The sequence below is a fragment of the Curtobacterium sp. 9128 genome (assembly GCF_007673775.1).
In the GTDB taxonomy this organism is placed as follows: domain Bacteria; phylum Actinomycetota; class Actinomycetes; order Actinomycetales; family Microbacteriaceae; genus Curtobacterium.
Genome location: NZ_VEAF01000006.1, coordinates 55,555 through 278,746, shown reverse-complemented (window position 1 = coordinate 278,746; position 223,192 = coordinate 55,555). Strand labels below are relative to the sequence as shown.

Sequence of the window (223,192 nt, the reverse complement as noted above, 5' to 3'; positions counted from 1 at the left end):
GACGACGATCTGGATGTCGTCACGGGCGAGGAGCTCCTCGACCGTGCCGGACGCCGCGACGCCGTACTTCTCGGCCTGCGACGCCGCGCGCTCGAGGATGAGGTCGGCGACCATCAGGACCTCGACGTCGGCGAACTGCGTGAGGTTGGTCAGGTACTGGTCCGAGATGTTCCCGGCACCGATGATGCCGACTCCGACGCGGCTCACGCGGCGCTCCCGGCGGTGTCGTTCGCCTTCAGCCAGGTGAGCGACTCGGTGATGCCCTCGAACACGTCGCCCGAGTAGGCGTCGAACTCGACCACGCGGATCGCCTGCGGTGCGGCGGCGAGGATCGCGGGGACGTCGACGTCGCCCTGGCCGGCCGGCGTCTGGTTCTCGAAGGCGCGCTGGAGCGCCTCCGGGACGATGAGCGCGCTCTCCGACGAGGGCAGGGCGGTGCGGATGTCACCGTCGACCTTGCCGTCCTTCACGTGGATCGCGACGACGCGGTCGCCGAGCGACTTCAGGACGGCGGGGGCGTCGGCGCCACCGACGGTCGCCCAGAAGGTGTCGACCTCGAGCACGGTCTCGGGGGAGAGCTGCGACACGAAGTGCTCGTAGACGGTCTTGCCGTCGACCTTGTTCGTGAACTCCCACTGGTGGTTGTGGTAGCCGAACTTCAGCCCGCGCGACGCGGCCTCGGCGGTGAGGACGTTGACGCGCTCGGCGATCTTCGCGACGTCGTCGGCGGTCTGCCAGCGGTCGGTCGGGATGAACGGGTCGATGACGGTCTGGATCCCGAGGCGCTCGGCAGCGTCCCAGATCGGCGTCGTGTCCTCGGCGTCGATCACGGCGACGTGGCCCGACGGAGCCTTCAGACCGGTGGCGGCGAAGGCCTTCTCGAGGTCGGCGGCACGCTCGACGAACGCGTAGGGCTCGACGTTCTCGTAGCCGATCTCGGCGACGCGGGCGATGGCCTGGTCGAGGTCGGCCGCGATGGCGTCGCGCAGCGAGTACAGCTGCACAGAGGTGGTGGGCATTGCAGGGGGCTCCTTCGGTCCTGACTGGAGACTCTCGACCTGCCGGAACACGATGCTCCGCGGCGAGATCGAGTACGACGCTACCCGAAAAACCATCCGGTGTGCAGTTTCTCCGGACACCCCCCGACACGTCGTGTCGACGTGATGTACGCTCGCTCATGTCAAAACCTTGTACAGCAAGGTTTTCATCGACTCAAGGAGGCGTCATGAGCACACCCGAACCCGCGGAGACACCGGTCCTGCTGCACCCCGAAGAGGGCATCACCCAGCCGGTCAGCACGATGCGTGTGGGTGTCGGCTACCAGGTCGCCCTGTTCCTCGGCCAGTTCGGGCTGTTCGTGGCGCTCATGGCCCCGGTCTACGTGAGCATGCAGCTCAAGGCGCAGGCGCTCGTCGGGAACGACGCCGCCGACGTCATCGGCTCGGTGCTGCCCATCGGCGCGTTCGGCGCGATGATCATGAACCCGCTCGCCGGCGCACTGTCCGACCGGACCCGCACCCGCTGGGGCCGCCGCCGTCCGTGGATGCTGACCGGCGTCGTGGTCTTCGCGATCGCCCTCGCGTGGATCGCATACGCACCGGACACCCTGCAGCTCACCTTCGGGTGGCTGCTCGCCCAACTCGCCGCGAACACCGTGCTCTCCACCCTCACGGCGAGCTTCGCCGACAACGTGCCGGAGTTCCAGCGCGGGAAGGCGTCGAGCATCATCGCGCTCGCGCAGAACATCGCCGTCCTCGCCGGCACCTACCTGTCGGTGTTCTTCGTCGCGAACCTGCCCGTGCTGTTCATCGCGCCGGGCATCCTGGCGATCGTCCTCGTGGTGGTCTACGCCCTCGTCGCGCGGGACGACCTGCCGACCTACACGCTCAAGAAGTTCACCTTCCTCAACCTCATCGCGTCGTTCTGGACGAACCCGATCAAGAACCCGGACTTCGCCTTCGCGTGGTGGTCGCGCTTCCTGATCATCTTCGCGACGTTCATGTTCACGACCTACCGCCTGCTCTACATGCAGCAGCACATCGGCATCGACGACGCGGCCGACGCCACCGCGGCCGTCGCGTTCGGCGTCCTGCTCTACACGATCGCACTCCTGGTCAGCGCGGCACTGAGCGGCTGGGCCTCCGACCGGCTCGGGCGGCGCAAGGTCTTCGTCGCCGGCTCCACGGCGCTGTTCGCGGTCGGGCTCGTCGTGCTCGCCCACGCCGAGACGGTCGGCGGGTTCTACGTCGCCGAGGTGATCATGGGCTTCGCGTACGGCATCTACTCGGCGATCGACACCGCGCTCGTGGTGGACGTCCTGCCGAACGCCGACCGCCCCGGCAAGGACCTCGGCGTGATCAACATCGCGAACGCGCTCCCGCAGTCGCTCGCACCGGCCGCCGCCCTGTTCTTCCTGAAGATCGGGACCGACGGCACCGCCGACAACTACCAGCTGATGTGCTGGGCCGCCGGTGTCGTCGCGATCCTCGGAGCGCTCGTGGTGCTCCCGATCAAGCGGGTCCGCTGACCCGGACGGGAGGCTCGGCTCGCGTCCGCAGGCGACGCCCGGCCCGGTACGCGCCGGGCCGCAGCCGCCCTGCCGGGCCCGCGCCGAGCCTCCCGGCTAGCGTGGACGGGTGCTCGACGACGGAACCCTGACCTTCGACACCCCTGCCGGACGCATCCGCGGCTCCCGGGACGGCGACGTGGTCCGCGTGCTCGGCGTGCCGTACGCGCGGGCCGAGCGGTTCCGGCCGCCGGAGCCGATGCCCGTCTTCGCCGACGTGTTCGTCGCTGACACGCCGGCCCCGGTCGCACCACAGCCGCCGGCGACGGTGGTGGACCAGCTGCTGCACCCGATCGAGGCGCGGGTGGACGAGCACTGCCAGGCGCTCTCGATCACCGTGCCGGCCGACCTCCGTCCGGACGAGCGGCTGCCCGTGATGGTGTGGATCCACGGCGGGTCCTACGTCATCGGCGGCGGGGACGTCCCGATCAACGACCCGTACGACCTGGTGCGCGAGCAGCGGGTCGTCGTGGTGACGGTGACCTACCGGTTGGGCGTCCTCGGCTTCCTCGGTGACGGGGAGCGGGTCCCGCCGAACCTCGGACTCCTCGACCTGGTCGCGGCGCTGCGCTGGGTGCACGGCACCATCGCTGCTTTCGGTGGTGACCCCGACGGCATCACCCTGTTCGGGCAGTCGGCCGGTGCGGACGCGATCGCGCACCTGATGATCAGCGACGGGACCGCCGGACTGTTCCGGCGCGCGATCGTCCAGAGTGCGCCACTCGGGCTCTCGCGGGGCCGTGCACGGATGAACCGGGCGATGGTCCGGGCGGTGGGCCCCGTCTCGGCGGACACCCCGCTCGACGACCTGTACGAGCGCCAGGACCGTGCGACCCGGATCGGCGGGCGCCACGGGCTGCGTGGCGGGATGCCCTACGGCACGCAGTACGGCTTCGCCCCGCTGCCCGCCGAGCGTGACCTCGACCGAGCGTGGCGTCGCGTCGCGCGGGACGTGGACGTGCTCATCGGGTCGACGTCCGACGAGGCCGGCATGTACGTCGCCGTGCTCCCGGCGCTGTCGAGGCTCGCACGGAACCCGTGGGCGCGGGCGCTCCTGCGCTGGTGGGTGGTCCGTCCGCTGACCGAGGTGATCTACGGCCGCGACGCCCGCGCGTTCGCCCGACGACACCGGGCCGCCGGGGGCCGGGCGGTCGTGTACCGGCTGCTCCGCGGAGCCACCGCCGGTCCGACCGGCGCCGTGCACATGCACGACCTGCCGCTGCTGCTCGGTCGGCGCGGGGCCTGGGCCGGGAGCCGGTTCGTGCCGGAGCGGGACTGGCCCGAGGTGGAGCGACGCGGCCCCCGTGTCCGCGCGATCTGGGCCGAGTTCGCGAGGACTGGTCGGGTCACCGCGGCCGACGACGAGACGCTGGTGTTCGACCGGGGCTGAGCGATCGTGTGCGGCGGTCCGGCTCAGCCGACGCCGGGACTGTCGATCGTGCCGTCGGGTGGGGGAAGGATGTCGGCGGCGATCCAGGGGAAGACCCAGGTGAAGAGGACGGACGTGATCGCGGCGAGGAGGACGACGAGTTCGAGGACCTTGAGGGCGGTGGGTCCGGGGAGGGCGCGCCAGACGAGGGGGAAGATCACGAGGGGGTCTCCGAGAGTTCCTTGGGGGTGCCGTCGGCAGCCTGCATCCAGTAGTCGAGCTTCGCGTGCGTGACGTAGCGTTCCTTGGCGGACCACATCGGGTGGCAGGCGGTGAGGGTGAGCCAGCGGTCGTTCGTGGTGGGGGCGACGCCGGGCTGGTTGGGGACGGGGGCGATGGTCTCGATGTGGTCGGGGGTGACGATCTGGCTGTCGGTGACCTTGTAGACGTACCAGACGTCGAAGTCCTTGGCGGTGTCGGTGACGCGGACGACGATGCTGTCGTCGGTCTTGAGTTCGGCGATCTGGTTGAGGGGTTTGCCGTAGGTGACGCGGTGTCCGGCGACGGCGAAGTTGCCTTCGGAGCCGGGCATCGCGGTGTCCTGGTAGTGGCCGAGGCCGATGGTGTTGAGCACCTCCTCGCGGTTCGTGCCCTCGCCGATCGGGCGGATGTAGTCCTTGCCGAACCGGGGGATCTGCATGGTCCCGAACACGTCGCCGACGGACCCGGGCTCGGCGAGCACGGGAGCCGCTCCGCGTCGTTCGGTCCCTGCGGAGGCCTTCGTGCGGTGCTGCCCGAGGTCCCGCACCAGGGCGGTCTGCTCGTGGACGGCGACGACGTCGGTCCACCACGCCGTCCACGTCACGTAGAGCCCGGTGCCCACCCCCGCGATGATCAGGAGCTCCGCGAGCAGTGCCATCAGGACGGCACGGGCGCTCGGACGTCGTCGGGCTGCGGCCCGGTGCGGTGCGCGGACGTCCCGCCGCCGGGTCGTGGCGGGTCTGGTCCAGGCGTTCGACGGCGCACGATCCGTCTCGCGGTCGATCACGCGACGACGAAGAACTGGTCGCCGACGTCGACCCGGGCACCCCGGCGCGCCGGTACGGCGATGCCCGGGGAGCACACCTGCCGCACGCCGTCGTGGGTGACCGTCGTCCCGTTCGCCGAACCGAGGTCCTCGACGACCAGGCCTGCGCGGTCGACGGTGAACCGGAGGTGCGCGTTCGAGACGCTCCGGGTCGGGTCGACGAAGCGGACGCCGTTGTCGTGACCGACCGGGCGTCGTCCGAGGACCCCCGTCCCGGCGACGTCGAGCGTGGTGCCCGTGCTCGTGAAGAGTCGCGCGCTGCTGACCGGCTCGATCCGACGTCGGTTCGTGACGACGGTGTGCTCGAGCTCGCCGAGGTCCATCGGCCCGGTCGTTGACAGATCCGCCACCGCAGTCGTCGTCAGGTCCGTCGGTCCGGCGGTGTCGGTCAGGCTCGGGCTGGCGGGGACCGGCGCCTCGGGCAGCGTCGTCTCCGTCGCGGTGCTCGGCGGCACCTCCGCGGCGCGGGTCGGCGTCGTCTCGAGGGCAGGCCCGGGAGCGACGAGGGGTTCCACGGGAGCGACGGCGGGGTCTACGGGAGCGACGGCGGCGGCTACGGCAGCAGCGTGGGGAGACGGCATCGGGGGGATCGGCGGGACCACCGGTCCGTCCGGTGTCGTCCCGAGGCCGGTGGGCGTCGCGACCTCCTCCGGCGTCGCCGGTGGCGTGTGCGCGGCGGTGGCGCCCGTGTCCGTCGGGAGACGCACGGGGATCACGGTGTCCGTCGTGATCGGGGCCACGGGGCGGCCCGGGGCGGCACCACGGTCGGTGTCTCCGGAGCCCGGTTCGATGGGCGCCGGGGGCGCCGGGGGCGTCCGCGGTGCCTCGGGCTCGACGACTGCGGCTGCGGGCTCCGGGGTGTCGTCGAGGTCGACGGACCCGTCCGACCGGACCACCAGGTGCCAGTCGCCCTCGACGCCGGTCGTGTGCAGGCGCACCGGACTGCCGACCTCCTCGGCGATCTGGACGACGGCGTCGAGCGCTGCCTCGCGGGCGAGGTCGGCGGTGCCGTGCGACGAGGTCTCCGTCCGACCCTCGAAGGTCAGTGCGAGGGTGCCGGTTGCGGACACGTGGACGTGGACGGACGGGGTGGTGGTGGTGACGTGCATCGCTGGTCCTTGTGGGTGTTCGGGAGGAGTGGTCACGGAGTGGGCAGGGCAGCGCTCGCGGCACGGACGCGCCACCCCGCGTCGTCGGTGGAGACCTCGACGCGGTAGTCCTGGTCGAGCGACGCACCGGACGCGGTCGTCCAGCGGACGGTGGCGAACCCGACCCGCCGGTCGCCGCCACCGCGCTCCACCCGCCAGTCGATGAGCTCGGTGTAGCGCAGGGTGCCGTCGAGTCCGGTGGAGGTGTTCCCGCTGTCCGAGAGCGTGACGTTCCCCTGGCCGAGCGCGGCGAAGTACTGGGCGACGGCGCCCCTGGTGCGCTTCGAGGCGTCGGCGTCGAGCGCGAAGGACGAGTCCGCCGGGGTCGGGGCACTCGCCGGGACGCCGACGGATGCCGGCAGTCCGGACACCCAGACCCGCGACCCCACGACCATGACCGGGACCTGGAGCGACATCGTCGACGTCGTCGGGCTGCGCCCGTCCGGAGCACTCGTCACCGGGAGCACGACCGTCACGATGGCGTCAGCAGCGTCCACGTAGGTGAAACCGGCGGCGCGTGCCTGGCCGGCCGTCGACGTGCCGGTCCCGTCCCACCCGGCCCGCCCGGGGATCCCGCCGACCATCAGCGTCGACAGTGCCTCGGAGCGTGCGGCGGGGTCGGCGGCGTCCCACGTGAAGTACGCCTCGGCGAACCGTTCGGCGGTCGAGGCGGCGACGGCCTGCGGGAAGGTCGCCGAGGCCGGGGTGCTGCTGGCGCTGACCGGCGCGAACATCGCCCGGAGCCCGACGGCGAGCGTCAGGAGGGCAGCAGCCGCGACGAGGACCTGGATGCCGCGCGTCCAGGAACGTCGTCCGCCACGGGAGCCGAGGCCGACGACGTCGCGGAGGACCTCGAGGACTGCGCCGCGCGGTGTCGGCACCACGGGGTCCGCTGCCGTCGGTGCAGCGACCCGGCGTGGGCGCCGCGTCGGTGCCGTGCCGTCCGGCGCCGGCTCCGTGGGGTGTCCGGCGGGCGGCGGGACGGGCACCGGTGCCGGTGCCGGTGCCGGTACCGTCGCGGGTGCGGGTGCGGGTGCGGGTGCGGGTGCGGGTGCGGGTGCCGGGGTCGGTGCGGCCGAGGCGACCGGGATCACGTCGGCGGCGACGGCGGCAGGGACGACGTCGGCAGGGACGACATCGGCGGCGACGGTCGGGTCGAGGTGCCGCTCGTCCTCGGGCACGCGCCACGGTGGCACGGTCGGCGAGGTCGGCACGGTCGGCGCAGTAGCGCAGACGTGAGAGGCGCCCTGCTCACGTCCGTCATGCAGGGTCGCACCGCGGACCCACCCCGGTGTCCGGCGTGTGGCGTCGGGCTCGTTCCGGTCTGTGGGTGGGGTGGGGGTCACCGCGGGAGTCGGGGTGACCGAGGCTCGCGACGTGGCGGGGCGGGCCCAGCCCCCGGCGCCGGAGTCGGGCACCGGGTGCTGGAGACGCGCGCGTCGCTCGCGCAGTTCTCTGCGCGAGAGAAGGACCTCTGCCATCGCCTGCTCCTCGTTCGGGTTCTCCTATTCTACAGCATGAATACAAAATATCATATGGCGACCAGCCCCCCGAACTGGCGTCGCGGCCACCGCCGTCCGACTCGGACAATCGACCACGTGCCCACGACCGCCGACAGCGACCTCCGCGCCAGCATCGTGTCCGCGGGGGTCTTCGCCTACCGTGCAGCCGACTTCCACCAGGTGGGCCCGGCCGAGGTCGCCGTGCACGCGGGCATCGCGATCGCGGACCTCGAGCGGGCGTTCCCGGTGTGGGAGCTCTTCGTCGTCGCCGTGATGGACCGGTGGAACGCCGCACAGCGGGTCGCACTCCGGTCCGTGGCCGAGCAGGACGGAGCCGTTGCGTACGTGCGTGCGCGCCTCGAGACGGGGCTCGGCGACCCGGCACTCGTCCGGCTGCGTCTCGCCCTGCTGAGCGCGGCGTCGAACCCCGCCCACGCCGCCGCCGGGTGGTTCCGTGCGCAGTACACGAGGTCGTTCGAGGACCTCGCGCTGACCCTCACGCGCGACGTCATCGCCGGCCGCGAGGCCCCCGGCACGTCCGTCCGGCACGGCGCCGAGCAGCTCCTCGCCCTTTACGAGGGGCTCCAGCTCCAGTCGATCCTCCGCGACGACGTCGACCTGCTGGCGGGCTTCGACCGAGCCGTCACCCGGATGCGCGTCGGTTGGGATGCGGTCCTGCTCGACTGACGGCGCACGGTCCCAGGCCGGGAGGCTCGGCGCGGCATGCGCGTAGTCCCGCACCGTGCTGCGATGGTCGGGAGATGGAGTACACGGACTACGACACCCGACTCGCCGCCTACGGCGTGGTCGTCCGCGACGGCCGGGTCCTGCTCGCCATGCAGCGCTTCCCGGAGGCCGGGACCTGGGCGCTGCCCGGCGGCGGCGTGGAGTTCAACGAGACCGTCGAGGACGCGGTCGTCCGGGAGTTCATGGAGGAGACCGGCTACGAAGTCGCCGTCGACGGCCTGCTCGGCATCCGACACCACGTCGTCCCCGCCGAGCGCCGGATGCACGAGAACGGCCGGCCGATGAAGGCCGTGCAGGTGGTGTTCCGCGTGCGGGTCACCGGCGGCGAGCTCCGCGACGAGGTCGACGGGTCGACGGAACGGGCTGCGTGGATCCGGGTCGCGGACCTGCCGCACCACCGGCACGGCCTCGTCGTCCCCGTCGCCCTGGGCTGGGCGGGCGAACTCGGCGCCTGAGGACCGCCTACTCGGCGACGGCCTCGGCGACGACGCTGAAGACGTTGCCGGACGGGTCGGTGAACCAGGCGATGAGCGGACCACCCCGGCGGTTCACGCCCTTGTCGTCGGTCATCCCGTCGTAGCGCAGGAACGTCACGCCCGCGGCGGTGAGCTCGTCGACGGCGGCGTCGACGTCCGGCACGGGGAAGTTCAGCACCGTGAACGAGGCCGGTTCGTGCGCGTCGCCCTTCGGGTAGGCCAGCACGTGCCGACCGTCGCCGAGCTGGATCGCCAGCATGCCGTGGTCCTCGGTGACCTCGAGCCCGAGGACGCCCTCGTAGAACGCCCTCGCCTCGGCCGTGTCCCTGACCGAGAACCCGCTGAACGCCTTCGTGGCATCGATGCCCATGCCGACAGTGAACCACTCTGCGAGGATGGTGGCGTGCCCGACCCCGGATCGATCGACGCCGCCGTCACCCACGCCGTCGCACTGGCGTCGGCAGGAGGGCGCTCCGTGATCGGCGTCGCCGGGGCCCCCGGTGCGGGCAAGTCGACCCTGGCCCGCCGTGTCGTCGCAGCGGTGGACGATCGACTCGGAGCCGGGACCGCCGTCCAGGTCCCGATGGACGGGTTCCACCTGGCGAACGCGGCCCTCGACGCGCTCGGCCGACACGACCGCAAGGGCGCGATCGACACCTTCGACGCGCACGGCTACGTGGCGCTGGTGCGGCGGCTGGTCGCCGCTGACGAGCCTGTCGTGTGGGCGCCGGACTTCGACCGCCGGGTCGACGAGCCCGTCGCCGGCAGCATCGCCGTGCAGCAGACCGCGGCGCTCGTGGTCACCGAGGGCAACTACCTGCTCGACGAGACGGAGCCGTGGGCGGTCCTCCCCGACCTCCTCACCGAGACGTGGTGGTGCCAGGTGGACGACGGGATCCGCCTCGACCGCCTGGTCGGACGGCACATGCGGCACGGCCGCGACCACGAGGCGGCGATGCGCTGGGCGACGGAGGTCGACGGCGTGAACGCCGCACGCGTCGCCGCCACGGCGAGCCGAGCCTCCCGGATCGTCCTGACCTGACCCGCCCACCGAACCGAGGGAACCGACATGACCATCGCCATCACCGGTGCGACCGGCAACATCGGCGGCGCCGTCGCCCGCGCGCTCGCCGCGGACGGCGTGCCGTTCCGGATGATCGTCCGGGACGCCGCGCGGGCGCCCCGGCTCCCCGGCACGGACGTGGCCGTCGCGACCTACGAGGACGTCGAGGCCTCGCGTGCGGCGCTCGAGGGCGTCGATCTCCTGCTCATGGTGTCCGGCGCGGAGGCCGAGGACCGGCTCGTACAGCACCGTGCCTTCGTCGGCGCGGCCGCGACGGCCGGTGTCCGGCACGTCGTCTACACGTCCTTCTCCGGAGCGGCCGCGGACGCGACCTTCACGCTCGGCCGCGACCACTGGGCGACCGAGGAGGCGATCCGAGCCACGGACATGGCGCACACGTTCCTGCGGGACAGCTTCTACCTGGACTTCGTCGAGGACCTCGTCGGCGAGGACGGCGTGATCCGCGGCCCCGGCGGGGACGGCGCGATGGCGGCGGTCGCCCGGGCGGACGTCGCCCGGGTCGCCACGACGGTGCTGCGCGACCCCGCGGCGCACCTGGACCGGACCTACGAGCTGACCGGGCCGGTGGCGATCACGCTCGAGCAGGCGGCCGCGATCGTCAGCGCCGAGCGCGGGCGGACGGTGACGTACCACCGGGAGACGCTCGACGAGGCTTACGCGTCGCGCGCGCGGTGGAACCCGGAGCCCTGGCTCGCGGACGCCTGGGTGAGCACGTACACGGCGATCGCGGAGGGCGTGCTCGCGCGGGTCTCCGGCGACGTCGAGCGGATCACCGGACGTGCGCCGATGACGCTGCAGGACGTGCTCCGCGCGGGCTGAGCCTCGGCGCCGACCTATCGGGCGGCCGCGGCGGGGCACCCGGCAGCTCCGTCAGGGCACCCGGCGTGCGGCCAGCGTCCCCACGACACCGAGGGTCAGCACGGCCACGAGCACGACGAGCAGCGGCGCGGTCCAGCCGCCCGTCGCCCCGTGCAGGGCCCCGGCGACGAGCGGCCCCGCCGACCCGATGAGGTACCCGCCGCCCTGCACGAAGGCGGACATCCGGCGGGCGTCGACGTCGTTCGAGACGAGCCGCACGATCACGATGAAGATGATCGTGATCCCACCGCCCTGCGCGGCCCCGCCGAGGATCGACCACAGCAGCCAGAGCTGCGGTGCGACGAGCAGACCCAGCGGCATCGCGAGCCAGAGGAACGCGACCAGGGAGATGATGACGCGCGGGCGCCAGCGGGACGCGAGCACCGGGACGCCGAGTGCGCCGACGACGGCGAGGATCTGGAACACCGACGAGCTCGCCCCGGACGACGCCTTCGAGAAGCCGATCTCGTCGTGCAGCAGCGTCGGGATCCACGCAGTGAGCGCGTAGTACGAGAACGCCTGACCGCCGAACGCGAGCGTCAGGCCGATCGTCACCCACCGGTTCGGACGGACGGCCTCGCGCGTCGCGGCATCCGGGAGCCGGATCGCTCCCGTGCCGAGCACCTGGTCGATCGGTCCGGTCGCGGGCGTCGGTCCGTCCGCCGCACCCGGGCGTGGTCCGAGCCAGGCCGCGCGGGCACCGACCGTCCACGTCCAGGCGAGCCCGGCGATGACGGCCAGCGCGCCCCAGACCGCGATCGCCGCTGGCCATCCCCACACGGCGGCGAGCGGGGCGGTGGCGAGGGAGGTCAGCATCGAACCGACGTTGAGCGCCGACGTGTAGACGCCGGTGACGATCCCGACGCGCTCCGCCGAGGTGTCCCGGCGGATGACGACGGGGATCACCACGTTGCCGATGGTGATGCCGACGCCGATCACCGCGGTGCCGACGAGCAGCGCACCCGCGCTCGGGAGCGAGCGGACGACGGTGCCGGCGAGCACGACCAGCAGCGACAGGCTCACGGCCCGCTCGGGCGTCGCCTTGGCGATGACCCAGCTGGCCAGGGGCGTCGCGAGCGCGAAGCACAGGACGGGGATCGTCGTCAGCAGGCCGGCGACGGTGGCGCTCAGGCCGAGGTCGAGTCGCACGTCCCCGATGACGGGGGCCGGCGCGACGATCGGCCCGCGGAAGTTCAGCGCGACCAGGACGATCGCGACCGGCAGGACCCACGCGGCGCGACGGGCGACGGCGCCGGTGCTCACGGCAGGCGGGACGCGCTGGTCGCCGCGTCACCGGACGTCGCGGCGGACTCCGGCAGCAGGATCGGCAGCAGGTCGAGCGGGGTCGCCGCCTGCGCGATCGTGCCCTCGGCCTCGGCGGGGGAGCCGTAGCCCCACTCCGCGAAGACCACGGGGACGCCGTGCGCCGCTGCACCCTCGACGTCGTGCAGCCGGTCCCCGACGAGCACCGGTCGGGTGACGTCGAAGCCGCGGGCGTCGAGGCGACGCAGGGCCTCCTCGACCACGTCCGCCTTCGACGAGCGCACCTCGTCGTCGCTCGCGCCGGTGATGACGTCGATGTCCCCGACGAGGCCGTAGTGGTCGAGGATGTACGTCGCCGGGGTCTCCGGCTTGCTCGTCGCGGTGGAGATCGGCAGACCCGCCTCGTGCAGGGTGCGGAGCACGACGTCGATGCCCGGGAACATCGCCGAGTCGAGGGCGCCGTGCGAGAGGTAGTGCTCGCGGTACACGGCGAGGGTCCGGTCGGCCATGGCCTCGTCCATCCCCATCGCGACGCGGAAGGTGTCGAGGATGGGCGGCCCCACGAACGACATCAGCGTCGCGTGGTCGGGGACGGGCACGCCGACCGTGCGGAACGTGTGCGTGAGGCTCTCGAGGATGCCCGGCGCCGAGTCGCTGATGGTGCCGTCGAGGTCGAAGAGGATGGCGCTGAACGGGCGTGTCATGACCGGTCCAGCCTAACCGGGGCGGTGGAGCCGGCCGTCAGCGAGCGCGGCCGGCGTCGCGGAGCCGCGCCGAGCCTCCAGGCGGGTGCCGTCAGAACCGGCGGGCGCCCCTCAGAACAGGCGGGTGTGGCCGCCCTCGATGCCGCGCATCGCGTCGTAGTCGAGGACGAGGACGCGGATGCCGCGGTCCTCCGCCAGGGTGCGCGCCTGCGGTGCCACCGTCTGCGCGGCGAGCACGCCCTGCACCGGACGGAGCATCGGGTCGCGGTTCATCAGCTCGAGGTAGCGGGTGAGCTGCTCGACGGCGTCGATGTTCGCGTTGCGCTTCATCTCCACCGCCACGCTCGTACCGGCGTCGTCCCTGGCCAGGATGTCCACCGGACCGATCGCCGTCATGTACTCCCGACGGACGAGCGTGTGACCGTCGCCGAGGAGCTCGATCTGCTCGGCGAGGAGCTGCTGCAGGTGTGCCTCGACGCCGTCCTTGACCAGGCCCGGGTCGATCCCGAGGTCGTGGCTCTCGTCGGCGATCACCTCGTGGATGCTGACGATGAGCCGGTCCTGCGTCTTCTTCTGCGTGACGGTCCACACCTGCTCGATGCCGGCCTCTGCCTGCTCGTCGGACGGCTCGCCGATCTCGACGGAGCACGGCGGGCTCATCCAGTTGAGCGGCTTGTAGCTGCCGCCGTCCGAGTGGACGAGCAGTGAGCCGTCGGCCTTGAGCATGAGCAGCCGGGTCGCGAGGGGCAGGTGGGCCGACAGACGACCGGCGTAGTCGACGGAGCAGCGGGCGATGACGAGACGCACCCGGGAAGCCTAACGGCCCTGGAGGCTCGGCTCGCTCCCGGCGGGTCGGCCCGCCTCCGCCGTCCGCTCGCGGGCCGCACCCGACGCCAGACCGGCCGCGACGATGAAGACGAACACGATGAGGAGCCCGTGCAGCAGGCCGAAGTGCTCGCCGACGAGGCCGATGATCGGCGGTCCGGCGAGGAACGCCACGTAGCCGATGGTGGCCACGGCGCTGACCCTGGCCGCCGCGGTGCGGGGGTCGTCGGCGGCGGCGGACATCCCCATCGGGAAGCCGAGGCTCGCACCGAGTCCCCAGAGCACCACGCCCACGATCGCCAGCGGCACGTTCGGCACGAAGATGAGCATGCCGAGGCCGACGACCGCGACGGCGGCGCTGGTCCGGAGCACCGGGACCCGGCCGAACCGGTCGATGAGCGGGCTGCCGGCCAGGCGACCGATCGTCATCGCGGCGAGGAACACCGTGAGCACCGCCGACCCGGCGTCGTTCTCGAGGCCGTGGCCGTCGATCATCGCGAGCGGGAGCCAGTCGTTCGCCGAGCCCTCGGCCAGCGCCATGCCGAGCACGATGACGCCGATGAGCAGGGTCGACGGCTGCTTCCAGACCGCCCAGCGGGACACGGGCAGGGCGACGGGGGAGGTGTCCGTGGGCTCGGGTTCGGTGACCCGCTCGTCGCCGAACCAGCGGACGGCGACGGTCATCGCGATGCCGACGAGCACGCCGAGCACGATGAAGTGGAGCGCGACCGGGACCTCGAGCCGCTCGGCCAGGGCGCCGAGTCCCGCGCCGGCGAGGGTGCCGAGGCTGAACGCGGCGTGGAACATCGGCATGATCGTCCGCCCGCCGAGGCGCTCCGCGGTGGCCCCGGACACGTTCATGGACACGTCGGCGAGCCCGTTGCCGAAGCCGAACGCGATGAGGCTGGCCCAGATCGCCGCGAAGCCCCAGCCCATGCTGACCGAGAGCCCGGCCATCACCATCCCGAGCACCATGCTCGCGGCGGCGATCTGGACGCTGTGCTTGGCGCCGGCCCGCGCGACGATGTGCCCGGCGACGGTCAGGCCCGCGATCGAGCCGACGCTCATGCCGACGACGAGCAGGCCCATCTCGAGCGTGGTCGCGTCGAGGGCGTCCCGGACGCTCGGGATGCGGCCGAGCCAGGTCGCGATGGCGAGTCCGGAGAGGGTGAACACCACGAACACGGCCGTGATCCACGCTCGGGTGCTGGGGGCGGTGCTGGTCCTGCTGGCAGACGCCGTCGTCATGTGCTCGTCCTGTCGGTGGTACTCGGCGGTCGAATCGATTCGACCGTGGTTGTCGGATACGCTAACGCCCGATGGACGAACCGGCAACAACCCCTGGCGCGTCGGCGGGACCCAGCCGCCCGACGCTCGCCGCCGTCGCGCGCGCGGCTGGGGTGGCCGCCTCGACGGCGTCCCTGGCGTTCAGCGGCAGCGGTCCGGTGTCCGAGGAGACCCGGACGCGGGTGCTCGCGGCGGCCGCTGCCCTCGGGTACGACGGACCCGATCCCCGTGCTCGCTCCCTGCGGCGCGGACGCTCCGGCGTGATCGGAGTCGTGATGGACGACCGGCTCAGCGACGCGTTCCGCGACCCGGTGAACGTGCTGACGCTCGACGGCATCGCCGAGGTCGCCGGCGAGGCCGGGGCGTCCCTGCTCCTGGTCCGCAGCCCGCTCGACGACGAGCGTGGGATGGGCCCGCTGGTCGACGCCCCGATGGACGCGGTGGTGCTCGTCGGGTGCAACGTCCGGGTCGACCGCGCGGTGGCCGTGCTCCGCCGCCGCGGGATCCCCGTCGTGGCGATCGAGGCCGACGACATCGAGGGAGCGGTCCCCATCCAGCTCGACAACCGCGAGGCCTCCCGCCGCGCCGCCGCGTTCCTCCGCGACCTCGGGCACACCGCCGTCACGGTCGTGACGCTGCCCCTGGACGCCTCCCGCCGCCAGGGACCGATCTCCGAGGAGCGCTTCGCCGAGGGCGCTGCCTTCACCGCGATGGAGCGGCTGCGCGGGGTGCGCGGGGTGTACCCGGACGCCCCCGCCATCGAGGCCGCCGGCAGCTCGGTCGAGGACGGCCGGACCGCGGGGCAGGCGCTCTTCGCCCCCGGTGGCAGCCGACCGACCGCGGTGATCGCGCAGAGCGACCTGCTCGCCGTCGGGGTGATCTCGGCCGCCCTCGAGCACGGGCTCCGGGTGCCGGAGGACGTCAGCGTGGTGGGCTTCGACGGCATCCACGTCGACGACAGCCTGCTGCACCGCTCACCCATGCGGCACCTGACGACGCTCGTGCAGCCCTTCGTGCAGAAGGGACAGGCGGCGGCCCGCGCTGCCCTGGCCATGCTCGAGGGCGGATCAGGCGAGCCGGCGTCCTTCCGCTCCGAGCTCCGCATCGGCGACACGACGGGCGCCCCGCGGACGTAGCGCGTCGCCCGCCGCGCCGCCCCGTCCGCCGAGCGCCCGCCGGATGTTCGCGCTCACCGACACTCCACGGGCTCGCGGGTGCGTGAACTGTCGGTGAGCGCGAGGAGTCGTGCCGCCGCGCGCCTGCCCGCCGCGCCCGCCCGCGCTCAGCGCGCCATCGCCACCGCGATCCACCCCGGCCGGTGCGCCCGTAGGCCGAGCGTCACCGCGCGCACCCCGATGTACCCGAACGAGAACACCGCCCACATCGCCGCGAGGTCGTTCCCGAACACCCACAGCAGCGGCAGGTACACGACGAGGTTCACTCCGCCCGCCAGCGCCAGGTACCGGGCGTCCCCGGCACCGATGAGCACGCCGTCGAGCACGAAGACGTAACCAGCGATCGGCATCCCCACCGCGATGAGGACGAGCACGACCGGCAGCGCCGACCGCACCGCGCCCGAGTCCGAGAACACGGGGCCGAGCACCCCGCTGAGCGCGAGGGTGAGCCCGCCGAGCAGCACACCGCCGACGATGCCGAGCACCACGAGCCGGCCGGTCACGAGCCGCACCCGGTCCGCGTCCCCGGCGCCGAGGGCGTGTCCGACCAGGGCCTGCCCGGCGATCGCCAGGGCGTCCAGCGCGAATGCGAGCGTCCCGAACACCGTCAGCCCGACCTGCGTCGTCGCGAGGCCGGTCGTCCCCAGCCCTGCGGCGACGGCGATCGTCGCGAGCATCGCCACGCGGAGCGACGCCGTCCGGAGGAACAGCCACGCGCCGGAGCGCAGCGCCCGCGCGACACCGGACGCCCCCGGCCGGAGCGGTGCCCCGACGGCCCGGGCCGCCCGCACCGCGATCACGACGTACACGGCCGCCATCGCCCACTGCACGATCACGGTGCCGGCGGCCGAGCCCACGACGCCCCATCCGAGCCCGTAGATGAGCAGCGCGTTCAGCAGCCCGTTCGCCACGAACCCGACCGACGCGACGACGAGCGGTGTCCTGGTGTCCTGCAGGCCACGCAACAGCCCGGTCGACGCGGTCACGACGAGGATCCCGGGCAGCCCGACCAGCGAGACGAGCAGGTACGCGGTCGCGGCCTCCGACACGGCGGCGTCCGCCCCGAAGAGCCCGACGAGCCCTGCGGCGAGCGGCCACCCGACGAGCGCGAGCACCACGCCGAGCCCCAGCGCGAGCCACATGCCGTCGATCCCCGCGTGCACCGCGCCACGCCGGTCACCCCGGCCGAGCGCGCGGGCGACCGCCGGGGTCGTCGAGTAGGCCAGGAACACCAGGAGCCCCGTGACCGTCTGCAGCACCGCACTCGCGAGCCCGACGGCCGCGAGCGGGGTGGCGCCGAGGTGGCCGACGAGCGCCGTGTCCGTCATCAGGAACAGCGGCTCGACGACGAGGGCACCGAGCGCCGGCAGCGCCAACCGGACGATGTCGCGGTCGACGGCACGACGGGACGGAGGCATCAGGACATCATGCCGGACGCCGGAGCCGGACTGGAGGCTCGTGGCGGGGCCGGTCCGGGCCTCCTGTCCGGCGCCGGGTCACCGACCGTCGGCGCGCGGCTCCGCGGGGACCGCCCCGGTCGCGGCGTGTGCCGCGTCCGACGCCTCCGGCGTCGCCTGGTCGGTGCCCCGGGCACGACCGACCAGGTCCATCACGTGGTAGACGACGATCGCGGCGACGGTGCCGAGGATGATGCCGCCGAAGCTCGCCTGCCCGAAGGAGAACGTGAAGTCGGCGATGCCGATGATGAGCGCGATCCCGGCCGTCAGCTGGTTCTTCGGCTTGGCGAAGTCCACCCGGTTCTCGACCCAGATCCGGATGCCGATCACGCCGATCAGGCCGTACAGCGCAGTCGTCGCGCCGCCGAGGACACCGGCCGGGACGGAGGAGATGACGGCACCGATCTTCGGCGACAGGCCGAGCACCACCGCGGCGATCGCCGCGACCCAGTAGGCGGCGGTCGAGAAGACGCGGGTGGCGGCCATCACGCCGATGTTCTCGCCGTAGGTGGTCGTCGCGGAGCCGCCGCCGACACCGGCGAGCACGGTGGAGATGCCGTCGGCGAAGAGCGCCCGCCCGGTGAGCGGCGTGAGGTCGCGGCCGGTGAGCTGCCCGACGCCCTTGACGTGCCCGACGTTCTCGGCGATGAGCGCGAGGACGACCGGCACGAACGCCAGGTAGATCGCGAGCTGCGCGGGGTCGAACGCCGGGGCGGTGAACTCGGGCAGGCCGATCCAGGCGGCGTCCCCGACCGCGGAGAAGTCGACCTGCCCGGCGACCAGTGCCGCGACGTACCCGACGACGACGCCGATCACGATCGAGAGGCGGCCGATGAGGCCCTTGAACAGGACGGTGACGAGGATGATCGTGGCGAGCGTGATCACGGCGACGAGGGGCGCCTTCGTGAAGTTGTCGCGGGCCGCCGGGGCGAGGTTGAAGCCGATGAGCGCCACGATCGCGCCGGAGACCACCGGCGGCATCAGCCGGTCGATCCACCCGGCGCCGGCGAGGTGCACGACGAGGCCGACGACCGCCAGCAGCGCACCGACGACGATGATGCCGGAGAGGGCGAGCGGGATGCCGCCGATCTTCGTCGCGGCGCCGATCGGAGCGATGAACGCGAACGACGACCCGAGGTAGCTCGGCAGCCGGTTGCCGGTGATCAGCAGGAACAGGATCGTCCCGATGCCGCTGAACAGCAGTGTGGTCGACGGTGGGAAGCCCGTGAGCAGCGGTACGAGGAACGTCGCACCGAACATCGCGACGACGTGCTGTACGCCGAGTCCGATGGTGCGTGGCCACGTCAGTCGTTCGTCCGGTGCCACGATCGTCGTCGCGGACACCGTCGCGCCGTCCCCGTGCAGCTTCCATCCCAGTCCCATGCTCATGACGGTAGTGGGTGGCTATCGTGGTGCGCATGACCGACGTGCACGGCGCCACCGGAATCCAGACGGACCAACTCGACTCGACGGTGCAGGCCAAGGACGACCTGTACCGGCACGTCAACGGGAAGTGGGTGCAGTCGACGCCGATCCCGGACGACAAGGCGCGCTACGGCTCGTTCGTCGTCCTCGCCGAGGCCGCCGAGGCCGCCGTCCGCACGATCATCGAGCGCTCGCAGCAGGCCCCGGCCGGCTCCGAGGAGCGCAAGGTCGGCGACCTCTACGCGTCGTTCATGGACGAGGAACACCTCGAGGCGCTCGGCACCGCCCCGATCGAGCTGCTGCTGGCCGAGATCGAGGCGATCGCGACGACGGCCGACGTGATCCGCATGGTCGGGCGCTTCGAGCGGCTCGGGCTCCCGAGCTTCCTGCAGCTCTTCGTCGACAACGACCCGGGTGACCCGGAGTCCTACGTCGTCTTCCTCGAGCAGTCCGGCCTCGGGCTCCCCGACGAGTCGTACTACCGCGAGGAGCGCTTCGCCGACGTCCGCGACAAGTACCGCGAGTTCGTCGCCGCGATGTTCCCGCTCGCCGGCTTCGACGACGGCGCCGACCGCACCGAGCACGTCATCGCGCTCGAGACCGCGCTCGCGGGCAAGCACTGGGACAACGTCGCCACGCGGGACAGCCAGAAGACGTACAACAAGCTGCCGTGGGCCGAGGTCGCGGCGCTCGCCCCGGGGATCGACCTGCAGCAGTGGTGGGAGGCGATCGACGCACCGGCCGGCGCCTTCGAGACCGTCGTCGTCCGCGAACCGTCGTTCCTCACCGGGCTGGCCGAGCTGCTCGGCTCCGTGTCCCTGCCGGCCTGGAAGGACTGGCTGCGCTGGCAGGTCGTCCGTGGGTCGGCCCCGTACCTGACCAGTGCGTTCTCGGCCACGAGCTTCTCGTTCTACGGCACCGCGCTCACCGGCGCCCCGAAGCAGCGCGACCGCTGGAAGCGCGGCGTCTCCCTGGTCGAGGGCGGGATGGGCGAGGCCGTCGGTCGGATCTACGTGCAGGAGCACTTCGACGAGACCTCGAAGGCGACGATGGACGACCTCGTCGCGCACCTGGTCGAGGCCTACCGCCAGAGCATCACGGCGCTCGACTGGATGACCGACGAGACCCGTGGTCGCGCGCTGGAGAAGCTCGACAAGTTCACGCCCAAGATCGGGTACCCGGTGCGGTGGCGCGACTACTCGGCGCTCCCGGTCAGCGCGGACGACCTGCTCGGCAACGTCCGAGCGGTGGCGAACTTCCAGGTGGACCGCGAGCTCGGCAAGATCGGCAAGCCCATCGACCGCGACGAGTGGTTCATGACGCCGCAGACGATCAACGCCTACTACAACCCCGGGTTCAACGAGATCGTGTTCCCTGCGGCGATCCTGCAGTTCCCGTTCTTCGACGCCGGCCGTGACGCGGCCGCCAACTACGGGGCGATCGGTGCCGTCATCGGCCACGAGATCGGGCACGGCTTCGACGACCAGGGCTCCCAGTACGACGGCGACGGCCGGCTGCAGAACTGGTGGACCGAGGCGGACCGCACCGCGTTCGAGGAGCGCACGAAGGCCCTCATCGCCCAGTACGACGCGCTCGTCCCGACCGAGGTGCCCGACGGTCACGTCAACGGCGCGCTGACGATCGGCGAGAACATCGGTGACCTCGGCGGCCTGTCCATCGCGTGGAAGGCGTACCTGCTGTCGCTCGACGGGCAGGAGCCGCCCGTGATCGACGGCCTCACCGGTGCCGAGCGGTTCTTCCTCAGCTGGGCGCAGGCGTGGCGGATGGCGATCCGACCGGAGGAGGCCGAACGCCTGCTCACGATCGACCCGCACTCGCCGAACGAGTTCCGCTGCAACCAGGTCGTCAAGAACATCGACGTGTTCTACGACACGTTCGGCGTGACCGAGCAGGACGCGATGTACCTCGACCCTGCCGAGCGCGTCGCGATCTGGTGATGGTCGAGCCCGACGCGGCACCGTCCTCGCGGCGGCGGCGCCAGCAGGACGACCGCGCCGGTGCCGGCTCGCGGGCGCGGGCCCGCGGTCGGCACCGGGGTGGCTCCGACGAGCGCTTCCCGGCGACGGTGGAGGCACTCGGTGCGCTCGCCGTCGCGGGCGCGGGCGTCAGCGCGTCGGTCATCGACACGTCGACCGGACGAGCGCTGGTGGCCGTGGACGACCGGCTCGCACAGCCCGTCGGTAGTCTCGGGCGCATCCTGCTGCTCATCGAGGTCGCCGCGCGGCTCGAGGACGGGCGGCTCCACGGCGACCGACTCCAGCGCATGGCCCGCGATGCCGCGACGGGGCCCGGACTGTGGCAGTTCCTGCAGGAGCCGACCATGCAGGTCCCCGACCTCGCCACGCTGGTCGCGGCGACCGCTGACGCCTGGGCGACGAACGCCCTGCTCTCCACCGTGGGGATCGACGCGGTCCGCGAGCGGGCCGAGGCGCTCGGCGTCGAGCGGTCGGCGTTCATCGACCGGGTCCGGGACCGCCGCGGGCCCGACGACGCGCCGGACGCGGCCGTGGCGGCGTCCGGGGAGCTCAGCTGGGTGATGCGCGGCCTGGCGCTCGGCGAGGTCGTCGACGAGGGCGTGTCGAACCGGGTGCTCGGCTGGCTGTCCCTGGCGAGTGACCTCAGTCTCGTCGCCGGCTCGTTCGGCCTCGACCCGCTCGCGCACCGCGCGCTCGACCACGGGCTGCAGGCCGTCGCGGTGACGGGCTCCGGACCAGGTGTCCGGTCCGAGGCCGGCATCCTGCGCGGCCCCGGCTCGAGCGTGAGCTACGCCGTCACCGTGACGTTCGACGACGACACGCTCGACCGGCGTCTGGCGGTGGTCGAGGCCCTGCGCACCATGGGCACCGAGGTGCTCGAGGCCGCGCACGTGCCCGCGACCCGCTGACCGACCGACTCACCGGGTACGGAGAACGGCCCGGCCGGTCTCCCGGTCGGGCCGTCGTGGCGGAGGCGGGTCGCGCCTCCAGGCCGGGTCAGCCGCGCTTCTTCGCGGCCTTCTCCAGCTTCTTGCGGAGCTTCTTGCGGGACTTCCGCGCGTGCGGGTCGTTCCACATCTTGCGGACGGTCTCGCCCTTGGACTGCTTGACGACGGTCCGGTTGGCGCGAGCGCCGAACCAGAAGCCGACGAGCACGATGGCGGCGATGACGAGGAGGCGGTTGCGCATTGTCGAGTCCCTTCAGTGTCGGATCCCAGCCGGTCAGCCGGTGATCCGTCGTACGAGGTCGGTGATGATCGGCCAGACGTCGCCGGCCCGGTCGGCCGATCCGATCGCGACGGTGACGAGCGGGTAGGCGGTGACGGCGAGGGTGACGACGATCGCGAGGACGGCGGGCACCCACGCCGCCAGGCTACGACGTCGCGTCGCGGCGAGGACCAGCAAGCCGAGGACGACGATCCCCCCGAGCACCGTGACGAGCGTGACCCGGACGAACGGGAACGGCACGAGGCCCGCGGTGGTCGCGGTGACGCCGGCGAGGAAGCCCGTCAGCGGCAGGAACGCCCCGACGAACACCAGGACGACGGCGAGCACGCCGACGACCGTGGCGATCCAGACGCCGCGGGCGCGCGGCGGACGCTCGCGCCCGAAGCGTCGGCCGCGGCGGCCGGACCACACGGTCACGCGCGGGCGTCCGGCTCGGACGACGTCGTGCCGTGGGCAGCGAGGTCCCGGGCGGCGAGGTCACCGGCGGCGGCGTCCTCGGCAGCAGCGGCCTCGGCAGCCGCCTGGCGCGCGCGTCCCGCAGCGTCCTGTGCGGCGTCGGCCGCGTCCTCGGCGGCGTCCGCCGCGACGGCTGCCGCATCGGCGGCGTCGGAGGCGCCGTGCAGTCCGGCCGGGTCGGTGGCGGCTGCATCGGCGGTGCCCGACGCACGGGGCCCGTCGACCGAGTTGACGCGCCCGGCGTCGGGCAGGGCGTCTTCGGCACGGTCGGCCGCGGCGTGCGCACGGTCGGCGGTGTCGGCGGCGGACTCCCGCAGCCGGTCGAGCGAGTCGGCCGCGGCGGCGCCCGTCCGATCGGCCGTGTCGGCGGCCGCGTCGCGGACGTCGATCGCCGCGTCACGGGCGCGGTCAGCGGTCTCCGCCGCGGTCGCGCGCACCTGGTCGAGGGCGTCCGCGGTCACGGCACCCGTCCGCTCGGCAGCGATCCGGCCGCGTTCGGCGACGTCCGCGCCGACCGCCTGCGCCGTCGCCGCGACGTTCGACGACGTCTCCCGGACGGCCGCGGCGGCGTCGCTCGACGCGTCTCGGACCCGGTCGGCGGCCTGGGACGCGGCGTCCCGCGCGGAGTCGACCGCCTCGGAGAGCTTCGAGGGTTCGTCGTCGAAGGGTCCGTGCACGTCCGTCACGCGGACGTCGACCCGGGCGGGCTGCCCGGTGACCTCTGCCACGGCGTGGGCGACCTGCGCGCGGACCTCCTCGGCGACGCGGGTCACGGGCTCGGGGTAGGTGACCACCAGGGACACCTGCACGTCGAGACTGCCGTCGGCATCGTCGACCTTGACACCCAGGGCACTCGCGGTCCGGCCGAGGCGGGAGCGGAACTGGTCTGCGGCCCGCTCGAGGACACCGCCCAGGTGGTGCACACCGTCGACGCCGATGGCGGTCACCGCCGCGGTCCGCGCAGCGACGGTGAGGACGCCGGCGTCCTCGGGCAGTGGTTCGGTCAGCGACGCCGGAAGTGCGACGTCGACGACCTGCGTTCGGGCGTGGGTCTCGTTCTCCATCAAGTCCTCCTCGGTCCGGACAGGAGACGACGGGGCAACCGAGATCGGGTGCCCCGTCGTCGTCACTGCGCTTGCCTAGTTCTTGAAGACGTCCTTGACGTCCTCGCCCGTCTGCTTCACGTTCGCGGCGGCCTGGTCCTTCTTGCCCTCCGCGACCTTCGAGTCGTCGTCCGTGGCGTGGCCGAAGGCCTCCTTCGCCTTGCCGGCGACTTCCTGGGCGGCGTTCTTGATCTTGTCGTCGAGACCCATGGTGGGTTCCTTCCGTCGGACGGGCTGCTGCCCGTCATGTTTGTGGGGGAGTCGAGCCGGGAGGCTCGGGGTGCGTCCGCAGACAGCGGTCAGTGGACGCGGACCGACTTCGCGAGTGCGGAGCGGGTGCCACCGGTCAGGTGCACGAGCACCGGGACCGGACGGCCGAGGGTGCGGTCCAGCACGCCGACCGCGTGGTCGACGGCGTCGAGGACGGCGACGGCGTCGCCGCCGCGGCGGACCGCGACACGGACACGGGCGGCGCGCTCCTTGCGGACCTGGTAGACGTCGACCTTCGTGTTCACGACGTCACCGACACCGTGGAGTTCGTGCTCCATGACGTCACGGACGAGTGCCACGTTGATCGTGACCGCGTCGTCGCCGGAACGTTCGCGGACCGCGACCGAGGTCCCGCCGCCGCCCCGGGTGAAGACCCAGACGAGCGACAGGACGATGACCACGGCGCAGACGACCGCGATGATCCACAGGGACGCCGCTGGCACGTCGACGCTGCGGGGGAACGTGACGTACGGCCGGAGCACGTCCCGGACGGCCGGCAGGACGCCGGCGCCGATCGCGAGTCCGACGACCACGGCGACGAGACCGAGGACGAACAGGATGATGCGGTTCACGGTGCGGTTGCTCTTGGTCATGACAGCGTCCCCTGTTCTGCGACCCGGACCGTGACCCGGCGGCCGAAGCGGTCGTCGAGTCGGCCGAGCCGTTCCTCGACGGCGGCGCGGACCGCGGACTCGTCGACGGCGATGCCGGAGACCGGGACGACCCGGACCTCGGTGCTGGTGCCGCGCGAGCTGGCGGAGGTGTTGTCCTCCGGCACCCCGGCGGCCGCGCTCGCGGCGTTCGCGGCGGTGGCGGCGATGATGCGCGTGTCGACGACGACGGCTCCCCGGTCGTGCGGGACGACCGAGCGGTGCTGCCGTCCAGGCTTCAGGGCCAGGACGACGAGGACGACACCGAAGACGACGAGGACCACGGCGATCACCTCGGCGATCGTCAGGAACGCGGCGTCCGGACGGAGCGCGGCGTCGACGGCCGTCTGCGGGTCGGCGAGGAGCGGACGCGCCCCGACGGCCTTGAGGACGGACTCGGTGCCGATCCAGGCGGCCACCAGGACGAGGACGACGAGTGCGACCGACACGGCAGTGGACCGCGAGCGGTGCATGCTGCGGCGTCGGATGCGACGCTCGATGCTGTTGCTGCTCATGACGTCTCCTACCGGACTCGGGTGTCGCGCTCGCGCACGATCCCGGTCAACTCGATGTGGGCACTGCCGACCTGGCGGCCGGTGAGGCTCCCCAGTCGGTCCTTGACCTCGGACGCCACGGCCGTCGCGCGGCCGACGATGTCGTCGGCCGCCGCGATCGGACCCGTGATGTCGAGGGCGATGCGTCCCTGGTGGTCACCGACGGCGACGCGGACCTTCTTCGCCGGAGCGCCGAGACGCTCGGCAGCGACGGCGCGGGCGCACGAGGTCAGGGCCCGCGCCGTGATCTCGACGCGACCCGGGACGTCCGAACCACCGATCTCGACGCGGCCCGGGACGTCCGGGCCGCCGGTCACCGGGAGCTCCGGCGTCCGGTCAGCACGTCGGTGAGGGCACCGCGGTCGATCTTGCCGGAGACCAGCGCGGCGACGAGTGCGCCGACGGCTCCGAAGACGACGACCAGGACGAAGCCCCAGAACCCGAACTGCAGTGCGACGACTGCCAGGATGGCGCCGATCAGGGCGCCGATGAAGGTGCTGCTCATGCGACTCGCGACTCCTTCTTGTCGTCCTCGTCGTCGTCGTCGCCCGGGATGAAGACGTCCTGCACGGTCACGTTGACCTCGGCGACCTCCATGCCGACGATCTGCTCGAGCGCGCGGGCCACGGCGGAGCGGACGCCCTGGGCGACCTGCTGCAGCGGCACCGGGTACTCGGCGACGATCACGATGTCCGCGGCGACCTGCTTCTCGCCGACCTCGACCTTGACGCCCTGACCCAGGTCGCGCTGGCCGATGGCGTCGCGGATCGCGCCGATGGCACGCGCGGCGCCGCCGCCGAGGCCGTGCACGCCGTTGACCTCACGAGCGGCGATGCCGGCGACCTTCGAGACGACGGTGTCGTCGATGACGGTCTTGCCGGTCGTGGTGCCGGTGGCGTTCTGCGATCGCGATGCGACGCTCGACGTGGTGCTCGTGGTGGGGGTGCTGGTGGTGGTGTCAGCCATGGTGATCTCCTTCCGATGGTCCCGCCAGGTGTTCCCAGCGGTTGCTGTTCACGGATGAGACGGGGTGACCCCGAGGAAAGTCACACGGCCGTCACGCTTCCCAGCGAGATGCCAGGGAACGGCGTGATCGCGGCCGTGGTGTACCCCGATGCGTGTCCGGAGGTCAGTCGCCGGCGCGCATTCCGTCCGGGGTGTTGCGCGCTGTGCTCTCGGCACGGACCCGGCGGACCACGGCCATCGGGGTGGATCCGCACTCGGTCTGGAACAGCTGCTGCAGGCGGCGCGGGCGTACCCCGACGGCGTCGGCGATGCGGTGCACGGTCAGGGGTTCGTGCGCGTGGTCCCGGATGAACGTCAGGGCTGAACGGACCCGGGTCGAGAGCGTCCCGGTCTCGGGTCGACCCCCGCGGACGGCACGGACCGTCGCAGCGGGTTGCTCGCCGAACCGTGCGCGGTACGCCGTCGCGAACCGGCCGGGGTTCGAGAACCCCCACTGCTGGGCGACCTCGGTGACCCCGCCCTCGTGCGAGCCGCCGAGCAGCGCGCGCCGTGCCTCGTCCAGTCGGTGGTCGCGGAGGAACCGGCTCGGCGTCACCCCGAGCGTGCGGAGGAACACGTCCTGCAGGCCGCGCTCGGACAGTCCTGCGGCCTCCGCGATCGACCGCACTGCCGGACGGTCGCGGGCGTGCTCCTCGATGTACCGGATGGCGTCGCGGAGCCGGTTTGCCACCGGGACGTCGTCGCCGCGGTCACGCACGGGGAACGTGTCGAGGACGACGACCGCGAGCCGCCGGTTGAGCGCCGTCCGCATCGCTCCCCGCACGCGGTCGTCGAGCAGCGCCGGGCTCAGCTCGTGGACGAGTCGACGGAGGGGTTCGCGGCGGGCGACGAGTTCGTCCTGCTGGTCGAACAGCAGCGGTCCGTCCACCTGCCGGTAGCCGAGCTCACGGCTGACCCTGCGGAGGAACCGGTCGGCGACGTGCACACCGTTGTAGACCGTCGCCTCCGACTCGAAGCGGTAGCTCTCACTCGCGGACGCGATGTACGGCGCACCCGGTCGGACCACGCGGGTGTGGTCCGCGAACTGCATCTCCAGGTGTCCCTGCGCGAGCCAGAAGACGACGTGGTCGTCGCGCGGGCCGATCACCCCCGACCGTCGGCCCCCCGACGCGCGCATCGTCCGGAGCGAGAGGTCGTCGTCCCCGATCACCAGGTACTCGTACCGGGCGCCGGCGGCGGCGTCGAGCTCGGAGGCGAACGTCGACCCGTGGTACTCGGATGCGAAGATCGCGCCGTAGCCCGAGCCGTCGTCGTCCGTGAACCGCTGCTTGCGGAACCCGTTGTCGGACGACGTGTGCACATCGACATCTTCACATCCCGGGCCTCGCCGGGCCGTGTCGGCATCCGAGGTGCTGTACAGGAAGCGCGAGCACACTCGCGTCCAGGGCGACGCAGGAGCCGTCCCACCGACCTGGAGGATGCACCCATGGCAGGCAAGCACGAGCAGATCCGCGGCGAGTCCGACCGGTCCGACGGCGTGGAGACCCGCGCGGGGGCGTTCACCGACAGCGACATCCCCGGCGAGCCGACGGTGCCGTCCGACGAGCCGGTCGGCGAGTTCGTCGGTAGCGACATCCCCGGCGAGGACGTCCCGACGACGACCCAGCCCGACGGCGAGTACGTCGACTCCGACATCCCCGGCGAGGACGAGCCCCGCCCCTCCGCCGAGGTGGGCCACTACGTCGACACCGGCAGCGGCACGGACGACACCGAGAACGGCTGAGCGACCGGCCGGACCCGGCTAGTCGATGAGGTCTGCCTGCGTCAGCAGGCGGACCGTCTCGATGCCGGCGGGCGGGAACCGGTCGGCATCGTCGGAGGTGACCCACACGACCTCGTCCACCTCGGCGGACGCGACGGGCGTGACGGCGTCGAGCGGGCCTCCCGGCCGGACCAGGAACAGGGTCATCGTGACCATCGTGTCCGGACCGTGGCCGTGCGCCGCCTCCGTGACGACGGCGAACTCGTCGACGTCGTCCGCGGTGAGCCGGAGGCCCGTCTCCTCCAGGGCCTCCCGCACGACGGCCTCGACGTCGGTCTCGTGCGGCTCCGCCTTGCCACCGGGCAGGTAGAGCACGTCGCGGCCACGCGCCCGCACCATGAGCACGCGTCGGTCACGGACCAGCAGCAGTGCGCTGACGCGGAGCGTCGGTCGCGGTCGGGGGAGGCTCAGCTCGCGTCCGCAGCGTCGTCGCGGATCGGCGCGGTCCGGTCCGCCAGCGGCACGACGGGGGTGGGCACGTCCAGCTCCGCCTCGGGTTCGGCACGGACGCCGAACAGGGCGTCCAGCGCGCCCACGAACTCGTCGCCGCGGCCGGCCCGGCCGAGCTCCCGGGCACGGACCGACGGACGGTGCAGCAGGACGCCGACCAGGTGCCGGAGTGCGCGCTCGGTCTGCTCCGCGGTCTCCGGCGTGCTGTCCCCGCGGCGGTGCACGCGGTCGATCTCGTCGTCCAGGATGGCGAAGACGTGCTTCCGGAAGGCCACGAGCGCCGGCGTCGTCGACTGCTCCATCGCCTGAGCGCGGAACCGGGACACGGCGTCGTCGACCATGGCGCGGGCCTCGGACTCGGCGTTCAGCTCGGCGATCGGCGCGTGGATGCCGATGGTCTCGAGGTCGAGCAGTTCGACACCGTCCACACCGGCCGCGGCCGGGTCGACGTTCCGGGGGAGTCCGAGGTCGATCACGATGCGCCGGACGCCGTCGTCGAGGTCGGCCGGCCCGATGACCGGGACCTCGCTCGACGTGCACGTGATCACGACGTCGCTCGTGGCGATGGCCTGGCGGAGGTCGGTCGCCGCGACGAGGTCGTGCTTGGCGGCGAACCACGGTGCGCGACCCGACGGCGAGTGGACCTGGATGCGCTCGGCACCGCGGTCACGCAGCGCGGCGATCGTGGTCGCGGCGTAGCTGCCGGTCCCCACCAGGAGCACGTCGGTGTGCGCCCAGTCGGTCACGCGCGACGACGCGAGCTCGAGCCCGAGGCGGACGAGCGAGCGGCCCGCCGCACCGATCCGGGTCCGGGTCTTCACGCCGCGGGAGGTGTGCGCGGCCTCCTGGAAGAGCCGCTCGAGGTCCGAGGTGGTGGTGCCGTTCGCGCGGGCCTCCTCGAGCGAGCGGCGGACCTGCCCGGAGATCTCGGTCTCGCCGATCACGACGGACTCCAGCCCGCTCGAGACGGCGAACAGGTGCTGCACGACGTCCTTGCCGCCGAGGACGGACACGGAGTCGAGGACCTCGTCGCCCTGCAGACCGCTGGCCGAGGCGACGGCCTGCACGGTGGCGGACACCGCGGAGTCGCGGTCGTCGCCGGCGATGTCGAGGTAGGCCTCGAAGCGGTTGCAGGTCGCGAGGACCACCGCACCGTCGAGGACGTCCGAGTCGGTGACGAGTCGGGAGGCGGCCGCGGGGGCGCCGATGCTCAGTCGCTCCAGGAGGTCGAAGCTGGCGTTGCGATGCGACGCCGTGAGACAGATGAGCACGTACTCCATGGTACCGCGCATGTCCGACAGTCGCTGCTGCGACAATCGACAGGTGACCGATGCACCCACCTCCGTCCTGCCGGCAACGCACCCGATCGTCGACGGCCGCACCGCCGGGTCCCCGCTGGTCCGTGCGCTCCGTGGCGACCGGCCGGAGACGCTGCCGGTGTGGTTCATGCGGCAGGCCGGCCGTTCGCTGCCGGAGTACCGCGAACTCCGCGTGGGGACCGCCATGCTCGACGCCTGCCTCGACCCGGCGATGGCGTCGGAGATCACACTGCAGCCCGTCCGACGGCACGGGGTCGACGCCGGCATCTTCTTCAGCGACATCGTCGTGCCGATCAAGCTCGCGGGCGTCGACGTGGAGATCGTCCCCGGGCGCGGGCCGGTGCTCGGCTCCCCGATCCGCACCCCCGCGGACGTCGACGCGCTCGCGGCGCTCGACCCGGCTGCCCTCGCCCCGATCACGCAGGCCGTGGAGCGCACCGTCGCCGGCCTCGGCACCACGCCGCTCATCGGCTTCGCCGGCGCCCCGTTCACCCTCGCCGCGTACCTGGTCGAGGGCGGCCCGTCGAAGGACCACATCCGTGCCCGCACGATGATGCACGCCGACCCGGAGACGTGGTCGCGCCTGCTCGGCTGGGCCGCCGACGTCTCCGGGGCCTTCCTCCGCGCCCAGGTGCTCGCCGGGGCCTCGGCCGCGCAGCTGTTCGACTCGTGGGTCGGCTCGCTCTCCCGCGCCGACTACCTGGCGCACGTCGCACCGCACTCGGCCGCGGCGCTCGCCCACGTCGCCGACCTCGGCGTCCCGCGCATCCACTTCGGCGTCGGCAGCGGCGAGGTCCTGCGGGACATGACCACCCTCGGCACCGACGGCGTGCAGGTGGACGCCGTCGGCGTGGACTGGCGCCTGCCGCTCGACCAGGCCGTCGAGCGCGTCGGCTCGGGGGTCACGGTGCAGGGGAACGTCGACCCCGCGATGCTCGCTGCGCCGTGGGAGGTGCTCGAGGCCCACGTGCGCGACGTCGTGCGCCGCGGTGGCTCCGCCCGCGCCCACGTGGTGAACCTCGGGCACGGGGTCCCGCCGGAGACCGACCCCGCCGTGCTCACCCGGCTGGTCGAGCTGGTCCACACCCTGGGCGACGGGACCATCGGGGCCGTCGCATGACGGACGCCGTCGTCGTCGGGGGCGGGTTCGCCGGGCTCGTCGCCGCCCGCGACCTCGCGAAGGCCGGTGTGCACGTGGTGCTCGTCGAGGCGTCGGGGACCCTCGGCGGCATGACCCGCCGCCACACCGTCGCCGGGATCGACCTCGACATGGCGGCGGACTCGTTCGCCACCCGGACGGACGCCGTCGGGTCGCTCGCGATCGAGCTCGGGCTCGGGAACGACATCGTCGACCCCGACCCCCGCGGCGCGTGGCTGATGACCCGCGACGGTCGCGTCGCCCCGATCCCGAAGACGGGGATGCTCGGCATCCCGGGCAGCCCGATGGCCGCCGACGTCATCGCCGTGGTCGGGCAGGGCGCCGCGTTCCGGGCCCAGTTCGACGCACTCATCCCCGGTCCGGTCGGTGCGGGGGCCGCGTCCCTCGGCGAGCTCGTCCGGCGACGGATGGGGGCCAGGGTCCTCGACGACCTCGTCGTGCCGATCGTCGCCGGCGTGCACTCCACGCACCCGGACGACCTCGACCCGGACCGGGTCGCCCCGGGCCTCCGGGCAGCGCTGCAGCGCGAGGGATCGCTCGCCCGCGCCGTGCTGGCGCTCCGGGAACGCGCGACGGCCGGGTCCGCCGTGCAGGGCATCCGCGGTGGGATCGTGCGACTCGTCGACGAGCTCGTCGCGGACATGGAGACCTACCGGGTCGACGTCCGGCTGCACACCCGTGCGTCCCGGATCGAACGCGCCGCCGTCGAGGTCCTCGGTGCCGACGGCGTCGCGGAGCGGCTGGTGGCCGACCACGTCCTGGCCGCGGTGCCGGACCCGCACCGTGCCGCGAGCCCACGGCGCGCGGGCATCGAGCTGCTCACGCTCGTCGTGGACCAGCCCGAGCTCGACGCCGCGCCGCGCGGCACCGGGATGCTCGTGCACCCCGACGCCGTGGGCGTCCGCGCGAAGGCACTCACGCACGCCACGGCGAAGTGGCGGTGGCTCGCCGACGCGGCGGACGGACGTCACGTCCTGCGGCTCAGCTACGCGACGACCGCAGCGGACGCGCACGACGTGGGCACGAGCCTCCCGGTCGACCCCGGCGGCGAGGCGGGCGTCCGCGCGACGACCGACGCGACCGCGCTCCTGGGCGTCGCCGTGGACGCGCGGAACGTGGTCGGCGCCGCCCGCGTCCGCTGGCACGGCCCGGACACCGCGCCGGCCAGCCTCGCCACGGGCGTCGTCGGCATCGGCGAGGCGACGCGGGGGCGCGGCCTGGCCGGGATCGTCGACGGCGTCCGGGGCACCGTGCGGGACCTCCTCAGTTCCTGAGCGGACCACAGACCCCCCGAGGGCTACTGTTGGTGGAACGCCGAGACATTCCGTTCGGCGCATGACCACGCACTCAAGACCACAACGGAGGAACCATGCGAGGCAGGCTCCTGTTCGTCGCCGGCGCAGCACTCGGGTACGTCCTGGGATCGCGAGCCGGGCGGGCGCGGTACGAACAGATCAAGACCGTCACCGGCAAGATCTGGAACAGCAACGGCGTCCAGCAGGGCGTCCACACCGTCGAGGACTTCGTCGCGGACAAGACCCCCGACGTCGCCGAGTTCGTCGGTGAGCAGACCAAGAAGGTCGTCCGCAAGGTCGGTCAGAAGAAGGACGCCCAGGCCTCATGACCGACACCCGTGACCGGAAACCGCGATCGCTGTTCGGTCTCGTCGGGGACGTCCCACAGCTCGTCAAGAACCTCGTCAAGGGTGAGATCGCGCTCCTCAAGGCGGAACTCGTCGGCAAGGCGAAGGTCTTCGCGATCGCCGCGGCCATCCTGGTCGTGGCCCTCGTCATCGTGCTCTACGCGATCGGCGTCCTGCTGACCGCTGCCGTGATGGGCCTCGCGACGGTCATGCCGGCCTGGCTGGCCGCCCTCGTCCTGGCGTTCGTGATGCTCGTCGTCGCTGGCATCCTCGGGTTCGTCGGCTGGAAGCGGTTCAAGAAGGGGCTGCCGATCACGCCGAAGCGCACGATCGACAGCGTCAAGAACGACATCAACGCGGTGAAGGGCATGGGCAAGAAGCCGACGCCCCCGACCCAGCACGCGTCCCGCAAGCCGGACGTGAGCGGTCGGTTCTGAACCACCCACTCCCGGAGGACCCCGTGACCGACCAGCACCCCCACGACCAGCTCGCCGACGACGTCGCCGCGACTCGGGCACAGCTCTTCGACACGCTCGACGCGATCGAGGACAAGCTCAACGTGCCGAAGCAGATCGGCATCGCGGCGTCGAAGGTCAAGCGCGGTGCCCAGGCGAACCCGGTGCCGTACCTGGCCGGGCTCGGAGCCGGCGTGGCGGTGGTCGGGGGTATCGTCGTAGCGGTGCTCCGACGGCGGTAGCGCTCGCCGCCGGACGGGGAGCGGCGTTTCCCCTCGCAACGACAGGACATTGGACGCATGAGTTCCACCGTGCCCGCGCACGACCCGTCCCACGACTCCGGGATCGACCCGAACCTCCTCACCGCGTACGCGCTGTGGGCCGTGTTCCGCCGGCCCCTCGGACCGATCCACACGGTCGGGCCCGACGCGGTCGCCGAGCTCGACGGCGTCGTCGCCGCGGCGGCCGAGCGTGGTGTGACCATCCGCGGCTTCTACGACGTCTCCGGCTTCCGGGCCGACGCGGACGTCATGGTCTGGCTGCACGGCGACGACGCCCAGGCGATCCAGGCCGTGCTCCGGGCGATCCGGCGGACCGCGCTCTTCCAGGACGCCGAACCCGTGTGGCACGCCATGGCGATGCACCGCGAGGCCGAGTTCAACAAGCGGCACACGCCGGCGTTCCTCCGTGGCAAGGACCCGGAGGCCTGGATCACGGTCTACCCGTTCGTCCGGTCCTACGAGTGGTACCTCCTGCCCGAGGAGGAGCGGTCGACCATGCTCCGCGACCACGGCATCGCCGGTGCGAAGTACCGCCGCGTCCTGACGAACACGATCGCCACCTTCGCGCTGAGCGACTACGAGTGGATCCTGCCGCTCGAGAGCCCGGACCTGGTGGACCTCGTGGACCTGATGCGCGACCTGCGCTACACCGAAGCACGCATGCACGTGCGTGAAGAGGTGCCGTTCTTCACCGGTCGTCGCGTGACGACCACCGAGCTGCCGGAGGTGCTCTCGTGAGCGACACGTCGACCAACATCACGAACGGACGGGGCACGGTCCTCGCCGCGACCCCCGCGGCGGCGGACGGCCCGGAGCACGTCGAGGTCCCGACCGCGTACGACGCGATCCTGCTCGCCGGCTTCGGCGGTCCCGAGGGCCAGGACGACGTCATCCCGTTCCTGCGCAACGTCACGCGTGGCCGCGGCATCCCGGACGAGCGGCTCGAAGAGGTCGCCCATCACTACCGGCACTTCGGCGGCGTCAGCCCGATCAACGCGCAGAACCGCGCGCTCAAGGCGGCGCTCGAGGCCGAGCTCGCGCAGCGCGGCATCGACATGCCGGTGCTCTGGGGCAACCGCAACTGGGAGCCCTACCTCGAGGACGCCTTCACCGAGGCAGCCGACCGCGGTCTGACGAAGCTCATCGCCATCGCGACGAGCGCCTACTCGTCCTTCTCGAGTTGCCGCCAGTACCGCGAGGACTACGCCCGCGTGCTCGACAGCACCGGGCTCGTCGACACGATCCAGATCGACAAGATCCGGCAGTTCTTCGACCACCCCGGCTTCGTCCGGCCGTTCGTCGACGGCGTCCGTGACGGCCTGGCGAAGGCGATCGCCGAGAACGAGGGCCTGGACGTGGCGACCGAGCTGCGGGTCCTGTTCTCGACGCACTCGATCCCCTCCGCCGACGCGGCACGGTCCGGCCCCGACTTCCGCGGGTTCGGCGAGCACGGCGCGTACGAGGCGCAGCACCTCGCCGTCGCCGAGGTCGTCCTCGAGCAGGCCTGGAACGAACTGCTCGCGCAGCCCGAGCACGCCCACCTGGCCGGGACGACGAAGCCGGGCTGGAAGCTCGTCTACCAGTCGCGCTCGGGCCCACCGACGCAGCCGTGGCTCGAGCCGGACATCAACGACTTCATGAACGAGGAGCTCAAGGGCGGTCCGACCCGTGCCGTGCTCATCGTCCCGCTCGGCTTCGTGAGCGACCACATGGAGGTCATGTGGGACCTCGACGAAGAGGCGACGGAGACCGCCCAGGAGCTCGGCTTCTGGTCGCTCCGGACGCAGACGCCCGGCGTCGACCCGGCGTACGTCTCCGGTCTCGTCGACCTCGTGCTCGAGCGCGTCCAGGGCACGCCGACCGCCGACCGCCCGCACCTGACCGACATCGGTCCCTGGTACGACGTGTGCCGTCCGGGGTGCTGTGAGAACGTCCGCGCCGGGTTCAAGCCGGCGGCCGCCGGGCTCGCACCGTGACCGACGGCGCCACCACCGCCTCCACGGGCAGCACCGGTCCCGCACCGATCCGGCTCGGCACTCGGGCCAGCCGACTCGCGGTCGCGCAGTCGCAGGACGTCGCGGACCGCCTGGCGAAGGCCTCGGGACGTCCGGTCGAACTCGTCACGGTGACGAGCGAGGGCGACACGAACCGTGCCTCCCTGGCGTCGCTCGGCGGGACGGGTGTCTTCGCGAGCGCGCTCCGCGAGGCGCTCGTCGCGAACGAGGTCGACGTGCTCGTGCACTCGCTCAAGGACCTGCCGACCGCGCCGTACGAGGGGCTCACGATCGGCGCGGTGCCGAAGCGCGCCGATGCCCGTGACGTCCTCGTCGCGCGGAACGCCGCCACGATCGAGTCGCTGCCCGAGGGCGCGAAGGTCGGCACCGGGTCGCCGCGACGCGTGGCGCAGCTCCTGGCGAAGCGTCCGGACCTCGACGTCGTGGACATCCGCGGCAACATCGACACCCGGCTCGGACGCGTCGAGGACGACCTCGACGCGGTCGTGCTCGCCGCCGCCGGTCTGGCACGCATCGACCGCCTCGGCGAGGCGACCGAGCTGCTCGACCTCGGCTTCTGGCCGAGCGCTCCCGGACAGGGCGCGCTCGCGGTCGAGATCCGCTCCTCCGAGACTGACCGGAGCCTGCTCGCGGGGCTGCGGAAGCTCGAGCACGCGCCGACGCGGCTGACCGTGTCCGCCGAGCGCCGCGTCCTCGAACGGCTCGAGGCCGGCTGCTCCGCACCGATCGGCGCGACCGCCATCGTCGACGCCGAGATGCTGCTCGTCTCCGCCACGGTCTACCGTCCCGACGGGTCGGAGTACCGCACCGCGTCGCACGCCGCGGTGCTGGAGGGCTCGGCCGAGACCCGTCTCGCCGACGCGCTCGAGGTCGGCGACCGCGTCGCTGCCGAGCTCCTCGAGAACGGCGCGGCCGACCTCGCGGACATCGCACCCTCGTCGAGGTAGGCGCCACGGACACGCGTGCTCCGGTCGTCGTCGTCCCGCGGGGCGGGGGCTGGGGCGACCGCGTCGCACGGGCCGCGCGCGAGCGCGGCCTGGACCCGGTCGTCATCCCGCTGATCACGTCGGCACCGCCGTCCGACCCCGGTCCGCTGGACCGGGCGGCCTGGAGGCTCGGCGCGGCACCGCGCGCCGGTGACGCATCCGACCCGGCCGGGTACGCGTGGGTCGTGGTGACCAGTGCGACGGCCGTCGCCGTCCTCGCGGAGCGCGTGTCGCGTCTGGCGACAGGCGTCCGCGTCGCCGCGGTCGGTGACCGCACCGCTGCCGCCGCCCGACGGGCGGGCTGGCGGGTCGACCTCGTCCCGGAGGACACGTCGGCCCGGGGCATCGTGGCCGCCTTCCCCGACGTCGTCGGCAACGTGCTCGTCGCCCGGTCCGACATCGCCGCACCCACCGTCGTCGACGGTCTCCGAGCTCGCGGCATCGACGTGGACGACGTGGAGGCGTACCGTACCGTGGGGACCGGCGACGAGCCGGTCCGACTCGACACGGCTCCGGATGCGGTCCTCGTGACGAGCGGCAGTGTCGCCCGCGAGATCGCCCGCAGGATGACCCCGCTCGACCCGCGCACCCTGGTGGCCTGCATCGGGCCGGGGACCGCGGCGGAGACGAGCGCCGCCGGACTGCCCGTGCACGTCGTGGCGCCGTCCCGCTCCGCCGAGTCCCTCCTCGACGCCCTCGTCGAGTCCATGAACACCCCGCCCCCGAACAGGAAGGCACCGAAGTGACCGGCCGTTTCCCCCAGGTCCGCCCCCGCCGACTGCGCGCCACCCCGGCGATGCGTCGTCTGGTGGCGGAGACCCGTCTCCACCCGTCCGACCTCGTCCTGCCGATGTTCATCCGCGAGGGTGCCTCCGAGGCCGTCCCGATCTCGAGCATGCCCGGCGTCGAACAGCACTCGCTCGACTCGTTCCGGCGGGCGCTCGTCGACGCGGCGGAGGCCGGGGTCGGCGGCGTCAACCTGTTCGGTGTGCCGCTGACGAAGGACGCCGAGGGCTCCGGTGCGACCGACCCGGACGGGATCCTCAACGTTGCGATCCGGATCGCGAAGCAGGAGGTCGGCGACGCCCTCGTGGTGCAGTCCGACCTGTGCCTCGACGAGTTCACCGACCACGGGCACTGCGGTGTCCTCGCCGCGGACGGCTCCGTCGACAACGACGCCACGCTGCTGCGCTACCGCGACATGGCGGTCGTCCAGGCCGAGGCGGGCGCCGAGCTCGTCTGCATGAGCGGCATGATGGACGGCCAGATCGCCGCGGCGCGGGACGCCCTCGACGTCGCCGGGCACAGCGGCACCGCGCTGCTCGCCTACGCGGCCAAGTACGCGTCGGCGTTCTACGGGCCCTTCCGCGAGGCCGTGTCGTCCTCGCTCGTCGGAGACCGCCGGACGTACCAGATCGACGCCGCGAACGGTCGGCAGGGTCGCCACGAGGTCGCGCTCGACATCGAGGAGGGTGCGGACATCGTGATGGTGAAGCCCGCGATGAGCTACCTCGACGTCCTCGCCGAGACCGCCGCGACGTCCCCGGTGCCGGTGTGGGCGTACCAGATCTCCGGCGAGTACGCGATGATCACGGCGGCGGCCCAGAACGGCTGGATCGACCGCGACGCCGCCGCGATGGAGTCGCTCGTCGGCATCAAGCGCGCCGGCGCCGACGCGATCCTGACCTACTTCGCGGTCGAGATCGCCCGCACGCTCCGCATGGGAGGCACCCGATGACCACGACCAACGACCAGCTCTTCGGCCGGGCCAAGAACAGCATCCCCGGCGGCGTCAACTCGCCCGTGCGGGCCTACGGCTCCGTGGGCGGGACACCGCGCTTCCTGGTCTCCGCGTCGGGCGCGTACGTCACCGACGCCGAGGGTCGCGAGTACGTCGACCTGGTCGCCTCGTGGGGTCCGGCGATCCTCGGGCACGCCCACCACGGCACCGTGGAGGCCGTGCAGCAGGCCGCCGCACGGGGGCTGTCCTTCGGGGCGTCGACCCCCGGGGAGACCGAGCTCGCCGAACTCGTCAAGCAGCGGGTGTCCGTCGACGGCGACGGTCCGATCGAGAAGCTCCGCATGGTCTCCACCGGGACCGAGGCCACGATGACGGCGATCCGCCTGGCCCGCGGCTACACCGGCCGTGACCTGCTCGTGAAGTTCGCCGGGCACTACCACGGCCACTCGGACTCCCTGCTCGCCGAGGCGGGCTCCGGTGTCGCGACGCTGGCGCTGCCCGGGAGCGCGGGCATCACCGCCGAGACCGCCGCACAGACGCTCGTGCTGCCGTACAACGACCTCGACGCCGTGCGCCGCGCCTTCGACGAGCACTCCGAGCGCATCGCCGGGGTCATCGTCGAGGCGGCCGCCGCGAACATGGGCGTGCTCGCGCCCGAGCGGGGCTTCAACCGCGCCCTCGCCCGGATCGTGCAGTCCCACGGTGCGCTGCTCATCGTCGACGAGGTGCTCACCGGGTTCCGCGTCGGATCCGCCGGCTGGTGGGGTCTCGAGGCGTCGAAGGTCGTCCCGGACGGCGCCGGGTGGAAGCCCGACCTGGTCACGTTCGGCAAGGTCATCGGCGGTGGCATGCCCCTGGCCGCCCTCGGCGGTCGCCGTGAGGTGATGGACCACCTGGCCCCGCTCGGCCCCGTCTACCAGGCGGGCACGCTCTCCGGGAACCCGCTCGCCGTGGCCGCGGGCATCGCCACGCTCCGTGCGGCGACGCCGGACGTCTACGAGTCGCTGAACCGCACCGCGTCGGTGATCTCCGCGGCGACGTCCGAGGCCCTGGCCGCCGAGGGTGTCGCGCACACCGTGCAGCGGGCCGGGAACCTGTTCTCGTTCGCGTTCACCGAGCAGGCGCCGCGGAACTACGACGACGTCCGCGCGCAGGAGACCTGGCGGTACGCGCCGTTCTTCCACAGCATGCTGGACGCCGGTGTCACGCTGCCGCCGAGCGTCTTCGAGGCGTGGTTCGTCACCGCGGCCCACGACGACCGAGCCGTCGGTCGGGTGCTCGACGCCCTGCCTGCGGCGGCGAAGGCGGCTGCGCGCGCGACGGCGTAGGCGGCTGCCCGCGCGGCGCGGGCGGCTGCGCGCGCGACGGCGTCGGCGGCTGCCCGGGCGGCGGCGTCGGCGTCGTCGCGCGCGGCTACCGGGTCGCGCGGCGGGCGTGCCAGCGTCCGTCGGTCCGTTCGATCGTGAGCGGGAAGTCGAACGCGTCGGACACCGCTGCCGACGTGATCACCGCATCCGCGCTTCCCTGCGCCACCGCCGCACCGTCGCGCAGCAGCATCGCGTGCGAGGTCGACGCCGGCAGGTCCTCGAGGTGGTGGGTGACCATGACGCTGCCGAGGTCCGGGTGCCGCTCGCGGAGGGCGTCCACCGTCTCGAGCAGGTGTTCACGGGCGGCGACGTCGAGTCCCGTCGCCGGTTCGTCGAGCAGCAGCAGGCGCGGCTCGGACATCAGCGCCCGGGCGATCAGCGCACGCCCCCGTTCGCCCTGCGACAGCACCGGCCAGCGGGCGTCGCGGCGGGCGGTCAACGCGACGGCGGCGATGTGCTCGTCGGCCCGGGCGACCTCGGCCGCGGTCGGCTCCCACCGCATCATGAGGTCGGTGGTGCCGGTGAGCCCGGTCAGCACGGTCTCGGCCACGGTCAGCGGGGAGAGCATCCGGTGACGCGGGTCGACGTGCCCGATACGCTCGCGGAGCGCCCGGACGTCGACCCTCCCGAGCCGTTCGCCGAGGACCTCGACGGTGCCGGCGCTCGGGTGCCCGGTCGCACCGAGGACGGCCAGCAGGGTCGACTTGCCCGCGCCGTTCGGTCCGAGCAGCGCCCAGTGCTCGCCGCTCCGCACGGTCAGGTCGACGTCGTGCAGCAGGTCGCGACCGGACCGGGTCACGCGGACGCCGGTGGCGCGGATGAGGACGTCGGTCACGCGTCCATCGTGCCGTACCGCGCTGCGTCGTTGCGCATCGCGGTGGCGAACTGCCGGTCCGCGTGCCGGCGGAGCGCGTGCGAGGCCTCGGTCGCGAGCATCGGGTCCGCGTCCGCCGCGGCCTGTTCGAGCGGCGCGAGGTAGTCCTCGATGAACCACTGCTCGAAGTCCGGCGGGTGGTCGACGACGTAGGCCACCCGGGCGAGGGCGATCCTGGTCGCGTTCCGGAGTCGCGGGGACCCGCAGCGCTCCGCGAAGAACCGGGCGGTCTGCAGGACGCTCGCGGTGAAGGCCTGGTCGTGCACCGTGCTCTGGTACCGCAGCAGCTCCACGAGGTCGGCCAGGGCCCGTCGGTCCGCCGGCGTGAGCAGGGGGACGACCAGGGCGGTGCACCGCTCGGAAGCGGCGTCGAGGAGCTGCCCGGCGTCGCGCCAGTCCGCGAGCGTCGGGTCGGTCAGCCGCACGGCGCCGTCGGCCGTCGGTTCTGCGAGGCCGATCTGCTGGAGCCGACGGAGCTGCGGCATCAGGACCGGCAGGTCCATCCCGAAGCGCTGCGCCAGCTGTCCCACGGTGTGCTCCGTCCCGCGCGGGAGGACACCGCTGCGGACCGCGCCGAGCACCGTGCGCCAGGCGGGGTCACGGCGCCACGGTGGCTCGAGGTCCTCTGGGTCGACCCGTTCCCACGCCGGCGCCGGCTCGCTCGGCAGGCCGAACGCCGCACGGACGGAGTCGAGGTGGGGACCGGTGGCGAGGTCGGCGTAGGCGTGGACCGCGTCGACCATCAGCTCGGGGTCCCGGGAGCGCGCCGCACGCGCCGCCACGAGGAGGAACGCGTCGGAGTCCCAGACGGCCCAGGCGGGGACGGACTCCTGCGCGGACAGCAGCTCGTCGAGCACGAAGCCGGCCTCCCGCCGCGCGAGGGCGTTCGGGGAGCGGTCGACCAGGAAGCGCAGACAGTCGGTGAACAGCGGCGCGAAGGTGTCGCTCCGCAGTGCTCCCTGCCGCGCGGTGGCGGTGACGAGGGTCTCGAACGCCTCGACGTCCTCGTCGGTGAGCACCGGCACCGCCGTCCTGGCGGTGAGCTCGAAGACCGCGAGCCACCAGACCTGGGCGGCGTGCCACGACGCGAACCCGGTCACGTGCAGGACGACGGTGCCCTGGTCGTCCATGGTCGCGAGCCCGGCGTCCGCCAACCGCGCGAGACCCCCGCGGACCAGCAGGCGCGGCACGCCGATCGTCCGGGCGACCTCGACGTCCCGGAGCGGCACGCCGCGCTCGAGCGTCCCGTCACGGTGCGCCTCGAGCAGGCGGCGGTACGGCTCGTCGAAGGCGCCGGCGCTCGTACCGCCCCAGGCCCCGACGAACGACATCTCAGCCCCTCGCGGCGCGCACTGCCTCGATGTGCTGCTCGAAGTTCCGCGTCAGCGCACGGCCGGCCTCCGCCGCGGTCTCGCCGTCCCGCTCGTCGAGGGCGTCGCGCAGGATGGAGAAGAACGCCTCGGACCCGTACTGCTCGAACGGCGGGGTCGGGTTGAGGGTGAAGCGGACGCGCTCGAGGGCGCCGACGCCCGCGGTCTGCACGAGCGGGTTGCCGGAGTGCGCGATCGCGAACTCGATGATCTCGGTGACGGCGCCGCTGAACCCGTAGTCGCGGACCTTCCGCAGCCCGTCGGCCTTGTCGAGCAGTCCGGCGAGCTCGTCGGCCTCGTCGTCGGAGTACGTCGGGACGCCCCAGCGCAGGCTGAGCTCGGAGAAACCGGCCATCGCCCGGGTCGCGGTCACCCAGTCGTCGAACGTCGGGGTCGCGACGCGGGTGTAGCGGTTCGCCTCCATCTCGACGAGGCCGATGTCGACGAGCTTCGCGATCGCCTCGCGGATGGGGGTGCGACTGACCCCGAGCCACTGGACCAGCTCGTCGTCGTTGAGACGTTCGCCGTGCTGGAGCGTGCCGTCGCGGAGGGCCGCGAGCATCTTCTCGTAGACGACGTCGCGGAGGAGCTTCCGTGGCGAGTTCTCGACGGTTGACTTCGGGACCGGCATCGGTGCTCCTCACATGACACGTGTACGGAATTCAAATCCTAACGTGTCAAATGGCAAGCGCTTGTAGAATACTACGACACCAGTACGTCACCGCGACGGGTCGACGATCGTCCGGCCGTGGACCCGACCCGCGACGATCTCCGGGCCCAGCGCGACCGCCTCGTCCAGCGACACCGTCCGGGTCACCGCGGCGAGGCGGGCCGGGTCGAGCTCGTCGGCGAGCATCGCCCATGCCCGGACGCGCAGCGCGTGGGGAGCGTCGACCGAGTTGATGCCGAGCAGGGACACCCCGCGCAGGATGAACGGGAGCACCGTGGTGGGCAGCTGCACGTCCTGCGCCAGACCGCACGCCGTGACGGCCCCGCCCCACCGTGTCGCGGCGAGCAGGTTCGCCAGCGTCGCACCGCCGACGCTGTCCACCGCGCCGGCCCATACCGCCTTCTGCATCGGCTTCCCGCGCTCGCCGAGGGTCTTCCGGTCCACGACGTCACTCGCGCCGAGCGCCCGCAGCGCGTCGGTGTGCTCGAGACGTCCGGTGGACGCCGTCACCTCGTACCCGCGGCCGGCGAGGAGGGGGATCGCCACCGAGCCCACGCCGCCGGAGGCCCCCGTGACGAGGACCGGGCCGTCCGACGGCTCGACGAAGCGGGCGAGCGCCAGCACGCTGAGCGCCGCGGTGAACCCGGCGGTACCGATCGCCGCGGCGAAGTCCTCGGGCACGCCGTCGGGGAGCACCACGAGCGACGCCGCCGGCACCACCGCCTGCGTCGCCCAGCCGCCGTGCCGGGTCTCACCCGCGCCGGCGCCGTTGAGCACCACGCGGTCGCCGATCGCGACGTCGTGGACGCCGGGCCCGAGCGCCGCCACGGTGCCCACCACATCGATCCCCGGCACGAGCGGGTCGACGCGGGCGACGCCGGGGTCGCCGGCCAGTGCGAGTCCGTCCTTGTAGTTCACGCTCGAGTACGCGACGTCGACGAGCGCCTCGCCGGGGCCCGGGTCGGGGACGTCGATCGACGTGACGGCGGGTGCGGTGGAACGGGAGGCGAGGACGGCGCGGGTCACGCGCCGAACGCTACCCCGAGCCTCCAGGCCGTGCCGGGCGCTGCCGGGCGGACCTGCGCCGCCCCGCGGCCCGCGTCGACCCGGAACGACAGGGTCGATGTCGCACGACAGCGACGATGTCGTTCCGAGTCGACCCCCCCCGCCCTCGGAACCCGCTCGGCTCACCCGAACAGGATCGCCGCCTCGTCGAACCGCGCCTGCGGCACCGTCTTCAGCTCGCCCAGGGCGTCCTCGAACGACACGTGCAGGATGTCGGTCCCGCGCAGCGCGACCATCCGGCCCCAGCGTTCCTCGACCACCGAGTCGATCGCGGCGAGCCCGAGCCGCGTCGAGAGCACCCGGTCGTAGGCGGTCGGGGTGCCACCGCGCTGGATGTGCCCGAGGGTCGTCGCACGCGTCTCGATGCCCGTCATCTCCTCGATGAGCGGCGCGAGGCGCTCGCCGATGCCCCCGAGCCGCGGGCGACCGAACGCGTCGAGGCCGCGCTCGGAGTGCGCGTTGTCCTCGTGGTCGGGCACGAAGCCCTCCGCGACGACCACCAGCGGCGCGCGGCCACGGTCGTACGCGGACTGCACCCACCCCGCGATCTGCTCCATGCTCGTCTTCTGCTCCGGGATGAGGATCGCGTGCGCGCCTGCGGCCATGCCCGAGTGCAGCGCGATCCACCCGACGTGGCGCCCCATCACCTCGGCGACCATGCAGCGCGAGTGCGACTCGCCGGTGGTGCGCAGGCGGTCCATCGCCTCGGTCGCGATCTCCACGGCCGTGTCGAACCCGAACGTGTAGTCGGTGGCGCCGAGGTCGTTGTCGACCGTCTTCGGCACGCCGACGATCTTCAGTCCCGCGTCGGTCAGGCGCTTCGCCGCCGCCAGGGTCCCCTCGCCGCCGATCGCGATCATCGCGTCGATGCCGAGCCGCGCGAGGTTGGCCTGGATGTTCTCCACCCCGCCCTTCTCGCCCTCGAACGGGTTCGTGCGGCTCGTCCCGAGGATCGTGCCGCCCTGCTTCGCGATGCCCTGGATCTCCTTGCGTCCGAGCGGGACGACGTCGGCCTCGACGACACCGCGCCAACCGTCGCGGAACCCCACGAACTCGTGGCCGTGGATCGCGATGCCCTTGAGGACGGCCGCCCGGATGACCGCGTTGAGTCCGGGGCAGTCGCCGCCGGAGGTGAGGATGCCGATGCGCATGGGTGACTCCGATGTCGGGTGAGAGGATCAGGTCCCATCTTGGCCGACGGTGGTCTGGCTTACCATCCCAGTCATGCGCCTCGCCCGTCTCGACCCGGCTCCGGCGCGCGGCGTGCGGCGGTTCGACACCCACTGGCGGCCGGGAGGCCCGGTGCACGTCGCCGCGACCCTCCGGCCCCTGCAGCGCGGCTCCGGTGACCCCGCGTTCCGGGTGGTCGGGTCCGACGTGTGGCTCGGGCTCCGCACGCCGGAGGGGCCCGCCTCGGTGGTGATCCGGCAGGCCGGGGACACGATCGCGATCTCCGCGTGGGGCGACGGCGCCGAGTGGGCGGTCGACCACGGCCCGGACCTGGTCGGGCGCGGGGACGACTGGTCCGACCTCGACGTCTCCGCACACGCGTTCCTCGCCGACGCCCGGCACCGGCAGCCGGGCCTGCGGCTGTGCCGCACGAACACCGTCGTCGCGATGCTCGTGCCGGCGATCATGGAGCAGAAGGTCACATCGCGGCAGGCCTGGGGCGCCTGGCGGTACCTCCTCCGCCGCTACGGCACCCCCGCGCCGGGGCCGGCCCCGGTCGGCATGGTCGTGCCCCCGTCGGCGGCAGAGTGGGCGAAGGTGCCGAGCTGGGAGTGGCACCGGGCCGGGATCGAACCCGGGCGCTCCGCCACCGTGATGCGGGCGGTGAAGGTCGCGCCCGCACTCGAGCGGACGCTGGCGCTCGGGCGCGGGGGCTCCGTCGTCGCCGCGCGGCTGCAGTCGGTCCCCGGCATCGGGAAGTGGACCGCTGCCGAGACCGCGCAGCGCTCCCACGGCGACCCGGACTCGCCGAGCGTCGGGGACTACCACGTGCCGGCGCTCGTCGGGTGGGCGCTGACGGGCGGCCCGGTCGACGACGACGGGATGCTCGAGCTCCTCGAGCCGTGGCGCGGACACCGCGAGCGCATCGTGCGGCTCATCGGCGGCAGCGGGTTCCGGAAGCCGGCGTTCGGGCCGCGGATGACGATCCAGGACCACCGCCACCACTGAGCCGGCGCCCGGCGTACCCGCTTCGCACCCCGCCACGAACATCGCGCCCCGACACGACGGGGCGCGATGTTCGTGCTGGGGCGCGACAGGATTTCGCCCGCCGGTTATGCTCCGAGTATCGGGTGGTGGATCGGAGCCGCGGTCGTGTTCGTCGCCCTCGTCGTGTTCTCAGTGTGGGTGGCGAAGTTCACCGACTTCGGTGCTCGCTCGTGGGCCGTCGAGCAGAGTGACCAGGAGCTCGCTGATGCGTTGCGCGAGGCACAGGCAAACTTCTACCATCACCGCTGACTGAGCCTGCCGCCCCTCAGGAACTGCGGCCCGGAATGCTGCCTCCCGGGTCATGGGTCTGGCCAGAAGCCCGCTCGTCAGCTACTTCTGCTCGGTGCCGTCGGGGTTGACAACGTGCCAGACCCCGCCGATACCCTGCCCGGTCACGTCGCCCGGCTTCGCGTCCGCCGCGTAGGTGTAGATCGGTCGGCCGTCGACCGTGACCTGCAGCTTCCCGTCGATGCCCGTGATCGTGCCGATCTCGCCCGTCACCCCGGACACGGCGGGCTTCGCCGTGTCGGACTCGATCGCCGGCCAGGCTGCGGCGCACCCGCCTGAGCATGTGCTCGTTCCGGAGCCCTTGACGTCCTCGTCATAGAAGTACGCGGTCATGCCCCTGCCGTCGACGACGACGGTGCCGAGCGTGGTCGACGCGGTCGCGATGCCGTCGTCGGCACCGTGGCCGCCGCCGCTGTGGCCGCCGTCGGCGGACCCGTACGCGCCGCCGGAGGACGTCGGTGCCGAGGACGACGCCGAAGCGTCCGACGACGACGAGCTCCCGGATGCTGCCGACGAGCTGCCGGACGACGCCGGCCCCGTCGAGCAGCCCGCGAGCGCGAGGGCGGCGAACGCGACGCCGGCGGTGAACAGCACGGAACGGATGGAACGTGTGGTGCGCATGGGTGGCCCCTGTCCTGCGGGACCGAGCCGGGCCTCCCGGCAGGAGCGGTCCCGCTCACCGGTGACACGGGTCAGCCCGCCGGATCTTTCGATCCCGACCCGGATTGAACGATCCGGGTCGCTGCGTCGTTGACCGGGCATGAGGACTCGGACCAAGGTGCTGCTCGGGATCGCCACCGGCGTGGTCGTCGTGGGGGCGGCCGCCGTGATCGGCGGGCCCGTCGTGTACGCGGGCCTGGTGAACGGATCGGCCGACGCCGCGCCGTCGCTCGCCCCGACCGGCGGCGCGACGCTCGACGCGGCCGACGCCGACGGCAGGTGGACCGCCACCGGCGGGAGCTACGCCGGGTACCGGGTGCACGAGGTCCTCCGGGGCCAGGATGTGACCGTGACCGGACGCACCGAGGACGTCGACGCGAGCGCCACCGTGGCCGACGGGACGCTCCGAGGGGCGACCGTCACGGTGCGGGTGGCGTCGATCACGACGCCCGAGTCCGCCCGCGACGCGTACTTCCGGACGCAGGCACTCGACACCGACCGGTTCCCGACCGCGACCTTCCGGGTGACCGAGCCCGTGGACGTGCGAGCGGCGCTCGCCGGCACCGACCGGGACGTCACGCTGCGCGGCGAGCTCACCGTGCACGGTGTCACGAAGGCCGTGTCCACGGACGCCCAGCTCGGCGTCGACCGGTCCGGCCACGTCCAGGTCGCCGGCTCGGTCCCGGTCACGTTCGCCGACTACGGCGTCGACGCGCCCGACCTCGGCTTCGTGAAGGTCGACGGCTCCGGCGCGGTCGAGTTCTCCCTCGAGCTGGCCAGGTGACCGTGGGGGAGCGACCGGCCGACGAGCTGCTCGTCGCACTGCACGCCGAGCACGCGGACGCACTGCTGCGGTACGTGTGTCACCTCACCCCGGACCGGGCGCTCGCCGACGACGTCGTCCAGGAGACCCTGGTGCGCGCCTGGCAGCGGCCGGCGGTGCTCGAACGGGAACCGGACGCGGCGCGCGCGTGGCTGTTCACGGTGGCGCGGAACCTGGTGGTCGACGACGCCCGTTCGGCTCGGCACCGCCGTGAGCTGGGCAGCGACGACCCCGTCGAGGACGTCCAGCCCGACCGGACCGACGCCGTGCTCGACGGCATCGTGGTCGCGGACGCCCTCGCCTCCCTCTCACCCGAGCACCGTCGTGTCGTCGTGGACGCGTACTGGCTCGGCCACACCGTGCCCGAGATCGCCCGGCGGCACGGCATCCCCGAGGGCACCGCGAAGTCCCGCCTGCACTACGGCCTCCGCGCACTCCGACTCGCACTGCAGGAACGAGGGGTGACCCGATGACCGAGGACCGCTACCGCGACTGGGACGCCGCCTACGTGCTCGGTTCGCTGCCGAGCGACGAGCGGCTCGAGTACGAACGGCACCTCGAGACGTGCGCCGCGTGCCGCGCCGCCGTCGGCGAGCTGGCCGGCATGCCGGGACTGCTCGGTCGACTCCCCGCCGAGGAAGCGGTCGCGGTCGCCGAGGCGGACGGGAGGCCCGACACGCCCCCGGCACGACCGCTCGCGACCGTCGCGCACCGCGTCCGCAGCCGGCGTCGCCGTCGGCGGGTCCTGCTCGCCGTGACCGCCGGGGCCGCCGTCGTCGTCGCCGTGCTCGGCGGGGTGGCCGTCGGCACCGCTCGTGACGGCGTCGCGCCGACCGCGGTGTCCGCGGCGGCCGAGCAGTACGCGATGGCGCCGGCCGCGGGCACCGGACTCCGCGTCGACCTCGACGTCACCCGGAAGGCCTGGGGGACCCGGTTCGACTGGGGCTGCACCTACGGCGGCCGCGACTGGGGGGACGGCGGAAGCACCATGTACGACCTCGTGGTGGTGCGGAAGGACGGCGCCGACGAGACGGTGGCCTCGTGGGCGGCGTCCGGGCGCTCGGCCGCCGGGCTCGCCGCGTCGACGGACGTGCCGCTCGACGCGATCGCCTCCGTCGAGGTGCGGCTGCACGGCGACGCCAGGACCCTGGCGAGCGTGCGGATCTGACGGCGGTCAGTCGCCGTCGGCGTCGACCGGACCGAGCGCCTCGCGGATCCTCGCGCTGACGGACCGCAGCGTGTCCGTGTCGCCGGCCACGGGCCTCCAGAACAGCTGCTCCAGCGCCGCCGTGTGCGCCCGGATGCCGGCGAGCACCGCACGACGGCCGTCCGGGGTCATCACGACCCAGCTGCCACGGCCGTCGGTCGGGCAGTCCGCACGCTCGACGAGGCCGCGGGACACCATCCGCGTGACCTGGTGGCTGACACGGGACTTCTCCCACCCGATCCCGGCGGCGACGTCCCGCACGCGGAGGCGGTGGTCGGCCTGCCGGTGCAGCCCGATGAGGATCTCGAACTCCGGGACCGAGATCCCGGCGCCCTGCTGCACGGCGTGGTCGAGGGCCCGGTCGAGGTGCCGCCAGACGTCGTGGTACGCGTCCCACGTGGCCCAGTCGTGGCCGCCGTCGCCCTCGTTCGACATGCCGGCAAGCGTATCCCGCTGACACATCGCTGACACTTGGTCGGCGCCCGGCGTGCTCCGCGGTGGCGTCGGTGCCGCGGCATACGATCGGAGCATGCCGAGCGCCCGCCTCCAGGACTGCACCGACGACGCAGTCGCCCTCGTGCGTCGGTGGCTCGCCGCGTCCGCCGGCGTCAAGCCCGACCCCGGTGCCGTGCGGCTGGCCGGCGTCCTCCGCGACGAGCAGGGCCTCGACTTCACGCTCGGGTTCGTCGACGAGGTGATCCGGCCGGAGGACCCCAGGGTGGCGGCACGCAACCTCGAGAAGCTCAGCCAGGACGTCCCGGACTTCCTGGCCTGGTACCTCCGCGGCGCGGTCACGTTCGGCGGCGGCTTCGCGATGATGGCACCGTGGGCGGTCATCCCGACCGCGCGGAAGATCCTCCGTCGGATGACCGGACACCTCGTGATCGACGCGGCCCCGGCCAAGCTCGGGCCCGCGCTCGCGAAGGTCGCGGGGGACGGCATCCGGCTCGACGTCACGCTGCTCGGCGAGACCGTCCTCGGCAGTGCTGCGAGCGATCGGCGGCTCCAGGGCACGATGGACCTCCTCGCCCGTGACGACGTCGACGCCGTCTCGATCGCGGTCGGCGACGTCGTGCCGCAGATGTCGACGTGGGCGTTCGACGAGACGGTGGCCCGCGTGGTCGACCGGCTCGTGCCGCTCTACCGGTTGGCCGCGACGAGCCCCACGCCGAAGCGCATCACCCTCGCCACCGAGGGGCACCGCGACCTCGACGTCACGCTCGCGGTCTTCCAGGAGCTCCTCGGGCGCGAGGAGTTCCTCGGTCTGTCGGCGGGGATCGCCCTGCAGGCGTACCTGCCCGACGCCGCAGGAGCGCTCGAGTCGCTGACCTCGTGGGCCCAGGCCCGTCGTGCCCGCGGGGGAGCCCCCGTCACGGCCCGACTGGTCAAGGGTGCGTACCTGGCCACCGAGCGCGTCGAGTCGATCCTGCACGACTGGCCGCTCGCCACGTGGGGCAGCAAGCGGGAGACCGACACCGCGTACCTCCGCATGCTTGACGCCGCCCTCACGCCGGAACGCACCGACGCGGTCCGGATCGGCGTCGCCGGGCACAACCTGTTCGACCTCGCCACCGCGTGGGTGCTCGCCGAGCGCCGCGGGGTGACGGACGCCGTCGACGTCGAGATGCTCCTCGGCATGACCGCGACCCACGCCGAGGCCGTCCGTGCCGACGTCGGGCAGATCGTGCTCGCCACGCCGGTCGTCCACCCGGACGAGTTCGACTCGGCGATCGGGTACCTGGTCCGACGACTGCAGGAGCACGCCGGACCCGAGAACTCCATGCCGTCGGCGTTCGAGATCGACCACGACGACGCCGTCTTCGAGCGCGAGCGCGCCCGCTGGCAGGAGTCGATCGCGGCGCTCGACGAGCCCGTGCCGGCGACGCACCGCACGCAGGACCGCCGCCGTCGGCCCGCCGAGCCCGGCGTCCGCGACCGCTTCGCCAACGCCCCGCGCACCGACCCCTCGGTCCCGGCGAACCGCGCCTGGGCGGCGGACGTCCTGCGGCGGGTGCCGCGGTCGCAGCTCGGCGCGCAGACGATCCGCGGCGCCAGGGTCCTCGACCGCACGAAGCTCGAGCGGGTCGTGAGCAGCACAGCGCAGGCCGGCGTGAACTGGGGGCGACAGGACCCCGCCGACCGTGCGGAGCTCCTCGACCTCGTCGGCCACGAGCTCGAGGTGCGCCGTGCCGACCTCGTCGAGGTGATGGCCGCCGAGACCGGCATGACCATCAGCGAGGCGGACGCCGAGGTCAGCGATGCCGTCGACGCCGCCCACCACCACGCCGACCAGGCACGTGCCCTCGTGACGGTCACCGGGGCGCGCTTCGTGCCGCCGCGCCTGACCGTGGTCGTCCCGCCGTGGAGCTCCCCGGTCGCGGTCCCCGCCGGCGGGGTGCTCGCCGCGCTCGCCGCGGGCAGCGGTGTCGTCCTGAAGCCCGCTCGCGAGGCGAAGCGCTGCGGTGCCGTCCTCGCCGACGTGCTCTGGGACGCCGGGGTGCCGCACTCCCTGCTGCAGCTCGTCGACCTCGACGAGGACATCCTCGGACGACAGCTCATCGCGCACCCCGCCGTCGACCGGATCCTCCTCACCGGCGCTGCCGAGACCGCCAGGTCCTTCGCCTGGTGGCGTGCCGGACTCCCGCTCACCGCGGCGACGGGCGGCAAGAACGCGATCGTCGTCACGCCGTCGGCCGACCTCGACCTCGCGGTGCAGGACGTCGTGCAGTCGGCGTTCGGGCACGCCGGCCAGACGTGCTCGGCAGCGTCGCTCGTCGTGCTCGTCGGTTCCGTCGCCGAGAGCGAGCGCTTCCGGCGGCGGCTCGTCGACGCCACCCGGACACTGCGGGTCGCCTGGCCCGACGACCCGACCGCGCAGATGGGGCCGCTCATCGCCGAGCCGTCCGGCAAGCTCCGCGCCGGCCTGAGCGAGCTCGGCCCGGGGGAGTCCTGGCTCGTCCAGCCGGTGCCCCTCGACGACTCCGGTCGGCTCTGGTCGCCCGGCATCAGGGACGGCGTCCGCCCCGGCAGCGACTTCCACCAGGTCGCGTACCCGGGCCCGGTGCTCGGGATCATGCACGCCGAGACGCTCGAGGACGCGATCGCGATCCAGAACGGCACGGACTCCGGCCTGACGGCGGGCATCCACTCCCTCGACGTCGACGAGGTCGCGCTCTGGGTGCAGCGCGTCCGCGCGGGCAACCTGTCCGTCAACCGCGGCGTCACCGGAGCGAGGATCGGACGACAGCCCTTCGGCGGGTGGAAGCAGTCGTCCGTGGGTATCGGCACGAAGGCCGGCGGACCGATGTACGTCGCGACGCTCGGCCGGTGGGAACCGACCCCGCGCAAGGTCCACCGGAGCATCCAGCTGCACGGGCTCCCGCCCCGGGTCACCGCGCTCATCGAGGCGGCCCGGAGCGGTCTGGCGTTCGAGGAGTTCGACCGGGTCCGCGCCGGCGCCCTCAGCGACGTGCAGGCCCGCGAGACCCAGTACGGCGTCCCGCACGACCCCGCGCAGCTCGTCGTCGAACGCAACGTCCTCCGGTGGCGGCCCCAGTCGGTCATCGTGCGCCAGTCCGAGGACGCCTCGAACGGCGACCTCGTCCGGGCACTCGTCGCGGCGACCTCGGCGCGGGCGCACGTCCTGCTGAGCACCGCGCGGCCGCTCCCTGGGCCCCTCACGCAGCTGTTCGCGTCGAACCGCTCCCCGCTCGACGTCGTCGACCACCTGGTCGAGTCCGACGACGAGTTCCTCCGTCGCGCCGCGTCCGGCGACGTCTTCCGCGACACCTGGTCGAGCCCGTCCGACGAGCCGGAGGACGCACTCGACGTCGTCCTCACCCAGGGTCGGGAGCGCCGCGACCACAGCGCGTTCGGCGGACCGGGAGCCCGGGTCCGGCTGCTCGGCGGCGACCCGCTCGCGCTCGAGGAAGCGCTCGGTGCGAGCATCGACGTCGCGATCCACAGCGCGCCGGTGGTCGAGTCCGGCCTGATCGAGATGCTCCCGTACCTGCGGGAGCAGACGGTGTCGATCACCACGCACCGCTTCGGCGAGGTCGACCGCGAGTTCGCCGAGCTCCGGGTCTGAGCGGGCGCGGCCCTGGTCGCAGACCGGAGGACGCTCAGGTGGCGCGCGCGAGGCCGAGCAGCGCGACGAGACCTGACGCATCCGGCGCGTACCCGGGCTCCCGGACCGCACGACGTTCTCCGTAGAGCGTGTACGCCCGGAGAGCCGTCGCGGGCCCCAGTGACCCGCTCGCGAGTGCCGCGACGGCGACGGCGTCGGCGTCGGACGGGGTGGGGAGCGGGTGGTGGTCCGTCCCCGCCGCGGCGTCGGCGATGCGCATCGACTCGACGAGGGTCGCCCTGCCGATCCCGAGCACCAGGTGCAGGCCGATGAGCAGGTTGCCCCGACCGAGTCGTACCGCGGCGAGGGCGGCGTCGAACCGGACAGTGTCGTCAGCGGGTCGATCGGGGAGGACGAGCGCCGGCCCCGTGACGGTCAGGTCGACGCGCCGCCCGTCGCGCGCGACCACGCGGAGCACCTGCCTGCCCTCGGACACCGACTCCTGCCACGCCCACAGCTCGGCACCGAGCAGGAGCTGAGCATCCAGCGCCGAGGTCGTCGTGAGCACGACGTCGAGGTCGCTCCAGACGTCGAGCTCACGCGAGACCACGGACCCGTACGGGCGCACGGCGTCGCCCGGCAGCGCCGTGCGCAACCGGTCGACGAGTTCGTCCTGCCACGTCGTCACCACGCCAGCATGCCGCGTCCCGCGCCGCGCCGACCGGGGCGCCTCCCCTAGGGTGGCGGGATGGCCGGGACGGACCGCACCCTCGTCGCCGACGGGCTGCACAACGCCAGGGACCTCGGCGGCCTGCCCACGCGTGACGGCGGCAGGACGCCCACGGGGCGGTTCTTCCGGTCCGAGTCGCCCGACCGGCTGACGACGGGCGGGTGGGGAGCCGTCCGGCACGCCGGGATCCGTACCGTCGTCGACCTCCGTGGCGCGGCCGAGCGTGCGGACGACACCGGCGACCGTCCGGACTGGCTCACCACCGTGGCCGTCGACCTTGACGACCTCGACGACGTCGCCTTCTGGGCGGACTTCACCGACGACGGGCGGATCGGCACACCGCTGTACTACGGCCCGTTCCTCGCACGGAAGCCCGACCGGGTCGTCGCGGCGCTGCGGGCGATCGTCCACGCTGCCCCCGGTGGCGTCCTCTTCCACTGCGCGGCCGGTCGCGACCGCACCGGCATCGTCGCGCTCGTGCTGCTGTCGCTCGCCGGCGTCGGTCCGGAGGACGTCGTCGACGACTACCTGGTGACGATCGCGACGGGGCCCGCACGGTTCGCTGCGCTCGGCGTCCCGTCCCCGGAGGACGCCATCGCGGCGCTCTGCGCCGAGCACGGCACCACCGTCACCGATGCGGTCCGCGCAACGGTCGACGGGTTCGACGTGGCGGCGTTCGTCCGGCACTCCGGCCTGGACGCACCCGAACTGGAGGCGCTGCGGACGTTCCGCGCGCAGGGCGCGTGAGCGGGGCCTCCAGTCCGGACGCCGGGGCGCGCCCGGGTGGGCCGATGCGGCACCTGATCCGTCTCGACGACTGGACCGCTGCCGACGCGGCGGCGGTGTTCGCGCTCGCCGACGCCTACCGAGCGGGGACCGGGCCGCGGACCGACGGCGCCGCGGTGATGTTCTTCCCGGCGTCGAGCCTGCGGACGCGGGTGTCGTTCGAGCGCGGTGCCCAGCAGATGGGACTGCAGCCGATCGTCTTCCCGCCGGAGACCCTCGACAAGCCCGAGGCGCTCGCCGACGTCGCCACCTACCTGGCGCAGTGGGCGGACGTCGTCGTCGCGCGGCACCCGGACATCGCGGTGCTCGACGGCCTCGCTGCGGCCTCGGCGCTGCCGGTGGTCAACGCGATGACCGACGTGAACCACCCGTGTGAGGTGCTCGCGGACGTCTACGCCCTGTCACACGAGGTCGACGTCCGGCGTACCCGGTTCCTGTTCGTCGGCGCCGAAGGGAACATCGCGCGGGCGTGGCACGAGGCCGCCGCGCTGTTCGGACTGGACCTCGTCCAGTGCGCTCCAGCAGGGCTCGCCGCCCCCGGTGCCCGGTGGACCGAGGACCTGGCGACCGCCGTCCGGAGCGCGGACGTCATCGTGACGGACGGTCCGGGGCGGCACGCTGAGGCGCTCGCCGGCCACCGGATCACCGAGGAACTCCTCGCGACCGCGCCGGAGGGCGTCCGGTTCGCGCCGTGCCCGCCGTTCGTCCGCGGACGCGAGGCGACGGCGGGAGCGCTCGCGGGTCCGGCCTTCGTCGGGCACGCGTTCAAACGCTCGCTCCTGCCGGTGCAGCAGGCCGTGCTGGCCCACTGCCTCGGCCTGGGCTGATCCGCTCCGAGGTCAGTCCTCGACGTCGCCGTCGTCCTCGGGCTCGACGCCGGTCTCGTCCATGCGGTCGCGGAGGTGGTCGGCCATCGCGGCAGCGCCCTCGCCGCCGTGGTCGTGGTTGACCTGCTCGATGAGGCCGGACAGCTTCTCGTGGTTGGTGGCTTCGCCAGCGCCGTCCATGACGGGCTCGGTCTGTTCCTCGTTGCTCATGGTCCGGACGCTACGCCGCCTGCCCGTGAGCGGAGCTGCGTGCGTCAGCGCCCGCGGCCGGCGCGGAGCTGACGGTGCGGCGTCGGCGTCGGCGTCAGCGTCGGCGTCAGCGCCTGCGGCCGGTGCCGCGCCGACCGCCGGTGCCGACGAGGGCCACCTCGGCAACCGCGAGCGCCGTGGCGATGAGGAACTGCCGGACGGCGATCCGACCCCAGCGTCCACCGACGAACATCATCGGGACCATCGTGACGGCGTGGGTGGCGTCGACCGCTGCTCCGAGCACGTGAGCGTTGCCCGACCCGGCGCGGAGCAACAGGACCGCCTGCACGAGCTGACGGACGCCGAGGACACGGTTGAACACGGCGACGTGACGATCGTGCCCCGGCCGGAGGAGGTGTCCGGCGCCGAGGGCACCGCGGCCGCTCTCCACGATCGTCGCCGCCTGGCGGCGCTCCCGGCGGACGCGGCTCACTTGCGGCGTCCTGCCGCGACGGCGACGGCACCGGCGACGCCGAGCGCGGCGCCGATCAGGCCGTTGCCCACCCGACGGTGCTCCAGCCACCAGGTCTGCGGCGACCACGCGTGCGACTTGTCGTCGAACACACCGTGCGCCCCGTGGTCGCCGGGGACGGCGTCGTAGAGGTTGGTCGGCAGGGACTCGCCGTCCTTCTCGGCCGTCTGCTGTCCGGAGACCAGGGTCTTCGCCGCGTACCAGTCGGCGAAGCGCGCGCTGATCCGGTTGCCGAGGATCGTGTAGACCGTGGACTCACCGACCCAGGTCCGGCGGCGCGGACGTTCCGCGGTCACGGCGATCGCACGGGCGCCGACCTCCGGCTGGTAGATCGGGGCGACGGGCTGCGGGTGGTGGGGCAGCTTCGACTTCACCCAGTTGAACTGGATGGTGTTGAGCGCCGGCATGTCCACACGGGAGACCTTGACGTTGCTGCCCTGCGCGATGAGCTCGGAGACGACGGACTCGGTGAACCCGACGATGGCGTGCTTCGCGCCGCAGTACGCGGCCTGCAGCGGGATGCCGCGGAAACCGAGCGCCGACCCGACCTGGATGACGTGCCCGCGGTCGCGCGGCACCATCCGCTTGAGCGCCGAGCGGGTGCCGTTCACGAAGCCGAGGTAGGTGACGTGCAGCGCCCGCTCGAAGTCGTCGGGGTCGGTGTCGAGGAAGCGGCTGAAGACGCCGACCATCACGCCGTTCACCCACAGGTCGATCGGTCCGAGTTCGGCCTCGACCCGGTCGGCCGCTGCCTCCACGGCGTCGCGGTCGCTCACGTCCACGCTCACCGCGAGCGAGCGCTGCCCGGCTGCCTGGACCTCGGCCGCCGCGGCGTCGATGCCCTCCTGCCCACGGGCGAGGACCGCGACGTCCCATCCCCGGGCGGCGAGTTCGCGCACCGTCGCCCGTCCGAGTCCTGCCGAACCACCGGTCACCACTGCCACACGCGTCATGGTCCCCTTGTACCGGTCACGACCTGTGCTCCCTCAGACTCCCGGCGCGGCCGTGCGCGCTCAGACCCGATCGGTCCCGTCCCGGCCGCGCGTGCTCGGACCCGGTCGGTCGCGTCCCGGCCGTGCGCGCTCAGATTCCGGCCGAGCCCCGCGCGTACGGTCGCGATCGTGACGAAGCACAGCGCGACGACGACAGCACACCACGACGTCCGGCGCCGCGCCGGGTGGCTCCCCGCGGACCAGGACGGGCTCGAGGGCTGGCTCCGCGGCCGACTCGACCAGGTCCGCAGCCGCGAGGGTGCGCACATCGAACACCGCTCCGTCGCCGCGTTCCGGGACCTCGTCGAGAGCGACCCGATCCTCCGGATGCATGCACACCAGATGATCGACCAGGTCCCTACGGGCCGGGAGTACCGCGAGCGGCACCTGCAGAGCCTCGACGAGATGTTCCGGCTCATCGACGACGTCCTCGGCACCGCGCCCGAGTACGGCCAGCAGATGGTGATGACGCCCGTCGACGGCGTGCTGGACTGGGCGAAGGCGACCCCGGCCGGGTTCTCGTTCTTCCGCGACCGCCGGGTGAACGACGCGATCCGAGCCGTCCTCGACGAGTGGTCCGCGTTCCTGTCGAGCCCGGCCTCCCTCGGCGTGCTGAACGACTCCGACACCGGGTGGAAGAGCGAATCCGCTCAGGAAGCCGTGGGCATGGACCAGTACCGCCACGACCCGGCCGACGAACACTGGGGTTTCTCGTCGTGGAACGACTTCTTCACCCGGCGCTTCCGCGACGGCGAACGACCCGTGGCCTCGCCCGAGGACGACGGTGTCGTCATCAGTCCCGTCGAGGCGACGCCGTACCGCATCGCGCACTCGGTCCGACGGCAGGACGAGTTCTGGATCAAGGGCGAGCCGTACTCCCTCGACGACATGCTCGCGGGCGACCCGGCCGCGGCGACGTTCGAGGGCGGCACCGTGTTCCAGGCCTTCCTGAGCGCGTTGAACTACCACCGCTGGCACAGCCCCGTCTCGGGGACCGTCGTCCGCGCGGAGGTCGTGCCGGGGACCTACTACTCGGAGTCCGACGCGCAGGGTGTCGGGAGCGGTGCCGCCCAGCCGACGCACTCGCAGGGGTACATGGCGCACGTCGCCACCCGGGCGATCCTGCACATCGAGGCGGACGACCCCGCGCTCGGCCTCGTCGCGGTGCTCTTCATCGGCATGTCCGACGTGTCCTCGTGCATCATCGGCGACGAGACCACGGTGGGCGCGCACGTGGCGAAGGGCCAGGAGCTCGGGTACTTCCAGTACGGGGGTTCGACCTCGTGCACCGTCTTCCGTCCCGGCGCGATCGAGTCCTTCGCGCTCGACGCCCTGCCCCAGGCCCCCGACGAGCAGCCGACGCTGCTGCACGTGCGGTCGCATCTGGCCACCGCGCGGCGCTCCTCGGACGCCTGACCCGGCGGGCGCGGGCGGCCGCGGGCGCGGGTCCTTGCCGCGCTGCAGAACGACACCGCCGTTGTCGTGCGACATCGACCGTGTCGCTGTCCCGCGTCCGCAACAGTTGCGGGGCGCAAGGGACGACATCGCCGTTGTCGTGCGACATCGACGCTGTCGTTCCGAGTCAACCGGGGGCGTTCCGAGTCGGCCGGGGGGCGGCGCTCCTCGGACGCCTGACCCGGCGCGCGCGGGTCCTCGCCGGCGCTGTCGAACGACACCGCCGTTGTCGTACGACGTCGACTGTGTCGTCGACCCGCGTCCGCAACAGTTGCGGGGCGCAAGGGACGACATCGCCGTTGTCGTGCGACATCGACGCTGTCGTTCCGAGTCGGCAGGAGGGTGCTCCGAGTCGGCAGGGGGGCGCTCCGAGTCGGCAGGAGGGGCCCCGCCCGCCCCCGCGCTACCGTCGCCCGGCGCCGAACCGAGTCGTCACGCCGGGGGAGTACAGCACCGAGTCCGGCGGCAGCGACGTCAGCGACCGCGGGAGTCCCGCGGCACCGACCAGGTCGTCCCGGAGCACCTCCACCGACGCACGGTGCAGCGGCCACGCCTCGTGCTCGTTCGGCCAGAACCGGGTCACGCCGCCGCGCCGCACGTGCATGCCCCACCGTGCCGTGAGGAACGTGTCGAGCGCCCCGGGCTCCTCCACGGCCTCCCCGACCCGGACGTCGAGCACCGACCGCAGCTGCGTGCCGTGCCGCCGCATCGCGTACGCCACCCGGTCGTCGCCGACCCGCCGTTCCGCCCGCGCCCAGTGGTACGGCAGCCCGGTCAGGACACGGGCGCCGACGGTCGGAGCCAGGCGCCCGGCGTCGAGCGACAGGAACACGACCCCGCGCCGACCCCGCTCGTCCACCGTGTAGACCCGGACGTTCAGCTCGACGAAGGTGCCGAGGGCGTCCGGCACGGCGAGGGGCGGGAAGCGGGTGTCCTCGAACGAGAACGCGATGAGGCCGACCCACGTGGTGACGCCGTCGTCGGTGCCGTCGAGTCCGAGGGTGTCCGGACGCGTCCCCGCCGGCAGGAGCGGTGCGACCGCGGAGACGTCGACCCGCCAGTGCACGAAGACGACGTCACGCCAGTCCTGCGCGATCCACGGCCGACCCGGCAGCGCCGGCGCCACGGACTCCAGGCGCGGCTCCACCCCGCCGGGACGGACCCCGCTCACGAGACCGCCGCATCGTCGATGTGCCCGGCGACCGGAGCGTCGTCCCACCCCTGCTGCGGCGTCGCGCACGTCCCGCGGAACACGTACTGCGACGGCCGTTTCCGCTCGCTCGAGGTCCAGTCGATCGCGGGCCGCCGCCGCTCCGGAGGGAGGTACCCGATCCGGTACACCGCCATGAGCTCGAGTTCCGGCGGCACCTGCAGCAGCCCCTCGATCTCCTCCCACGCCCCCGGCGTCTCCATCGGGAACGAGACGAACTGGATGCCGAGCCCCAGCTCGGTCGTGGCCAGCCAGATGTTCTCCATCGCCGCGCCCATGCTGAACACCGAGTAGAAGCCGGAGAGCTCCTCCTTCCGGTACTCGTGCCGGTCGAGCATCACGCCGAGCAGCAGCGGCGACCCGGCGACGAGCTTCCGGTTCTCCTCGCCGAGGGTCTGCGGCACGCGGAGGGTGTTCATGAGGACCTGCCCACGCTTGGTGAACACCTGCTTCGTGAACGGCTTGAGCGGTCCGGGGAGCTTGTCGAACAGCATCCCGTCCCGCCGCTCGTCCATCTCGGCCTGGCTGAAGCGGAAGTAGGGCCTGTACCGCTGGAAGAACGTCCCCTCGGCCATCGTGCGGGTCATCGCCCGTCCGCTGATCTCGGCGATCCGGTCGATCGTCGGACGCTTCTCGACCAGGACGAACCGCCACGGCTGACTGTTGAGCTGCGACGGTGCCCGGCCCGCGAGCTCGACGAGGAGTCGCTGGTGCTCCTCGGAGACCGGATCGGGCAGGAACGCCCCGTTGGTCGTGCGTCGACGTCGGATGGCCTCGAAGAGCTCCACTGCTTTCCCTTCCAGCGGTCAGCGCCGAGCCAGCAACGCCCCCAGGTAGGACGGTGCGGCGGCGACCGCGACTCTCCAGTGTGCTCTGCTCCGCGGGTCGGTGCGCGGTGCCGTCGCCAACGGAACGAGCGCCGGCAGCAGGAACAGCGCCGCCCGCGACCGCGTCCAGAGCGGCGTGGTCGCCGCGGCGGTCGTCAGCGTCGCCGTCACGACGAACAGGCCGTGGTGCACGACACGGAGCTTCTTCGTCCGGATGAGCCGCACCGCCACGGCGGTGCCCCACAGGCAGTTCGCGACGTACGCGGCAGCCGCAGCGGTGACCATCCGCCGGGCCGCCGGTGAACCGCCGGGAGGCGCGGCGAGCCTCCCGGCCGTGTCCTTGCGTCCCATGGACGCGAACCTACCCGCGATCCCGGAGCAGATCCTCCGATCGGACGATGTCCTGGAACATCAGATACCGGAGCATGAGACCATGACCACCGTGACCGCCGCACCTGCTGCTCCCGTGACGGCGCAGCGCCACCGCTTCGTCGACGTGCTCCGCGGCTTCGCCCTGCTCGGGATCCTCTTCGTCAACGCGATCGACATCACGCACGTCGGCGGTGCGTGGATCCTCGCGAACCGGACCGCACCGCCGGACGACGCGGTGCGCGACGTCCTGTACGCGACGACCCAGACGCGCTTCGTCCCGATCTTCACCACGCTCTTCGGGATGAGCCTGTCCTTCGTGCTCACCGGTGCGCGGACCCGCGCAGCCCGTCCCTGGCTCGTGATGGTCCGGCGGCTGACCGGGCTGGTCGTCATCGGGGCACTGCTGATGCTCGTCTACCCGGGCAACGTGCTCACCGAGTACGGCGTCGCCGGACTCGTCGTGCTGCCCGTCGTGATGCTGGCACCCCGGTGGGCGACGCTCGCGACGGGGGTCGTGCTCACCGTCGTCGCGTACGGGGTGGCCGGCGGCGGACTCGCGGCCACCCCGGGCCTGATGCTGCTCGGCGCCGGTCTCGCGGCGTACGGGGCCCGCCGCACTCGGAGCAGCGGGGCGCGGCGTCGCGGCGGTGTTCGCCGTGGCGACGACCGCGAGCGTCCCCCTGCTCTGGGCACAGCTCGCGGAGGGCAGCGGCGACCCGCGGTTCTCGGTGGTCGGAGGGATCGCCGGTATCGTCATGGCGGTGGCCTACACGACCGGACTCGCACTGCTCTGGCGGACCCCGCTGCGGTCGGCGCTCGCCGCGTTCGCCGAACCGCTCGGCCGCATGGCGCTCACGAACTACGTCGTCGCGGCCGTCGTGTTCGCCGTGCTCGGCGCCGCGGTCGACTTCGTGTCGGCCACCGCGGTCTGGCCCGTCGTGCTGATCGGCGCCGTGCTCATCGTGCTGCAGTCGATCGGGAGCGCCGCCTGGCTCCGCCGCTTCGCCTACGGGCCCGTCGAGTGGCTGTGGCGGACCGCGACATGGCTGCGACCGGCGCCGTGGCGCCGGCGATGACCGCGTCGGTCCTGCCCTACCTCGTCGCGGCCGGGTTCTTCGCGCTCTACGCCGTCGGCCGTGTCCGCGACCCCCGAATGCTCCGGAACGGGGTGTTCCTGACCATCGCGGCCTTCCTGGCGGTCACGACGACGGCGGGGATGCTCGCAAGGACCGTCCCCGGTGCCGCCGTCGTCCTCGGCGCCGTCGTGGCGCTCCTCCCGCTCGCCGTCCTGGTGCTCGGCGTGGCCCTGATCGCGAACGGCGTGCTCATGCTCCGGCGGGAGGGTCGCTCGCTCGGCAACCTCCTGTCGCTCGTTGCGGGCGTGGTCGTCCTCGCGCTCCCGGTGGCGCTCGTCCTCGGGTACGCGTGGCTCTCCAGCGTCCGCGAACGCCCGGTGTGGCTCCTCGTCCTCGCCAGCGTCGGGTTCCTGGCCGTCCTGCTCTCGCTCTACGTCGCCGGCACGTTCGTCGCCTTCGCGCTGTACTCGGTCGTGTACGCCCGGATGCGGCGCACCGACCATCCCGCAGCGGTCGTCGTGCTCGGCTCCGGACTCGTCCACGGCGACGTCCCGCCGCTCCTGCGCAGCCGACTCGACCGCGCGCTCGCGGTGTACCGGTCCGCCCCGGCCGGACGCCGACCGCTGCTCGTGCCGTCCGGCGGGCAGGGCCGCGACGAGCCGCGGTCCGAGGGCACCGCGATGGCCGAGTACCTCGTCGCGCAGGGCGTCCCCGCCGAGGACGTCGTCCCCGAGACCGCGTCGCGGAACACCCGGCAGAACCTCGAGTACTCGATGGCGCTGCTCACCGAGCGGGGTCGGGCGGAGCGGGTGCTCGTCGCGACGAACGAGTACCACGTGCTCCGCGCGGCCGTGCTCGCGCGGCAGGTCGGACTCGACGCCCAGGTGGTCGGTGCCCGGACGGCCCGGTACTACGTGCCGAGTGCGTTCATCCGCGAGTACGTCGCCGTCGTGCTCGAGTACCGCTGGCTGAACGCCCTCGCGTGCGTGCCGCTCGTGGTCCTCGCCGCGTACGCCCTGTGGTCGGGACTGTCGGGACCAGCGGGCTGACCCGTCAGACCGTTTCGCGCGAGACCAGGCGGGAGAGCACGATCGCACTCCGTGTGTGGTCCACCTGGGGAGCCAGCCGGACTCGGTCGAGTGCCTCCTCGAGCGCCGGGAGGTCGCGCGAGCGCATGTGCACGACGGCGTCCGCGCTGCCCGTGACCGTGCCGGCGTCGACGACCTCGGGCACGGAGTCGAGGAGCGTGCGGAGCTCGTCGGGGGAGACGGTCCCGCGGCAGTACAGCTCGACCCACGCCTCGGTGCCACGGTCCTCGACCGCGGGGTCGACCTTGATCGTGAAGCCGCGGATGACGCCGTCGGCGACGAGGCGGTCGACGCGACGCTTCACGGCCGAGGCGGAGAGCCCGACGACCGATCCGATGTCGCCGTAGCCGGCGCGGGCGTTGTCCCGGAGTTGATCCAGGATGCGGTGGTCGAGCGAATCCATCAAGTCCATCGTACGCGGAGTTCTTGCGAGGACGCCGGGCTGGACGCACGAAACGTGCGCGCGTTCGCAGCTTCGGCGTCCGCACCGATCCCTAGACTGATCCCGGGCGTCGACCTGGTCCGCCCCGGTACACGACGAGTGAGCCTGCATCTCGTCGGATCTCCCCGGAAGCGTGGTTCCTGGCAGGCTCGGGCCCGAAGTCCCTCAGGAGGACTCCAGTGTCGAACCCCGCACCCTCGAGCACCACGAACCCGGACCGCACCACGAACCCGACCCGCACGGCGACGAAGCGCACGATCCTCATGTGCAAGCCGGACTTCTACACGGTGAGCTACCGGATCAACCCCTGGATGCACCCGGAGGACCCGACCGACACGTCGAAGGCCGTCGCCCAGTGGCAGGACCTGTACGACGTGTACGAGGGCCTCGGGTTCGAGATCCACCTCATCGACCCGATCGACGGACTCCCCGACATGGTCTACGCGGCGAACGGCGGCTTCGTCCTCGACGGCATCGCGTACGGCGCGAAGTTCCAGTACCCGGAGCGGCAGCCCGAGGGACCGGCGTACATGGACTGGTTCCGGCAGGCCGGGCTCGAGGTCGCCGAGCCCGTCGAGACGAACGAGGGCGAGGGGGACTTCCTGCTCGTCGGCGACGTCATCCTCGCCGGCACCGGGTTCCGGTCGGACAGCTCCTCGCACGAGGAGATCGCCCGCGTGTACGGCCGTGACGTGATCACGCTCAAGCTCATCAACCCGAGCTTCTACCACCTCGACACCGCCATCGCCGTGCTCGACCCCGAGCCCGACGCGTCCGGCCGCTCGAACATCGCGTACCTCGAGTCGGCGTTCGACGAGCCCTCGCTGGCGATCCTCCGCGAGCGCTTCCCCGACGCGATCATCGCCACCGAGGAGGACGCCGCGATCCTCGGGCTGAACTCCTACTCCGACGGGTACAACGTCGTGATCGCCTCCCGCGCCACCACGTTCGCGGAGCAGCTCCGGGCGAAGGGCTACAACCCGATCGGCGTGGACCTGTCCGAGCTCCTCCTCGGCGGCGGCGGCGTCAAGTGCTGCACGCTCGACCTGCACCCGGTCGGCACCGGGACCTCGGTGGCGCGGTCCTGATGCGCACCGCGCCCGGCACGGCGACGGCGGCGGCGCTCGCCGTCGAGGACCGTGCCCTCGCCCACAACTACAGCCCGCTGCCGGTCGTCATCGCCTCCGGTGACGGCGCCTGGGTGACCGACGTCGACGGCAAGCGCTACCTGGACGGCCTGGCCGCGTACTCCGCCGTGAACTTCGGCCACGGGAACCCCCGGCTGCTCGACGCGGCACGTCGGCAGCTCGACCGCGTCACGCTCACCAGCCGCGCGTTCGTGAACGACCAGCTCGGGCCCTTCGCGGCGTCGCTCGCGGCGCTCACCGGGACGGAGCTGGTCCTCCCGATGAACACCGGCGCCGAGGCCGTCGAGTCCGCGATCAAGGTGTCCCGCGCCTGGGGCTACCGCGTCAAGGGCGTCCCGGCCGACCGCGCGACGATCGTCGTCGCGAGCGGCAACTTCCACGGCCGGACGACGACGATTATCTCGTTCTCGGACGACCCCGACGCCCGCAACGACTTCGGCCCGTACACGCCCGGGTTCCGCACGGTGCCGTACGGCGACGCGTCGGCGCTCCGCGAGGCCATGGACGAGACCGTCGTCGCCGTGCTGCTCGAGCCGATCCAGGGCGAGGGCGGCGTCGTGATCCCCCCGGAGTCCTACCTGCCGGCCGTGCGTGAGATCTGCGACGAGTTCGGCGCGCTGTTCATCGCCGACGAGATCCAGTCGGGTCTCGGGCGCACGGGGCACACCCTCGCCGTCTCGCGGGTCGGCGTGCGGCCTGACCTCGTGACGCTCGGCAAGGCACTCGGTGGCGGCATCGTCCCGGTGTCCGCCGTCGTCGGCTCCCGCGCAGTGCTCGGGGTGCTCCGCCCGGGTGAACACGGCTCGACGTTCGGCGGCAACCCGCTCGCCGCCGCCGTCGGCTCCGAGGTCGTCGCGATGCTCGACGAGGGCACGTTCCAGCAGCGCGCGCTCGACGGCGAACCGGTCCTGCGCGGATTGCTCGACGACCTCGTCGGACACGGCGTCGTGGCGCACCGTGTCGCCGGGCTCTGGGCTGGGATCGACATCGACCCGGCGATCGGCACCGGCAAGGAGATCGCGCACGACCTCGCCGACCGCGGCGTGCTCGTCAAGGACACGCACGGATCGACGATCCGCTTCGCGCCGCCGCTCGTCGTCACCGACGACGAGGTCGCCATGGCGATCGGGGCCCTGGGCGACGTGCTCCGCGACCGCAGCTGACCCGCCGGGCCCGAGCCGAGCCTCCAGTCCGGACCGCGTTCCGGACACAGCATCGCGAAGTCTCGCGGTGTGGTGTCCGGAACGCGGTTCTCCGCGCCCGCTTCAGACCGCCCAGCGCTCCGCGAGCTCGTCCATCAGCGCGTCGAGCCGCTCGTCGACCACCTGCTCCTCCGGGTGCGCCTCGTACCAGGCGATGACCTCGCGCACCCCCTGTCGGTAGGGGATCGCCGGGCGGTACCACGGCACGAGCGCGCGGATCTTGCTGTTGTCGAACACCGAGCTGTTCGCCTTGTCGCCGAGCAGGGACGCACCCCAGTCGGCGTCCACCGCGGCGATCGCGTCCGCCGGCACGTGCACGATCCGGAGGTCCTCCACACCCGCAGCAGCCGCGATCTCGTGCGCGATCGCGTTCCAGGTCGGCGCCTCGTCGCTCGTGATGGTGTAGGCCTCGCCGATCGCCTCCGCCCGGTCGAGCAGCCCCGTGAACCCGACCGCGAAGTCCCGGCTGTGCGTCAGCGTCCAGAGGCTCGACCCGTCGCCGGTGATGATCACCGGCTTGCCGGCGCGCATGCGGGCGACGGCCGTCCACCCTCCCGACAGCGGCAGCTTCGTCTCGTCGTAGGTGTGCGACGGCCGGACGATCGTCACCGGGAAGTCCTGCTCGCGGTACGCCTGCATGAGCAGGTCCTCGCAGGCGATCTTGTCCCGCGAGTACTGCCAGAACGGGTTCTTCAGCGGCGTCGACTCCGTGATCGGCAGGTGCGTCGCCGGGGTCTGGTACGCCGAGGCCGAGCTGATGAAGACGTACTGCCGGGTGCGTCCGGCGAAGAAGTCGATGTCCGCCTGCACCTGGTCCGGCGTGAAGGCGATCCAGTTCACCACGGTGTCGAAGTGGCGGTCGCCGAGTGCGTCCGCCAGCGCGCTGCGGTCCGACACGTCGGCCTGGAGGCGCTCCACACCGTCCGGCAGCGGCCTCCCTCCGGTGGTCCCACGGTTCAGGACCGTGACGGCGATCCCCTGTCGGGTCGCCTCCGCCACACACGCGGCGCTGATGACGCCACTGCCGCCGATGAACAAGACACGCGCTCCGTTGCTGGTCATGGTCCCCACGAAACCACGTTGCGGACGTGGCACCGCGCAGTTTCGGGGTTCGGTGTCCGGAGTGCGGTGTCGATCCCGCTACCATCGACCACGAAGACCCCGGAACGATCACTGGCGCACGCCACATCGCCGGGGTTTCGTCTTGTCCAGCACGGGTCTGATACATCAGCGTACCGGTGGCCTGATCGGGCAGCTGGCGAGGGGGACTACCGTCACGAACCGAGCCGCATCGACGCGGCCACGACAGGAGTGACACGCACATGGAGTACCGCTACCTCGGCAACTCGGGCCTCAAGGTCTCCGAGATCACCTACGGCAACTGGCTGACCCACGCCTCTCAGGTCGAGAACGACGCGGCGATCGCCTGCGTCCGGGCAGCGCTCGACGTCGGCATCTCGACGTTCGACACCGCTGACGTCTACGCGAACACCGGCGCCGAGACCGTCCTCGGCGAAGCGCTCAAGGGCGAGCGGCGGCAGTCGCTCGAGATCGCGACGAAGGTCTTCGGGCCGACCGGTCCGAAGGGCCACAACGACACCGGGCTGTCGCGCAAGCACATCCTCGAGTCCATCGACGGGTCGCTCGGTCGTCTGCAGACCGACTACGTCGACCTGTACCAGGCGCACCGGTACGACCACGAGACGCCGCTCGAGGAGACCATGCAGGCCTTCGCCGACGTCGTGCGCGCGGGCAAGGTCCTGTACGTCGGCGTCTCCGAGTGGACCGCCGACCAGCTCCGCGACGGCGCAGCACTGGCGAAGGAGCTCGGCTTCCAGCTCATCTCGAACCAGCCGCAGTACTCGGCGCTGTGGCGGGTCATCGAGGGCGAGGTCGTCCCCACCTCGAAGGAACTCGGCATCTCGCAGATCGTCTGGTCGCCCATCGCCCAGGGCGTGCTCACCGGCAAGTACCAGCCCGGTCAGCCGCTGCCCGAGGGGTCGCGTGCGACCGACGACAAGGGCGGCGCGGACATGATCAAGCGCTTCATGAACGACGAGGTACTCACCGCCGTCCAGCGGCTGCAGCCCATCGCGAAGGAGCTCGATCTGTCCATGGCGCAGCTCGCCGTGGCGTGGGTGCTGCAGAACGACAACGTCGCCAGCGCGATCATCGGGGCGTCGCGACCGGAGCAGGTGCACGACAACGCCGGCGCCGCGGGCGTCACCATCCCGGCCGAGTTGCTGTCACAGATCGACGACGCCCTCGGCGCTGTCGTGGAGCGCGACCCGGCGAAGACGAACGACAGCAGCCCGAAGACCCGGGAGGCCTGAGCCGGGGGCGGCCGCGGCCGCCCCGCAACGCAAAAAGGCCCCTCACTCTCGTGAGGGGCCTTTCACCGTGGCTGGACACGGCATCGATCCGTGGACCTTTCGATTTTCAGTCGAACGCTCTACCAACTGAGCTATCCAGCCGTGGCGACCCTGACGGGACTTGAACCCGCGACCTCCGCCGTGACAGGGCGGCACGCTAACCAACTGCGCTACAGGGCCATGTTGTGTTGTGACTTGCTGTGGTGGTGCTCTGTCCTGCTGTGCTTGCTCACTCCGGAGAGTGACCCCAACGGGATTCGAACCCGTGCTGCCGCCGTGAAAGGGCGGTGTCCTAGGCCACTAAACGATAGGGCCGCAAGCAGTGCATCGCGCTACCGATGGACAAGCATACGGATGCCCCGCCCCGATGACAAATCGAGGCCCGGCGAGCGTGTCCCCTCGGCGTGTCGCGGTGTCCGCGGACCCGCTCGCACCTTCACTCATGGTGGAGCGATGTGCTCCGATTCTGCGCCGTCGATGGTCGAGTGGGACCATCGTCGTCGGTCCGCGTCCCTCGTCTGAGGGGTGGAGTGGGCCGGCACCTGTTGTTACTGTTGCGTCTGTTAACAGTGTTACGTGCGTGAGCCTTGCCGCGCTGTTACGAAATCGAGACACATGTCGACCTCATCCCCGCACTTCCTCAGCCACCGTCGCCGCCTCGTCGCGGCCGCGGTCGCCGTCGTGCTCACCGCCGGTGCCCTCGCTGCCGTAGCGCCCGTCGACCGGGCGTCGGCGGCGAGCTACCCGAGCTGGAGTGACGTCCAGGCGGCGAAGGCCTCGCAGGCTGCCCAGCAGGAGAAGGTCACCGAGATCAAGGGCCTGATCGCGGACCTCACGGCGCAGGCGGCCGAGAAGCAGAAGTCGGCCGAGGCTGCCGGCACGGCGTACCAGACGGCGCAGACGAAGTACGACGCGGCGGCACTCCAGCAGCAGACCCTGCAGGGTCAGGCGGACGACGCGGAGAAGACCGCCGCGGCGTCGGAGCAGCAGGCCGGTCAGCTCGCCGCGCAGCTCGGTCGTGCCAGCGCGAACAACGTCACGACGGACCTCCTGACGCACCCGTCCGGTTCGCAGGACTACCTCTACGAGCTCGGCGCGATGTCGAAGCTGACGGAGCAGGCCGACGGCATCTACTCCCAGGCGACGCAGGACCGCGGGACCGCGCAGGCCCTGGCGGACAAGGCGGACGTCGCGAAGAAGGCACTCGGCGCCCTCGCCGACGAGGCCCAGCAGAAGATGCAGGCCGCCCAGGAGGCTGCCGACGCGGCCGACAAGGCGGTCGACGCCCAGAACGACAACCAGACGCGACTCGAGGCACAGCTCACCCTGCTGACCACGAACGCCACCGACGTCGAGGCCCAGTACGAGAAGGGCGTCGCGGAGGAGAAGGCACGGCAGGCGGCCCTCGCGAAGGCCCGCGCCGAGGCGGCAGCACAGGCCGCGGCAGCGCAGCAGGCACAGGCGCGCAGCCAGGGCGCCGGGAGCGGCAGCAGCGGCCCCGGCGGCGGCTCGCCGAACTCCTCCGGATGGGTCCGTCCCAGCGCGGGCTACCAGACGAGTGCCTACGGCTACCGCATCGACCCGTACACGCACGCGCACGCGCTGCATGCGGGTGTCGACCTCGCGCCGGCCTGCTACTCCCCGATCTACGCGGCCCACGACGGCACCGTGACCTTCGCGGGCAACGGCGGGGGCTACGGCAACGAGGTCGTGCTCGACAACGGTGGTGGCATCTCCACCGCCTACGGGCACATCGTGAACGGCGGGATCATGGTCGCGCGCGGCCAGCACGTCTCCGCCGGGCAGCAGATCGCCCAGGTCGGTTCCACCGGCTGGTCGACCGGGTGCCACCTCCACTTCGAGACCCGGGTGGGCGGCGCCGCCGTCGACCCGGTCCCCTTCATGGCAGCGCGGGGGATCTCGGTATGACCGTGTGCGCGCCCGAGAGGCCCTGACACCCCATGAAGAAGCCTGCACGTTCCCTCGCCTGTGGGATCGCCACCGTCTCGTTGCTCGGCATCGGGCTCTCGGTGACGATCTCCGGACCGGCGGAAGCCGCACCGAGTGCCCCGTCGTGGGCCGACGTGCAGGCGGCGAAGGCCGACCAGGCCGCGACGCAGCAGACGGTCGACGAGCTCGCCTCGCGCCTGTCCTCGCTGCAGGACTCCGCGGACCAGGCGGGCATCGTCGTGCAGGAGGCCGGGCAGAAGTACTCGCTGGCCGCGTCCGAGCAGCAGGAGGCGCAGTCGACGCTCGACGACCTCAACGCCCAGGCGAAGCGGGCGAAGGCCAAGGCGGACGCCTCCGCCGGTCAGGTCGCCGCCCTCGTCGTCGAGCTCTCCCGCTCGGGAGGCGGTGACCTCTCCACGAGCATGCTCGTCGACGCCTCCAGCGCGAAGGACCTGCTCTACCAGGTCGGCACGATGTCCCACCTGTCCGAGCGGTCGGCGACGGTGCTCGCCCAGGCGCAGGCCGACCAGAAGACCGTCGACTCGCTCGCCGCGCAGAAGTCGGACGCGACGAAGGCGCTCGCCAAGGCCACCGACGCGACGAAGTCGGCGCTCGACGCCGCCAACGCCACCGCGGCGTCGGCGAACGCGCAGCTCGACGACGCGCAGAGCCAGCAGAACCAGGTGCTCGAGCAGCTCGCGTTCCTCAAGAACTCCACCGTCGCTGCCGAGAGCGCGTACTACACCGACCAGCGCGCGCAGCAGGCGGAGATCCAGCTCGCGGCCCAGGCGACGAAGGACGCCGCTGCGGGTGCTCCCGCACAGACGTCCTCGAACCAGGGCGGCGGATCGGCTGCCGGCGGCTCCACCGCACCGAGCGGCAACACCGGCGGCACCGGCACCGGCACCGCGCCGAGCTCCGGCGGTGGCAACACCGGCGGCAACACCGGCGGCGGCTCGAGCAGCAACAACCCCGCTCCCGCTCCCGCACCCGCGCCTGCCCCGGCGAAGCCGAGCACGCCGACCCCCGCGAAGCCGAGCACCCCGGCGCCCGCCCCGGCCCCGGCGCCCGCCCCGTCCTCGCCGTCGAAGGCCGCTGGCGCCATCGCCTACGCCCGGGCCCAGCTCGGCAAGGCCTACGTCCTCGGCGGTGCCGGCCCGAACACCTGGGACTGCTCCGGCCTCGTGATGATGGCCTACAGCTCGCAGGGCATCTCCACGGGCGGCCACAACGTCGTCTGGCAGTACAACTACTTCGCCTCGATCGGCCGCCTGGTCCCGCTGTCCCAACGCCAGCCGGGCGACATCCTGTTCTACTCGAGCAACGGGTCCGCGAGCGGCGGCTACCACGACTCGATCTACACGGGCGGTGGCCGCATGGTCGAGGCCGCCCGCCCCGGCGTCGGCGTCGTCGAGCGCGCGATCTGGACCCCGAGCCAGCTGCTGCCCTACGTGGCGCGGCCCAGCGGCTCGCTGTAACTGCTCCCGGAAACGACGAATGCGCACGCGGGAGCGTGCGCATTCGTCGTCACGGGGTGCGGCGGCCCGACGAGGGCGGCGGGAGCTGCCCGGAGGCCGGGGCGCAGCGCCCCGACGGGGGCGGCCGGAGCCGCCCCGGAGGCCTCAGTGCGAGCCGGGGACGTACGCGGCCTGGCCGGCCGTGACGATGGCCTCGGCCTCGGCGGCGTCGCCCCAGCCCTCGGCCTTGACCCACTTGTTCGGCTCGAGGTCCTTGTAGCGCTCGAAGAAGTGCGCGATCTCGGCCTTCGTCTGCTCGTCGACGTCCGCGATGTCCTGGATGTGCGCCCAGCGCGGGTCCTTCGCGGGGACCACGAGGACCTTCGCGTCGTTGCCGGCCTCGTCGCTCATCTTGAAGACGCCGACCGGGCGGACCTTGACGCCGACGCCCGGGAAGGTGGGGTACTCGAGCAGCAGGAGCGCGTCCACGGGGTCGCCGTCGTCCGCGAGGGTCTTCTCGAAGAAGCCGTAGTCCGTCGGGTAGACGAAGGAGGTGAACAGCACGCGGTCGAGGTACACGCGACCCGTCTCGTGGTCCACCTCGTACTTGTTGCGGCTGCCCTTGGGGATCTCGACGACGACGTCGTACGCTGCCATGTCTGCACTCCTGGTGTGTCGTTGGGGCTGTCGGAGGTTCCGAGAGCGCGGCTAACGTTACCGGGTGATCTCTCCGCGTCCCCGGCTGGACCCCGCGGTCGCCGACACCCGTCGCGCGGTCCGCACGCTCCTCACGCAGGCCCGCGAGGCATCGGTCCTGCACGACGGCGACCTGGTCCTCGTCGCCCTCAGCGGCGGCCCCGACTCCCTGGCACTCGCGGCGGCCACCGCGTTCGAGGCGCCGAAGCAGGACCTCCGCGCCGGCGCGGTGGTCGTCGACCACGCGCTCCAGGCGGGCTCCGAGGCGGTGGCGAGCCGAGCCTCCCGGCAGGCCGCCGAGCTGGGACTCGACCCGGTGACGGTCCGCAGGGTCACGGTCGGCTCCGCGGGCGGTCCGGAGGGCGCCGCACGGGAGGCTCGGCATGCGGCGATCGCCGAGGTCGCGGCCGACACGGGGTCGCCGCTCGTGGTGTTCGGGCACAGCCTGGACGACCAGGCCGAGACCGTGCTGCTCGGCCTGCTGCGCGGCAGCGGTCCGGACAGCCTGTCCGGAATGGCGCCGCTCGCGGTGCGCGCGTCCGGGCCGGCCTACGGCCGCCCCCTGCTGGGGCTCCGGCGTCACGTGATGCGACAGGCGTGCGCCGCGGCGGGGATCGCGCCGTGGCACGACCCGCAGAACGAGGACCCCGCCTACACCCGGGTGCGGGTCCGGACCTCGCTGATGCCCACGCTCGAACGCGAGCTCGGCGCCGACGTCGCCGAGTCGCTGGCGCGGACGGCCGACCAGCTCCGCGAGGACTCCGCGGCGCTCGACCACTTCGCCGAGGAGATGGCCGAGGACCTCGCCGAGCACTCCGAGGCCGGCATCGCCCTCTCCGTCCGGCAGCTCGAGGCGAACCCGCCGGCGCTCCGGCAGCGGCTCGTGCGGCTCGCCGTCGCGAGCGAGTTCGGCGTGACGCTGACCCGCGTGCAGACCCTCGAGGTCTGCCGACTCGTGACCGACTGGCGCGGGCAGGGGCCGATCGACCTGCCGGGCGTCCGGGCGTCCCGGGAGGGCGACCGCCTGTCGTTCGCGGCGCATTAGGCTGGAGCGGTGGAACTCTCCGACGTGCAGGACGACCTCTCCGAAGTGCTCTTCACCCCCGAGCAGATCGACGACAAGATCGCCGAACTCGCCGCCGCGGTCGACCGGGACTACGGCGACAAGGACCCGCTGCTCGTCGGCGTGCTGAAGGGCGCGGTCATGGTGATGGCCGACTTCTCCCGCCACCTGACCCTCCAGGCGAAGATGGACTGGATGGCGGTGTCGTCGTACGGCTCCGGCACGAAGTCGTCCGGTGTCGTGCGGATCCTCAAGGACCTCGACACCGACCTGCACGGCCGCGACGTCATCATCGTCGAGGACATCATCGACTCCGGCCTGACGCTGTCCTGGCTCAAGCAGAACCTGGCGTCCCGCGGTGCTGCGAGCGTCGAGATCGTCGCCCTGCTGCGCAAGCCCGAGGCGGCCAAGGTCGAGGTGGACGTCAAGTACGTCGGCTTCGACATCCCCGACGCCTTCGTGGTCGGCTTCGGCCTGGACTACGACGAGCGCTACCGCAACCTGCGCGGCATCGGCGTCCTCGCGCCGCACGTCTACTCCTGACGCCGGGCCCGCTGTCCACGGGCGGAACGTGGAGTTCGCCCGCAGAGGACACCCATTCTCGCCACAGAATCGCCGCCGTATGCTGATCAGCACGCAACTTCGGCAGAGAAAGGTGTCGGGTCTCGGGACCCGGGTCACATGAACTTCAAGCGCATCCTCCGCGGGCCGTACATCTACCTGCTCATCGCCCTCGTGGGGATCTGGATCGGCTGGGCGTTCATCTCCCAGTCCGGCACCCAGCAGATCGACACCCAGAAGGGCCTCGAGCAGCTCTCCGACGGCAAGGTCTCGTCCGCCGTGGTCAACTCGACCGACCAGCGCGTCGACCTCGTCCTCAAGGACGGCGGCGCCACCGAGCAGTTCTACTACTCGACGCCGCGTGGCACCGAGGTCGTCGAGGCCGTCGCCAAGGCCGACCTGCCCAAGGGCTACAACGACACCGTCCAGCAGTCGAACTGGTTCTTCACGCTCATCCTGACGCTGCTGCCGTTCCTGCTCATCGGTGGTCTGTTCTGGTTCCTGCTCTCGAGCGCCCAGAGCGGCGGCTCGAAGGTCATGCAGTTCGGCAAGTCCCGGGCGAAGATGAACAACAAGGAGAACCCGCAGGTCTCCTTCGCGGACGTCGCCGGGTCGGACGAGGCGATCGAGGAGCTCCACGAGATCAAGGAGTTCCTCAAGGAGCCGGCCAAGTTCCAGGCCGTCGGCGCGAAGATCCCGAAGGGCGTGCTGCTCTACGGCCCTCCCGGAACCGGCAAGACCCTGCTCGCACGTGCCGTCGCCGGCGAGGCTGGTGTGCCGTTCTACTCGATCTCCGGTTCGGACTTCGTCGAGATGTTCGTCGGTGTCGGCGCGAGCCGCGTCCGTGACCTCTTCGAGCAGGCCAAGGCGAACTCCCCGGCCATCGTCTTCATCGACGAGATCGACGCCGTTGGCCGGCACCGCGGCGCCGGCATCGGCGGTGGCAACGACGAGCGCGAGCAGACGCTGAACCAGCTCCTCGTCGAGATGGACGGGTTCGACGGCAAGACGAACGTCATCCTCATCGCCGCGACGAACCGCCCCGACGTGCTCGACCCCGCGCTCCTGCGTCCGGGCCGCTTCGACCGCCAGATCGGTGTCGACGCCCCCGGCCTGCAGGGCCGCAAGCAGATCCTCGAGGTGCACGCGAAGGGCAAGCCGCTCGCCGCGAGCGTCGACCTGGAGCTCCTCGCCCGCAAGACGCCCGGGTTCACCGGCGCCGACCTGGCGAACGTCCTGAACGAGGCCGCGCTGCTGACGGCCCGCTCGAACGCGCAGCTCATCGACAACCGTGCCCTCGACGAGGCGGTCGACCGCGTGATGGCCGGCCCGCAGCGCCGCACCCGCATCATGAGCGACCAGGAGCGCCTGATCACGGCGTACCACGAGGGTGGTCACGCGCTCGCAGCGGCGGCCATGCGGCACACCGACCCGGTGACGAAGATCACGATCCTGCCCCGCGGCCGTGCCCTCGGGTACACGATGGTGCTCCCGCTCGAGGACAAGTACTCGGTCACCCGGAACGAGCTCCTCGATCAGCTGACGTACGCCATGGGCGGCCGCGTCGCCGAGGAGATCGTCTTCCACGACCCGACCACGGGTGCGTCGAACGACATCGAGAAGGCGACGGGCACCGCACGCAAGATGGTCACCGAGTACGGCATGAGCCGTGCCGTCGGTTCCGTCAAGCTCGGCTCCGGCTCGACCGAACCGTTCGTCGGACGCGACATGAGCGGCGGCACCGGCCGCGACTACTCGGAGAACATCGCCGAGACCGTCGACGCCGAGACCCGTGCCCTGCTCGAGGCCGCGCACGACGAGGCCTACCGCGTGATCAACGACAACCGCGACATCCTCGACCGCCTGGCGGGTGAGCTCCTCGAGAAGGAGACGCTGGACGCTCCCGAGCTCCTCGAGATCTTCAAGGATGTCCGGAAGCTCCCGGAGCGCCCGCAGTGGCTCTCGAGCGACAAGCGTCCGGTGAGCGACCTGCCGGCGATCAACGTCCCCGGCAAGGCCGCGAACACCGCCGCGGAGCCGACCGACGAGCCGTCGAAGACCCGTCGTCACCGTCCGTTCGGCAACCCGGGTATCGCGCCCGCGTAGCCCGCTATGTCCGACCTGCCGACGCGACGCACGCGCCGACGAGCCGCGATCGACCTCCGAGCACCGGAACCGGTGCCGGAGGTCGTCGCGCGCCGTCCGCGTGACCGCTCCACCCCGGCGTCCGAGCGGACGCGCGTGATGGGCATCCTCAACGTCACGCCGGACTCCTTCTCGGACGGCGGCCTCCACCTCGGCATCGACGCCGCGCTCACCCACGCGCGGGACCTCGTGGCGACCGGAGCCGACATCGTCGACGTCGGCGGCGAGTCCACGCGTCCCGGCGCCGAGCGCGTGCCGGTCGCCGTCGAGCAGGAGCGCGTGCTGCCCGTCGTGCGCCAGCTCGTCGCCGAGGGCATTGCGGTGAGCGTCGACACGATGAACGCCGCCACCGCCGAGCGCGCGGTGGAGCTCGGCGCCGCCATCGTCAACGACGTCTCCGGGGGCCTCGCGGACCCGGACATGGCCCGCGTGGTGGCGTCCACGGGCACCGGCTTCGTGGTGATGCACTGGCGTGGCCACAGCGACCGGATGTACCGCGACGCCGTGTACGAGCACGCGGTGGACGAGGTCCGGCGCGAGGTCGAGATGCGCGTCGCCGAGCTCATCGTGCTCGGTGTCCGCCAGGAGCAGGTCGTCATCGACCCCGGGCTCGGCTTCGCCAAGCAGGGCGTGCAGAACTGGGAGATCCTGGCCGGGTACGAGCGCTTCGCGTCGATCGGCCTGCCCGTGCTCGTCGCGGCGTCGCGCAAGCGGTTCCTCGACGGTGTCGGCAGCCCGGCCGGTGCGCCACCGGCGGAGCGCGACCTGGCGACGGCAGCGATCAGCCTCCTCGCCGCCGAGCGCGGGGCCTGGGGCGTCCGCGTGCACGACCCCGCACCGACCCGTGCGGTGCTCGACGTCTGGGAAGCCTGGAGGGCAGCTCGATCGTGAACGACACCATCCGTCTGACCGGGGTCCGCGCCCGCGGGCACCACGGGGTCTTCGACCACGAACGCGCCGACGGGCAGGACTTCGTCGTCGACGTCGCCGTCGAGGTGGACGCCCGTGCCGCCGCCGGCACCGACGACCTCGACCGCACCGTGCACTACGGGGTGCTCGCCGAGCAGGTCGTCGCCGAGATCGAACGCGACCCGGTGGACCTCATCGAGACCCTCGCCGAGCGCATCGCCGCCGCGGTGCTGGCCTTCCCGGCCGCGCTCGCGACGGAGGTCACGGTGCACAAGCCGCAGGCGCCGATCACGGTGCCCTTCAGCGACGTCTCGATCACGATCCGGCGTGCGCTGGCCGACAGGCCGACGGACCGGCAGCCGGGGGCGGCGTGATCCGCGCCGTCGTCGCCCTCGGCGCCAACCTCGGCGACCGGGGGAGCACGCTCCGCGCCGCGGCCGCCGAGATCGCGGCGCTCCCGGATGTCGAGCCGGTGTCGTCGAGCCACGAGGTGGAGTCGGTCGCGCTGACGGTCGACGGCCTCGACACGGACAAGCCCCGCTACCGGAACGCCGTCGTCGTGGTCGACACCGCGCTGACCCCCGAGCAGCTCCTCGACGCCCTGCACCGCGTGGAGGACGCCCACGGCCGTACCCGCGAGGTCCGCTGGGGCGACCGCACGCTCGACCTCGACGTCGTGGCCCTCACGGACGCCGACGGCACGCACGTGCTGGTCGACACCGCCACCCTCACCGTGCCGCACCCCCGCGCCCACGAGCGGGCCTTCGTGCTCGCGCCCTGGCTCGACGCGGACCCGGACGCCACGCTGCCGGGAGTCGGACGCGTCGCCGACCTGCTGACCGCACTCGGCGACGACACCGAGCGCGTCGACGAGCCGCGCCTGTTCGACGGGCCGACCCGTGCCTCCAGGCCGTCCCCCACCTCGTCGACCGGAAGGACCCCGTGAAGCCGACCCGCGCCTCCACCCTGATCAGCGTCGCCGTCGTGGCGGCGGTCGGCGGGTTCGCCCTCGACGCCGCACTGGCGTCACGGCAGTCCCCGACGCTCATCCTCGGCGCCCCGCTCGGCCTCACCCTGGCGTTCATCGGCATCGCCCTCGTGGTGATGGCCGTCCCGGTCCGCCGGCACGTCAAGGGGAAGGCCGACCGCCGCGTCGACCCGCTCTACGCGACCCGGGTCGTGGTGCTCGCGAAGGCGTCGAGCATCATCGGGGCGCTCCTCGGCGGCTTCGCACTCGGGCTCATCGTGTACCTCCTGACCCGTTCGGTGGTGCCTTCGCTAGGCTCGACCCTGCCGAACGCCGTGGCGGTCGGAGGCGGGATCGTGCTCACCGTGTGTGCACTCGTCGCCGAGCGCATGTGCATCGTCCCGCCGGACGACGATCGTGACGACCAGCAGGGCGGCACCACGGCGAACTGAGACACCAGGAGGGGCCCAGATGCCGCGCGAACGACTCGACGAGCCGGGTCTCGGTCTGACCGGCGTCACGTGGACCCGGGTGTCCGCCAAGCTCGTGTGGACGGAGCTCGTGCAGACCGTCCTCGCCGGTGTCGTCGTGACCGCGGGGTGCGTGCTCATCGGCGTCGTCACCGGTGGCTTCGGGCAGGTCGCCGGGATCGTCTGGACCCTGGTCGGCATCGCGGTCGGCATCGCCACGCTCATCACCGCGGTCCTCACGCCCCGTCGGGTCCGCGCCATCGGGTACGCCCTCCGCGAGGACGACTTCGTCCTCCGCCGGGGCCTGATGTGGCAGCGCTTCACGGCGGTGCCGTACGGCCGTCTGCAGCTCGTCGACGTCGCACGCGGGCCCCTCGACCGGGCGCTCGGCATGAGCGAGCTGAAGTTCGTCACCGCAGCGGCGTCGACGAACGTCCGCGTCCCCGGCATCCCCGCCGAGGACGCCGACGACCTCCGTGACCGGCTCGTCGAACTCGCCGAGTCCCGTCGCGCCGGGCTGTAGGGGGACCGGTGACGTTCCGACCAGCTCCACCGCCCCCGGCACCGCCGCGTCGCGGGAACGCCGCCGCGGCAGCGCCCCTCACCGACGGCGAGTGGCACCGCCTGCACCCGCTCACGCCGCTGCTCCGCGGTGGGCTCTTCCTCATCCTGGTGCTCGGCTTCGTGCTGAACAACCTCCGCGACACCGTCGTGAACATGTTCATCCCCGGCGCGGACGGTCCCGCGGAGGAGGGCGACCCGGTCCGCTACGTGTACGAGCACGGCGCCGTCGGGTGGGTGCTGCTCGGCATCGCGGGGTTCGTGGTCGTGCTGATCGGCCTGTTCTACGTCTCCTGGCGCATGCACGAGTTCCGGGTCACGGGCGAGATCGTCGAGGTGCGCTCCGGCGTGGTCTTCCGGAACCACCGCAAGGCCCGGCTCGACCGGATCCAGGGCATCAACGTGACCCGGCCCCTCGTGCCGCGGATCTTCGGCACCGCCCGACTCGAGATCGCGCAGTCCGGCAACGACGCCAACGTGCAGCTCGCGTACCTCGGGGCGAAGGCCGCTGACGACCTCCGGCAGCGCATCCTCGTGCTCGCGTCCGGCGCGCAGGACGACGATGGCGGGCCGGGCGAGCGGCGGAGCGCGGGGCTCGTCGCCGACCGGGTGAACGAGTTCTTCTCCCCGGAGCTCGACGAGTCGGCCGTGCACGCGACCCGGGTGGTCCGCGTGCAGCCAGGACGCCTCATCGCGTCGATGCTGCTGTCCAGCACGACGGTCGTCCTCGTCGTCGTCATCGTCGCGATCATCATGAGCATCGCCCTCACCGGGCAGTACTTCCTGCTCGTCACGCTGTTCCCGGCCGTGGTCGGCGCCGGCGGCTACTACGTCCGGAAGTTCTCGCGGTCGCTGCAGTACACGATCGCCGACACCCGGGACGGCATCCGGATCGGGTTCGGGCTCGTCTCGACGACGAACGAGACCCTCCCACCCGGGCGCATCCACGCCGTGAGCGTCGCGCAGCCGCTGCTCTGGCGGCCGTTCGGCTGGTGGGACGTGCGCATCAACCGGGCCACGAACGCGGGCAACGGGGCGTCGAACAACCAGCAGGCGTCGTCGATCGTGCTGCCCGTCGGCACCGCCGCCGACGTCCGGCAGGTGCTCGAGATCATCCTGCCGACGCTCGTCGGGTCCGCGGTCGTCGGGCCGGCCGCCTCGATGGACCGGATGCGCCAGGGTTCCGCCGAGGCCGTGAGCGTCGTCGACGACAGCCTCACCACGACGGGCGACCAGGGCGGCTTCACGCACTCGCCGCGTCGGGGCCGGTGGCTGCGACCGCTCTCCGCCCGGCGCAACGGGTTCCGGTTCGTGCAGGGTGCCGTCCTGCTCCGCCTCGGTGCCGTCTGGCGCTCGCTCGTCGTGGTGCCGCTGCCGCGGGTGCAGAGCGTCAAGGTGTCGCAGGGGCCGCTCGAGCGGGTGCTGCGGCTCGCGTCGGTGCACGTGCAGACCGTCTCGGGTCCGGTGAACGCCACCGTCGGAGCGATCGACGCGCGGGACGCGCAGGGGCTGTGGGCCGAGGCCGCCCGGTTGGCCGTCGAGGCGGCGGCGACCGACACGTCGCACCGGTGGCGGTCGGGGTCCGGTGCCCCCTGGGCCGGTACCCCCTCGGGACCTGCCGGTTCCCCCTGGGCCGGTACCCCCTCGCGACCGACGGACGCGCGCCCGACCGAGCAGGTGTCGTGGACGCGCGCACCCGGCGGGCGTGACGCTCCCGGGGCGGGCCGCGCCGAGCCTCCCGTCGGGTGGCGCGCCGTGCCGCCGGTCGGAGCGGTGCGATGAGGGCCGGGCGACTCGGCGTCGGGATCGTCGGCGCCGGACGCGTCGGACCGGTCCTCGGCGCGGCCCTGGCGAACGCCGAACACGCGATCGTCGGGATCACCGCCGTGTCCGCGTCGAGCGTCGACCGGGCCGAGGCGCTGCTGCCCGGCGTCCCCGTCCTCGAGACACCCGCGCTCGTGGAGCGCAGCGAACTCGTGGTGCTCGCGGTGCCGGACGACCAGCTCGCCGACCTCGTGCAGGGGCTCGCCGACGCCGGGATCTGGCAGCCCGGGCAGCTCGTCGTGCACACGAGCCCCGACCACGGCGTCGAGGTCCTCCGTCCGGCGCTCGCCGCTGGCGCGATCCCGCTCGCGATCCACCCCGCGATGGCCTTCACCGGGACGAGCGTCGACCTCGCGCGGCTCCGCGACGCGTACTGCGCCGTCACCGCACCGTCGCCGGTGCTCCCCATCGCCCAGGCGCTCGTCGTCGAGATGGGGGCGGAACCGTTCGTCGTCACCGAGCAGGACCGGCCCGCGTACGCCGACGCCGTGCGCGCCGCCGTCAGCTTCTCGACCGCGATCGTGGACCAGTCCGCCGGGACGCTCTCCGGCATCGGCGTGGAGCACCCCGGCCGCGTGCTCGGGGCGCTCGTGCGGTCCGCCGTCGACAACGCGCTCGCCGCCGCCGACGGGCAGTCGACGCTGTGACGACGTCGGGCATCCGGATCACGACCGTGCCGGCGAAGATCGGGTACGTCGTCGGCGCCACCGTCGTGGACTCCTCGCCCTGCTCCTGTGGGCCGTGGGGCTCCCGGACCGTGCGGTGCCGTTCCTGTCCGCGCTCGGGCTCGCCGCGATGGTCCTGGTCGGTGTGCGCCTGTTCCGTGGCGACGCCGAGCCGGTGGGTGCGCCGCGGGCGTGGTGGCGGATGACGGCGCGGCCGCTCGCCGGGTTCCTGCTGGCGGCGTACTTCGTCGCGGACGGTCTGTTCGCGCGGGCGAGCACGAGCGGTGTGTTCGACGTCCTCGGCAGCGCCGTCGTGCTGCTCGTCGCTGCGGCGTACGTCGGGTCATCGGTGACGATGCTCGTGTTGCGGTCGCGGGGGCGGCCGCCGGTCGGGGCCTTCGGGGGCTTCGGGGCATCGGCGAGTTCCGGGGCATCGGGGAGCTCCGGCGGCTGAGTGACGGAGCGGCAGCCTCGGTCATGGCTGTTCGTCGGTGCCGAGGACGTGTCGGAACCCACGCCGTGCATGGTCGGTGACGTCGAACTGAACCTCGCTCAGTTCATCGCGACGTCGTAACACCTTGCTCACACCGCCGGTCAGCTTCCGGACCTGTGCGAGCGGGTCGTCGCCGGGCTGGGCTGTCGGCGACCAGAGTGCGATGAGGAGGAGTGGGACGGCGACCGGGATGAGTACGTTGTGGTTCACGACCTTGCTATGCGCGGAGCACATCGTCAGCCGCGATGTCCGGAGGGATCCGCCGTGCACGGTCGGTGTCCTCGTCGGGCCGCTGCCGTCTTCGGTTCCGGTCGAGCACACGACGGCGGGTAGCATCGACGCGATCCCCCACGACCTCCGGAGCCGCACCGCATGACCGACGAGACCGCCACCACCGACACCGCGACCGCCGACGCCGCCGCACTGGCGGAGCAGGAGACGAGCGAGCAGCGGCAGGTCCGGCTCGACAAGCGGGCGCGACTGCTCGCGGCGGGGATCGAGGCCTACCCCGCCGAACTCCCGATCAACACGACCATCGCGGCCGTCCGCGCGCAGTACGAGCACCTCGAGACGGGTACGGAGACGGACGACGTGGTGGGCGTCGCCGGCCGCATCGTGTTCTCGCGGAACACCGGCAAGCTCTGCTTCGCGACGCTGCAGTCCGGCGACGGCGCTCGGATCCAGGCGATGGTGTCCCTGGCCGAGGTCGGCGACGAGTCACTGGCGCGCTGGAAGGAGTTCGTCGACCTCGGCGACCACGTGTTCGTCCACGGGCGCGTGATCTCCTCGCGCCGCGGGGAGCTGTCGATCATGGTCGACGAGTGGGCCATCGCGGCGAAGGCGATCCTGCCGCTGCCGAACCTGCACAACGAACTCGGCGAGGAGACGCGGGTCCGCCAGCGCTACCTCGACCTCATCGTCCGCGACCAGGCCCGTGCGACCGTCCGGGCCCGCGCCGCCGTGATGGCGTCGCTCCGCCAGACGTTCACGGGGCACGAGTACCTCGAGGTCGAGACGCCGATGCTGCAGACCCAGCACGGCGGTGCCTCGGCCCGGCCCTTCGTCACGCACTCGAACGCGTTCGACACCGAGCTCTACCTGCGCATCGCGCCGGAGCTCTTCCTCAAGCGGGCCGTCGTCGGCGGGATCGACCGTGTCTTCGAGATCAACCGCAACTTCCGCAACGAGGGTGCCGACTCGTCGCACTCGCCCGAGTTCGCGATGGTCGAGGCGTACCAGGCGTACGGCGACTACGAGCAGATGGCCGACCTGACGCAGGAGCTCGTGCAGAACGCGACCCGCGCCGTGACCGGTGGGTCGCTCGAGGTCACGCTGCCCGACGGGTCGACGTACGACCTCGGCGGCGAGTGGGCCCGTCTGGACATGTACGAGTCGCTGTCCGAACGAGCCGGGCGCACCATCACGCCGGAGACCCCGCTCGCCGAGCTGCAGGCGCTGGCCGAGGCCGAGGGCGTCGAGGTCGCGCACGCCACGCACGGCAAGTACGTCGAGGAGCTGTGGGAGCACTTCAACGCCGACCGGCTCTGGGCGCCGACGTTCGTCATGAACTTCCCGGTGGACACGTCGCCGCTGACACGGGAACACCGCACCCGACGTGGCGTGGTCGAGAAGTGGGACCTGTACGTCCGGGGCTTCGAGCTCGGCACGGCCTACTCGGAGCTCGTGGACCCCGTCGTGCAGCGCGAGCGGTTCATCGAGCAGGCGAAGCTCGCAGCCGGCGGGGACCTCGAGGCGATGCGGGTCGACGAGGAGTTCCTCCGGGCGCTCGAGCACGCGATGCCGCCGTCGGGTGGCATGGGCATGGGCGTCGACCGTCTGCTCATGGCGATCACCGGACTCGGGATCCGCGAGACGATCCTGTTCCCGCTCGTCAAGTAGCCGCAGACCGCGGGGTTAGGATGCTCGGGTGCCGCATGGAGTCGTGACCGGGATCATCTTCGCCCTGACGCCGACCGTCGTCGTCGGCCTGGTCTTCTGGTTCGTGATGCGTGCGATCCTCCGGGCCGACCGCACGGAGCGCTCCGCCTACGCCAAGGTCGAGGCCGAGGAGCGCGCCCGGTTCGAGCGCGAGCACGGCGTCCCGGCCCCCGCGCCGACGTCCGCCGAGTAGCCGAGCTCGAGGGTCGCCGTCGCCCGGCGCCGGCGCCGGCGCTGGCGCTCGGTGTGGCGCGGGCCTGGCGTCCACCGTCACCCGGTGTTCACCCCGCGGTGTGACCATGCCCGCCATGCCCGCCATGCCCGCCTTGCCCCCGACGCCTCCTGACGACGACCCGGCGGAGACGGACCCCGAGGACGCCTTCGGACACCCCGCCGTGCCCGATCCCGCTCGCGACGACTCCGCGTGGGACGACGAGGACGACGATGACATCGACGTCTGAGCGGCCCTCGTGCCCGCGGCGGACGCCCTTCACCACATCGACGCCCACCGTCACCGTGCGTTCACGTGGCCGTTGCCCGCCGGTGTGAGCATCGTCCGCATGTCCATCACGCATCTGTTCCGCTCGCGCAGCCTGGTCGGCGACATCGAGAGCGAGTACGACGAGTACGACCGCGACGCCGACCACGAGACGGCGAAGCAGCGGGGGTGGCTCGAACCCTCCTGGTGACGCCGTTCGCGTCGTTTCGGGGTACGGAGATCGGATCTTTCAGATCCTGGTCGACGTACCCCTTTCTGCGTTGTCCGCGAAGCGCAGGGGTACGGGGTACAACCTCGGCAACACGCGGGAAACATCGATGAACCGCCGGAAAACCGGGGCGATCCGCGTCATGCCGCGGTTCTGACGGAGTCAGGACGGCCGCGCGCTGTACCCCTCGGAGTGCATTCCCCATGACGAAGCACGGAGAAGCCTGGGAATCGATCCACCGGGTTTGTGGGGTACACCCCCGGACCGCTTCACTAGTGACCACCCCACCACCGCCATCACCGTCGAATGCAGGGAGAGTCACATGACGATCGCAACGGCAGCACCGAGCACCGCCTCGCGCCGGACGAAGAAGGCAACCGCGAAGACCGAGTCGGTCAAGGTCGAGAGCACCACGCTCGACGCCGCGACGACCGAGGTCGAAGCAGACGAGCAGCTCGCCGGAGTCCGCGGCGCATCGGTCGACCAGGTCGGCGACTATCTCCGCCACATCGGCCGCCTCGCCCTCCTCACCGCCGAGGAAGAGGCAGACATCGCCCGACGCATCGAGGTCGGGCTCTTCGCCGGCGAGAAGCTCGCCACCGAGCAGGGCCTGGCGAAGTCCCTGCAGCGTGAGCTGAAGTGGCTCGTCCGGGATGGCGAGCGCGCCAAGGAGCGCATGATCACCTCGAACCTCCGCCTCGTCGTGAGCATCGCCAAGCGGTACTCGCAGCGTGGGCTCCCCTTCATGGACGTGATCCAGGAGGGCAACCTCGGTCTGGTCCGTGCTGTCGAGAAGTTCGACTTCACGCAGGGCTACAAGTTCTCGACCTACGCCACCTGGTGGATCCGCCAGGCCATCTCGCGTGGTCTCGCCGACAAGGCCCGGACGATCCGCATCCCGGTGCACACCGTCGAGCTCATCAACAAGATCTCGCGCACCGAGCGTGACCTCACCGTCGACCTCGGCCGCGCGCCGATGCCGGAGGAAGTGGCCGCCGAGCTGAGCATGTCGGTCGAGGAACTCGTCGACCTCAAGGGCCGCTCGCACGAGCCGGTCTCGATCCACACCGTCGTCGGCGACTCGGACGACAGCGAACTCGGTGACTTCATCGAGGACGAGGACGCGGCGTCGCCGAACGAGCTCACGGAGACGACCCTGCTGCACCGCGACATCCGCTCGATCGTCGCCGAACTGCCGAGCGACGAGGCGAACGTGATCCGCATGCGCTACGGCCTCGACGACGACAAGCCGATGACCCTCGACGAGATCTCGAAGATCGTGCACACGACGCGCCAGGCGGTCAGCCGGGTCGAGTCGCGCGCCAAGCTGCGCCTGTTCGCCAAGGCCGTGTCGCAGGACATGCAGCTCTACCTGACCGAGTAGGTCGGCAACGCTTCGGCCGTCGCCCGCACGGGTGCCGGCTGGGGGAACCGGGTCGTTCTGTGGGAAGACGATCTGGTGGGGTGATGGGATGGCCCGTCCGAGCGATGCTCGGGCGGGCCGCTCGCATGTCGGGGACCGCGTGGCAGCCCGCGCCGCACCTGGCCGGGGTCACTCCTCCGTGTCGCGTCGGGCCTTCTGGTCCTCGACGTCGCGTCGGAGCTTCTGCCGGAGGTCGCTCGGGATGAGTTCCACGAGCTGGTCCGGTCGGACCGGCAGGTCCAGGAGGCTCAGCTTGAGTCGACCGGTGCGTCCGTGCCGTTCGGCGTCGAGCCGCACGACGCTGCCGGCGTCCTTCCGGAGCCGCAGGTCGATCTGTGCACCCGTGGCGACCTCGCCGACGACGAGCCCGTCGACCTCCATCGCCGCGCTCCTGGTCCCCTCGGCGATCTCGAACCGGTAGCGCTCCCGTGCGGCGAGGACCACGGCGCGGTCGATCCCCGCCATCGGGGCGACCGGGGTCACGACGGAGCCGGAGAGCGCGGGGGAGAGGACCGGGCCGCCTGCCGCGTAGTTGTACGCGGTGGAGCCGGCGGGCGTCGCCGCGACGATGGCGTCTGCCCGGTAGTACCCGTAGCCGAACCCGCCGACGCTGAGGTCCGCGGAGACCTGCCCGGCACCGGGGCGACGGATGACGGTCAGGTCGTTGAACGCCAGGTACTCGGTCTTCGCCCCGCTCCACGACAGGACGGCCTCGAGTGCGTGGTGCGGCTCCAGCTGGTACTCGCCGGCGGAGAGGCGTTCGAGCGCGGCCTCGAGCTCCGGCGGCTCGATCTCGACGAGGAACCCGACGTTGCCGTAGTTGACGCCGAGCACCGGGACCGGGCGCTTGGCGACGAGGCGCATGGCCCCGAGCATCGTCCCGTCGCCGCCGAGCGCGACGACCAGGTCGACCGTGGCGGTGAACTCGTCGTCCTCGACCACGTCGATGGACCCATCGATGCGTGCGGCGTCGATCCGGCGGGCGATGAGCCGCCCGGCGCCGGAGGAGTTCCAGCGCTGCAGGGTCGTCACCGACTCCTGGACGTTCTTGCTCGGGTGGACGACGAGGCCGACGACGGGCTGCTCCATGTCCCGGATGCTACCGGTCCGACCTCCGGGACACGTCGGTCGCGCGCTGTGCCGCCCGCGGACATCGAGGTCACGCCCACGGCGAACAGGGGCAGCCCTCCGGGGGTGCGCTGGTTAGTCTCGATGTACGTCACCGAGCTCCCACGAGCCCGGCAAGGGAGAGCACATGTTCGAGAGATTCACCGACCGAGCCCGTCGTGTTGTCGTCCTCGCTCAAGAAGAAGCGAAGATGCTCAACCACAACTACATCGGCACCGAGCACATCCTCCTCGGCCTCATCCACGAGGGCGAGGGCGTCGCCGCCAAGGCGCTGGAGTCGCTGGGCATCTCGCTCGACGCAGTCCGCGAGCAGGTCCAGGACATCATCGGGCAGGGCCAGCAGCAGCCGACCGGGCACATCCCGTTCACGCCGCGCGCCAAGAAGGTCCTCGAGCTGTCCCTGCGCGAAGCGCTCCAGCTCGGCCACAACTACATCGGGACCGAGCACATCCTCCTCGGTCTCATCCGCGAGGGCGAGGGTGTCGCAGCCCAGGTCCTCGTCAAGCTCGGCGCGGACCTCAACCGCGTCCGTCAGCAGGTCATCCAGCTCCTGTCCGGGTACCAGGGCAAGGAAGCGGTCGCCGTCGGCGGCGAGCAGCAGCAGAACGCCCAGCAGGGTTCGCAGGTCCTCGACCAGTTCGGTCGGAACCTCACCCAGGCCGCGCGCGACGCCAAGCTCGACCCGGTCATCGGGCGCGAGAAGGAGATGGAGCGGGTCATGCAGATCCTCTCCCGCCGCTCCAAGAACAACCCCGTCCTGATCGGTGAGCCCGGCGTCGGCAAGACCGCCGTCGTCGAGGGCCTCGCCCAGGCGATCGTCAAGGGCGACGTGCCCGAGACGCTCAAGGACAAGCAGCTGTACTCGCTCGACCTCGGGTCGCTCATCGCCGGGTCCCGCTACCGCGGTGACTTCGAGGAGCGCCTGAAGAAGGTCACCAAGGAGATCCGCACCCGCGGCGACATCATCGTCTTCATCGACGAGATCCACACCCTCGTGGGTGCCGGTGCCGCCGAGGGCGCGATCGACGCCGCGTCGATCCTCAAGCCCCTCCTCGCCCGCGGTGAGCTCCAGACCATCGGTGCCACCACGCTCGACGAGTACCGCAAGCACTTCGAGAAGGACGCCGCACTCGAGCGCCGCTTCCAGCCGGTGCAGGTCAACGAGCCGTCGCTGCCGCACGCGATCAACATCCTCAAGGGCCTCCGCGACAAGTACGAGGCGTTCCACAAGGTGTCCATCACCGACGGCGCCATCGTCGCCGCGGCGAACCTGGCGGACCGCTACGTGCAGGACCGCTTCCTGCCCGACAAGGCCATCGACCTGATCGACGAGGCCGGCGCTCGCCTGCGCCTGTCGATCCTGTCGGCGCCGCCGGAGCTCCGCGAGTTCGACGAGAAGATCTCGACGGTCCGCGGGTCGAAGGAAGCCGCCATCGAGGAGCAGGACTTCGAGAAGGCCGCGAGCCTGCGTGACGAGGAGAAGAAGCTCCTCGGTGAGCGACTCCGCCTCGAGAAGCAGTGGCGTGCGGGTGACGTCGCCGCGTCCGGCACCGTCGACGAGGGCATCATCGCCGAGGTCCTGGCCCAGGCCACCGGCATCCCGGTGTTCAAGCTCACGGAGGAGGAGACCTCGCGCCTCGTCTTCATGGAGAAGGCCCTCCACGAGCGCGTCATCGGTCAGGAGGAGGCCATCTCGGCCCTGTCCAAGACCATCCGTCGCACCCGTGCCGGCCTGAAGGACCCGAACCGTCCCTCCGGCTCGTTCATCTTCGCCGGCCCCACCGGCGTCGGGAAGACCGAGCTCGCGAAGGCACTGGCCGAGTTCCTCTTCGACGACGAGGGTGCGCTGATCTCCCTCGACATGTCAGAGTTCGGTGAGAAGCACACCGTCTCGCGTCTGTTCGGTGCCCCTCCCGGGTTCGTCGGGTTCGAGGAGGGCGGCCAGCTCACCGAGAAGGTGCGCCGCAAGCCGTTCTCCGTGGTCCTGTTCGACGAGATCGAGAAGGCCCACCCGGACATCTTCAACTCGCTGCTGCAGGTCCTCGAAGAGGGTCGCCTGACCGACGGTCAGGGCCGCGTGGTCGACTTCAAGAACACCGTCATCATCATGACCACGAACCTCGGTTCGCAGGGCATCGCCGGTGGCCCGGTGGGCTTCCAGGTCGAGGGTGACTCCGGTGTCGGCTACGACCGGATGCGCGCCAAGGTGAACGAGGAGCTGAAGAAGCACTTCAAGCCCGAGTTCCTGAACCGCGTCGACGACACGATCGTGTTCCCGCAGCTGTCGCAGTCCGAACTGCTGCAGATCGTGGACCTGTTCGTGAAGCGCCTGTCCGACCGCATGCTCGACCGCGACATGACCGTCGAGCTGACCCTGCCGGCGAAGGAGCAGCTCATCAAGGTCGGGTTCGACCCCGCCCTCGGTGCTCGTCCGCTCCGCCGTGCCATGCAGCACGAGGTCGAGGACCAGCTGTCCGAGCACATCCTGCAGGGCGAGCTCACCGCGGGCGACCACGTGAAGGTGGACTTCCGCGAGGGCAAGTTCGAGTTCGAGACCGGGCGTCAGCCGGGCCGCGAAGAGGTCCTGGCCGGTGCGCCGTCGCTCGAGAAGGCGCCGGAGGCGCCGCAGGGCGAGATCGAGTCCTAGGACGCGACCACAGACAGACGGGAGGCTCGGTGCCAGCTGGCACCGAGCCTCCCGTCTGTTCCGGGGTCACCAGCTCAGAGCTGGTCACCTCGTTCGGCGTCGCTCGCGACGTCGCTGTCGGCGGTGCCGTCGGAGTCACCGGTCAGTCCGTCCGCCAGACCGTTGGTCTGGTCGAAGGGGCGCCCGATCGACTCGTCATTGAGATCAGCGAGGGACCCGTTGTCCTCGCGGTGTTCCGGGTTGGTTTCCTTGTCCATGTGCCGGACGGTACGCCGAAGCCCCCGTGCCGTTCCCAGCACGGGGGCTTCGTCGTGGACCGTCCGGATCAGGCCTGGACGTCGCCGCGCCAGCCGGCGTCGGTGGGTGCCGACTCGACGCGCTCCTTGTAGTTCTGCAGGTCCTTCTTGACGGCGTGACCGCCGACGCCGACCGCGGAGCCGAGCTTCTCGAGGAAGCCGGAGGGCTGCCAGTCGATCTGGGCGGTGACACGCGTCTCGTTGTCGGAGAGCTTGTGGAAGGTGACGACGCCGGCGTGGTCGGTCTCGCCGTCCTTGACCGTCCAGGCGACCCGCTCGTCGGGGTGCTGCTCGGTGATCACGGCGCGGAACTGGCGCTCCTGTCCGGCGACCTTCACGGTCCAGTCGGTGGTGGTGTCGTCGACCTGGACGATCTTCTCCACCTCGTCGAGGAAGTGCGGGAACTCCTCGAACCGGGTCCACTGGCCGTAGGCGGCGCTGACGGGGACGTTGACGTCGATGGTCTCGATGATCTGGGGCATGTACCCGACGGTAGGCCGGTGATGCTGGGCGCGACACAGGGTGGCGTCCCCCTGCCGGGCCGGTGGTGCCGCGCGCGGGCTAGTGTTGGTGCGATGACTGAGCACGGGAAGCACGCGTTCCACGAACGGGACGACCACGGCATCCTGGTGCGACCCGCACTGGCGTCGGACGTCCCGCACATCCAGCGGCTCATCGCCCCGTACGTCGACCGGCGCATCCTGCTCGGCAAGGAGAACGTCGCGCTCTACGGCTCGATCCAGCAGTTCCGGATCGCCGAAGGGCCTGACGGCGTGCCGATCGGATGCGGGGCCCTCGCCGTGTTCTGGGACGACATCGCCGAAGTGCGCACGCTGGCGCTCGACCAGGCCTGGATCCACAAGCGGGTCGGGCACCGGATCCTCGAGGCGCTCGAGCACGACGCCCGCGAGCTCGGGGTCGCGCGCATCTTCTGCCTGACGTTCGAGGTCGACTTCTTCACGAAGCACGGGTACCTCGAGATCGGCGAGAGCGTCGTCTCGCCCGAGGTGTACGCCGAGCTGGTCCGGTCGTCGGACGAGGGGGTCGCGGAGTTCCTCGACCTCGCCCGGGTCAAGCCGAACACCCTCGGCAACACCCGCATGCTGAAGATCCTCTGACGCTTTCGGGTGCTCCTCGGCGGGGTTCCGCCGGGGCCCGCCGGGCGTTGTCTACCCTGTGCGCATGTCCTCGTTCCGTCACCCCGTCGGCCCGCAGAAGCCGGGCGTCTACTGGCGGCGCCGTGCGACCGTGGCCGGCGTGATCGTGGTCGTCGTCCTCGTCATCGTGCTCATCGTCGTGGGGCGCGGGAGCGGAGCGCCGTCGGCGGCGACCACGCCGTCAGCGTCGCCGTCTGCGTCCTCGTCTGCTGGTGCTGGTGCTGGTGCTGGCTCTGGGTCCGCTGCTGCTGACGACCCCTCGGCGGCACCGTCGGCGTCGGCGTCGGCTTCCGCTGCCGGGGACGACTCGACGTGCTCGAAGGACCAGATCACGCTGAAGCCCGTGCTCGACAAGAGCTCCTACGGACCCACCGAGGACCCGAAGATCGCGATGTCGATCGAGAACACCGGCAAGAACTCCTGCCACATGGACCTCGGGTCGTCGCAGCAGGTGTTGACGATCAGCTCCGGTGCGGAGCAGTACTGGTCCTCGAAGGACTGCCAGACCGGCGGGACGAACCAGGACGTCACGATCAAGGCGGGGCAGACGCTCACCACCCCGGCGATCGCCTGGGACCGGACGCGCTCGTCGACGACGACGTGCGACTCCTCGCGGCCGTCGGTGACCGGTGGGGGCGCGAGCTACCACCTGCAGGTCGCAGTGGGGAACATCACGTCGGCGGACACGGCGCAGTTCATCCTGAACTGACGCAGAGCCGGACCTGGGGTCCGGTCAGACCCCGCTCCAGCGGACCCATGCCTGCACCTGTGCGACGGCACCCTCCAGCGAGGAGTGGCCGCCCTCGATGGTGTGGTCAGGGGAGGACACGACGAACTGGCCGGAGCAGGTCACCTCGCACACACGCTCGGACCCCATCCAGACGTTCCAGTGTCGATCGGAGTCCTGGTCCCACCGCAGGCGGTTCGGCATCAGATCGTCCTGAGCGGTGCGATGGTCATGGCGGTGACGGTAGACCTGTTGCCTGGACGTCGTCCGGCTTGGGGCCGGGCCCGCGTGCCGTGGCAGCGGGTTCAGCCGAACTTCGGCGTCGTCGCCGCGCAGCGCACCGTCTGTCCGAGGCCGCCGTGCTCCTCGATGAGGACCTTCTTGCCGTCGAGCAGGACGCGGCACGACGCTGTCACGTCCGCGGGAGGCGTGGCGCGGACGGAGGCGTCGTCCTCGGCGAGCACGATCGACTCGTGGGTCCACGTCGTGTTCGCGCCCGAGGTCGCCTTCGTCGACGTCGACGCGACGGTGTGCGTTTCGGGGGCGGCCCCGCGGGTCTCGGCGCCGACGTAGCGGACGTCGTGGAGCGGTGTCGCGTCCGGCGAGTCGACGGTGACCTCGTAGGTGACGGACCAAGCGTCCCCGACCTGCTGGTGGATCTGTGCGCACCCGGTCAGGCCGATGGCTGCGACGGCGAGGGTGATTGCTGTTGCTGTGCGCTTCTTGGTCATGAAAACACGATCGCGGCCGGCCGATCGAACTTCGTCATGACGAAGGCTCGATCGAGTCCGACCGCGGTCGTGTTCGGGGTCAGCCGACCGGATGACGGTCAGCGTTCCCCAGGGGTTCAGCCGATGACGGAGATGTTCTCCGCCTGCGGGCCCTTGCGGCCCTCAGTGATCTCGAACTCCACCTTCTGGTTCTCCTCGAGGCCGCGGTAACCGCTGCCCGAGATCGCCGAGAAGTGGGCGAAGACGTCGGCGCTGCCGTCGTCCGGGGCGATGAACCCGAAGCCCTTTTCGTTGTTGAACCACTTGACGGTTCCAGTTGCCATGATGGCGTTTCCTTAACTGTTCTTGCTTTCCATCGCGGTATGACACGCAGACGGAGCCTCGACGTATGTCGACGAGGGTGATGCGCCACGCGGGCAGGTGCCGGCGGGACGGGTTCGGGGTCAGGCCTGAGCCAGTGACCCTGTGCAGTCCGGTCGGGGGAGTGTGACCACCCCGCCCGGACGTTGGGCGCCGCAGAAGCGGTGTCACCAACCTACAGGGTCGAGGCCTCCACGCCTAGACAGTTCGTCCGCTCGGAGGGAAATCTGGTGAACTTGATGGTGATGGCAGACAAGGAACAGCGCTTCCGGAGCGAACAGCTCGAGGAAGCCCTCGCGAAGCAGGACGTGGCAGCGGTGGCGTTCGCGCTCCGGAACGACATCGTGATCGTGCCGCGGCTCGTCACCGGCAAGAAGGACATGCAGGTCCGGGTGTTCGGACGGGAGGGGTCCGACAAGCGCATCTTGCTGCTGTTCTCGTCGGCGGACGCCTACACGGCGATGGTGCCGGACGAGAAGATCCGCCAGGTCATGGTCTACGACGCCGCTCGGCTCGAGGAGTTCCTGGCGGCGCACCTCGAGTCGCTCGAGGGTGTGTTCTTCGACATCGCGGGGCCGCACACGATGCAGGCCGAACCCGCCGACCTGCTGGCGGCCCTGCGCGCGTGATCCGGACAGGGGGCTGACGCCGGCTGCTCGCTGCCGTGGTGGTGCTGGTTCGGCTTCGGCGATCGTTCTGGCTTCTGCGGTGGCGCTGGTGCCCGTGTCCGGGGTGGGGGTCAGAAGGCGGCGTCGAGTTCGCGTTCCCGGACGGACTTCGTGAGGTCGAAGGCGACGCGCAGCGCTTCGCGCAGGTGCTCGGCGTCCGCGCCGAGGACGGTCGTGAACCCGAGCCGACGAGCTTCGCTCGCGCGCTGCTTGGCACCGGTCGCCTGCCGGATCTCGCCCGCGAGGCTGATCTCGCCGATCGCCGCGAGCGTGTGCGGGTACGGGCGGTCCCGCGCGGCGCTCGCCAGGGCGAGGACGATCGCGAGGTCGGCCCCCGGCTCCGTGAGCTTCATCCCGCCGACCGTCGAGACGTACACGTCGGCGTCCGAGAGCTTGATGCCCGCTCGTCGTTCGAGGACGGCGAGCAACATGGCGACACGCGACGAGTCGACGCCGTTCACGACGCGGCGGGGCTGCGGCGCGGAGCTCGGGACGACGAGGGCCTGGATCTCGACGGGGAGCGCCCGACGACCCTCCATCGCGACGGTGATGCACGTGCCGGAGACCGGGGCGCCGTTGCGGGACATGAACAGGCCGCTCGGGTCGGGGACCTCGTGGATGCCGTCGCCCGCCATGTCGAAGCAGCCGACCTCGTCCGTGGGGCCGAAGCGGTTCTTCAGCGCTCGGACGAACCGGAGGGCCGTCTGCCGGTCACCCTCGAAGTGGCACACCACGTCGACCAGGTGCTCGAGGAGCCGTGGGCCGGCGATCGAGCCGTCCTTCGTCACGTGGCCGACGATGAGGACCGGGAGATTGCGCTGCTTGGCTTCGCGGATCAGGGTCGACGCGACCTCACGCACCTGCGAGGTACCGCCCGCGATGCCGTCGATCGTCGCCGAGGAGATCGTCTGCACGGAGTCGGCGATGAGCAGGTCGGGCTGGACCTGGTCGATCTGCCCGAGGATGACGCCGAGGTCGACCTCGCTCGCCAGGTAGAGGTCGTCGTGCATGGCGCCGGTGCGCTCGGCACGGAGGCGGACCTGGTCGACTGACTCCTCGGCGCTGACGTAGAGGACGCGTTTGCCCGACGCTGCGGCACGTGATGCCACCTCGAGCAGCAGCGTCGACTTCCCCACGCCGGGCTCTCCGCTCAGCAGGACGGCTGCGCCGGGGACGATGCCGCCGCCGAGCACGCGGTCGAACTCGCCGATCCCGGAGCGCCAGCGCGGGACTGCGCCGACCCGGGCCTGGGTGATGGGCTGCGCGACGCGAGTCCCCGTGACGGCGACCGCGCTCGTGCCACGGACGCTCGCCGTGGCCGCGGTGGTGTCCTCGACCGTGCCCCAGGACTGGCATTCGCCGCAACGGCCGACCCACTTGATGGTGGTCCAGCCGCACTCGGAGCAGCGGTAGGAGGACTGGGGGCGGGCCATGGGACGAGGTTAGGCGTCGCCGCCGACATCACCCGCGCGGCCGGACGGTGCGTCCGGGGTGGTGTGGGTGCTGTCGGCACTGGTGCTGGAGCTGGTGCCGTCGGCGGGGCTGGTGCTGTCGTCGGTGCTGGTGCTGGTGCTGGTGCTGGTGCTGGTGCTGTCGTCGGGTCCGGTGCTGTCGCCGGCTGCTGTCTGTCCGGTCGGTCGAGCGTCGTCGTCGTGCTGCGGCACCGGGACCGGTACCGACCCCGTCATCCGCTGGCGGAGTCGCTCCACCCGGCTCGGGCGGTCCGCTTGGTCCAGCGCTTCCGCGCCAACCGTGTCCTGCTCAGCGCGGCGGTTGGCGACGGCTCCCGCCTCTCGCCCGAGGTCTTCGGCCTCGCGCGCGGACAGGTAGTGCCGGATCGCCGCGACGGTGTCGACCCGCGCGTCGATCGCCGGCTCGAACGCGCTCGCCCAGATCTCGTACCCGCGGTCGTTCGGGTGGAACAGGTCGCCGTAGGTGTTGAAGAAGGTCCGGCGGAGGCCGACCCGCTTCGTGATCGCGTGCAACGGAGCCACGGTCAGCCCGAGCTCGTCGGCGACACGGTGCACGATCTCGTTCGCGACCGCCACCTTGCGCTCCCGATCCGGCACGAACATGCACGGCAGTTCGGCCACGATCGCGTGCGACGGCACGGCGGCGTAGATCGCACGGAGGTTCCGTTCGAACTTGTCGGGATGGAAGTCGGCGATGTCGTTCGCGCCGATCGACACCGTGCAGACGTCGGGCGTGAACTTCCCGAGCTTCGGGAGCTGCTCCTGCTTCGCGCCCCAGGTCGTCGCGCCGGAGACGCTGAGGTTCACCACGCGCACCGTCATCCGCGAGCGGTGCTTGATCCGTCGAGCCAGCAGGCCGACGTAGCCGCGGGACGGCACCGTGGCGCCGACGCCCTGTGCGGCGGAGTCGCCGATCGCCAGGTAGGTGATCTGTCCCTCGTGGTGGAGTCGTTCGCGCCACCACTCCGCGTGGGTCGGCAGCATCTCGACGACGCGTTGTGAGGCGGCGCGCTGCCCCTTCACTCCCGCCCGTGCACCGAGCGCGGCTCCACCGGTCACAGCGAGGCCGCCGGCGATCGAGGAGACGAGAGCGATGAGGGTGCGGGTCTTCATGTCGAGGACGGTACGCCCGCTGGCCAGGACGGATCAGAGGGGAGTCTGAGGGTGTGGAGGGGACCTGGAAGTGACCGCCTGTGGAGGGTGAGCCGACCTGCGGTGTCGCGAGCAGCCTCCCGGATCGTGTAAACTCTTCCCCGGTACCGTGTCCGAGCGGCCGAAGGATCATGTCTCGAAAACATGTGTGGGGGCAACTCCACCGTGGGTTCAAATCCCACCGGTACCGCCACAGAAAACCCCCGTTCACGCGGGGGTTTTCTTGTTCCTGGGAGGGCCCGCGCTGCGTCTCTGAGGCTCGTGCTGCGGAGGGCTTCGACGCGGCCACTGCGGCGGCGCCGGCGACGGGCCCGGGGTCACCATTGAGCCGGAGCCCGAATCAATCATCTCAAGGGCATCCGCCGCACCCGGTCCGTTCCGGCCCGACGGGCGAAGCCGATGACGCTCAAAGCGCTGCAGGCGACCCTCCTGAAGATCGACATCGCCGACCTGCAGACCGTTGGCCGTCCTGGAGGCATGGGTGGTGTTGGTCGAGATCCTCCGGTGAGCGGCTGGCGTGGTCAGGAGGTGGAGCCTTCGATCCCATCGATGAGCACCCGGATCGCAAATCCGCGCCGAGCCTGCTCGTCGGGGGCCGTCAGGAGTGCGGCGTGCTGGCGGATGCGGGGGAATCGCCCCGGGTCGGCGTTCGCGTAGGTAGTGTGCACCTGCTCCCGCTCCCCGTCACCCCCGCGGCTGCTCGAGCGGACGGTTCGCTCGATCGCGGATGAGGCGGCAAACTGTGCGATGAGATCCACCGCCAACGCGGCACGATCGGCCGAGACATCTCCCGCGTCCATGAGGGCGAGTTCGTGCTCGGCGAGCCGGAGCGCGCCGGGCAGGACAGGGATTGTCCCGAGCGCAATGGAACCCAGACCCGGGTACTGCTCCAAGGTCTCGACCGTGTTGACGATCGTTGCAGCGAGAGCCCCACGCCAGCCATCCGCATGGTCATGAGCGTCAACGAGCTGCACCTGCCCGTATGCGGCATCCAGCACGTGCTCAAGGAGCACATCGCGGCCAGCGAAGTACGCGTAAAGCGACGCCGGACCGGTTTCCACCTGCTCGGCTACCTGCCGAAGCGCCACCGCATCCACTCCGTGCTGCCGGATGAGGCCCAGCGCGGCTTCCAGGATCGATTCCGCCGTCAGCGGGGCCTTCGCCGCGCGGCCACGTCGCACCGCGACAGCTGCTCTCCGTTCAGACATGGCGCAAGTCTACCATTTGACACGAACGGCGTTCGTTACGAATACTGTTCGCGAACGTTGTTCGTAAGTGTAGGAGGATGTCATGTCAGTGCTGGTTGTTGGTGCAAGTGGTGCAGTCGGCGGGGCGGTGGTTGCCGGGCTGTCGGAACGGGGCGAGGAAGTGCGTGCCTCGAGCCGTACCCCGGAGAAGCTGACGTGGCCGGCCGAGGTGCAGGTGTTCGCGGCGGATCTGAATGATCCGGCGTCGTTCACTGCGGCGTTGGAGTCCGTGGACCGGGTGTTTCTTTACGCGGATCTGGCGGAGCCAGAAGTGCTGATCGCAGCGTTCGCTGCGGCCGGTGTGCAGCACGTGGTGCTGCTGTCTTCGTCATCGGTGACGTTCCCGGGTGCGGCTTCGGACTTCAACGGCTCGCGCTTCATCCGTGTCGAGCGCGCCATTGAAGCGTCCGGGATCGCGTACACGTTCCTCCGCCCGGGCGGGTTCGCAAGCAACGCCGCCCGGTGGAGCTGGGGTGTGCAAGGGGAGAGCGCGGTGCCGCTGCCCTACCCGGATGCGGTACAGGCGCCCGTGCACGAGCAGGACATCGCTGATGTTGCCGTGATCGCGCTCAGCGGGGACGAACTGATCGGGCAGGCGCCGGTGTTGACCGGTCCGGAGCAGCTGACGCTGCGGCAGCAGGTAGACACGATCGGTGCGGTGATCGGCCGCCCCGTGGCAGTGATCGAGCAGACCGAGGCGGAGTCCACCGCAATGCTCTCCCAGTACGTCCCCGAGGTGTGGGTGCGGCAGATCGTGAAGGACTGGCGCGAAGCCGTCGGGACCAACCCCGAGATCTCAACCGAGTACGAACGCATCACCGGGAAGCCGTCGCGCTCGTTCCGGACCTGGGTTGAGGACAACGCCGACCTGTTCCGCTGAACCACGACCTTCGGACCGAGAACGGAAGACACAGTGATGTCAGCTTCAACCTTCACCCAGCAGACGCGCCCGTGGGTGGCGGTGGAGGCAGCGCGCCGAGGTCGCGAAGGGCTGAGGTGGCGTCACCGGACGGCCGCGCCGGAGGTCCCGGTAGCGTCCCTGCTGTGCTCGAGTTCCCCATCCGGGAGGTGATCCTCATCCAGGGGATGTTGTAGCGGTCGAGGAGATCGAGGATAGGGGGCGGTCAAGGCCAGGAGAGCTTGCGGGCGAGCCCCACAAGGGCAGAACCTCCGGGGTGAGCAGTCGAACCGGAGGAGCTACCGTGCCACTGCGGGCAGAGCTGACCTCCACCGGCCCGTCGACCGAGTGAAGGACGCCCTCCCCGTACTGGTCGTGGTGACGGTCTCCCTGCCGATCGAACGTCCAGCTCTCGTCGAGCAGGGCGCCGGAGCGCGGCAACCTCCGCCCGGCGGGACGGGGCGTCGGCGGCGGCCAAACCGGTGTCGAAACGCACAACCTCAATCTTGCGCTCACAGGCACTGACGCAGCGAGAACAGGGTCTCGATAGCCGATCGGTTATCGAGACGGTCGTGCCTCTGCATGGGGCGGGGCAACGCTCGATGCTCGGGGCTCTGCGGACTGTTGAGTAGCTCGTATTGCGGCTTCGACGAATGCGAGGACGCTCGTTCGTTGTTCGTCTGTTCGCCATGCGAGCACGATGCTGCTGGTTTCGGCGTCGCGGACCGGGACGCACGTGATCCCGGGAGGCGTCGGGGTCACGAGGGAGCGCGGTAGGACCGCGACGACCCGGCCGATGTGCACCAGCGGGATCAGCTCCGCCACGTCGGTGATTTCCGGCGCGTCCAGGCGGTCGTCCGGCACTCCTACCCATCGCGGGAACAGTTCGCCGTCGAGTTCGGCGGCATCGATCTCGGCACGTTCGCTGAGCGGATGCGTCTCGGGGAGGATCGCGACGCGGTCCTCGGCGAGGAGGGTGCTGGTGCGGAGCCCGGTGGTGTCGTCGAACGGAACGTACAGCAGCCCGACATCGGCTTTCCCTTCCTGGATGAGTCGTGTGCGTTCCGCGCCGCCGGCGAAGACGACTTCCACCCGGTCGGCGGCTGCGTTCGCACTGTGAGCGGTGAGGAGCACCGAGAGCATGCCCGCGTCGCCGCCGGCCTTCATCACCAGGCGGATACGGCAGCCTTCGGCTGCCCGACGTACCCGGTCGACGGCGGCGTCGACGGCGTTGAGTGCGTGCCTTCCGTGCTCCTTGAGCGCACGGCCCGCTGCTGTCAGTGTGACGCTTCGCGTCGACCGGATGAACAGTGCCGTCCCGAGCCGTTCCTCCATCCGTCGGATCGTCTTCGACAGCGCAGGCTGCGCGACCCGCAGCCGGGCCGCAGCGCGTCCGAAGTGCAGCAGCTCGGCGACGGCCATGAACGCGCGAATCTCGCGGATCTCGAGCAATTCCATGCCATCAGGTTATCGGGTGTGATCCAGGAGGTATTGGATTACCAGTGATGAAGAGGGTGGACTGATGCCCATGATCAATCACACCATGCTTGTCTCATTCACTGAACCGGTCTCCGACGACGACCTGGCCGAGTTCGTCGCTGACGTCGAGGCGGCGATGCGTGCCAGCGGAATCGTCCGGGGCTTCCAGTCCCGGCGGCACATCCCCGTCGCCGGTGAGGAGAACATCCCGGCGTTCATCGCCACGGCGGTGCTGCAGTTCCTGGTGGCCGACGAGGCGGATCTCGCCGCGTTGTTCGCTGCTCCGGGCGCGGGAGACGTGATTCACCGGTGGCAGGCGCTTCACCCGTACCGGGTTGCGTGGGTGAACCACGAGGTGAACGCGTGAGCGCGCTCACCGGACGCGTGGCGCTCGTCACCGGTGCCGGATTGGGCATCGGTCAGGCAGTCGCGACCGGCCTTGCCGATCGGGGAGCGCACGTCGCGGTCGTGGACGTCGATCGGGACGCCGCGTCGGCGACCGCGGACATGATCACCATGTTTGGGGGTCGGGCGATCGCGGTCGTCGCGGACATCGCCGACGAGGCAGCCGTGCAAGACGCGGTGCGGCGGACGATCGAGGAGTTCGGCCGACTCGACATCGCCATCAACAACGCCGGCGTGGCGTCCACCGGGGTTGACCTGACCGAGATGCCAGCCGATGCGTGGGAGCGCGTTCTCCGGATCAATCTGACCGGGACGTTCTTCTGCCTGAAGCATGAGATCCCCGCACTGGCGCGCGCGGGGGGCGGCGCGATCGTGAACGTCGTATCAGGCGGTGGACTGTTCGCCATCCCGGCGGCGCCAGCATATGTCGCCAGCAAACACGGCGTTGTCGGGCTCACAAAGGTTGCGGCAGTCGATTTCGCACGCCACGGCGTCAGAGTCAACGCCGTGGCTCCGTCGATGACCCGCACGCGCATGTTCGACCACGTCGCCGGCAGCCGAGACGCGCCGGACATTGGCGACGCCTCGGTCCCGCTCGGTCGGCTTGCCACACCGGAGGAGGTGGCTGCCGCCGTCATCTGGCTGGCATCGGACGAGGCTTCCTACGTCACCGGTACGACGCTCTCGGTCGACGGAGGGCGCCGCGCATGAGCCTGCAGACCGCACGTCTCGGCACGGGCCGCATCATCGCTGCGGAAGAGCACATCGCCACCGAGACGTTCCTATCCGCGTCCCGCGCCTTCAAACCGTTTCCGGCCGATCGGAGGGAAGTCGAACTCACCCGTGTCGTGCAGGATTGCGACCCATACCGGTCGGCACTGACGGACATCGATTCGCGGCTGGCCGACATGGACGCTGCCGGACAGGCGATGGCGGTGCTGAGCATCAACCCGCCCGGCGTGCAACCGTTCCAAGCCGAAGACGCCGTACCGCTTGCTCGAACGGTCAACGATGAGCTCGCGGCGATCGTCGCGGACCACCCGACACGCTTCGCCGCGCTCGGCACCCTCGCACCGCAGGACCCTCAAGCCGCCGCGGACGAGATCGCCCGGATCATGGGTCCCCTCGGCTTGAACGGGATCATGATCAACTCCCACACGCACGGCCAATACCTCGACGAGCCGCGCTTCGAACCCCTCCTCGCCGCTGCCGAGGCCCACCAGGCACCGATATCCCTTCACCCTCGCTTCCCGAGCGTGCTTGCACCGTACGACGCGTATGGCCTCCAAGCGGCGATCTGGGGTTACCAGGCCGAAGCGGGACTGCATGCGATGCGGCTCATCATGAGCGGGACCTTCGACCGGCACCCGAACCTCACCGTCGTCCTCGGTCACCTGGGCGAGGGCATCCCGTACTGGCTGCGTCGTATCGACAGTCGACGAGCATTCGCCGCCCAGGTTCCCGGAGCCGCTGGCGCGATGCCGTATCTCGAGCTGACCCCGAGCGAGTACTTCCGTAGGAACTTCGTCATCACCACAAGCGGCATCGACGACCCTGCCGTTCTCGAGTTCGCCCTCGCTGCTGCAGGCGAAGACAACGTCATGTTCGCCATCGACGCGCCCTACGAGGACCCGGGTACCGCGATCGCGCTGTTGCGCGAGGCGCGACTCGACGACGACCAACTGGCCTATGTCAGTCACCGCACTGCCGAGCGGGTGTTCAACATCCACTGATGGCGCGCCAGTTGAGTCCGGAGGGCCGCGACCATCCGGACGACAAGTGAGCTACTGCGCAGGGTGCGACAAGCGTCCGGTTGACGATCGGCTATTGGGACTAAGTAGGAGGTGCGGATGAGGGGAGGGGGCTGATAGGGCGAGGAGGGTCTCTGTCAGGTGCTGAACGAGGAAGGACATCTTTGCTTCGCTACGTTCCCGCGCCGACCCCATCGGCTGCGTCCCCGCGTGCAGCCGGGCGCCGTCGCGGCGTCGGAGGAGTGCGCGACGGAAGCTCTTGGTGTTGCTGACGAACCAGGTCTGCCAGTCGTCGCCAACTTTGGGGAGAGGCATCGCGGCATGGGGTGCCATGGCGGCGGCCGCCATAGCGGAGTAGAGGCCGTCCTTGTTCTTGAAGTGCCAGTACAGCGATGGCTGCTCACCGTCGCCTCACCGCTCGTCATCGGAGCAGCACAACCGCCGGGTTCGTCATCGTGCCGCTGGTCGGCCTCGTGCTCGGGGCGATCGACCTCGGTCGGCGCCCGCGGAAGGCCGCCATCGCCGGAGTCGTCATCAACAGCCTGGTCTTGGCCGGGGGCGTGCTGTTCGTCCTGCTGGTGTTCGCCTCCGGATCGACCGCGCCGACCCCGAGTTCGACCCCGCCGTCGTGATGTGGCTCCGCGCTGCCCGGTCCGCACTGGCGGAGCGGGGTGAACCATGAGCCACCGATGCGGGACCACGCGGAGGTCCTGACTGACGACACCGTGACGGTTTCCCTGTGGCTTCCGACAGACAGCTCGCACGGAGCTCGCAGGCCATGCAATGATCGCGATCACCACGTTGACTGCCTGGGTGTTGCCCGGACAACGGTGTTCCGGTGGCCTCCATCCGGCCTTCGAAGCCGTTCGGAACGGGCAACCTCGCGGCATCAGGGAATACTCGAGGGGACGAAGATGATCACCAGGAAAGTGCGGAACCGTCTTGTTGCCGCAGCTGCTGCAGGCGCACTCACGCTCGGTGGGGTGCTTCTCGGAGCATCGCCAGCCTCCGCGTTGTCCAACTGCACCGGGACGACGTTCGGGTGGGGGTGGAACACCACGAACCACGGATGTATCGAAGACATCCAGGGCATGCTGAACAACGTCGACGACCAAGACGGCGGGCGAACCATCGCCATCGACGGTGTCTGGGGAACGAACACCGTGTGGGCGGTGGAGAACTTCCAGAACTACGACCACGTGTCCTCGGACGGTGTCGTCGGTCCGCGCACGTGGCGCGATCTGTGCAATGACGCCGGCCCGACCGGATGGGCAGTGGACGCTGGTTGCAGGTTCTGATCCCGTCGCGTCGCGGGGAGGCCACCGCTGCTCGGGCTCGAGTCTGACCCCGCCGTCGTGACGTGGCTCCGCGCTGCCCGGTCCGTACCGGCGGGGACCCGCTCCCGCACCGGCGCCGGCGTCCTCCCCGTGCGGGCTCGGAGGACTGCAGGCGCGCTGGCGATCGGCGTCGTCCTGCTCGGGGCCGTCTCCGGGTGCAGCGTCACGGGCTGTAGCGGTGCGCGGCAGTCGACGGCGACCATCGCCGTCCATGCGACCGCGTGGTCGTCCGCCCACCCGGGGCACACCCTGTCCGTCTGTCTCGACAGCACGTGCGAGGACGTCACCGCAGACGACTCGATCACGGCTCCGTCGTCCGACCCGTCCGGGCATGCCTTCCGGATCACGGCGACCGACACGATCAGCGAGCAGCAGGTCGGCCGCGTGACGTCGCGTCTGGCCGTCGGCCAGGAGTCGTCCGCGTGCGGGAACGTGTCCTTCCCGACGGGTACGGTCACGATCGGCGGCGACGGAGGCCTGCGCGTCTCGTGACGCGCGACGAGCCGGCCGCGCAGGGTGCTGAGCGCCGGGCCGCTCACGCCCTACCGCACCCGCCGCCGCGCGGTCCCCGCCGGCTTCGGCCGCCGCCCCGCCCGCCGCTTCGCGACCGTGCGCCGGATGTCGATCGGCAGGCAGACGGCGAGCACGACGAGCATCGACCCGCCGAGGACGATCCGGCCGCGGACCCGGCCCACGAGTCGGTCGCGCGCCTCGTCGCTCGCGAGCGCGACGGTGCGGTGGTGGTGGGTGTCGTAGAGCACCGTGACGTGCTCGCCCCGGCGGTAGGTGTCGTCGTGCACCGCGTAGCGCCGGAGCGAGGCCTCGAAGGTCTCGCCGTCGACGGTCTGGCGCGTGACGGGCCAGTACTCGTTCCAGCTCCCGCCGCGGTAGCCGGTGTGGTGGACCCGTTCGACCCGCACGACGACGGCGTCCGTGCGTCCGCCGTGCGCGCGCAGCTCGGTGTTCTGCTGCAGGGAGCTGCCGGCTCCCAGGAGCCCGACGACGGCGACCAGCAGGAACAACGAGCCGAACAGGCTCCCGTACCGCGGGCCGGCATCGTGGACGACGCCGCCGAGGCCGCGCCAGAAGCCCGACCACGTGAGCTTCGGACGCCTGCGTCCGCGTCGGCGCGTGCGCCCGCGCCCGCCCCGCTTCGTGCTGCTCATGCCACCCCGACGTGCGTCACGCCGAACGGCGCACACGTCTCCCCGTCCCCCACACGCCGAACCTACCAACCGTCCACGGCGGACCGGGCGCGGCGCCCCGGGTCAGCGCTGCGGATCGTCCTCCGCCGGCGCTGCAGGTCGGGCCCCGGGGTCCGGGACGGTGACGACGTGGTTCACGACGTCCCGAGCGACGTCCGCGAGGCGCAGCTGGTGCGCGCGGGCGTAGGACCGGAGCAGCGTGAACGCCGTGTCCAGGTCGACGCGGTGGGTGTGCGCCAGGAAGCCCTTGGCCTGCTCGATGGCGATCCGGCTCGACAGGGCGTGCTGCAGCTGCGTCTGCACGAGGTCCGCGTGTTCGACGGTGCGGTGCTGCAGGATGCTGATCGTCGCGACGTCGGTGAGAGCCCGGACAGCGATCGCGTCCTCGTCGTTCAGCGCCCCGGTGGTCAGCCGGAACAGGTTCATCGAGCCGATCGTCGCGTCCCGCAGGCGCAGGGGGACGGAGTGCACCGACGCGAAGCCGAGCTCCGCGGAGGCGGCGGCGAAGCGGGGCCAGCGATCCTGCATCTGGTCCGGGCTCTCGACCGACACGGTCTGGCCCGTCGCGAAGGCCTCGACGCAGGGGCCTTCGCCGGTCTCGAGCTGCAGGAGTCCCATGAAGCTGCTGCCTTCGCTGGTGGACGCGAGGACCTCGAGTTCCTTCCGCTGGTTCGTCAGGAGGATGCCGGCCGCGGCAGCGTCGAACAGTTCAGCTGCGTTGTCGACCAGCGACTGGAGGAGGTCGACGAGGTCGTAGTCGGACACGAGCGTGTCGGTGATGGTGACGAAGGTCTCGACGAGCTGTTGTTCTCGGGTTCGTGCCATGGCGTGTGTCCTCACGGAGCGGTGTCGGTGCGGTCGGTGAAGTCCACCGTGCCCGCGATGACCTCGTGGGCGAGGTCGCGGACGGAACGGCCGTCGGTGAACGCGTAGGCGCGGAGGAGCAGGAGCGCGTCGGTTGCACCGACTCCAGTCTGAGCCGCGATCATGCCAGACGCCTGGTACACCTCACGTCGAGACTGGTGGCCGATGTCGGTGCGTCCGTCGTTGCGCTCGTCGGCGCTGTCGAGTGCTCGGCGCAGCACCTGCCCGGCGGCAGCGTCGGTCAGCGCGATCGCGTCCTGCACCGTCCGGGCCGCGAGGGGTCCGGCGGTCGTGTCGTAGAGGTCGACGGAACCGATCCAGAAGGTGCCGACCCGGAGCGGGAACGCGAACACCGAACCGACCTCGATCTCGCTCATCGCCAGCAGCGCGATCGGCCAGCGCTCCGACGTCGCGGTCTGGACGTCCGGCTCGGAGACCGGTCGCTGGGTGCGCATCGCTTCCCAGGCGGGCCCCTCGCCCAGGTCGATCTGGATGTCGGCCAGACGTGTGGCGACGGGGTCGCTCGCGCAGACGATCTCCGGTGCGAAGGGCGTGCTCAACGTGGTGATCGCGGCGCCGGTCACCGGCAGTGCCAGCAGGAACGGCGCGCACAGGTCGTCGTCGTCGGCGGCCCCGTACAGCGCCGCGATCGCCGTCACGAAGTCGTCGTTGCTCATCGTCCACGCCGTGTCTCGGCGGGAGCGCCCGGGGACGGGTGAGGAGCATCCACGACAGACCTCCCGTTCCGTGCCGCGTCGTGCACGTTCGGATGAACGTCTGGACCGGACGCTACACGCGGACGGACGAAGTGCGCAGTTCGGCCCGTCCCGAGCGGTGGGCTTGCCGGGTCCGTGCGCCTGCTCTAGCGTTGCATCCAGCTGCCCCAGCCCCCGGCCGCCGAGACGACCTCCGTCGTCACGATGTCGACCAGGGAGTCCTGAGCACGTTGCAGCCTCGAGAGCACCGCACCGAGCTGGCCCAGACCAGCCTCGAGTCGCCTCCGACCAGCCTCGAGCTGCCCCAGACCACCGGTCGGGCGGTGACCCGAACGCCTGCCCGACCGGTGCCCACGCCGGTGGTCCGCACACGACCCCGCGACGGCACCCCGACCTCGACGTCGACCTACTCCGCACTGCTGCAGCAGGTGAAGGCCGCCGGGCTCCTGCGTCGCCGCACCGGCTACTACTGGACCGTGTTCGCGGTGCTCGTCGTCGTGCTCGTCGGCGCCGGCGGAGCGTTCGCACTGCTGGGAGCGTCCTGGTTCCAGCTCGTCGTCGCCGGGGTCCTCGGTGTGGTGTTCACGCAGTTCGCGTTCCTCTCGCACGAGGCGGCGCACCGGCAGGTCTTCGCGTCGCACGTCTGGAACGACCGCGCGGCGCGGTACGGCGGGACGTTCTTCGCCGGGGTCAGCTACGCGTGGTGGATGCACAAGCACACACGCCACCACGGCAACCCGAACACGGTGGGCAAGGACCCGGACATCTCCTTCGACGCGATCTCCTTCCGACCGGAGGACGCCGTGGCGAAGCGGGGCGTCATGCGGGGGCTCGTGCGGATCCAGGGGTACGTGTTCTTCCCGATGCTGTTGCTGGAGGGCGCAAACCTGCACTGGCAGTCGATGCGGACCTACTGCAGCCGGACCGCCGTCAAGGGCCGGTGGAGCGAGGGGGGCGTCTTCCTCGCCCGGTTCGTGCTCTACATCGGCGCACTGTTCTGGTTCCTCCCCGTGGGGATGGCGTTCGCGTTCCTCGGCGTGCAGCTCGCCGTCTTCGGGTTCTCCATGGGCATCGCGTTCGCCCCGAACCACAAGGGCATGCCGATCATCGAGCCGGGGCAGCGGGTGGACTTCTTCAGCCGGCAGGTGCTCACCTCCCGCAACATCCGCGGCGGTCGCTGGCTGGAGTACGGCATGGGCGGTCTCAACTACCAGGTCGAGCACCACCTGTTCCCGAACATGGCGCGGCCGAACCTGCGCGCGGCGCGCGTCCTCGTCCGCCGGTTCTGTGCCGAGCACGACGTGCCGTACACCGAGACGGGACTCATCCGTTCCTACGTGATCGTCGTGCAGTACCTCAACCGGGTCGGTTCGGCCGCACGGGACCCGTTCGCCTGCCCGATGGTCGAGCAGTACCGCACCCGCTGAGCCGGCGGGGCGCAGGACGCGACCACCCCCGGACTGGAGGCTCGGTGCCGGCCCGCCCCGCGCCTCCCGTCCGTCGTCCCGTCCGGGACCGCTCGTCAGGGCGCGGAGCGCCGGTACGCCAGGACCGTGAGGAGCAGCACCACCCCCGCGGCGACGGCCTCGACGGCGGCGTCGAGGGCGACCGTCGGCAGGAGCGTCGCCGGATCCGGCGACGACAGCGCTGCCAACGCGTGGTTGCAGGGGGAGCGGGGCACCGCGATCAGCAGGACACAGCTGAGGACGCCGATGAGCCACGAGTACCCGATGCGTCGGACGACCGGCCGGGCGCAGAGGTGGCCGAGCGCAACCCCGCAGAGGACGGAGCCGACGACGGTGACCTCGAGCGCGGCGGCCGTCCGCCAGACACCGACCTCGCCGCCGTGCTCCGGGTCGACGGCGATGGCGGCGGCGACGGCGACGGTGCCGAGCACCAGTCCGAGGAGCGCGCTCGCGACGAGCACCGCGACCCGGGCCCGCACGACGCCGCCGACGCTCACGGCGAGGATCGCCACCTGGCTCCGGTCGTCGTTGTGCAGCGCAGTCACCGTCGTCCACGTGACGATCGGGACGAGCAGCAGCGCCGGCAGGGCACCCGTCCCCGCAGCGTCCCCGCCGGCCGCGTAGGTGGCGGCCGACAGCAGGACGAAGCACACGATGGGCGGCACCCACCGTTGCGAGGTCAGGCTGCGGGCGACGACGTACCGGATCACCGCGCCCATCCGGTCGCCTCCTCGCCGCGTTCCGGGTCCACACGGACCTCGAGGACCGACCACCCGCTCGCGAGCAACGCCCGGAGTGCGTCGTCGACGTGCTCGCGGCCGAGTCGTGCGCTGACGGGGTCGTACCCGTCCGCCTCGACCGGACCGCACCCGGGCACGTCGACGCGGCGGTCGGCCGACGCCGTCGGGCGGCGCGCCGTGATGACCGCCGTCGTGGTCTGGTCAGCGGTGTCGTCGACAGCGCGCAGCGTCCCGCCGTGCAGGCGGTAGGTGACGTCCGGTCGGGCGGTCCGCGAGTGCTCGTGCTCGCAGAGGACGACCGCGCAGCCGCGCCGCTGCGCATCCTGCACGAGGCGGTTCAGGGTGGCTGCGGCGGCGTCGTCGAGTCCGGTGTTCGGCTCGTCGAGGAAGAGGAGCCCGGTCGGCGGCTCGAGGAATGCCTGCGCGACGGCGACCTTCTGCGCGTTGCCCTTCGAGAGCGCACCGATCCGTGTCTGCGCGTGTGCGTCGAGACCGAGTGCCGCGACGAGCTCGGTGGTGCTCTGCCGGGTCGCCGTCGGGTCGAGGCCTCGGATGCGGCCCATGTGCGTCAGGTACTCGACGGGTGTGAACCGCTCGGGTCCGACGAAGCGTTCCGGCAGGATCGCCCGTGGAACCGGGTCCGTCAGGACCCGTCCGTGGGTGGGGACGGAGACGCCCGCGAGGACGCGGATGAGCGTCGACTTGCCGGATCCGTTCCCACCGGCGATGCGGACGAGCGCACCGGACGGGACCTCGAGGTCCACGTCCCGGAACACCGTCGCCCGCCCGATCCGCTTGCCGAGGCCGATGGCGCGGAGTGCGGTGCTCACCCGTGCACCTCCGCGGCGTCCCGGCGGACGGTGTCTCCGGCGAGCACCGTCGGGACGGTCCCCGGTGCCGACGCAGCGAGGAGTCCGAGACCGAGGCCGGCGAGCCCGGTGAAGAGATCGACCGTCCGGAGCCCGGCAGGGGCCCCGCACCCCCAACCCCGCCGCCGGACCGAGTCCCGGACGTCGTGGAGCAGGCGGTCGCGGACCGGGACGAGCTCGGGGTCGTGGGCGGTGACGGTGTCGATGATCATGAGCTCACCGAGCATGCCGTGACAGAGTGACAGATCGCTCGCGGTCGCCGGAGGGCCGTCGACCCCGTGCCGCCGCCGGAGCACGGCGGATGCCTTCCGGAGGTCGACCACGACGATGCCGCGGTGGTGGCGGTCGGGCATCGACGCCCGCGCGAGTGCGACTCCGGGCGTCCCGTGGCACCAGGCGGACATCGGGGTCTCGTCGCCGGGACGGGCGTCGGGCCAACCGAACCGCCGGTCGTCGAAGCGGTCCGACTCGGCCCGCAGCGCGGACTCGATGACGGCATCGAAGCGCTCCGTGCCGAGCAGGAGTGCTCCCCGTGCGAGCGCCAGCGTGATGCCGGCGCTGCCGTGCGAGAACCCGGACAGGGGCGCGCCGGACCCGATGGCCGACGGCCACCCCGCGCCGGTGCCGAAACGACGAGCGGCCGCCGCCAGGTGGTCGCATCCGTGCTCGACGAGGGCGAGGAGCGCCGGACTCGGCGGCAGGTGTGCGGTCGTCGCCGTGAGGGTCAGGAGGGTCCCCGCGGTCCCGCCGATCACGTCGTGGACGGTGTCCGCCGCGACGGCGTCGCGGTACGCCTCGTGGAGTCCGTCGAGGAGCGCGGCGAGCGGCGCGGTGTCGCCCGTCACGTCGGCGAGCGTCGCGGCCAGGGTGACCGCACCGTCGGCGGCACTGGCGAACCCGAGCGGAGCGGAGCCGCGGCCGGCGTCCCCGCGTGGCCGTGCCAGGGTGCCGTCGAGGATCCGCCACGCGACGTCGACGAAGGCGTCGTCGCCGACTGCGTGTCCGAGACGCGCCAGGAACACCCCGATCCCCGGCCGGCCCGCGTAGAGGTCGTCGCCCGCGGGCCGGGGCGTCCAGTACGCACCGCCCTGGAGCTCGTGGTCGAGCCAGTGCGGCTGGTCGTCGACCCAGGCGGCGGACCGCAGCAGGGAACGACCGATGGCGACGGACTCCCGGAGCGCCCAGGCGCCGTCGTCGCCGTGGGTGTCGTCTGCCCTGCCGCGCGGTGGCGGTGCTGGCCATCGGTCGCTGCCGTGGCGGACGACCGAGCGGAGCGACCCCTGGAGGACCGCGCGCTGGTGGTCGCAGTCCTGTTCGGAGAGCGACTCGAGCCGGGAACGGAGGACCTCCGTCGGACTCGACCGGAGCACGTCAGGGACGACGGTGCCGTCCCCGCCGGTGAGGGCGTGGGAGTCGCCGACGGCGTGGAACACCGGGATGTCGCCGTCGACGAGTTGTCGGTGCTCACTCGCTGCGAGCAGGTCGCCGTTCGCCAGGTCGCCGTGGCGCGTGCGGACCCGGGCCAGGAACGACTCCCGCGCGCCCGGTTCCCGCAGGAAGTCCGGGTGGTGGCTGTTCCACAGCAGGCGCGCGAACATCTCGCTCGCGCCGGTGATGTGCCGGACGGGCGTGCTGTCGGACGACGCGAGGGGGCCGGTGGCCGCGAGCAGGTCCGCCCGATGCCGATGGCAGAGCCGGTACATCCGCTCGAAGCCGTCGAGGAGGTCCGGCTCGAACGCGAGCGGGTCCAGCTGGACGCCGTCGAGGACCGGGACGTTCTGCGCCGCTCCGAGCGCGGTCTTGCGGACCGAGACCCGCATCGTGTCCGCCCCGACGTCGTCGAACCAGGGCTCGCCGAGGGCGGTCGGCCCGGTGGCGTCGCCGGAGAGCCCGCTGACGTCGCTCGCCAGGACGTCGTCACCGACGCGGTGCAGCCGCGGGCTGGGGAGGAGCCCGGTGAGGAGCACGCTCGACATGGTCAGCGCGCGGACGGTCCGCTCCGGGTCGTCCGCCGAACCCTCGGTCCGCAGGGACGTGTGGAGGAGCGTCTCGAGGTCGATGACGACCGGGTCCGGGCCGGCGGCGACGAGGTTCTCGCGGTGGACGTCGGTCAGGGAGAGCACGTACGACAGGGCCAGGAGGCCGCCGACGCGCTGGTGGAACCGGTGCGCGTCCTCGCGGGACGTGAGCGGAGCCGGTTCGCTGGCCCTGACCCAGCTGTGGGAGCCGAGGTCGAGCGCGGCCGTGGCGGAGAGGGCGGGCGCGAAGCCGGATCGGTTCGCCCAGGCGACCGCCTCGGCGAACAGGACCTCCGGCGCTCCGCTCCGGGGCTTGTGGACGAGGCGCCCGCCGCCGCGGAGGCCGATGACCGCGACGCTCTTGCCTCCGCGGTGGCTGTCGCCACTGGCGAGTGTCAGGGTCTCCGGGACGGGGTCCTCGGTCGTCGCGAGCAGATCGCGGAGCCGGGGGAGATCGGCGTCGAACTGCTCGACGAGCTCCAGCACGTTCGCGTTCCACGTCCTGAGGTGCTGGACCAACGCCGTCCGGGCGACCGGGTACTTCGCCCAGAGGGCTTCCCGGAACGACTCGTCGGCCAGCTGCTCCACGAACCAGTCGAACCGCGCGGTCGACGTGTCACCGACGAGCAGCTGCTGCGCACGCATGACGTTGAGTTCGAGCACGAGCGGGCGATGGAGGAGACGGACCAGCAGGCGGTGTGGGAGCTCGGCCAGGGCGAGCTCGGCGAGTCGGCGGGCGGAGTGCCCCAGCTCGGACGTCTCCATCCGGCGTCGGAGTTCGTTCCGCGCAGCAGCCAGTTCCGGTCCGGCCCAGTGGAGCAGCTGCGGCGCGGGGATCGGCAGTCGGCGCAGCGAGTCGTCGTCGATGATGCTGATCATCCGCCTCTTCCTCGTGCACGGGGCGGACGCGCGGTCGCGTCCGCCCCGTGGGTGGTCGGACCCTGCGTCAGTAGGCGCAGCAGGAGTCGGTCTTCTCCAGGCTGAAGAAGCAGGGGACCCAGGAGTTGTAGACGCCGGGCAGTTCCGGGTCGGTGACCTCGAGGTCGTCGAGGAGTTCCCCGGCCGGGTTCGCGGGCACCAGCGCGAGGTCGTCCTCGCTCAGGGTCGCTCGGAAGTCGGAGTCCACCCAGGCGCGGGTCAGTTCGGCAGTAGGCATGATGTTGCTCCCTTTCGTGTGGTGTTCGGACGAGCCGGAAGAGCAGAAACCCGTTGTCCGACATCACCATGCCGATGCCCCCGCATCCCCCAACCCGCCTCGATGCTATGCCCGACCGTGTCCCTCGTCCAGGGGGTGGGCCCGTTCGGTCATGCCCGGCTCCGCGGGGGTCGAGCCACCGGCCTCGTGCCGCAGCAGCCGCGTGAGCACCCGCTCGAGCGTGTGTCGCTCGGACTCGTCGAGCGGTGCGAAGAGGTCCTCCAGCACCCCGCGGGCGATCGCCTGACCGGACCGGAGCGCCGCCGCGCCCTCCTCGGTGAGCGCGTGCTCGATGCGCCGCCCACGCCCGGCCGACCTCGTGATGAGCCCGCGGTCCACCAGCCGGTTCGCGAGCGTCCCGAACGCCTGGTCGCTCTGGAACGTGGCGACGGCCAGGTCGTGTCCGGACGCGTGCGGCATCCGGTCGACCGCGCGCAGGGCGTCCCACTGCACGAGGGTGACCCCGGCCGGCCGGAGGGCCGTGTCCATCGTCCGGTGATTGCGGTACTGCGCCCGCTTGATGGTCTGCCCGAGTGCTTCCAGGTCCGTCGTCACGGTGCTACCGTATCAACACCCGTAGATAAACATGTTGAGACAGGTGTCCCGATGAACCCCGCACTCCCCGCACTCCCCACACTCCCCACCGACCTGCACGTCGTCGACGCCGGCGACCCCGCGGCACGCACCGCCGTCGTCCTGCACGGCGGCGGCGGCCCGCTGACCGTCGCGCCGATCGTCGCGCACCTGGCCCCGTCGTTCCACGTCCTCGCGCCGACGCACCCCGGCTGGAGCGGGACGAGCCGCCCGGACACGATCGACTCCGTCGCGGCGCTCGCCGCCGCCTACCTGGAGTGGCTGCTGGAGCGCGGCGCCCACGACGTGGTCGTGGTCGGGTCGTCGATCGGGGGATGGATCGCCCTCGAGATGGCGGTCCGGGCGGCGGCCGACGACCGGTACGCCGGGGTGCTCGGCGCCGTGGTCGACGTCGACGGGGTCGGTGCCGTCGTGGCGGGCGAGCCCATCGCGGACTTCTTCACCCTCGACGCCCGCGGGCTCGCCGAGGTCGCCTGGCACGACCCGGACCGCGGCTACCGGGACCCGGCGGCCCTGTCCGCCGAGGAGCAGACGATGCGGCGTGCCGACGCGGCCACGATGGCGGCGGTGGCCGGGCCTGCGATGAGCGACCCGAGCCTCCTGGGCCGACTCGCGACCGTCGCGACGCCGACGCTCGTGCTCGCCGGAGCGAGCGACCGCGTGGTGACGCCCGCGTACGGACGCCGTGTCGCGGCGGCCGTCCCCGGTGCGCGCTTCGCCGAGGTGCCGGAGGCGGGGCACCTGCCGCACCTGGAGAACCCGGCCGCCACGTGGCCGCTCCTCGACGGGTTCCTCCAGGCGCTCTGAGCACCCGTCGTCGTCATGTCCGGTCGCGGACGGGTGATCGACGCTCACCGGTGCGCTCCTGCTTGACGTGGCGCTGCCGGACCTGCTTTGCTGTTTCGACAGACGCAATTACGTTGCATCTGATGAAACAAGACCCCTCAATGGAGAGTGAGTCGCACATGGGTTTGGCCGTCTGGGCGCTCATCGCGTACATCGGCACGATCGTCGTCTGGAGTGTGCTGCTCCGCCGCGGCATCGGCGAGGGGATGGTCGTCGGCTTCGTCGTCGTCTGCGCCTTCGGCGGGACGCGCTTCCTCGAGCTGCTGCTCGTCGGGATGCAGGACGCGTTCAACGAGGAGATCGTCTTCGCCGCACTGGCGTTCACCTTCATCGGGTTCCTGTTGGCCTCGACGGGGGTGATCGGGCACCAGGTGGAGATCCTCAACTCGCTGCTCGGTCGGCTCCCGGGCGGGGCCGGCTACGTCGCGACCGTCGGATCGGCGCTGTTCGGCTCCGTGGCGCACTCCGGCTCGGCGAACGCCGCGACGCTCGGCACGGTGACGATCCCGTGGATGAAGCGGTCGCAGTGGCCGGCCCCGGTGGCGGCGACCGTCGTGGCGGGCAACGCCGGCAACGGCACCGTGATCCCGCCGAGCGCGTCGTTCTTCATCCTCATCGGCACGGCCACCGTGGCGCCGCTCGTCACCGTCGGCGAGCTCCTGCCGGCGATGTTCGTCGCCGCGGCCTGGTGCGTCCTCTGGCGGCTCGTCGTCATCGCCTACTTCGTCCGGAAGCACCGCATCCAGCGCGTCCCGGCCGAGGACATCACGCCGTTCCGGCAGTCCTTCCGGCACGGCTGGACGTCGCTGCTGGTGTTCCTCGGGATCCTCATCCCGGTCTTCGTCACGCTCGGCCCGACCGGGACCGCGATCACCGGAGCGCTCGGCGAGGACGCGGCGGACACGATCAGCATCGTCGTCTGGATCCCGGTCCTCCTGGGCCTGTTCGCCCTGGTGCTCGGCCGGAAGCGCCTGCCGCGGGGCAGTCGTGCCTGGTACGACTTCGTCGCGAAGACCGCACCGCGCTACCGGGACATCGGCGCGACCCTGGTGTTCGCGTTCGCCGGCGGTGCCGTGCTGACCGAGCTCGGGCTCGCCGACCAGCTCGCCGCCGTGCTGAACGGGCTGGACGCCTCCCCGGTCGTGATGAGCGTCATCGTCGCGGTGATGGTGGTGCTCGTCGCCGGGCCGCTCAGCTCGACCGCGACCATCGCGACGATCGGCGGCATCGGCTTCAGCGTCCTCGTGGTGGCCGGGGTGGACCCGGTCCTCGCCGCCTGCGTCGTGCTCGTCGCCGCGTCGACGGAGGGCGCGTCCCCTCCGGGCGCCTCGGCGATCTACATCGCCTCGGGCATCGCCGGCGTCAACCCGGTGAAGACGTTCGTCCCGCTCGTGGTCCTCTACGTCGTCCCCATCCTGCTCATCGCCGCACTCATCGGGCCGGGCTGGCTGCCCGTCCCCCACTGACCGGAGGCTGCACGACCATGTCCGACACCACCGGGCCCACGATGGGCCCCACCCGCAGGCGCGTCGCCGCGGCCATGACGACGGTGTTCGTCGTCCTCCTCGTCTCGATGCTCGCGCTCGGCACCGTCATGGTGCTGCTGCAGCTCGTCGGGGTCGTGGTCCTCGACGCCGCACTCGTCTCCAGCACCGTCGCCGTCCTGGCACCGTGGACGTTCGGCCTCGGCGGCGCCCTCGGCATCTGGACCCTGCTCCTCGCCTACGTACACGGATGGAAGTCGAACGAATGACCGAGAACCCGCAGCCCACCACCGTCCCCCAGGACGTCGTCGACCGTCTCGGCGCGCTCCCCGTCGCGAACGTCGGTGACGCGATGCAGCGGCTCGGTGTCGTCGAGGCCGAGATCGGGAGCGTCTGGCGCGGCGCCCGTGCTGCCGGTCCCGCCTGCACCGTCGAGGTGGCCGGTGGCGACAACGCCGGCGTCCACGAGGCGCTCGCCACCCTGCAGCCCGGACAGGTCCTGGTGGTCAACGGCCACGGCGTCCGCGACCGCGCGCTCGTCGGGGAGCTCATCGCCGAACGCCTCCGCGCCCGCGGGTGCGTCGGGCTCGTCGTCGACGGGGCGGTGCGTGACGTCGCCGACCTCGAGGAGATCGGCTTCCCGGTGTTCGCCCGCGCCGTCACACCGGCCGGCCCCTACCGGCACGGGCCGTTCCGGGTCGGCGTGCCCGTCGCCATCGGCGGGGTCGTCGTCCACCCGGGGGACGTGGTCGTCGCCGACGGGGACGGCGTCGCGGTGGTCCCGGCGGCCGAGGCGTCGGAGGTGCTCGCGCGCGCTGAGGCCAAGCACGCGGACGAGACCCGCATCCGCGAGGGGATCGTGGCGTCCGTCGCGGCCGGTCCCGCGCCCGCGTGACGATCCGCCGCGGCCGTCCGACACAATGGCGGTATGGCAACCGACGGGCAGACCAGCCAGCCGACGGTCCGCAGCGTCGAGCGGGCGCTCGACGTGCTGGAGCTCCTGGAGCGGAGCGACCGTCCGCTGCGGCTCGTCGACCTGAGTCGGGGGACGGGCCTCCACGCGGCGACCGCGCTCCGGATCGTCGGTGTGCTCCAGCGTCGCGGGCTCGTCCAGCAGGACGGTGGGGAGTACCGGCTCGGACCCGGCGCACTGGGCCTGGCGCACGGCTTCCTGGTCGGGGACCCCTTGACGACCAGGGCCCGGGGTGTGCTCCAGCAGCTCGCGGACTCCACCCACCTGACCTCGTCGCTCTACGTGCGCACCGGCCGGGAGCGCATCCTGACCGCCCGCGTGGACGGTCGCGACCCGCTCCGGTACCAGCTGCCGGTGGGACGTCGACTCCCGCTGGTCGTCGGCGCCGGCAAGACCATCCTCGCGTTCGTCACCGCGGACGAGCGGGAGGCGGTGCTCACCCACCACGGTGACACCACGGACGCGAACGGGAACCCGGTCAGCGTCGACGAGCTCCGCTCGTCGCTCGACGCGATCCACACCGACGGGTTCCACATCTCGATCGCCGAGCGCGACGTCGCCGTCGCGGCGGTGAGCGCACCGGTCTTCGACCAGCACGGCGCCGTGATCGGCGCGGTGTCGGCATCCGGACCGGCAGAACACAACGACAGGACGGGACTGGAGGCACTGGTCCCGGAGATCCGTCGGGCCGCGCAGGCGGTCGGACGGTAGGACGCGAGCCACGGCTCGCAGGGAAGGAACACCATGCGAGTCGGGTTCATCGGCCTCGGCGAGGCCGGAGCGATCTACGCCGCCGGGGTGCGCGCGGCCGGGCACGACGTCGTCGGGTTCGACCCGGCGCCGACAGCCGGTCCGGAGGGCGTCACCCGGCTCGGTTCGGTGGCCGAGGTGGCCGCGGCGAGCGACCTCGTCGTCGTCCTCACGAGCGCCGCGCTGAGTCGCACCATCGCCGAGACCGCGGCCGACGCCATCGCCCCCGGGACGGTCTACGCCGACTTCACGACCGCCTCGCCCGAGGACATGGTGCAGGCGGGGGAGCTGATCACCGCCGCCGGTGGGCGCTTCGCCGACGTCGCGATCCTCGGACCCGTCCCGCTCAAGGGCGCCGCGACCGAGACGATCGTCTCTGGTGCCGCCGCCGACACCGTCGGGGACCTCCTGGCGTCCCTCGGCTCCGCGGTCGAGCGCGTCGAGGGTCCTCCCGGCACGGCGACGTCGCGCAAGCTGCTCCGGAGCGTGCTCATGAAGAGCCTGGCGACCGTCGTCGTCGAGGCGCTCGAGGCCGGCCGTGCCGCCGGGTGTGCGGACTGGGTGCACGCGCAGATCGCCGCGCAGCTGTCCGGGGACGCCGACGCGAAGATCGAGCGCTACGAGTCCGGCAGCCGCAAGCACGCCGTGCGCCGCGCCCACGAGATGCAGTCCGTGTCGGAGTACCTGGAGCGGCTCGGGGTCGAGCCGGCGATGTCGTCGGCCTCCCGCCGCGTGCTCGAGCGCCTGGCGGAGGAGGGGGAGGAGCGGCACTGACCGCCAGGGACCGAGCCTTGCGGCTCTGCGCTCCGCCCTCTATGGTAACGATACCAACGACCCGGAGGAGCAACGATGCCCACCTCGACACCGACACGCACGACCCGCGTGGGCCGCGTCACCGCGGTCGCCCTCGTCCTCGGCGTGCTCGCCGCGGGGGCCCCGCAGGCCGCGGAGGCCGCGACCCCGGTCGCGACGACGCCGGACCCCGTCTGGCAGCAGCGCGCGAGCGCGACCTACGACGCCATGCAGGACGCCCTGTACACCGGGTCCGCCGGTCACGGGCTCTACCGGGAGAACACGGACACCTCGACCGGGAACCCGTACTCGTTCCTCTGGGAGTACCGCGAGGCGACCCAGGCCGCCCTCGACCTGCAGGGCCTCCCCGGCGTCGGCCCCGCCTACGCGAACTCCGCCGCGGCGCGCGTGGCCGGCTTCGAGCACTACCACGCCGTCGCACCGGGAGGGCGACCAGGGTACGAGTCGTACCTGCCGGCACCGCTCGGCACCGGCGGCGACGTCTACTACGACGACAATGCCGTCGTGGGCCTCTCCTTCGTCAGCCAGTACCAGGCGACCGACGACCCCGCGGCACTCGACCACGCACGGGCGGCGTTCGACATCGCCGTCCGGAGCTGGAACAGCGACGCGTCGCTGACCTGCCCCGGGGGATCGGACTGGATCGACCGACCGGACAACACCACCCGCGCGGCGAACGTCACCGGGCTGACCGCGCAGCTCGCGGCGCACCTCTACGAGGAGACGAAGGACGCCGCGTACCTGCGGTGGAGCACGAAGCTGTACGACTGGAACAACCGCTGCCTGCGCGAGTCGCCCGGGCTCTACCGGAACAGCCTCGGCGACGACGGCAGCGTCGACCCCACGCTCTGGACGTACAACTCCGGCGCGATGATCGGCACCGCGACGATCCTGTACCGGGCGACGGACGACCCGAAGTACCTCCAGCAGGCGGCCGCTGCCGCTCGGGCATCGTTGCGGTACTGGACCACGGACGACCGTCTCCAGCAGCAGCCCGCGATCTTCAACGCCTTCTACCTCAAGGACCTGCTGCTGCTCGACTCCGTGCAGCACGACCCGTCCTACCGTGCGGCCGCCGAGCAGTGGGCGACCGCGACGTGGCGCGACAACCGCGACCCGGCGACCGGGCTGTTCCACTTCCAGCCGAGCGGTGGCGGCGACCCCGCCTGGGACCGACCGGCCGCGACCCTCGACCAGGCGGCGATGATCCAGGTGTTCGCCGCGCTGGGCTGGTCGTCCGACCGGCTCGGGGACGTCAGTTGACCGCAGGGACGCACGAGCGTGCCACCGTCGGCGTCATGGACGTCGGCGGTGGGCACGTCACCGCGGCGCTGATCGACCCGACGTCCTCGGGGGAGGTGCTGACCGAACGGGGCGCCGCGATCGACCCCCACGCGGACCGGGACGCCCTGCTCGACCAGCTCGCCGGACCGGCGCGGGCGCTCGCCGGATCAGCGCCGCTCGTGGGCTGGTCGATCGCGATGCCCGGACCGTTCGACGCCCGCGCGGGGACGGGCACGTTCGCGGGCGTCGACAAGTTCCAGGCGATCGCCGGCATCGATCTCCGCGCGGCGTTGGCCGAGCGGCTCGAGGTCGCTCCCGGCGCCGTGCGGTTCGTCAACGACGCCGTCGCCTACGGGATCGGCGAGTGGGCGTGCGGTGCCGGCGTGGGGGCGCGGCGCATGCTCTGCATCACACTCGGCACGGGCGTGGGCTCGGCGTTCCTCCGCGACGGCGAGGAGGTCGACACCGGTCCGACCGTCCCGGAGTCGGGCGAGGTGCACCGGCTCCTGATCGACGGCCGTCCCCTGGAGGAGACGGTCTCCTCGCCGGCGATCCGTCGGGCCGACCGTGCGCGCTCCGGCCTCGACCGGACGGTGGCGGAGATCTGCGCTGCCGCCCGCGCCGGCGACGTGCAGGCGGACGCGGTGATGGCGACCGCGATGCGGGCGCTCAGCACGGCGCTGCTGCCGTGGGTGGACCGGTTCGGTGTCGACCGGGTCGTCGTCGGGGGCTCGATCGCCCGGTCGTGGGACGTCATCGGTGCACCGCTCGGCGCGGGACTCGGGCTCGACGGCCCCGGAGGACCCGGTGCACGCCCGACGCTGGTCCCCGCCGCGCTCGGCGCGCACGCACCGCTCGTCGGTGCCGCCACCGCGTGGACCAGGGCGTGACCGTCGAGGTGGTGCAGTCCTCGGTCACTGCTCGCGGATGTGCGGCGTCTGGGTCGCGATCTGGACGAGCGCGGTCGCTGATCGTGCTGCTGCTGCGACGATCACCTCGTCGTCGAGGTCCGTCCTCACTGCGGCCTGAACCGCCGCGTTGATCGAGAGCAACCCCATCCGCAGCAGGAGCACGTTCTCGTCGGACCGATCCGGGAGGAGCGAGGCCAACGCATCCGCGACGGCGTTGAGCTCATTGCCGATCCGCGCTGCTCCCGCTGGCAGACTCTGCAGCACGAGCGGGTTCGCCGCCAGGAACCGGATCCCCTGCAGCTTCTCCACGGTGAACGAACGCACCCACCGTTGTACCGCCACCTGGAGCAGCGCCGGATCGGACGGCTGCTGCTGTACCCACGCGAGCAGATCCTCCGCTTCGTCACCGCGCTGCTCGAACAGGGACCGCAGGATCGCCTCTTTGCCGTCGAAGTAGTAGTAGAGCGACGCTTTGTTGATCCCGAGCTCGTCGGCGATGTCTCGCAGCGACGTCCCCTCGTACCCCTGCTGCGTGAAGAGGCGAAGCGCCACGTTCAGCGCACGCTTCCGAGTGTCAGCGCCCGATGTCCGAGCTGCTCCCGCCTGGGGTGGTTTCGTCATGCCGCCAGTTTACCTACCCGGGGGTAGGCAAACTACCTACCGATAGGTAGGCTACTCAGGGACGAGAGGAACACCCGTGACTGAGTACACGATCACGCACGACTACCGGTACCCGCTGGCGGACGTCTGGACGGTGTTGACCGACCCGGAGTACGTCGCACAGTGGACGACCACCGGCCAGGGCGGACGCCCGGAGGGTTTCGAGCCCACGGTCGGCACTGAGTTCAGGTTCATCGGCAAGCCGACGATGGGTTGGGCCGGGGTGGTCTACTGCAAGATCATCGCGATCGAAGCGCCACGGTCGATGGTCTACACGTGGAAGGGTGACGACGACGCCGACGACGTCACCACCGTGACCTACAGCCTCGAGCCGACGCCGACCGGTACACGCTTCACCTGGCACCACACCGGCTTCACCGGCATCGGCGGGTTCGCGATGTCGAAACTGCTTGCGAACGTGCGACGCAAGATGCTCGCGGAGGGAGTCCCGGCGGTCCTCGCCGCCTACCGGCCGGAACAGGCGTGACCCACCCGATCGCCGCCGTCGTCATGCTCGCCGCGGCGGCCATGCACTGGTGGATGTTCGTGCAGGAGAGTGTCCTGTTCCCCGCTCCTTGCGACAGCCGCGAGACGAACAGGGAGGCTTCCCGTGACGACTCAGTACTCGATTGGCTGTCAAGACCCTGCTCTCGCCGCGTCAGCCTCTGCGCACGCAAGATGAGGACATGCGTTTCGACACCGTTCTGGCCGCAACCGACGCCCCGAGCCTCAGGGCAGAGGTCGCCGCGCTCCGGTCCCCTGCTCGACGCCTCGCTCGCGGGGTCATCGTGCTGCGTGGCGGCTCGGCGCAGCCGCGGCAGTTCCAGCTCGTCGTTGACGAGCGCGATGAGAGCTGGACGGTCGATCGGCAGGGTGACCGTCACCGCGACCGATTCGCGGAGGGGGTTCTCCATTCGGTTGACGGGCCGGTGGAGGTCAGCTTCGCCCGCAGCGGCGCGGTAGCACCTCCGGTTCGACTGCTCACCCCGGAGCTTCTGCCCTTATGGGGTTCGCCCGCGAGCTTCGTGCCGGTCCTGGTCCAACGGATCCGCGGGCACTGGCTGCTGGTGACCTGCGAACATGAGCGCGACCCGGCGGACCGCATGACGGTGGTCGTCGACGAGCGGGACGGCGTCGCGCACCGCTGGTACGGGACGAGCGAAGTCACGGTGCTCACGGAGGTCCGCGTGATGGATGACGACGAGCCGGCGCCGCCGCGCCGCCGCTTCTCCCGTCTGTCGGAGTGGCCAGCGCTCGAATACTGAAGGCCGCACCGTCGTCTCGCTGACCGATCGGTCGCGGGGCATTCGTCGTGGCCAGCGTGCGACCGTGTTCCCTCTTCACTGCCTGTCTGGATTCGGATTCCCGTCGTCATCGTCGCAGCGGTCATCCTGTCCCTCCGGCGGAGCCGCTCATGGCGTCTCTTTGGCCGATCGATCACCGGGCGCTGCGAGAGAACAGATGCGAGGGTTGCTGATCAGCGGCCGGGCGCGTAACACGCCTCGCTGCCGCGACCGGCGCAGGTAGCGTCCCGGTATGGAAATGGAGAAGCTGTGGCCGTTGTTCGGACTCGAACTGCGAACCCCGCGGCTGGTGTTGCGTCCGGTGCGTGACCAGGACCTCCCTGCCCTGGCACAGGCTGCGCTCGATGGCATCCACAACCCGGACCGCATGCCGTTTGGCTTCCCTTGGACCGATGCGTCTCCGGAGGAGCTGCCGCGGAACCTCGCGATGCACCAGTGGAGCCTCCGCCAAGTCTCCCCGCAGAACTGGACGATCCAGTTCGCCGTCATCCTCGACGGCGAGGTGATCGGGGCGCAGGACATCGCCGCGTTCGACTTCGCGAACCGCCGGACGGTGAACTCCGGTTCCTGGCTGACACGACGCGCCCAAGGCAACGGCGTCGGCACCGAGATGCGCGCCGCCCTGCTGCTGTTCGCCTTCGACACGCTGGGGGCCGAGTGGGCAGAGTCAAGCGCTGCGGCCTGGAACGCCCCGTCACTGGCCGTCTCCTACAAGCTCGGCTACGAACCGAACGGGGTTACGCGGGTATCGCCCCGATCCGGGCAACCGGTCGACGAACAGCGCGTGCGACTCTCCCGCGGTGCCTTCGAGCATCCGACGTGGAATCTGCAGACCATCGGCGATCAACCCGTTCTCGCACAGCTCGGCATCACTGCGCCGTAGGACGACCGCGCCGCGGAGCGGCGGTCAGAGCGAGCTCGCTGGCGGAGCCAAGACCGTCCGGTAGCTGATCGTCCATCGGGACGGTGTGTTCGTGACAGCTTCGTTGCAGTCGTCCCGGACGCGTTCACGGACGTGGTGCACGCGACCGCACAGACGCTCGTGCGCATCGAGAGGACGGTTGGCGGCATGCCGGGCTGAGGTGTTGCGTGCCACCCCGGCGAAACAGGCGATGAAGCGCGCCAGTCCGAGGAGCGCCGGACCGAGCTGTGGCGGCCTGGTTCCCTCTCCGACGGCCCGTTGAACGGAACACCGTCGCGCGCGGGACGTGCAGGGGGCCGATCAGCCGAAGGGCGACCACCTGCCACGTGGCACTCGGTCGCCGCTTGCAGCGCTGCCAGCGGAGATCGCCCCGCTCGACCCCGATGGTCGACCGGACACCCCTGACGCGACTCGACTCACTCGCTACGGCCGGTCCCGCGGACCGCGGCCTTCACCGTGCCGAGCCGCTGCCCCACGCCCGGCCCGTGCGGGCGGATCGTGTAGCGGCCGACGCTCGCCGGCACGATGAACGTCTCGGCGTAGTGCACGACGAACGGGTCGAACGCACCGTCCAGGCTCTCGACGACGGCCTCGGCACCCTCGACGAGGTTGAGCACGTTCACGGTGCCGTCCGTGTCGTGCGGGACGACGCCCTCGAACCAGTGCCGGCGGACCTCGATGAACTCGAGCTCGTGCAGGCCCGTGCGCTCCTCGACCCAGCCGTCGCCGCGCGCCACCTCGGTCACGCGGTTGACGAGCTCGTCCCGCGCGAAGTCGGTCCGGCGGTCCCACTGGATGTTCGCGAAGGCGTGGTCCAGGTGCACCGGACGCGGGACGCCGTCGAGTCCGACCCGTCCCCAGTCCCACATCTTGAACGTGAAGATGTAGGGGGTCGCGGAGATCTCGAGCACCATCGAGTCCGCCCCGGAGCAGTGCACGGTGCCGGCCGGGATGAGGAAGTGGTCGTGCTTCTTCGCCGGGAAGGTGTTGACGTACCGGTCGGCCGGGAACGGCTCCTCGCCGCTCGACGCGGTCCGCAGTGCCGCCTGCATCGCTGCGGGGTCGGCGTCGTCCCGGACGCCGAGGTAGACGACCGCGTCCTCTGCGGCGTCGAGCATGTAGTAGCTCTCGTCCTGCGTGTAGGGCATGCCGAAGACGTTCTGCATGTAGTCGGTCAGCGGGTGGACCTGCAGCGACAGGTTGCCGCCGGCCATGGTGTCGAGGAAGTCGAACCGGATCGGGAACTCCGCGCCGAACCGGGCGTGGGTCTTCGCGCCGAGCAGCTCGCGCGGGTGCCGGAAGACGAGGTCGAGCGCCGGGAGTTCGACGACCGTGTCCCCGATCCGGAAGAGCAGGCTGTTCTCCTCCGGGACGCAGTCGAAGCACCACGCGTAGTTGTCGGCGTCCCCGACCTCGAGGACCTCCTTCATCCACTGCCCGCCCCACACCCCGGGGTCGAAGAACGGCACGACGCGGAACGGGCGACGGCTGGCGAGCTCGAGGCCGGTCAGGAACGTCTCGGCGGTGATGAGCTTCGCGTCGGCCATCGAGCCGTTCGCGTCGAGGACCAGGTCGATGCTGTCGAACAGTGCACGCTTGTGCCGGTCGGCGACCCGCCACTCGACGAAGTAGCCGCGCTTGACCTTGCGGAGCTGGTCCTCGTCCCCGTTGTCCGCGCGCCAGTTCGGCGCACCGGCACGCTGCCGGCGCTGGATCTCCCAGCGGGCCAGGTCGGCGAGCACGACCGTGTCGAACGTGGTCGGGACGAGCGTGGCGCCCCAGCCGAACACGACGACGGGGCCGTCGGCCGCGCGGATCCGGTCGGCAACAGCGGCGAGTCGGTCGGTGTCGTAGAACTCGGCGAGCACCTGGTGCCCGAGGACGCCGAAGACCCGGTCGTCGGTGAGGTTCGCGGCGATGCGCTCCTCGATGACGGCGTTCGGCAGGGCGGCGGCGTCCTCGACGTCGATGAGGACGGCGTCGGGTGCGACCGCGGCGAGTTCCCGGCAGAGGCCGGTCAGGTCGCTGCCGGGGTAGGTGTCCACGGCCATCACGTGCCGACCCGTCAGGCGCCCGGCGAGCTGCTCCCACGCGGCTGACCCCGTCCAGACGTCGTGCCCCGGAGGGAGGTCGATGGCGGGTGCCTTGTCGTACTGGCCGACGGTCACCCCGGAGGGCAGGGAGGCGGACATGGGTCCCCTTTCACGCTGATAACGTTACCAACACTACTCCGGAAGCAGCGCGCGGACGCAAGCCGAGCCTCCAGGCCGCGCTCAGTGGTGGACGATGTGCACCGGCAGCTCGACCAGCCGCGGCGGCTCGCCGTCCGCGCTGCCGTCGAGCCGGGACAGCAGCATCCGCGCCGCGACGCGGCCGAGCTCGGCCGGGTCGTGGTCGATGACCGAGAGCGGCACCGGCGCCATGTCCGCGAAGTCGAACGAGTCGAAGGCGAACAGCCGGGGCGGGGAGGCGACCGTGCCGTCCGCGACGGCCTTGGCGATCGCGCGGATCGCACCGACGCTGATCCGGTTGTTCGCCGCGAAGACCGCCGTCGGGGGTTCAGTGCCGGTGAGGAGTCGGCGCATCGCCCGCTCGGCGCTGTCGGTGTCCTGGAGCTCGAGGATGACCAGGCCCTCGTCGGGGGTGACGCCGTGGGCGGCGAAGGCGCTGCGGAACCCGGCGAGACGGCGCTGCCCCGTCGACACCGTCACCTTGTTGCCGAGGAAGGCGATGCGGCGGTGCCCGTCCTCGAGCATCAGCGCGGTCGCGTCCCGGGCGCCGTGCACGTCGTCGATGAGGACGGCGTCGGCGGCGACGTCCTCGACCGTGCGGGAGGCGAGCACGAGCGGGGCGTCGTGCAGGCGGTCGACGGCGAACCGGGTGGTGTCCTGCCCGACCGGGACGACGATCAGCCCCTCGACCTGGCGACCGAGGAAGTCGGACAGGAGCTGTCGTTCGAGGTCGGCGTCCTCGTTCGTGGTGCCGACGAGGATGCGCCGGCCGGTCGCGGCCACGACCTGTTCGATGCCCTGCACGACGCCGGCGTAGTACGGGTTGCCGATGTTCGTGATCATCACGCCGACGAGCCCCGAGCGCTGCCCGGGCCGCAGGCTCCGTGCGTTCTCGTTGCGGTGGTACCCGACCTCGGCGATGACGCGTTCGACGTGTTCACGGAGTGCCGGGCGCACGTTCTTGCCCCCGGAGAGCACCCGGGACACCGTCATCGGGCTGACCTCGGCCACGCGCGCGATGTCCTTCACGGTCATCGCGGGCTTCCGGGTCGGTCCGGACCCCGCGGCTGGCTGCATGCGTCCCTGTATACCGGACATCGCGCTTGCGACCGGTCCGGCGCCGTGTATGCTCCCGTTGGTAACGTTATCAATTCACCGTCGAATGGAACGATCGATGCCGAACCCGTTCTCGCGAGGGCCCGCCGTGACCCGCCGCTCCGCCCTCGCGCTGGGTGGTGGTGGTCTCCTCGCCATGACCCTCGCCGCGTGCGCCCGAGGGACCGACACGAAGCCGTCCGCCCCCGGCACGGTCACGCTCAACAGCGACAACCCGACCTGGGGCCCCGGGTACGCCGCCGCCTCCGCCGTGCTGGCGAAGCGCATCGGGTACCGCATCACGTCCCGCTCCATCGCGAGCGTGAACAACTACACCCAGGTCATCCGGATGACGGCGCAGACCGACAGCACGACCGACCTGATCAAGTGGACGAACGGGTACCGGCTGCAGGACATCGCCCGCGCCGACATCCTCACCGACCTCAACCCGGCGTGGGACGACGCGATCGCCCGCGGCTGGGTCGACCCGGCGCAGCGTGAGTCCTTCACGTACCGCGGCAAGGCGTACGGCATGCCGCTCTACAAGAGCTACTACGCCGTCTTCTACAGCAAGAAGGCGTTCGCCGAGCACGGGATCACCGTCCCGACCACCTTCGACGAGATGCTCGACGCCGCCCAGAAGCTCAAGGACGCCGGCATCACCCCGTTCCTGTCCCCGGGTGCCACCACGTGGGAGGCCGAGATCTGGTTCATGCAGCTGCTCGCCTCGATCGACCCGGACTACTACAAGGCCGTCACGACGGACAGGGCGAGCTACGTCGCCGACCCGGCGGAGCAGGCCATGGACCTCTGGTCGACGATGTACGCCGACGGCTTCTTCTCCGCCCCGGACGTCACCTCGAACGACCTGCCCGGCCTGGTGAAGCAGGGCAGGTTCGGCATGATGCTCTACGGCACGTGGTTCGCGAACACCCTCCTCGCCGCCGGCCTGACCGACACGGACATCGGGTTCTTCCGGGTCCCGCCGCGGGGTTCCGCGAAGCCGGCCGTGGTCGTCGAGAGCGGCTCCCTGTCGGTCCCCGTGAAGGCGCACCGGCACGCGGCCGCCGTCGACGTCGCGCGGAACTGGCTCGCGACCGACGTGCAGACGGCCTGGGTCGGCTTCCTCGGCGACACGAGCCCGAACCCGAAGGCCCTGCCGAAGTCGCACCTCGTGCAGGACCTGGCGAAGGACATCGCCGCCACGCGTCCCGTCGAGCTCACCCGCTACTGGGAGGCCTCACCGACACCGCTCATCGAGGGCAACGTGCAGGACCTCGGGTCCTTCATGGTGAACCCGTCGAAGGCGAACGGCCTGGCCACCCTGCGGTCCATGCAGAACCGAGCAGTCACCGAGTGGAAGACCTGGAACGCCGCATGACGCTGACACAACCGCCCGTCCCCGACGCGGTGCTCGACCAGGAGGCCCGGCCCACCGCCCGACGTCGGCCCACCACGACCAGGCGCGCACCGATGCGAGCCCGCCTGACCGGCGGAGCGTTCCTCGCACCGTCCGTGGTGCTGGTCGTGGTGCTGCTGGTCGCCCCGTTCCTGTTCACGATCTACCGCAGCTTCTTCAACGACAACGGCTTCACCCGTAGCTGGGTCGGGATCGAGAACTACCGGGCGATGTTCGCCGACCCGGCGTTCGGCCAGTCCGTGCTGAACACCTTCATGTGGGTCGTCGGCACGCTGCTGCTGCCGGTCGGGATCGGGCTCGCGATCGCCGTCGGCACCTGGAAGCTGCGGCTCGGCGGCCTTGCGCGGTTCGCGATCGTGCTGCCGTACGCGATCTCCGGCTCGGCGACCGCCGTGGTCTGGACGTTCATGCTCTCCACCGACGGCGGGCTCGACACGATCCTGCACATGATCGGCCTCGACGGGCTCGTGTCGCAGTGGCTGCTCCAGTGGCCGCTCAACACGGTCATGATGATCGTCGCGACGACGTGGCAGGCCACCGGTGCCTGCGTGATCCTGTTCCTCGTCGGCCTGCAGTCGATCCCGCCGAACACGCTCGAGGCCGCCCAGATCGACGGTGCCTCCGGCTGGCGGCTGTTCTGGGCGGTGACGTTCCCGCAGCTGCGACCGATGACGGTCGTCGTCGTGGGGATCTCGATCGTCGGCAGCCTCAAGGTGTTCGACCAGGTGTTGCTGCTCACGAACGGCGGCCCCGGCACCGCGTCGGAGACCCTCGCGCTGACCATGTACCGCGAGACCTTCACGCTCTCCCGCTACGGCTCCGGCGCGGCCGTCGCCGTGTTCCTCACGCTCGTGGTCGTCGTGGCCTCGTGGGCGTACCTCCGTCGGCAACTCCGACCCACCGACTAGCTGGAGCCGTTCGATGACGAAGACCTCTCGCCGCATCCTGGCCGTCGTGCTGACCGTCGTGTCGCTGATCTGGCTGATCCCGTCGTACCTGCTCGTCGTGAACGCGTTCACGAAGAGCGCCGACTACTCGGGCACGCCCTCGTGGTGGCCGACCTCGTGGTCGCTGTTCGACAACATCGCGACCGCGTTCCAGAACGCGAACGTCGGGCAGGGCATGCTCAACAGCCTGCTGTACTCGGTGGTCGGGGCCGGTGCCGCGGTGTTCATCGCCGCCCTGGCGTCCTTCGCGGTCACGATCATGCCCGTCAAGCGCCCGACGTTCTGGTTCTGGGTGATCTACATCGGCACGATCCTGCCCCTGCAGGCGTTCCTCTCGCCGCTGTTCACCGGGTTCGCCGCGACGAGCCTGTTCGACACGCAGTACGGCATGCTCCTGGTCTACGTCGCGCTGACGATCCCGTTCGCGTTCTTCGTGGTCCGCGGGCACATGACCGGGCTGCCGAACGAGGTGCGCGAGGCGGCGTCGCTCGACGGTGCCGGCTGGGTCCGGATGTTCTTCCAGGTCCACCTGCCGCTGTCGACCAGTGCGCTCCTCGCCGCGTTCGTGTTCCAGTTCACCTGGATCTGGAACGACCTGCTGTTCGGGCTCACCCTGTCCACCAGTCCGAACATCCGGCCGGTGATGGCGACGCTCGCCGACCTCACCGGCAACTACTCGACCTACGGTCCGCCCGTGGCACTCGCCGGGGCGCTCGTCGCCTCGCTGCCGACGGTCATCGTGTTCTTCGCGTTCCAGCGGTTCTTCGCGCGCGGCCTGAACCCGACCGCCTGACCGTCCCGCCGCACCGCCCTCCGCCCCACACCTCGAAGGAACCCCAGCTCCGATGACCGAACCCGCCCTCGTCTCCGCCCAGCCCTGGTCGCACCTGGAGGCCCGTGCCGGACTCCTCGACCGCGCCACCGTCGCCTCGGCCGTCGTCGGGGGCGTGCGCGTCCGGGTGCTCCCCGAACCGCTGACGACCGAGCGGGACGGCGTGCCGGTGCAGGCCGTCCGACTGCTCGTCGACGGGCAGCTCCCGGACCCGACCGACGTGACGCTCACCGGACCGTCCGGTGACCTCGTCGTCGGCACGGCCCCCGCACCGGACACGGAGTCCGTCCGGTTGCTCGTCCGCGCCGTCGACGCGCCCACCGAGGTGGTCCTGGCGCTGCCGGGGCTCGGCGCCGAGACGATCCCCTTCGTCCTGCAGCCGCAGCGCGACTGGTCCGTGCACGTCGTGCACCACTCGCACTTCGACTTCGGCTACACCGACCCGCAGACCGCGGTGATCTCCTCGCAGCGGTCCTACCTCGACTCCGCGGTCGAACTCGCGGCGGCCACGAGTGAGTGGCCGGACGCGGCACGCTTCCGGTGGAACGTCGAGGCGTTGTGGGCGTTCGCCGACTGGGAGCGCCACCGTCCCGCCGCGAAGGTCGCCGAGTTCGTCCGGCTCGTCCAGCAGGGCTCGATCGGCCTGAGTGCCATGCCGTACAACCTGCACACCGACACATGCTCCACGGAGGAACTGCACGAGCTGCTCCGCGAGGCCCGGCGCATCCGCGAGCAGTACGGGATCGACTTCACGACCGCGATGCAGACCGACGTCCCCGGGCAGGTCGCCGGGCTGCCGGACGCCCTGCAGGAGGTCGGCGTGCGGTACCTCGCGGTCGCGCACAACTGGGCCGGCCGGTCGATGCCGCACCAGAACGGTGCCCTCGACCTGCCGCGCCTGTTCCGGTGGCGCACGCCCGCCGGCAACTCGGTCGTGGTCTGGATGACGGACAGCCCGCACGGCCTGGCGTACATGGAGGGGCCGATGGTCGGCCTCACCGAGTCGTACGAGGTCGCCGAGACGTACCTGCCCGCGTACCTCACCGCCCTCGCGACCCGCGGCTACCCGTTCCCCCCTGGGGTGTTCGGGGCGCACGGCGAAGAAGCCGAGGGACGCCCCGGGTACCCCTGGGGCGTGCTGCACCTGCGGACGCAGGGCTTCATGGGCGACAACGGCCCGGCACGCCTGCACCTCTCCGAGGTCGTCCGGCGCTGGAACGACACCTGGACGTCGCCGAAGCTCCGCGTCTCGACGAACGAGGACTTCTTCGCCGAGGCCGAGGCGCGTCACGGCGACGAGCTCGTCACCGTCGAGGGGGACTGGGGCGACTGGTGGGTCGAGGGTGTCGGGTCCGCCGCGGTGCCCCTCGCCCTCAGCCGGGAGGCCCAGGCCACCGTGAGTGACGCACGCTCGTTCTCGCAGGCCGCCGCGTGGCTCGGCGGCACGGCCGTCCCCACCGAGGGCGCCGACTCGGACGCGGCGTACGACGCGATCTCGATGTTCAACGAGCACACCTGGGGTGCGAGCAACTCGTGGACCCACGGCGACGAGGGCTACGACTCGGGGGAGCGCCAGTGGCAGTGGAAGGTCGCGCAGGCGCTCGTCGGGCACCAGCGCGGTCGGGACCTCGAGGAGCACGCCCTCGTCTACCTCGCCGACGCCGTGGCGGTCGCGGACGGCGCGCTCGCGTCGATCGTCGTCGCGAACGCCGCGGGAGCCGCACGGACGGGGACGGTCCGGTTCCTGCTCAAGGAGTCGACGGTGCCGCTCGACGTCGACGTCGAGGTCCGCGACGGTCGGACCGGTACACCGCTCGGCCTGGTCGTCGAGCCGCAGTCGAACGCCCTGCACCGCGAGTCCGGGCGGTGGGTCACCGTCCAGCTGGCCGACGTCCCCGCGTTCGGGTTCGTCCGGATCGACGTGCTGCGCGCCGAGGACACCGTCCCCGAGCCGCGGATCCACGACGCCCTCACCACGCCCGCCGCCGACCTGTTCTCCCTCGAGAACGCGTACCTCCGCGTGGCCGTCGACCCCCGCACCTCGACCATCCGGTCCGTGGTCGAGGTCGCGACCGGCCGCGAGATCGTCGAGCAGGACACGGCCGCCGGCTTCAACGGGTACGTCTACGACGAGTACGGGTCGTCCGGCGCGGGGGTGAACCACCTGGCGAACAAGCTCTGGAGCACCGACCGGCTCGAACTCCTCGCCAGCCGCACGACCGCGCAGGCCGCGGTCCTCGTCGAACGCGTCTCGGACGCCGTCGAGGAGCGCCTGGTCTACCGGTACCAGGCAGCCGGCGTCGACGCCGTCACGGTGACGCTCCGCCTGCGGCACGGCGAACCGCGCCTGCGCATCGAGAACCGTCTCGAGAAGCCGGTCACGCGCACGAAGGAGAGCGCCTTCTTCGCGTTCCCCTTCGCCGCCGCCGACCCGGTCGTCCGCTACGAGGTCTCCGGCGGCGTCACGGGCGACGGCCTCGCGCACGTCCCGGGTGCCCCGCAGCACATGCGCGCCATCCGGAACTGGGTCAGCGTCGAGGACGGGGACGACGCGGTCGTGTGGGTGACGAAGGACGCCCCGCTCGTGCACCCCGGCACGATCTCGCTTCCGTACGCGCCCTTCCCGGCGAGCACGGCTCCGAACCGGTCGGCGACCGTGTACTCGTGGGTGCACAACAACGTGTGGGACACGAACTTCCCGATCGAGCAGGGCTTCACCGCCACGTTCGCCTACGCGGTCGGCGTGCGCGCGGACAGCGCGGAGCCGGTGGAGTCCGTCGCCGTGCAGACCACGGCCGACCTGGTCCGCCCGTTCGCCGCGGTGCCCGCGTCCGGCACCGGGGCCGGGGCCGGAGCCGCGGACCTCGCGTCGGCGGAACTCCTGACGATCAGCGATCCCCGCGTCCGGCTCGTCTCCGTGGTCGCCGGGGACGACGAGCGCACGTCGATCGTCCGACTGCAGTCCTTCGCGGACGAGCCGGTCGACGTCGAGCTCGCCTTCGGGGTGCCCGTCGACACCGCCGCGCGGTCGACCTACCTCGGTGACGACACCGGCGCCGCGCTCGAGGTCGACGGGGACGCGGTGCGGACGACGCTCGCGCCGTTCGCGGCAGCTGCGGTCCGCATCAGCCGGATCAGCGGGGTGCGGTAGCAGCGGCGGCGCGGCCGGACGACGGACGGGAGGCTCGTGGCGGCGCCGCCACGGGCCTCCCGTCATCAACAGCCCTCGGTCGTTCGCGACGTCCCCGCGGAGTCCGACGCAGCGGGCTACGGCACCTGCCGCGGGACCGCGACGCGGGCGATGACGGCGGCCACCAGCGTCCCGGCCGCCGCGACCGACAGCACCACGGATCGTGAGGTGTGGACGTAGAGCGCCCCGAGCGCCGCCGGTGACACGGTGGTGAGCAGGAGCGACACCGCGGAGTTCGCGCCGGACGTCCTCGCCTGCAGTTCCGGGGGTGTCAGCGTGGCGAGACCCACGGCCGCTGAGACGCCGAGCGACGGGATCAGGAAGACACCGCACGACAGGGCCACGACGACGACCGGGACGTCGCCGCGGACGGCCATCACCGCCATCGAGCAGGTGAGGACGGCGAGCACCAGCACGAACAGCTGCCGTGTCCGGAGCCGGCGAGCGATCAGCCCGCTCGCGATGCTGCCGAGGAGCCCGGCGACGTTCACGGCGGCCTCGACGAGTCCGACGAGCCGGACGTCGACGCCACGGTCGATCAGGTCGATGGTGATCACCGCGCCAGCTCCGGCCAGGAACGTGTTCGCCAGCGCGCTGACCGCCACGATGGACAGCAGCGGCGAGCTCCGCGCGATGACGGTGAAGCCGCGCACCAGTTCTGCGAGCGCGAACGAGTCCCGGGGCGAGCCGGATCGGGGGTACCGGCGCACCAACGGGACCGCGATGAGGACGCTGACCGTCCAGGCTCCGGCGTCCAGGGCGAAGGGGAGTGCTCGGTCAGCGGCGATGAGCGCCCCGCTCACCGTGCCGGCAGCTGCCGCGGCGACCTGTGCTCGCATGGAAACCGCGCCGAAGAGCCTGGGCAGTTGGTCCCTCGGCGCGACGTGCACGATGGCGGTGTTCTCGCCGCGCGCCGCCGCGGTGCTCGCCAGTCCGGACAGGAGCGTCAGGAAGCACCAGACCGGCAGGTCGTAGCCGTGCGAGCGCGTGATCAGGAAGGCCACACCGGACGTGACGCACCCCAGGAGTCCGGCTGCGCCGATCACCAGCGGTGGTCGGACGAAGTCCGCGATCCCGCCGAGCAGGTTGCCGAGCAGCACGCCGACGGCGGCGCACGTGGCCACCGCGACGCCGGCGCTCGACCCGCCGAGGTGGTGGATCGCGATCACGGAGTACGCCAGGGCACTCACCGCGCCGGAGAACGTGGTGAGGACTCGCGACCACAGCACCAGCCAGAGTGCCGTGCGGGCGTCGATGTTCACCACGCTCCGATCTCGCTGTCCGTTCCGACGAAGTCGATGAGGGCGCCGATCCGTGCGCTCCCGGAGGTCGTGCGAGCACCACCCCGGACCGCACGGATGCAGCGTGCATCCGATCGATCACCGTACTGGATGCGCAGGAAGGACGCCGGAGGACCCGGGCGGCTCCCGTCCCTCAGCAGACCCACCGATGGGACACGCACCCTCGCGTCCGCCGGTCGGCTCGGTCGGTCCGCTCAGCGGACCCGGGCGGCGGTGACCGTCTCGGTCGCCGGGGCCGTGTCGAAGCGCCCAGCGCCCACGGGCTGCCCGGTACGCGGAGCGTGGAAGGTCGCCTCACCGCCGGTCGCCAGTGCGACGTGGTGGATCCCGTGCTCGTTCGCGAAGAACACCGGATCGCCGGGCCGGGCGTCCTCCGGTGCCACGGGCTCGAGTGCCTCGGCCTGGTCGTCGGCGTCACGCGGGAGGACAGCACCGAGCGCCCGGTAGGACACGTGGACGAGACCCGAGCAGTCGACACCGGCTGCGGAGGAGCCGGCCCAGAGGTACGGCGTGCCCGCGAAGGTGCGGGCGACGGCGAGTGCATCGGCGGGGTCGACCGGCTCCGGCGACGGCGCGCGCAGCGACGTGACCGCGGTCGCCGCGAGTTCGTGCACGACGCCGTCCGGGGCGAGGTACCTGCCGTCCGTTCGCCGGTCGAGGAGCGCGCCGAGGAGCGGCCCGGTCCGCACGACGACCGGGTCGGCCCGCGGGGTCTCGAGCGACACGAGGTGCGCGGTCGGCAGGAACCCGGGGTACCCGTCCGGGTGCTTCGACGACGGTTGGAGCGGCAGGCGGACCTCCGCCCACCCGTCCGCCTCGGCGACGACGACCACCGGCTCGCCGAGGACCGCGTGGGTGTCGGCGCGGTCGAGCAGCCCGAGCCGCGCCTCGTCGTCCAGCCCGGCGGCCCACGCGACGAGGTCCGGCCGGTCGGCCACGGCGGCGACGTCGATCGGTCGTGGCGCGGCCGGCGCGTTCCAGAGCACCGTGGCGGGGACGCCGACGACCGTCGGGGAGGTCAGCAGGTCGAGCATGCGGGTCATCGCGGGAGGCCCGTCGACGAGGCCGCCCGATCGAGCGCGACCCGCAGGTGTCCGTCTGCAGCGGCGAGCGCGGTCGTCGCGATGGCTGGGGTGCTGCCGGTCAGCAGCGCGAAGACCGCCTCCTTGACCGAGCCATGTGCGGCGTCCAGCGCGGCGGCCGCCGTGGCGGTGTCGACGCCGGTGACCGAGACGACGGTGCGACGGCTGCGGGCGACGAGCTTGGCGTTCGTCGCACGGAGGTCGACCATCACGTTGCCGTAGGTCTTGCCGAGCCGCACCATCGTCAGTGTCGAGAGCATGTTGACCACGAGCTTCTGGGCGGTCCCGGCGTTGAGGCGGGTCGAGCCGGCGATGAACTCGGCGCCGACCGGTGCCTCGATCGCGATCGATGCCGTCGCGCCCGTGCGGGAGTGCTCGTTGGCGGCGACCGAGACGGTGAGCGCGCCGACGTCGTTCGCGGCGCGGAGTGCGCCGAGGACGTACGGGGTGCGGCCGGAGGCGGAGAGACCGACGACGGTGTCCTGCGCGGTGGGGCCGACGGCGGCGAGGTCGGCGGCTCCCGACGCTGCGTCGTCCTCGGAGCGCTCGACGGCGGAGCGGATCGCGCGCTCTCCGCCCGCGATGATCCCGACGACGAGCGACGGATCGGTGCCGAACGTCGGCGGGCACTCGCTCGCGTCGAGGACACCGAGTCGGCCGGACGTCCCCGCGCCGATGTAGATGAGTCGACCGCCGCCGGCCATCCGCGTGCTGATGGCGTCGACGGCCGTGGCGATCGCCGGGAGTGCGGTGCCGACGGCGTCGAACGCGGCGCGGTTCCCGGCATGCATGGCCTGGACGAGGTCGGTGGTTCCGAGGAGGTCGACGGTGCTGCGGCTCTCGTCGACCGACTCGGTGGCGAGCGTGTCGAGCTCGTCACCGATGGCGTCGAGATCGGCGTCGTCGTCGAGCGCGCCGACGGAGCGGTCGTGGGGGTCAGGGGGCATCGACACGGGACACCTGCCTCTCATGGGGGAGATCGGGGTCGTCGAGGATGCGTGCGGCTCCGTCGAGGGCGTCGCCGAGCGGGTCGAGCACCTCGAGGCCGTCGTCGACGAGTGCCTGCCGGAGACGAGCCGCGAACCAGTCGTCCGCGACGAGCCCGCCGGTGACCGCGACGATGCGCGCAGGCCCGGCCGGAGTCACCGTGCCGGTGGTCGTGACGAGGTGACCGACCGCCCGCTCGACGATGTCCGCCGCGACCGCGTCGCCGTCGGCCGCGTGCGACAGGACGACGGGCGCAAAGGCCGCCAGGGTCCGTTCGGGAGTCGCGGACCCGCCGACGACCCCGGGGAGCGTGTCGAGTGTCGGCGCGAGCGCCGCAGCGGCCTCGCGGAGGGTGGTGTCGCGTCCACGGCCGTCGTGCGCGCGGAGGGCTGCACGGAGGCCCCGCTGCCCGATCCACCGGCCGGACCCGTCGTCACCGAGCCAGATGCCGGAGCCGTCCGCCCGCCGGAGGCGTCCGGAGCCGTCGATCCCGATCGCGACGGCGCCGGTCCCGGCGACGAGCACGGTTCCCGGTTCGCCGCCGAGCGCGCCGGCGTGCGCGGTCACGACGTCGCTCGTGACGACGACCCGGCCGCCGGAGGCCCTGGCGACACGGTCCGCGAGCTCGCGGGCGCGATCGGGCGCGGTCGCGGCTCCGGCAGCGCCGATGGCCACCCCGCCGCCGAACGCGGCGAGCGCGGTCGGCGCTGGACCGGGAGCGTCGAGCCCGGACAGCGCGTCGGTGATCGCGGCGATCGCGTCCTCGAGGCCGTCGTGCTCCGCGAGCCCCGCGCTCCCGTGTCCCGAGGCGGACCGGTCGGCGACGCGCACTCGACAGGTCGTCTTCCCCAGGTCGACGAGGACCACGGGATCGACGATGGCCACGGGGTCGGCGACGGCCGCGGGGTCGACGACGGCGGTGGGCTCGGCGGTCGGCATGGTGGGTAATTTACCTGATTGCCATACGTGATGAAAAGCATTGACGCACCGACGTCCGGCTCCGTACCATGACGACCAATCGGAACGCGCTCGGAGAGGTTGTCCATGACCGTGCTGGAATCGCCCAATAGTGTCGTCAGGGTGAGCATCCGGACCTCGATCCAGTCGCGACTCGACACCTACCCGCCCTCGACGAGGCGTGTGGCCGAGGCGATCCTGGAGCGTCCGCAGATCGTGCTCGAGCAGACGATCACCGAGCTCGCCCGCAACTGTTCCACGAGCGAGACGAGCGTCGTCCGCTTCTGCCGCACGATCGGCTTCACCGGCTACGCCCCGATGCGCCTGCAGATGGCCACCGAGCTCGCGACCGAGTCCGCCCAGTTCGGCCAGGTCGGCGAGTACGGCTCCGACATCACCGACGCCGACTCCCTCGCCGACATGATCGCGAAGATCAGCAGGTCCGAGATCGTCGGCATCCAGGAGACGGCGGCGTCGCTCGACCTCGACGTGCTGCAGTCCGTCATCGACCGGGTCGCCGCCGCCGAGACCGTCGTCGTGTTCGGTGTGTCCGCGAGCAACGCCTCTGCGCGCGACCTCGCGCAGAAGCTCCTCCGCGTCGGTCGCACGGCGCTGTCGTTCGCGGACGCGCACGATGCGCTGGTGCCGGCGACGCTCCTCGGTCCGACCGGTGTCGCGATCGCGTTCTCGCACAGCGGTCGGACGCGCGAGGCGATCGAGTTCCTCCGTGCCGCGCAGGACAGCGGAGCTGCGACGGTGGCCGTCACGAACGCCGCGGACTCGCCGCTCGGCCGCGTCGCTGACGCCGTGCTCCGGACGGCCGTCCGCGAGACCGCCTTCCGCTCCGGCGCGATGGCGAGCAGGATCGCGCAGCTCACGGTCGTCGACTACCTCTTCGTCGGGGTCGCCCGCGCCGACCACGACCGGAGCGTCGCCGCCATCCGGCGCACGCACTCAGCCGTCCGACCACTCCGCGACCATGAGTGAGGTGCCGGTCGCCGCGATCGACCGACTGCTCGCCGACCCGGTGCTCCGCGCGTCCGTGATCGGCGACGCGCGTGTCGGCCTGGTCACGAACGACACCGCGGTCACCGCGGACCTCGAGCGCTCCGCCGACGCACTGCAGCGCATCGGCGTGCGCCTCGCCGTGCTGTTCGGGCCGGAGCACGGCATGCACGGCACCGGGCAGGCGGGGGAGTCCGAGTCCGTCGACCACGACCACGCCACCGGGCTGCCCGTCGTCGACACCTACGAGCTCGACCCCGACCGCCTCGCCGAGCAGATCACCGCAGCGCGGGTCGACCTGGTGCTGGTCGACCTGCCGGACATCGGGACGCGGTTCTGGACCTACCCCTGGACGATGGTCGACTGCCTCGTCGCCGCGGACCGCGCCGGCGTGCGGGTGGTCGTGCTCGACCGTCCGAACCCGATCGGCGGCACCCTCGTCGAGGGACCCGGGCTCGACCCGGCGTTCGCGAGCTTCGTCGGTCGGCTGGACGTCCCGATCCGGCACGGGATGACCCTCGGCGAGCTCGCACGGACGGCGGTCGCCGCCGGCACGGGTGGCCTCCGCGTGACGGCGGCGCTCGACGTCGTCGGGGTCGCGGGGTGGGCGGACCGTGCACCGTGGGCGCGGGGCGGCGGTCCGTGGGTCACGCCGTCGCCGAACCTGCCGACCCCGGACACCGCGTTCGTCTACCCCGGCACCGGGCTCGTCGAGGGCACGAACCTCAGCGAGGGGCGCGGGACGACCCGTCCGTTCGAGACCGTCGGCGCACCGTGGCTCGACGACCGCTTCGTGCCGGCACTCCGTGACCTCGGGCTCCCCGGCGTCGCCCTGCGCGAGACCCGCTTCCGTCCGACGTTCCACAAGTACGCGGGGCAGACCGTACGCGGTGTCGTCCTGCACGTCACCGACCGTGATCGCTTCCGTCCGGTCCGGACGGGACTCGCGGTCATCGGGACCGCTGCCCGGCTGTACCCGGACGCGTTCGCCGTGCGGGCGCAGCCTGTGGACGCCCCGGCCGAGCCCGGGTGTCCGCTCGACCGCCTCTGGGGCTCCGACCGACTGCGGCTCGCGCTCGCCGCGGGCGAGGACGTGGTCGGGTTCGCGGACGCGCCCGACGACCGAGTCGCCGTATGAGCCTGGAGGCCCGGCTCACCTCGCTCCTCGACGTCGCGGTGGACGGTGGGGTCGCCTCCGCCGCGGCTGCCGTCGTGGTCGTCGACGGCAGCGTCGCCGCCCGGAGCGTCCGGGGGACGTTCGCGACCGTGGACGACGACGGTGTCGTGGTCCCCGTCGCAGCGCGCACCGCGATCCCCGACGGAGCGCTCTTCGACCTGGCGTCCGTGACGAAGACGTACTCCGCGTACACGCTCCTCCGGCTCGTCGAGGCCGGCGTGCTCGGACTCGACGAGCCGATCGCGGAGCACCTGCCCGACTACCGGACCGACCGGGACCGACGGGCCGTCACCCTCCGGCACCTGCTGACCCACACGTCCGGGCTCCCGGCGACCTGGGCCGGCTGGCGGGCCCCGTTCGACGCGGCGCTGGCCGCGCTGCCGGACGGCGCCCCGCCGTTCCGGGCGTCCCCGCTGGCGGACCGGGCCGCACTGCGGGCGGACCTGGCGCGCACGACGCTCACCGCGCCTCCAGGCCGGCACTGGGAGTACGCGTGCACCGGGTTCAACACGGCCATGCTCGTGGCGGAGGCGGCGACCGGCGAGCCGTGGGCCGACCTCGTCTCGCGCGAGACGCTCCTCCCGCTCGGGCTCGCCGACACCCGGTACCGGCCGGCCGATGCCGGGCTGCGGGACGGCGTCGTCGCGACCGAGCACCAGCCGGAGCTGCACCGCGGCGTCGTGCGCGGCGACGTGCACGACGAGTCGTCCTGGTCGCTCAGCGGCGCGACCGCGAACGCCGGGCTCTTCGCCGACGTCGACGACGTCGCGCGGTTCGGTGAGGTGCTCCGTCGTGGCGAGACGGAGGTCACCGCGCGGTGGATGTGGGACGACCAGCTGCCAGGGGTGACCGGGAGGCCGGACCCCCGCGGTGACGGGACGGGAGCGAGTCTCGGTCTCCGGGTCGGCGAGACCTCGTGGATGGGCGAGCCGGGGACGGCGTCGCGCGGGCACACCGGGTTCACGGGCACGTCGGTCCAGGTCGACCGCGGTGCCGGACTGACGATCGTGCTGCTGACGAACCGGGTGCACCCCACTCGACACGGATCCGGCATCACGGCCCTGCGTCGCGACGTCGCCGAACTGGCGTTCGCGTGCCGGTGAGCGTGGCCGGCGCCGGCGAACCGCTCGTCGCCTGGGTGCTCCTCGACCCCGCGGGCGCCACGGTGTCCGAGCAGGACGCCGACGTGGTGCTGCCGGCGGCGTCCACGATCAAGCTCCTCGTGCTGCTCGCCCTGCTCCGGGGGGTCGACGACGGCACGGTCGCGCTGGACCGATCGGTCACGGTGTCCTCGTCCACGGTGTCGGCGGCGGGCGGGGGCATCGTCGTCCGACCGGATCCGGAGGACGCCGACCCGGAGTTCCCGCGGGACGGTGCGGAGGCGACGGTCGCGGCGCTCGCCGGCATGATGATCGAACGGTCGTCGAACGAGGCGACCAACGTGCTCCTGGACCTGCTCGGCACCGCGCGGATCGCGGACACCGTCGAGGCGGCCGGGCTCAGCCGGACGGTCCTCGACCGCAAGCTCGGTGACGTGCCGGCGCAGCGTGCCGGCCTCGAGAACCGGTCGTCGCCGTCCGATCTCGCCCGCACCATGCAGTCGCTCGTGTCCGGCCGGACGCTCACGGCGGCGAGCACCGCGTTCGCGCGTGCGGTGCTCGCGCGGCAGCGGTTCCCGCACATCGCTCGTGAGCTGCCGCCGGGCCGGTGGTGGGGGTCGAAGAGCGGGTGGGTGCCCGGGGTCGTGCACGACGTCGCGGCGTTCGCGACCGCTCCGGACGCCGATGACGCGTCCGTCCTGGCGGTCTGCACACGCGGCTTCGACGAGACACAGGGCGACGCGGTGATCCGCTCCGTGGGAAGCGTGTTGCGATCGTGTTTCCTCGCCGTGTAAACCATTGACGTAATTGCGTCGCGCTAGGTAACCTTCCGACAACTTCGCTCCCGAGGCGGAGAACCACGGAAAGGATGCCGCTCATGACCGCCATCCCCACTCGGCCCGCTCGCTCCGCGGGAGCAGCGCCGACGCGGCACCGCGGCCGACGCGCTGGTGCCGCCCCGGTCGTGAGCCACGTCGTCCTGGTCATCGCGTCGATCGTCGTGCTGCTGCCGCTGCTGTTCGTCGTCTTCCTGTCGTTCAAGGACATCCCCGGGATCCTCGGCACGCCGCTGTCGTGGCCGGACGTGTTCCACGTCGAGAACTACCCGGACGCCTGGAACGAGGGCGACATCGGGCGTTTCCTCGCCAACACGATCGTCGTCGCGTGCGTCACCGTCGCCGCGATCCTCGCGTTCTCGTCGCTCGCCGCGTTCGTGATCGCGCGCTACCGGTTCCGGGGCAACCAGCTGCTGTACCTGTTCTTCGTCTCCGGCCTCGCGCTGCCGATCCAGATCATCGCGCTGCCGATCTTCATCCTCATCAAGAACCTGCACCTGCTGAACACGCTGACGTCGCTCGTGATCGTCTTCGCCTCCGGTGGGATCTCCTACAGCGTGTTCATCCTCGTCAACTTCATGCGGACGATCCCCTTCGAGCTGCAGGAGGCCGCGGTGATGGACGGTGCCGGCCCGCTGCGGATCTACTGGCACATCGTGTTGCCGCTCATCCGCCCGGCGCTCGGCATCGTCGCGATCTTCCAGTTCCTGTCGGCGTGGAAGGAGTTCTTCCTCCCGCTGCTCCTCGTGCAGGACCCGTCGAGCATGACCGTGCCGGTCGGCATCCTCTCCTTCGTCGGCGAGCACTCCACGGAGTGGCAGCTCCTCCTCGCCGGGCTCGTCATCATCAGCCTGCCGACCCTCATCGGGTTCCTGCTCGTCGCGAAACAGTTCCGTCGGAACCTCGTCGGCGGCGGCGTCAAGGCCTGACCGCTTCCACAACCCGACCCCGAAAGGACGTCCGGAGCCATGCAACGAACGCACACCACCCGTCACCGTCGCGGCAGGACCCTCGCGGTCGTGGGCGCCGTGGCGGCAGCCGCCCTCGCCCTCGCCGGGTGCTCGTCCGGCGGTTCCGCCGCAGGCGCGGACAGCGGGAGCTCGAGCGGGCCGACCGTGTCCGTCTGGTCGTGGCGCTCCCAGGACAAGCCCCTGTGGGCGAGCGTCCAGAAGAACCTCCGCGCCGAGGGCACCGACGTCACGATCAAGTTCCGATCAATCTCCGCGACGTCGTACGACTCGGTGCTGAAGACCGCGATGAACGGCGGGAGCGGGCCGGACGTCTTCTACGACCGTGCCGGCAACGGAACCCAGACCTACGCGGCGGCTGGGCTCGTCAAGCCGATCGACGACGTCGCGGACACCTCGGGCATGAAGCCCGCGTCCCTCGCGGCCGCGCAGTACGAGGGCAAGACGTACGGCGTCCCCTTCGCGGTCCAGACGATGTCGATGTTCTACAACAAGAAGATCCTCAAGGACGCCGGCATCGAGCAGCCGACCACGTGGAAGCAGTTCATCGCCGCGATGAAGAAGCTGAAGGCCGCGGGAACGACGCCGATGTACACGATGGGCGTCCAGCAGTGGCTGATGTCGCTCCAGCTGCAGGCGGTCGGCGCGTCCACGGTGAGCAACGCCACCGCGCAGGCGATCACCGACAAGCAGTCCGACTACACGGACCCGGAGTTCGTGCAGTCGCTCGCCGCGTTCCAGGACCTCGCGCCGTACCTGCAGGACAACTGGCAGGCGACCGGCTCGGCCGGCAACGAGCAGGAGACGGCGTTCGCCCTCGGCAAGGCCGCTTTCATCATCGACGGCATCTTCGACACGGCGACGATCGACCAGGTGAACCCGGACCTCGACTACGGGCAGATGCTCGTCCCGTCGCCGAACGGCCAGAAGCCGAAGATCACCTGGTACGTCGACGGCAACATCTCGATGAACGCGAAGATCGGCGATCCGGCCGTCGAGAAGGCGTCCGAGAAGGTCATCGCCTACACGGCGACGAAGAAGTTCGGCAACGCCTTCTCCGACGTCGCGGGCGAGATCTCCCCGATCGCGGGCGTGACGATCCCGAAGAAGTACCCGCTCAGCCGTCAGGCCGCCGAGTGGTTCGACACGCAGGCAGCGAACCCGATCATCGGGATCCGCTCGCCCATGGACACGCCGGACCCCGACCCGACGTCCCTCACCAAGGAGAAGACGGTGTCGACCACATCCGGCGTGTACACCGCCGAGCAGGACGTCGTGGTGCCGCTCCTCGAGGGCAAGACCACCCCGCAGCAGGCGGCCGAGCACATCAACGGCAAGCTCGACTGGTACTTCACGGCCAAGTGACCATGGCGATCACCACCGACCCCGGGACACGGGACAGCGGCTCCGTCCCGTCTCCCGCGACCGCGCAGGAACCACCCACGCAGCGCGTCCCGCGGAAGATGCCGAGACGCCAGGTGGCGATCCTCGCCGCCTTCGTCGCCCCGGCCTTCCTGCTCTTCACGATCTTCGTGGTGTTCCCGTTGCTCGACGGCGTCCGGTACAGCTTCTACAACTGGAACGGCACCGGCCCGCTGACGAACTTCATCGGGCTCGGGAACTACGTGTTCACGCTCGTCGACCCGTCGTTCGCCCCCGAGTTCTGGCGCGCGGTCGGTCACAACCTGTACTTCTTCGCCATCTCCATGGTCCTGACGCTCGTGTTCGGCATCGGGCTCGCCTACATGATGATGATCGTCAACGAGCGGGCCTCGCAGCGCTACTCGATCATCATGATGCTGCCGTTCACGCTGCCCCCGGTGGCGATCGCGTACATCTGGACGATCTACCTCGAGCCGAACAGCGGGGTGCTGTACTCGGTGCTGCACGCGCTCCACCTCGACGCCCTGGCGCTGCCGTTCCTCGGATCGACCACGCTCGCGCTCCCGACGATCGCCGTCATCACGGCGTGGGTCGGGATGGGGTTCCCGGTGCTCGTGTTCCTCGCGTCGCTGACCGAGGTGCCGCAGGACACGATGGACGCAGCCGCGCTCGACGGTGCGGGGCGGTTCCGCATCCTCTGGTCGGTCCTCATCCCGGCGATCCGCCCGACGATCCTCCTCATCACGACGATGAACTTCATCGGCGCGTTCGGGACGTTCGACCTGATCTACATCATGCAGGGGAGCCAGGCCGGGCCGAGCGGCTCGACCGACGTCCTCGGCACGCTGTTCTACCGGACTGGTTTCGGCGGGTTCGGGACGACCGCGCAGTCGATGGGCCTCGCGACCGCGCTCGCCGTCGTCGGGTTCGTCATCGTGGTGGGCGTCTCGGCGGTCTTCCTCCGACTCCAGAAGCGCTTCGCGGACTGAAGCACCACCGGACGCCAGGCGCGTGGCGGCCCGCCACGCGCCTGGCGTCCGTCACGCCGCCACGGGCGTCCGCGCCAACCGCTCCCGCAGCCGCGCCGCCACCTCGTGCTCGTCGGCGTCCACGAGCCTGCCGTCCCGCACCACGACCCGCCCACCGACGACGACGTGCCGGGGCCGTCGCCCCGGCGACGCCCACAGCAGTCCGGCCACCGGGTCGTCGACACCGGCGTCAGCAACGCCCGACACGTCCCACACGCACAGATCCCCGGCGGTGCCGTCGCCGAGGTGCCCGAGCTCGGGCCGGCCGAGTCCGACGGCCGAGCCCGCCGTCGCCATGCCGAGCACCTGTCGCGCCGGCAGCTGCGGACCGACGAGGGCGGACACCTGCATCGCGAGCCGGGCGTCGGCGAGCAGGTGACCGGCGTCGTTGCTGCCGCCGCCGCTCGTGCCGAGCCCGACGGTGATCCCGGCCTCGGCGAGCCGGGCCACGGGCGCGACGCCCCATCCCATCGGCACGTCGCAGCCGGGTGCGTGGGTCGCGGTGACGCCGGCGGCGGCGAGCCGCAGGACCTCGTCCTCGGTGACGTCGCAGAGGTGCGCGATCGTCACGTCGGGGGCGAGCCAGCCCCATTCCTCCAGGAGGTCGAGGGGGCGGCGGCCGTACCGCTCGAGCGCGATGACCGTGTCGACCTGTTCGTTCGCCTGCGTCCGCCGACGCAGCCCGTGCCGGGCGGCCACCTCGCCGAGTGCGCGGAACGTCGCCTCGCCGTCGGAGTGCACGCCGGCCGGCCCGACCGCGACCTGGAGCCGCCCGTCCGGGTCGACCCCACCGACCGCGTCCGGGTGGAGCAGACCGGTCACGATCGCCTCCGCCGAGGCGGCGGCACGCTCCGGGTCGTCCCGCGCGGAACCGCGGACGAACGCCAGACGTCCGCCGAGGGCGCGGACGGCGTCCGCGGTCGCGGCCGCCAGGGCGACCGTGTCGTCGGCGGAGGCGGTGGTCGGCCAGTTCAGGTGGTGGTCGGCGATCGTGGTGACACCGGACAGGAGGCCCTCCGCGGCGCCGACGGTCGCCGCCAGTCCGTAGAGCTCCGGGTCGTGGCCGGCGCGGCCGTACGCGTCGGCCATCGTCGGCAGCCAGGCGGCCATCGGCACGCCGCGCGTGCCGGGGAGCGTCCGGAACGCGGTCTGCAGGAGGTGGTGGTGGGCGTTGACGAGACCGGGGGTGACGACGCAGCCGGAGGCGTCGAGGGTCGTCGCGTCGGGAACGCCGTCGTCGAGGACGACGTCGCCGTCCCGCTCGGTACCGGGGGCGACGAGGACGCGCAGGGCGCCGGTGACGGTGAGCATGCGTTGGTTCTAGCAGCAGCGCGTTTCGGCGATGTGTCCGCGACTAGAGGTCGAGGACGAGCCGCGGGCAGCCCCGGGCAGCGCGGGACACGCAGATCATCATGCTGTGGTCGGCCGCCTGCTCGGCGGCGCTCAACACGGCGTCGCGGTGGTCGACCGACCCCGCGATGACGGGTGTCTCGCACGTGCCGCAGGTGCCCTCGCGGCAGGACGACAGCACGAACACCCCGGCGTCCTCGGCGACCTCGAGCAGCGTCCGGTCCGCCGGGACGGTCAGCGTGATCCCGGAGACCGCCAGCTCGGCCTCGAACGCCTCACCGGGAGCGGACGCCGTGTCCGACGCCGCGAACCGCTCGACACGGACGCTGCCCTCGGGCCAGTGGGACGCGGCCGCCTCGACCGCGTCCATCAGCCGCTTCGGCCCGCAGCAGTACACGACCGCGTCGCGCGGGTCGGCGAGCAGGGCCGCGACGTCGAGCCGCGTCCCCTCGTCGGCGACGGCGAGCGACACCCGGTCCGGGTGGACCCCGACGAGGTCCTCGGCGAAGGCCATGGCGTCCCGCCGTCGTCCGGCGTAGTGCAGCTCCCACGGGGTCCCGCGGACCTCGGCCTCGGCGATCATCGCGGCGATCGGGGTGATGCCGATGCCGCCGGCGACGAACACCGCGGGCCGGTCGGGGTCGAACGCGAAGTGGTTCCGCGGCCCGCTCACGGTGACGGTCGCGCCGACCTCGAGCGAGTCGTGCACGGCGACCGATCCGCCACGGCCACCGTGCTCGCGGAGGACCGCCACGCGCCAGTGTCCGTCGTCCGTGGTGGCCACGAGCGAGTACTGCCGCTCGACACCGGGGGCCACCTCGACGTCCAGGTGCGCGCCGGGCTCCCACGTGGGGAGCGGATCCGGCCCGACGGGGGCGAGGTCGAGCGCGACGACGTCCACCGCGACGGGACGGCGTGCGGCGATGCGGAGGGGGAACCGCGTCCCGGTGGTGTTCACGCGGAGGCCTCCCGTCCGAGCGGGCTCTGCTTGACGACGACGAGCTGGAAGCGCTCGCCGTCGGCGCTGCACCACCGGTGGGGTGTCCCGCCGCGGTAGTACGCCGAGTCGCCAGGCGCGAGCTGCTGGACCCCCGTGCCGCCGAGGTCGAGGAGCAGGGAGCCGGAGAGCACGTAGAGGAACTCGTCCTCGAGGTGTTCGTAGTACTCGCCCGGTTCGGTGTTCGTGCCGGTGAACTCGAGCGGCTCGAACGCGTGCGGTCCGCCGTGCACGAGCAGGCGCGCCTCACCGAGCGAGAACGGTCCGCGGGCGCCCTCGGCGGCGCGGAGGACGTCCGGGCTGCGGTCGTCCGGCTCACGGTGCTGCGGGTCCCCGGCGGCGAGCAGTTCGACCTGGCTCGTCCCGAGGGCGAGCGCGATCTTCTCGAGCGACACCATGCTGGCGCGCGAGTGGCCGCGTTCGAGCTGGCTGAGGAACGGGTGCGACAGGCCGGTCCGTTCGGCGAGCTGCACGAGCGTCTGACCGCGTGAGCGACGGAGCGCCCGGATGTGCTCGCCGGTGCGGCGGGCCTGCTCGTCGACGACGCGGGTGGGCGCCGAGCCGGACTCGATGAGGTCGGTGCGCACTGGTCCTCCGTCGGGCGGTCGCGGGGCGGGTTTCACCGGAACGTGGTCGTCACACATGGCAACGGCCTGGAAATACGCGGGAAACGTGGTCCTCATAGCATCAGGAATGTTGATGCGATCAACATTCTGACACACGATCGAGAGGGCGTCCGATGGAGCCACAGCTGCCCAGGCCGCTCGCCCTGCTGCGCGGTGCACGCCTGCCGGACGGGCGCTGCGTCGACGTCGCGATCGCGGGGGAGACCGTCACCGCCGTCGCCGCCGCGGGGTCGATGACCGCCGAGCCGGAGGCCACGCTCGACCTCGACGGACGCCTGCTGCTGACCGCGCCGGCCGAACCGCACGCCCACCTGGACAAGGCGCTGAGCTCCGACCGGATCCAGCCGCCGCTCGGCGACCTCGGCTCCGCGATCGCCGCGTGGGTGGACCACGCCGAGGACATGACCGTCGCGGAGATCGCCGACCGTGCCCGCACCCAGGCGCTCACGATGCTCGCCGCCGGCACGACCGCGATCCGCACGCACGTCGACGTGTTGAGCGCCCGTGGCACGGCCTCGGTGCAGGAGGCCACCCGCGGGGCGCGGGCACTCGTGCAGGTCCGGCGGGAGCTCGCCGGGCTCGTCGACCTGGAGCTCGTGGCGCTCGCCGGGCACCACGCCCCCGACGAGCATGTCGAGGCCGTCCTCGACCTCGGCGTCGACCTGGTGGGGGGCGCTCCGCACCTCGCGGACGACCCGGAGGCGGACCTCGTTCGGCTCCTCGCGATCGCCGAGCGTCGCGGCCTCGGCGTCGACATGCACGCCGACGAGAGCCTCGACGGCCCGGTGACGCTCGACCGCTACGCGCAGATCGTCCGCGACTGGCCCCGCGACCGCCAGTACTCCGCCGGGCACTGCGTCCGCCTCGGCACGATGGAGCCGGACCGGCTCGCCGAGGTCGTCGCCGACGTGCGTGCCGCCGACATCGGGGTCGTCACGCTCCCGATCACGAACCTGTACCTGCAGGGGTGGCAGCACCCGGTGTCGACGCCCCGCGGCCTGACCGCCCTGCGCGCACTGCTCGACGCCGGCGTCCGCGTCGCCGCCGGCGCCGACAACGTCCGCGACCCGTTCAACCCGGTCGGCCGGTCGGACGCCTTCGAGACCGCCTCGCTCCTGGTGACCGCCGGACACCTGACGCCGGACGAGGCCTACGCGCTCGTCAGCGACGGCGCCCGCAGCGTGATGGGCCTGCCGGTCGCCGGCGTCACCCCTGGCGCCCGAGCGGACCTGCTCGCGGTGGACGCCACGAACGTCGTCGACGCCGTCGCGAACGCCCCGGCCGACCGGGTCGTCATCGCGCACGGGCGGCTCGTCGCCGTCACCGAGGTCCGGCGCACCGTCGCCGCCCCCGCCGCCACCGCACTCGTCCCCTGACCCGCCAGCTCCCCCCACGAAACGAGGTAGCCGTGACCACCACCGCACCAGCGCCCGTCACGACGACGGACACCCTGCTCGACTTCGGCAACGTCGAGATGACCTTCCCGAACGGCACCGTCGCCCTGCAGGGGGTGGACCTGACCGTGGACCGCGGCGAGTTCGTCTCCGTCGTCGGGCCCTCCGGCTGCGGCAAGTCGACCCTGCTGCGCATCGCGTCCGGCCTCGAGACCGCGTCGGACGGCACCGCGCAGGTGAACGCCGACCGGATCGGCTACGTCTTCCAGGACGCCACCCTGCTCCCGTGGCGCTCGGTGCAGGGCAACGTCGAGCTGCTCGCCGAACTGCAGCACGCGCCCAAGAGCGAGCGGGCCGAGCGGGCACGGCGGGCGATCGACCTCGTCGGCCTCAACGGCTTCGAGACGAACCTGCCGAAGCAGCTCTCCGGCGGCATGCGGATGCGTGTCTCGCTGGCGCGGTCGCTCACCCTCGACCCGCAGCTGTTCCTGTTCGACGAGCCCTTCGGCGCGCTCGACGAGATCACCCGCGAGCGGCTCAACGACGAACTCCTGCGGCTGTTCGTCGCGCAGCGCTTCGCCGGGCTGTTCATCACCCACTCGGTCTCCGAGGCCGTCTACCTGTCCACCAAGGTCATCGTGATGTCCGGCCGACCGGGGAGCATCGTCGGACGCTTCGACGTGCCGTTCCCGATGCCCCGCGACCCCGACATCCGGTTCACCCCGGAGTTCGCCGAACTCGTCGGCGAGGTCTCCCACGCACTCCGAGAGGGGCACCGCTGATGACGACCCTGCAGCAGGCCACCGACGCCAGGGCGGCCCGACTCGCCACCCGCCGCTCCCGACCCCGCCGCGCCGTCACCTGGTGGCAGCCGGTCGTGGTCTTCGCCGTGCTGGTCGGCATCTGGTACGCGGCCGCCGCCTACTACGACCACGTGCGGAACCTGGCGTTCCTGGTGCCGTACCCGCACCTCGTGCTCGCGGCCATCGTGCACGACACCGGCATGAACGGCGCCCCGACGACGTTCGACAGCGACCTGTGGACGGCGCTCGGCCGCACCTCGGTCGTGTCGCTCACCGGCCTGGCGTTCGCGATCGTGATCGGTGTCGTCTGGGCGATGCTCATGGCGCAGGCGAAGTGGCTGGAGAACTCGCTCTACCCGTACGCCGTCGTGCTGCAGTGTGTGCCGATCCTGGCCCTCGTGCCGCTCATCGGCGCCCTGTTCGGCTACGAGTTCACCAGCCGCGTCATCGTCACCGTGATGATCGCCCTGTTCCCGATGGTCTCGAACACCCTGTTCGGCCTGCAGTCCGCCGACCGTGCCCAGCGCGAGCTCTTCCGGCTGCAGCGCGCGGGCCGCGGTGCGCAGCTGCTGAAGCTGCAGGTCCCGGCGGCCCTGCCGTCGATCTTCGTCGGCCTGCGGACCTCCGCTGGCCTGTCGGTCATCGGCGCGATCGTCGGCGACCAGTTCTTCCAGCGCGGCAACCCCGGCCTCGGCGTCCTGATCCAGGTCACGGCGTCCCGCCTGATGGGGCCGGAGCTCTACGCGACCATCATCATCGCCTCGCTCTACGGCGTCGCCGTGTTCCTGGTGTTCGGCCTCATCGGCCGACTCGCCGTGGGGCGCTGGCACGACTTCGGCTGACCCTCGCCGACGCGGCCCACCCGGGCCGACCCGAACGCGCGACCCATCCGGGTCGTGTGCACACAGCACCCCCATCCCACCACCCCCCCCAGCACCACGTGACCAGCACCACGAACGGAGCATCCATGCGCATCTCGACCCGCATCGGCGTCGCCACCGCCGCCCTCAGCGTCACCGCGATCGCCCTCGCCGGCTGCGCCAGCGGATCCGGGGCGTCGACGACCGCGAGCACGTCGACCGCCAGCACCGCCACCGGCCCGGCTGTCGACCTCAAGGGCGTCTGCCCGGCGACCGTCGTCGTCCAGACCGACTGGAACCCCGAGGCCGACCACGGGCACCTGTACCAGATGCTCGGCCCGAACCCGAAGATCGACGCGAGCGGCAAGTCCGTCACCAGCGACCTGTACGCGAACGGCAAGCCGACCGGGGTGCAGCTCGAGGTCCGTGCCGGTGGTCCGGCGATCGGCTACTCGACTGTCAGCTCGCAGATGTACCAGGACAAGGACATCACCCTCGGCTACGTCTCCACCGACGAGGCCGTGCAGTTCTCCGGCAACCTGCCGACCACCGCGGTCTTCGCCGAGAACGACCAGTCGCCGATGGTGCTCATGTGGGACCCGTCGAAGTACGAGGGCGTCGACTCGATCAAGTCGCTCGGCAAGGCGCTGCAGAAGAACGACGGCGTCGTGCGCTACTTCAGCGGCGCCGCGTACATGACCTACCTGGAGCAGTCCGGCAACCTGCCGAAGAGCGTGCTCGACGGCAGCTACGACGGCACCCCGTCGAAGTTCGTCTCGGCGGGCGGCAAGGACGCCCAGCAGGGCTTCGCCACCGCCGAGCCGTACATCTACCAGAACGAGGTCGCCGCCTGGGGCAAGAAGGTCGACTACTCGCTCATCTCCAGCACCGGGTGGAACCCGTACCCGGAGACCATGTCGATCCGCAGCGGCGACATGGAGAAGCTCAGCCCGTGCCTGCAGAAGCTCGTGCCGGTGATGCAGCAGGCCGACGTCGACTACTTCACGGACCCGACGCCGACGAACGACCTGATCGACGACCTGGTCCAGCAGTACAACAACGGCTGGACCTACGACGCGAAGGTCGGTGCCTTCGCCGTCAAGCAGATGAAGAAGCTCAAGGTCGCGACCGACGGTGACAACGCCTACGTCGGCGACATGGACGGCAGCCGGATGAACGACTTCATCGCGAAGGCGAAGCCGATCTTCGACGCGTCCGGCGGGCACGTGAAGGCCGACCTCACGGCCGACGACCTGTACACGAACAAGTTCCTCGACGACAAGATCGGCTTCGGCTTCTAGCCGGCCGCCGGGACCGGCGGGCGCCGTCCGCCGGTCCCACGCACCCGTCTGGAGGCTCGGTGCCGGACCGTCACCGAGCCTCCCGTCCGACGACCCACCAGGAGCCCCCCATGCCCGTCACCCCGGAAACCCTCGAGACCCTGCGGGTCGCGCTCGTCGACCTGCTCGGCGACCGCGGCGTCAGCGCCGACCAGCGGACGCGCGAACGCGCGTCCGTGGACGAGGCGACGATGAGCCCGATCCTCACCGAACAGCTCCCCCTCGGCCTCGCCGACCTGGTCGCCTGGCCGGCGACCGCGGACGAGATCGCGGCCGTGCTCCAGCTCGCCGCCCGCCACGGTGTCCCCGTCACCACCCGGGGCAAGGGCACCGGCAACTACGGCCAGGGCATCCCGCTGCACGGCGGCGTGGTGCTCGACACCTCTCGGGCCCGCGCCGTCGTCGAGGTCGGCGACGGGTGGGTCACCGCCGAGGCCGGCGCCTCCATGGTCTCGCTCGAGCAGGCCGCGGCGGCCGCCGGGCAGCAGCTCTGGATGTACCCGTCGACCGCGCAGTCGACGATCGGCGGTTTCCTCTCCGGTGGCTCCGGCGGCACCGGGTCGATCTCGCACGGATCGAACTGGGAGGGCTTCGTCACCGCGCTCGACATCGCGCTGCCCGGCGAGGACGGGCTGCTGCACGTCGAGGGCGAGGAGGCGCAGACGTTCGTGCACACCTACGGCACCGCCGGGGTCATCGCACGCGCCACCGTGCGGCTCGAGCCCCTGCAGGACTGGCGGGCCGTGTACGCGACCTTCCCCACGTTCGAGCACGCGCTCACCGCCGTCCGCACCCTGCGGCAGACGACCCCGGCGCCGCGGCTCGTGAGCGCGGACCGTGCCGAGATCGCCGCGACGCTGCCGAAGGACCCCGCCATCGCCGCCGACCGCGCGAGTCTGCGCGGGATCATCGACGCCGTCGTGCTCGAGGAGTCGCAGGAGCTCATCGAGGCAGCGGGCGGCACCGTCGAGGACGTCCGCGAGGGCCTCCAGCAGACGACCAAGGTCTCGATGCTGTCGTACAACCACCCGATCTGGTGGCTCAAGCGGAACTCGCCGGACACCGTCTGGTTCCACGTCGAGGTCGGCGGCGAGGCGCTCATCGACCGGATCGCCGAGGTCGAGGCCGTCTACCCGGGCGCCATGCTCCACATCGAGGCGGCGCACGTCGGCCCGATCGGCATGCTCACCGCGCCGTACACCGGCGCCGAGGACGTCTACGCCGGCTACCCGGCACTCCGCGAGCTCGGGGTCCGCGTGCACAGCCCCCACCAGTACTACGTCGACCACGGCGTCGAGGAGCTCGTGGCCCTGAAGCAGCGCACCGACCCCGAAGGGCTGCTCAACCCGGGGCACGTCATCGACCCGGCACTCGTGGAGTCCGGCGGGTCCACGGCGTCGGCGCAGCCGAGCATCCCGGGGTTCGGCAAGTGACCGGCACGCGGAAGCTCGCCGAGCTGTCCGGCCCCGCAGTCACCGCGCGGTTCACCACCGACACGATCGTCGTGCAGCCCACCGGCGCCGTCGAGCACCACGGGCCGCACCTGCCGCTCCTGACCGACTTCCTGCTCGCCGACCACATCGGCGGCGCCGCGGTCGAGCGTGCCGCGGCCGAGGGGCTCGACGTCTGGCAGCTCCCGACGCTCGCGTTCACGAAGTCCGACGAGCACAGCTGGGCACCGGGCACCGTGTGGCTCGACGAGGCGACGATGTTCGACACCGTCGTGCAGATCGGCCGGGCCGTCGCACTCACCGGCGCGGGCACCCTGGTGTTCGCCAACGGCCACGGCGGCAACGTCGCGCTGCTGCAGGTCGCGCTCCGCGAGATCCGGAAGCGCTTCGGCCTCCGCACGTTCCTCATGCCGACCCTGGCGCGCGTGCCGGGACCCGACGGGGAGGACGCGGACGAGCTCGGTCTCGGCATCCACGGCGGTGCGGCGGAGACGTCGATGATCCTGCACCTCCGCCCGGACCTCGTCGACATGACGAAGGCGAAGCGGTGGGTCCCGGACCACCTCGCCGAGTTCGAGCGCATCCGGTTCAACGGCGGTCCGGTGTCCTTCGGCTGGCTGTCGAACGACTTCGGGACACCGGGGGTGATCGGCGACGCGAGCCGGGCGACCGCGACGTACGGCGAGGCGCTGTGGGACGTCTCCCTCGACGAGGCGGTCGCGTCCCTGCACGAGATCGCCCGGTTCGACCCCGCACACCGGCGGTGACGACGGTGCTGCCGGGCTCCGGTCGTGCAGCGGCGAACGACGGCGGTGCAGCGCCGTCCGAGGGTCGTGCAGCGCCGTCCGACCCCCTGGCGCTCGCCGCGTCCTGGCTCCCCGACACCGGCGCGCCGGTCACGATGACGCTCTCGACCATCGGCCTGGACGGCTGGCCCTCGGCCAGGACGGTCCTGCTGTCGCGGTTCGACGGGGAGCGCCTGCACTTCCACACCGACGCCAGGAGCAGGAAGGCCGCCGAGGTCGCCGCGCTCCCGCGTGCCACGGTCACCATCACCTGGCCGGAGGCGGCACGACAGCTCGTCGTGACCGGTGACGTCGCGCGCGTCACCGACCAGGAGGCGCGGGACGCCTACGCGGCGCGCACGCGCTACCTGCAGGTGCTCGCCTGGGTGAACGACCACCCGCTCGCGGCGGCCGACGAGGACTCGCGGCGGGCAGCATGGGCGGCGTTCGCGGCGGAGCACCCCGAGCCGGTGCTCGAGCCGCCGGACACCTGGGTCGGCTTCGCGATCACCCCGCGGCGGATGCTGTTCTGGCGCGGGGCGTCCGACGCGCCGAGCAACCGGGCCGTGTACGAGCGTGCGGCCGACGGGACGTGGACCACGGAGCGCTGGCCGGGCTGAGACCGCGGCCGTCCCGGGCGCTGCCGACTCGGAACGACAGCGTCGGTGTCGTACGACGACCGCAGTGTCGCCCCGGGCGCTGCCGACTCGGAACGACAGCGTCGATGTCGTACGACGACCGCAGTGTCGCCCCGGGCGCTGCCGACTCGGAACGACACCGTCGATGTCGCACGACGACCGCAGTGTCGTCCCTTGCGCATGCAACGGTTCGCGCGGCGAACCAGCGACAGTGTCGATGTCGTACGACGTCGACACTGTCGCTCCTTGCGTGGACAACCTCTCCCGAAGGCGAGCCCGTCACCACGCCGACGGTGCGGTCCTGCGCAGGTCGGCCCGCGATCTGCGAGCATCGTCTCGATGACGGTCGACCACGACTCCGCGGTGGCGACGGTCGGCCACGGCCGCACCGGCGCGCTCCTCACCCTGCAGGACGGCGCCAGCACAGCCCCCTCCTCGTCGCCCCGGCCGTTCCTGCACCCGGTCAGGACCCTCGCCGGCGTCGAGCTCACCGCGCGGCGCCCCGCCGACCACGACTGGCACCTCGGCCTGGGGTTCGCCGTGGCGGACGTCGACGGCACGAACACGTGGGGTGGCGGCACCTACGTGCACGGGCGCGGGTACGTCGACGCCGACGACCACGGACGGCAACGGCTCGACGACGTGACGACGAGCGCGGACACGATCACCGCGTCCGTGACGTGGGTCGACCGGGACGGGGACGACCAGCTCCGGGAGGTCCGGACCATGGGCGCCCGACCGACCAGCGGCGCCTGCTGGGTGCTCGACCTGCGCACGACGCTCGAGCCCGTGCAGGACCGGCCCGTCGAACTCGGCAGTCCCGGGTCGAACGGCCGGCACCGTGCCGGGTACGGCGGCTGGACCTGGCGCTTCCCGCCGTGCTCGGACGTCGCGGTGGACACCGCGGAGCACCACGGCGAGGACGCCGTGCTCGGCACCAGGGCCCCGTGGGTCCGGTGGGCAGCGGACTTCGCCGGCACCCCCGGTGCGGCGGGCCCGGCGACGCTCCTGGTCCTGCCCGGCGACGACGTCACCGCCGCCGACCCCTGGTTCGTCCGGGTCGCCGACTACCCGGGCCTCGGCAGCGCGGTCGCGTGGGACCACCGCGTCGCCGTCGAGCCGGGCGTGCCCTTCGTCCGGTCGCTGCGGGTCGCGGTCGCCGACGGACGTCGGTCCGCTGCGGACCTGCTCCGCAACCTCACCTGAACGACACGAGGACCGTCCGGAGCTGTCCGTGCCGGGACGGGAGGCTCGGTGCGCGACCGGCACCGAGCCTCCCGTCCGTCACTGGCCCGGCCGCGGTCAGGCCGTGTCCCAGCGCGCGCTCACCCGGAGCAGGACGCTGACGTCACCGGTGACCTCCCGCACCGGGGCGCCGCGCTCGAACAGGACCGCCGGTCCGGGAGCGTCGGGCGACACGGCGGTCCCGCCGACCGTCGCGGCATCGCCGTCGAGGTGCAGCCAGGTCCCCTCACGGAGGCCGAGGACCGGCACGTCGTTCTGCTCGAGGAACTCCGTCAAGCGTTGTTCGCGGGTCTCCCCGGCGTGCGTCGACGTGGGGTCGGCGTCGAGGTAGTGCGGGTTGATCTGGAACGGCACGAGCCCGAAGGTGGCGAACGAGGCCGGCTCCGCGATGGGCATGTCGTTCGTCGTCCGCATCGTCGGCGCGGCGACGACCGTGCCGGCACTCGCGCCGCCGTAGCGCAGCTCGCCCGCGACGACCGCCTGGCGGACGGCGTCGACGAGGCCGAGGCGGTGCAGGGCCGCGGTGAGCCGGAACGTGTTCCCGCCCCCGACGTACAGGCCACCAGCGGCACGGACCGCGGCAGCGGGGTCGTCCACGGTGTGCAGCCCGCGGACGCCGACGCCGATCGCCCGGAACGCCGGGGCGACGCGCTCGACGTAGCCGTCGTGGTCCGCCAGGGCCCACGGCGCGAAGAGGACCTCGCCGACGCCGGCGTAGTGGGCGGCGAGGACGTCGAGCGCGTGCCCGAGGTAGGTGCCGCCGTGGTTGGTGGAGTTCGAGAAGAGGAGTGCGCGGGTCATCGGGGTCCCTGGGTCGGGGCGGTCCCGCGTCCCCGACGCCAGTCACGGCGGGGAGCGGTCGGCGGGCGGTTGGAGAGCACGTCGCTCAGGGCGTCGGCGGTGGTGCGGAGTGCCGGCAACGCGTCGAGGAGCGCGCCGTCGTGGTCGGTGGTCTTGTCCTCGAGCAGCGAGACCGAGCCCACCGGCCGGCGTCCGGCGAAGACGGGCACCGCGACCGCGCGGGACGTGGCGTCGAACTCGCCCTCGGACGCCGCGTACCCGTTCCGCACGGTGTCGTCGAAGAGTTCGCGGAGTGCGTCCTCGTCGACCTGGGTCAGCTCGGAGTACCTCGCCGACGGACGGCCGTGCAGCAGCGCCGTGCGCTCGGACGGCACGAGGAACGCGAAGTACGCGCGCGAGGTCGCCCCGGCGTGCGCGGGGAACACGTCGCCCAGGTACGGGTGTGCTCGACGGGGCCCGTCGACACCGTCCACGGCTGCGATGCACCGCACGTAGGCGCCGTCCGGGGTGCAGAACAGCGTCGTCCGGTCGGTGTCCCGGGCGAGGTCCGCGAGGAACGGCTCCGCGAGGTTCGCCAGGCCGCCACTGCGCTCCCACATCGCCGCGGTCTTCCAGATCGCCGGTCCCAGCCGGTAGCGCCGGGTGTGCGGTTCCGCGTGCAGGAACCCCCGCGCAGCCAGGGCGGCGAGCAGTCGCTGCGCGGTCGAGCGCGTCAGCCCGAACTCGTCGGCGAGTTCCAGGACACCCCACTCCTTGCGGTACTCGTCGAAGGAGAGCAGGACCTCGAGCGCCCGGTCGACGGTCTGCAGCGGCGTCGGTGAGGGGGTCGGCACAGCGGCAGCCTAGGGCGCTCCCGCCCGAAATGTGACTGTAACTCCCAGATAGTGGGAAGTGCTTCCTGTGCCCGGTACGGGCGCGGCACAGTACCTGCCATGGCCCAGCAGACCGTCACACCCCCGACCGCAGCCCGGTCGGAGCGCCACCCGGGCGCCCTGCAGCCGCTGATGCTCGTCGTCACGATCCTCGTGAGCATCCTCGGCGCACTGATCGGCATCCACATGATCACGACCCTCGGCGTCGCGCCGAACACCAGCGTCATCGGTGCCGTGATCGCGATGCTCATCGGGCGGATCGGGTTCTTCGGACTCCGCAAGATGCGCGACGTCAACCGGCAGAACCTCGCCCAGAGTGCGATCTCCGGTTCCACCTTCGCCGCGGCGAACTCCCTGATCACGCCGATCGCCGTGCCGTTCGCGTTCGGGCGCGCCGACCTCGTCTGGCCGATGCTCCTCGGGGCGTCCCTCGGACTCGTCATCGACGCGCTCGTGCTCTACAAGGCGTTCGGGTCGAAGTTCCTGCCGGCAGACGCCGCCTGGCCGCCCGGGGTCGCCGCCGCCGAGACCATCAAGGCCGGTGACCGCGGCGGCAAGCAGGCGCTCTGGCTCGTCGGCGGCACCGCGGTCGGGATCGGTGCGTCGTTCCTGGGCCTGCCGATGTCCGCCGCGGGCATCGCGATGATCGGCAACGTCTGGGCGCTGCTGATGTTCGGCATCGGGCTGCTGGTGAACCAGTACGCCCCCGTGCTGCTGCACGTGGACCTCGCGGCGCTGTACATCCCGCACGGCGTGATGATCGGCGCCGGCCTGGTCGCCCTCGTGCAGGTCGGGATGATCCTCGCCGGCCGGGTCAGCAAGCGGGAGCGTGCCCAGGCAGAGGCCATGCGCGACGTCGTCGCCGCCGACCCGTCGCTGACGCCGACCGTGCAGCCGCGGCAGCTCCGCCGGGTCCTCGGCTCTGGGTACGTCGCGTACGTCGTCGGCGCGCTCGTCCTCGCCACGCTCGGCGGGGTCTGGGCGGACATGCCGGTCGCCGCCGTGATCGCGTGGGTGCTGTTCGCCGGTGTCGCGGCCCTGGTGCACGAGCTCATCGTCGGGCTCGCCGCCATGCACGCCGGCTGGTCACCCTCATCTTCCTGGTGGTCGGGCTGCTCCTGCAGATCCCCGCCGTCCCGCTCGCGCTCGTCGTCGGGTACTGCGCCGCGACCGGCCCCGCCTTCGCCGACATGGGCTACGACTTCAAGGCCGGGTGGATCCTCCGCCGTGACCGCCGGCCGTACACCGCGTTCGAGATGGACGGCCGACGGCAGCAGATGATCGCGAGCATGATCGGCTTCGCGGTCTCGATCGGGATGGTCGCGCTCCTCTGGCGGGGGCTCTTCGCCGACGGGGCGATCCCGCCGACCGCCGTCGTCTACGCCGACACCATCCGCGCCGGGATCAGCGACGGCCACGCGGTCGGGAACCTGCTGCTCTGGGCGATCCCCGGCGCCGTCGTGCAGGTCATCGGTGGTCCGAAGCGCCAGATGGGCGTCCTGCTCGCCACCGGGTTGCTCATCAGCACGGCCAACGCGGGATGGATGGTCCTCGGTGCCCTCGTGGTCCGCGGCATCTGGAAGAAGGTCCGGGGCGAGCAGGGCGAGCGCGAGGTGTCCCTCACGGGTGCCGGGCTCATCGCCGGCGACTCGGTGTTCTCCCTCGGGAAGATCCTGTGAGCACCGCGGCGCCCCAGACCCGCCTCGGCGTCGTCACGATCGGGCAGTCGCCGCGCACCGACCTCACCCCCGAGCTCGCGCGGTGGCTCCCAGGGGTCGAGCTGGTCGAACGCGGCGTCCTCGACGGCATGGACGACGTGGCACTCGCCGCGATGGCGCCGGCCGACGACGACCACGTCCTCACCACCCGGCTGGCGGACGGCGGCTCCGTCGAGATCGGCGAACGCCAGGTCCAGCAGCGGCTCCCCGGTGTCCTCGGCGCGCTCGAGGACGAGGTCGACGCCGTCCTCCTCGCCTGCACCGGGCCGTTCGACGCGCTCCCGCACACGAAGCCGCTGTTCGTCCCCGACGCCCTCATCGCGCTCGGGACGGCGGCACTCGCGACCGCGCTCGGCGGCGCGGAGGGCGCCCGCGTCGGCGTGGTCTGCCCGCTCCCAGCGCAGCAGGGCTTCACCGTCGCGAAGTTCGCCACGCGCCTCGGCGGCCAGCGCGTGCTGACCGCGGCGAGTTCTCCCTACACCGGGACGGACGCGACGCTCGCCGACGCCGGCCGGGTGCTGCTGGACGGTGGAGCCGAGCTCGTCGCCCTCGACTGCATCGGCTACACCGAGCACATGCGGCAGGTGGTCGCAGCCGCGACGGGCCTCCCGGTCGTGCTCGCGCGGTCGGTCGCGGCCCGCCTGGCGGCGGAGGTCCTCGACGGGGTGCGCACCCCGTCACTCGCCTCGTCGCCCGCCTGAACCACATCTCCACCGGAACCACACAAGGAGCACCATGTCCTGGACCCACACCCTCGCCGCCCACGACCTGCTCGACGACCCGAACACGTCCGGTGCCGCGGTGGCCGCGTTCCTCGCGGCCCACACCGCGCCGGGAGGCCCGTCCACCGAGGTCGAGACCGTCACCGGGACGAAGGGGTCGACCGACTTCGTCCGGATCACGATCCCAGGACGACGGGGCCGGACCGCCGGCGGCGACGCCCCGACCCTCGGGATCCTCGGTCGCCTCGGTGGCCTCGGTGCCCGCCCGGAGCAGATCGGGTTCGTCTCCGACGGCGACGGAGCGCTCACCGTCATCGCGGCCGCAGCGAAGCTGCTCGACATGGCGCGCCGCGGGGACGTCCTCGACGGCGACGTCGTGATCGCCACACACGTCGACCCCGACGCGCCGACGCAACCCCACGACCCGGTGCCGTTCATGGACTCGGCCGTGGACATGGCCGTGGCGAACGAGCTCGAGGTCCGTCCGGAGATGGACGCGATCCTCTCCGTGGACACCACCAAGGGCAACCGCGTGCTGAACCACCGTGGCTTCGCGATCACGCCGACCGTCAAGGACGGGTGGATCCTCCGCGTCTCCGAGACCCTGCTCGACGTCGCGGCCCGCACCACCGGGGTCGCGCCCGCCGTGCTGCCGATCACGACGCAGGACATCACGCCCTACGGCAACGGCGTCTTCCACGTGAACTCGATCCTGCAGCCGGCCACGGCGACGGACGTCCCCGTGGTCGGCGTCGCGATCACGACCGAGACCGCCGTGGCGGGGTCGGCGACGGGTGCGACGGACCTGCGGGTCGTCGAGAGCGCCGTCCGGTTCGTCATCGAGAGCGCGAAGGACCACGGTCGGGGCATCGTCACGTTCCACGACGAGGACGAGTTCCAGAGCCTGGTCTCCCAGTACGGCTCGATGTCGCGGCTGCGGACGCTCCCGGTCCCCGTCGCCTGAGCCCGCCAGGGGTGCCGCGCTCGCGCGGGGCACCCCGACACGGCAGGGTGGACCCGTGATGATCTCCGTGGACCACCTCGTCGTCGAGGCCGACGACGTGACCCTGCTGCCCGCGACGACGATCACGTGCGACGCCGGCGAGGCCCTGGTCGTCCGCGGTCACAACGGGGCGGGCAAGTCGACCCTGCTCCGGGTGCTCGCCGGCCTCCGCGCACCGACCAGGGGGACCGTCACGATCGGCGGAGCGCCCGTCGCCCGCCGCGACCCGGCATTCCGACGTCGGGTGGCGGCGATGATCGGGCTGCCACCGACGGCGAGCGACCTGACCGTCTGGGACCACGTACGGCTCGTCGCCGCGACGTGGTCCGCCGACCGTGACACCGCCGAGGCCCGGGCGGCGGAAGCGCTCGACGCCCTCGGCCTGGAGGCACTGCTGCGCCGGTTCCCGCACGAGCTCTCCACCGGACAGCAGCAGCTCGTCGGGCTCACGCTCGCCACCGCACGGCCCTTCGAGGTGCTCCTGCTCGACGAGCCCGAGCAGCGTCTCGACCAGGAGCGCACCGCGCTGGTCGGCGACCTGCTCGCCCGGCGTCGGGACGACGGCGCGGCGCTCGTGGTCGCCACGCACAGCGACCTCCTCACCGAGCGGATCGCCGACCGGGTCGTCGACCTCGGCGCGCTGCGGTGAACCGCCCGGACAGCCGGACCGGGCGCGCCACGGCGGACCGCCCGACCCGCCGACTCCGGGCCGCGACCGCCGTCTGGCGCGGACGGCAGCCACGCGACATCGGGGACCGCGCCTACCTGGCGTACGCGATCGTCCTCGCCGCGCTGGTCCTCGGAGCGCCTGTCGTACGGGCCCTCTGGCTCCGGCTGACCACCGACGCCACGTCCGCGGCCCTCGTCTCGTCCGCCGCGGCGACCACGGCGGGGACCGTCGCGCTCACCGTCTGGGCGGTGGCGCTGTTCGTCGGCCGGCACCGGGGGCCGGCGGTCGCCGCACCGTTCCTCGTCCACGTCCTCGCCGGGAGCGACCTGCCGAGGAGGACCGTCTTCCGTGCACGGGTCACCGCGGCCGTGGGCGTCGCCGCGGTGGTCGCCGCCGCACTGGCGGGCTTCGTCGGCGCAGCACTCGCGACACGCGGTCTCGTCGATCCGCCGGCGGTGCTGGACTTCGCCGTCAGGGCTGCGCTCATCGGCGTGGTCGCCGCCGTCTGCTGGCTGTTCGGGGAGGCACGGCCGCGCACCGCGGGTGCCGTGGCCGTGGTGCTGCTCGTCGCCGCCGCCGCGCAGCAGGTCGTCCCCGTGCTGCACGGGACGACGTGGGCATGGTTCCGCGCCGCCGGACCGGTCGACGCGGTGGACGCGGTCCTGCTCGTGCTCGCCGTCGTCGCGCTGGCGGCTGCGCCGTGGTTGCTCGACCGGATCGACGACGCCACGCTCGCCGTCCAGGCGGCGCGGTGGGACCGGGCCATCGCGCACGCGGTGAGCCTCGACCTGACCTCGGTGGCGGAGTCGTACCAGGCGCTCCCGACCGTGGGGCGGCGCCTGGACGCGGTCGTCGGCAGCGCCCGACTCGGCGTGGTGATCGTCGTCCGTGACCTCGTCGGCGCGCTCCGGGTGCCGGGTCGGCTGGCGTCCGGGATCGTCCTCGTCGCGGGGGCCGGTGCCCTCGTGGCGCTCGCCGCGGTCGTCCCCGTCGGCGGGGTGGTCCTCGGCGGCCTCGCTGCCGCGGTGCTCTTCAGCGGCGTCGGCGCCTTCGGGCGCGGGCTGCAGCACGCGGCGCTCGTCACGACGGGCACACCGCTCTACGGCATCGGCGACGGCCGGTTGCTCGGGCTGCACAGCCTGCTGCCGACCGGTGCGGCACTGCTCCTCACCGGCGGGACCGCCGTCGCGGTCGGTGCCGTCGTCGCGCCGGGAGCGCTCGGCGTCGTCGTCTGGGGCGGCGTCGCGCTCCCGCTCGTCGTCGTCGCGGCCCACCTCAGCAACGCGCTCCGCGGGCCGGCGCCGCTCTTCCTGACGACCCCGGTGTCGTCGCCCGTCGGCGACCCGATGCCGCTCGTCCGGGTGCTCTGGGCGATGGACGCCCCCGTCCTCGCGGTCCTCGCAGGGTCGGCCCTGTCGGCCGGTGCCGCCGGGGTGGGTGCCGTCGTGGTCGTCATCGTCGTGCTCGCGCTGTTCCTGCTGGTGCGCTGGGTCCGCCGCGCGGACCGCTAGCGTGGTCGGCATGCGCGTGGGGGAGACGTCGAGGGAGTGGTCGCGGTTGCCCGTCGGCCGGAGGGAGCACCGGCAGGACGCGGTGCTCGCGCTGGTCCTCCTGGTGGCGATGGAGGTCTCGACGATCCTGTACGGCTCGGTCGGCTACTACGAGCATCCGGCGGCGTGGTGGGTGTCGGCACTGCTCGTGGCCGCGAACGCCGCACCGCTGGCGTTCCGACGCCGGTTCCCGATGACCGTCGTCGTGGTCGTCGCGCTGACGTTCGTCGGCATGCAGCTCCTGCGGGTCCCCGAGCTCTTCTTCTACAACTTCACCCTCTTCATCGCGCTGTACACGGTGGGGGCGTGGTGTTCGGACCGGGTCCGTGCCGAGGCGGTGCGCTGGGTCGTCATCGGCGGGATGTTCGCCTGGCTGTTCATCGCCCTGTCGTTCAGCTGGGCCGTGCCGAGCGCCCTGCCGGACTCCGGCGACGGTCCGGTGTCGCGGTTCATCGCGAGTTCCCTGATGTCGATCATCATCAACCTCGTCTACTTCGGTGCCGCCTGGTACTCCGGCAACCGGGCGTGGTCGTCCGCCGTCGCCCGACACGAACTCGCCGAACGCACCGCCGAGCTCGCCGCCGAGCGGGAACGCACCGCGACGCAGGCGGTCGCCCTGGAACGCATCCGGATCGCGCGGGAGCTGCACGACGTCGTCGCGCACCACGTCTCGCTCATGGGCGTGCAGGCCGGCGCAGCCCGACGGGTGCTCGACCGCGAGCCGGCGCAGGCGGCGACGTCGCTCGCGGTCGTCGAGGAGAGCGCGCGGACGGCCGTCGAGGAGCTCCGCCGCATGCTCGGCACCCTGCGCGAGACCGACGAGCCCGCGCCCGTGGACGCGCCGAGCACCGAGGGGATCGGCCGCCTGGAGGAGCTCGCCGGGTCGGCGCGGACGGCCGGCCTCCCGACGCGGTTCACCGTCGTCGGCGAGGAGCGCCCCGTGCCGCCGACCGTCGCGGCGGTCGCCTTCCGCATCGCGCAGGAGGCGGTGACCAACGCCCTGAAGCACGCCGGGCCGGACGCGAGCGCGGACCTGCGACTCCGCTACCTGCCGGACGCGGTGGAGGTCGAGGTGACGGACACCGGGAAGGGGCACCGAGCCTCCAGTCCGGACGCGCCGACCGGGGCGGACGGTGGCCGCCGTGGCGGTCTCGGCCACGTCGGGATGCGCGAGCGGGTCGCGGCCGTCGGTGGTCGCATCGAGATCGGGCCCCGTGCCCGGGGAGGGTACCTGGTGCGCGCATGGCTGCCGACGACGTGACCGTCCGGGTGGTGCTGGCCGACGACCAGGACCTGGTGCGTGCGGGCTTCCGGGTCATCCTCGAGTCGGAGCCGGGCATCGCCGTGGTCGCCGAGGCCGCCGACGGCGCCGCCGCCGTGCGGGCCGTCGAGCAGCACCGGCCGGACGTGGTCTGCCTCGACGTCCAGATGCCGGGCGTCGACGGTCTCGAGGCCGCCCGGCGCATCACCGCACGGGACGACCCGCCCGCCGTCCTGGTGCTCACCACCTTCGACAACGACGACACGCTGTTCGCGGCGCTCGACGCCGGGGCGAGCGGGTTCCTGCTGAAGAACGCCTCGCCCGAGCGGCTCATCGACGCCGTGCTGACGGTCGCGGCCGGCGACGCCCTCCTCGCACCCGACGTGACACGCCGGGTGATCAGCCGAGCGACCGGGACGACGCCGCGCGCTGCCGATCCGTGCGTCGTCCCCGGGCTCACCGACCGGGAGACCGAGGTCCTCCGCCTGATGGCGCAGGGGATGAGCAACGGGGAGATCGCGGCGCACCTGTTCGTCGGGGAGGCGACGGTGAAGACGCACGTGTCGAACGTGCTGCAGAAGCTGCAGCTGCGCGACCGGGTGCAGGCGGTGGTGTGGGCGTACGAGCACGGGGTGGTGCGGTCCGGCGGGTAGGTCGCGGGCCGGTCTCGGGGTGCCCGGCTCCGTCTCGGGACGGAGGCCCGGGACCCGTCCGGCGCGGGAGGTGCCGATTGCGCTCCCTCCGTAGCGTCGTCGGTGCGGTGGACGCCCCGCCGCACCGGAGGAGGACTGCGATGCTCAGTGTCCAGGGAGTGACGAAGCGCTTCGGCGACCGCCGGGTGCTCGACGACGTGACGTTCACGGTCGGCCGGGGACGGCTCACCGGGTTCGTCGGCGGCAACGGTGCCGGCAAGACGACGACCATGCGGATCATGCTCGGCGTGCTCGACGCCGACGCCGGTTCGGTGTCGATCGACGGGGAGACCGTCGGACCCGCCGACCGGCGCCGCTTCGGCTACATGCCCGAGGAACGGGGGCTCTACCCGAAGATGCCGGTGGCCGAACAGATCACCTACCTGGCCCGCCTGCACGGCGTGGACCGCCGCGCCGCTGCCGCACGCACCGCCGATCTGCTCGACCGGCTCGAGCTCGCGCAGCACGCCGGCGACGCGGTGGAGAAGCTCTCGCTCGGCAACCAGCAGCGGGTGCAGGTCGCCGCGGCGCTCGCCCACCGACCCGAGGTGCTCGTGCTCGACGAACCGTTCTCCGGACTCGACCCGATGGCCGTCGACACCGTCCTCGGCGTCCTGCGCGAGGCCGCGGCGGACGGCGTCCCGGTGCTGTTCTCCAGCCACCAGCTCGACGTGGTCGAACGGCTCTGCGACGACGTCGTGGTCATCGCCGACGGACGGATCCGCGCCGCCGGCCCGCAGGAGGAACTCCGCCGCGCGGCCGGACCGGCGGCCTGGGAGATCCTCGTCGACGGGGACGTCGCCTGGCTCCGCGACGAACCGGGGGTGCACGTGCGCGAGTTCGACGGCGGCTACGCGGTGTTCGAGGCGTCCGAGCTCGACGCGCAGCGCGTGCTGCAACGTGCGGTCGGCACCGGGACGGTGGGGTCGTTCGGCCGCCGGGTCGCCCGGCTCAGCGAGGTCTTCCGGGAGGTCGTCCGATGAACCGGGACAGCACGTCGGACCGCGGTCGTCTCCCGGGTCATGGTCGTCCCGCTGGTGTGACCGTCCAGGCCGTCCGGCTCGTGGCGGTGCGCGAGATCCAGGCACGTCTGCGCAGCAGGGCCTTCGTGGTCTCCGCAGCGATCCTGCTCCTCGCCGTCGTCGCGTCCATCGTCGTCGGCGGCATCGTCGGCGGCTCGTCGAAGTCGAGCACCACCCCCGTCGCGGTCGTCACCGGGGTCACCCTGCCGTCGGCCGGGGGGCTCGACGTCACCCGGGTCGACGACGAAGCGGCAGCGGAGCGGCTCGTCCGGAGCGGGGACGTCGACGCCGCGATCGTGCCGGACTCCAGCGCGCTCGGCTTCGGCGTCGTCGGGCTCGACAGTGCACCGACCGACGTCGTCCAGGCGCTCAGCGTCACTCCCCACGTGGAGCTGCTCGACCCGGACGCGATGGCACCGGGGCTCGTGTCCCTGGTCGGGATCATGTTCGGCGTCGTGTTCTTCGCCGCCGCCGTGACGTTCGGGCAGTCGATCGCGCAGAGCGTCGTCGAGGAGAAGTCCACGCGCGTGGTCGAGATCCTGATGGCCGCGATCCCGGCGAGGGCCCTGCTCGCGGGCAAGGTGCTCGGCAACAGCGTGATGGCGCTCGCGCAGATCGTCGCGATCGCCGTCGCGGCGGCCGTCACCCTGGCCGTCACCGGGCAGGACAACGCCGTCACGCTGCTCGGGCCGAGCATGCTCTGGTTCGTCGTGTTCTTCGCGTTCGGGTTCGTGCTGCTGGCGGCGATGTTCGCGGCCGCGGCGGCACTGGTGTCCCGGCAGGAGGACGTCGGCAGCGTCACGATGCCGGTGATGATGCTCGTGATGATCCCGTACTTCCTGATCGTCTTCGCGTCCGACGACCCGACGGTCCTCGGCATCATGTCCTACGTCCCGTTCAGTGCCCCGATCGGGATGCCGATGCGCATCTTCCTCGGGAGCGCCGCGTGGTGGGAGCCGATCGTGTCGCTCCTCGTCGTCCTGGCGTCCGCCGCTCTCGTCGTCGTGGTCGGAGCCCGCGTCTACGAGAACGCGCTGCTCCGCACCGGGGGACGGGTCAAGCTGACGGAGGCACTGCAGCGCTGAGGTCGTCGGGCCCGGCGATGCCCGGGCGCAGGGTCCGTGCGTCCGTGCCGGTGCCGGTGCCGGTGACGGCGTCGACGGCCACGGTCCGCCCGGTCCGGATCGACTCCTGCGCCGCCAGCACGATCGACAGGGTCCGCAGCCCCACCCGCACGTCGGGCTGGGGCTGCGTGCCGTTCCGGACCGCGTCGACGAAGGTCCGGAGCATGGCGTCGTCGAGGTCGGCACCGTACCGGGACACGATCGGTCGCCCGGTCACCGTGTCCAGTCCTCGTGCCGCCGGTCCGAAGGGGTCGAGGGACACCGTGCCGCCGGTCCCCGCGACGTCGAGCGTCAGGCCGCCCCAGACGGGTGCGGTGTCCGGCACGCTCCACGAGCAGTCGATCGCCGCGACCACGCCGTTGTCGTAGGTGATCGTCACGAGTCCGGCCGTCTCGGCCCGTGCCCGGTCGGCGTGCAGGGTGCGGTTCGCCACCGCGGTCACCGTCAGCGGAGCCGCCCCCATGAGCGCGTCGAGCATGTCGGCGATGTGCACCACGTGGTCGACGACCGCCCCGCCACCGGACAGGGCCGGGTCGGTGAACCAGTCGCGCGTGCGCGGCAGCATGCCGGTGTTCGCCCCGCGGACCGCGAACAGCTGCCCCAGTGCGCCGGCGTGGTGCGCGGCCCGGAGCTGCGCGAAGGCCGACGAGAACCGCACCGGGAACGCCACCATGAGCATCACCCCGGCGGCTGCGACCGCGTCCCGGATCGCCAGGCCGTCCTCCCACGTGGTGGCGAGGGGCTTCTCGCAGAGCACGTGGGCGCCCGCGGCGGCAGCACGCTCGACGAGCTCCCGGTGTCGGGTGTTCTCGCTGGTCACGACCACGGCGTCCGGTCGCCACGCGAGGAGTTCGTCGTACCCGTCGGCGTACGGCACCCCGAGCGCGTCGGCGAGGTCCCGCCCGCGGAGCTCTCCGACGGACGGGCCGGTGCTCACGCCGTCGGGGTCCGTCCCACGCACCTCGACCCCGGGCATCGTCGCGAGGGCGGACAGGTAGCCGATCGCGTGGGTGTGCGCGAAGGACAGCACCCCGATCCGGATGGTCATGCTCGCCCCTCCATCGACACCGGCTGCCCGGTGTCCATCGACTCCAGCGCCGCGTTCGCGAGGCGCACCGCGGCGGCACCGTCCTCCGCGGTGACCCGCGGCTCAGCTCGTGGGCCGCTCCGTGCGTCGCCGGCGTCGGCGTTGCCGGGTGCGCCCGCACCGTCGTCGCCGGGAGCGCCTACGGCCGCACCGTCGTCGCCGTGGTCGTCGCGCATCACCGCCAGGAACTCGGCGAGCTCCAGCCCGTACGGATCGTCGGCGGGGTCGACGGCCGGCAGGAACCCGTCCACCGCCGCCGGCGTGGCCAGGTCCGCGACGTGGTCGAGCTCGTCCCGCGACCGGTGGGCCAGGCTGCCGAGCGTGCCCGTCACCGAGTACTCGGTCGAGAACGGCAGGTGCTGCGGCCCCCAGATCCCGGCGACGTGGCTGATCGCCCCCGACGCGTGGGTGAGCAGCACGTGTGCGGCCTCGACCGGCTCGGCCTCGGTCCCGGACCGCACCCCCACCGCCGACACGGTGGTCACCGGACCCGCCACCCACCGGGCGATGTCGAGGTCGTGGATCATCTGGTCCATCACGATCCCGCCGGAGAGCGCGCGGTCCGCGAACCACGGCGTCCGGATCGGGAACGCGCCGGAGCGCACGAACCGCAGGACCGCCAGCTCGCCCAGGAGGCCCGTGGTGACGGCCTCGTGCAGCCGCACGTATGCGGGGAAGAAGCGCACCACGTGGGCCGGGAAGAGCTTCCGGCCCGCGTCCCGAGCGCGCTGCACCAGGTCCGCCGCATCGGCGTCCGTCCTCGCGAGGGGCTTCTCCGACACGACGTCCTTGCCGGCGGCGAGGGCCGCGCGGACGACCTCGGCGTGCGCGGACGTCGGGGTGACGACGTCCACCACGTCGACTGCGTCGAGGAGCGCCTCGAGCGAGGACACCACCGTGATCGAGGACCCCGCGCCTGCCGCTGCCGATGCGAACGCCGCAGCCAGCTCCGCCGCACCGTCGGTGGCGTACACGGTCACGTGGCCCAGGCGGAGGAGCCCCGGCATGTGGGCATGGGCGATGCCGCCGGCGCCGACGAGGCCGATCCGGAGCGGGGTCGGGGACATCTCGATCTCCTCGGCTGGGGGCCTGGTCGACGGCGACGTGGGACCCGGCCAGCCTAGCCAGGAGCCCGCGGCGGTGTCCCGCGGTCAGACCACCGCCGGTGCGTCTGTCCGCCGGACCGCCACGATCGCCCCGTGCGGCCGCGGCCCGTCGGCGGCCCCGGTGCGGGTGTGCGTCTCGACCACGTCGAACCCGGCGGCGTCCACCTGCGCCGCCAGCGCCTCCGCGGGCCACCACCATGCCGAGGTGACCGCGTGGTCGAACGCGCCGACGTCCGGTCCGACGAAGAACCCGACGAGCATCCCGCCGCCCGGGCGCAGCACCCGTGCGAACTCGCCGAGCGGCCGACGGATGGTCTCTGGTCCGTGGTGGATGAGCGAGTACCAGGCGAGCACCCCGGCGACGCTCCCTGCCGTCTCGGGCAGCGCGTCGATGCTGCCCAGGCGGAACGCCGAGTCCGGGTGTGCTGCACGCGCGTGGGCGATGAACTCGGGCACCCGGTCGACACCGACGACGTCGGCACCGTGCTTGCGCAGATGCGCCGTCCAGTGCCCCGGTCCGCAGCCGGCGTCGAGCACCCGCCCGGCGATGCCACTCGCCCACGACGTGACGAGGTGTTCGTCGGCGGGGTGGACGGAGGACATCGCACCGAGCGCCGCGATGTAGTCGGCGGCGCGGTGTCCGTACGCCGCCGTGACGTCAGACGACATCGGGCGCCGCCAGCTCGAAGTGGCCGACGACGGCACGGGCGACCTCGGCCGGGGTCCGGTGGTCGGTCGCGATCACCGCCTCGTCGAGATCCGCGCGTGCCTGCCGGTCCTGCAGATCAGCGACGCGGTCGAGGTGCCACCCCAGCGCCTCCTGCTGTGCCGGGCCGTAGCGTCCGCGCAGCCGAGCCGTCACCGTCGCGGGCTCGGCGACCAGGCGCACCGGTCGGACCGGCATCGCCACCGCCCGGGAGTACCGGTCGAGGTCCTCTCGGCTGGCGATCACGCCACTGATGACGAGCTGGCGGGGACCGGCCGCGCGGTAGTTCGCCCACACGGCGGCGATGTTCTGTGCCTCGACGGCCGTGTTGTCGGGATCGTGGTCCGCGACCGGCCATGACCGGTGGAACCAGTCGACGTCCATCAGGCTGAACGGGCGGCTCGCGGCGGCGAGGAGGTCGCCGACGTGGTCGAGCGTCGACGTCTTCCCCACCCCGTACGAGCCGTTGAGGAAGATCGCGAACGCCCCCGTGACACCCATGCCGACGACCCTACGGCCCCGGGTCACGCCGCCGCCTGCTCCAGCATCGCCTCTGCCCGCTCCGCGCTGCCCTCGGCGAGGCCGCGGTCGATCCGGCCGCGCGACACCAGCCAGATCACGAGCCCGGCCAGGAAGACCAGGATCTCCGTCACGGTGAGCGCCCAGATGATGCCGGCCAGCCCGAACCACAGGTTGCCGAGCAGGACGATCGGGATGAAGAGGACGCCCTGCGCCAGGGACATCGCGATCGCCGGGGTGACGAGCCCCGCCGCCTGGAACAGCGACGTGAACAGCCCGGTGAACCCGTTGACGATCGTGGCGACGAGCTGCGCGACGAGGATGGTCAGCCCGATCGCGAGCACGGCGTGGTCCGACGAGAAGACGGTGAACACCTGCTCGCGGAAGACGAACACCGTGCCCGAGAACACCAGAACGATCGCGCCGACGGTGAGCGCCGATGCGCGGAGCGCCGAGGTCAGGCGTGCCTTGTCGCCCTTGCCGTACGCGTAGGCCAGCAGCGGCAGCACCCCGATCGTGACGCCCATCACGAGGAACTCGGGCACCTGGGCGATGCGCACGGCGACCCCCATCGCGGCGAGCGGGTCGTCGCCGTACTGCGCCGCGAGGTTGTTCAGCACGAGCGTCGTCACGATCAGGAACCCGGCCTGCAGGAGCTCGCTGACGCCGATGCCGAAGACGGGCTTCAGCACCGCGGGGCGGAGCGTGAACCAGCGGAGGGACAGGGACACGTTCTCGCTGTTCCGGCTGAGCCACCGCACCCAGTAGACGATGCTGACGAGGTTGGCGAGCCCGACCGCGAGTGCCGCGCCCCCGACACCCCAGTGCAGCACGAGGATGAAGAGCACGTCGAACACCAGGTTGCCGATCGTCGAGAGGATCAGTCCGGTCATCGCCTGGCGCGCAGCCCCCTCGGCCCGGACCATCTGCTCGAGACAGAACGCGGCGGCGAGCACCGGCACGAAGGCGAGCATCACCGCGACGTAGGCACTCGTCGCCGGGACGGCGGCCGCGTCGGCGCCGAGGACGCCGACCAGCGGGTGCAGCAGGAGCAGTCCGACGCCACCGAGCACGACACCGGTGATGACGGAGCCCCACACGGCGAAGGACGCGACGTGCTTGATCTCCCCGGCCTTCGCCGGGTCGTGTTCGGATGCGCCGAGCAGGCGGGACATCAGCGAGCTGCCGCCGACGCCGAACACGCCGCCGATCGCCATGATCAGGCCGAGGAGCGGCGTCCCGAAGGTGATCGCGGCGAGCAGGGACGTGTCGTGCTGCGAGCCGATGAAGCCCGCGTTGATGACGTTGTAGAGGGCGCTGACGACCATCGCGGCGGCCATCGGCACGCAGAGGTGCACGAGGGCCCTGAGGATGGGTGCGGCGGACAGGTACCAGCGGTTCTTCGCCGCGGCGGTGTCGGTGGTGGTCGTGGTGCTCATGGCTGTCCCCTTCCGGGCAGGACGGAGCGCGCGCCGACGGACGCCGGCACGGCATGACGATGGGACGCGTCGGCGGGTGCCGTCGCGTGGGCAGGCTGGCGCCTCCGGCGGACGGCCGGGAGGCTCTGCCTGCGGTTACCGGGTGGGTTCGGGCAGGTCTGCGGTCACCTTGAGCAGGAGATCGCGGAGCGTGCTGCGTTCGTCCGCGGAGAGCGGGGCGAGCAGGGTGTCGTCGAGGGCGAGCATCGCGTCCTCGAACCCGGCGATGAGCTCGATGCCGGTCGGGGTGGCGAAGACGAGCTTGGTGCGGGCGTTGTCGGCGTCCGATCGGCGCTCGACGAGCCCGCGCTTCTCGAGCCCCTGCAGGATGCTCGAGACGCTGGCGGCACTGGTCCGGGTCACCGCGGCGATGTCCCGCTGGATGGCACCCGGGTTCTGCTGCAGGTAGCCGAGGACGAAGCTCTGCTCGTGTGTCAGGTCACGCTCACGCACCCACTCGTCCGCGGCCTTGCGCTGCGCCCACCCGATCCACCGCATGAGCTGGAGCGGGGTGTCGAAGTGGGGAGCACGCTGCGTCATGATCAGAACACTAACCGTTCGAGCTCTAACCGTCAACTTTCGAACGGAATCATCACGGATGCGGTGCTCGGACCGCCGCACTGTGCCGATCCGCCGTGCCGGACCCAGTCGAGGTCGACGGCCCGCTCGCGCAGTGTGGTCCCGGTGTCGTCCCGGAGCGCCACCCGGCCGTGCTCCGGCGTCCCCATCGTCGTCGGGATGGTCCAGCGGTCCCCGTCGTGCACTGCGGTGGAGAACGGCTCGACCGCGAGGGTCGGTGTCGGGGTGGGCTCCTGGACCGTGCCCGGTCCCGGCGCGGCAGGGGTCGCGTCGCCGCTCGGCATCGCGGCGTCGGCCGACGCGACGCCGGGGGTGCAGCCCCGCTCCAGGCAGACGACGACCCGGTGCACCGGCGACGTCGCGGCGTCCGAGCCGGGGACGCGGACCTCGATGGTGTTGGTCCAACCGACCGCCGGGCACGCCGTCGCGCCGAACGCACAGCTGCGGAGTGCGAGGGCGAGGAGCACGACGCCGAGCAGTCCCACACCGACGACGGCGCCCGCGCGTGCGATCCCCATGGCGCCATCCTGCCAGCGGCGGAGGAGCAGCAGGCCAGCGGGCGCCGGCGGTCCTCCTCCTCGGTGTCGAGAGCCTCGCGGAGGCCCGACGCTCGAACCGCAGGATCGGGGGGGGGCGATGGACGACAACACTGCTCGGGCTGGTTCGACGACGCCCTTCGCGTGCCTGTGGAGTCGACTGCGGGACGAGGTCGTAGGAGGGGACATCGCTTCCGCGCTCGCACTCGTCGCCCGTGCTCGGCGCGTGTACCGTCCGGCCGCGCTCCGGCGTCGTGTCCGGAAGGTGGACCCGGCGGGCCGAGCGTTCCTGCCGAGTCGGACGTGGACCGACGTGGTCGACTCCGACGAGCCGGCGGTGCAGGCGTACGCGATCGGACGCATCCGCTGGGAGCTGGATGCAGACGAAGCCGCCCTCGAGGCCTTCGCCCAGTCGGTCGCGACACCCGAGGGGTTGTACGCCTACGGCGATGCATCGCTCTGGATGGGGCATCGAGAACAGGGGGAGTCTGCGCTGCGCCAGGTGGTGGCAGGCGGAGGGGACCACGAGGTGTTCGCCCGGGTGCTGCTCGCCGAGGAACTGGGGCTGGAGGGGATGGCGTCCCCCGAGGATCATCGATCGGCAGCAGAGCGAGCTGGGACCTGGTTCGGGAACGGGCCCTCGGCGAGGTACTTCCGTCGGGTACTGCGAGAACGTCTGCGGCTCTCGCGATCGTCGTGTTCAGGGACCAGGTCATGAGGCCATCGGCACAGTGCGTGCTCGAGATGAGAGGTGCGGATGACCGACGACGAATGGCTGGCCACCGCACTGCGCGCATGCGTCCGGTGGATCGGAGACGGCGGGCTGCGTCTCGGCTTCGATGCGGTGATCCTCGAGGCGTGGTCGGATGGACACGGCCGGCTGAACTTCATCTACGTCCCGGCCGAGAGTTCGCGGTCGTACGTCATCGGGCTCACACGGACGTTGAATTCGCCCAGCTTCCACGAGCTCGCCGGTCCTCTGGGTTCTCCTGTGGACGCGACAGAGTACGGCCTCACCCTCGCGCTGAACGACCTCGCGACCCCGGTCGTCTTCGAGACGGAGCGGCACTCGTTCGATCCCATCGGAGGAGTGAGGTGGTGAGGCGATCCCCCCCTTCACAGACGAGATCCTGATCGGTCGAGGATCGTCGATCGCGCATCTCCCGACTGATCCGCCGGTCGGTGATCCGCATCGACGGGAAGTGCCCGGCGTCGAGGACGCCGGGCACCGGTAGGCGGTCTCTCGCTCAGCCCTTGAGCGCCGCGCGGATGGTCGCGACGTCCTTCTTCGCGGCCTGCTCGTCGGCGTGGACGGACTTCGCCTTCGCCTGGTCGGCGTGCAGCACGTCGTGGTTCGCGTCGTACTGCGCTGGGGTCACGGCGAGGGCCGATCCGGCGAGGCCCTGCGCGTCGGACTGCAGCGACGCGATCTGCTTCTGCAGGTCGGTCAGTGCGGCCTTCGCGGCGTCGGAGTCCTTGGACGTGTGCTTCGTCAGGCGCCCGGACAGCTTCTGCTCGACCTGCTGCAGGTGCGGCAGGGCCCGCGCGATGGCGCGGTCGGCGGTCCGGACGATCCCGTCCTGCCGGAGCGCGACCCGGTACACGCGGTACTGCGTGACGATGTTCCCGTCGTCGATCCGCGCCTGGGTGGTCGTCGTGTCGGCGGCGATGGCATCGTGGAGGTGGTCCATCGCGGTGACGTCGCCCGTGAGCGTCGCGAGCAGGGTGCTCTTGTCACCCGTGCTCAGCGTCGTGTCCGCGTTCACCTTCGTGATCGCGGCGTTGAGCGACGCGATCCGCTTCGTGGTGGCGGCCTCGCCGTGTGCCTGGAGGGTGGCGAGGCTGGCGTCCTTCCCTGCGGGGGACGCGGAGCTCGACGGCGTGCTGGACGAAGTCGGGGTGGCGGCTTCGGCGCTCGTGGCAACGGTGGTGACGGCGCCGGCGGCGACGAGGGCGACGGCCAGCGGGGTGATGATGTGCTTGATGCTCATGGGGTGATCGTGCGCGCCGGGTGTTCGCGGTTCGTCATGCCCGTGTTCGGGTCGTGTCAGGGCTTCCGTGTCGGGGCTCGGTGGGGAGCTCGACGCGGAACGCCGTGCCACGGGTGCGGGGCACTGCCTGGATGGTGCCGCCGAGGCGCTCGACCAGGCGCGCGGCGATGGAGAGCCCGAGGCCGGTGCCGACGGGGCGTTCCTGGCGGTAGCGGTCGCGCAGTGCACCCCGGACGAACGCCCGGTGCAGGTCGCCGGGGTCGATGCCGGGGCCGTCGTCCTCGACGCTGATCGTGATCGCGGTCGACGACGCCGTCACGTGCACGACGACGTGGCCGCCGGGATCGACGACGCGGAGGGCGTTCTCGACGAGTCCGTCGACGACCTGGCGGAGCCGCTGGGGATCGGTGACGACGCGGGCGTCGCGTGTGCCGGGACCGACCACGACCGATGCGCCGACGGTCGCCGCTCGGCCCTGCCACGCCAGCACCGATGCGGACACCAGCAGCGGGACGTCCACCGGCTCCGGATGCAGGGGGAAGTCGTCGGCCTCGGTCCGAGCCAGGGCCAGCAGGTCGCCCACGAAGGCGTCCAGGCGCTCGGTCTCGACCCGGACCACCCCCGCCACACGCGGGATGTCGGCGGGCGGGACGAGTCCGTCGGCCAGGGCGTCCGCGTAGCCCCGGACGGCGGCGAGCGGCGTCCGGAACTCGTGCGAGATCGACAGCAGGAACTCGCGCTGCGCCGACTCGGAGCGGGCGAGTTCGGCGTCGAGCACGGCGAGGGCGTTCCGGACGTCGTCGACCTCGCGCACGGTGCCGTCGACGGACGCCGAGCACACCGGCAGGACACCGCGCTCGCCGCCGGCCAGCCGCGCAGCCGTGGCGGCGACGGAGCGCAGCGGACGGGTCACCACGCGGGCGACCACCACGCCGAGCCCGACCGCGACGAGCAGCCCGATGCCGAGTGCCGCGGCGAACCGGCCGAGCACGGCGTCCGCGTGCAGGACCGAGACGTCCTCGACGGCGATCACCGAGCCGCCGCCGCGTGCCGGGACGGCCTGGACGAGCAGGGTGCGCCAGCCGGACACCTGTCGGACCGCGACGCGGGTGTCGGAGGCGAGCCGAGCCTCCAGTCCGGACGGGAGCCGCGTGCCGATCCCCGTGACCGTCCCGGTCCCGCCGAAGCCGACGTCGACGCGTCCCCGGCTGCGCCGCTCGATGCGGTCGGCGAACGCGGGCCGCTCGGAGACGGGCGTGACGGCGACGGCCTGCGCCGAGGTCCGGAGGACCAGCGCCGTCTGCGCGATCGACTCCTGGCGGACGAGCTGGAAGCCGACCACGGCGACGGCGAGGGCCGCGACCACGGCGACCGCGACGGTGGTCAGGACGATGCGTCCGGTCAGGCTCCGCTGCCGGGTGACGGTCGGGACGGTCACGGTGCGGGGACCGGGTCGAAGGCGTAGCCGACGCCGCGCACGGTCCGGAGCCCTGCGGCGTCCCCGAGCTTCGCGCGGAGCTGTGCGACGTGCACGTCGACCGTGCGGCTGCCGCTGAAGTCGGCGACGCCCCACACCGCGCTGAGCAGCTGCGCGCGCTCGAACACCCGGTCGGGCTCGGCGACCAGGTGCGCGAGCAGGGCGAACTCGGTGGGCGTGAGCTCGACCGGGGCATCGTCGACCGTGACACGGTGCCGCTCGCGGTCGACGCGGAGCCGACCCGCGGTGAGCACGCTGCCCGCGCGGATCCCGGTGCGCCGCACGAGGCCCCGCACCCGGGCCGCCAGCTCGCGCCCCGAGAACGGCTTCGTCACGTAGTCGTCGGCACCGAGCTCGATGCCGAGCACCCGGTCGACCTCGGCGTCCCGCGCAGTGACCAGGACGAGCGGGGTCCAGTCGTCGGCCGCGCGGAGGGCGCGGAGGACCTCGATCCCGTCCATGCCGGGCAGGCCGACGTCGACGACCGCGGCGACGGGAGCGGACCGGCGGATCAGCGCGAGCGCGTCCTGCCCGTCGCGTGCGACCACGACCCGGAAGCCGGCGTCCTGCAGGTACATGCGTTCGACGTCGGCGATCGCGGGTTCGTCCTCGGCGACGACGACCAGCCCGTGCTGTGCGTCCATGCGCCTGATGATCGTCGCGGGAGGACCGCGATCGGCTCCGGAACGCGTGCGGGTCCTCTCAGGACCGGGTGGGTTCAGCCCTCGGCGTCCTCGGCAGCGCGCAGCAGGTTGCCCAGGTGGTGCCGCCAGCCGTCTCCGTGCGCTGCGCGGAGGGCCTCGGCGTCCGGCAGGCGGGCGAAGCCGTGCTCGGTGAGCGTCACGGTGCTCCGATCGCCGTGCTCGGCGATGTCGATCCGCACGGCGAGCGGCGCCGGCCAGTGCGCTTGCCGCCACACGAAGGCCAGGAGGCGCGGTGCCGCGGCGGCGGTGACCGTCCCGTCCGCCGATCGGGTGCGACCGTCCTCGGTCCACGTCTCGCGGACCGGGGAACCGACCGCGGCCGTCAACTCGAGTTCGGGCCACCAGCGCGCGCGCCCGTCGGTCAGTGCCGTCCAGAGCGCCGTGGTCGGGGCGGACGACGAGACAGTGACGGTCAGGACGTCGTCGACGGGATCGACGAACGGGGCACGGGCTCCGTCGGTGGCGTCCGTCGGCAGGGCCTGCGCGAACTCGAGGAACCGGAGCGGCGCGGCGTCGGCGGGCTCGCCGAGCAGGGGCACCGCACGGGAGCGGCCGGTCGGCGCGAAGCCACGTCTGGCGTAGAAGCGTCGTGCGGGGACGGCGTCCTCGTGCACCCACAGCCGCAGTGTCGCGCCGCGGCCCGCCGCCCACCTCAGGACGTGGTCGAGGAGCGCGTCGGCGACCCCGTTGTCCCGGCCGCGGGAGTCGGGCGCCACGAACACGCCGGTCAGCACGGGGTCGGGGCCGTCGGCGTCGCCCTGCTGGGCGCTCATCATGCCGATCCAGCGCCCCGTGGCGTCGTCGATCGCGGCGATGCTCGTCGCGTCGTGGGCCTGGCCCCGCCGGGCCCGGAGGCGCCAGTCGTCCTCCGTCATGCCGAGCGTGAACGGCAGCGTCGCGCCGTACGAGATCGGGTTGTCGGTCGCGTTCTCGATGCGCATGGTCCGCACGCGCTCCCAGTCGTCCTCGGTGGTGGTCCGGGTCGAGAAGGGCGCCGCCATGCCGTCAGCGTAGCGAGCAGCCGACGGGTGCCGACGCGTCAGCGGAGCGCGGCGCGTGCCGCGGCGACGACGGCCGCGTCGGTGACGAAGTGCGCCGAACCGTCGTCCCCTGCTCCCATCGGGACGCCGTCGTGCGACCCACCGGCGGAGCGCTTCGCGGAGAGGTGCACCGCGGCGACGCCCGTCTGCACGAGCGCTGGGACGTCGTGGGGCGTCACCCCGGCACCGGCCATCACCTGCACCGGGCCTGCCGCCGCCACCATCGCCGCGATGGTCGTCGCACCGGCCGCTGCCGTCGGGGCGCCGCCGGAGGTCAGCACCCGCGTGAACCCGAGGTCGGCGAGGAGCGCCACGGCGTGCACCGGGTCGGCGGCGTGGTCGACGGCGCGGTGGAGGGTGACCTCCGCCGAGGCGCGGACCTCGCGGGCGGCGTCCACGAAGCGGCGGAGCGCGTCGACGTCGAGGGTGCGGTCGGGGCGGAGGGCACCGACCACGACGCCGGCGGCACCCGAACGCAGCACGGTGCGGACCTCGCGCACCATCAGGTCGAGCTCGTCCGGGTCGTGCACGAAGCCGCCCGGACGGCAGCGGACCAGGACGTGCGCGGGGATCCCGGTCTCGTGCGTGGCCTCGACGAGGGCCTGTGATGGCGTCAGGCCGCCGAGCTCGAGTCCGACGCAGAGCTCGACCCGGTCGGCGCCGCCGTCGCGCGCGACGACCACCCCGGCGGGCGACGTGACGGCGATCTCGAGGGCAACGGTCACAGCACGACTCCGAGGGGTTCGTTCGACGGGGGGATGATCCGGGCCCGCAGGTCGGGCGCCGACGGGAACACTCGATCGTAGGGGAACATCGGGCGCGCGATCCTGCGGTGCCCGAGCCGCTCGAGGTCCTGGTCGACGCCTCCCGGGGTGAGGGCGAGCATCCAGTCGGCGGCCATGTCGTACAGCTCCGGCTCGAGGTAGCCGATCTTCACGACGACGACGTCGGCTCCGCGCGGGTCGAGGTCGAGGTCCGTGAAGTCGTGCTCGTGGTGGTACGGCTTCCGGCGCGTCGTCAGGATCGCGAAGACGCTGCCGACCTGCAGCACGACCTCGGTCTCGGCGTCGCGGTCGCCCTGCTTGACCGCGTGCACGCGGCCGGTCATCGTGATCGGCCCGGCGTGCACGTCGTCGACCGCGGCACCGGCGGTCACCGTGACGGTGGCTCCGACGCCCGCCGCCACCGCGGTCGCGACGGCCTCCGGCCCTGGGACGCTCGCGTAGATCAGCACCGGCCCCGCGGGGTCGGCGAACGCCGGGTGCGCGAGCACCTGCGTCAGCCCCCAGGTCATGTCGCCGGATCCGCCGGCGGTCGGGTTGTCGCCGGAGTCGGAGACGAAGTACGGCCGAGCGGCGCCGGGTGCGAGCGCGGCGGCGAGGCACTCGTCGAGCGAGCCGGTCGGCGCGACGAAGACGAAGTCCTCGCGCACGTCCCAGAACGCCCGGGCCAGTCGTTCCGCCCCCGCGGTCACGGCGTCCGTGTCCCAGCCGGTGACGACGGTGACGGCTCGGTCGCGCGGCTGGTCGGCCCACGCGTACCCGACCCAGATCGCGGCGTCGAGCACGCCGTCGGTCTGCTCGACCTCCGGCACCTGGGCGTACAGCGAGGCCGCTGGCTCGATCCGCGTCGAGGTCTGCTCGCCGGGCAGCAGCACGGGGATCGGGGTCCAGGCCTTCACCGGCCGCTGCGCTCCGACCGGTCGGGTCCCGAGCACGTCGACGAGGTTGCGGACGGCGCGTTCCTTGGTCTCCATGGCGTCCTCGTGCGGGGCCATCCGGTAGCAGGTGACGAGGTCCACCTGGTGGGCGAGCTCGGCGGTGACGTTGCCGTGCAGGTCCATCGACGCGGACACGACCACGTCCGGTCCGACCACGGCGCGGATGCGGCCGAGCAGGTCGGTCTCGGCGTCGTCCAGGCCCTCGACGACCATCGCGCCGTGGATGTCGTACCAGAGCCCGTCGACGGGGCCGATCGCGGCGAGGCGCTCCACGATCTCGGACGCGAGCGCCTCGTACGAGGCCCGCTCGACGACGCCGCCCGGCAGCGCGTGTCCGATGAGCGCCCCGCGGAAGTCCGCGTCGAGACCGGCGAGGAACGGGTACCGCGCCACGACGGCGTCGCCGCGGTCCGGGTGGAACGCCGCAGCGGTCGTCCTGGTCGGGGTGAAGGTCGAGGTCTCGATGGCCAGTCCGGCGACGGCGATGACCGGGCGACGCGTGACGGTCGGGTCGGTGGGTGCGGTGGTGGTCGTGTCAGACACGGACGCTCCTGTTCCTGGTGGTCGACTGCGGGATCGGTGCGGACAGCTCCTGCAACGAGGCGGCGAGGCCCCGCTGCAGGGCGAACTGCCCGGCACCGACGAGACCCGCGTCCGCCCCGAGCGAGGCGCGCTCGATGACGAGGTGCTGCGTCACGAGCGGGTGGCAGCTCTCGTAGAGCTGGCTGCGCACCGCGGCGACGAACGGGTCGAGGGTGGAGAGGATGCCACCGAGGTAGACGGCATCCGGGTTGAAGAAGTTCACGTTCGCGGCGAGGACCTCGCCGAGGTACCGGCCGGCGAGCCGGACCGCACGCGTCGCCTCGGGGTCGGCGTCCGACGCCAGCTGGACGACCTCGGCGGTGCTCGTGACCGGCACCCCGGCGGTGCTGAGGATCCGCACGAGGGCGGCCCCGGAGGCCACCGTCTCGAGGCACCCGGTGTTGCCGCACGAGCACGGGGTGTCACCGGCCGCGTCGATGCGCACGTGGGTGATGTCCCCGGCCGCACCGGTCGACCCGCGGTACAGCCGCCCGTCGATGACGATGCCGGCGCCGATCGCGGACCCGGCCTTCACCGTGATCGCCTGCCGCCGCGTGGACGGTTGCACGATCTGTTCACCGGCGGCCATGCAGTTCGCGTCGTTGTCCACCGCCGCCGGCACCCCGAACCGGTCCTCGAGCCAGGACGCGACCGGGAAGCCGTTCCAGCCGGGCATGCGGCTCGGCAGGTCGACGACGCCGGCCTCGACGTCGACCGGTCCTGGCAGGCTCAGCCCGACGCCGCGGAGGCCGGCGGTGCCCCGCGACGCGATGAGCGACTCCAGCAGCGACGCCAGTCGCGCCAGGCCGGCGGTCGGGCCGTCGGAGAGCGCGAACGGGACGTTCGCGACCGACTCGAGCGAGCCTCCCGGCAGCACGATGCCGATGCGCGCGTGCCCGCCACCGACGTCCGCGGCGACCGCGTACTCGTCCACGCCGCCGATCCGCAGCACCTTGCGGGGCCGACCGCCCGTCGAGACGTCGGTGCCCTCCTCGGCGAGGATCCCGTGGTCGAGCAGCTGGCCGACCACGTGCGAGACGGTCGACGGGGCGGCGCCGAGCAGCTGCGCGATCTCGGTGCGGCTCGACGCCTGCCCCGAGGCGACGAGCTCCAGGACGCGCGAGCTGAGGTCTGGCACGACTTTCTCCAATCGCGGAAGAAGGGCGAGGGAACGCCGCCCTAACCCGATGCTAACGGGCAGACGAGGCTGTCGACGCTTTCCGCCGTTCCGCAGAAACAGACTATTTACAAGAGAATGTTTGTTTTTCCAATCGCTTTGGTCGTTGACTGTCCGCACGCTCCACTTCCCGCATCCCTCGCCCTAGGAGATCCGCATGACCAAGCCCCGTCGCTGGGCGCTCCTCACCGGAGCGGCGCTCGCGGTGAGCGCCCTGCTCGCCGGTTGTTCCGGTGGAGGCAACGCCTCCACGAGCACGAACCCGGACGAGATCAACTACGCGCTGCCCGCCAACTTCACGCCGAACTGGATCCTCCCGATCGGCACCGCCGCGCACCTCAACACGAACAACGGGTCGATCGCGCAGTCGCTCTACGAGCCGCTCATCGCCTACGACGGGTCCACCGGCAAGATCGCCTGGAACAAGGACGCCTCGGTCGCGACCGCCGCCGACTTCGCCAGCGACGGCAAGAGCGTCACCGTCACGCTCGGCGACCGGCACTGGTCCGACGGCAAGCCGATCACCTCGCGGGACGTCGAGTTCTGGTTCAACCTCATCAAGGCGAACAAGGCGCAGTGGGGCTCGTACTCCGAGGGCAAGGTCCCGGACAACTGGACGTCGTTCAAGGCCGTCGACGACACGCACTTCACCATCACCTTCGACAAGGCGTACAACTCCGACTGGATGCTCGCGAACCAGCTCAGCCTCGTCGTCCCGCTGCCCCAGCACGCGTGGGACAAGACGAGCGCGAGTGGTTCGGTCTCCGACGCCGACGAGACCACCGACGGCGCGAAGGCCGTGTGGAAGTACATCAACACCGCCGCCGGCAAGATCGCCGACTACGACTCCGACCCGCTGTGGAAGACGATCTCCGGCCCGTACGGCGTGAAGTCGTTCACCACCGCCGGCAAGGTCCAGCTCGTCGCGAACAGCAAGTACGACGGCGGCGAGAAGGCGCAGATCAGGACGGTCAACCTGCTGCCGTTCACGACCGCCGACGCCGAGACCAACGCGGTCCGCTCGGGCGAGGTCGACTACGGCTACGTCCAGGCCACCGACCTCGACCAGAAGAGCTCGTTCACCGCGAAGGGCTACGACGTCAAGCCCTGGACCGGCTGGGCGATCACGTACATGCCGTACAACTTCAACAACCCGACGATGGGCGCGGTCTTCAAGCAGGACTACGCGCGCCAGGCCGTGCAGATGTCGATCGACCAGGAGAGCCTGTCGAAGGTCGTCTTCAACGGCACCGCGACCCCGACCTACGGTCCCGTCCCGCAGGCGCAGACGTCCGACTACGTCTCCAGCACGCAGAAGGACAACCCGTACCCGTTCAGCACGTCCAAGGCGAAGGCGCTCCTGACCAGCCACGGCTGGACCGAGCAGGGCGGCACGATGGTCTGCACCGACCCGGGCAGCGGCTCGAGCCAGTGTGGCGACGGCGTGGCGCAGGGCACGAAGTTCACCATGCAGGTCCTGTCGCAGTCCGGCTCGTCCGTGACCGACAACATGATGAGCGCCATCCAGTCCTCGCTCGCGAAGACCGGCATCGGCTTCACCATCAAGACCGCACCCGTGTCGAGCGTCCTGTCGCAGACCCCGACCTGCACCTCCGACGAGGCCAGCTGCAAGTGGGACCTGTCCTTCTTCGGCACCGCGGGCAGCTGGTACTTCCCGGCCTACCCGACCGGTGAGGCGCTGTTCTCCACGGGCGGCTCGGCCAACTTCGGCAGCTACTCGAACTCGGACGTCGACGCGCTGATCAACGCGACCACCACGTCGACCGACTCGAGCGCCGTGCAGGACTACAGCGCGGCCGTCGCGAAGGACCTGCCGGTGATCTGGCTGCCGAGCCCGGACTACCAGATCTCCGTCGTCAAGAAGGGGCTCACCGGGTTCGACCAGGACTCGCTCGCGAACTTCCACCCGGCCCAGTGGAAGTGGAGCAAGTAGGCACCTGACGGGAGGCGCGGTGCGGGTCCGACCCGCACCGCGCCTCCCGGACTGCTCACGCAACAACCGACCAACGGAAGCCGCATGACCACCGCTCTCTTCCTCACCCGGCGGGTGCTCCAGGCACTCGCGGTGATCCTCATCGTCACGATCGTCGTGTTCTGCCTGCTGCACGCCCTGCCCGGCGGTCCCGCCCGCGGCGTGCTCGGCGTCTCGGCGACCCCCGTGCAGATCGCGGCCTTCAACCGGGCGCAGGGACTCGACCAGCCTCTGCCCGTGCAGTACGTCCGGTTCCTCGGGCGGCTGGTCACCGGCGACCTCGGCACCTCGTACACGCTCAACGAACCGGTGGGACAGCTCATCCAGGAGCGCCTGCCGAAGACCCTCGTCCTCACCGGGCTCTCCGCGGTGCTCGGGCTCGTCATCGCGATCCCCGTCGGCATGTGGCAGGCCGCCCGCCGCAACGGTGCCGTGGACTACACGGTCACGGCGCTCGCGTTCGTCTTCTACTCGACGCCGGCGTTCTTCCTCGGACTGGTGCTCATCGTGGTCTTCAGCCAGCAGCTGCCGTGGCTGCCGTCGCAGGCGCCGAGCGGCACCACGCTCGCCGAGGTGTTCCAGGACCCGGCCGGCCTGGTGCTGCCCGTGCTGACCGGGGCGCTCGCGATGATCGCCGTGTTCAGCCGGTACATGCGGGCGGCGACGCTCGAGAACCTGCAGGAGGACTACGTGCGCACCGCCCGCGCCGGGGGCTCGTCGACGATGACGATCCTGCGGCGGCACGTGTTCCGGAACTCGCTCACTCCGGTGGTGGCGATGCTCGGGTACTACCTGCCCGTGCTCTTCGGCGGCGCGCTCGTCACCGAGCAGCTGTTCAACTACCCCGGGATGGGGCTGCTGTTCTGGAACGCCGCGCAGTCCTCCGACTACCCGACGCTGCTCGGCTGTGTGCTCGTCATCTCGATCGCGACGGTCGTCGGCACGCTGCTCGCCGACGTCGCGCAGTCGCTCATCGATCCCCGCGTGAAGGGAGACCGCGCATGACCGTCCAGCTCGCTCCAGAGGCCCCCGGCAGCACCGGAGGCGGCGTCACGCCCGTCGCCGCGACCGGCTTCCGGCTCGCCGCCCGCCGCTTCTCGCACAACACCCTCGCCGTCATCGGCCTCGCCGTGGTCGTCGTCATCGTGCTGTTCTGCTTCGTCGGCCCGCTCGTGTACCCGACGGACCAGACCCACACGATGCTCCAGCAGGCGAACCAGAGCCCGAGCGCCTCGCACTGGCTCGGCACCGACGCCGTCGGGCACGACGTCCTCGGCCGGCTGATGTACGGCGGGAAGGTCTCGCTCCTCGTCGGCATCGCGGCCGGGGTGCTCGCGACCGTCGTCGGCACCCTGTGGGGATCCATCGCCGGCTACGTCGGGGGCTGGGTCGACGCGGTGATGATGCGCATCGTCGACGCCGGCATCGCGATCCCGGCGCTGTTCATCCTGCTCGTCATCTCGGCGATCACGACCCCGGGGGTCCCCGGCCTCATCGTGATCCTCGGCCTGGTGTCGTGGCTCGTGCCCTCCCGGCTCATCCGCGCCGAGACGCTCACGCTGAAGAACCGCGACTACGTGCTCACGCTCCGCGCGATCGGCGGCTCGCACGCCCGGGCCATCGGCAAGCACCTGCTGCCGAACTCGGTGTCCACGATCGTGGTCGCCGCCACGTTCCAGGTCGCCGACGCGATCCTGCTCGTCGCCTACGTGTCGTACCTCGGCCTCGGCGTGCAGGCCCCCGCGACGGACTGGGGTGGCATGCTGTCGGCGGGGCTCACCGCCGCGTACTCGGGACGGTGGTGGCTGATCGTGCCGCCGGGTCTCGCCGTGATCCTGGTCGTCTGCGCGTTCAACGCCGTCGGCGACGGGCTCCGGGACGCATTCGACGTGAGGGGCCGGGGATGACCGACACGATCCTGCAGACGACCGACCTCGGGGTCACGTTCCGCACCGAGTCCGGCCCGGTCGAGGCCGTTCGCGGCGTCTCGCTGGCGGTCGCCCCCGGCGAGACCCTGGCACTCGTCGGCGAGTCCGGCTCGGGCAAGTCCACCGTCGCACTCGCCGCCATGGGCCTGCTCTCCGGCAACGCCACCGCATCCGGCAGCGCGGTCGTGGCCGGGCACGAGGTGGTCGGCGCCCCCGAGCCGGAGCTCCGCGGCCTGCGCGGGTCGACGGTGTCGATGGTCTTCCAGGAGCCCGCGACCGCCCTCGACCCGCTCACCCGGGTCGGCGCACAGATCGCCGAGGTGATCCGCAACCACCGGTCCGTCTCGGCCGCCGAGGCGTCGGCAGCCGCCGTCGACCTGCTCGACCGCGTCGGCATCCCCGACCCGTCGACACGTGCCAGGGCCTTCCCGTTCCAGCTCTCCGGCGGCCAGCGCCAGCGCGTCGTGATCGCGATGGCGATCGCGAACAGCCCCGCGCTGCTCATCGCCGACGAGCCCACGACCGCACTCGACGTCACGGTGCAGGCCGAGATCCTCGAGCTGCTCCGCGCGCTCGCCGTGGGCAGCGGCACCGGCGTGCTGCTCGTCACCCACAACATGGGCGTCGTCGCCGACTTCGCGGACCGCGTCGCCGTGATGCTCCAGGGCGAGATCGTCGAGACCGGCAGCGTCGAGGACGTCCTGCTCCGCCCGCAGCACGAGTACACGAAGCGCCTGCTCGCCGCCGTGCCGCGGCTCGACACCGCCGAGTCCGTGGCCGCACGCGACCGTGCAGCGGCTCCCGTCGCACCCGTGGTCGCGTCCGACCCGGACGGGAGGCCCGACACGGCCCCGGTGGTCGACCTGCGGGACGTCTCGGTGACGTTCGGGCGCGGGGCGCGGGCGGTCCGCGCCCTCAGCGGGATCGACGTTGCGGTCCACGCCGGCGAGACCGTCGGTCTGGTCGGCGAGTCCGGCTCCGGCAAGTCCACGGCGGCGCGCGTCGCCCTCGGGCTGATCAAGCCGAGCGGCGGTTCCGTGCACCTCTTCGGGCAGGACCTCCGCCGGATCCCGCGGCGCGACCGACGCTCGCTGCGATCGGGCATCGGCGTCGTGCTGCAGGACCCCGTGGCCTCGCTCGACGCCCGGATGTCCGTGGCCGAGTGCATCGCCGAACCGCTCGCCGTGCACCGCCGCGGGACCTCCTCCGCGGACCGGCGGAAGCGCGTGGACGAGGTGCTCGACGCCGTGCGGCTGCCTCGGGCGCTGGCGTCCCGGGCGCCGCGCGAGCTCTCCGGTGGGCAGCGGCAGCGGGTCAGCCTGGCGCGGGCCCTGGTGCTCGAGCCCCGGCTGCTCGTCGCCGACGAACCCACCTCGGCGCTCGACGTCAGCGTGCAGGAAGCGGTGCTCGACGTCCTCACCGAGCTGCAGGCCGAGTTCGGGTTCGCGTGCCTGTTCGTCTCGCACGACCTCGCTGTCGTGCAGCACTTCGCCGAGCGGGTCGTCGTGATGCGCCGCGGTGTCGTCGAGGAGCAGGGCACCACCGGCGCGACGCTGCTGCACCCGACGACCGACTACACCAGGCGGCTGCTCGCGGCCGTGCCCGTGCCGGATCCCGTGCTGCAACGGCAGCGGCGGACCGAGCGGCTCGCCACCCTCGCGGCGGTGACCTCGTGACCCCGGTGCTCGCCGGCATCGACGTCGGCGGGACGAACACCAAGGTGGTCCTGGCGACCTCCGAGCTCGAGGTCATCGACCGCCGCGACCTGCCGACGCCCGCGCACGCGGGCGGAGCGGCGATCGTGGACGCGGCACTCGGGGTGGTGACGGACCTGCTCGAGGTGCACCGAGCCTCCTTGGCGGGTGTCGGGGTGGGCGCGGCCGGCGTGGTCGACGCGACCACCGGCACCGTGCTCGTCACCGGCAACTCGTTCACCGGGTGGGCCGGCCACGGCGTGACCGCGCACGTGTCCGAGCGGCTCGGTGTCCCCGCGACCCTCGACAACGACGTCAACGCGTTCCTGCTCGGCGAGGTCGCTGCCGGCGCCGTCGTGGGGGAGCGCGACGTGCTCGGGATGACCCTCGGCACCGGGGTCGGCGGGGCCCTCGTGCTCGGTGGTTCGCTCTTCGCCGGACCGCGCGGTGCCGCCGGGGAGATCGGCCACGTGCCGGGCTTCGGCGACGGGCTCTGCACCTGCGGGCAGCACGGGCACCTCGAGACGATCGCCGCGGCGCGGGGCATGGCCGCCCGCTACGAGGCCGCGACCGGACGACGCCTGCCGGTGCACACGATCGCCGATGCCGCGCGGGCCGGTGACCCCGACGCGCTCGACGTCTTCGACACCGCCGGGTGGGGGATCGCCCGGGGCATCCTGCTCACGGCGGGGATCCTCGACGTGACGACGGTCGTGATCGGTGGCGGGGTCGCCCGGGCCTGGGACCTGCTGTCCCCGGCGATCGCGGCGGCCATCGCTGCCGAGCCGCCCGTCAGCGGGGCGTCCATCCGCGTCGAGCCGTCGACGCTCGGCTCCGACGCGGTCGCCATCGGGGCGGCGGCGCAGGTGCGGGCGCGGGTGCTGGCGGCCGTCGCGTAGGCCGGCGGCGGTCAGCCGGCGGTCGGCGGAGCCAGGGGGATCGCGTCGCTCGTCGAGCGGAGCGACTCCTGGCGCAGTTCGAGCTGCGAGACCGCCAGCGCGGCCAGGTCGCGGAGGTTCGCCAGGTCGTCCTCGGTCGCCGTGCGCGGACGGGTGTCGAGCACGGCGAGGGTGCCGATCGCGGTGCCGTCGTGGCGGACCAGCGGCACGCTGACGTAGAACCGGATGCCGAGGGGGCCGGTGACGAGCGGGCTGTTCCGCATCTCCGGGTGCGCCGAGCCGTCGGGGATCACCACGGGGACGGGGACCGGGGCGAAGCCGTTCCGGAAGCTGATGTGGCGGGCAGCCTCGTCGATGCCCTCGGCGAGCCAGGACTGCGACCACTCCCGGTCCTCGTCGAGCACCTCGACCAGCGCGATCGGGGCGTCGAACAGGCGTGCCGCCATGGCCGTGGTCCGCTGCAGGGCCTCTTCGGGCAGCAGGTCGAAGGTCGCCGGATGCGACCCCGTGGCGGGGCGTTGACCAGTGCCGGTGCCGGTGCTCGGGCCCGTGCTGCGCGTCGTGTCCGTCGCTGTCGTGGGGGCCGCGGTGCCCGGCGCCTCCGTGTCGACCACGCGGTCCTCGGCCGTGGTGTCCGCGATGACGACGTCGCGGAGCAGGGCGACCAGGGCCTCCCCGGTCGGCCGCTGCGCCGGGTCCCTGGCCGTCATCGCGGTCAGGGCGCGCTGCCAGTGCGTCGGCAGCGGGTCCGGCACGACGGGGTCGCGCGACAGCCGCGCGACGGCGGACTCGACGAGCGACCCGGGGAACTCCCGTCGACGGGTGAAGCACTGCAGCAGCACCAGGCCGAGCGAGTAGACGTCGCTCGCCGGGCCGACGTCACCGCCGCGGGCCTGCTCCGGGCTCAGGTAGGCGGCCGTCCCCGTCGTCACGCCGTCTGCGGTCAGGCGTTCGACGCCGTCGGCCAGCGCGATGCCGAAGTCCGTCAGCCGAGCCCGGGCGCGGTCGGCCCGGTTGCCGTAGTCGACGAGCAGGATGTTCGACGGCTTGATGTCGCGGTGCACGACGCCGCGGCCGTGGATGTAGTGGAGCGCCTCGGCCATGTCGTACCCGACCTCGGCGATGTGCCGCGAGGCCAGCGGCCCGAACCCCAGGCGCTCCTCGAGGTCCTGCCCGTGCACGAGCGCCATCACGATGAACCGCTGCGGGGTGCCGTGCTCGTCCTCGACCACGCCGGCGTCGAGCAGGCTGACCAGGTTGTGGTGGTCGAGCGACGCCAGGACACCCTGTTCGGCCTCCTGTCGCGCGATGTCGACGAGGCCCGGGTGGAAGACCTTCACGGCGACGGGCCGGTCGAGGCTCTCGTCGAGGGCGTCGTACACGACCGACATCCCACCGCGGCCGATGACCGTCCGGAGCCGGTAGCGCCCGCCGAGGAGCGCGTGCGGCGCCTCCTGACCTTCCGTCATCATGCGTGCATCATCCCATCTGCACCGGCTCCTGATACGCGTTGAACCCGAGCACGCGATCCCTGATGCTCGTGGCATCGGGGACGTGCGAGCGCTCGCCGACCGACCAGGGCGGGTGGATCTGGCCGTCGAGGTGCCGCTGCCCGGCCTGCCCGAGCGGACACGGCTGTTCCGTCGCTACGCGGGCGCGTTGCCGTTCTCCGACGAGGTCCTCGCCCAGGCAGCCGAGCGTGCCGAGGGCACGACGGGCTCCTTCGCGAAGGAGCTCATGCGGCGGAGCGTCCTCGGGGCGGCCATGCGCGGCGGAGAGCCCTCCGACGCCGACGTCGAGCCCGAGGACGTGGTCGACGTCGCGTTCATCGCCGGCCCGGGCGAGCCCGAGTTCCCCGTCATCGTGCCTGCGGAGGTCCTCGACGCCCTCGACGGGGACGAAGACGAGGACGAGGACGACGGCAGGGCCCGCTGACACCCCCGTCCGTCGAAGTGCGGACTGGCGCCCTCCGCCGACCAGGGTCAGGATGCAACCAGTTGCACACTGCAACGGCCCTGCTTCGTCCGACAGAGGAGTCGTCATGAAGAAGTCCATCGCAGCCGCGTTCGCCGCGGTCGTCGTCGTCACCGGTGGCGTGTTCGCCGCCACCCCCGCCTCGGCCCTGACCGCCAGCCCCCACGTCGTCGGCGGGGAGAAGGCCCCGTCCACCGCCTGGGCCGTCCAGCTCGAGGCCTCCGGCGGCTCCGTCCCCGCCGGCTACGTCAGCACCTGCACCGGCGAACAGGTCTCCGGCTCGTGGGTGCTCACCGCCCGCCACTGCATCGACGGCATCGGCGCGATGAACGTCTACCACTCCAACTCCACGGTGAACCGCGGCACCCCCGTCGCGGTCGACCGGGTCAGTGCGGCCCCGACCGGTGACATCGCCCTCGTGCACCTGCGGAGCACCTCCGCCCTGTCCTCGTACGCGCCGCTCGACCTGACGGCGACGGCGAAGTCGAGCGGCACGGGCACGATCCAGGGCTACGGTCTGCGGGCGAACGCCGTGCAGTCCGACGGCCTGTACCAGGCGAGCGTCGCGCTCACGGGCGCCAGCACCGACGCCTTCGGCGGTCGCGCGCAGCACGTCACGGGCGTGAGCGGCGCGTCCAACCACGGTGACTCCGGCGGTCCGCTGCTGGTCGGCGGCAAGGTCGTCGCCGTCTGCTCGACCGGCGACAGCGCCGACCCCGGTGCGGACACGTCGGCCGGCTCGAACTACGCGCTGCTCTCGCAGTCCGCCTCCTGGATCCGGTCCACGGCCGGCATCTGAACCACCTGACGGACTGGAGGCTCGGTGCCAGCTGGCACCCCTCCCTCGCAGGCTCGGTCGGCGCGCCCCGCGTGACGCTGGCGCGTCACCGCTGAGCGGGGCGCGCCAGTCCGTCGTCTGGTCGCGACCACGCTGGCTGAACGGGCGCTCCGGCACCGGTGAGGACACTGGGCCCATGAGCCAGTACGACAAGCGTGACCCGAACAGCCTCTACCCCGCCCCGCCGTTCCCGAAGCAGGAGCAGTCGCTCCCGGGAGCCGCCTGGAAGATGGACCCGAAGCCGGACCACGGCGAGGAGAGCTACGTCGGCCGGGAGCGGCTGACCGGCTTCCGCGGCATCGTCACCGGCGCCGACTCGGGCATCGGCCGTGCCGCCGCGATCGCGATGTCGCGTGAAGGCGCCGACCTCGTGCTGTCGTACCTCCCCGACGAGCAGGAGGACGCCGAACAGGTCCGCGACCTGCTCGAGGGCGAAGGGCGCCGTGCGGTGCTCGTCCCCGGGGACATCTCCGACGAGCAGTACTGCAAGGACCTCGTCCAGAAGGCCGTCGACGAGCTCGGTGGCCTCGACACCCTCGTGATGGTGGCCGGGCGCATGGAGAGCAACGAGGACATCCTCACGCTCGACACCGAGATGTTCGACTCGACGTTCAAGACGAACATCTACTCGCTGTTCTGGTTGACGAAGGCAGCCGTGCCGCACCTCGAGCCCGGTTCGACGATCGTCACGACCGGGTCGATCCAGGCATCGTCGCCGACGCCGGACAAGATCGACTACGCCGTGTCGAAGGGTGCGATCAAGCTCTTCACCGAGGCCGTCGCCCAGCAGCTCGCGCCGAAGGGCATCCGCGTGAACTCGGTCGCGCCCGGCCCCGTGTGGACCCCGCTGCAGCCCGGTTCGGACGACGCCGAGAAGGTGTCGCAGTTCGGTGGCGACTCGCCGTTCGGTCGCCCCGGCCAGCCGGCAGAGCTCGGTGCCGCGTACGTGCACCTGGTGAGTCCGGAGTCGAGCTACCAGTCGGGCTCGACCATCACGATCGCCGGCGGGACGCCCGCCTTCTGATCGACCACCTGCGACGCGGGGCCGACGACGCCCCGCGTCGCGGCGACGACGACCGATCACCCGGCGCGGACGCCTTCCACTCCCAGCACGCCGAGCAGTGCGAGGGCGTCAGCGTCCGGTGACCCCGCCGGCGCCGTGTAGAGCACGAGCCACTGGCCGCGGTCGACCAGGGCGAGGCTGTCGCAGTCGACCGTGACCGGGCCGACCACGGGGTGCTCGAACGTCTTGGACAGCACCGTCGTCGTCGGGACGTCGTGACGGTCCCACAGCGCTGCGAACTCCGCGTTGTCCGCCCGGAGCTCCTCGACGAGCCCGACCACGGACGGGTCCTCCGGGTACTGCGCGCGAACGGCGCGGAGCTGCCGGACGACGTGCTGGCGGAACTCGGCGCCGTCGGAGATGCCGTAGGGCGGGACCGTGTCGTCGGGGTGCGACCCGCGCGGGAACGCCTGCCGGGCGAGGTTCCGCTCGGACGGGAGCCGCTCGCCGAAGTCCTCCATGAGCGCAGCCGCGAGCGGGTTCCACGCGAGGACCTCGAACGTGGCGGAGAGCACGATCGCCGCCGTCTGCGGCAGACGCTCGACGAGGGCGATGATGCTCGGTCGGACGTCGCGGCACACCCGCCCGTGGTGGAGCGGCGCCGTCCCCGCCAGGGTGTGCAGGTGCGCGGACTCGACGGCAGAGAGGCGGAGCGACTCGGCGATGCCGGCGAGCACCTCGGCGGACGGCCGCGGCGCGCGGCCCTGTTCGAGTCGCACGTAGTACTCGGTCGAGATGTGGGCCAGGACGGCCACCTCTTCACGTCGCAGTCCGGGCGTCCGCCGCCGCGAGCCCGTCACGAGGCCGACGTCCGACGGCTGCAACCGTTCCCGCCGCGAACGGAGGAACGCCGCCAACTCCTGCTTGTCCATGCCGAGAGTCTGCGCCCGGTGCGCCGCTGCCGTCGTGGTACCGGTCGTACCTGGTTCCGCCGATCCACGGCGATGACGCTGACGCCATGACCGAACACAGCATCCAGTTCACCTCCGACACGTCCACGACCGCTCCGATCGGCCTGCTCACCGGGAAGGTCGTGTTCGTCACCGGCGCCAGCCGCGGCATCGGAGCCGCAGCGGCACGGCTCTTCGCCCGGGAAGGTGCGGCCGTCGTGCTCGCCGCCCGGAACACCACCGCGCTCGAGACCGTCGTCGACCAGGTCCGCGCCGACGGCGGGGTCGCCGACGCCGTCCCGCTCGACCTCGCCGACCCGGAGAGCATCCGCGCTGCCGTCGCACGTGTCGACGACCTCCACGGACGGCTCGACGGTGCGTTCAACAACGGTGCGACGATCCAGCACCCCGGGCCGCTCGACACCACGAGCGACGAGGACATCGACGCGCAGTTCGCCGTGAACTTCCGCGGCCACTGGGTCGCGATGACCGCGGAGGCAGCCCTGATGCGCCGGACGGGTGCCGGAGCCATCGTGAACACCTCGAGCATCGGCAGCCGACGCGCGAACCCGGCACTCCCCGCGTACGGCGCCATGAAGCGGGCGCTCAACAGCATCACCGAGACCGCAGCCGTGACCTGGGCGTCCGACCGCATCCGGGTGAACGGGATCACCCCGGGTGGCACCGCCACGGAGATGATCGACGCCTGGGAGGCGGCGACCCCGGGCATCATCGAGCAGGTCAACGCCTCGATCCCGCTCGGGCGGATGGCGGAGCCCGAGGAGGTCGCCGAGGTCGCCGCGTGGCTCCTGAGCGACCGTGCCGCGATGGTGACCGGCACGATGATCCCCGTCGACGGCGGTGCCGGCGCGTGACGCGTCCGCCTGGGGCAGGGTCTCCGGCCCCAGGCCCGCGTCAGATGAACTGGCGGAAGTTGGTCGACGCCAGGTCGAGCAGCTCGTCGCCGCGTCCGCTGAGGACGGTGCGGATCGCGTAGAGCGTGAACCCCTTCGCCTGCTCCAGCGTGACCGCCGGCGGCATCGACAGCTCCTGCCGGTTCGCCTTGACGGAGACCAGGGCCGGCCCGTCGTGTGCGAGCGCGGCGGCGAGCGCATCCTCCAACTGGTCGGATTCGTCGACCCGGAAGCCCTTCAGCCCGATCGCCTCCGCCACCGCGGCGAAGTCGGGGTTCGTCAGCTCGGTGCCGAAGTTCACGAATCCGGCTGCCTTCATCTCCAGCTCGACGAAGTTCAGCGACGAGTTGTCGAACACGACGATCTTCACCGGCAGCTTGTTCTGCACGATCGTGACGAGTTCTCCGAGCAGCATCGTCAGCCCTCCGTCACCCGCCATGGCGATGACCTGCCGGTCCGGGAACGCGGTCTGCGCGCCGATCGCCTGCGGCATCGCGTTCGCCATCGAGCCGTGCCAGAACGACCCGATCAGCCGACGCTTGCCGTTCATCGTCAGGTAGCGCGACGCCCACACGACGGGGGAGCCGACGTCGGGGATGAACACGGCGTCGTCGTCGGCGAGCTGGTCGAGGACCCTGGCGACGTACTGGGGGTGCAGGGGCTTGTGCTTCCCCGCGGGAACGGCCAGGTCGTCGAGCTTCTCCCGGGTCTTCCGGTAGTGCTTGCGGGCGTCCTGCAGGTGGTGTGCCGGCTTCGACGCGGTCAGCAGTGGCAGGAGTCCGAGGACGGTGTCCTTGACGGTGCCGACCAGTCCGATGTCGACCGGGTGCCGCTTGCCGAGCTGTTCGCCGCGGATGTCGACCTGTACGTGCTTCGCCTTCGCGGGGAAGAACTGCGGGTAGGGGAAGTCGGTGCCGAGCATGAGGACGACGTCGGCGTCCTCCATCGCGCGGTAGCCCGACGCGAACCCGAGCAGGCCGGTCATCCCGACGTCGTAGGGGTTGTCCCACTCGATGTGCTCCTTGCCGCGCAGGGCGTGCACGATCGGCGCCTGCAGGCGTTCCGCGAGGGCGACGACCTCGTCATGGGCGCCCGCGACCCCGGCACCGGCGAGGATCGTCACCGTGTCGGCGCCGTTCAGCAGGTCGGCCGTGCGCTGGAGCTCGGCGTCCGAGGGGGTGATGCGCGGTTCTGCGCGGTCGATGCGGACCGCGCGGTCGTCCTTCGCGTCCGCGAGCAGGACGTCGCCGGGGATGACGAGCACGGCGACGCCGCGCTTCTCGACGGCCTCGCGGATCGCGATCTCGAGCAGGCGGGGCATCTGGACCGGGTCCGCGACGTACTCGACGTAGACGGAGCACTCGCGGAACAGCTCCTGCGGGTGGGTCTCCTGGAAGTACCCGGTGCCGATCTCCGCCGTCGGGATGTGCGCGGCGATCGCGAGGACGGGCACACGGGAGCGGTTCGCGTCGTAGAGCCCGTTGACCAGGTGCAGGTTGCCCGGTCCGCAGCTGCCCGCGCACACCGCGATCTCCCCGGTCAGGTCGGCTTCGGCCGCCGCGGCGAACGCGGCCGCCTCCTCGTGGCGGACGTGCTCCCAACTGATCGTGCCGTCCTTGCGGAGGGCGTCGGTGAAGCCGTTCAGTGAGTCCCCGGGCAGGCCGTACACGCGGTGGACGTCGTTCTCGCGGAGCGTGGCGACGATGGTCTCGGCGACGGTGGGCATGCGGTTCCTCTCGTGGTGGACCCTTCCCGGTCTAGTCGGTGCCGCGCTCCTGTGTGTTCTCTGATCGGACCGTGCCGTGGGTTCGCCGCTCGGACTGCGACGATGGTCGGATGATCGACGACGTGCCGCCGCTCCGCCCACGCAAACGAGAGCCTGACGCGAACGGCATCCTCGTCCGGTCCGCGTACCCGCTCTCGACGCTCACGATCGGCATCGGGGCGGTGGTGGTCCTGACCGTCGTCGGGTTCTTCCTCGGCACCGTCGACATCGGTCTCGCGAAGGCCCTCAACGAGCTGCACACCGGAGCGCTCCGGGCGTTCACGGACGGCGTCTACCACGCGATCAGCCCCGTGCCGGCGATCATCGTCACCGTCGTGGTCACCGGGGTGATCTGGGCGGCGCAGCGGAACATCCGACCGGCGGCGGCGTTCGCCGGGGTGGTCGCGATCACCTGGGTGCCGTCGGCGATCGTCAAGGAGCTCGTGCACCGCGCCCGGCCCGACGTCAGCGTGCTGCCGCACCCGTTCCCCGTGCAGCCGGACCCGGGCTACCCGAGCGGGCACACCGTGTTCATGGTGGCGTTCACCATCGCGCTCTGCTGGGTGCTGCGCGACACCCGGTGGCACGGGGTGGCCGTCGTCGTGGGGACCGTGGCCGTCGTCGTCGTGTGGTTCTCGGTGACGATCGACGCGGTGCACTACCCGACCGACGCGCTGGCCTCGGTGGCGTGGGCGCTCGCCGTGGCGCCGGCCGCCCGGCTCGTGTGGGTCGACTGGCTGATGCCGCGGCTGCCGGTGCTGCGTCCGGCGAGGCCCGTCGCGCGCTGAGCCGGGCGCAGGCGAGGCGGCACGACATCGGCGTCCGCAGTGACGCCGCGGAGGTCCGCGGTGCGACTGTCGAACGCCGGTCTCCCGGCGCAGCTCAGGCCGGGCGCACGGTCCTGCCACGCGCGGCCAGCAGCGCGATGACCGCGACGACCGCGGCGGCGAGCATCACGATCGCCAGCGGAGCGGCCGTCGTGGACCCACCGATGCTCACCAGCGGGGACACCAGCGCCGCGAGGCCGAACTGCAGCGCGCCGAGCACCGCCGACGCACTGCCCGCCGCGGACGGCACGGCTCCGAGCGCCAACGCCGTCGCGTTGCCGAGCACCAGCCCGAGGCTGCCGACCGCGGTGAAGAGCGGCACGGCCAGGGCGATCACGGGAGCGCTGGTGGCGACGAGCACGGCGAAGGCCACCGTCGACGCGAGCACGAGCACGATGCCGAGCGACAGCACACCCCGCACGGAGTGCCGCTCGGTCAGCTTGGCGGACAGGATGCTGACGCCCATGAGCGCCAGGGCGTTGATGCCGAACGCGATCCCGTACTCGACCGTGCCGAAGCCGATCATCTCCTGGTACAGGAACGGCGATGCCGAGATGTACGCCATCATCACCGCGAACGCGAAGCCGAACACCGCCGTGTAGCCGAGGAACGTGCGCGAGCGCAGCGCCCGCAGCGGCGACCCCGTCGCCCGGCGTTCGGCGCGGAGCTCGTCACGGCGCGAGCGCAGGTGGGTCTCGCGGACCACGGCCAGCACCGCCACGAGCATGACGACCGACAGGCCGAGCACGATGGTGAGCAGCCCGCGCCAGCCGATCGGGCCGGTGAGCAGTCCGCCGAGCAGCGGAGCGACGACCGGGGCGACGCCGCCGACGATCATCATGAGCGAGAACGCCCGGGCCGCGGGCTTGCCGGTCGCCAGGTCGGAGATGACCGCACGGCTGATGACCATGCCGGCCGCACCACCGAGCCCCTGCAGCAGTCGGGCGGCGATGAGCACACCGATGCTCGGCGCGAAGACCGCCGCCGCGCTCGCGAGGACGCACAGCACAGCCCCGGCGACGAGCGGCGGGACACGGCCGAAGCGGTCGGAGAGCGGCCCGAAGACGAGCTGGCCGACGGTCACACCGACCAGGAACGCGGTGAGGGTGAGCTGCACGGTCGTCGCCGAGGTCTGCAGCTCGGTCGTCATCTCGGGGAAGGCCGGCAGGTACAGGTCGGTGGCGAAGGGCGCCACGGCGCTGAGCAGGCCGAGCACGAGCAGCAGGGCGGTGGTGATGCCCTGCTGTCGGGTCGTGGGTGTCGCGATGTCCGCGCGGATGCTGCCGGTGTCCGTGGTCATGATGCTGAAACCATAACTCATCGAGTTATGGTTCCATAACCATTGTCGGTCGGCGCTACAGTGCAGGCATGGACTCCGCGGTGACCGACGAGGCGCTCGCCGACCTCGCGGACCTCGTGCTCCGGGTCTCGCGCGAGATCGACCCGAACGGCAGCTCGGCCCTCGACGTCGTGCCGCTCACCGGGACCGAGGTCATCGTCCTGCGCTGGGTCGACCTGCACCCGGGCACGTCACCGAGCGCCACGGCCGAGGCGACGGCACTGCAGCGGAGCAACCTCAGCGCCGCGCTCCGGTCGCTCGTCGCGAAGGGCATGGTGGACCGCCGTGCCGACCCTCGCGATGCCCGACTCGTGCAGCTGTTCGCCACCGAGCAGGCGGCGGTCAACATCCGGGTCCTGCGCGCGCACTGGGCCGGCAAGCTCCGTGCGGCACTGGGCGACGCGACGACGGACGACCCCGCCCGGGTGACGGACGCCGTCGCGCTGCTGACGCGGTTCGACGACGGGCTCCGACCGGCCGGGTCCTAGGCCGCGCCCTCCGCGCCCTCGTCGTCCTCGATCGGCAGCAGCCGACGGGCGCCGTGTCCCTCGGAGCTCAGCGCGTCCCCTGGGTTGACGACCAGGCAGGCGTTGAGCGAGACGCACCCGCACCCGATGCACTGGGTCATCTCCTCCTGCAGCCGCGCGAGCTCGAGCTGCCGGGCACGGAGTCGTGCCCGCCAGCGCTCGTTCAGTCGGGCCCAGTCCCGAAGCGAGGGCATCCGGTCCTCGGGCAGGGTCGCGAACTGGTCGGCGACCTCGCTCAGGGGGATGCCGAGCCGCTTGGCGACCTGGATGATGGCGATCCGCCGCTCCATGTGCCGCGGGTACAGCCGCGTGCCGCCGTCGGTCCGTTCGGGGCGGATGAGCCCCTTGCGCTCGTAGAAGTGCAGCGCCGACGCGGCGACGCCCGTCCGCGCGACGACCTCGCCGATCGTCAGCAGGTCGGTCGGCCTGGGCTGCGGGATCTCGACCATGGTGGAGATCGTAGCGAGCGGCCTCACCGCTGCTGGAACGACTCCCAGAGCAGGAGCCCAGGACGACCGCCGCGACGGTCACCGTCCCGAGCGGGGTCTGGTCGGGTCCGGTCGACAGGGCGAACAGCACCACCAGCCCGACCAGGATGCCGGAACCCGGCACCGCCGCGGTCAGGACGGAGACCACGGCCGCCGCACCGAACAGGATCGCGGCGGTGAGGAACACGCCGTTCCGGAGCATCCGCGGGTCGTGGCGGCGACAGAGCACGTACGGCAGCAGGAAGACCAGCGCCGGCACCAGGGCGGCACCAGCGGCGGTCACGGGGCGGCCCTCCGGAGCGCGGTCGTCCCAGAACCGTACCCGGCCGTCGTCGCAGACCCGCGGATCGACGCCCCCCCGGCACCCCGTGCCAGGCTCGGTGCATGACCTACATCGCCAGCGACGACCGCTACGACTCGATGACGTACCGACGGACCGGCCACTCCGGCCTCGACCTGCCGCTGCTCTCCCTGGGGTACTGGCACAACTTCGGCGACGACGTGCCCTTCGAGACGCAGCGTGCGATCAGCCGCCGGGCGTTCGACCTCGGCATCACCCACCACGACCTCGCGAACAACTACGGGCCGCCCTACGGAGCCGCCGAGCGCAACTTCGGCCGGCTCATGCGGGAGGACTTCGCCCCGTACCGCGACGAGATGGTCATCTCGACCAAGGCCGGTTGGGACATGTGGCCGGGCCCGTACGGTCAGGGCGGCGGCTCCCGGAAGTACGTGCTCGCGTCCCTCGACCAGTCGCTGACCCGCATGGGCCTCGACTACGTCGACGTCTTCTACTCCCACCGCCTCGACGCGTCGAAGCCCCTCGAGGAGACGATGGGCGCACTGCACACCGCCGTCCAGCAGGGCAAGGCGCTGTACGTCGGGATCTCGTCGTACGACGCCGAGCGCAGCCGCCAGGCGGTGGAGATCCTCCGCGACCTCGGCACCCCGCTGCTCATCCACCAGCCCTCGTACTCGATGCTCAACCGCTGGATCGAGACCGAGGGGCTCCTCGACGCCGCCGGCGAGCTCGGCTTCGGCGTGATCGGCTTCACGGCCCTGGCGCAGGGGCTGCTCACCGGCCGGTACCTCGACGGCGTGCCCGCCGACTCCCGGGCGGCGGCGGGGAAGTCCCTCGACGCCGACAGCATCACGCCGGAGGTCGTCGACCACCTGCGCGCGCTGAACGCCGTCGCCGAGGCACGCGGTCAGTCGCTCGCGCAGCTCGCACTCGCGTGGGCGCTCCGCGACGAGCGGGTCACGTCGCTGGTGATCGGCGCCTCGCGGGTGTCGCAGCTCGAGGACAACGTCGCAGCACTCGGGAACCGCACCTTCACGGACGACGAGCTCCGCACGATCGACGAGCACTCGGTCGGCATCGCCGACGTCGACCTCTGGGCGGGAGCCCGTTCCGGCGCGGTCTCCTGAGCGGTCATAGGCATCGCGGTTGACATGCGATATGGCATGCAATATGTTGCGTACTGGGCGGTGAACAGGCACCGCTCGGACCCGAGGAGCACACCATGACCGCCGTCGCCGCGAGCACCACCGCCCCGCGCACCGCCGCTGCGCTGCCGTTCGACACGGTGCTCGGGGCCCTCGAGCGGGCGGCCGCCCGACTCCCGCACGCGGCCGCGGTCCCGGTCATGGCCGCCCACGCGACCATCGCGACGGTCGCCTACCGCTGAGACGACGAGCGGCCGACACCGACCGCAGACGCGACCACGGGACGGACGGGAGGCCCGGTGCCAGCTGGCACCGGGCCTCCCGTCCGTCCCCGGCGCCGTTCAGGCGCGCGCCGGTGCCGTGACCCGGCCACGGAGCCGCTCGCGGGTCAGCGCCGGCAACGGTGACCCGGTGTCCGCCTCGAGGACGTGCGTCCCGGGCGGCACGAGCGCGTCCACCGCGTCGAGGACGTCGTCGTCGAGGACCACCTCGGCTGCCTGGACGTACGCGTCCACGTGCGAGACGGTGCGCGGGCCGATCACCACCGACGCGACGTCTGGATGCGTCAGCGCGAACCCCACGGCGAGCTCGAGGAGCGTCAGCCCGGCCTCGTCGGCCAGGCGCCCGAGGCGGTCCGTGACGACGGTCTTCCGCCGGTTCTGCGGAGAGCCGATGTCGTAGACCTCCGGCTGCGCCACGGTGCTCGGTGACCGCGGCTGCACGGTGCCGTCGCGGTAGGCCCCCGCGAGCCACCCGCCAGCGAGCGGCGCACCGGCGAGCACCCCGAGGCCGAAGCGTCGGGCGACGGGCAGCACGGTCCGCTCCGCCGTCCTGGTCAGCATCGAGTACGGCACGTGCGTCGCCGTCGCGCTCTTCGTCCCGGAACGGAGCCACTGCGCCTCGACGAGTTCCTCGGCGGGGAAGCCCGGGATCCCGAACGCCCGGATCTTGCCCTGCGCGACGAGGTCGGCCAGCGCGTCGAGGGTCTCGTCGAGCGAGGTCGCCGGGTCCGGTCGCGCCGGGTGGTACAGGTCGATGACGTCGGTCCCGAGACGCTCCAGACTGCGCTCGACCGCGCGGAACATCCACCGACGGCCCGATCCGCGATGTGCCGGGTCGTCGTCGACGGCGTCGCCGAAGCGCACCGAGACGAAGACGTCCTCGCGACGCCCGGCGAGCGCCGCACCGACCACGGACTCCGCGAGCCCCGGGCCGTGCGCGTCGGAGACGTCGACCGCGGTGACGCCGCGGTCGAGGGCGTCGAGCACCAGGTCCACGGCGGCGTCGACGTCCCGCGCGGCGACACCTGCGAGCGCCCGCGTGCCGAGTGTCAGCGCACTGACGGGCTCCCCCGTCCGCCCCATGGTCCGCCGCTCCATGGCCGACACGATAGGGCGGCTGCCGACCCGCGGTGCCCCCGGTGACGAACCGTGACGAGCCGCGGCCGACCGGGGCGCGACGTGACGAACCGTGACGTCGCCGACCACGGTCGGGGACGCCGCGTGACGGTGCGTTGCGGTGGAAGACACCGCGCTCGACCGGGCCCGGGGCAGCTGCCTACGGTCCTCGACATGACCCGTTCCGACACCGCGCAGCCGACGCTCCGCCGGTCCCCGACCCGCCGCCGCGCCGCGGGGGCGCTCGCCGCTGCCTCCGCGGCCGTGGTGCTGCTGGCCGGCTGCTCGTCCGGCGCCGTCTCCGCGACCCGCTCCTCCGGTCCGGTGCGCGGCGGCACCCTCGTCTACGCCACGGACCGCGAGCCGACGTGCCTCGACCCGCACAACTCCGGCGACATGCCGCAGACGTACATCGCCCGGCAGTACCTCGACTCGCTCGTGTCCCTGCAGAAGGACGGCTCGGTGAAGCCCTGGCTCGCGACGAGCTGGACGATCTCGCCCGACGGCACGCAGTACGACTTCACCCTGAAGCAGGGCGTGCGGTTCACGGACGGCACCCCGTTCGACGCCCAGGCGGTGGTGGACAACTTCACGCAGATCCTCGACCCCGCGACGCAGTCGTCGACGGACCTGCTCTACCTGACCGGGTACTTCGACAAGGCCACCGCGATCAGCGACCACGTCGTGCGGATCACCCTGAAGCGCCCGTACTCGCCGCTCCTCGCCGCGCTGTCACAGGCGTTCTTCGGCATGGAGTCGCCGAAGGCCATGGCGCGGGGGCTCGCCGCGAACTGCGAGTCGCCGGTGGGGACGGGGCCGTTCACGGTGGCGGCGTGGAACCACGAGCGGGACGTCGAGCTCGTCCGGAACGACGCGTACAACAGCGCCCCGGCTGATGCGGAGCACCAGGGCCCCGCGTACCTCGACGGCATCACGTGGAAGTTCCTCAAGGACAACACCACCCGGTACGGCGCGCTCAGCTCGGGCGAAGCTGACGTCGTCTTCAACGTCCCGCCGGAGAGCGAGGGCCTGGCGAAGTCGGACCCCTCGATCGAGCTGCAGTCGTTCGTGCACTCCGGAGCGCCGTTCAGCCTCGACATCAACACGAAGAGCACGGTCTTCAGCGACATCCGGGTGCGGAAGGCGTTCGTGCACGCCTCGGACGCGAAGCACGCCGTGGAGAGCGCCTACAACGGGGTGTTCCCGTACGAGGGCAACAACGTCTCCTCGGGGACACCGCACTACGACGCCGCGTACCACGAGCCCTTCCCGTACGACCCGGCCGAGGCGAAGCGGCTCCTCGACGAGGCCGGGTGGACCGGACGGGACGCCGACGGCTACCGGACGAAGGACGGCAGGACGCTCACCGTGCGGCTGCCCTACAACGCGGACTCGGCGGAGACCCCGCCGGCGGACCTGACGATCCTGCAGGACATCCAGGCGATGGAGAAGCGCGTCGGGATCAAGGTCGTGCTGCAGGCGCTCGACTCGTCCTCGATGAACGCGGTGTGGGGCAACCCGAAGGCGTACGACCTGCTCGGGAACTACTGGAACAGCCCGACCCCGCACGTGATGTACATCAAGTACTCGAAGGCGACCTACGACGTCGACAACGGCCAGAACTCGGCGTTCGCGTACGACGACGAGCTCGACCGGCTGCTCATCGCGGGCACGGCGACCACCGACCCGGCCGAGCAGGCGAAGGACTACTCGGCGGCCCAGAAGCGACTGTCGTCGCAGGCCTGGACGCTGCCGCTCTACCCGATCCAGACCCGCCTCGGCATCTCCGACCGCGTCGGCGGCGTGTGGATCGAACCCAGCGAGGGCGAACCCGTCCTCGCCGACGCCTACCTGATCGACGGAGGCAAGTGATGGTCATCCGAGTCGCACGACGCATCGTCGAGGCGGCGGTCCTGCTCCTCGCCGTCGGCACGATCGTGTTCTTCCTCGAGCACGCCGTGCCGGGCGACCCCGCCGTCGCGATCCTCGGCGGCGCCGCAGCCCACCCCACGAAGGAGGCGGTCGCCGCCGTCACCGAGCAGTACGGCTTCGACCGACCCCTCATCGCGCAGTACGGCGACTTCCTCGGCGGGCTGTTCCGGCTCGACTTCGGGGAGTCCTACACGCTGAAGCAGTCCGTCACGAGCGTCATCGCGGGGCAGATCGGCCCGACCCTGGCGCTGACGGTGTCCGCACTCGTCATCGCGTGGCTGCTCTCGATCGCGTCGACGCTCCTCACCGCCGGTCGCCCCGGCATCGTCGGCCGACTCGGCTCCGTGGTCGAGACCGTCGCGGCGGGGCTCCCGCAGTTCTGGCTCGGCCTCGTGCTGCTCCTGGTGTTCGCCGTGCAGCTGCACTGGTTCCCGGTGATCGGCTCCGGTCCGCTCGGGATCGTCCTGCCGGCACTGACCCTGGCGATCCCGCTCGCCGGGTTCCTCGGGCAGGTCACACGCGACGAGTTCGAGGACCGGCAGCAGCAGCCGTTCGTCCTCTCCGCCCGCAGCCGCGGCCTGTCGGAGCACGCGATCCGCGCGAAGTACGTGCTCCGCCACGCGGCGCTCCCCGGGGTGACGCTCTCCGGCTGGGGTCTCGGTTCGCTCGTCTCCGGTGCCGTCATCGCCGAGGTCGTCTTCGCCCGCCAGGGCATCGGGCAGGTCCTGGTCACCGCCGTGAGCGCGCAGGACCTGCCGCTCGTCATCGGCATCACCTTCGTCGTCGCCCTCGTCTACGTCGTGGCCAACATCCTCACCGACATCGCGTACGTCGTGGTCGACCCGCGACTGCGCCACACGAACGGAGCCGCAGCATGACCACCGCGACCACCCCGGCCGCCGTCGCCGGCGGACCGACCGCCCCGGAACGGGCCCCGCTCCGCGCCGCAGCCGGCGGGACCAGGGTCCGCCGTGCCTCCCACCCGTTGCGCCGGGTGTCGTTCTGGGTCGCCGCGGGCTTCATCGCGCTCGTCGCGGTGGCGGCCCTCTGGCCGTCCCTGCTCGCACCCCAGGACCCGCTCGCCATCGACCTGGCCAGGAGCTTCGACGCACCGAGTGCACAGCACGTGTTCGGGACCGACCAGTCCGGCCGTGACGTCTACGCGCGTGTCGTGCACGGTGCCGGGCAGTCGGTGCTCATCGGCGTGGGGGCGACCGCCCTCGGGCTCGCCGGCGCGGTGCTGCTCGGGGTCCTCGGCGGACTCGGCGGACGGGCCGTCGACGCCGTCGTCACCCGCGTGATCGAGGTGCTCTACGCCTTCCCCGGGATCCTGCTCGCGCTCATCCTGATCGCCGTCTTCGGCTCGAGCGCCGGGACGCAGATCCTCGCGGTCGGGATCGCCACCGTCCCCGGGTACGCGCGCATGGTGCGCGGACAGGTGCTCGCCGTCCGCGGTGCCGCGTACGTGCAGGCCGAGCGGGCGTTCGGGCACTCGTCGGCCCACGTCCTCCTCCACACGCTGCTGCCGAACGCGTTCCGACCGCTCACCGTGCTCGTCACGCTCGGCATCGGCCAGGCGATCGTCTGGGCGTCCGCGCTCGGCTTCCTCGGGATGGGCGTGCAGCCGCCGGCACCCGAGTGGGGCGCGATGCTCAACGCCGGCCGCAACTACCTGCAGCAGGCCTGGTGGCTCGACTTCTGGCCGGGCGCCGTGATCGTGCTGCTCGCGTTGGCGCTGACCGCCGTCGGTCGTGCCGTCCAGACCCTGACCCAGCCGGGAGGCCCGCGATGACCCCGTCGACCCAGCCCACGTCCGCCACCGCCACCGTCTCACCCGGTGGTCGCGTCGGTCCCGTCGCGGAGGTCCGCGACCTGACCGTCGCCTTCGGCGACCGCACCGTCGTGCATGGTGTCTCGTTCACGCTCGACGCGGGCCGGTGCGTCGCGATCGTCGGGGAGTCCGGCTCCGGCAAGAGCGTCACCGCCCGGTCGCTGCTCGGGCTGAACGGACCGACGTCGACGACCACGGCTTCGACGCTCTCGCTGGGCGGCCGCGACCTGCGCGACCTGTCCGACCGGGCGTGGCGGAGCGTGCGCGGCCGCGAGGTCGGCTACGTCCTGCAGGACGCCCTCGTCTCGCTCGACCCGCTCCGGAGGGTCGGCGCCTCCGTCGCGGACGCCCTCCGGGTGCACGGTGTCGGCCCGCGGGCGGAGCGGGAGCGGCAGGTGCTCGCGCTGCTGTCGCGCGTCGGGGTCCCCGCGCCGGAGCTGCGGGCACGGCAGCTGCCGTCGGAGCTCTCTGGCGGCCTCCGGCAGCGCGCGCTCATCGCCGCCGCGATCGCCCTGGACCCCGCCGTGCTCATCGCCGACGAGCCGACGACCGCGCTCGACACCACCGTGCAGGCGCAGATCCTCGCGCTCCTCGACGAACTCCGGGCGGGCGGCACCGGGCTCGTGCTCATCAGCCACGACCTCGGCGTCGTCGAACAGCTCGCCGACGACGTCGTCGTCATGCAGCACGGCGTGGTCGTCGAGCAGGGGCCGGTCGGCGCGGTGCTCGGTGACCCGCAGCACCCGTACACGAAGCGGCTGCTCGCGGCGATCCCGTCCGCCCACGCACCGGGAGCGCGGCTGTCCGACGCCCCGCGGGCGGCGCTCGCCCCGCGTCTGACTGCGCGTCCGCGTCCCGAGGCCGGCTCGGTCGTGCTCAGCGTGTCGCACGTGACCAAGCGCTACCGGGGCCCGGACCGCGTCGTCCGGACGGTCGTCGACGACGTGTCGTTCGAGCTCCGTGCCGGTGAGACGCTCGGCATCGTCGGGGAGTCCGGTTCCGGCAAGTCCACGACGGCGGCGATCGCCCTCGCGCTGACCCAGCCCTCGTCGGGGACGGTCACGTTCGAGGGGCGTCCGTGGTCGACGCTGTCCGAGCGGGCCCGTCGCGGTGACCGCCCGCGCATCGCCACGGTGTCACAGGACCCGCTGTCGTCGTTCGACCCCCGGAAGACGGTGGGGGAGCTCGTCCGGTCCGCGCTCACCGGCGCCCGTGCGGCACGCGGCGCTCGGGCGACCGGGTCCTCGGGCGCAGCGACAGATCACGCGTCGCCGGACCCGCGAGGTGCCGCTCAGCACGGAAGCGCGCGCGGCGGCCGCGACCGGGCACGCGTGGCGGAGCTGCTGACGGGGGTCGGGCTCGGACCGGCGATCGCCGAGCGGCACCCAGCGACCCTGTCGGGTGGGCAGCGGCAGCGCGTCGCGATCGCCAGGGCCCTCGCGACCGACCCCGACGTGCTCGTCCTCGACGAGGCGGTCAGCGCGCTCGACGTGTCGGTCCAGGCCCAGGTGCTCGACCTGCTCGCCGACATCCGGCAGGAGTACGGCACCGCCACGCTCTTCATCTCGCACGACCTCGGGGTCATCCACCACGTCAGCGACCGCGTGCTCGTGCTGCGCGACGGCCGCGTCGTCGAGGAGGGGCCGGCTGACCGGGTCTTCCGCTCCCCGCACGACCCGTACACGCGGGGCCTGCTCGACGCGGTCCCCGGCACCAGCGTCCACCGGAACCACCAGGAGGAACCATGACCACCACGACACTCCCCACCCGCACGTCCCTGCTCGAGCGCTTCGCCCCGGTGTTCGACCGGATCGCATCGGGAGCGGTGGAGCGGGAGCAGACCAGGACCCTGCCGCACGAGCAGGTCCGGTGGTTGGCCGACGCCGGCTTCACGGCCGTGACGGTGCCCGTGTCCTCCGGTGGGGACGGCGCGTCGGCGACCGACCTGTTCGCGCTGCTCGTGCGCCTGGCCGAAGCCGAATCGAACATCCCGCAGCTGCTCCGTGCGCACTTCGCGTTCGTCGAGGAACTCCTGCTCGACCCGGACGTCGTCCGCCGCGACGAGTGGTTCACCCGGATCGCCGCCGGGGAGGTCTTCGGCAACGCCAGCCACGAGCGCTCGACAGCCGCCGTCGGGTCGTTGGCGACGCACATCGTCCCGGACGGCGACGGCTGGCGCCTGCACGGCGAGAAGCACTACAGCACCGGCACGATCTTCGCGGACTGGACCACCGTCACGGCACTGACCCCGGACGGCCACACCGTGGGGGTCACCGTGCGGGTCGACGACCCCGGTGTCGAGGTGCGCGACGACTGGAACGGCTTCGGGCAGCGCCTGACCGGCAGCGGCACGACCCGCTTCGACGGAGTGCACGTCGAGCTCTGGCAGCTCCGCCCCGAGCGTGCCGAACGGCGCACCGTGCTCCCCGCGTTCCTGCAGACGGTGCTGCTGGCGTCGCTCGCCGGGGTCGGCGCGGCAGCCGCCCGCGACGCCGCGGACTTCGTGCGCTCCCGGACCCGGCACTACCAGCACGGCGTCGGGGCCACCGCGGCGTCGGACCCTCTCGTGCAGGCCGTCGTCGGGCGGATCGCCGCCGACGCCGTCGCCGCGGAGGCCCTCGTGCTGGACGCCGCAGCGGCCATCGACCGCGCACACGACGGCATCGTCGGCGGTCCCGACGGCGCCGGACTCGACGCCCTCGTGGACGCCGCCGAACTCCGGACGATCGCCGTGCAGGGCACCGTCGTCGAGGTCGTCCTGCGGGCGACGACGACGCTGTTCGAGGTCGGCGGCGCGAGCGCGACGGACCGCGACCGGTCACTCGACCGGCACTGGCGGAACGCCAGGACCCTGTCGTCGCACAACCCGGTCGTGTTCCAGCAGCGGGTGATCGGCGACCACCTGGTGAACGGCGCTCCACTGACGTACTTCTGGGCCACGGGGGAGGCCGGCCGCCGCGGCTGAGGCGCACCCGGGCCCGCTGGTAGCCTCGGAGGACGCAGTGTGTATCTACCGGCCGTCGCACCTCGACGGACAACGGCGGCACCCGATGGGTCCGCACCACGACCGCGGGCCGAGAAGGCACACCTCGACATGCTCCACCCGCGCTCGTCCGAGCCCTCCCTGATCGCCCACGCCGGGCGTTCCTACTTCCCGATCGCCTTCGTCGCACGGCTCCCGTTCGCGATGATGGTCGTCGGCGTCCTGACCCTCGTCGTCGCCTCCCGTGACTCCGTCGCGCTGGGCGGCATCAACTCCGCCTCCGTCGGCATCGGCTCCGCGCTCTTCGGCCCGCTGGTCGGTGCCGCCGCTGACCGGCTCGGGCAACGGAAGGTGCTCGTCCCCGTCGGCCTGGCGAACGGCGTGCTGCTCGGCGTCCTGCCCGTCGTCGTGCAGAGCGCCGCGCCCGACCTCGCGGTGCTGATGATGTCCTTCCTCATCGGCGCGACGGCGCCGCAGGTCGCCCCGATGTCCCGCACCCGGCTCGTGGCGATCATCCGGCAGCGCATGTCGGGGGACCGCCGCGAGCGCGTGCTGAGCGGCACGATGGCGTACGAGTCCGCCGCCGACGAGACCGTGTTCATCATCGGACCCTTCCTGGTCGGGGTGCTCGCGAGCGCGATCGCCCCGTGGGTGGCGGTGGCGGGAGCGTCCGCGCTGACGTTCGTCTTCGTCACCGCGTTCGCGCTGCACCCCACCGGTCGGCTCGCCGTCGGGCAGCACGCCGTCGTCCGACCGGCATCGGCGCGCCAGCTGCTCCGCCCACGGCTCGTCGTCGTGGTCGTCGGGATCCTCGGGATCGGCTTCTTCTTCGGCTCGACGCTGACGTCGCTGACCGCCTTCATGGCGACGCACGGCGGATCGTCACAGGCCGGGCTCCTGTACGGCCTGATGGGCATCGGCTCAGCCGGTCTGGCACTGGGGTCCGCGGCGTTCCCGCGCGCGTTCGGGCTCGGGTGGCGTTGGCTCGTGTTCGGCGTGGTGCTCCTCGGCGGCGCGGTCGCGTACGCGACGGCGGACTCGGTGCTGGCCGTCGGGGTCGTCCTGACCGTGCTCGGCATCGGCATCGGTCCGACGCTCGTCGCGCAGTACAGCCTCGGTTCGGAGCGGGCGCCTGCCGGTCGGTCCGCGACGACCATGACGATCCTCGGCTCGGCGGTGATCGTCGGTCAGTCGCTCACCGCAGCGGTCGTCGGGAAGGTCGCCGACAGCGCCGGCGTCGAGGCCGCGATGCGATTCCCGGCGTTCTCCGCAGCGGTCGTCGTGCTCGCGGCCGTCGCGAACCTGGTCCTGACCCGCCGCGACGCGCGCCGCTGAGCCGGCCGCCCACCGGACGGGAGGCCCGTGGCGGCGCCGCACCGAGCCTCCAGTCCGGCAGGTGCGCGCGTCCGCGACCAGTGCGCACGCGCCCGACCGCACACCGGTCGGCAGCGTGTGCACGTCGGCGGGGCGGCTAGGACTCGGTGTCGTCGACGAGCAGCGCCTCGTGGTCGTGGTCGCCGGAGCGGACGCCGGCGCGGGCGATCATGTGCGTGGACACCGGCACCAGGAACAGCTGGAACACCATGACCGGCAGGACCACCCAGAGTGCCGCCCAGGTCCAGACGGCGACCACGACCGCGGCGAGGACGAGGGCCAGCCCGAGCACCTGCGGCTTCGCCATCGCGTGCAGGCGGACGAGCGGGTCGGGGAAGCGCACGATGCCGACCCCGGCGCCGAGGGAGAGCAGCGCACCGACCAGGAGCAGCCCGAGGGCGACCCACGCGCGGACGCCGGCGGCGTCGAGGAAGGACTGGATGAGGTCGGTCACGACTGCTCCTCCTGTCGGCGTTCCGGTGTCGTCACGTCGGCGCCGTCGTCCGAGGGGTCCGACGACGGCGTCACGGCACGGGCCACGGCGATCGTCGCGAACACGCTCGTCGCGGCGATCACCACGAGGACGGGCACGGCCGCGAGGTCCCGCTGGACGACCATGGCGGTGGCGATCACCATGAGCACGGTGGTGAGCACGACGTCCGAGCCGATCATGCGGTCGAGGATCGTGGGACCGCGGACGATCCGGAACACCGCCAGCAGCAGGGTCGCACCGAGCACGGCGAGCACGAGGGCGATCCCGATCCCCATGACGACGACGGCGGCGCTCATCGGACCACCTCCGGCAGCGGGTCGGCGAGTTCGGACACGTCCTGGTGCGAGCCGAGCGCCCGGATGACCATGGCCTCGATCGTGCGGGTCTCGCGCACCGCCTGGTCGACCTGCTCGCGCCGCTCGGTGTCGAGCACGTGCAGCAGCAGGCGACGGCGGCGGAGGTCGACGTCGGCGACGTACGACCCCGGCACGAGCGAGACTGCGAGGGTCGCCAGGGTGAAGGTCATCTCGGACGTCGTGTGCAGCTGCACGAGCACGATCGAGCTCCGGCGGACACCGCGCGGCCGGAACGCCACCCAGGCGACGCGGAAGGACGCGGCCACGACGAGACCGGCCCAGACGAGCAGGAACCGCAGGGAGTGCAGCGGCGAGAACCGGGTGGAGAGCGGGACGGCGGGCAGCGGGAGCGCCTGCGTGACCAGGAGGGCGACGACGACCCCGCAGAGCAGGGTGAGCGGCGTCCACGATCCCCAGAGGAGTGCCCAGAGGACCGTCAGCCCGAGCACGAGCGGGACGTCGTACCGCCACGCGACGGCGATGCGTCGGGCGTTCGCGATGCGCCGGGTCCTGGCGTCCATCAGCGACCACCCCCGAGCACGGCCTCGACGTACTGCTGCGGGGACTCCAGGGACTCGGCCGCACGGGTGGCGTACCCGTACAGCGGGCCGGCGACGACGGTGAGCGCGACGGAGCCGAGCACCGCAGCGGTGGTGACCCCGACGAGCATGCGGGGCAGGCGTGTGGGGCCGTCGGCGGCGCGGACGCTGCCGGTCGCGGGGTCGGTGACGGTCACGGTGCCGCCGGCGACGACCGAGCCGTCCGCCTCGGACCGGGTGACCGGCGACGGCTCCGGGGCACGCAGTGTCTCGTGCGGCTCCGCGACCGCGGCGTGCGGTGCGGCGGGCTCGGCGGCGGGCTTCGGCCGCCAGAACGCGGCGTCCCACACCCGCATGAGCGCGTAGAGGGTCAGGAGCGAGGTGACGACACCGGCGGCGATCGTGGCGTAGGCCAGCGGGCTGCCGTCGATCGCCGCGGCGCGGAAGAGGCCGAGCTTGCCGATGAAGCCGGAGAACGGCGGGATCCCGCCGAGGTTGAACGCGGGCACCAGGTAGAGCGCGGCGAGGAGCGGCGACGCCCTGAGCAGGCCGCCGAGCGACCGCGTCGAGGTGGTCCCGCCGATGCGCTCCATCAGGCCGGAGACCAGGAACAGCGTGGTCTGCACGACGATGTGGTGCACGGTGTAGAACACCGCGGCTGCGGTCCCGGCGACGGACCCGAGCCCGATGCCCATCACCATGAAGCCGATGTGGCTGATCAGCGTGAAGGACAGCAGCCGCTTGACGTCGGTCTGCGAGACGGCGCCGAGCACGCCGACGACCATCGTCAGGATCGCCACGACCAGCAGGACGTCGTTCAGCTGCGGCCGCGGGAAGATGATCGTCTCGAGCCGGATGATCGCGTAGATGCCGACCTTGGTGAGCAGCCCGGCGAACACCGCCGTGACCGGGGCCGGCGCGGTCGGGTAGGAGTCCGGCAGCCAGAACGCCAGCGGGAACACCGCGGCCTTGATGCCGAAGCCGATGAGCAGCATGGTGTGCAGGAGCAGCTGCACGTGGTCGGGCAGTCCCGCCATCCGCTCGCTGATCTGCGCGATGTTGACCGTGCCCGTGGCACCGTAGACCAGGCCGATCGAGGCGAGGAAGATCGCCGACGCGATGAGGCTCGTCACGATGTAGGTCGTGCCCGCACGGACGCGCTGTTCGCTGCCGCCGAGCGTGATGAGCACGTAGCTGGCGACCAGGAGCATCTCGAACGCGACGTACAGGTTGAACAGGTCGCCGGCGATGAACGAGTCGAGCACGCCGGCGGCCAGGACCAGGTAGGTCGGGTAGAAGATCGTCACCGGCGCCTCGCCGTCGTCCGCGGCGAGGCCCTGCCCGATGGAGAACAGCAGGACGACCAGGAGCACACTCGCGGACACGGTCAGCAGCAGCGCGCTCAGCCGGTCGACCACGAGGGAGATGCCGTAGGGCGCGTCCCAGCCGCCGACCTGCACGACGATCGTGCCGTGGTGGTCGACGAGCACCATGAGCGTCGCGGCGACGGCCAGCGCGATCACGAGGACGGCGACCGTGATGGCGCGCTGGATCCGCTGGTGGCGCAGGAGTCCGAGCGCGACGGCAGCACCGAGCAGCGGGACGAGGACGAGGAGCGGGACGAGGAAGGTCATCGGTGTGCCCCGTCCGTCGTCTGCTCGTCGTCCTCGGCCGCGCCGCCCCGGTCGTGGCGGATCGCGACGTCCGCCTCGTCGACCTCGACCTCGTCGGCGCGGGACAGCGTCCACGAGCGGTGGATGAGCGCGAGCAGGAACGCGCTCACGGCGAAGGTGATCACGATCGCGGTGAGGGCGAACGCCTGGGGCAGCGGGTCGGTGATCCCGTCGGCGGACTTGCCGATCGGCGGCTTGCCCGCGGCGCCGGACATCACGAGGAGCAGCAGGTTGAGCGCGTTGCCGACGAGCAGGAACCCGAGCAGCATCCGCGTCAGCGAGCGCTCGAGCAGCAGGTAGACGCCGCACGCGAAGAGCACGGCCATCGCGATGACGAGGACGAGGGTGATGGTCACGCGGACACCTCCTGCCGATCGGGGTCGCCCTCGATCGTGTCGGACGTCGGGGTGCGCGAGTCCTCGAGTGGTTGGCGGTCGACCTCGGCCCCGAGGCTGCGCAGGACGTCGAGCACCAGGCCGACGACGACCAGGTAGACGCCGATGTCGAAGAACGTCGCGGTGACGAACTCGACGTGCCCGAGCACCGGCACGGTGGCCTCGAAGAACTCGGAGTACAGGGCCTCCCTGCCGGAGAACAGCGGGACGATCGCGGTGATCGCCGCGGTCGCGACACCGAGGCCGAGCAGCCGCCCCGCCCGGACGGGTGCGGCGGCCCCGAGCTCGGCCGGACCGCCGGCGAGGTAGCGCGCGGCGAGGGCGATGCCCGCGACGAGGCCGCCGGCGAACCCGCCGCCCGCCGCGTTGTGGCCGGCGAAGAGCAGGTAGACGGACAGCACGATGAGCCCGTGGAACAGCAGCCGGACGACGATGTCGAGCAGGGCCGAGCGGCCGGTGGGGAGCGCGGCGTTCGTCGGCAGCCAGGCGCGGGGGGCGCCGTCCGGACGGTGCTTGTCGCCGGCGACCACGGTCGGCAGGTCGCGGAGGCGCGGGAGCGTGTCCTCGCGCGAGTTCACGAAGATCAGGCTCGCGACGCCGGTGGCCGCGGCGACCACGACGGTGAGCTCGCCGAGGGTGTCCCACCCACGGAGGTCGACGAGGGCGACGTTCACCACGTTGAGGCCGTGCCCGAACGAGCTGGTCAGGGCCGGCAGGTCCGGCCAGATCGGCTCAGCCGTCCGCGCCGATGCGGCCACGATGACGACGACGGCGAGCGTCGCGCCGGCGAGCGCGGCGAACAGGGCGCGGAGCAGGCGGAAGCGGGAGGGATTGGCGGTGGCGATCCGCGGGGGGAGGCGTCGGAGCACCAGGACGAAGGCGATGAGCGTGACGGTCTCGACGACGAGCTGGGTGAGGGCGAGGTCGACGGCGCCGTGCAGGACGAACAGGACGCTCATGCCGTAGCCGGTGACACCGACGAGCACGGCGGCGGCGAAGCGGGTCTTCGCGGTGAGGACCGCGACGGCGGCGATCGCCATCACGACGACGACCGGGACCTGGCCCCACGAGTCCGCGAACCGGACGTGGAACTCCCACGGGCCGCCGAGCACCAGGTTGGCGAGGGCCCCGGCGACGAACACCGACAGGATGACCGTCAGGTAGTAGGGGAGCGACCCGCGCTGGACGGCTGCGGTCACCCCGGTCGCGGCGCGGTCGAGCCCGCGCATGACGCGTCGGTAGGTGCCCGCGGCGCTCGGGGAGCCGGCGAGCCGGTGCTGCACCGCGCCGACCCGTGCCCGCGCGACGAAGAGGCCGAGACCCGCCAGGACGGTGAACGCCGAGATGCCGAGCGCGGGCTCGAGGCCGTGCCAGAGCGCCAGGTGCGGCACGGCGTCGCCCCGCAGGGACGCCGTGGCGGCGGCCGGCTCGAACCCGTGCGCCACGACGGGCGTGAGCAGGCCCAGGGCGAGTCCGGACAGCCCGAGGACCGACGGCACGACGCCGAGGCCGTGCAGGGCGTGCGGCTCGGTCTGCGCCACCCCGGGCTTCCGACCGAACGCACCCCACAGGAAGCGCAACGAGTACGCGACCGTGAACACCGACCCGATCGTGATGCCGACGAGGGCGACCCACGCCCACACGGCGTCCGGCCCGTGCAGCGCCTCGACGATCCCGGTGAGCACGGCCTCCTTCGCCACGAAGCCGATCATGGGCGGGATGCCGGCCATCGACAGCAGGGCGAGGACCGCGACGGTCGCGAGCCAGGGGAGCTTCCGGCCGAGGCCGCTGAGGTGGTCGAGGTCGCGCGTGCCGGTGACGTGGTCGATCGTCCCGACGACCAGGAAGAGCGTCGACTTGAAGGCCGCGTGCGCGACGAGCAGCGCGACCCCGCCGAGGGCGATCGCCGGTGTTCCCCACCCACTGGCGAGCACGAGGAAGCCGAGCTGGGCGACGGTGCCGTAGGCCAGCAGGAGCTTGAGGTCGGTCTGTCGGAGGGCTCGGTACCCGCCGATGAGCATGCCGAGGACGCCGAGCACGGTGATCGTCTCCCGCCAGCCCTCGAGCAGCGCGAAGGCGGGGGCGAGTCGAGCGACGAGGTAGATGCCGGCCTTGACCATTGCCGCCGCGTGCAGGTAGGCGCTCACGGGCGTCGGTGCGGCCATCGCGGCGGGCAGCCAGAAGTGGAACGGCACGATCGCCGACTTCGTCAGCGCCCCGGCGAGCACCAGCACCACGGAGACCGTGACGACCGGACCGGTGGGCGCCGCGGCCACGACCGCCGACAGCTGCGTCGTGCCCGTCGTGACCGACAGGAGGACGAGCCCGGCGAGCATCGCCAGGCCACCGGCCGTCGTCACGACGAGGGCCTGCATGGCGGCGGCACGGCTGGCCCGCTTGGCGGCGTCGTGCCCGATCAGCAGGTACGAGAAGACGGTGGTCGCCTCCCACAGGACGAACAGGACGATGACGTCGTCGGCGATGACCAGGCCGTACATCGACCCGGCGAAGGCGGTGAGGACCCCGGCGAACCGGCCGAGTCCCGGCTCCTGCGGGGCGAAGTACGAGGCGCAGTAGACGAGCACGAGTGTGCCGACGACCGACACGACGAGCGCGAGCACCCACGACAGGGCGTCGACGCGCAACCCGATCGCCAGGTCGAGCTGCGGGATCCAGCGGAACGACTCGGTGACGCCCCCGTGCAGGGCGCGCTGGGTCTGCGTCAGCGTCAGGACGGCGGCGGCGGCGGGCGCCAGGGCGGCGACGAGGAAGACGCGGCGACCGAGCACCGGCGTGAGGGCCGGCACGACGAGGGCGACGATCCCGAACGCGACGAGGACGGTGACCATGGGGCGCCTCCTCGGGGTCGGGCATGTGCAGTCCGGCTCTGGGTGGCTCTCAGGTTACCGAGAGCCGGATGAGCAGAACCTGTGCGGCCGCACAGCTTCGTCGGACCGAGGTCAGACTTCGAGCACCACTCTGCCCGCGCCGTCGACGCCGTGTTCGGCCCACGCTGCCGTCACGTCGCGCATGGGGACGCCCGTCGCGGTCACGTCGATGGTGCCCTCGGCGACCGCCGCCACGATCGCCGGCAGTTCCGCGACGAACGCCGCCGTCCCGACCGAACCCTGCCCACTGCCGACGATGGTCAGGCCGGACGCACGGAGCGCCGCGGACGGCACCGGAGCCTCCTGGCCGGCGGTCGAGCCGATGGCGATCCAGTCGAGGTGCGCTCCGCGCGCCGCGCGTGCCGTGACGAGCGCGCGCATCACGGCCGCGGCCGGTGCGCCCCACACGTAGTCGATGACGACGTCGGCGTCGGAGGCCGCCGCGGCGATCCCGTCGACGTCGTCGAGCGGGACGACCCGGTCGGCGCCGAGTGCGGGGAGCTCGGCGAGCCGCGCGGGGTTGCGTCCGCTGGCCACGACCGACGACGCCCCGAGGTGCTTCGCGACCTGGACGGCGGCCCGACCGGAGGCGCCGGTCGCCCCGAGCACCAGCACGCGTGCGTGCTCCGGCAGGACGATCCGCCGGCGGAGTGCCACCCAGGACGACATCACGGGGTTGACGCCCGCCGCGACCGCGACCGGGTCGGCGCCGTCCGGGAGCACGACGCTCGCGCGGGGGTCGACCGCGACCCGTTCGGCGATCGAGCCCCTGGTGTCGGACTGCACGGCGAAGTACCGGAGCGTGCCGTCCGGGAACCGCCCGACGCCGTCCACGCCGGGCACCAGCGGCAGCGCGCCCTCGCTGGTGTAGTGCGAGCCGCTCGCCTGGGACCGCACCCGCGGGTGGAGCCCGGCGGCGACGACGTCGACGACGACCTCGTCGCCGACGGGCTCCGGCTCGGGGGACTCGGCCCAGGTGGGTGCCGAGTCGAACTGCGTGACGACCGCTGCGAACATGACTTCCTCCAAATGGTTCGTGATACGAAGTAAAGTAGTTCGCATCACGAAGTGCGTCAAGTACCATTGCCTGATGGAGAGCACGGAGCAGGACCGCCTCGTCGACGCCCTCGGGCATGCCGCGTTCACCACCATGGGGTCGCTCACCGGGCTCGCCGCGGATGCCGGCCTCTCGCTGACGCAGCTCCGGGTGCTCGCGATCCTCCGCGACCGACGGCTGCGCATCGGCGACCTCGCGGACCACCTCGGACTCGAGAAGTCCACGATGACCGGGCTCGTCGCGCGCGCCGAGAAGAAGGACCTGCTCGCTCGGGTCCCGAACGCCGACGACGCGCGCGCGGTCGACGTGGTCCTGACCGATCGTGGGTACGAGGTCGCCGCGACGCTCGAGGTGACGATGCGCGAGGCGCTCCTGCCGCTCACCGAGCGCCTCCCCGCCATCGACCGCCGCCGACTCCGGGAACTGCTCGAGCGCATGCTCCGGTGACGTGGCGGACGGGAGGCCCGTGGCGGCGCCGCCACGGGCCTCCCGTCCGTCGGTGCGTTGCGGCCGGCCGCCGCCACGCCGTGCAGACGCGCCGGGTACCGTGCGCGCCATGCGCACCCGGACCGCAGCTCCCCTCGCCTCGCTCGCCCTGGTCGTCCTGGCGCTCGCCGGGTGCACCGCCGCTCCGGACGACGAGGAGCCGACCACGCGACGGAGCGCGACCGTCCCGTCCGACCTCGCCGCCGGTGAGGTGGCGCCGACGGGGCCCGTGACCGACGTCGCGACCGGACTGGACGCGCCCTGGTCCGTCGTGCGCACCGACGACGGGACGGCGCTCGTGAGCCTGCGGGACTCGGGGGACGTCCTCGAACTGCGCCAGGACGGCAGCACGCGCACCGTCGGCTCCATCGACGGCATCCGGCACGGCGGTGAGGGCGGTCTGCTCGGTCTCGCACTCCACGAGGACGACCTGTACGTGTACTCGACGGGGGAGGACGGCAACCGGGTCGAGCGGTACCCGCGCACCGGCGGGGCCGGCTCGACCGGTCTGGGCACCCCGGAGACGGTCCTCGCCGGACTGCCCGCGAACAGCTTCCACAACGGCGGTCGGATCGCCTTCGGCCCGGACGGCATGCTCTACGTCACGGTCGGTGACGCCGGCGACCGGTCCGAGGCGCAGGACCCGAACTCGCTCGCCGGGAAGATCCTCCGGGTGACGCCGGACGGGTCCGTGCCGTCGGACAACCCGGACGCCGGCTCGCCGGTGTGGTCGTCCGGACACCGGAACGTGCAGGGCCTCGGCTGGTCGTCCGACGGGACGATGTTCGCGTCGGAGTTCGGGCAGGACGCGTGGGACGAGCTCAACGTCATCCGACCCGGGGCCGACTACGGCTGGCCGGAGATCGAGGGCACCGGCGGGACCGACCGCGGCTTCGTCGACCCGGTGCAGCGGTGGCGGACGGACGACGCCAGCCCGTCCGGGCTCGCGGTGGTCCGGGACACCGTGTTCATCGCGAACCTGCAGGGCCGGGTGCTCCGGTCGGTGCCGGTCGCCGACCCGACGACGTCCCGCGAGTGGTTCGCGGGCGACTTCGGCCGACTCCGCACCGTGCTCGCCGGGCCGGACGACACGCTCTGGTTCGTGACGAACAACACCGACGGGCGCGGGACCCCGGGCGACGACGACGACCGGATCCTCTCGGTGGCCCTGACGGACTGATCCCACCCGCGCGCGTAGTGTCCGGGCCATGCCTGCTCTCACCGACACGTTCACCATGGCGAACGGACTCCACATCCCGAAGATCGGCTTCGGCACCTGGCAGATCCCGCCGGGCTCCGAGGCGTACGACGCCACCCGCGTGGCGCTCGACGCCGGCTACCGCCACATCGACACCGCTGCCGCCTACGGCAACGAGGCCAGCGTCGGCGAGGCCGTGCGCGACAGCGGGGTGCCGCGCGACGAGGTGTTCATCACCACCAAGCTCCCGGCCGAGATCAAGACGGCGGCCGGAGCCCGTGACGCCTTCGCGGCGTCCGCCGCGGCGCTCGACCTCGGTGTCGTCGACCTGTACCTGATCCACGCGCCGTGGCCGTGGAGCGACATGGGCAGCGACCACCGCGCCGGCAATGTGGAGGTCTGGAAGGTCTTCGAGGAGCTCCTCGACGCCGGGAAGACCCGGTCCATCGGGGTCTCGAACTTCGTCGTCGCCGACCTCGAGCACCTCCTCGAGCACACCGACGTCGTGCCGCACGCCGACCAGATCCGCTGGTTCGTCGGCAACACCCAGGACGACACGACGGCCTTCTGCGCCGAGCACGACATCCTGGTCGAGGGGTACTCGCCGCTGGCCACCGGCGGACTGCTGTCGAACGGGGCGATCCAGGAGATCGCCGCGAAGTACGAGAAGACGGTCGCGCAGGTCGCGATCCGCTACCTGCTCGAGAAGGACGTGCTGCCGCTGCCGAAGTCGACCACCCCGTCGCGCATCGCCGAGAACGCCGACGTCGACTTCGTGCTGGCCGCCGAGGACGTCGCCGCCCTGGACGCGCTCGAGGACGCCTCGGCGTAACGGCTCCGGGGTCCGGGACGCCGGTGACCGTAGGCTCGCAGGTGTTCGAAGGAGAACCCATGACGACGATCACCGACCTCGTCCCGGACCCCACCGCGCTCGAGCGCATCGCGACCGGGAGCACATGGGCGGAGGGGCCCTGCTGGATCCCGGCGACCCGGACGCTCCGGTGGTCCGACATCCCCGGCGACCGGATCCTGCAGTGGCACGCGTCGACGGGTGCGACGACCACCTACGCCGACGGCGTCGAGTTCACGAACGGTCGTACCCTCGACCCCGACGGCAGCGTCGTGCAGTGCTCGCACGGTCTCCGCCGGGTCGAGCGCGACCGCGACGGTGTCGTCACGGTCATCGCGGACGGATGGGGCGGGGTCCGTCTGAACTCGCCGAACGACGTCGTCGTCACCCGGGACGGCACGGTCTGGTTCACCGACCCCGCCTACGGGATCACGCAGCCGCGCGAGGGGCACCCCGGCGAGCGGGAGTACGGCGACCACTGGGTGTTCCGGTGCGGTCCGGACGGCGCGGACCTGCGCCCGGTCGTCGTCGACGCCGAGGAGCCGAACGGTCTGGCGTTCGACCCCACCGAGCGCGTGCTGTACCTCGCGAGTTCGTCGTCCGAGCGGCCCGTCATCAGGGCCTACGACGTCGACGGGCACCGGGTGAAGAACGGCCGGGTGTTCGTCACGCTCGGCGCGGACGAGGGCGTGCCGGACGGCATCCGCGTCGACGTCGACGGCAACGTGTGGTCGTCGAGCCGGAACGGGATCGTCGTCGTCGCGCCCGACGGTCGTCGGATCGGCGAGGTACCCGTCCCCGAGGTCGTCGCGAACCTGTGCTTCGGTGGTGACGACGGCACGACGCTGTTCATCACCGCGACGACGTCGGTCTACCGCATCGCGACGCGGGCCAGGGACGCCGCTGCCGTATCCTGAGCCGGCCATGCAGTGCGACTACTTCGACCGCGGGGTGTGCCGATCGTGCACGCTCATGGGGCAGCCCTACGGGGATCAGGTCCTCGACAAGGAGCTCCGCACCCGCGAGCTCCTGCACGACGCGGTCGAGACCGCCGGCGGTCCGGGGACGGTCGAGTGGCTGCCGGCCGTGACGAGTCCGGAGTCGGGCTACCGCAACAAGGCGAAGATGGTCGTCGGCGGCTCCGCCGAACACCCCACGATCGGGATCCTCGACCACCGGCAGCGCGGGGTCGACATCCGGCACTGCGGGATCTGCACGCCCGGCATCCGGCGTGCGCTCCCGGTGCTGGCCGACTTCGTCACGTCCGCGGGGCTCATCCCCTACGACGTCGTCGCCCGCCGGGGTGAGCTGAAGTTCGTGCTCGTCACCGAGTCGCCCGACGGCGAGCTCATGGTCCGCTTCGTCCTGCGGTCCGAGGGGCAGCTCGCCCGCCTGCGGTCCCGGCTCGGCGACCTGCTCGCGGTGCTGCCGGAGGCCGTCGTCGTGACCGCCAACCTGCTGCCGGAGCACAAGGCCGTGACCGAGGGGGACCGCGAGGTCGTGCTCACCGAGCAGGAGACGCTGCCGATGCGGTTCGGCGACGTCACGATGCACCTCCGCCCGCAGAGCTTCTTCCAGACGAACGCCCACGTCGCGTCCGAGCTGTACACGCAGGCGTCGGCGTGGATCGACGAGGTGGCGCCGACGTCGATGTGGGACCTGTACTGCGGGGTCGGCGGCTTCGCCCTGCACGCCGCCCGCCCGGGACGCGCGGTGACGGGGATCGAGACGAGTCGTGAGGCGATCCGGTCGGCCCGGCAGTCGGCGCGGGAGGCCGGCCTCGTCGACGTCCGGTTCGCCGCCGACGACGCGACCGAGCACGCGCTCCGGTCCCGCGACGACCAGACGCCACAGCTGGTCGTCGTGAACCCGCCGCGACGCGGGATCGGAGCGGCCCTCGCCGCGTGGCTCGAGGAGTCCGACGTCGAGCACGTCGTGTACTCGAGCTGCAACCCGGTGACGCTCGCGCAGGACCTGGCGCGCATGCCCTCGATGCGACTGCGCCGGGCGCGGGTCCTCGACATGTTCCCGCAGACCGGGCACCTCGAAGCGGTCACCCTGCTCTCCCGAGCCTGACCGGTCACTGGACGTCAGCCCGATGCGGATGCCGGCCATCCCCTTCCGGGCCGGTCGTTGCCAGGCAATTCGGATGTTCGCGTACCCGGGTACAGCCGATCACCGGGACTGCACCGATCGGTCCGTACAGGAACGCGAACGGGGTACATAGCATGCACGGGTAGAACCGTTTGTCTCAGTTTGATAACGACACAGAGTTGCCTATGGTGGCCGACCGTGACGCCGGCGCGATCCGCTGCCCCCGGCGACACCTCAACAGACCGCGATCGGTCGGGGTGGGCAGCGGGATGCCGGCAACGGCGAGCGACCCCGGTGGAGCAACGACATGAAGAAGACCACTCGTACCCGCGCCCTCCTCGGCGGCATCGCCTTCGCCGGCATCGCCGCGGCGGGCGTCGGGCTCTCGGCCCCGGCCAACGCCGCCGACGGTTCCACGTGGGACGCCCTCGCGCAGTGCGAGTCCGGCGGCAACTGGGCCATCAACACCGGCAACGGCTACTCCGGCGGCCTGCAGTTCACGCAGGGCACCTGGGCCGCGAACGGCGGGACCGGCAGCCCGGCGTCCGCCAGCCGCGAGACGCAGATCGCCGTCGCCGAGCACGTCCTCGCCTCGCAGGGCTGGGGTGCCTGGCCCGCGTGCTCCGCGAAGCTCGGACTGAGCGGCAAGACCGGTGCTGCGCCGGCCGCGATCCCGCAGCAGAAGGCCGCGCCGGCCCCCGCCGCGCCGTCGCGCACGACGACCCCGTCGACCACCGCTCCGAAGGCAGCCGTCGCTCCGAAGGCGACCACCCCGGCCGTGTCGGCTGGTCCCACGAAGCCGGCCGCCGTGCCGACGAGCGGGCAGACCTACCAGGTCGCTTCGGGTGACACGCTCGACTCGATCGCCACGAAGCTGAACATCGACGGTGGGTGGATGAAGCTCTGGGCCGCCAACACCGGCGTCGACAACGCGAACCTGATCTACGCGGGACAGACGCTGCAGCTCCCGGCCTGATCGCGGTCGATCGACCAGCACCTCGAACGCCCCCGTCCTCCGCGTGAGGACGGGGGCGTTCCGCTCGTCCGGGGTCCGTGAGAAGCTCGTCGGGTGATGTG

General features: G+C 72.1%; 232 protein-coding genes, 4 tRNA genes and 3 pseudogenes (2 of these 239 running past the window's edge). 134 read left to right on the top strand and 105 right to left on the bottom strand.

The window, feature by feature from the left end; translation table 11 throughout:
- Together FS641_RS14875 and FS641_RS14870 are read right to left on the bottom strand one after the other, a co-directional pair.
- Window positions 1-207, bottom strand: partial view of a Gfo/Idh/MocA family protein gene (locus tag FS641_RS14875; RefSeq protein WP_144765159.1) — the 5' portion only. The gene continues 909 nt to the left of window position 1, outside the view; only the first 207 of its 1,116 coding nucleotides appear in the window; it begins with the start codon at window positions 205-207; the stop codon falls past the left edge of the window.
- A complete protein-coding gene (locus FS641_RS14870) occupies window positions 204-1,019 on the bottom strand; it encodes a sugar phosphate isomerase/epimerase (RefSeq protein WP_186317785.1) in 816 nt (271 codons plus the stop codon). Before FS641_RS14870 ends, FS641_RS14875 begins: the two co-directional genes overlap by 4 nt.
- A 206-nt stretch (window positions 1,020-1,225) precedes the next feature.
- On the opposite strand from FS641_RS14870, the gene FS641_RS14865 reads away from it, so the two are divergent.
- Both FS641_RS14865 and FS641_RS14860 read left to right on the top strand, forming a co-directional pair.
- Window positions 1,226-2,527, top strand: a complete 1,302-nt coding sequence (locus FS641_RS14865) for an MFS transporter (RefSeq protein ID WP_144765157.1) — start codon at window positions 1,226-1,228, stop codon at window positions 2,525-2,527.
- 109 nt (window positions 2,528-2,636) lie between these two features.
- Complete coding sequence (locus FS641_RS14860; RefSeq protein ID WP_260855852.1) at window positions 2,637-3,956, top strand: carboxylesterase family protein; 1,320 nt, start codon at window positions 2,637-2,639, stop codon at window positions 3,954-3,956.
- A gap of 23 nt (window positions 3,957-3,979) precedes the next feature.
- Here FS641_RS14860 and FS641_RS18180 read toward each other — a convergent pair whose 3' ends face one another.
- The 4 genes from FS641_RS18180 to FS641_RS14845 are packed head-to-tail and all read right to left on the bottom strand — an operon-like array spanning window position 3,980 to window position 7,384.
- Complete coding sequence (locus FS641_RS18180) at window positions 3,980-4,156, bottom strand: hypothetical protein (protein ID WP_186317788.1); 177 nt, start codon at window positions 4,154-4,156, stop codon at window positions 3,980-3,982.
- Entirely contained in the window at window positions 4,153-4,983 is an 831-nt protein-coding gene (locus tag FS641_RS14855; RefSeq protein WP_260855851.1) for a class E sortase, read from the bottom strand. Before FS641_RS14855 ends, FS641_RS18180 begins: the two co-directional genes overlap by 4 nt.
- On the bottom strand, window positions 4,980-6,131 hold the full coding sequence (locus FS641_RS14850) for an FHA domain-containing protein (protein ID WP_144765155.1): 1,152 nt from the start codon (window positions 6,129-6,131) through the stop codon (window positions 4,980-4,982). Before FS641_RS14850 ends, FS641_RS14855 begins: the two co-directional genes overlap by 4 nt.
- 32 nt (window positions 6,132-6,163) lie before the next feature.
- Entirely contained in the window at window positions 6,164-7,384 is a 1,221-nt protein-coding gene (locus FS641_RS14845; RefSeq protein WP_144765153.1) for a conjugal transfer protein, read from the bottom strand.
- 384 nt (window positions 7,385-7,768) lie between these two features.
- On the opposite strand from FS641_RS14845, the gene FS641_RS14840 reads away from it, so the two are divergent.
- On the top strand, window positions 7,769-8,359 hold the full coding sequence (locus FS641_RS14840; protein WP_144765151.1) for a hypothetical protein: 591 nt from the start codon (window positions 7,769-7,771) through the stop codon (window positions 8,357-8,359).
- 74 nt (window positions 8,360-8,433) lie between these two features.
- The gene (locus tag FS641_RS14835) at window positions 8,434-8,874 is read left to right on the top strand and encodes an NUDIX hydrolase (protein WP_144765149.1); all 441 of its coding nucleotides are present in this window, start codon (window positions 8,434-8,436) and stop codon (window positions 8,872-8,874) included.
- A 7-nt stretch (window positions 8,875-8,881) separates the two neighbouring features.
- On the opposite strand, the gene FS641_RS14830 is transcribed toward FS641_RS14835, so the two are convergent.
- On the bottom strand, window positions 8,882-9,265 hold the full coding sequence (locus tag FS641_RS14830) for a VOC family protein (RefSeq protein WP_144765147.1): 384 nt from the start codon (window positions 9,263-9,265) through the stop codon (window positions 8,882-8,884).
- A 33-nt stretch (window positions 9,266-9,298) separates the two neighbouring features.
- Between FS641_RS14830 and FS641_RS14825 the strand changes: the two genes are divergently transcribed.
- On the top strand, window positions 9,299-9,937 hold the full coding sequence (locus FS641_RS14825; protein ID WP_144765145.1) for a nucleoside/nucleotide kinase family protein: 639 nt from the start codon (window positions 9,299-9,301) through the stop codon (window positions 9,935-9,937).
- A 27-nt stretch (window positions 9,938-9,964) separates the two neighbouring features.
- Complete coding sequence (locus FS641_RS14820) at window positions 9,965-10,798, top strand: SDR family oxidoreductase (protein ID WP_144765143.1); 834 nt, start codon at window positions 9,965-9,967, stop codon at window positions 10,796-10,798.
- 51 nt (window positions 10,799-10,849) lie between these two features.
- On the opposite strand, the gene FS641_RS14815 is transcribed toward FS641_RS14820, so the two are convergent.
- The 4 genes from FS641_RS14815 to FS641_RS14800 form a co-directional block, all read right to left on the bottom strand.
- A complete protein-coding gene (locus FS641_RS14815; RefSeq protein ID WP_144765141.1) occupies window positions 10,850-12,100 on the bottom strand; it encodes a CynX/NimT family MFS transporter in 1,251 nt (416 codons plus the stop codon).
- Window positions 12,097-12,804, bottom strand: coding sequence for an HAD hydrolase-like protein (locus tag FS641_RS14810; RefSeq protein WP_144765139.1), 708 nt, complete (start codon window positions 12,802-12,804; stop codon window positions 12,097-12,099). The genes FS641_RS14815 and FS641_RS14810 overlap by 4 nt, the downstream gene beginning before the upstream one ends.
- Before the next feature lie 111 nt (window positions 12,805-12,915).
- A complete protein-coding gene (gene nucS, locus FS641_RS14805; protein WP_144765137.1) occupies window positions 12,916-13,611 on the bottom strand; it encodes an endonuclease NucS in 696 nt (231 codons plus the stop codon).
- Between the two features lie 9 nt (window positions 13,612-13,620).
- Window positions 13,621-14,877, bottom strand: coding sequence for an MFS transporter (locus tag FS641_RS14800; protein ID WP_144765135.1), 1,257 nt, complete (start codon window positions 14,875-14,877; stop codon window positions 13,621-13,623).
- A gap of 71 nt (window positions 14,878-14,948) precedes the next feature.
- On the opposite strand from FS641_RS14800, the gene FS641_RS14795 reads away from it, so the two are divergent.
- Window positions 14,949-16,052, top strand: coding sequence for a LacI family DNA-binding transcriptional regulator (locus FS641_RS14795; RefSeq protein WP_144765133.1), 1,104 nt, complete (start codon window positions 14,949-14,951; stop codon window positions 16,050-16,052).
- 146 nt (window positions 16,053-16,198) lie between these two features.
- On the opposite strand, the gene FS641_RS14790 is transcribed toward FS641_RS14795, so the two are convergent.
- Window positions 16,199-17,509, bottom strand: a complete 1,311-nt coding sequence (locus FS641_RS14790) for an MATE family efflux transporter (RefSeq protein WP_144765131.1) — start codon at window positions 17,507-17,509, stop codon at window positions 16,199-16,201.
- A gap of 78 nt (window positions 17,510-17,587) precedes the next feature.
- Window positions 17,588-18,931: a uracil-xanthine permease family protein gene (locus tag FS641_RS14785; protein ID WP_144765129.1), complete on the bottom strand. Its 1,344-nt coding sequence runs from the start codon at window positions 18,929-18,931 to the stop codon at window positions 17,588-17,590.
- A gap of 35 nt (window positions 18,932-18,966) precedes the next feature.
- On the opposite strand from FS641_RS14785, the gene FS641_RS14780 reads away from it, so the two are divergent.
- Both FS641_RS14780 and FS641_RS14775 read left to right on the top strand, forming a co-directional pair.
- The gene (locus tag FS641_RS14780; RefSeq protein ID WP_144765127.1) at window positions 18,967-20,931 is read left to right on the top strand and encodes a M13 family metallopeptidase; all 1,965 of its coding nucleotides are present in this window, start codon (window positions 18,967-18,969) and stop codon (window positions 20,929-20,931) included.
- Entirely contained in the window at window positions 20,931-21,878 is a 948-nt protein-coding gene (locus tag FS641_RS14775; protein ID WP_144765125.1) for a serine hydrolase, read from the top strand. Before FS641_RS14780 ends, FS641_RS14775 begins: the two co-directional genes overlap by 1 nt.
- An 88-nt stretch (window positions 21,879-21,966) precedes the next feature.
- On the opposite strand, the gene FS641_RS14770 is transcribed toward FS641_RS14775, so the two are convergent.
- The 10 genes from FS641_RS14770 to FS641_RS14725 form a co-directional block, all read right to left on the bottom strand.
- A complete protein-coding gene (locus FS641_RS14770) occupies window positions 21,967-22,158 on the bottom strand; it encodes a hypothetical protein (RefSeq protein ID WP_144765123.1) in 192 nt (63 codons plus the stop codon).
- Between the two features lie 33 nt (window positions 22,159-22,191).
- Window positions 22,192-22,614, bottom strand: a complete 423-nt coding sequence (locus tag FS641_RS14765) for an MFS transporter permease (protein ID WP_144765121.1) — start codon at window positions 22,612-22,614, stop codon at window positions 22,192-22,194.
- Entirely contained in the window at window positions 22,611-23,717 is a 1,107-nt protein-coding gene (locus FS641_RS14760) for an Asp23/Gls24 family envelope stress response protein (RefSeq protein WP_144765119.1), read from the bottom strand. The genes FS641_RS14765 and FS641_RS14760 overlap by 4 nt, the downstream gene beginning before the upstream one ends.
- Window positions 23,718-23,792: 75 nt before the next feature.
- The gene (locus FS641_RS14755) at window positions 23,793-23,966 is read right to left on the bottom strand and encodes a CsbD family protein (RefSeq protein ID WP_144765117.1); all 174 of its coding nucleotides are present in this window, start codon (window positions 23,964-23,966) and stop codon (window positions 23,793-23,795) included.
- Window positions 23,967-24,055: 89 nt separating this feature from the next.
- Entirely contained in the window at window positions 24,056-24,619 is a 564-nt protein-coding gene (locus FS641_RS14750; protein ID WP_144765115.1) for a hypothetical protein, read from the bottom strand.
- The gene (locus tag FS641_RS14745) at window positions 24,616-25,191 is read right to left on the bottom strand and encodes a DUF6286 domain-containing protein (RefSeq protein ID WP_144765113.1); all 576 of its coding nucleotides are present in this window, start codon (window positions 25,189-25,191) and stop codon (window positions 24,616-24,618) included. The genes FS641_RS14750 and FS641_RS14745 overlap by 4 nt, the downstream gene beginning before the upstream one ends.
- Window positions 25,192-25,199: 8 nt before the next feature.
- Window positions 25,200-25,547: a hypothetical protein gene (locus FS641_RS14740; RefSeq protein WP_144765111.1), complete on the bottom strand. Its 348-nt coding sequence runs from the start codon at window positions 25,545-25,547 to the stop codon at window positions 25,200-25,202.
- Window positions 25,544-25,735: a DUF2273 domain-containing protein gene (locus FS641_RS14735; protein ID WP_144765110.1), complete on the bottom strand. Its 192-nt coding sequence runs from the start codon at window positions 25,733-25,735 to the stop codon at window positions 25,544-25,546. The genes FS641_RS14740 and FS641_RS14735 overlap by 4 nt, the downstream gene beginning before the upstream one ends.
- Entirely contained in the window at window positions 25,732-26,196 is a 465-nt protein-coding gene (locus FS641_RS14730) for an Asp23/Gls24 family envelope stress response protein (protein ID WP_144765108.1), read from the bottom strand. The genes FS641_RS14735 and FS641_RS14730 overlap by 4 nt, the downstream gene beginning before the upstream one ends.
- A 163-nt stretch (window positions 26,197-26,359) precedes the next feature.
- Window positions 26,360-27,556 carry an AraC family transcriptional regulator gene (locus FS641_RS14725; RefSeq protein ID WP_144765106.1) on the bottom strand — a complete coding sequence of 399 codons (1,197 nt, stop codon included), beginning with the start codon at window positions 27,554-27,556 and terminating at the stop codon, window positions 26,360-26,362.
- 126 nt (window positions 27,557-27,682) lie between these two features.
- Here FS641_RS14725 and FS641_RS14720 point away from each other — a divergent pair, with 126 nt between their 5' ends.
- Window positions 27,683-27,979: a hypothetical protein gene (locus FS641_RS14720; protein ID WP_144765104.1), complete on the top strand. Its 297-nt coding sequence runs from the start codon at window positions 27,683-27,685 to the stop codon at window positions 27,977-27,979.
- A gap of 18 nt (window positions 27,980-27,997) precedes the next feature.
- On the opposite strand, the gene FS641_RS14715 is transcribed toward FS641_RS14720, so the two are convergent.
- Both FS641_RS14715 and FS641_RS14710 read right to left on the bottom strand, forming a co-directional pair.
- Entirely contained in the window at window positions 27,998-28,357 is a 360-nt protein-coding gene (locus FS641_RS14715; RefSeq protein WP_144765102.1) for an NUDIX domain-containing protein, read from the bottom strand.
- A gap of 68 nt (window positions 28,358-28,425) precedes the next feature.
- Window positions 28,426-29,739, bottom strand: coding sequence for a glutamyl-tRNA reductase (locus FS641_RS14710; protein WP_144765100.1), 1,314 nt, complete (start codon window positions 29,737-29,739; stop codon window positions 28,426-28,428).
- Window positions 29,740-29,758: 19 nt separating this feature from the next.
- On the opposite strand from FS641_RS14710, the gene hemE reads away from it, so the two are divergent.
- The 11 genes and pseudogenes from hemE to FS641_RS14655 form a co-directional block, all read left to right on the top strand.
- Window positions 29,759-30,907 (top strand): uroporphyrinogen decarboxylase, encoded by a 1,149-nt coding sequence (gene hemE / locus FS641_RS14705; protein ID WP_144765098.1) that lies wholly within the window; start codon window positions 29,759-29,761, stop codon window positions 30,905-30,907.
- Window positions 30,904-32,220 (top strand): NAD(P)/FAD-dependent oxidoreductase, encoded by a 1,317-nt coding sequence (locus FS641_RS14700; protein WP_144765096.1) that lies wholly within the window; start codon window positions 30,904-30,906, stop codon window positions 32,218-32,220. The genes hemE and FS641_RS14700 overlap by 4 nt, the downstream gene beginning before the upstream one ends.
- A 95-nt stretch (window positions 32,221-32,315) precedes the next feature.
- Window positions 32,316-32,570 (top strand): hypothetical protein, encoded by a 255-nt coding sequence (locus FS641_RS14695; RefSeq protein WP_144765094.1) that lies wholly within the window; start codon window positions 32,316-32,318, stop codon window positions 32,568-32,570.
- Window positions 32,567-33,025 carry a phage holin family protein gene (locus FS641_RS14690; RefSeq protein ID WP_144765092.1) on the top strand — a complete coding sequence of 153 codons (459 nt, stop codon included), beginning with the start codon at window positions 32,567-32,569 and terminating at the stop codon, window positions 33,023-33,025. Before FS641_RS14695 ends, FS641_RS14690 begins: the two co-directional genes overlap by 4 nt.
- A 23-nt stretch (window positions 33,026-33,048) precedes the next feature.
- The gene (locus FS641_RS14685) at window positions 33,049-33,285 is read left to right on the top strand and encodes a DUF3618 domain-containing protein (protein WP_186317784.1); all 237 of its coding nucleotides are present in this window, start codon (window positions 33,049-33,051) and stop codon (window positions 33,283-33,285) included.
- 57 nt (window positions 33,286-33,342) lie between these two features.
- A complete protein-coding gene (gene hemQ, locus FS641_RS14680) occupies window positions 33,343-34,062 on the top strand; it encodes a hydrogen peroxide-dependent heme synthase (RefSeq protein WP_144765088.1) in 720 nt (239 codons plus the stop codon).
- Window positions 34,059-35,300: a ferrochelatase gene (locus tag FS641_RS14675; RefSeq protein ID WP_186317783.1), complete on the top strand. Its 1,242-nt coding sequence runs from the start codon at window positions 34,059-34,061 to the stop codon at window positions 35,298-35,300. The genes hemQ and FS641_RS14675 overlap by 4 nt, the downstream gene beginning before the upstream one ends.
- On the top strand, window positions 35,297-36,286 hold the full coding sequence (gene hemC / locus FS641_RS14670; protein WP_144765086.1) for a hydroxymethylbilane synthase: 990 nt from the start codon (window positions 35,297-35,299) through the stop codon (window positions 36,284-36,286). The genes FS641_RS14675 and hemC overlap by 4 nt, the downstream gene beginning before the upstream one ends.
- A 71-nt stretch (window positions 36,287-36,357) precedes the next feature.
- Window positions 36,358-37,071 (top strand): annotated as a pseudogene (locus tag FS641_RS14665) (uroporphyrinogen-III synthase); the annotation flags it as partial.
- Window positions 37,068-38,063: a porphobilinogen synthase gene (gene hemB / locus FS641_RS14660; protein WP_144765082.1), complete on the top strand. Its 996-nt coding sequence runs from the start codon at window positions 37,068-37,070 to the stop codon at window positions 38,061-38,063. The pseudogene FS641_RS14665 and the gene hemB, both read left to right, overlap by 4 nt.
- A 59-nt stretch (window positions 38,064-38,122) precedes the next feature.
- Window positions 38,123-39,394 (top strand): annotated as a pseudogene (locus FS641_RS14655) (glutamate-1-semialdehyde 2,1-aminomutase); the annotation flags it as partial.
- An 85-nt stretch (window positions 39,395-39,479) separates the two neighbouring features.
- Here the strand turns inward: FS641_RS14655 and FS641_RS14650 are convergent.
- The 5 genes from FS641_RS14650 to FS641_RS14630 all read right to left on the bottom strand — a co-directional run bounded on the left by FS641_RS14650 (window position 39,480) and on the right by FS641_RS14630 (window position 44,563).
- Window positions 39,480-40,268 (bottom strand): ABC transporter ATP-binding protein, encoded by a 789-nt coding sequence (locus tag FS641_RS14650; protein WP_144765078.1) that lies wholly within the window; start codon window positions 40,266-40,268, stop codon window positions 39,480-39,482.
- Window positions 40,265-41,638, bottom strand: coding sequence for a hypothetical protein (locus FS641_RS14645; protein ID WP_144765077.1), 1,374 nt, complete (start codon window positions 41,636-41,638; stop codon window positions 40,265-40,267). The genes FS641_RS14650 and FS641_RS14645 overlap by 4 nt, the downstream gene beginning before the upstream one ends.
- A gap of 1 nt (window position 41,639) precedes the next feature.
- Window positions 41,640-42,308: a GntR family transcriptional regulator gene (locus tag FS641_RS14640; protein WP_144765075.1), complete on the bottom strand. Its 669-nt coding sequence runs from the start codon at window positions 42,306-42,308 to the stop codon at window positions 41,640-41,642.
- Window positions 42,309-42,395: 87 nt separating this feature from the next.
- On the bottom strand, window positions 42,396-43,373 hold the full coding sequence (locus tag FS641_RS14635; protein ID WP_144765073.1) for an MDR family oxidoreductase: 978 nt from the start codon (window positions 43,371-43,373) through the stop codon (window positions 42,396-42,398).
- A 161-nt stretch (window positions 43,374-43,534) separates the two neighbouring features.
- Window positions 43,535-44,563, bottom strand: a complete 1,029-nt coding sequence (locus FS641_RS14630) for a 6-phosphofructokinase (protein WP_144765071.1) — start codon at window positions 44,561-44,563, stop codon at window positions 43,535-43,537.
- Between the two features lie 73 nt (window positions 44,564-44,636).
- On the opposite strand from FS641_RS14630, the gene FS641_RS14625 reads away from it, so the two are divergent.
- Together FS641_RS14625 and FS641_RS14620 are read left to right on the top strand one after the other, a co-directional pair.
- Window positions 44,637-45,590: a DNA-3-methyladenine glycosylase gene (locus tag FS641_RS14625; protein WP_144765069.1), complete on the top strand. Its 954-nt coding sequence runs from the start codon at window positions 44,637-44,639 to the stop codon at window positions 45,588-45,590.
- A 66-nt stretch (window positions 45,591-45,656) separates the two neighbouring features.
- Window positions 45,657-45,878 (top strand): hypothetical protein, encoded by a 222-nt coding sequence (locus FS641_RS14620; protein ID WP_144765067.1) that lies wholly within the window; start codon window positions 45,657-45,659, stop codon window positions 45,876-45,878.
- 81 nt (window positions 45,879-45,959) lie between these two features.
- On the opposite strand, the gene FS641_RS14615 is transcribed toward FS641_RS14620, so the two are convergent.
- Window positions 45,960-46,538: a hypothetical protein gene (locus FS641_RS14615; RefSeq protein ID WP_144765065.1), complete on the bottom strand. Its 579-nt coding sequence runs from the start codon at window positions 46,536-46,538 to the stop codon at window positions 45,960-45,962.
- A 139-nt stretch (window positions 46,539-46,677) separates the two neighbouring features.
- Between FS641_RS14615 and FS641_RS14610 the strand changes: the two genes are divergently transcribed.
- From FS641_RS14610 to FS641_RS14600, 3 genes are read left to right on the top strand one after another with little or no spacing between them, the layout of a single operon-like run.
- Window positions 46,678-47,361 (top strand): YceI family protein, encoded by a 684-nt coding sequence (locus tag FS641_RS14610; RefSeq protein WP_144765063.1) that lies wholly within the window; start codon window positions 46,678-46,680, stop codon window positions 47,359-47,361.
- Entirely contained in the window at window positions 47,358-47,873 is a 516-nt protein-coding gene (locus FS641_RS14605; protein ID WP_144765061.1) for a sigma-70 family RNA polymerase sigma factor, read from the top strand. Before FS641_RS14610 ends, FS641_RS14605 begins: the two co-directional genes overlap by 4 nt.
- Complete coding sequence (locus FS641_RS14600) at window positions 47,870-48,568, top strand: anti-sigma factor (RefSeq protein ID WP_144765059.1); 699 nt, start codon at window positions 47,870-47,872, stop codon at window positions 48,566-48,568. The genes FS641_RS14605 and FS641_RS14600 overlap by 4 nt, the downstream gene beginning before the upstream one ends.
- 6 nt (window positions 48,569-48,574) lie before the next feature.
- On the opposite strand, the gene FS641_RS14595 is transcribed toward FS641_RS14600, so the two are convergent.
- Window positions 48,575-49,042, bottom strand: a complete 468-nt coding sequence (locus FS641_RS14595; RefSeq protein ID WP_186317782.1) for a MarR family winged helix-turn-helix transcriptional regulator — start codon at window positions 49,040-49,042, stop codon at window positions 48,575-48,577.
- A gap of 94 nt (window positions 49,043-49,136) precedes the next feature.
- On the opposite strand from FS641_RS14595, the gene FS641_RS14590 reads away from it, so the two are divergent.
- The gene (locus tag FS641_RS14590; protein WP_144765055.1) at window positions 49,137-52,694 is read left to right on the top strand and encodes a bifunctional proline dehydrogenase/L-glutamate gamma-semialdehyde dehydrogenase; all 3,558 of its coding nucleotides are present in this window, start codon (window positions 49,137-49,139) and stop codon (window positions 52,692-52,694) included.
- A 34-nt stretch (window positions 52,695-52,728) separates the two neighbouring features.
- Here FS641_RS14590 and FS641_RS14585 read toward each other — a convergent pair whose 3' ends face one another.
- Window positions 52,729-53,361 (bottom strand): hypothetical protein, encoded by a 633-nt coding sequence (locus FS641_RS14585; RefSeq protein ID WP_144765053.1) that lies wholly within the window; start codon window positions 53,359-53,361, stop codon window positions 52,729-52,731.
- A 60-nt stretch (window positions 53,362-53,421) separates the two neighbouring features.
- On the opposite strand from FS641_RS14585, the gene FS641_RS14580 reads away from it, so the two are divergent.
- Window positions 53,422-54,150: a tyrosine-protein phosphatase gene (locus tag FS641_RS14580; RefSeq protein ID WP_144765051.1), complete on the top strand. Its 729-nt coding sequence runs from the start codon at window positions 53,422-53,424 to the stop codon at window positions 54,148-54,150.
- A 44-nt stretch (window positions 54,151-54,194) separates the two neighbouring features.
- Window positions 54,195-55,016: an ornithine carbamoyltransferase gene (locus FS641_RS14575; RefSeq protein ID WP_144765049.1), complete on the top strand. Its 822-nt coding sequence runs from the start codon at window positions 54,195-54,197 to the stop codon at window positions 55,014-55,016.
- 12 nt (window positions 55,017-55,028) lie between these two features.
- On the opposite strand, the gene FS641_RS14570 is transcribed toward FS641_RS14575, so the two are convergent.
- From FS641_RS14570 to FS641_RS14560, 3 genes are all read right to left on the bottom strand, one after another.
- Window positions 55,029-55,226 (bottom strand): hypothetical protein, encoded by a 198-nt coding sequence (locus FS641_RS14570; protein WP_144765047.1) that lies wholly within the window; start codon window positions 55,224-55,226, stop codon window positions 55,029-55,031.
- A gap of 106 nt (window positions 55,227-55,332) precedes the next feature.
- Window positions 55,333-55,698 carry a hypothetical protein gene (locus FS641_RS14565; protein ID WP_144765045.1) on the bottom strand — a complete coding sequence of 122 codons (366 nt, stop codon included), beginning with the start codon at window positions 55,696-55,698 and terminating at the stop codon, window positions 55,333-55,335.
- A complete protein-coding gene (locus tag FS641_RS14560) occupies window positions 55,695-56,690 on the bottom strand; it encodes an SDR family oxidoreductase (protein ID WP_144765043.1) in 996 nt (331 codons plus the stop codon). The genes FS641_RS14565 and FS641_RS14560 overlap by 4 nt, the downstream gene beginning before the upstream one ends.
- 168 nt (window positions 56,691-56,858) lie before the next feature.
- On the opposite strand from FS641_RS14560, the gene FS641_RS14555 reads away from it, so the two are divergent.
- Window positions 56,859-58,145 carry a phosphatidylserine decarboxylase family protein gene (locus tag FS641_RS14555; RefSeq protein WP_186317781.1) on the top strand — a complete coding sequence of 429 codons (1,287 nt, stop codon included), beginning with the start codon at window positions 56,859-56,861 and terminating at the stop codon, window positions 58,143-58,145.
- Window positions 58,146-58,587: 442 nt separating this feature from the next.
- Here the strand turns inward: FS641_RS14555 and FS641_RS14550 are convergent, their stop codons facing one another.
- The 4 genes from FS641_RS14550 to FS641_RS14535 are packed head-to-tail and all read right to left on the bottom strand — an operon-like array spanning window position 58,588 to window position 60,986.
- Complete coding sequence (locus FS641_RS14550) at window positions 58,588-59,355, bottom strand: YqjF family protein (protein ID WP_260855848.1); 768 nt, start codon at window positions 59,353-59,355, stop codon at window positions 58,588-58,590.
- A complete protein-coding gene (locus tag FS641_RS14545; protein WP_144765039.1) occupies window positions 59,352-60,182 on the bottom strand; it encodes a nitroreductase family protein in 831 nt (276 codons plus the stop codon). Before FS641_RS14545 ends, FS641_RS14550 begins: the two co-directional genes overlap by 4 nt.
- 18 nt (window positions 60,183-60,200) lie before the next feature.
- Entirely contained in the window at window positions 60,201-60,572 is a 372-nt protein-coding gene (locus tag FS641_RS14540; RefSeq protein WP_144765037.1) for a hypothetical protein, read from the bottom strand.
- A gap of 60 nt (window positions 60,573-60,632) precedes the next feature.
- Window positions 60,633-60,986 (bottom strand): hypothetical protein, encoded by a 354-nt coding sequence (locus FS641_RS14535; protein ID WP_144765035.1) that lies wholly within the window; start codon window positions 60,984-60,986, stop codon window positions 60,633-60,635.
- Window positions 60,987-61,249: 263 nt separating this feature from the next.
- On the opposite strand from FS641_RS14535, the gene FS641_RS14530 reads away from it, so the two are divergent.
- Complete coding sequence (locus tag FS641_RS14530; protein WP_186317780.1) at window positions 61,250-61,669, top strand: DUF418 domain-containing protein; 420 nt, start codon at window positions 61,250-61,252, stop codon at window positions 61,667-61,669.
- Window positions 61,636-62,718, top strand: coding sequence for a YdcF family protein (locus FS641_RS14525; protein ID WP_260855847.1), 1,083 nt, complete (start codon window positions 61,636-61,638; stop codon window positions 62,716-62,718). Before FS641_RS14530 ends, FS641_RS14525 begins: the two co-directional genes overlap by 34 nt.
- A gap of 4 nt (window positions 62,719-62,722) precedes the next feature.
- Here FS641_RS14525 and FS641_RS14520 read toward each other — a convergent pair whose 3' ends face one another.
- Entirely contained in the window at window positions 62,723-63,160 is a 438-nt protein-coding gene (locus tag FS641_RS14520) for an Lrp/AsnC family transcriptional regulator (RefSeq protein WP_144765031.1), read from the bottom strand.
- 218 nt (window positions 63,161-63,378) lie between these two features.
- Between FS641_RS14520 and ddaH the strand changes: the two genes are divergently transcribed.
- Together ddaH and rocD are read left to right on the top strand one after the other, a co-directional pair.
- Window positions 63,379-64,287: a dimethylargininase gene (gene ddaH, locus FS641_RS14515; RefSeq protein ID WP_222122110.1), complete on the top strand. Its 909-nt coding sequence runs from the start codon at window positions 63,379-63,381 to the stop codon at window positions 64,285-64,287.
- On the top strand, window positions 64,287-65,510 hold the full coding sequence (rocD, locus tag FS641_RS14510) for an ornithine--oxo-acid transaminase (RefSeq protein WP_144765029.1): 1,224 nt from the start codon (window positions 64,287-64,289) through the stop codon (window positions 65,508-65,510). Before ddaH ends, rocD begins: the two co-directional genes overlap by 1 nt.
- Window positions 65,511-65,612: 102 nt before the next feature.
- Here rocD and FS641_RS14505 read toward each other — a convergent pair whose 3' ends face one another.
- Window positions 65,613-66,611: an NAD-dependent epimerase/dehydratase family protein gene (locus tag FS641_RS14505; RefSeq protein ID WP_144765027.1), complete on the bottom strand. Its 999-nt coding sequence runs from the start codon at window positions 66,609-66,611 to the stop codon at window positions 65,613-65,615.
- A 260-nt stretch (window positions 66,612-66,871) separates the two neighbouring features.
- Between FS641_RS14505 and FS641_RS14500 the strand changes: the two genes are divergently transcribed.
- The gene (locus tag FS641_RS14500; protein ID WP_144765025.1) at window positions 66,872-67,882 is read left to right on the top strand and encodes an aldo/keto reductase family protein; all 1,011 of its coding nucleotides are present in this window, start codon (window positions 66,872-66,874) and stop codon (window positions 67,880-67,882) included.
- Window positions 67,883-67,950: 68 nt separating this feature from the next.
- Here the strand turns inward: FS641_RS14500 and FS641_RS14495 are convergent.
- The 3 genes from FS641_RS14495 to FS641_RS14485 form a co-directional block, all read right to left on the bottom strand.
- Window positions 67,951-68,023 (bottom strand) — tRNA-Phe (locus tag FS641_RS14495).
- A 1-nt stretch (window position 68,024) separates the two neighbouring features.
- A tRNA-Asp gene (locus FS641_RS14490) sits at window positions 68,025-68,101 on the bottom strand.
- A gap of 62 nt (window positions 68,102-68,163) precedes the next feature.
- Window positions 68,164-68,236 (bottom strand) — tRNA-Glu (locus tag FS641_RS14485).
- A 300-nt stretch (window positions 68,237-68,536) separates the two neighbouring features.
- On the opposite strand from FS641_RS14485, the gene FS641_RS14480 reads away from it, so the two are divergent.
- Both FS641_RS14480 and FS641_RS14475 read left to right on the top strand, forming a co-directional pair.
- Window positions 68,537-69,850, top strand: a complete 1,314-nt coding sequence (locus FS641_RS14480; RefSeq protein WP_144765023.1) for a peptidoglycan DD-metalloendopeptidase family protein — start codon at window positions 68,537-68,539, stop codon at window positions 69,848-69,850.
- 32 nt (window positions 69,851-69,882) lie between these two features.
- On the top strand, window positions 69,883-71,349 hold the full coding sequence (locus tag FS641_RS14475; RefSeq protein WP_144765022.1) for an NlpC/P60 family protein: 1,467 nt from the start codon (window positions 69,883-69,885) through the stop codon (window positions 71,347-71,349).
- 144 nt (window positions 71,350-71,493) lie between these two features.
- Here the strand turns inward: FS641_RS14475 and FS641_RS14470 are convergent, their stop codons facing one another.
- Window positions 71,494-71,985: an inorganic diphosphatase gene (locus FS641_RS14470; RefSeq protein WP_144765020.1), complete on the bottom strand. Its 492-nt coding sequence runs from the start codon at window positions 71,983-71,985 to the stop codon at window positions 71,494-71,496.
- 64 nt (window positions 71,986-72,049) lie between these two features.
- Between FS641_RS14470 and tilS the strand changes: the two genes are divergently transcribed.
- The 11 genes from tilS (at window position 72,050) to FS641_RS14415 (ending at window position 81,643) form a co-directional block, all read left to right on the top strand.
- On the top strand, window positions 72,050-73,069 hold the full coding sequence (gene tilS / locus FS641_RS14465) for a tRNA lysidine(34) synthetase TilS (RefSeq protein ID WP_144765018.1): 1,020 nt from the start codon (window positions 72,050-72,052) through the stop codon (window positions 73,067-73,069).
- Window positions 73,070-73,078: 9 nt separating this feature from the next.
- Window positions 73,079-73,630 (top strand): hypoxanthine phosphoribosyltransferase, encoded by a 552-nt coding sequence (hpt, locus tag FS641_RS14460; RefSeq protein WP_144765016.1) that lies wholly within the window; start codon window positions 73,079-73,081, stop codon window positions 73,628-73,630.
- Window positions 73,631-73,768: 138 nt separating this feature from the next.
- On the top strand, window positions 73,769-75,754 hold the full coding sequence (gene ftsH, locus FS641_RS14455) for an ATP-dependent zinc metalloprotease FtsH (RefSeq protein WP_144765014.1): 1,986 nt from the start codon (window positions 73,769-73,771) through the stop codon (window positions 75,752-75,754).
- A 6-nt stretch (window positions 75,755-75,760) separates the two neighbouring features.
- Window positions 75,761-76,684: a dihydropteroate synthase gene (folP, locus tag FS641_RS14450; RefSeq protein WP_144765012.1), complete on the top strand. Its 924-nt coding sequence runs from the start codon at window positions 75,761-75,763 to the stop codon at window positions 76,682-76,684.
- On the top strand, window positions 76,681-77,076 hold the full coding sequence (gene folB / locus FS641_RS14445) for a dihydroneopterin aldolase (RefSeq protein ID WP_144765010.1): 396 nt from the start codon (window positions 76,681-76,683) through the stop codon (window positions 77,074-77,076). Before folP ends, folB begins: the two co-directional genes overlap by 4 nt.
- The gene (gene folK, locus FS641_RS14440; RefSeq protein ID WP_144765008.1) at window positions 77,073-77,648 is read left to right on the top strand and encodes a 2-amino-4-hydroxy-6-hydroxymethyldihydropteridine diphosphokinase; all 576 of its coding nucleotides are present in this window, start codon (window positions 77,073-77,075) and stop codon (window positions 77,646-77,648) included. Before folB ends, folK begins: the two co-directional genes overlap by 4 nt.
- A complete protein-coding gene (locus FS641_RS14435) occupies window positions 77,645-78,121 on the top strand; it encodes a DUF3180 domain-containing protein (protein WP_144765006.1) in 477 nt (158 codons plus the stop codon). Before folK ends, FS641_RS14435 begins: the two co-directional genes overlap by 4 nt.
- A gap of 19 nt (window positions 78,122-78,140) precedes the next feature.
- A complete protein-coding gene (locus FS641_RS14430) occupies window positions 78,141-78,662 on the top strand; it encodes a PH domain-containing protein (protein ID WP_144765004.1) in 522 nt (173 codons plus the stop codon).
- Between the two features lie 8 nt (window positions 78,663-78,670).
- Window positions 78,671-80,482: a PH domain-containing protein gene (locus tag FS641_RS14425; RefSeq protein ID WP_144765002.1), complete on the top strand. Its 1,812-nt coding sequence runs from the start codon at window positions 78,671-78,673 to the stop codon at window positions 80,480-80,482.
- Window positions 80,479-81,171, top strand: a complete 693-nt coding sequence (locus tag FS641_RS14420; protein ID WP_144765000.1) for a Rossmann-like and DUF2520 domain-containing protein — start codon at window positions 80,479-80,481, stop codon at window positions 81,169-81,171. Before FS641_RS14425 ends, FS641_RS14420 begins: the two co-directional genes overlap by 4 nt.
- Window positions 81,172-81,265: 94 nt before the next feature.
- Complete coding sequence (locus FS641_RS14415) at window positions 81,266-81,643, top strand: hypothetical protein (protein ID WP_144764998.1); 378 nt, start codon at window positions 81,266-81,268, stop codon at window positions 81,641-81,643.
- Between the two features lie 21 nt (window positions 81,644-81,664).
- On the opposite strand, the gene FS641_RS14410 is transcribed toward FS641_RS14415, so the two are convergent.
- The gene (locus FS641_RS14410) at window positions 81,665-81,892 is read right to left on the bottom strand and encodes a hypothetical protein (protein ID WP_144764996.1); all 228 of its coding nucleotides are present in this window, start codon (window positions 81,890-81,892) and stop codon (window positions 81,665-81,667) included.
- A 162-nt stretch (window positions 81,893-82,054) separates the two neighbouring features.
- On the opposite strand from FS641_RS14410, the gene lysS reads away from it, so the two are divergent.
- The 5 genes from lysS to FS641_RS14395 all read left to right on the top strand — a co-directional run bounded on the left by lysS (window position 82,055) and on the right by FS641_RS14395 (window position 85,711).
- Complete coding sequence (lysS, locus tag FS641_RS14405; RefSeq protein WP_144764995.1) at window positions 82,055-83,581, top strand: lysine--tRNA ligase; 1,527 nt, start codon at window positions 82,055-82,057, stop codon at window positions 83,579-83,581.
- 28 nt (window positions 83,582-83,609) lie between these two features.
- Window positions 83,610-83,813 (top strand): hypothetical protein, encoded by a 204-nt coding sequence (locus tag FS641_RS14400; protein WP_144764993.1) that lies wholly within the window; start codon window positions 83,610-83,612, stop codon window positions 83,811-83,813.
- A gap of 115 nt (window positions 83,814-83,928) precedes the next feature.
- Complete coding sequence (locus tag FS641_RS18175) at window positions 83,929-84,081, top strand: hypothetical protein (protein ID WP_186317779.1); 153 nt, start codon at window positions 83,929-83,931, stop codon at window positions 84,079-84,081.
- Window positions 84,082-84,180: 99 nt separating this feature from the next.
- Window positions 84,181-84,309, top strand: a complete 129-nt coding sequence (locus FS641_RS18480) for a hypothetical protein (protein WP_260855846.1) — start codon at window positions 84,181-84,183, stop codon at window positions 84,307-84,309.
- 340 nt (window positions 84,310-84,649) lie between these two features.
- Window positions 84,650-85,711, top strand: coding sequence for a sigma-70 family RNA polymerase sigma factor (locus FS641_RS14395; protein ID WP_144764991.1), 1,062 nt, complete (start codon window positions 84,650-84,652; stop codon window positions 85,709-85,711).
- 168 nt (window positions 85,712-85,879) lie between these two features.
- Here the strand turns inward: FS641_RS14395 and FS641_RS14390 are convergent, their stop codons facing one another.
- Complete coding sequence (locus FS641_RS14390; RefSeq protein WP_144764989.1) at window positions 85,880-86,839, bottom strand: NAD(+)/NADH kinase; 960 nt, start codon at window positions 86,837-86,839, stop codon at window positions 85,880-85,882.
- A gap of 166 nt (window positions 86,840-87,005) precedes the next feature.
- Here FS641_RS14390 and FS641_RS14385 point away from each other — a divergent pair, with 166 nt between their 5' ends.
- Window positions 87,006-89,525, top strand: coding sequence for an ATP-dependent Clp protease ATP-binding subunit (locus FS641_RS14385; RefSeq protein ID WP_144764987.1), 2,520 nt, complete (start codon window positions 87,006-87,008; stop codon window positions 89,523-89,525).
- A 74-nt stretch (window positions 89,526-89,599) separates the two neighbouring features.
- Here FS641_RS14385 and FS641_RS18475 read toward each other — a convergent pair whose 3' ends face one another.
- Window positions 89,600-89,782, bottom strand: a complete 183-nt coding sequence (locus tag FS641_RS18475; RefSeq protein ID WP_260855845.1) for a hypothetical protein — start codon at window positions 89,780-89,782, stop codon at window positions 89,600-89,602.
- 68 nt (window positions 89,783-89,850) lie between these two features.
- Window positions 89,851-90,303 (bottom strand): SRPBCC family protein, encoded by a 453-nt coding sequence (locus FS641_RS14375; protein WP_144764986.1) that lies wholly within the window; start codon window positions 90,301-90,303, stop codon window positions 89,851-89,853.
- Window positions 90,304-90,396: 93 nt separating this feature from the next.
- Here FS641_RS14375 and FS641_RS14370 point away from each other — a divergent pair, with 93 nt between their 5' ends.
- Window positions 90,397-90,939, top strand: a complete 543-nt coding sequence (locus FS641_RS14370; RefSeq protein ID WP_186317778.1) for an amino-acid N-acetyltransferase — start codon at window positions 90,397-90,399, stop codon at window positions 90,937-90,939.
- A gap of 64 nt (window positions 90,940-91,003) precedes the next feature.
- Complete coding sequence (locus tag FS641_RS14365; protein WP_144764984.1) at window positions 91,004-91,687, top strand: hypothetical protein; 684 nt, start codon at window positions 91,004-91,006, stop codon at window positions 91,685-91,687.
- 24 nt (window positions 91,688-91,711) lie between these two features.
- On the opposite strand, the gene FS641_RS14360 is transcribed toward FS641_RS14365, so the two are convergent.
- From FS641_RS14360 to FS641_RS14350, 3 genes are all read right to left on the bottom strand, one after another.
- The gene (locus FS641_RS14360) at window positions 91,712-91,909 is read right to left on the bottom strand and encodes a hypothetical protein (RefSeq protein ID WP_144764982.1); all 198 of its coding nucleotides are present in this window, start codon (window positions 91,907-91,909) and stop codon (window positions 91,712-91,714) included.
- Window positions 91,910-92,010: 101 nt separating this feature from the next.
- Window positions 92,011-92,436 carry a hypothetical protein gene (locus FS641_RS14355; protein WP_144764980.1) on the bottom strand — a complete coding sequence of 142 codons (426 nt, stop codon included), beginning with the start codon at window positions 92,434-92,436 and terminating at the stop codon, window positions 92,011-92,013.
- Window positions 92,437-92,552: 116 nt separating this feature from the next.
- On the bottom strand, window positions 92,553-92,759 hold the full coding sequence (locus FS641_RS14350) for a cold-shock protein (RefSeq protein ID WP_123655181.1): 207 nt from the start codon (window positions 92,757-92,759) through the stop codon (window positions 92,553-92,555).
- 282 nt (window positions 92,760-93,041) lie between these two features.
- On the opposite strand from FS641_RS14350, the gene FS641_RS14345 reads away from it, so the two are divergent.
- Window positions 93,042-93,425, top strand: coding sequence for an SseB family protein (locus FS641_RS14345; RefSeq protein WP_186317777.1), 384 nt, complete (start codon window positions 93,042-93,044; stop codon window positions 93,423-93,425).
- Between the two features lie 110 nt (window positions 93,426-93,535).
- On the opposite strand, the gene radA is transcribed toward FS641_RS14345, so the two are convergent.
- Entirely contained in the window at window positions 93,536-94,897 is a 1,362-nt protein-coding gene (gene radA / locus FS641_RS14340) for a DNA repair protein RadA (protein WP_144764976.1), read from the bottom strand.
- Window positions 94,898-94,906: 9 nt separating this feature from the next.
- A complete protein-coding gene (locus FS641_RS18470; RefSeq protein ID WP_260855844.1) occupies window positions 94,907-96,049 on the bottom strand; it encodes an SGNH/GDSL hydrolase family protein in 1,143 nt (380 codons plus the stop codon).
- Between the two features lie 142 nt (window positions 96,050-96,191).
- Here FS641_RS18470 and FS641_RS14330 point away from each other — a divergent pair.
- A tRNA-Ser gene (locus FS641_RS14330) sits at window positions 96,192-96,281 on the top strand.
- A gap of 328 nt (window positions 96,282-96,609) precedes the next feature.
- Here FS641_RS14330 and FS641_RS14325 read toward each other — a convergent pair.
- Window positions 96,610-97,296 (bottom strand): TetR/AcrR family transcriptional regulator, encoded by a 687-nt coding sequence (locus FS641_RS14325; protein WP_144764974.1) that lies wholly within the window; start codon window positions 97,294-97,296, stop codon window positions 96,610-96,612.
- An 82-nt stretch (window positions 97,297-97,378) separates the two neighbouring features.
- On the opposite strand from FS641_RS14325, the gene FS641_RS14320 reads away from it, so the two are divergent.
- Window positions 97,379-98,215 carry an NAD(P)H-binding protein gene (locus FS641_RS14320; protein WP_144764972.1) on the top strand — a complete coding sequence of 279 codons (837 nt, stop codon included), beginning with the start codon at window positions 97,379-97,381 and terminating at the stop codon, window positions 98,213-98,215.
- 576 nt (window positions 98,216-98,791) lie between these two features.
- Here FS641_RS14320 and FS641_RS14315 read toward each other — a convergent pair.
- On the bottom strand, window positions 98,792-99,691 hold the full coding sequence (locus tag FS641_RS14315; RefSeq protein ID WP_144764970.1) for a LysR family transcriptional regulator: 900 nt from the start codon (window positions 99,689-99,691) through the stop codon (window positions 98,792-98,794).
- A 64-nt stretch (window positions 99,692-99,755) separates the two neighbouring features.
- Between FS641_RS14315 and FS641_RS14310 the strand changes: the two genes are divergently transcribed.
- From FS641_RS14310 to FS641_RS14300, 3 genes are read left to right on the top strand one after another with little or no spacing between them, the layout of a single operon-like run.
- Window positions 99,756-100,079 carry a hypothetical protein gene (locus tag FS641_RS14310; RefSeq protein ID WP_222122109.1) on the top strand — a complete coding sequence of 108 codons (324 nt, stop codon included), beginning with the start codon at window positions 99,756-99,758 and terminating at the stop codon, window positions 100,077-100,079.
- The gene (locus FS641_RS14305) at window positions 100,076-100,828 is read left to right on the top strand and encodes an SDR family NAD(P)-dependent oxidoreductase (protein ID WP_144764968.1); all 753 of its coding nucleotides are present in this window, start codon (window positions 100,076-100,078) and stop codon (window positions 100,826-100,828) included. The genes FS641_RS14310 and FS641_RS14305 overlap by 4 nt, the downstream gene beginning before the upstream one ends.
- Window positions 100,825-101,850 carry an amidohydrolase family protein gene (locus FS641_RS14300; RefSeq protein ID WP_144764965.1) on the top strand — a complete coding sequence of 342 codons (1,026 nt, stop codon included), beginning with the start codon at window positions 100,825-100,827 and terminating at the stop codon, window positions 101,848-101,850. Before FS641_RS14305 ends, FS641_RS14300 begins: the two co-directional genes overlap by 4 nt.
- Window positions 101,851-101,901: 51 nt before the next feature.
- Here the strand turns inward: FS641_RS14300 and FS641_RS18605 are convergent, their stop codons facing one another.
- Window positions 101,902-102,183: a TetR/AcrR family transcriptional regulator C-terminal domain-containing protein gene (locus tag FS641_RS18605; protein WP_222122108.1), complete on the bottom strand. Its 282-nt coding sequence runs from the start codon at window positions 102,181-102,183 to the stop codon at window positions 101,902-101,904.
- Between the two features lie 77 nt (window positions 102,184-102,260).
- Here FS641_RS18605 and FS641_RS14290 point away from each other — a divergent pair, with 77 nt between their 5' ends.
- The 3 genes from FS641_RS14290 (at window position 102,261) to FS641_RS14280 (ending at window position 103,697) form a co-directional block, all read left to right on the top strand.
- Window positions 102,261-102,500 carry a hypothetical protein gene (locus tag FS641_RS14290; RefSeq protein WP_144764961.1) on the top strand — a complete coding sequence of 80 codons (240 nt, stop codon included), beginning with the start codon at window positions 102,261-102,263 and terminating at the stop codon, window positions 102,498-102,500.
- 282 nt (window positions 102,501-102,782) lie between these two features.
- Window positions 102,783-103,166 (top strand): peptidoglycan-binding protein, encoded by a 384-nt coding sequence (locus FS641_RS18170; protein ID WP_186317776.1) that lies wholly within the window; start codon window positions 102,783-102,785, stop codon window positions 103,164-103,166.
- Between the two features lie 57 nt (window positions 103,167-103,223).
- The gene (locus tag FS641_RS14280) at window positions 103,224-103,697 is read left to right on the top strand and encodes a hypothetical protein (protein WP_144764957.1); all 474 of its coding nucleotides are present in this window, start codon (window positions 103,224-103,226) and stop codon (window positions 103,695-103,697) included.
- 50 nt (window positions 103,698-103,747) lie between these two features.
- Here the strand turns inward: FS641_RS14280 and FS641_RS14275 are convergent, their stop codons facing one another.
- From FS641_RS14275 to FS641_RS14265, 3 genes are all read right to left on the bottom strand, one after another.
- The gene (locus FS641_RS14275) at window positions 103,748-104,371 is read right to left on the bottom strand and encodes a DUF3592 domain-containing protein (RefSeq protein ID WP_144764955.1); all 624 of its coding nucleotides are present in this window, start codon (window positions 104,369-104,371) and stop codon (window positions 103,748-103,750) included.
- A 102-nt stretch (window positions 104,372-104,473) separates the two neighbouring features.
- Complete coding sequence (locus FS641_RS14270) at window positions 104,474-105,235, bottom strand: GAF and ANTAR domain-containing protein (protein ID WP_144764953.1); 762 nt, start codon at window positions 105,233-105,235, stop codon at window positions 104,474-104,476.
- A gap of 11 nt (window positions 105,236-105,246) precedes the next feature.
- The gene (locus tag FS641_RS14265) at window positions 105,247-105,951 is read right to left on the bottom strand and encodes an ANTAR domain-containing protein (protein WP_144764951.1); all 705 of its coding nucleotides are present in this window, start codon (window positions 105,949-105,951) and stop codon (window positions 105,247-105,249) included.
- 362 nt (window positions 105,952-106,313) lie between these two features.
- On the opposite strand from FS641_RS14265, the gene FS641_RS14260 reads away from it, so the two are divergent.
- The gene (locus FS641_RS14260) at window positions 106,314-107,417 is read left to right on the top strand and encodes an acyl-CoA desaturase (RefSeq protein ID WP_260855843.1); all 1,104 of its coding nucleotides are present in this window, start codon (window positions 106,314-106,316) and stop codon (window positions 107,415-107,417) included.
- Between the two features lie 95 nt (window positions 107,418-107,512).
- On the opposite strand, the gene FS641_RS14255 is transcribed toward FS641_RS14260, so the two are convergent.
- From FS641_RS14255 to FS641_RS14235, 5 genes are all read right to left on the bottom strand, one after another.
- Window positions 107,513-108,175: a hypothetical protein gene (locus FS641_RS14255; protein ID WP_144764947.1), complete on the bottom strand. Its 663-nt coding sequence runs from the start codon at window positions 108,173-108,175 to the stop codon at window positions 107,513-107,515.
- Window positions 108,163-109,026, bottom strand: coding sequence for an ATP-binding cassette domain-containing protein (locus tag FS641_RS14250; protein ID WP_144764945.1), 864 nt, complete (start codon window positions 109,024-109,026; stop codon window positions 108,163-108,165). The genes FS641_RS14255 and FS641_RS14250 overlap by 13 nt, the downstream gene beginning before the upstream one ends.
- Window positions 109,023-111,962, bottom strand: a complete 2,940-nt coding sequence (gene lanM / locus FS641_RS14245) for a type 2 lanthipeptide synthetase LanM (RefSeq protein WP_144764943.1) — start codon at window positions 111,960-111,962, stop codon at window positions 109,023-109,025. Before lanM ends, FS641_RS14250 begins: the two co-directional genes overlap by 4 nt.
- Before the next feature lie 67 nt (window positions 111,963-112,029).
- The gene (locus tag FS641_RS14240; protein ID WP_144764941.1) at window positions 112,030-112,239 is read right to left on the bottom strand and encodes a mersacidin/lichenicidin family type 2 lantibiotic; all 210 of its coding nucleotides are present in this window, start codon (window positions 112,237-112,239) and stop codon (window positions 112,030-112,032) included.
- Between the two features lie 105 nt (window positions 112,240-112,344).
- Window positions 112,345-112,833, bottom strand: a complete 489-nt coding sequence (locus tag FS641_RS14235; RefSeq protein ID WP_144764940.1) for a MarR family winged helix-turn-helix transcriptional regulator — start codon at window positions 112,831-112,833, stop codon at window positions 112,345-112,347.
- A 51-nt stretch (window positions 112,834-112,884) separates the two neighbouring features.
- On the opposite strand from FS641_RS14235, the gene FS641_RS14230 reads away from it, so the two are divergent.
- The 8 genes from FS641_RS14230 to FS641_RS14195 all read left to right on the top strand — a co-directional run bounded on the left by FS641_RS14230 (window position 112,885) and on the right by FS641_RS14195 (window position 119,912).
- Window positions 112,885-113,679 (top strand): alpha/beta fold hydrolase, encoded by a 795-nt coding sequence (locus tag FS641_RS14230; protein WP_144764938.1) that lies wholly within the window; start codon window positions 112,885-112,887, stop codon window positions 113,677-113,679.
- 158 nt (window positions 113,680-113,837) lie between these two features.
- The gene (locus tag FS641_RS14225) at window positions 113,838-115,184 is read left to right on the top strand and encodes a TRAP transporter large permease subunit (protein ID WP_144764936.1); all 1,347 of its coding nucleotides are present in this window, start codon (window positions 113,838-113,840) and stop codon (window positions 115,182-115,184) included.
- A gap of 17 nt (window positions 115,185-115,201) precedes the next feature.
- Window positions 115,202-115,471, top strand: coding sequence for a hypothetical protein (locus FS641_RS14220; protein WP_144764934.1), 270 nt, complete (start codon window positions 115,202-115,204; stop codon window positions 115,469-115,471).
- Complete coding sequence (locus FS641_RS14215; RefSeq protein ID WP_222122107.1) at window positions 115,453-116,097, top strand: RraA family protein; 645 nt, start codon at window positions 115,453-115,455, stop codon at window positions 116,095-116,097. The genes FS641_RS14220 and FS641_RS14215 overlap by 19 nt, the downstream gene beginning before the upstream one ends.
- 33 nt (window positions 116,098-116,130) lie before the next feature.
- Window positions 116,131-116,886 (top strand): IclR family transcriptional regulator, encoded by a 756-nt coding sequence (locus FS641_RS14210; protein WP_144764930.1) that lies wholly within the window; start codon window positions 116,131-116,133, stop codon window positions 116,884-116,886.
- A gap of 33 nt (window positions 116,887-116,919) precedes the next feature.
- Window positions 116,920-117,699, top strand: coding sequence for a DUF1932 domain-containing protein (locus FS641_RS14205; protein ID WP_144764928.1), 780 nt, complete (start codon window positions 116,920-116,922; stop codon window positions 117,697-117,699).
- A gap of 75 nt (window positions 117,700-117,774) precedes the next feature.
- A complete protein-coding gene (locus FS641_RS14200; RefSeq protein WP_144764926.1) occupies window positions 117,775-119,001 on the top strand; it encodes a glycoside hydrolase family 76 protein in 1,227 nt (408 codons plus the stop codon).
- Window positions 118,998-119,912: an ROK family protein gene (locus FS641_RS14195; protein WP_144764924.1), complete on the top strand. Its 915-nt coding sequence runs from the start codon at window positions 118,998-119,000 to the stop codon at window positions 119,910-119,912. The genes FS641_RS14200 and FS641_RS14195 overlap by 4 nt, the downstream gene beginning before the upstream one ends.
- A gap of 24 nt (window positions 119,913-119,936) precedes the next feature.
- Here FS641_RS14195 and FS641_RS14190 read toward each other — a convergent pair whose 3' ends face one another.
- Entirely contained in the window at window positions 119,937-120,485 is a 549-nt protein-coding gene (locus tag FS641_RS14190; RefSeq protein WP_186317775.1) for a TetR/AcrR family transcriptional regulator, read from the bottom strand.
- Between the two features lie 145 nt (window positions 120,486-120,630).
- Here FS641_RS14190 and FS641_RS14185 point away from each other — a divergent pair, with 145 nt between their 5' ends.
- The 3 genes from FS641_RS14185 to FS641_RS14175 all read left to right on the top strand — a co-directional run bounded on the left by FS641_RS14185 (window position 120,631) and on the right by FS641_RS14175 (window position 122,780).
- Complete coding sequence (locus tag FS641_RS14185; RefSeq protein ID WP_144764920.1) at window positions 120,631-121,080, top strand: SRPBCC domain-containing protein; 450 nt, start codon at window positions 120,631-120,633, stop codon at window positions 121,078-121,080.
- A gap of 199 nt (window positions 121,081-121,279) precedes the next feature.
- Complete coding sequence (locus FS641_RS14180) at window positions 121,280-121,858, top strand: hypothetical protein (RefSeq protein ID WP_144764918.1); 579 nt, start codon at window positions 121,280-121,282, stop codon at window positions 121,856-121,858.
- Window positions 121,859-122,129: 271 nt separating this feature from the next.
- Window positions 122,130-122,780, top strand: a complete 651-nt coding sequence (locus FS641_RS14175) for a GNAT family N-acetyltransferase (RefSeq protein ID WP_144764916.1) — start codon at window positions 122,130-122,132, stop codon at window positions 122,778-122,780.
- Between the two features lie 455 nt (window positions 122,781-123,235).
- On the opposite strand, the gene FS641_RS14170 is transcribed toward FS641_RS14175, so the two are convergent.
- A complete protein-coding gene (locus FS641_RS14170; protein ID WP_144764914.1) occupies window positions 123,236-125,011 on the bottom strand; it encodes a class I mannose-6-phosphate isomerase in 1,776 nt (591 codons plus the stop codon).
- An 81-nt stretch (window positions 125,012-125,092) separates the two neighbouring features.
- Complete coding sequence (locus FS641_RS14165) at window positions 125,093-126,127, bottom strand: LacI family DNA-binding transcriptional regulator (RefSeq protein WP_144764912.1); 1,035 nt, start codon at window positions 126,125-126,127, stop codon at window positions 125,093-125,095.
- 127 nt (window positions 126,128-126,254) lie between these two features.
- Here FS641_RS14165 and FS641_RS14160 point away from each other — a divergent pair, with 127 nt between their 5' ends.
- The 4 genes from FS641_RS14160 to FS641_RS14145 are packed head-to-tail and all read left to right on the top strand — an operon-like array spanning window position 126,255 to window position 132,495.
- Entirely contained in the window at window positions 126,255-127,526 is a 1,272-nt protein-coding gene (locus tag FS641_RS14160) for an ABC transporter substrate-binding protein (protein ID WP_186317774.1), read from the top strand.
- Window positions 127,523-128,473, top strand: a complete 951-nt coding sequence (locus tag FS641_RS14155; protein ID WP_144764908.1) for a carbohydrate ABC transporter permease — start codon at window positions 127,523-127,525, stop codon at window positions 128,471-128,473. The genes FS641_RS14160 and FS641_RS14155 overlap by 4 nt, the downstream gene beginning before the upstream one ends.
- 13 nt (window positions 128,474-128,486) lie before the next feature.
- The gene (locus tag FS641_RS14150) at window positions 128,487-129,305 is read left to right on the top strand and encodes a carbohydrate ABC transporter permease (protein WP_144764906.1); all 819 of its coding nucleotides are present in this window, start codon (window positions 128,487-128,489) and stop codon (window positions 129,303-129,305) included.
- Between the two features lie 52 nt (window positions 129,306-129,357).
- Entirely contained in the window at window positions 129,358-132,495 is a 3,138-nt protein-coding gene (locus FS641_RS14145; protein WP_144764904.1) for a glycoside hydrolase family 38 C-terminal domain-containing protein, read from the top strand.
- Between the two features lie 116 nt (window positions 132,496-132,611).
- Here the strand turns inward: FS641_RS14145 and FS641_RS14140 are convergent, their stop codons facing one another.
- From FS641_RS14140 to FS641_RS14125, 4 genes are all read right to left on the bottom strand, one after another.
- Window positions 132,612-133,799 (bottom strand): MFS transporter, encoded by a 1,188-nt coding sequence (locus FS641_RS14140; RefSeq protein WP_186317773.1) that lies wholly within the window; start codon window positions 133,797-133,799, stop codon window positions 132,612-132,614.
- 230 nt (window positions 133,800-134,029) lie between these two features.
- A complete protein-coding gene (locus FS641_RS14135) occupies window positions 134,030-134,878 on the bottom strand; it encodes a C40 family peptidase (protein WP_144764900.1) in 849 nt (282 codons plus the stop codon).
- Window positions 134,875-135,864 (bottom strand): N-acetylmuramic acid 6-phosphate etherase, encoded by a 990-nt coding sequence (gene murQ / locus FS641_RS14130; protein ID WP_144764898.1) that lies wholly within the window; start codon window positions 135,862-135,864, stop codon window positions 134,875-134,877. The genes FS641_RS14135 and murQ overlap by 4 nt, the downstream gene beginning before the upstream one ends.
- Window positions 135,854-136,843, bottom strand: coding sequence for an N-acetylglucosamine kinase (locus FS641_RS14125; RefSeq protein WP_144764896.1), 990 nt, complete (start codon window positions 136,841-136,843; stop codon window positions 135,854-135,856). The genes murQ and FS641_RS14125 overlap by 11 nt, the downstream gene beginning before the upstream one ends.
- A 141-nt stretch (window positions 136,844-136,984) precedes the next feature.
- Between FS641_RS14125 and FS641_RS14120 the strand changes: the two genes are divergently transcribed.
- From FS641_RS14120 to FS641_RS14090, 7 genes are all read left to right on the top strand, one after another.
- The gene (locus FS641_RS14120) at window positions 136,985-137,848 is read left to right on the top strand and encodes a MurR/RpiR family transcriptional regulator (protein WP_144765231.1); all 864 of its coding nucleotides are present in this window, start codon (window positions 136,985-136,987) and stop codon (window positions 137,846-137,848) included.
- Window positions 137,841-139,004, top strand: a complete 1,164-nt coding sequence (locus FS641_RS14115) for an exo-beta-N-acetylmuramidase NamZ domain-containing protein (RefSeq protein WP_144764894.1) — start codon at window positions 137,841-137,843, stop codon at window positions 139,002-139,004. Before FS641_RS14120 ends, FS641_RS14115 begins: the two co-directional genes overlap by 8 nt.
- Window positions 139,001-140,146, top strand: a complete 1,146-nt coding sequence (locus tag FS641_RS14110) for a serine hydrolase (RefSeq protein WP_144764892.1) — start codon at window positions 139,001-139,003, stop codon at window positions 140,144-140,146. Before FS641_RS14115 ends, FS641_RS14110 begins: the two co-directional genes overlap by 4 nt.
- Window positions 140,137-140,937 carry a serine hydrolase gene (locus tag FS641_RS14105; protein WP_186317772.1) on the top strand — a complete coding sequence of 267 codons (801 nt, stop codon included), beginning with the start codon at window positions 140,137-140,139 and terminating at the stop codon, window positions 140,935-140,937. The genes FS641_RS14110 and FS641_RS14105 overlap by 10 nt, the downstream gene beginning before the upstream one ends.
- 83 nt (window positions 140,938-141,020) lie before the next feature.
- Window positions 141,021-141,908 carry a carbohydrate ABC transporter permease gene (locus tag FS641_RS14100; protein WP_144764888.1) on the top strand — a complete coding sequence of 296 codons (888 nt, stop codon included), beginning with the start codon at window positions 141,021-141,023 and terminating at the stop codon, window positions 141,906-141,908.
- 39 nt (window positions 141,909-141,947) lie between these two features.
- Entirely contained in the window at window positions 141,948-143,312 is a 1,365-nt protein-coding gene (locus FS641_RS14095; protein ID WP_144764886.1) for an ABC transporter substrate-binding protein, read from the top strand.
- A gap of 2 nt (window positions 143,313-143,314) precedes the next feature.
- Window positions 143,315-144,319, top strand: coding sequence for a carbohydrate ABC transporter permease (locus FS641_RS14090; protein ID WP_222122106.1), 1,005 nt, complete (start codon window positions 143,315-143,317; stop codon window positions 144,317-144,319).
- Between the two features lie 51 nt (window positions 144,320-144,370).
- Here FS641_RS14090 and FS641_RS14085 read toward each other — a convergent pair whose 3' ends face one another.
- Genes FS641_RS14085 through FS641_RS14075 form a run of 3 tightly spaced genes read right to left on the bottom strand, consistent with a single transcriptional unit; the run spans window position 144,371 to window position 147,292 of the window.
- Complete coding sequence (locus FS641_RS14085; RefSeq protein ID WP_144764884.1) at window positions 144,371-145,669, bottom strand: amidohydrolase family protein; 1,299 nt, start codon at window positions 145,667-145,669, stop codon at window positions 144,371-144,373.
- A 43-nt stretch (window positions 145,670-145,712) separates the two neighbouring features.
- The gene (locus FS641_RS14080; protein WP_144764882.1) at window positions 145,713-146,666 is read right to left on the bottom strand and encodes a PDR/VanB family oxidoreductase; all 954 of its coding nucleotides are present in this window, start codon (window positions 146,664-146,666) and stop codon (window positions 145,713-145,715) included.
- Window positions 146,663-147,292, bottom strand: coding sequence for a helix-turn-helix domain-containing protein (locus FS641_RS14075; RefSeq protein ID WP_222122105.1), 630 nt, complete (start codon window positions 147,290-147,292; stop codon window positions 146,663-146,665). The genes FS641_RS14080 and FS641_RS14075 overlap by 4 nt, the downstream gene beginning before the upstream one ends.
- Before the next feature lie 152 nt (window positions 147,293-147,444).
- Here FS641_RS14075 and FS641_RS14070 point away from each other — a divergent pair, with 152 nt between their 5' ends.
- The 8 genes from FS641_RS14070 to FS641_RS14035 all read left to right on the top strand — a co-directional run bounded on the left by FS641_RS14070 (window position 147,445) and on the right by FS641_RS14035 (window position 155,808).
- A complete protein-coding gene (locus tag FS641_RS14070; protein ID WP_144764878.1) occupies window positions 147,445-148,707 on the top strand; it encodes an amidohydrolase family protein in 1,263 nt (420 codons plus the stop codon).
- A gap of 32 nt (window positions 148,708-148,739) precedes the next feature.
- Entirely contained in the window at window positions 148,740-149,507 is a 768-nt protein-coding gene (locus FS641_RS14065; protein ID WP_260855839.1) for an ABC transporter ATP-binding protein, read from the top strand.
- A complete protein-coding gene (locus FS641_RS14060) occupies window positions 149,507-150,370 on the top strand; it encodes an ABC transporter permease (protein WP_144764876.1) in 864 nt (287 codons plus the stop codon). The genes FS641_RS14065 and FS641_RS14060 overlap by 1 nt, the downstream gene beginning before the upstream one ends.
- 125 nt (window positions 150,371-150,495) lie before the next feature.
- Window positions 150,496-151,689 carry an ABC transporter substrate-binding protein gene (locus FS641_RS14055; RefSeq protein ID WP_144764874.1) on the top strand — a complete coding sequence of 398 codons (1,194 nt, stop codon included), beginning with the start codon at window positions 150,496-150,498 and terminating at the stop codon, window positions 151,687-151,689.
- Between the two features lie 110 nt (window positions 151,690-151,799).
- A complete protein-coding gene (locus FS641_RS14050) occupies window positions 151,800-153,161 on the top strand; it encodes an FAD-binding oxidoreductase (RefSeq protein WP_144764872.1) in 1,362 nt (453 codons plus the stop codon).
- Window positions 153,158-153,946, top strand: coding sequence for a creatininase family protein (locus tag FS641_RS14045; protein ID WP_144764870.1), 789 nt, complete (start codon window positions 153,158-153,160; stop codon window positions 153,944-153,946). Before FS641_RS14050 ends, FS641_RS14045 begins: the two co-directional genes overlap by 4 nt.
- Window positions 153,943-154,584 (top strand): pyridoxal 5'-phosphate synthase, encoded by a 642-nt coding sequence (locus FS641_RS14040; RefSeq protein WP_222122104.1) that lies wholly within the window; start codon window positions 153,943-153,945, stop codon window positions 154,582-154,584. Before FS641_RS14045 ends, FS641_RS14040 begins: the two co-directional genes overlap by 4 nt.
- Before the next feature lie 357 nt (window positions 154,585-154,941).
- Window positions 154,942-155,808: a PmoA family protein gene (locus FS641_RS14035; RefSeq protein WP_186317771.1), complete on the top strand. Its 867-nt coding sequence runs from the start codon at window positions 154,942-154,944 to the stop codon at window positions 155,806-155,808.
- Window positions 155,809-155,904: 96 nt separating this feature from the next.
- On the opposite strand, the gene pepE is transcribed toward FS641_RS14035, so the two are convergent.
- Together pepE and FS641_RS14025 are read right to left on the bottom strand one after the other, a co-directional pair.
- The gene (gene pepE, locus FS641_RS14030; RefSeq protein WP_144764866.1) at window positions 155,905-156,648 is read right to left on the bottom strand and encodes a dipeptidase PepE; all 744 of its coding nucleotides are present in this window, start codon (window positions 156,646-156,648) and stop codon (window positions 155,905-155,907) included.
- Window positions 156,645-157,481, bottom strand: coding sequence for an IclR family transcriptional regulator (locus FS641_RS14025; protein ID WP_144764864.1), 837 nt, complete (start codon window positions 157,479-157,481; stop codon window positions 156,645-156,647). Before FS641_RS14025 ends, pepE begins: the two co-directional genes overlap by 4 nt.
- A 99-nt stretch (window positions 157,482-157,580) precedes the next feature.
- On the opposite strand from FS641_RS14025, the pseudogene FS641_RS18600 reads away from it, so the two are divergent.
- The 10 genes and pseudogenes from FS641_RS18600 to FS641_RS13980 all read left to right on the top strand — a co-directional run.
- A pseudogene (locus FS641_RS18600) lies at window positions 157,581-158,315 on the top strand (hypothetical protein); the annotation flags it as partial.
- Window positions 158,316-158,623: 308 nt separating this feature from the next.
- Window positions 158,624-159,199, top strand: coding sequence for an OPT/YSL family transporter (locus FS641_RS18280; protein ID WP_222122103.1), 576 nt, complete (start codon window positions 158,624-158,626; stop codon window positions 159,197-159,199).
- Window positions 159,196-159,939: an AroM family protein gene (locus FS641_RS14015; protein WP_144764862.1), complete on the top strand. Its 744-nt coding sequence runs from the start codon at window positions 159,196-159,198 to the stop codon at window positions 159,937-159,939. Before FS641_RS18280 ends, FS641_RS14015 begins: the two co-directional genes overlap by 4 nt.
- A 34-nt stretch (window positions 159,940-159,973) precedes the next feature.
- Window positions 159,974-160,924: a DUF1177 domain-containing protein gene (locus FS641_RS14010; protein WP_144764859.1), complete on the top strand. Its 951-nt coding sequence runs from the start codon at window positions 159,974-159,976 to the stop codon at window positions 160,922-160,924.
- A 58-nt stretch (window positions 160,925-160,982) separates the two neighbouring features.
- Entirely contained in the window at window positions 160,983-161,612 is a 630-nt protein-coding gene (locus tag FS641_RS14005; RefSeq protein WP_144765223.1) for an ABC transporter ATP-binding protein, read from the top strand.
- On the top strand, window positions 161,609-163,144 hold the full coding sequence (locus tag FS641_RS14000) for a hypothetical protein (protein ID WP_144764857.1): 1,536 nt from the start codon (window positions 161,609-161,611) through the stop codon (window positions 163,142-163,144). Before FS641_RS14005 ends, FS641_RS14000 begins: the two co-directional genes overlap by 4 nt.
- Window positions 163,145-163,154: 10 nt before the next feature.
- The gene (locus FS641_RS13995; RefSeq protein WP_144764855.1) at window positions 163,155-164,444 is read left to right on the top strand and encodes a sensor histidine kinase; all 1,290 of its coding nucleotides are present in this window, start codon (window positions 163,155-163,157) and stop codon (window positions 164,442-164,444) included.
- A complete protein-coding gene (locus tag FS641_RS13990) occupies window positions 164,426-165,097 on the top strand; it encodes a response regulator transcription factor (protein WP_144764852.1) in 672 nt (223 codons plus the stop codon). The genes FS641_RS13995 and FS641_RS13990 overlap by 19 nt, the downstream gene beginning before the upstream one ends.
- A 140-nt stretch (window positions 165,098-165,237) precedes the next feature.
- Window positions 165,238-166,119 (top strand): ABC transporter ATP-binding protein, encoded by an 882-nt coding sequence (locus tag FS641_RS13985; protein ID WP_144764850.1) that lies wholly within the window; start codon window positions 165,238-165,240, stop codon window positions 166,117-166,119.
- A gap of 56 nt (window positions 166,120-166,175) precedes the next feature.
- Window positions 166,176-167,243, top strand: coding sequence for an ABC transporter permease (locus FS641_RS13980; protein WP_260855838.1), 1,068 nt, complete (start codon window positions 166,176-166,178; stop codon window positions 167,241-167,243).
- On the opposite strand, the gene FS641_RS13975 is transcribed toward FS641_RS13980, so the two are convergent.
- The 7 genes from FS641_RS13975 to FS641_RS13945 all read right to left on the bottom strand — a co-directional run bounded on the left by FS641_RS13975 (window position 167,215) and on the right by FS641_RS13945 (window position 173,275).
- Window positions 167,215-168,330 (bottom strand): Gfo/Idh/MocA family protein, encoded by a 1,116-nt coding sequence (locus tag FS641_RS13975; protein WP_144764846.1) that lies wholly within the window; start codon window positions 168,328-168,330, stop codon window positions 167,215-167,217. The two genes, FS641_RS13980 and FS641_RS13975, sit on opposite strands and share 29 nt — an antisense overlap.
- Window positions 168,327-169,436: a Gfo/Idh/MocA family protein gene (locus FS641_RS13970; protein WP_144764844.1), complete on the bottom strand. Its 1,110-nt coding sequence runs from the start codon at window positions 169,434-169,436 to the stop codon at window positions 168,327-168,329. The genes FS641_RS13975 and FS641_RS13970 overlap by 4 nt, the downstream gene beginning before the upstream one ends.
- Window positions 169,437-169,520: 84 nt before the next feature.
- Complete coding sequence (locus tag FS641_RS13965; RefSeq protein ID WP_144764842.1) at window positions 169,521-170,144, bottom strand: class I SAM-dependent methyltransferase; 624 nt, start codon at window positions 170,142-170,144, stop codon at window positions 169,521-169,523.
- Window positions 170,134-170,682, bottom strand: coding sequence for a hypothetical protein (locus FS641_RS13960; RefSeq protein ID WP_144764840.1), 549 nt, complete (start codon window positions 170,680-170,682; stop codon window positions 170,134-170,136). Before FS641_RS13960 ends, FS641_RS13965 begins: the two co-directional genes overlap by 11 nt.
- Before the next feature lie 23 nt (window positions 170,683-170,705).
- On the bottom strand, window positions 170,706-172,139 hold the full coding sequence (locus tag FS641_RS13955) for an MATE family efflux transporter (protein WP_144764838.1): 1,434 nt from the start codon (window positions 172,137-172,139) through the stop codon (window positions 170,706-170,708).
- 135 nt (window positions 172,140-172,274) lie between these two features.
- A complete protein-coding gene (locus FS641_RS13950) occupies window positions 172,275-172,718 on the bottom strand; it encodes a MarR family winged helix-turn-helix transcriptional regulator (protein ID WP_222122102.1) in 444 nt (147 codons plus the stop codon).
- Window positions 172,719-172,750: 32 nt separating this feature from the next.
- Window positions 172,751-173,275, bottom strand: coding sequence for a hypothetical protein (locus FS641_RS13945; protein WP_144764836.1), 525 nt, complete (start codon window positions 173,273-173,275; stop codon window positions 172,751-172,753).
- Between the two features lie 331 nt (window positions 173,276-173,606).
- Between FS641_RS13945 and FS641_RS13940 the strand changes: the two genes are divergently transcribed.
- Window positions 173,607-174,011, top strand: coding sequence for a hypothetical protein (locus tag FS641_RS13940; RefSeq protein WP_144764834.1), 405 nt, complete (start codon window positions 173,607-173,609; stop codon window positions 174,009-174,011).
- A 39-nt stretch (window positions 174,012-174,050) separates the two neighbouring features.
- Complete coding sequence (locus FS641_RS13935) at window positions 174,051-174,395, top strand: hypothetical protein (RefSeq protein WP_144764832.1); 345 nt, start codon at window positions 174,051-174,053, stop codon at window positions 174,393-174,395.
- Window positions 174,396-174,540: 145 nt separating this feature from the next.
- Here FS641_RS13935 and FS641_RS13930 read toward each other — a convergent pair whose 3' ends face one another.
- From FS641_RS13930 to FS641_RS13900, 7 genes are all read right to left on the bottom strand, one after another.
- On the bottom strand, window positions 174,541-175,284 hold the full coding sequence (locus tag FS641_RS13930; RefSeq protein WP_144764829.1) for a hypothetical protein: 744 nt from the start codon (window positions 175,282-175,284) through the stop codon (window positions 174,541-174,543).
- Window positions 175,285-175,318: 34 nt separating this feature from the next.
- On the bottom strand, window positions 175,319-176,722 hold the full coding sequence (locus tag FS641_RS13925) for a sensor histidine kinase KdpD (protein WP_144764827.1): 1,404 nt from the start codon (window positions 176,720-176,722) through the stop codon (window positions 175,319-175,321).
- On the bottom strand, window positions 176,719-177,405 hold the full coding sequence (locus FS641_RS13920) for a response regulator transcription factor (RefSeq protein WP_144764825.1): 687 nt from the start codon (window positions 177,403-177,405) through the stop codon (window positions 176,719-176,721). Before FS641_RS13920 ends, FS641_RS13925 begins: the two co-directional genes overlap by 4 nt.
- A 74-nt stretch (window positions 177,406-177,479) precedes the next feature.
- The gene (locus tag FS641_RS13915; protein ID WP_144764823.1) at window positions 177,480-178,466 is read right to left on the bottom strand and encodes a GNAT family N-acetyltransferase; all 987 of its coding nucleotides are present in this window, start codon (window positions 178,464-178,466) and stop codon (window positions 177,480-177,482) included.
- Between the two features lie 38 nt (window positions 178,467-178,504).
- Complete coding sequence (locus FS641_RS13910) at window positions 178,505-179,230, bottom strand: copper homeostasis protein CutC (protein WP_144764821.1); 726 nt, start codon at window positions 179,228-179,230, stop codon at window positions 178,505-178,507.
- On the bottom strand, window positions 179,227-180,768 hold the full coding sequence (locus FS641_RS13905) for a M81 family metallopeptidase (RefSeq protein WP_144764819.1): 1,542 nt from the start codon (window positions 180,766-180,768) through the stop codon (window positions 179,227-179,229). Before FS641_RS13905 ends, FS641_RS13910 begins: the two co-directional genes overlap by 4 nt.
- Window positions 180,761-181,945: an ROK family protein gene (locus FS641_RS13900; protein WP_144764817.1), complete on the bottom strand. Its 1,185-nt coding sequence runs from the start codon at window positions 181,943-181,945 to the stop codon at window positions 180,761-180,763. The genes FS641_RS13905 and FS641_RS13900 overlap by 8 nt, the downstream gene beginning before the upstream one ends.
- A 196-nt stretch (window positions 181,946-182,141) precedes the next feature.
- On the opposite strand from FS641_RS13900, the gene FS641_RS13895 reads away from it, so the two are divergent.
- From FS641_RS13895 to FS641_RS13875, 5 genes are all read left to right on the top strand, one after another.
- On the top strand, window positions 182,142-183,938 hold the full coding sequence (locus tag FS641_RS13895; protein WP_144764815.1) for a peptide ABC transporter substrate-binding protein: 1,797 nt from the start codon (window positions 182,142-182,144) through the stop codon (window positions 183,936-183,938).
- An 84-nt stretch (window positions 183,939-184,022) separates the two neighbouring features.
- On the top strand, window positions 184,023-184,982 hold the full coding sequence (locus FS641_RS13890) for an ABC transporter permease (protein WP_144764813.1): 960 nt from the start codon (window positions 184,023-184,025) through the stop codon (window positions 184,980-184,982).
- Complete coding sequence (locus tag FS641_RS13885; protein ID WP_144764811.1) at window positions 184,979-185,884, top strand: ABC transporter permease; 906 nt, start codon at window positions 184,979-184,981, stop codon at window positions 185,882-185,884. The genes FS641_RS13890 and FS641_RS13885 overlap by 4 nt, the downstream gene beginning before the upstream one ends.
- Entirely contained in the window at window positions 185,881-187,581 is a 1,701-nt protein-coding gene (locus FS641_RS13880; RefSeq protein WP_144764809.1) for an ABC transporter ATP-binding protein, read from the top strand. Before FS641_RS13885 ends, FS641_RS13880 begins: the two co-directional genes overlap by 4 nt.
- Window positions 187,578-188,498 (top strand): ROK family protein, encoded by a 921-nt coding sequence (locus FS641_RS13875; RefSeq protein ID WP_222122101.1) that lies wholly within the window; start codon window positions 187,578-187,580, stop codon window positions 188,496-188,498. Before FS641_RS13880 ends, FS641_RS13875 begins: the two co-directional genes overlap by 4 nt.
- Window positions 188,499-188,509: 11 nt before the next feature.
- Here the strand turns inward: FS641_RS13875 and FS641_RS13870 are convergent, their stop codons facing one another.
- Window positions 188,510-189,970 (bottom strand): GAF domain-containing serine/threonine-protein kinase, encoded by a 1,461-nt coding sequence (locus FS641_RS13870; RefSeq protein WP_144764807.1) that lies wholly within the window; start codon window positions 189,968-189,970, stop codon window positions 188,510-188,512.
- 112 nt (window positions 189,971-190,082) lie between these two features.
- On the opposite strand from FS641_RS13870, the gene FS641_RS18165 reads away from it, so the two are divergent.
- The 3 genes from FS641_RS18165 (at window position 190,083) to FS641_RS13855 (ending at window position 192,334) form a co-directional block, all read left to right on the top strand.
- On the top strand, window positions 190,083-190,433 hold the full coding sequence (locus FS641_RS18165) for a hypothetical protein (protein WP_186317770.1): 351 nt from the start codon (window positions 190,083-190,085) through the stop codon (window positions 190,431-190,433).
- A gap of 106 nt (window positions 190,434-190,539) precedes the next feature.
- A complete protein-coding gene (locus FS641_RS13860; RefSeq protein WP_144764805.1) occupies window positions 190,540-191,271 on the top strand; it encodes a trypsin-like serine protease in 732 nt (243 codons plus the stop codon).
- Window positions 191,272-191,446: 175 nt separating this feature from the next.
- Window positions 191,447-192,334: an SDR family oxidoreductase gene (locus FS641_RS13855; RefSeq protein ID WP_144764803.1), complete on the top strand. Its 888-nt coding sequence runs from the start codon at window positions 191,447-191,449 to the stop codon at window positions 192,332-192,334.
- A gap of 56 nt (window positions 192,335-192,390) precedes the next feature.
- On the opposite strand, the gene FS641_RS13850 is transcribed toward FS641_RS13855, so the two are convergent.
- Window positions 192,391-193,245, bottom strand: coding sequence for a helix-turn-helix transcriptional regulator (locus FS641_RS13850; RefSeq protein WP_144764801.1), 855 nt, complete (start codon window positions 193,243-193,245; stop codon window positions 192,391-192,393).
- Window positions 193,246-193,331: 86 nt separating this feature from the next.
- Here FS641_RS13850 and FS641_RS13845 point away from each other — a divergent pair, with 86 nt between their 5' ends.
- Window positions 193,332-194,138, top strand: a complete 807-nt coding sequence (locus FS641_RS13845; protein WP_144764799.1) for an SDR family NAD(P)-dependent oxidoreductase — start codon at window positions 193,332-193,334, stop codon at window positions 194,136-194,138.
- Window positions 194,139-194,178: 40 nt separating this feature from the next.
- On the opposite strand, the gene poxB is transcribed toward FS641_RS13845, so the two are convergent.
- Window positions 194,179-195,903: a ubiquinone-dependent pyruvate dehydrogenase gene (gene poxB / locus FS641_RS13840; RefSeq protein ID WP_144764797.1), complete on the bottom strand. Its 1,725-nt coding sequence runs from the start codon at window positions 195,901-195,903 to the stop codon at window positions 194,179-194,181.
- 110 nt (window positions 195,904-196,013) lie between these two features.
- Here poxB and FS641_RS13835 point away from each other — a divergent pair, with 110 nt between their 5' ends.
- Complete coding sequence (locus tag FS641_RS13835) at window positions 196,014-196,730, top strand: phosphatase PAP2 family protein (RefSeq protein WP_144764795.1); 717 nt, start codon at window positions 196,014-196,016, stop codon at window positions 196,728-196,730.
- Between the two features lie 94 nt (window positions 196,731-196,824).
- On the opposite strand, the gene FS641_RS13830 is transcribed toward FS641_RS13835, so the two are convergent.
- Window positions 196,825-198,090, bottom strand: coding sequence for a multidrug effflux MFS transporter (locus tag FS641_RS13830; protein ID WP_260855837.1), 1,266 nt, complete (start codon window positions 198,088-198,090; stop codon window positions 196,825-196,827).
- Window positions 198,091-198,137: 47 nt separating this feature from the next.
- Between FS641_RS13830 and FS641_RS13825 the strand changes: the two genes are divergently transcribed.
- Window positions 198,138-198,596, top strand: a complete 459-nt coding sequence (locus FS641_RS13825; RefSeq protein WP_260855836.1) for a MarR family winged helix-turn-helix transcriptional regulator — start codon at window positions 198,138-198,140, stop codon at window positions 198,594-198,596.
- On the opposite strand, the gene soxR is transcribed toward FS641_RS13825, so the two are convergent.
- The gene (gene soxR, locus FS641_RS13820) at window positions 198,593-199,084 is read right to left on the bottom strand and encodes a redox-sensitive transcriptional activator SoxR (RefSeq protein WP_144764793.1); all 492 of its coding nucleotides are present in this window, start codon (window positions 199,082-199,084) and stop codon (window positions 198,593-198,595) included. The two genes, FS641_RS13825 and soxR, sit on opposite strands and share 4 nt — an antisense overlap.
- Before the next feature lie 423 nt (window positions 199,085-199,507).
- Here soxR and mgrA point away from each other — a divergent pair, with 423 nt between their 5' ends.
- Both mgrA and FS641_RS18160 read left to right on the top strand, forming a co-directional pair.
- The gene (gene mgrA / locus FS641_RS13810; RefSeq protein ID WP_144764791.1) at window positions 199,508-200,551 is read left to right on the top strand and encodes an L-glyceraldehyde 3-phosphate reductase; all 1,044 of its coding nucleotides are present in this window, start codon (window positions 199,508-199,510) and stop codon (window positions 200,549-200,551) included.
- 95 nt (window positions 200,552-200,646) lie between these two features.
- Window positions 200,647-200,811: a hypothetical protein gene (locus tag FS641_RS18160; protein ID WP_186317769.1), complete on the top strand. Its 165-nt coding sequence runs from the start codon at window positions 200,647-200,649 to the stop codon at window positions 200,809-200,811.
- Between the two features lie 99 nt (window positions 200,812-200,910).
- Here FS641_RS18160 and FS641_RS13805 read toward each other — a convergent pair whose 3' ends face one another.
- Complete coding sequence (locus FS641_RS13805) at window positions 200,911-201,948, bottom strand: aldo/keto reductase (RefSeq protein ID WP_144764789.1); 1,038 nt, start codon at window positions 201,946-201,948, stop codon at window positions 200,911-200,913.
- Window positions 201,949-202,140: 192 nt separating this feature from the next.
- Here FS641_RS13805 and FS641_RS13800 point away from each other — a divergent pair, with 192 nt between their 5' ends.
- The 6 genes from FS641_RS13800 to FS641_RS13775 all read left to right on the top strand — a co-directional run bounded on the left by FS641_RS13800 (window position 202,141) and on the right by FS641_RS13775 (window position 210,047).
- Window positions 202,141-203,838, top strand: a complete 1,698-nt coding sequence (locus FS641_RS13800; RefSeq protein WP_144764787.1) for an ABC transporter substrate-binding protein — start codon at window positions 202,141-202,143, stop codon at window positions 203,836-203,838.
- Window positions 203,838-204,776, top strand: coding sequence for an ABC transporter permease (locus FS641_RS13795; protein ID WP_144764785.1), 939 nt, complete (start codon window positions 203,838-203,840; stop codon window positions 204,774-204,776). The genes FS641_RS13800 and FS641_RS13795 overlap by 1 nt, the downstream gene beginning before the upstream one ends.
- The gene (locus tag FS641_RS13790) at window positions 204,773-205,690 is read left to right on the top strand and encodes an ABC transporter permease (RefSeq protein ID WP_144764783.1); all 918 of its coding nucleotides are present in this window, start codon (window positions 204,773-204,775) and stop codon (window positions 205,688-205,690) included. The genes FS641_RS13795 and FS641_RS13790 overlap by 4 nt, the downstream gene beginning before the upstream one ends.
- Complete coding sequence (locus FS641_RS13785; RefSeq protein WP_144764781.1) at window positions 205,687-207,477, top strand: ABC transporter ATP-binding protein; 1,791 nt, start codon at window positions 205,687-205,689, stop codon at window positions 207,475-207,477. The genes FS641_RS13790 and FS641_RS13785 overlap by 4 nt, the downstream gene beginning before the upstream one ends.
- A complete protein-coding gene (locus tag FS641_RS13780; protein ID WP_144764779.1) occupies window positions 207,474-208,694 on the top strand; it encodes an acyl-CoA dehydrogenase family protein in 1,221 nt (406 codons plus the stop codon). The genes FS641_RS13785 and FS641_RS13780 overlap by 4 nt, the downstream gene beginning before the upstream one ends.
- A gap of 129 nt (window positions 208,695-208,823) precedes the next feature.
- Window positions 208,824-210,047: an MFS transporter gene (locus FS641_RS13775; protein ID WP_144764777.1), complete on the top strand. Its 1,224-nt coding sequence runs from the start codon at window positions 208,824-208,826 to the stop codon at window positions 210,045-210,047.
- Between the two features lie 136 nt (window positions 210,048-210,183).
- Here the strand turns inward: FS641_RS13775 and mnhG are convergent, their stop codons facing one another.
- From mnhG to FS641_RS13740, 7 genes are all read right to left on the bottom strand, one after another.
- Window positions 210,184-210,540 (bottom strand): monovalent cation/H(+) antiporter subunit G, encoded by a 357-nt coding sequence (gene mnhG / locus FS641_RS13770; protein WP_144764774.1) that lies wholly within the window; start codon window positions 210,538-210,540, stop codon window positions 210,184-210,186.
- Window positions 210,537-210,875, bottom strand: coding sequence for a sodium:proton antiporter (locus tag FS641_RS13765; protein ID WP_186317768.1), 339 nt, complete (start codon window positions 210,873-210,875; stop codon window positions 210,537-210,539). The genes mnhG and FS641_RS13765 overlap by 4 nt, the downstream gene beginning before the upstream one ends.
- On the bottom strand, window positions 210,872-211,456 hold the full coding sequence (locus tag FS641_RS13760) for a Na+/H+ antiporter subunit E (RefSeq protein WP_144764772.1): 585 nt from the start codon (window positions 211,454-211,456) through the stop codon (window positions 210,872-210,874). The genes FS641_RS13765 and FS641_RS13760 overlap by 4 nt, the downstream gene beginning before the upstream one ends.
- Window positions 211,456-213,108, bottom strand: coding sequence for a Na+/H+ antiporter subunit D (locus tag FS641_RS13755; protein WP_144764770.1), 1,653 nt, complete (start codon window positions 213,106-213,108; stop codon window positions 211,456-211,458). The genes FS641_RS13760 and FS641_RS13755 overlap by 1 nt, the downstream gene beginning before the upstream one ends.
- Window positions 213,105-213,503, bottom strand: a complete 399-nt coding sequence (locus FS641_RS13750; RefSeq protein ID WP_144764768.1) for a Na(+)/H(+) antiporter subunit C — start codon at window positions 213,501-213,503, stop codon at window positions 213,105-213,107. Before FS641_RS13750 ends, FS641_RS13755 begins: the two co-directional genes overlap by 4 nt.
- Entirely contained in the window at window positions 213,500-216,391 is a 2,892-nt protein-coding gene (locus FS641_RS13745) for a Na+/H+ antiporter subunit A (RefSeq protein WP_144764766.1), read from the bottom strand. The genes FS641_RS13750 and FS641_RS13745 overlap by 4 nt, the downstream gene beginning before the upstream one ends.
- 111 nt (window positions 216,392-216,502) lie before the next feature.
- A complete protein-coding gene (locus FS641_RS13740; protein ID WP_144764764.1) occupies window positions 216,503-217,447 on the bottom strand; it encodes a zinc-binding alcohol dehydrogenase family protein in 945 nt (314 codons plus the stop codon).
- Between the two features lie 73 nt (window positions 217,448-217,520).
- On the opposite strand from FS641_RS13740, the gene FS641_RS13735 reads away from it, so the two are divergent.
- From FS641_RS13735 to FS641_RS13705, 7 genes are all read left to right on the top strand, one after another.
- Window positions 217,521-217,934: a MarR family winged helix-turn-helix transcriptional regulator gene (locus FS641_RS13735; protein WP_144764761.1), complete on the top strand. Its 414-nt coding sequence runs from the start codon at window positions 217,521-217,523 to the stop codon at window positions 217,932-217,934.
- A gap of 109 nt (window positions 217,935-218,043) precedes the next feature.
- Window positions 218,044-219,153, top strand: a complete 1,110-nt coding sequence (locus FS641_RS13730; RefSeq protein WP_144764759.1) for a sorbosone dehydrogenase family protein — start codon at window positions 218,044-218,046, stop codon at window positions 219,151-219,153.
- A 28-nt stretch (window positions 219,154-219,181) separates the two neighbouring features.
- Window positions 219,182-220,003: an aldo/keto reductase gene (locus FS641_RS13725; RefSeq protein ID WP_144764758.1), complete on the top strand. Its 822-nt coding sequence runs from the start codon at window positions 219,182-219,184 to the stop codon at window positions 220,001-220,003.
- Between the two features lie 59 nt (window positions 220,004-220,062).
- On the top strand, window positions 220,063-220,938 hold the full coding sequence (locus FS641_RS13720) for an SMP-30/gluconolactonase/LRE family protein (RefSeq protein WP_186317767.1): 876 nt from the start codon (window positions 220,063-220,065) through the stop codon (window positions 220,936-220,938).
- A 7-nt stretch (window positions 220,939-220,945) separates the two neighbouring features.
- Entirely contained in the window at window positions 220,946-222,097 is a 1,152-nt protein-coding gene (gene rlmC, locus FS641_RS13715) for a 23S rRNA (uracil(747)-C(5))-methyltransferase RlmC (protein WP_144764756.1), read from the top strand.
- A 325-nt stretch (window positions 222,098-222,422) separates the two neighbouring features.
- The gene (locus tag FS641_RS13710; protein ID WP_144764754.1) at window positions 222,423-223,091 is read left to right on the top strand and encodes a transglycosylase family protein; all 669 of its coding nucleotides are present in this window, start codon (window positions 222,423-222,425) and stop codon (window positions 223,089-223,091) included.
- A 96-nt stretch (window positions 223,092-223,187) separates the two neighbouring features.
- Window positions 223,188-223,192: the beginning of a GNAT family N-acetyltransferase gene (locus FS641_RS13705; protein ID WP_260855855.1), read on the top strand. Its footprint extends 574 nt past the window's final position; the window shows 5 of its 579 coding nt (coding positions 1-5); its start codon is at window positions 223,188-223,190; its stop codon lies off the right edge, out of view.

Bases quoted from the DNA above. Each gene is read 5' to 3' on its own strand.
- FS641_RS14615 (WP_144765065.1), bottom strand. From the start codon at position 46,538: ATGCGCACCACACGTTCCATCCGTTCCGTGCTGTTCACCGCCGGCGTC.
- FS641_RS14135 (WP_144764900.1), bottom strand. From the start codon at position 134,878: ATGACCCGCATGCTCGACCTGCTGACCTCCCCGACGGTCGTCGGCGTC.
- FS641_RS18605 (WP_222122108.1), bottom strand. From the start codon at position 102,183: ATGCCTCTCCCCAAAGTTGGCGACGACTGGCAGACCTGGTTCGTCAGC.
- FS641_RS14385 (WP_144764987.1), top strand. From the start codon at position 87,006: ATGTTCGAGAGATTCACCGACCGAGCCCGTCGTGTTGTCGTCCTCGCT.
- FS641_RS14350 (WP_123655181.1), bottom strand. From the start codon at position 92,759: ATGGCAACTGGAACCGTCAAGTGGTTCAACAACGAAAAGGGCTTCGGG.
- FS641_RS13825 (WP_260855836.1), top strand. From the start codon at position 198,138: ATGGACTCCGCGGTGACCGACGAGGCGCTCGCCGACCTCGCGGACCTC.
- FS641_RS13930 (WP_144764829.1), bottom strand. From the start codon at position 175,284: ATGAGCATCAAGCACATCATCACCCCGCTGGCCGTCGCCCTCGTCGCC.
- FS641_RS13960 (WP_144764840.1), bottom strand. From the start codon at position 170,682: ATGGGTGTCACGGGGGCGTTCGCGATCTTCCTCAACGGCTCGTACGGG.
- FS641_RS14255 (WP_144764947.1), bottom strand. From the start codon at position 108,175: ATGGGCGCGGTGATCCGGTACGTCGTCGCCCGCAGCCTGACCTCGCAA.
- FS641_RS14090 (WP_222122106.1), top strand. From the start codon at position 143,315: ATGGCGATCACCACCGACCCCGGGACACGGGACAGCGGCTCCGTCCCG.
- FS641_RS14645 (WP_144765077.1), bottom strand. From the start codon at position 41,638: ATGTCGTTCGTCGGGGCCTGGGGCGGTACGAGCGCCGGCGCCTTCGAC.
- FS641_RS14870 (WP_186317785.1), bottom strand. From the start codon at position 1,019: ATGCCCACCACCTCTGTGCAGCTGTACTCGCTGCGCGACGCCATCGCG.
- FS641_RS13885 (WP_144764811.1), top strand. From the start codon at position 184,979: ATGACCGTCCAGCTCGCTCCAGAGGCCCCCGGCAGCACCGGAGGCGGC.
- FS641_RS13935 (WP_144764832.1), top strand. From the start codon at position 174,051: ATGACCGACGACGAATGGCTGGCCACCGCACTGCGCGCATGCGTCCGG.
- FS641_RS13775 (WP_144764777.1), top strand. From the start codon at position 208,824: ATGCTCCACCCGCGCTCGTCCGAGCCCTCCCTGATCGCCCACGCCGGG.
- FS641_RS14085 (WP_144764884.1), bottom strand. From the start codon at position 145,669: ATGCTCACCGTCACCGGCGCCCTGCGCGTCCTCGTCGCCCCCGGTACC.
- FS641_RS14055 (WP_144764874.1), top strand. From the start codon at position 150,496: ATGCGCATCTCGACCCGCATCGGCGTCGCCACCGCCGCCCTCAGCGTC.
- lanM (WP_144764943.1), bottom strand. From the start codon at position 111,962: ATGATCAGCATCATCGACGACGACTCGCTGCGCCGACTGCCGATCCCC.
- FS641_RS14035 (WP_186317771.1), top strand. From the start codon at position 154,942: ATGACGGTCGACCACGACTCCGCGGTGGCGACGGTCGGCCACGGCCGC.
- FS641_RS13990 (WP_144764852.1), top strand. From the start codon at position 164,426: ATGGCTGCCGACGACGTGACCGTCCGGGTGGTGCTGGCCGACGACCAG.
- FS641_RS18480 (WP_260855846.1), top strand. From the start codon at position 84,181: ATGTCCATCACGCATCTGTTCCGCTCGCGCAGCCTGGTCGGCGACATC.
- FS641_RS14355 (WP_144764980.1), bottom strand. From the start codon at position 92,436: ATGACCAAGAAGCGCACAGCAACAGCAATCACCCTCGCCGTCGCAGCC.
- FS641_RS14390 (WP_144764989.1), bottom strand. From the start codon at position 86,839: ATGGAGCAGCCCGTCGTCGGCCTCGTCGTCCACCCGAGCAAGAACGTC.
- FS641_RS14110 (WP_144764892.1), top strand. From the start codon at position 139,001: ATGAGCCTGGAGGCCCGGCTCACCTCGCTCCTCGACGTCGCGGTGGAC.
- FS641_RS14220 (WP_144764934.1), top strand. From the start codon at position 115,202: ATGTCCGACACCACCGGGCCCACGATGGGCCCCACCCGCAGGCGCGTC.
- FS641_RS13835 (WP_144764795.1), top strand. From the start codon at position 196,014: ATGATCGACGACGTGCCGCCGCTCCGCCCACGCAAACGAGAGCCTGAC.
- FS641_RS18470 (WP_260855844.1), bottom strand. From the start codon at position 96,049: ATGAAGACCCGCACCCTCATCGCTCTCGTCTCCTCGATCGCCGGCGGC.
- FS641_RS14700 (WP_144765096.1), top strand. From the start codon at position 30,904: ATGACGGACGCCGTCGTCGTCGGGGGCGGGTTCGCCGGGCTCGTCGCC.
- FS641_RS14115 (WP_144764894.1), top strand. From the start codon at position 137,841: ATGAGTGAGGTGCCGGTCGCCGCGATCGACCGACTGCTCGCCGACCCG.
- FS641_RS14535 (WP_144765035.1), bottom strand. From the start codon at position 60,986: ATGACGACCAGCCCGGTCAGCCGCCGGACCATCACGAGCCAGGGACGG.
- FS641_RS13790 (WP_144764783.1), top strand. From the start codon at position 204,773: ATGACCACCGCGACCACCCCGGCCGCCGTCGCCGGCGGACCGACCGCC.
- soxR (WP_144764793.1), bottom strand. From the start codon at position 199,084: ATGGTCGAGATCCCGCAGCCCAGGCCGACCGACCTGCTGACGATCGGC.
- FS641_RS14010 (WP_144764859.1), top strand. From the start codon at position 159,974: ATGTCCTGGACCCACACCCTCGCCGCCCACGACCTGCTCGACGACCCG.
- FS641_RS14145 (WP_144764904.1), top strand. From the start codon at position 129,358: ATGACCGAACCCGCCCTCGTCTCCGCCCAGCCCTGGTCGCACCTGGAG.
- FS641_RS14320 (WP_144764972.1), top strand. From the start codon at position 97,379: ATGTCAGTGCTGGTTGTTGGTGCAAGTGGTGCAGTCGGCGGGGCGGTG.
- FS641_RS14225 (WP_144764936.1), top strand. From the start codon at position 113,838: ATGGGTTTGGCCGTCTGGGCGCTCATCGCGTACATCGGCACGATCGTC.
- FS641_RS14360 (WP_144764982.1), bottom strand. From the start codon at position 91,909: ATGCCGAACCGCCTGCGGTGGGACCAGGACTCCGATCGACACTGGAAC.
- FS641_RS13720 (WP_186317767.1), top strand. From the start codon at position 220,063: ATGACGACGATCACCGACCTCGTCCCGGACCCCACCGCGCTCGAGCGC.
- FS641_RS14505 (WP_144765027.1), bottom strand. From the start codon at position 66,611: ATGACCAGCAACGGAGCGCGTGTCTTGTTCATCGGCGGCAGTGGCGTC.
- FS641_RS13850 (WP_144764801.1), bottom strand. From the start codon at position 193,245: ATGGACAAGCAGGAGTTGGCGGCGTTCCTCCGTTCGCGGCGGGAACGG.
- rlmC (WP_144764756.1), top strand. From the start codon at position 220,946: ATGCAGTGCGACTACTTCGACCGCGGGGTGTGCCGATCGTGCACGCTC.
- FS641_RS14060 (WP_144764876.1), top strand. From the start codon at position 149,507: ATGACGACCCTGCAGCAGGCCACCGACGCCAGGGCGGCCCGACTCGCC.
- FS641_RS14850 (WP_144765155.1), bottom strand. From the start codon at position 6,131: ATGCACGTCACCACCACCACCCCGTCCGTCCACGTCCACGTGTCCGCA.
- lysS (WP_144764995.1), top strand. From the start codon at position 82,055: ATGACCGACGAGACCGCCACCACCGACACCGCGACCGCCGACGCCGCC.
- FS641_RS13830 (WP_260855837.1), bottom strand. From the start codon at position 198,090: ATGAGTTATGGTTTCAGCATCATGACCACGGACACCGGCAGCATCCGC.
- FS641_RS14345 (WP_186317777.1), top strand. From the start codon at position 93,042: ATGGCAGACAAGGAACAGCGCTTCCGGAGCGAACAGCTCGAGGAAGCC.
- FS641_RS14310 (WP_222122109.1), top strand. From the start codon at position 99,756: ATGCCCATGATCAATCACACCATGCTTGTCTCATTCACTGAACCGGTC.
- FS641_RS14005 (WP_144765223.1), top strand. From the start codon at position 160,983: ATGATCTCCGTGGACCACCTCGTCGTCGAGGCCGACGACGTGACCCTG.
- FS641_RS13745 (WP_144764766.1), bottom strand. From the start codon at position 216,391: ATGGTCACCGTCCTCGTCGCGTTCGGGATCGTCGCCCTCGTCGTGCCG.
- FS641_RS14165 (WP_144764912.1), bottom strand. From the start codon at position 126,127: ATGCAGCCAGCCGCGGGGTCCGGACCGACCCGGAAGCCCGCGATGACC.
- FS641_RS13950 (WP_222122102.1), bottom strand. From the start codon at position 172,718: ATGACGCAGCGTGCTCCCCACTTCGACACCCCGCTCCAGCTCATGCGG.
- FS641_RS13710 (WP_144764754.1), top strand. From the start codon at position 222,423: ATGAAGAAGACCACTCGTACCCGCGCCCTCCTCGGCGGCATCGCCTTC.
- FS641_RS14240 (WP_144764941.1), bottom strand. From the start codon at position 112,239: ATGCCTACTGCCGAACTGACCCGCGCCTGGGTGGACTCCGACTTCCGA.
- FS641_RS13890 (WP_144764813.1), top strand. From the start codon at position 184,023: ATGACCACCGCTCTCTTCCTCACCCGGCGGGTGCTCCAGGCACTCGCG.
- FS641_RS13800 (WP_144764787.1), top strand. From the start codon at position 202,141: ATGACCCGTTCCGACACCGCGCAGCCGACGCTCCGCCGGTCCCCGACC.
- FS641_RS14830 (WP_144765147.1), bottom strand. From the start codon at position 9,265: ATGGGCATCGATGCCACGAAGGCGTTCAGCGGGTTCTCGGTCAGGGAC.
- FS641_RS14470 (WP_144765020.1), bottom strand. From the start codon at position 71,985: ATGGCAGCGTACGACGTCGTCGTCGAGATCCCCAAGGGCAGCCGCAAC.
- FS641_RS14300 (WP_144764965.1), top strand. From the start codon at position 100,825: ATGAGCCTGCAGACCGCACGTCTCGGCACGGGCCGCATCATCGCTGCG.
- FS641_RS14800 (WP_144765135.1), bottom strand. From the start codon at position 14,877: ATGACGACGGCGTCTGCCAGCAGGACCAGCACCGCCCCCAGCACCCGA.
- FS641_RS13860 (WP_144764805.1), top strand. From the start codon at position 190,540: ATGAAGAAGTCCATCGCAGCCGCGTTCGCCGCGGTCGTCGTCGTCACC.
- FS641_RS13805 (WP_144764789.1), bottom strand. From the start codon at position 201,948: ATGGAGCGGCGGACCATGGGGCGGACGGGGGAGCCCGTCAGTGCGCTG.
- FS641_RS18475 (WP_260855845.1), bottom strand. From the start codon at position 89,782: ATGGACAAGGAAACCAACCCGGAACACCGCGAGGACAACGGGTCCCTC.
- FS641_RS14775 (WP_144765125.1), top strand. From the start codon at position 20,931: ATGGTCGAGCCCGACGCGGCACCGTCCTCGCGGCGGCGGCGCCAGCAG.
- FS641_RS14375 (WP_144764986.1), bottom strand. From the start codon at position 90,303: ATGCCCCAGATCATCGAGACCATCGACGTCAACGTCCCCGTCAGCGCC.
- FS641_RS13955 (WP_144764838.1), bottom strand. From the start codon at position 172,139: ATGAGCACCACGACCACCACCGACACCGCCGCGGCGAAGAACCGCTGG.
- FS641_RS14525 (WP_260855847.1), top strand. From the start codon at position 61,636: ATGGCTGCGACCGGCGCCGTGGCGCCGGCGATGACCGCGTCGGTCCTG.
- FS641_RS13985 (WP_144764850.1), top strand. From the start codon at position 165,238: ATGCTCAGTGTCCAGGGAGTGACGAAGCGCTTCGGCGACCGCCGGGTG.
- FS641_RS14695 (WP_144765094.1), top strand. From the start codon at position 32,316: ATGCGAGGCAGGCTCCTGTTCGTCGCCGGCGCAGCACTCGGGTACGTC.
- FS641_RS13735 (WP_144764761.1), top strand. From the start codon at position 217,521: ATGGAGAGCACGGAGCAGGACCGCCTCGTCGACGCCCTCGGGCATGCC.
- FS641_RS14125 (WP_144764896.1), bottom strand. From the start codon at position 136,843: ATGCCGACCGCCGAGCCCACCGCCGTCGTCGACCCCGCGGCCGTCGCC.
- FS641_RS14365 (WP_144764984.1), top strand. From the start codon at position 91,004: ATGTCCTCGTTCCGTCACCCCGTCGGCCCGCAGAAGCCGGGCGTCTAC.
- FS641_RS14100 (WP_144764888.1), top strand. From the start codon at position 141,021: ATGACCGCCATCCCCACTCGGCCCGCTCGCTCCGCGGGAGCAGCGCCG.
- FS641_RS14180 (WP_144764918.1), top strand. From the start codon at position 121,280: ATGCGTTTCGACACCGTTCTGGCCGCAACCGACGCCCCGAGCCTCAGG.
- rocD (WP_144765029.1), top strand. From the start codon at position 64,287: ATGCGCACCGCGCCCGGCACGGCGACGGCGGCGGCGCTCGCCGTCGAG.
- FS641_RS13780 (WP_144764779.1), top strand. From the start codon at position 207,474: ATGACCACCACGACACTCCCCACCCGCACGTCCCTGCTCGAGCGCTTC.
- FS641_RS14150 (WP_144764906.1), top strand. From the start codon at position 128,487: ATGACGAAGACCTCTCGCCGCATCCTGGCCGTCGTGCTGACCGTCGTG.
- FS641_RS13965 (WP_144764842.1), bottom strand. From the start codon at position 170,144: ATGTCGTCTGACGTCACGGCGGCGTACGGACACCGCGCCGCCGACTAC.
- FS641_RS14050 (WP_144764872.1), top strand. From the start codon at position 151,800: ATGCCCGTCACCCCGGAAACCCTCGAGACCCTGCGGGTCGCGCTCGTC.
- FS641_RS14265 (WP_144764951.1), bottom strand. From the start codon at position 105,951: ATGAGCAACGACGACTTCGTGACGGCGATCGCGGCGCTGTACGGGGCC.
- hemE (WP_144765098.1), top strand. From the start codon at position 29,759: ATGTCCGACAGTCGCTGCTGCGACAATCGACAGGTGACCGATGCACCC.
- FS641_RS14500 (WP_144765025.1), top strand. From the start codon at position 66,872: ATGGAGTACCGCTACCTCGGCAACTCGGGCCTCAAGGTCTCCGAGATC.
- FS641_RS14475 (WP_144765022.1), top strand. From the start codon at position 69,883: ATGAAGAAGCCTGCACGTTCCCTCGCCTGTGGGATCGCCACCGTCTCG.
- FS641_RS13895 (WP_144764815.1), top strand. From the start codon at position 182,142: ATGACCAAGCCCCGTCGCTGGGCGCTCCTCACCGGAGCGGCGCTCGCG.
- FS641_RS14200 (WP_144764926.1), top strand. From the start codon at position 117,775: ATGCCCACCTCGACACCGACACGCACGACCCGCGTGGGCCGCGTCACC.
- FS641_RS13755 (WP_144764770.1), bottom strand. From the start codon at position 213,108: ATGACCTTCCTCGTCCCGCTCCTCGTCCTCGTCCCGCTGCTCGGTGCT.
- FS641_RS14715 (WP_144765102.1), bottom strand. From the start codon at position 28,357: ATGGTGCGGGCGCGTGGCCGCGACGTGCTCTACCTGCCCGGTGGCAAG.
- FS641_RS14205 (WP_144764928.1), top strand. From the start codon at position 116,920: ATGCGAGTCGGGTTCATCGGCCTCGGCGAGGCCGGAGCGATCTACGCC.
- mgrA (WP_144764791.1), top strand. From the start codon at position 199,508: ATGACCTACATCGCCAGCGACGACCGCTACGACTCGATGACGTACCGA.
- FS641_RS14600 (WP_144765059.1), top strand. From the start codon at position 47,870: ATGACCGAGGACCGCTACCGCGACTGGGACGCCGCCTACGTGCTCGGT.
- FS641_RS14290 (WP_144764961.1), top strand. From the start codon at position 102,261: ATGGCTGCTCACCGTCGCCTCACCGCTCGTCATCGGAGCAGCACAACC.
- FS641_RS14780 (WP_144765127.1), top strand. From the start codon at position 18,967: ATGACCGACGTGCACGGCGCCACCGGAATCCAGACGGACCAACTCGAC.
- FS641_RS18175 (WP_186317779.1), top strand. From the start codon at position 83,929: ATGCCCGCCATGCCCGCCTTGCCCCCGACGCCTCCTGACGACGACCCG.
- FS641_RS14630 (WP_144765071.1), bottom strand. From the start codon at position 44,563: ATGCGCATCGGCATCCTCACCTCCGGCGGCGACTGCCCCGGACTCAAC.
- FS641_RS13945 (WP_144764836.1), bottom strand. From the start codon at position 173,275: ATGGGGATCGCACGCGCGGGCGCCGTCGTCGGTGTGGGACTGCTCGGC.
- FS641_RS13870 (WP_144764807.1), bottom strand. From the start codon at position 189,970: ATGATGACGGAAGGTCAGGAGGCGCCGCACGCGCTCCTCGGCGGGCGC.
- FS641_RS14095 (WP_144764886.1), top strand. From the start codon at position 141,948: ATGCAACGAACGCACACCACCCGTCACCGTCGCGGCAGGACCCTCGCG.
- FS641_RS13760 (WP_144764772.1), bottom strand. From the start codon at position 211,456: ATGGACGCCAGGACCCGGCGCATCGCGAACGCCCGACGCATCGCCGTC.
- FS641_RS14575 (WP_144765049.1), top strand. From the start codon at position 54,195: ATGCGGCACCTGATCCGTCTCGACGACTGGACCGCTGCCGACGCGGCG.
- FS641_RS13920 (WP_144764825.1), bottom strand. From the start codon at position 177,405: ATGGACGCACAGCACGGGCTGGTCGTCGTCGCCGAGGACGAACCCGCG.
- FS641_RS14270 (WP_144764953.1), bottom strand. From the start codon at position 105,235: ATGGCACGAACCCGAGAACAACAGCTCGTCGAGACCTTCGTCACCATC.
- FS641_RS14170 (WP_144764914.1), bottom strand. From the start codon at position 125,011: ATGTCCGCCTCCCTGCCCTCCGGGGTGACCGTCGGCCAGTACGACAAG.
- FS641_RS14785 (WP_144765129.1), bottom strand. From the start codon at position 18,931: ATGGGACTGGGATGGAAGCTGCACGGGGACGGCGCGACGGTGTCCGCG.
- FS641_RS14570 (WP_144765047.1), bottom strand. From the start codon at position 55,226: ATGAGCAACGAGGAACAGACCGAGCCCGTCATGGACGGCGCTGGCGAA.
- FS641_RS14590 (WP_144765055.1), top strand. From the start codon at position 49,137: ATGCCGAGCGCCCGCCTCCAGGACTGCACCGACGACGCAGTCGCCCTC.
- FS641_RS13855 (WP_144764803.1), top strand. From the start codon at position 191,447: ATGAGCCAGTACGACAAGCGTGACCCGAACAGCCTCTACCCCGCCCCG.
- FS641_RS13725 (WP_144764758.1), top strand. From the start codon at position 219,182: ATGCCTGCTCTCACCGACACGTTCACCATGGCGAACGGACTCCACATC.
- FS641_RS14520 (WP_144765031.1), bottom strand. From the start codon at position 63,160: ATGGATTCGCTCGACCACCGCATCCTGGATCAACTCCGGGACAACGCC.
- FS641_RS13785 (WP_144764781.1), top strand. From the start codon at position 205,687: ATGACCCCGTCGACCCAGCCCACGTCCGCCACCGCCACCGTCTCACCC.
- FS641_RS14760 (WP_144765119.1), bottom strand. From the start codon at position 23,717: ATGGAGAACGAGACCCACGCCCGAACGCAGGTCGTCGACGTCGCACTT.
- FS641_RS13880 (WP_144764809.1), top strand. From the start codon at position 185,881: ATGACCGACACGATCCTGCAGACGACCGACCTCGGGGTCACGTTCCGC.
- FS641_RS14560 (WP_144765043.1), bottom strand. From the start codon at position 56,690: ATGACGCGTGTGGCAGTGGTGACCGGTGGTTCGGCAGGACTCGGACGG.
- FS641_RS14835 (WP_144765149.1), top strand. From the start codon at position 8,434: ATGGAGTACACGGACTACGACACCCGACTCGCCGCCTACGGCGTGGTC.
- FS641_RS13845 (WP_144764799.1), top strand. From the start codon at position 193,332: ATGACCGAACACAGCATCCAGTTCACCTCCGACACGTCCACGACCGCT.
- poxB (WP_144764797.1), bottom strand. From the start codon at position 195,903: ATGCCCACCGTCGCCGAGACCATCGTCGCCACGCTCCGCGAGAACGAC.
- FS641_RS13995 (WP_144764855.1), top strand. From the start codon at position 163,155: ATGCGCGTGGGGGAGACGTCGAGGGAGTGGTCGCGGTTGCCCGTCGGC.
- FS641_RS14230 (WP_144764938.1), top strand. From the start codon at position 112,885: ATGAACCCCGCACTCCCCGCACTCCCCACACTCCCCACCGACCTGCAC.
- FS641_RS13765 (WP_186317768.1), bottom strand. From the start codon at position 210,875: ATGAGCGCCGCCGTCGTCGTCATGGGGATCGGGATCGCCCTCGTGCTC.
- FS641_RS14070 (WP_144764878.1), top strand. From the start codon at position 147,445: ATGGAGCCACAGCTGCCCAGGCCGCTCGCCCTGCTGCGCGGTGCACGC.
- FS641_RS14640 (WP_144765075.1), bottom strand. From the start codon at position 42,308: ATGCCGGTCCCGAAGTCAACCGTCGAGAACTCGCCACGGAAGCTCCTC.
- FS641_RS14730 (WP_144765108.1), bottom strand. From the start codon at position 26,196: ATGGCTGACACCACCACCAGCACCCCCACCACGAGCACCACGTCGAGC.
- hemQ (WP_144765088.1), top strand. From the start codon at position 33,343: ATGAGTTCCACCGTGCCCGCGCACGACCCGTCCCACGACTCCGGGATC.
- FS641_RS13970 (WP_144764844.1), bottom strand. From the start codon at position 169,436: ATGTCCCCGACCCCGCTCCGGATCGGCCTCGTCGGCGCCGGCGGCATC.
- FS641_RS14215 (WP_222122107.1), top strand. From the start codon at position 115,453: ATGGAAGTCGAACGAATGACCGAGAACCCGCAGCCCACCACCGTCCCC.
- FS641_RS14540 (WP_144765037.1), bottom strand. From the start codon at position 60,572: ATGGGACGCAAGGACACGGCCGGGAGGCTCGCCGCGCCTCCCGGCGGT.
- folP (WP_144765012.1), top strand. From the start codon at position 75,761: ATGTCCGACCTGCCGACGCGACGCACGCGCCGACGAGCCGCGATCGAC.
- FS641_RS14610 (WP_144765063.1), top strand. From the start codon at position 46,678: ATGAGGACTCGGACCAAGGTGCTGCTCGGGATCGCCACCGGCGTGGTC.
- FS641_RS14580 (WP_144765051.1), top strand. From the start codon at position 53,422: ATGGCCGGGACGGACCGCACCCTCGTCGCCGACGGGCTGCACAACGCC.
- FS641_RS14755 (WP_144765117.1), bottom strand. From the start codon at position 23,966: ATGGGTCTCGACGACAAGATCAAGAACGCCGCCCAGGAAGTCGCCGGC.
- FS641_RS14395 (WP_144764991.1), top strand. From the start codon at position 84,650: ATGACGATCGCAACGGCAGCACCGAGCACCGCCTCGCGCCGGACGAAG.
- FS641_RS14735 (WP_144765110.1), bottom strand. From the start codon at position 25,735: ATGAGCAGCACCTTCATCGGCGCCCTGATCGGCGCCATCCTGGCAGTC.
- FS641_RS14865 (WP_144765157.1), top strand. From the start codon at position 1,226: ATGAGCACACCCGAACCCGCGGAGACACCGGTCCTGCTGCACCCCGAA.
- FS641_RS14370 (WP_186317778.1), top strand. From the start codon at position 90,397: ATGACTGAGCACGGGAAGCACGCGTTCCACGAACGGGACGACCACGGC.
- FS641_RS14420 (WP_144765000.1), top strand. From the start codon at position 80,479: ATGAGGGCCGGGCGACTCGGCGTCGGGATCGTCGGCGCCGGACGCGTC.
- ftsH (WP_144765014.1), top strand. From the start codon at position 73,769: ATGAACTTCAAGCGCATCCTCCGCGGGCCGTACATCTACCTGCTCATC.
- FS641_RS14690 (WP_144765092.1), top strand. From the start codon at position 32,567: ATGACCGACACCCGTGACCGGAAACCGCGATCGCTGTTCGGTCTCGTC.
- FS641_RS18170 (WP_186317776.1), top strand. From the start codon at position 102,783: ATGATCACCAGGAAAGTGCGGAACCGTCTTGTTGCCGCAGCTGCTGCA.
- radA (WP_144764976.1), bottom strand. From the start codon at position 94,897: ATGGCCCGCCCCCAGTCCTCCTACCGCTGCTCCGAGTGCGGCTGGACC.
- FS641_RS13730 (WP_144764759.1), top strand. From the start codon at position 218,044: ATGCGCACCCGGACCGCAGCTCCCCTCGCCTCGCTCGCCCTGGTCGTC.
- FS641_RS14155 (WP_144764908.1), top strand. From the start codon at position 127,523: ATGACGCTGACACAACCGCCCGTCCCCGACGCGGTGCTCGACCAGGAG.
- FS641_RS18160 (WP_186317769.1), top strand. From the start codon at position 200,647: ATGACCGCCGTCGCCGCGAGCACCACCGCCCCGCGCACCGCCGCTGCG.
- FS641_RS14210 (WP_144764930.1), top strand. From the start codon at position 116,131: ATGGCAACCGACGGGCAGACCAGCCAGCCGACGGTCCGCAGCGTCGAG.
- FS641_RS14315 (WP_144764970.1), bottom strand. From the start codon at position 99,691: ATGGAATTGCTCGAGATCCGCGAGATTCGCGCGTTCATGGCCGTCGCC.
- FS641_RS14620 (WP_144765067.1), top strand. From the start codon at position 45,657: ATGTTCGTGCTGGGGCGCGACAGGATTTCGCCCGCCGGTTATGCTCCG.
- FS641_RS14790 (WP_144765131.1), bottom strand. From the start codon at position 17,509: ATGCCTCCGTCCCGTCGTGCCGTCGACCGCGACATCGTCCGGTTGGCG.
- FS641_RS14810 (WP_144765139.1), bottom strand. From the start codon at position 12,804: ATGACACGCCCGTTCAGCGCCATCCTCTTCGACCTCGACGGCACCATC.
- FS641_RS13795 (WP_144764785.1), top strand. From the start codon at position 203,838: ATGGTCATCCGAGTCGCACGACGCATCGTCGAGGCGGCGGTCCTGCTC.
- FS641_RS14625 (WP_144765069.1), top strand. From the start codon at position 44,637: ATGCGCCTCGCCCGTCTCGACCCGGCTCCGGCGCGCGGCGTGCGGCGG.
- pepE (WP_144764866.1), bottom strand. From the start codon at position 156,648: ATGACCCGCGCACTCCTCTTCTCGAACTCCACCAACCACGGCGGCACC.
- FS641_RS14480 (WP_144765023.1), top strand. From the start codon at position 68,537: ATGTCGACCTCATCCCCGCACTTCCTCAGCCACCGTCGCCGCCTCGTC.
- FS641_RS13740 (WP_144764764.1), bottom strand. From the start codon at position 217,447: ATGTTCGCAGCGGTCGTCACGCAGTTCGACTCGGCACCCACCTGGGCC.
- FS641_RS14595 (WP_186317782.1), bottom strand. From the start codon at position 49,042: ATGTCGAACGAGGGCGACGGCGGCCACGACTGGGCCACGTGGGACGCG.
- FS641_RS14430 (WP_144765004.1), top strand. From the start codon at position 78,141: ATGCCGCGCGAACGACTCGACGAGCCGGGTCTCGGTCTGACCGGCGTC.
- FS641_RS13915 (WP_144764823.1), bottom strand. From the start codon at position 178,466: ATGGCGGCGCCCTTCTCGACCCGGACCACCACCGAGGACGACTGGGAG.
- FS641_RS14720 (WP_144765104.1), top strand. From the start codon at position 27,683: ATGGCAGGCAAGCACGAGCAGATCCGCGGCGAGTCCGACCGGTCCGAC.
- FS641_RS14770 (WP_144765123.1), bottom strand. From the start codon at position 22,158: ATGCGCAACCGCCTCCTCGTCATCGCCGCCATCGTGCTCGTCGGCTTC.
- FS641_RS14820 (WP_144765143.1), top strand. From the start codon at position 9,965: ATGACCATCGCCATCACCGGTGCGACCGGCAACATCGGCGGCGCCGTC.
- FS641_RS14325 (WP_144764974.1), bottom strand. From the start codon at position 97,296: ATGTCTGAACGGAGAGCAGCTGTCGCGGTGCGACGTGGCCGCGCGGCG.
- FS641_RS14175 (WP_144764916.1), top strand. From the start codon at position 122,130: ATGGAAATGGAGAAGCTGTGGCCGTTGTTCGGACTCGAACTGCGAACC.
- FS641_RS14750 (WP_144765115.1), bottom strand. From the start codon at position 24,619: ATGACCAAGAGCAACCGCACCGTGAACCGCATCATCCTGTTCGTCCTC.
- FS641_RS13975 (WP_144764846.1), bottom strand. From the start codon at position 168,330: ATGACCATCCGGATCGGGGTGCTGTCCTTCGCGCACACCCACGCGATC.
- murQ (WP_144764898.1), bottom strand. From the start codon at position 135,864: ATGCCCCCTGACCCCCACGACCGCTCCGTCGGCGCGCTCGACGACGAC.
- FS641_RS14795 (WP_144765133.1), top strand. From the start codon at position 14,949: ATGGACGAACCGGCAACAACCCCTGGCGCGTCGGCGGGACCCAGCCGC.
- FS641_RS14745 (WP_144765113.1), bottom strand. From the start codon at position 25,191: ATGAGCAGCAACAGCATCGAGCGTCGCATCCGACGCCGCAGCATGCAC.
- FS641_RS14275 (WP_144764955.1), bottom strand. From the start codon at position 104,371: ATGAGCAGCACGAAGCGGGGCGGGCGCGGGCGCACGCGCCGACGCGGA.